Below are 192,426 nucleotides of genomic sequence, written 5' to 3'. Positions count from 1 at the left end.
GGCTCGAACACCTTCGCGGCTCCGCTCTGGGCTTCCGCAATCTCACGAACTACATCGCACGCAGTCTGCTTGAGGCCGGTGGTTTCAGGCCACACTTACACCCTCATTTGCGATGAGCCAGATAACCAAAGAAACTCTTTATCACAGTAGCTTACATTGTATTTGTTGAATAATTCGCTGATTTTTTGGAATGCATCAACCTGATTATAGAATTTTCTTTCACGGCGATTCATATTCGTCACAGGTACTCCAACAGTCTTGCCTCAGAGACGAGTGAGTTTCCCCATGCCGTCGATCCATCAGCTCCACACTCTCACTCGTCTCGATGCCCCTGGCTACCATGGTCTCATGTCCCTGGATCACACCGCACCCGAGCGCGCCCTGAGCAGCCCCGCCGCCCCCGGCGCCGGACGCTACGCCCCTTCCCCCTCCGGGGACCTGCACCTGGGCAACCTGCGCACCGCGCTGCTGGCGTGGCTCATGGCCCGCACCACCGGGCGCGCCTTCCACCTGCGCATCGAGGACCTGGACCGCGTGCAGGAGGGCGCGGCCCAGCGTCAGCTGGCGGACCTGGAAGCCCTCGGCGTGGACTGGGACGGTCCCGTGCTCGTCCAGTCGGAGCGTCAGGACGCCTACGACGACGCCGTCGCCCGCCTGCGCGAGGCCGGCCTGGTCTACGAGTGCTACTGCACCCGCCGGGAGATCCAGGAGGCCTCCTCCGCCCCGCACGGCGCCCCCGGCGCCTACCCCGGCACCTGCCGGAACCTCACCGACGCCCAGCGCGAGCAGCGCCGAGCGCAGCGGCCCGCCGCCCTGCGCCTGCGCGCCCAGGTGACCCGGTGGACCGTGCAGGACCGCTGGGCCGGGCAGCACACCGGCGAGGTGGACGACGTCGTGCTGGTGCGCAACGACGGACGCCCCGCCTACAACCTCGCCGTCGTCGTGGACGACGCCCACCAGGGCGTGGACCAGGTGGTGCGCGGGGACGACCTGCTGGCCTCCGCGCCCCGGCAGGCCCACCTCGCCCACCTGCTCGGCCTGCCCCCCGTGGAATACGCCCACGTGCCGCTGGCCCTGAACCGGGACGGCAAGCGCCTGGCCAAACGCGACGGCGCCGTGACCCTGCCCCAGCTGCGCGCGGCCGGCGTCAGCCCGGAGCAGGTGGGGCGGATGATCGCCGGATCCATCCCCCTGCCGCCGCTGCGCACCCCGGACGGCCCGTGCCTGCCGCACACCGCCGCGCAGATGCTGGAGGTCTTCGACCCGAACCGCATCTCCCACCGACCCTGGACCGTGCTGGACCCGATGATGGAGGGCACCTGTGGAGCTTGCTGAGCGCATCCCCAAGAAGCACCGGGGCACCGCCGCCCTGATCGCCGTGCTCATCGGCTCCACCGGCATCCAGGTGACCACCGCCGTGGCCACCGGCCTGTTCGAGCGCTTCTCCCCGCCGGCCGTGTCCGGGCTGCGCCTGCTCACCGCCGCCGTGATCCTCCTGGCCGTGGCCCGTCCCCGCTTCTGGCGCTTCACCCGCCGCGACTGGACCGCGGTCCTATCCTACGGGGTGGTCGCCTCCCTGATGAACGTGTTCTTCTACCTCGCGGTCCAGCGCATCCCCCTGGGCGTGGCCGTGACCATCGAATACCTCGGGGCGTTCACCGTCGCGATCCTCGGGGTGCGCCGCCTGCAGGACGGGATCTTCGCCCTCGGCGCCCTGGCCGGGGTCGCGATGATCGCCGGACCCACCTTCGGCTCCACGGACTGGTGGGGCTACCTCTTCGCCGCCCTCGCGGCCGCCGCCATGTGCGGATACACCCTGCTCTCCGCGCGCATCGGCTCCGGGGCCCCCGCCTCCTCGGGGATCCGCGGGCTGGCCGTGTCCATCACCATCGGCGCCCTGCTGTGGCTGCCGGCCACCGCGACCGCGATCCCCCGGATGACCGGGCAGGACTGGCTGCTGGCCGCCTTCATCGGCGCCTTCGGCCTGGCCCTGGCCTTCTCCTGCGACGCCTTCGCCGCCTCCGCGACCGGACCCGCCGTCGTCGGGGTGTTCTTCAGCCTGGACCCGGTGGTCTCCTCCGTCGTCGGCCTGGTGATGCTGGGGCAGGTGCTCTCCGTGCCGGCCTACGTGGGGATCGGGCTGATCGTGGTCTCCGGGGCGGCGGTGACGTGGAAGGCCAACCGCTCCGCCGCGCGCATCACCACCCACACCGAGGCCCTGCAGATCATCGACACCCAGCAGATCCCCCGCATCGACTGACTCGCCCCCGCCCCGCCCCGCTCCACTCCCCCGACCGGCCGGACGCATTTGGTGGCTCACACCACCCTTGGCATACTGAGCCATCGACGCGCACGTCACACTGACGGTGTGGCCCGTGCGATCAGCGCACCGACGATGAGGGGATCCCACATGTCAGACCAGGCCTTCCAGTACCTCGCCCTGGGGATCTACTTCCTCGGGATGATCGCCATCGGCCTGTGGGCCAGCACCAAGAACAAGGACACCGAGGACTACATGCTCGGCGGGCGCTCCCTGCGCCCCGGCGTCGCAGCCCTGTCCGCCGGCGCCTCGGACATGTCCGGCTGGCTCGTGATGGGCCTGCCCGGCGCGATCTACCTGACCGGGCTCGTGGACGCGTGGATCGCCATCGGCCTGACCATCGGGGCGTGGCTGAACTGGAAGTACACCGCCCCGCGGCTGCGGGCCTACTCCGAGGTCGCCGGCAACGCCATCACCATCCCGTCCTTCTTCGACAACCGGCTCAAGGCCGACGGGCTGGCCTCCCGCATCCTGCGCATCTCCTGCGGCGTGATCATCCTGCTGTTCTTCATCTTCTACGTCTCCTCCGGGATGGTGGCCGGCGGGAAGTTCTACCAGACCACCTTCAACGGGGACTACCTCGTGGGCATGCTCATGATCGCCGCGATCACCGTGCTCTACACGTTCTTCGGCGGCTTCCTCGGCGCCACCTTCACCGACGTCGCCCAGGGCCTGCTCATGCTCATCGCCCTGATCATGGTGCCGATCGTCGCCCTGTTCGAATTCGGCGGGCCAGCCGAGGTCTTCGACGCCGTGCGCCACGCCAACCCGGACGCCCTGTCCCTGACCGCCGGGGCCACCGTCATCGGCGTCATCTCCTCCCTGGCTTGGGGCCTGGGCTACTTCGGGCAGCCGCACATCATCGTGCGCTTCATGGCCCTGCGCTCCCCCGCCGACGCCCCCGCCGCCCGGCGCGTGGGCATCGGTTGGATGGTGCTGTCCGTTGCCGGCACCATCTGCACCGCCCTGACCGGCATCGCCTACTTCTCCACCCACCCCGACGCGCACCTGACCGACGCGAAGTCCGCGGAGACCGTGTTCCTGGACCTCTCCCAGATCCTCTTCCACCCGCTGGTCGCCGGATTCGTGCTGGCCGCGGTGCTCGCCGCGATCATGTCCACCGTCTCCTCCCAGCTGATCGTCTCCTCCTCCGCCGCCGTGGAGGACCTCGCGATGCTGCTGATCAAGCGCAAGCCCTCCCCGCGGGCCCAGCTGTGGATGTCCCGCTCCGCCGTGCTGGCCGTGGCCATGATCGCCGCGCTGATCGCCCTGGACTCCGACTCCGCGATCCTGGACCTGGTGGCCTTCGCGTGGGCCGGCTTCGGCGCCGCCTTCGGCCCGATCATGCTGCTGTCCCTGTACTGGCGCCGCCTCACCGCCGAGGGCGCGCTGACCGCCATGATCTCCGGGGCCACCGTGACCATCCTGTGGAAGCAGCTCGTGGAGGACCCCGCCTCCACCGGCATCACCGGGCTGTACGAGATCGTCCCCGGCTTCGCCGTCGCCCTGGTGCTGGGCGTGGTGGTCTCCCTGGCCACCCACAAGCCCTCCGAGCGGATCGACCGGGAGTTCGACGAGGCCCGGGAGCTGGCCGCGGGGCGGTAGGCGGTTGCGGGGCGCTGGCTTGCCGCGGTCCGGTCGCCGGTTGCGGCGCGGCAGCTGGCCGCGGCCCGCTAGGATCGGGGCGTGACCGATACAGCATCCGCCGACCTGCCCGCCGTCGTCTCCGAGACCTTCGACCCCGCCCGCTGGCGCGTCGTCGAGGGCTTCGAGGACCTCACCGACGTCACCTACCACCGCCAGGTGGAGCGCGACCAGACCGGCCGGGTGGTCCGGGACCTGCCGTGCGTGCGCATCGCCTTCGACCGCCCCGAGGTGCGCAACGCCTTCCGCCCCTCCACCGTGGACGAGCTGTACCGGGTGCTGGACCACGCGCGGATGACCGGCGACGTCGGCACCGTGCTGCTCACCGGCAACGGCCCCTCCCCCAAAGACGGCGGGTGGGCCTTCTGCTCCGGCGGGGACCAGCGCATCCGCGGGCGGGACGGCTACCGCTACGCCGAGGGTGAGACCGCCGAGACCATCGACCCCGCCCGCGCCGGACGCCTGCACATCCTGGAGGTCCAGCGGCTGATCCGCACCATGCCCAAGGTGGTCATCGCGGTGGTCTCCGGGTGGGCCGCCGGCGGCGGGCACTCCCTGCACGTGGTGTGCGACCTGACCATCGCCTCCCGGGAGCACGGGAAGTTCAAGCAGACCGACGCGACCGTCGGCTCCTTCGACGCCGGCTACGGCTCGGCCCTGCTGGCCCGGCAGGTGGGGCAGAAGTTCGCCCGGGAGATCTTCTTCCTGGCCCGGGAGTACAGCGCGCAGCGGATGCTGGAGATGGGCGCGGTCAACGAGGTGGTGGACCACGCCCGCCTCGAGGAGACCGCCCTGGAGTACGCCGTGGACATCGCCCGCCAGTCCCCCCAGGCCATCCGGATGCTGAAGTTCGCCTTCAACCTGCCCGACGACGGCATGGTGGGCCAGCAGGTCTTCGCCGGAGAGGCCACCCGCCTGGCGTACATGACCGACGAGGCCGTGGAGGGTCGCGACGCCTTCCTCGGCAAGCGCGACCCGGACTGGTCCGCGTACCCGTACTACTTCTGAGCGGGGTCGGGGTGGGGCTGGACTGAACGCCGACCCGGCGCTCTCGTACCCATAGGCCCCGAGATCATCGCCGAGGCGGCGCATCCGTTCCCGCTTACGGCGTTTCCGGGAACGAATGCGCCGCCTCGCGTGGGGGTGGGTACGGATGCGCCGCCTCGCGTGTGAAATGAGCGGAGTTGAACCGAAACGGCGATCCCGACCCGGCGCTCTCGTACCCACCGAGGCTGGGTCTTCCCGCGAGGCGGCGCTCTCGTACCCGGTTTCCGCGTTTCTGGGAACAGATGCGCCGACTCGCGTGGGGATGACGCTCGGGTGGGAACGGATGCGCCGTCTCGGCGTCGGACGGACAGGAACGGGCCGCCACCGACCAGACCGGCCCCACCCGGAAACGTCGCGGATAGCCTGGTGGGCATGGACTTCTCCGCGCTCACCCCCGCCCCCGAACCGCCCGCCCCTGGGCCCGGCGTGCCGGTGCTGGATGGTCCCGGTTCCCAGACGCCGCAGTCCCTGACCCGCGGGCTGAGTTCGCTGCCGGAGGCGGATCGGGACGCTCCCGCGCTGGTCGTGGCCACCTCCGGCTCCACCGGCACCCCCAAGCGGACCCTCCTCACCGCCGGGTCGCTGCGGGCGTCGGGGCGGGCCACCGCCGAGACCACCGACTCGGACGGGGCGCAGTGGCTGCTGGCCCTGCCCGTGCACTACGTCGCCGGGGCCCAGGTGATCGCCCGCTCCATGCTGGCCGGGACCACCCCCGTCACCACCGCGTCCCTCGCTCCCGGGACGGGGTTCACCGCCGGAGACTTCCTGGCCGCCGTCGAGCGCATGACCCACCCGCGGCGGATGACTGCCCTGGTGCCCACCCAGCTGCACATGCTGCTGGAGGCCGCCGAATCCGGCGTCGTCCCCGCCGACCAGCTGCACGAGGCGCTGCGCTCCTTCCGCGCGATCCTGCTCGGCGGGGCCCCGGCCTCAGCGAGTCTGCGCGCGCGCATCCGGGAGCTGGGGCTGCCGGTGGTCACCACCTACGGCAGCGCGGAGACCGCCGGCGGCTGCGTGTACGACGGGCGCGCCCTGCCCGGGGTCGAGGTGCGCATCGAGCCGACGACGACGGCGGGCGGCCCGGCGACGGAAGACGGGCCGGACTCGCACGGACCAGGCTCCGCACCCGGAACTCCGGTCTCTGCCGCCCCCGGCGTGCTCGATGGATCATCCCCCAGCGCGGTCGACGAGGGCCCCGCCGGAGGTCCGGGGCGGATCTGGCTCGGCGGACCCACCGTGGCCGCGGGCTACCTGGAGGACCCCGCGCGCCACACCGAGCACTTCCGCGTGGACGCGCACGGCACCCGCTGGTACCGCACCGACGACCTCGGCACCCTGGAGGACATCACGTCTCTCGCGGGGTCCCGGCCCGGAACCGAAAGTGGTTCCCCCACCGGGTTCGGACCCGGGCCCGGACCCAGGCCCGAGACAGGATCTCGCTCCGCATCCCGCCCCACAGACCACTCCGACGCCCCGCGCCCCGAGCACCTCGCCGGGCAGCGCCTGAGGGTGGCCGGGCGAGCCGACGACGTGATCATCACCGGAGGGATCAAAGTCTCCGCCCGTGCCGTGGCCGCGGCCCTCGAGGAGGTCCGGGGGGTGCGCGAGGCCCTCGTGGTCGGGGTGCCGCACCCGCGGTGGGGACAGGCGGTGGCCGCGATGGTCGCCGTCCCCGGCCTGTCCGGCACGACGCCGAGCGCCCCCGCCCACCCCGCGGATGCGCACGAGGACCCGGACGCGCGCGGGAACGCGGATACGCGCGAGACCGCGGAGCTGGAGGACCGGCTGCGCGCCGCGGTCCGCGAGCGCCTGGGCCCCGCCGCGGTGCCGAAGCGCCTGGAGGTGGTGCGCGCCCTGTCGCTGACCTCGACCGGCAAACCGGACCGGGCCGCCGTCGCCCGCGCCCTCGCCGCGCCCCGCCGCCGCCCCGAGTGAGACACCACCCCCGCCGTCGTCCCGAGTGAGGCACCACCCCCGCCGCCCCGAGTGAGACAATGGGGGCCGTTCGTGAGCGCATCGAGGGAAGGACGTCCGCCGTGGCAACCGTGGGGCAGTGGGTCGAGGGGGCGCGGCTGAGGACGCTGCCGCTGGCGGTGGCGCCGGTGATCGCGGGCTCCGCGGCGGCCGCGCAGATGGACTCCCTCCACGTCGGGCCGGCGGTGCTCGCGCTGCTCGTCGCGTTCTTCCTGCAGGTGGGGGTCAACTACGCCAACGACTACTCCGACGGCATCAAGGGCACCGACGACGAGACGCGCGTGGGCCCGCTGCGCCTGACCGGCTCCGGCGCCGCCGCCCCGCGCCAGGTGAAGCTGGCGGCGTTCGCGTGCTTCGGCGCGGCCGGGGCCGCCGGGCTGTGGCTGATCATCCTGGCGGGGCAGTGGTGGTTCCTGCTGATCGGGGCCTCCGCGGTGCTGGCCGCCTGGGGCTACACCGGCGGGAAGCACCCCTACGGGTACCTCGGGCTGGGCGACCTGTTCGTCTTCATCTACTTCGGGCTGGTGGCCACCCTGGGCACCACCTTCACCCAGGCCTCCCGCCTGTCCGCGACCGCCTGGTGCGCCGCCGTCGCCATGGGGCTGATCGCCTGCGCGCTGCTGATGGCCAACAACCTCCGGGACATCCCCACCGATGAGGTGGCCGGCAAGCGCACGATGGCGGTGCGTCTGGGCGACGCGCGGGCCCGGCTGGCGTACGCCGGGGAGATCGTGCTGGCCTACGCCGTGATGGTCTTCGCCGTGCCGGAGAACCCGTGGGTCCTGCTGGTGCTGTGCTCGCTGGTGCTGGCCGTCCCGGCGGTGCGCACCGTGCTGCGGACGCAGCAGATGCGCGCCCTGATCCCGGTGCTGCGCCAGACCGGATTCCTCAGCCTGGCCTTCGCGCTGCTGCTGGTCGTCGCCGCGGTGATGGCGGCGTGAAGCGGCCCGACGACGGCGGGGTGAACGGTCCCGACGCCGGCAGCGCGCGTCGTCCCGGCGACCCTGGCATGAGCCGACCCGACGCTGCCCGGTCCGGAGCCGCCCGCCCCTTCCCGTGGGGCTGGTGCCTGCTGGTGCTGCTGGTGGCCTCCTGCCTGCGCCCGGCCCTGACCTCCGTCGGGCCCGTGGTGGAGCCGCTGCGCGCCGCGACCGGCCTGTCCGCGGCCGGCGTCGGCCTGCTCGGGGCGCTGCCCCTGCTGGCCTTCGCGGTGCTCTCCCCGGTGGTGGCCCTGCCGGCCCAGCGCGTGGGCCTGGAGCGGGCGGTGCTGGCGGCGCTGGCGGTGCTCGCCGCGGGGATCCTGGTGCGCTCCACGCCCGGGCCCGGCCTGCTGTGGGTCGGCACCCTGCTGGTGGGCGCGGGGATCGCGGTGCAGAACGTCGTCGTGCCGGTGATCGTCAAACGGGACTTCCCCGGCCAGGTATCCGTGATGACCGGGATGTACACCGCGGTGCTCTCGGTGGCCGCGGCCCTGGCGGCGGGGTTCTCCGAGCCGCTGGCCGCCGTCCTGCCGGGCGGGTGGCGCACGAGTCTGGCGCTGTGGGCGGTGCCGGCGGGCGCGGCGGGTCTGTGGTGGGCGGTGCGCACCCGCGGTCGACGCCGCACCCAGCAGCGCACCGTCCCCCTGCGGGAGGCGGTCACCGGGGCGCTGCCCGTGCTGCCGTCGGCCCCGGAGCCGCCGTCCCTGCGCCGGGTGTCCATGCTGCGCTCCCCCATCGCGTGGGCGGTGACCCTGTACATGGGTCTGCAGTCGGCGGTGTTCTACACGGTGATGATGTGGCTGCCGAGCATGGAGGCCCGACTGGGCGTGGGAGCCGCGGCCGCCGGGTGGCACCTGTTCACCCTGCAGGTCACCGGGATCCTGGGGAACCTCTCCGTGAGCTTCCTGGCCGAGCGCCGCGCGTCCCAGTCGTGGCTGGCGATACTGCTGTCCTCGATGATCGTGGTGCCGGCAGTAGGAGCGCTGCTGTGGCCGGGCGGGGCCGTGCTGTGGTGTGGTCTGGTCGGCATCGGCTGCGGCGGCGGCTTCTCCCTGTCCCTGGCGATGATGGGTCTGCGCACCGTGCACCCGGCCCACACCCTGCGCCTGTCCGGGATGTCCCAGTGCCTGGGCTACCTGCTGGCGGCGACCGGCCCGCTGCTGGCCGGCTCCCTCGCCGAGGCCACCGGATCCTGGGCGGCGGTGCTGTGGTCGCTGCTGGTGCTGGCGTGCGTGCAGTTCGCCGCGGGCGTCGTCGCCGGCCGCAACCGCCGCATCGGGGAGCCGACGCCGCCCCGCCCCTGACCGGCTTCTCGGGGGTGGGCCTGCCCCAACACGACCCGGCGCATCCGTACCCACCCCTCCCCCCGGCCCACGCGAGACGGCGCATCCGTTCCCTAAAACGCCGAAACAGGGAACGAAAACGCCGCCTCGCGGAAGAATCCAGGGCAAGAGGGAACGAAAGCGCCGCCTCGCGGAAGAACCCGGGGTCAGATGCTACGGTCCTCGCGGCGCAGCTGCTCGTCCACGTACTCGTCCTCCACCGCGGCGTCCTCCTGGGCGGTGCGCGGGTGGGTGCGTCGGGCCTCGCTGCGGGTGCGGCGGCGGAAGAAGGCTGTGAACTCCTGCCCGGCGGCGGTGTGCAGGCGCGGGAAGGCCAGGTAGCCCACGGCCAGCCCGATGAGCACCGCGAAGATCCCGGCCAGGAACGGCCCGATGCCGATCAGCATGCACAGCAGGAACACGACGACGATCAGGCCCAGGCGGATCAGCGAGTACTTCAGGAAGTTCACGCCACCACTGTACCCGCGGCACCTGCACGCCTTCTGAAGACGGACCCGCCCCGACCATCGGCCCCGCAGCCCCCGGTGGATCAGCCGTCACGCCCCCTCCCCCGACCGTCTCTGATAAATTTATCAGCAGATCGAATAGGTGATAAATTTATCACCATGAGAACGCCCGTTGACTGTCCCTTCAACCCGGGGTCGGACACGGTCCCCGAGATCTGGGCTGGGCGCCGCGAGGAGCTCGATGACTGGCATCAGGTGCTCCGGCCTCGTCGTCTGGCAGGTAGGGCCGAACGGGGCAGGACCATCCTGGGTGAACCGGGCACGGGGAAATCCTGTCTGGTCAACAGGATCAGCGAGGAAGCCCGGCACCAGGGGGACTGGACCACCGGCCAGCTGCGGATTCCCCGGGGGACCGATCCGCTGCGCCGCCTCGCCCGGGCGCTGGTGGATCTGGCCCGGCAGGCGGGCCTGACCACGGCCCGAGAGCACTCGGTGACCGCCTTGATCCGTCGTGTTGAGAAGATCGCAGCTGCGGGAGTGTCCCTGAGCCTGCGGGATGCGCAAGCCCCCGAGCCGTACACCGACCTGACCGATCTGCTGATCGAGATCGGACGCTCCGCCTTGCGGGCCCGCAACACCATGGTGCTGATACACCTCGATGAAGTGCAGAACATCGACGATGACGACGTCCGCTCCCAGCTGCTGGTCGCCCTCGGCGATGCGCTCACCCACGAAGAGACGGTCCAGGCGCCCGGCGGATACTCCTTCTCGCGGGTGCTTCCCCTCGCCGTCTACCTCACCGGTCTTCCGGAATTCGCGGAGATGGCCGGAGCGCGCACCGGTGCGGCCTTCGCCCGACGCTTCAAGACGACGGTGCTGGAGGCCATCAGCGACGAGGATCTGGAGATGGCGCTCGAGCCCTTCGTCGCCGACGGGTGGGAAGTCCCCGACGACCAGGGCGGCCTCACCCGCATCAGCATGCACCCGGACGCCCGCCGAGCGATCATCCAGCTCTCCTGCGGCGAACCCTTCCTCTTCCAGTTGGCCGGGGAACAGGCCTGGAACGCCGGCACCAGCGAGGTGATCACCGAGCGTCAGGCCTTCCGAGGGTGGGAGCGGGCGGCGGACGCCGCGGAAACGCACGTCGAGCGCATCCTCCAGAGGCTGCCGACCCGTGAACGAGAATTCCTCGACGCCATGGTCGCGCTGCCGGCTGAGTCGCGGACCCTCAGTGCGATCGCGGAGGAGGCCGGGTACGCGAAATCCAGTCAGGCAGGGCCCACTTCACAACGCCTCGACGTCGTGCGCGGCATCATCCAGCGCCGCGGACACGGCAAGGTGTACCGCTTCCGAAATCGCGCCGTGGAGGCGCTGCTCGCCACTGACTGGCCCTACGAGGAGCGCGCTTGACATCATGTCGCGCAGGGGCGACCCCAGGAGCGGGGCCCGGCGGGCCCCGGTAGAATCGCTGGCATGCGCGCCGTACTGATCATCGCCGTCGGGGCCCTGCTGGTGGGGCTGAGCATCTACGCCCTGCTCGACGTCGCCCGCACCGAACGGAGCCGGATCCGGGCCCTGCCCAAGCCGGCCTGGTTCCTCATCGCCCTGCTCTTCCCGGTGATCGGTCCCGTGCTGTGGCTGAGCCTCGGCACCCGCCGGGACCGACCCGCAGGCGGTGAGCCCCTTCGTCGTCGCGGTCCCTCCGCGGGACCTGCCCCGCAGGCCGGGCGCGCCCCGGACGACGACGCCGCGTACCTGGACTTCCTGGCCAAGCAGGCCGAACGACGTCGGAAGGACCGGGAGCGCGAGCAGCGCCGCAAACCGGACTGACCCCGCCCACTCCCCCACCAGCCCGCAAAACTGGAGATGCTTCGCAGAACGGGACGATACAGGTCCCGAAATGCGAAGCATCTCCAGTTTTGCGGCGAGGGGGAGGGGGTTTACAGGCCCGAGTAGGAGTGCAGGCCGTTGAAGACCGTGTTCACGGCCGTGAAGTTGAAGATGATGCAGGCGTAGCCGATGATCGACAGCCACGCCGAGCGGGCGCCCGTCCACCCGCGGGTCGCCCGGGCGTGCAGGTACGCGGCGTAGACCACCCAGATGACGAAGGTCCACACCTCCTTGGCGTCCCAGCCCCAGTAGCGGCCCCACGCCTGCTCCGCCCAGATCGCCCCGAAGGCCAGGGTGATGGTCCACATGACGAACCCGACGGCGTTGAGCCGGAACGCGAAGTTCTCCAGGGCCTGCGCGGAGGGCACCAGGCGCAGGAACGGCATCCGGTCCCGCTCCCCCTCGATCAGCCGCCGCTCCCGCCAGCCCTGCAGCAGCTGCAGCACCGCCATCGCGAAGGTGATGGTGAACACCCCGGAGGCCATCACGGCCACGGACACGTGGATCACCAGCCAGTAGGACTGCAGGGCCGGCTGCAGGTGCCCCACGGGAGTGGGGAAGCCGATCGTCGCCGCGACCATCATCACCAGCGCCAACCCGGAGACCAGGGTCCCGACGAAGCGCAGGTCCCGGAACAGCAGGGAGATCAGGAACACCACGGAGACGACGAGGGCGCCGGTGGTGCAGAACTCGTACATGTTGCCCCACGGCACCCGCCCCGCCGCGAGCCCGCGGGTCACGACCCCCGCCAGGTGCACCACGGCGGCCAGCACCATCACGGCCACGGCCACGTTCGCGGCCGGGCGCCGCTCCCCCGAGTACAGCATCGCGTCATCGGCGGTCTGTCCGGCCAGGCGGGCCTTCTCCGCGCGGGAGCGTCCGCGGCCCCGGGTGCCGACGCCGGTCTGCTCGGCGGCATCCTCCGGGTAGCCCGGAGCAGCCCGCCCCGACGGCGCCGCACCCTCCTGCCCGCGGCCGGCACCAGACCCAGCCCCAGCATCAATACCAGCATCAGCACCGGCCCCGCCCGCGGCCACCCCGGCCGGGACCCGCTCCAGCCCGAAGGCGGCGTCGCCGGACTCCGCGCGGGTGGCCTCCTCGGCGCGGCGGGTGGCCCGGGAGTGGGAGGCCAGGTCCCAGGTGAAGGCCACGAAGGCCACCACGTAGACCAGGGCGGCCAGGAACATGAGCATCTCGCTCCACTGGCCGAGGTTCTCGTTCAGGGTCATGACTGCCTTTCCTCGCGAGTCTGCGCGCGGCGCCGCCGGGGGCTCACGCTTCGCTGAATTCTAGTCCCCACTCCTTGGCGAACAGCTGGGTCAGCCGGTCCGCCTCCGCGCCGATGCGCGGGTCCTCCCCGCGGGCCAGCAGCCCGTACTCCACGACCACGGCGTCGGTGCCGTCGGCCAGGCGGGTCGCACGCGCGGTGACCCAGGCGCGGCGTCGGGCCACGAACAGGGAGACCACCAGTCCGGCGAAGGCCAGCAGGAAGGAGACCAGGACCACGGGCTTGCCCGGGTCGTAGTGAATGTCCAAGCCGACGTAGCGGCTCACGCCCTCCAGCTCGATGCTGCCCTTGCCCTCGGGCAGCTCGGCCTTGGGGTTCTGCTCGGTGAGCACGATGCCGTTCTTGTTGCGCATCGAGTTCAGCTCGTGCAGGGAGGAGGTGTCCAGCACGTACACGTTCTGCGGGGTGCCGCCGTCCAGCCCGAGGTCCCCGCTGTAGGAGGAGAGCACCAGGGCCGGGTTGGACAGGCTGGGGTCCGCCGAGTACGGGGACTGCCCGTCCTGGATGACGGCGGAGGGCAGGAACATCCCGACGAAGCCGAGCTGGTCCGGGCGGGCGTCCGGAACCTTCAGGACGGTGGAGGAGGTGTAGGTCTTGTCCGTGGCGAGGCTGACCACCGGCCCCTCGTAGGCCACCTTCCCGTCCCCGTCGGTGACCTTCACGATCGGGGCGTAGCCGTTGCCGGACAGGTACACGCGGGTGCCGTCCACGCTCAGCGGCTGGTTGACCTTGAGGGTCTCCTTCCGGGCCTTGGAGTCGGCGTCGTCCTTCACGGACACGTCCGCGGTGAAGTCCAGGGGCTGGGCGTAGGTGGGCGAGCCCTGCTGCCTGTCGAAGCTGACGTGGAAGTCGTCCAGGGTCAGGGAGAAGGGACGCAGCCGGTCGGCGTCGAAGTCCGTGCCGGGGGTGAAGGTGTCGTAGCTGACCAGGGTGTTGACGAAGGACTCCCCCTTGACCACGATCTTCTGTCCCGAGTACCCGAACAGGGAGCCGATGGCCATGCCCACCAGGACCCCGATCAGCGCGGCGTGGAACAGCAGGTTGCCCAGCTCCCGGACCATGCCCCGCTCCGCACCCACGCTGGGGGCGGGGCCGACCAGGCGCAGGTCCGTGCGGTAGCGGCGCCGGCGCAGGATCCGCTGGGCGGTGCGCACCGCGGTCTGCGGGTCCAGCGGGGCTCCGTCGGCGGTGCGCACGGAGTCCGCGGGGATGGTCAGGGTGCGGTGCTGGGGCAGCCGGGTGAGGTTGCGGGGGGTGCGCGGGGGCTTGGCCCGCCAGTCCTTGGCGTGCTTCACGGCCCGCGGCAGGACGCAGCCGATCAGGGAGATGAACAGCAGCAGGTAGATCGCGGAGAACCACACGGAGGAGAAGACGTCGAACAGCTGCAGCTTGTCCGCGATCGGCCCCCAGGTGGGGTGGGCCTCGAGGTAGGTCTGGACCTTGCCGGGGTCCTGGATGTTCTGCGGGAAGATGGACCCGGGCACCGCGGCCACCGCGAGCAGCAGCAGCAGGAACAGGGCCGTGTTCATCTTGGTCAGCTGGGTCCAGGCCCAGCGCAGCATGCCCAGCGGCCCCAGCGCGGGGGCGTCGGCGGTGCGCGACCGACGGCGGGAGCGTCGGCTGTCCCGCCGCGGCTGGGCGTCCTGCGAGGTCTGCTCCGGGGAGTCCTCGGACTTCATGGGGTGGCTTCCCTTCGACGATTCCGGGCTCATACCGGCAGCTCATAGCCGGGGGTCACGGACTGGATCCAGGCCATCAGCGAGCCCCACACGCCGGTGGCCATGAGCACCCCGACGACGACGAGCACCGCGCCCCCGGTGACCTGCAGGCCCCGGCGGTGCCGCTTGAGCACCCCGAAGGCCTCCGCGGAGCGGCGGAAGCCCAGGGCGATGAGCAGGAACGGCACGCCCAGGCCCAGGCAGTACACGGTGGTCAGCAGGATCGCCTTGGCGCTGGTGGGTCCCTGCACGTAGACCAGGGCCTGCACCGCGGCGAAGGTGGGCCCGATGCACGGGGCCCAGCCCAGCCCGAAGGTCATCCCCAGCACCGGGGCGCCCCACAGTCCGGCCGGGGGACGGGCATGGATCTTGCGGTCCCGCTGGAACCAGGGGATCCCGCCCATGAACACCACGCCCATGAGGATCACCAGCAGGCCCAGCACCACGGTGATCCAGGTCTGCCCGCGCAGCCAGGGGGCGGCCCCGACCTGCGCGAGAAGCACGGACATCAGCACGAAGACGAAGGAGAAGCCGAGCACGAACAGCCCGGTCCCGGCCAGCATCCGCCCACGGCGGCGCTGCTGCAGGTCCGAGCCGGTCAGCCCGGTGACGTACCCGAGGTAGCCGGGCACCAGGGGCAGCACGCACGGGGAGGCGAAGGAGATCAGCCCGGCCAGGGCGGCCAGGGGCACGGCGGCCCACAGGGAGCCGTCCAGCACCACCTGCCCGAAGGAGGAACCCACGCCCGTCCCCTATGCCGTCGCGGAGGCCGACGGCGCGGCCCCGGCACCGCCGAGCTGGTCCTGGATCAGGGTGCGCACGGTGGATTCGTCGATCTGCCCGAGCACCCGGGCGGCCACCCGACCCTGGGCATCGAGCACCAGGGTCGTGGGCACGGCCTGGGCCGGGACGTAGTCGGACATCGCCATGAGCACCTCGCCGGTGCGGTCCTCGACGGAGGGGTAGTCCACCCCGAAGTTGCGCTCGAAGGCCTCCGCGGTGTCCTTCTCATCGCGCAGGTTGACCCCGTAGAAAGCCACCCGGTCCCCGAACTCGTCGTGCAGCTTGACCAGGTGCGGCGCCTCGGCCCGGCACGGGGCGCAGCCGGCGTACCAGAAGTTCAGCAGGGAGGGCTTCCCGTGCAGGGAGGCGCCGGTGAGCTGGCCGCCGTCGAACAGGTTCCCGGTGAACTGCACGGGGTCCGTGCGGTCCTTCTCGGCGTACTCGGTGACCGTGCCGTCCCCGGAGATGAAGCCCTTGCCGTCGGCGCGGTTGGCCTGCTCGGCCAGGCCGTCATCGCCGGAGGAGCAGGCCGTGAGCGCGGCCAGGCCCAGAGCGGTGCCGGCCGCGAGGAATCCTCGGCGGGTGAGTCGCGTGCGATCGGGAAGGGGCATGGTGCTTTCTTGACGGGGTGTTCCGGGCGGTGGCTGGCGTGCGGGCGCGCTCGAGCTGCGGCCCGGGCGCGGGTCCGGCCATTATGAGCCGGGAAGCTGAATGACCCCTGGGTACAGGGGGGCCGCGGGTTCGGTGTAGCGGATCCGCGGGCGGCCCGGGGCGTGCACGTCGGGCAGCTCCAGGGAGGTCAGGGAGGCCAGGTTGCACTGGCGGCTGCGCGGATCGTGCGGCAGGGACCGACCCTCGATGCTGCGGCGCAGGATCCAGATGGGCAGCTGGTGGGAGACGAGCACCGCCTCCGCCCCGTCCCCGCCGATCTCGACGGCGCGCACCGCGGCGGCCTTGACGGCCTCGGCCATCCGGGTCACCTGCTCCCGGTACGGCTCCCCCCAGGAGGGGCGCAGCGGGTTGAGCAGCTTCGGCCAGTGCCGGGGGCTGCCGACCAGCTCCCGGCGGTCCACGTGCAGGCCCTCGAACCAGTTGCCGGCCTCGATCAGGCGCTCATCGGTGTGCACGGGCAGGCCCAGCTCCCGACAGACGGGGGCGGCGGTCTCCTGGGCGCGGGTCAGCGGGGAGGCGCCCAGCCAGACGATGCGCGCGCCGTCGGCGGCCCGGCGGGCCAGCTCCGCGGCGGCCAGCTCCGCCATCTGCCGCCCGGTCTCGGACAGGTGGTATTCGGGCAGGCGCCCGTAGACGATGCGCTCGGGGTTGTGGACCTCGCCGTGGCGCAGCAGGTGCACCGTCGCGGATGCGGTCATGGTGTTCCTTTCCGATTCCTTGCGTCTCCCGGCGGGCGGGAGGCGCGGGGGCCGGGTGCGGGCCGACGGCGTCGGGCCCGAGGGGTGCGCGGGCCGTCAGGCCTCGGGATCCCGCCCGGCCAGGAGCCCGGCGAGGAGGCGACGCAGCCGCGGGACGTCGATGCGCCAGAAGTCCCGGGGGGTGCCGTCGATGAGCAGCACGGGGATCTCGGTGCCGTAGCGGCGCAGCAGCTGCGGGTCCCCGTCGATGTCCCGGGCGCTCCAGTCGAGGCCGAACTCCCCGGTCACGGCGTCCAGGTCCCGCCGGGCCTGCTCGCACAGGTGGCATCCGGCGCTGGTGAGCAGCTCCAGCCGGGGCGCGGACCCGGCGGATCCCGCGGCGGCGGAGGGGGAGACGGCGGCACTCATATCCCCCAGCCTAACCGCCTGCGCCCGGCCCGCGCGCCCATAGCGCCCGCAGACGACGCCGGCCGCCCACCGCGGATGCGGCGGGCGGCCGTGGCGCACCCGTTCGGGTGCCGCGCGGTCCGCTGTCAGGGACTACTTCTTGTTGCGGCGCTGGTGGCGGGTCTTGCGCAGGAGCTTGCGGTGCTTCTTCTTGGCCATGCGCTTGCGGCGCTTCTTGATGACGGAACCCATAGATGTACCTGCCTTGTCTTCTCGACGGTCCTCAGACACTTTACAAGGTCGAGTCGGCTTTCCCCGAATCCGCGGCCTCGGCGGGGGCCGCGGGGCGATCCGCATCCTCGGCGTCGTCCTCCGCGCGGAAGCTCTCCAGCCCGTCCTCTCCGGCGGGGGCGGAATCCGGCAGGTCTGCGTCGGAGTCCCGGGAGTCGGCGACGCTGCCGGCCAGGGTCGAGGCGTTCTCCCGCGGCTGGACCTTCCCCTCCTCGTCGGTCTGCGGCTGCATGAACACGCTGGCGGAGGAGCGCTGCTTCCGGTCCGGGTCCACCCCCGCCTCCAGGTAGTGGCCCTCGATGTGCTCGGCGACCATGCGCGCGGCCAGCTCGTTGTCCCCGGCTTCCAGAGCGGCGACGATCGCGCGGTGCTCGGCCCGCAGGCGGGTGGCGGTCGCGGACCACAGGGGCACGTAGCCGACGAGGGACATCGTGTACTCGCAGATGGAATCGCGCAGGGAGGTCAGCAGACCGGTGACCAGGCTGTTGCCGGCCAGCCGGGTCAGGGCCACGTGGAAGGAGACCTCCAGCTGGTGGAAGTCCTTCAGCCCCAGGTCATCCCGGTCCATCTCCTCCATGATGGCGTGCAGCTCGCGCATCGCCGGGTGCTCCCGGTCCGCCCGGCGCACGGCCCAGGTCTCCAGGAGCACCCGGGTGTGGACGATGTCGCGCAGGGGATATTCGGCGGTGGCCATATGCAGCTTGAGCGCCGGGCCGGCGGAGGCCGCGGGCTCGCGCACGAGCTGGGCGATCACCTGGTGACGGCGTCCCTCGTAGAGCCGGAGGACCCCCATGGTCTCGAGGGACTTCAGCGCCTCGTGGGTCGCGCTGCGCGAGGCGCCCACGGCCGCGGCGATCCGCCGCTCGCTGGGCAGCTGCTGGCCGAGCACCAGGGCGCCGTCGAACAGCTCGCTCTCCAGCCACTGGAGGATCTTCCGGTCGGTAGCCATGTCGTTGCTGATTCTTCCCTACGGTCGACGGTGGTGGTCCAGGACGTGAGGATGGCCCTCCTATCGCCCGCGCTTCCTGCCAAACAGCGTAGCCAAGAATCCCGACTGTCCCGCATCGGCCGGTTCCGATGACGTGCGGCGCGCCAGCGGGTCCACCGCCTCCACCGGACCCGAGGGGTCGGCATCTGCGGGTGCGGGCTCCTGCGGGGGCTCCGGCCGATCCGGCTCGATCGCGGCGGGTGCGGCTGCGGACTCGACGTCTGCGGGTGCGGGATCGGCCGGTGCGACGTCAGGCGCGATGTCCTGCTCGACGGAGGGAAGAGCGGGCTCGGCATCGGTGGGCACGCCCTCGGCCGGGTGCGAGGGGGCCGAGGCCAGGGCGGCCTCCAGGTCGAAGGGCTCCGGGGTCGGCGGGGCGGCCGGCTGGGTGGTCGCCGGCAGCGGGGTCAGCGGCTGGAAGCGCCGGGGAGTGCGGCGATGGGCCGGGCGGTGCTGCACCACCCCGGCCGCCGGCGCCGAAGCCCCTGCGGGGCGCTCCTGCGGTCTCGACTCCTGAGACTCAGACCCCTGAGCCTCGTCCTCCGCGGCCGGAGCCGCGGCATCGGCCTGCTCTGCCGGGGCCTCCCCCGCGTCGGACTTCTCCGCCGTGCCCAGACCCGTCGTCTCCTGCTTCGGCGCGGTCTGCTCCGCCGGAGCCTCTTCGCCCGCGGCGATCAGCTCCTCCAGCCACTGGCGGACCGGCTCCAGCGGCTCCGGCAGGAGGGAGTACAGGCGCCGCTGACCCTCCGCGCGCACGCTCACCAGCCCGGCCTCGCGCAGGACCTTCAGGTGCTTCGAGACCGTCGGCTGGCTGACCCCCAGCTCCGTGACGATGCCGTTGACCGGGCGCGCCTGCCCCTGCACCGCCCGCAGGATGCGTCGGCGGGTGGGGTCGGCGATCACGGAGAAGACATCGGTGCTCATGTCCTCCACCTTAACGGCGGATGTCCGGGCACCGTCGCCGGGGTCCGCCGACCGGCTCAGTCGTACCACGGGTCCAGCCCCCACAGCGGGAACACCTGCTTCCTGGTGACCATCACGGTGCGGTCCAGGTCATCGGCCGGGTCGTACCCGATCTCCCAGGAGCGCCACCACACGTCCACCTCGTCGCCCATCAGCTCCGGGGCTCGCACCCCGTAGCGCTCCCGCAGCCAGGAGCGCCAGCTGGGCGGCGTCGGCGTCGCGGGATCCAGGTACCGGCCGGCGGCGATGCCGATCAGGTGCGTCCAGGAGCGCGGCACCGCATCCAGGGCGTTGTACCCGCCGCCGCCGGTGGCGATCCAGCGGTCCTCCGTCAGCTCCGCGGCGAGGTCCGCGATGCTCAGCGCCGCTTCCCGCTGCGCGTCCACGGACAGCCGCAGGTGCGTCATGTCGTCCTTGAAGTGGGAGTCGCAGCCGTGCTGGGAGACGATCACCTCGGGGGCGAAGGCCCGCACCAGCTGCGGCACGACGGCGTGGAAGGCCCGCAGCCACTCCGCGTCCCCCGTGCGCGTGGGCAGGGCCACGTTCACCGCGGTGCCCACCGCCTCCCCCTCCGGGCCGGACTCGTTGGCGAAGCCGGTCCCGGGGAACAGGGACATCCCGGTCTCGTGCAGGGAGATGGTCATGACCCGGGGGTCGTCCCAGAAGATGGCCTGCGTGCCGTCCCCGTGGTGGGCGTCGATATCGATGTAGGCGACCCTGCCGACCCCGTGGTCCAGCAGGTGCCGGATCCCGACGGCGCAGTCGTTGTACACGCAGAACCCGCTGGCGTGGTCCCGGTGGGCGTGGTGCATCCCCCCGCCGAAGTTCACCGCGTGCTGCGCCGTACCCTCCAGGATGGCCTCGGCCGCCTGCAGGCTGCCCCCGGCCAGCCGGGCCGCGGCCTCGTGCACCCCCGCGAATCCGGGGGTCTCCTCCCCGTCCAGACCGGTGCCGGGGATCCGCAGCGAGGGGTCCGCGCTGATGCGCCGCACCGCCGCCACGTACTCGGCGTCGTGCACGGTGAGCAGACCGGCGTCGTCCAGCACCTCGGGGCTCTGCCGGGTGACCTGGGGTAGGTCGAACAGTCCCAGGTCCGCGGCCAGGCGCGCGGTGGCCTCCAGGCGGCTGGGATGCATCGGGTGGTAATCCCCGAAGAAGTACGCGGTCATGGCCGGGTCCCACAGCACCGTGGTCTCCGGCTGGGCCCCGCGCCCGGAGGAGGCGGATGGCAGAATGCTCACGTCATCGATTGTGACACGGCGCACCCGGCGGACCCGAACCGCGCCCTCCCAGATGACGCCCGGACCTCGCCCCGGGGGTGGAGGCCACCGGCCGTCGTCGCGATCCCGGCCCCGCGGCGTCGCCCCGGGGCGGCAGTCTCGTCCCCGGGCCCACCGAGCCGCTACGCTGAGAACCGGCCCCCGCCGCCGCGTCCTCTGAAGCTCTCCGCCCGCCGCCTGGACGCCCGTTCGGCTCGGACCCGTCACGACGCCGCAACGCACCCGGGAGGAGGAGGCGTGCTCAGCAGGGACACCGCCACGACCCTCTCCCGTGAGCCGCGCACCCGCGCCCAGCAGGCCCGGGACTTCGCCGGACGGATCTTCGGCACCTCCCCCGCGCGGATCTCCATCACCGCGTTCCTGCTGGTCATCATCGTCGCGACCCTGCTGCTGAGCCTGCCCATCGCCAATCGCAGCGGGCACGCCCCGGACCTGGCCACGACCCTGTTCACCGCGACCTCCGCGGTGACCGTGACGGGGCTGACCGCGGTGTCCACGGCCAGCCAGTGGAGCGTGTTCGGGCAGCTGGTGATCCTGCTGGCCATCCAGATCGGCGGACTGGGCACCCTGACCATGACCTCGCTGCTGGCCATCGCCCTCGGGCGCAAGCTGGGGCTGCGCACCAAGCTGTTCGCGCAGGAGGGGCTGAGCATCGCCGGCAAGCAGGGCCGACTCGGGGAGGTCGCGCAGCTGCTGCGCACCGTCGTGCTGACCTCGGCGAGCATCGAGGCGAGCATCGCCGTGCTCCTGGCCCCGCGGTTCATGCTGCTCGGGGAGAACCTCTTCACGGCCGTGTGGCACGGCATCTTCTACGCCGTGTCCTCCTTCAACAACGCCGGATTCACCCCCCACTCGGACGGGCTGGTCCCGTACGGGACGGACTGGTGGATCCTGCTGCCGCTGTGCGCCGGGGTCTTCGTCGGCTCCCTCGGCTTCCCCGTGATCCTCGTGCTGCGGATGGTCGGGATCAACCCCAAGCGCTGGAACCTCAACGCCCGCATCACCATCTTCGGCTCCCTGATCCTGCTGGTCGTGGGGGCGCTGCTGTGGGGAGCGGCCGAATGGGGCAACGAGGACACGCTCGGCGGGGAGACCGTCATGGAGAAGACCCTGCACGCGGTGTTCGCCTCCGTGATGACCCGCTCCGGCGGGTTCAACCTGGTGGACATGGACCAGATGAACCCCATCACCAAGCTCATCACGGACATGCTGATGTTCGTCGGCGGCGGCTCCGCCTCCACCGCCGGCGGCGTCAAGATCACGACGATGGCGGTGGTGTTCCTGGCGATCCTCGCCGAGGCGCGCGGCGACCAGTTCGTCACCGCCTTCCACCGCACCATCCCGGATTCGGTGCTGCGCATCGCGATCACGGTGATCGTGCTGTCGGCGACCTGCGTGGTGCTGGGCACCGCCGCGCTCATGATGGTGTGCCGGGAGCCCCTGGAGACCATCCTGTTCGAGGTGATCTCCGCCTACGCGACCTGCGGGCTGTCCGTGGGGCTGTCCGGGCGCCTGCCCGCCAGCGGCTTGTGCATCCTGTCTGTGCTGATGTTCATCGGCCGGCTGGGCACGGTGACCGTGGCCACCGGCCTGGCCCTGCGCTCCCGCTCGCGCCTGTTCAAGTACCCGGAAGAGAGGCCCCTCATTGGCTGAGCGTCCCGCCCACAACGCCCCCGTCCTGGTGATCGGCCTGGGCCGCTTCGGCGCGTCCACGGCCCTGCAGCTGCTGCGCCAGAACAAGGAGGTCCTCGCCGTCGAGCGCAGCGCCGCGACCGTGCAGAAGTGGTCCGGGGTGCTCACCCACGTGGTGGAGGCCGACGCCTCGGACATCGACGCCCTGCGCCAGGTCGGCGCGGAGGACTTCGGGGCCGCCGTCGTCGGGGTGGGCACCTCGATCGAGTCCAGCGTGCTGATCGTGGCGAACCTGGTGGACCTGGGGATCGAGCGGATCTGGGCCAAGGCCATCACCCCGGCGCACGGGAAGATCCTCTCCCGCATCGGCGCGCACCACGTGATCTACCCGGAGGCCGACGCCGGGCGCCGCGCAGCGCATCTGGTGTCCGGGCGCCTGCTGGACTACATCGAGTTCGACGACGACTTCGCGATCGTGAAGATGTACCCGCCCAAGGAGACCCACGGGTTCACCATCGAGGAGGCGAACCTGCGCGACCGCTACGGGGTGACCATCGTGGGTGTGAAGTCCCCCGGGGAGGACTTCACCTACGCGACCGCCCAGACGAAGATCACCTCCCGGGACGTGCTGATCGTCTCCGGCCAGGTGGACCTGATCGAGCGCTTCGCGGCCCGGCCGTAGCCCCTCCGACGCCGAACCGTCACTGCCGTGGGCTCCGAGGCCTCCAGACGCCACGGCAGTGACGGCTCGGCGACGGCGATGGCGAGAGACTGGCCATCAGACGTTCCTGAGCCAGAGCTCCAGTCCGCTGTGCGGGTCCGAGCCCTCGCGGGTGAAGCCCTTGCTGTCGAAGAGCCTCCTGCTGGGTTCATTCCGGTGGTCGATCTTCGCGACGAGGACATCCGCCGTCGCGCGCAGCACCGCTCCCGCAGCGAACCGGATGCACTGTTCGAGCATCACCTCGCCCATATGCTGACCTCGATACGCCTCAGCCCGTGCAAGCGCTCGGATGATCGTCGCTCCGAAATCCTCGGAGAAGTCCAGGTGAGCGACGGCCCGAAGCTCCGGCCCGTGAAATGCGCCCCAGAGGACTCCGGGAGTCTTCGGCTTCAGGGTGCGCAGATAGGACTGCACCTCCAGCTCCCAGGGGCGAGGATCCCACGGTCGACGCCCTCCTTGGTATCTCGCGTTCGCCGGCGAGGTGCAGACCCACTGCTGGAGCTGGGGAAAATCCGCGCGATCGAGTTGCCGCAGCTGCTCAGCCGCCATGCCGTCGAGCGCGGAAGCGCTGGATGATCTCCCCTTCGGCATCCGTCAGGGGCGCGCCGGGGCCGCGGCGGTACCGCTGCGACAGCGCTTCCCGCTGCCGGTCCGTCAGACCGTCGTCGCCGGTGGGGTGCTGCCCCTGAGCCTCGGGACAAGCCACCACGAAACGCGGGGCATGGAGGGCCCGGCGCTCCGTGGGTGAGGGGATTCGTCTCATGCCCCGCACGCTACCATCGCCCCGTCGGGGATGACAGGGCCCGGTGAGCATCACCGGCGGAACTGCTCCTCCATGGCCGCGCCCTTCTCGGCGCTGGCGCGCACGGCCTTCTCGGTCAGCTCCACCAGCCCGCCCTCGGCGAAGACCTTCAGCGCCTGCTCGGTGGTGCCGCCTGGACTGGTGACGGCCTCGCGCAGGGCGGCCGGGTCGGCGTCGTCGGCGTGCAGCAGCTCCCCGGCCCCGGCCAGGGTCTCCTTGGCCACCAGCCGTGCGGTCTGCTCATCCAGCCCCAGGGCCTGCCCGGCCTGCTGCAGCGCCTCGGCGAAGAAGAACGCGTAGGCCGGGCCCGAACCGGAGACGCCGGTGATCGCCCCGATCTGATCCTCGGAGACCTCCAGCACCGTGCCGGAGTGGCGCAGCACGTCCTTCGCCAGGCCCAGGGCCTCCTCCCCCGCGTGGGTGCCGGGCACCAGGGCGATCACCCCGCGGCCCACCGACGACGGGGTGTTGGGCATGGAGCGGACCACCGGCTGGCCCTCGGGCAGCTCCTGCTCCAGCATCGCCACGTCGATGCCGGCGGCCACCGAGAGCACCACGGTGCTGGGATCCAGGGCCTCGGCGAGGCTCGCGGCCAGATCCTGGATGCCCTTGGGCTTGACCCCCAGCAGCACGATGTCCGCGCCGTCGACGGCCCGCAGGTTGGCCCGCTCATCGTCCTCCTCGCTGAGCACCGTGATCTCCGGGTGCTCGGCCGCCAGCCGCTGGGCGCTGGTCGCGGAGCGGGTGGTCGCGCGCACCGCGGACGGGTCGGCCCCGCCGGCGAGCACGCCGTCGAGGATCGAGCCGTTCATGGAGCCGGTGCCGAGGAAGGCGATCACGGGGGCGGACATGCGGCACTCCTTGTCTCGCGCGGCACGCGGCCGCGCGGCGTCGGGGACGGATGGACTCTGCCCGGTGCAACGGCGCGACGCCGTCCCGTTATTCCGCGCGTCACAGGAGACCACTCGATGACGACGCCGCACGCGAGCGCCGAACCGTCACCCACGTGGCGCATAACGTGCCCATAACGCACACCACTGACGGCTCGGCGTCAGGAGACCCTCGCGAGACGCCGAAAGGGGCAGCCTCAGTCGCGCTCCCGGGGGGCCTCCCCCAGGTGGGCGCGGGCGAAGGCCAGGGATTCGGCCAGCCACTCATCGCGCATCGAGACGTCCTTGGCCTTGCGGGTGGAGACCTCCACCCCCACCACCCCGTGCCAGTCCACCGCCGCCAGGTGATCCAGGGTCTCGGCCACCGGCTGGGTGCCGTGCCCGGGCCGCAGGTGCTCATCCATGATGGCCTTCCCGGAGCCGTCGGTCAGGTGCACGTGCCCCAGCCGGCCGCCCAGCTGGCGCACCGCCTCCAGGGAGTCCGTGCCGGAGGCCGCCGCGTGGGAGAAGTCCCAGGTGACCCATTCGTAGTCCTGATCCAGCGGGGACCAGTGCGGGGCGTAGGCCTGCACCGAGTGTCCGCGCACCGTCCACGGGTACATGTTCTCCACCGCGATCTTCACGCCCTCCTCCCGAGAGATCCGGGAGACGTGCTCGGCGAAGCCGCGGGCGTAGCGCCGCTGCCACACGAACGGCGGGTGGGCGACCATGACGTCGGCGCCGACCCGCTCCACCATCTTCGCGGCCAGCCGGATCTTGTTCCAGGCATCCCCCCACACATGCTGGGTCAGCAGCAGGGTCGGGGCATGGATCGCGGCGATGGGCAGCTGGTGCTTCTGCTGCAGGTCCAGCAGCTCGTCCGGGTCCCGGGACAGCGGGTTCCCGGTGATCATCACCTCGACGGCGTCATAGCCCAGGTCCTGCGCGGTCGCGAAGGTCTCCGGGACCCCCAGCGGGTAGCAGGCCGAGGTGGACAGGGCCACCGGCCGCGCCAGACCGGGCACCTCCGGCAGGGGCGCGTCGTCGGGGGCGGGAAGGGAGGGGGTGGACACGGAAGAGATGCTCCTAGGCGAGGTCCGAGAGGGTCTTGGGGTCGATCATCGCCGTCGGCCCCTGGGCGGAGTTCAGCCGCTCCATCCGGTGCAGGATCAGGCCCTCGCGCAGGGCCCACGGCACCGAGCGCATGGTCTCCACGCCGTACAGCTCCAGCGCGGTCTCCGCGACGATGCCGCCGGCCAGGATCTGCGCGGCCCGCCGAGCGGAGACCCCGGGCAGGTCCCGCCGCTCGGCCACGGTCATGGCCTCCATGCGCCGGGTCCACAGCCGCAGGTCCGTCAGGTGGAACTCCCGCTTCACGTAGGGACCGGCCGAATAGGGCGCGGCCCCGCAGATCCGGGACAGGGAGCGGAAGGTCTTGGAGGTGCCCACCACCATGTCCGGGGTGCCGGCCGCGCGGATCTTCTCCACCGCCGGCTTGAGGGTCTGGCGCACGTGCTTGCGCAGCGCCTTGATCTCCTTGGGCTTGGCCGGGTCGTGCTCGATGAACCGGCGGGTCAGGCGCCCGGCCCCCAGCGGCACGGACACCGCGGCGTCGGGCAGGGCGTCCTGGCCGATGGACATCTCGAAGGAGCCGCCGCCGATGTCCAGGTCCAGGATCGTGCCCGCACCCCAGCCCTGCCAGCGGCGCACCGCGAAGTAGGTGATCGCGGACTCCTGGTCCCCGGAGATCTCCGTGAGGGTCACCCCGGTGCGGGACTGCACGTGCTCCAGCACCTGCGCGCCGTTGCCGGCCTCGCGGATGGCCGAGGTCGCGAAGGCCAGCAGGTCCTCGGCGTCGTGCGCGGCGGCGAAGTCCCGGGCCTCGGCGACGAAGCTGGTCAGCAGGTCCCGCCCCTTCTCGGAGATGTCCCCGTCCTCGGTGAGGTGCTGCACCAGCTGCAGCGGCATCTTGTGGGAGGCGTAGGGCTCCGGGCGGGAGCCGGGGGTCACGTCCAGCAGCAGCAGGTGCACCGTGTTGGAGCCGACGTCGAGCACGGACAGACGCATGGGTTCAGGCCTTCCCGGTGGTCTTCGCCGACGACGCCGCACCGGAGCGCTTCGCCGTCGTCTTCTTCGCGGTCGTCTTCCTGGCGGTGGCCTTGGTCCCGGTGGTCTTCTTGGCCGTCGTCTTGTTGGCGGGGCTCTTCCGGGCGGGCTTCTTGGCCGGGCCCTTGGCCCGCTTCTCCGCGAGCAGCTGCACGACCCGCTCGGTGGTCAGGCCCTCCAGGGTCTCCGAGCGGGGCACCGTCACGTTCGTCTGCCCGTCGGTGATGTACGGGCCGAAGCGCCCGTCCTTGACGACGATCGGCAGGTCCGTGCTCGGGTCCTTCCCGAACTCGGCCAGCGGCGGCTTGGCCGCGGCCCGCCCGCGCTGCTTGGGCTGGGCGTAGATCGCCTCGGCCTCCTCCAGGGTGATCGTGAAGATCTGTTCCTCGGAGGCGATCGAGCGGGAGTCCAAGCCCTTCTTCAGGTACGGCCCGTAGCGCCCGTTCTGCACCGTGATCTCGGTGCCCTCGGCGTCCTTGCCGACCACCCGGGGCAGGCTCAGCAGCTTCAGCGCCTCCTCCAGGGTCACGGTGGCCAGGTCCATGGACTTGAACAGCGACGCCGTGCGCGGCTTGGCGGCCTTGGGCTTCCTGATCGGCTTGGGCTTGCCGTTCTTGTAGTACTCGACGGGCTGCTCGGCCTTCCAGCGCTCGAACTCCTCGTCGGTCATCTCCGGGATGAGCTCGGTGACGTAGGGTCCGAACCGCCCGTCCTTGGCCACGATCATGTGCCCGGATTCCGGGTCCACGCCGAGCTCGCGCCCGTCGGACTTGCCCTGCTCGATCAGCTCCCGCGCCTTCTCCGGGGTCAGCTCATCCGGGGCGAGGTCCTGCGGGATGTTGGCCCGGATCGGGTCCGTGACCTCCCCGGTCTGCTCGTCCACGCCGCCGCCGGACTCCAGGTACGGCCCGTAGCGGCCCACCCGCAGGGTGATCCCCTCGGCGATCTCCACCGAGTTGATGGCCCGGGCGTCGATCTCCCCGAGGTCCTCCACGATCGGCAGCAGCCCGTGCTTGGTCTCGTTGCCGTAGTAGAAGCCGGTCAGCCACTCGTCCTTGCCCTGCTCCCCGCGGGCGATGCGGTCCAGGTCCTCCTCCATCTCCGCGGTGAACTCGTAGTCCACGTACTTGGAGAAGTGCTCCTCCAGCAGGCGCACCACGGAGAACGCGATCCACTGCGGCACCAGGGAGCCGGAGCGGTTGGCCACGTACCCGCGGTCCACGATCGTGGAGATCACCGCGGCGTAGGTGGAGGGCCGCCCGATTCCCAGCTCGTCCATGGCCTTGACCAGGGAGGCCTCGGTGTAGCGCGGCGGCGGGGCGGTCTCGTGCCCGTCGGCCGCCACGTCGCGCCCGGTCAGCGCGTCGCCTTCGGCCAGCTTCGGCAGGCGCTTGTCCTGCCCGCGCCCGTCGGCCTCCTCCTCGCGGGCGGCGTCGCGGCCCTCCTCGTAGGCGGCGAGGAACCCGCGGAAGGTGATCACGGTGCCCGACGCCGAGAACTCGGCGGTGCGCCCGTCCGCGGTGCGCGCGGCCAGGCGGATCGAGGCGGTCTGGCCCTTGGCGTCGGCCATCTGGGAGGCGACGGTGCGCTTCCAGATCAGCTCGTAGAGCCGGAACTCGTCCGCGGAGAGCTGGGACTTCACGGCCGAGGGTGTGCGGAAGGAGTCCCCCGCCGGGCGGATGGCCTCGTGGGCCTCCTGGGCGTTCTTGGACTTGGAGGCGTAGTGGCGCGGGGACTGCGGGACGGACTCCGCCCCGTACAGCTCGGTGGCCTGGCGGCGGGCGGCGTTGATCGCCTGCTCGGACAGGGCCACCGAGTCCGTGCGCATGTAGGTGATGTACCCGGACTCGTAGAGGCGCTGGGCCACCTGCATCGTGGAGCGGGAGGAGAAGCGCAGCTTGCGCGCGGCCTCCTGCTGCAGGGTCGAGGTGGTGAACGGGGCGGCCGGGCGGCGGGTGTACGGCTTGGTCTCCACCGAGGTCACCACGAAATCAGCGCCCTCCAGCGCGGCGACCAGTCCACGGGCGGTCTGCTCGTCCAGGTGCGCGACCTTCCCCCGGGAGGCCGGCTTCAGGGCGCCGTCGTCGGCGAAGTCCCGGCCGGTGGCCACCCGGGCGCCGTCCAGGGCGGACAGGCGGGCGGTGAAGGACTCCTCGGCCTTGGTGGCGAAGGTGCCGGTCAGGCTCCAGTACTCGGCGGCGCGGAAGGCCATCCGCTCCCGCTCCCGCTCGACCACCAGGCGGGTGGCCACGGACTGCACGCGCCCGGCGGACAGCCCCTGCTTGACCTTGCGCCACAGCACGGGGGAGAGCTCGTAGCCGTAGATGCGGTCCAGCACCCGGCGGGTCTCCTGGGCGTCCACCAGGTCCGCATCGATCTCCCGGAGGTTCTCGAAGCCGCGCTGGATGGCCTCCTTGGTGATCTCCGGGAAGGTCAGCCGGTGCACCGGGACCTTCGGCTGCAGCACCTGCAGCAGGTGCCAGGCGATGGCCTCGCCCTCCCGGTCGCCATCGGTGGCCAGGTACAAGGCGTCGCTGTCCTTAAGCAGCCGCTTGAGCTCGGCGACCTTCTTCTTCTTGTCCGGGCTGATGACGTAGTACGGCTCGAAGTCGTGCTGCACGTCCACCGCGAACTTCCCGTACGGGCCCTTCTTCATCTCGGCGGGCAGCTCCGAGGGCTGGGGCAGGTCGCGGATGTGCCCCATCGAGGATTCGACGACGTAGGCGTCGCCCAGATAGCCCCCGATGGTCTTGACCTTGGAGGGGGACTCCACGATAAGGAGGCTCCTCCCGCTGCCCTTGCCCTTCGCCTGTGCTGGCACGTGACTCCTTCGGAATCGAGATGACCGGTGGATGAGTGGATGCGGTTCCCACGATAGCCGAGGACGCCGCGGGCCCCGCCGAGCATCCCCAGGCCGGGTGCGGGCGGGGTCGGACTCAGCCCGCGGCGGGAGCGGCGCCCGACGTCGTCTCCGGCAGCACCAGGAACCCGCGCTCCACGAGGGTGCGCACCCGCGCCAGCAGGGCCACGGCCGGGTCCGGACCCTCCCAGCCGAGCAGGGCGCCCAGGGCGTCCAGGATCTGCCCGACGGACAGCTCGCCGTCGCAGGCGGAGACGAAGCCGGCGTCCTGCGTGCTCAGCAGCTCGGTGCGCCGGAATCCCGCCCCCTGGCGCAGCAGGATCACCCCCGGGTGCTCCGCTCCCGGGCGCTGGTGGCGCTCCTCCGTGACGTCCTCGCCCACCGTCAGGTGCTGTTCGCGCAGGGCCGCATCGTCCAGGCCCGCCGCGGCGTCGTGGGCCGCAACAGCCGCCGTCAGGAACGGGGCCAGCGGCTGCTGCAGCGGGTGGGTGATCTCCTCGAAGCGGCGCAGGGCCCGCCCCTCGGCGTCGGCGGGGGCCTCGGACTCGGCGGGGCGACGCAGCCAGACCATGCCGAAGCCGACGGCGGCGACCCCGCGGGCCGCGAAGTCCTCGAGGTAGGCCAGGAACGCCTCCTCGTAGGCCGCCGGATCCCGCTGCTGGCTGGCATCGCGCAGCCAGGTCTGGGCGTAGCCCTCCGGGGTGAGCTCCTCGCGCTGCACGAACCACGCCTCGGTCTCCGCGCCGACCCACTGGCGGGGCCGGGTGTCCCAGTCCGCCTGCTGACCCGGCGCAGTGGCGGGGATCTCCCAGTTGGCCAGCAGCTGGGCCCGACCGCCGGGGACCAGGTGCTCGGGCAGCTCGCGCACCAGCCGCTCCACGAGCTGATCCCCCGCCATCCCGCCGTCGCGGTAGGTGTAGCGCCGCCGCGGATCCTCCCCGGGGGTGCGCGGGGTGATGACGAAGGGAGGGTTGGACACGATCAGCTCGAAGCGCTGTCCCGCCACCGGCTCCAGCAGGCTGCCGCGCAGCAGCCGCACCCGCTGCTCCGGGTGGGCCGGGTCCAGGCCGAGGGCCGCGGCGTTGAGCACCAGGTTGAAGCGGGTGAAGGCCAGGGCGCGCTCGGAGAGGTCCGTGGCGGTCACGTGCCGGGCGTGGGCCAGCAGATGGAAGGTCTGGATGCCGCAGCCGGTACCCAGGTCCAGGGCCGTGTCCACGGGGCGGCGCTCGGTGATCTGCGCCAGGGTCAGGGAGGCCTGCCCGATGCCCAGCACGTGATCGGCGGGCAGCGCCCCGGGGTGCTGGTGGGCGCCCAGGTCCGAGGCCACCCACAGGTCCGTGCCGTCGTCGGCGGAGTGCGGGCGCAGGTCGAAGGCCGCCCGGTAGCGGGGCGCGGCCGCCGGGGCATCGGGGGCGTCGGTCTCGGGGTCCTCGCTCGCGGGGGTGAGGAAGCCGAGGTGATCCAGCAGCCGGGCGGCGCCCTCGCCGAGGGTCGCGTCCAGGGCCTCAGCACTCAGGGTCCCGGCCAGCAGGAAGAAGTCCACGGCCCCGGCCAGCCGACGCCGCCCCGCGGTGGCCCGTGCGCCGTCGGGCATCGCGGCGGTGCCGGCCAGGATGGTGCGCACCCGGTGCCGGGCGGGGGCGATCTGATCCCGGGCCATCGCCTCGAAGGGCCCCTCGCCCAGCAGGGCCAGGACGCCGTCGTAGGAGTAGTCCACGGCGGCCAGGGCCTCGGCCAGGGATTCGAGGGCTGCGGGGTCGTCGCTGCGCGGGGCGTGCGGGATGCGGGAGAAGGCGGGGGCGTCGGAGGTCACGGCCTCCAGTCTCCCACGACGCCGAGCACCCGCCGCGCGGCGCACGAGATTGGTTCACAGATCAAGCGTTATCGCGCACAATGGCAGGATGAGCACCGATCAGCACAGCACCCGCGGCACCTACGTGACCCCGGGGCAGGAGTACACCCGGGACACCGACTACATCGAGGACCGCATCCTCGCGGACACGGGGCTGGCACCGGGCACGGATGAGCGCGAGCGCGGCGTCTGGCCCGTGGAGGCCGGGCGCTACCGGCTCGTCGCGGCGCGCGCCTGCCCGTGGGCCAACCGCACGCTGATCGTGCGGCGCCTGCTGGGCCTGGAGGAGGCGATCTCCGTGGGCATGTCCGGACCCACCCACGACGCCCGCTCCTGGACCTTCGACCTGGATCCGGACGGGGTGGACCCGGTCCTGGGCATCGAGCGGCTGCAGCAGGCCTTCCTCAAGCGCTTCCCAGACTACCCCAAGGGGATCACCGTGCCCGCCGTCGTCGACATCCCTTCCGGGGAGGTGGTGACCAACGACTTCGCGCAGATCACGGAGGACTTCTCCAAGCAGTGGCGGGCCTTCCACCGCGAGGGCGCCCCGGACCTGTGGCCGGAGGCCCTGGAGGAGGAGATGCGCGCGGTGATGAAGCGGGTGTTCACCGAGGTCAACAACGGGGTGTACAGGTGCGGGTTCGCCGGCTCCCAAGAGGCCTACGACGCCGCCTATGAGCGGCTGTGGACCGCGCTGGACTGGCTGGAGCAGCGCCTCTCCGAGCGCCGCTACCTGATGGGCGAGCACATCACCGAGGCGGACGTGCGCCTGTTCACCACGCTGGTGCGCTTCGACGCCGTCTACCACGGGCACTTCAAGTGCAACCGGTCCAAGCTCACGGAGCTGCCGAACCTGTGGGGCTACGCGCGGGACCTGTTCCAGACCCCGGGATTCGGGGACACCATCGACTTCCAGCAGATCAAGCGGCACTACTACGTGGTGCACGAGGACATCAATCCGACGCAGATCGTGCCCCTGGGCCCGGACACCTCCGGGTGGCTGACCGGGCACGGGCGCGAGGCGCTGGGCGGGTCCCCGTTCGACGCCGCCGCGGGGGCCACCGCCCCGGGCCCGGTGCGGGAGGCGGAGCGGGTGGCCGCCGGGCACAACCCGCTGTACCCGGCGGCCTAGTCCCGCTCCGGTCCTGCCCCGGCTCGGACCAGGCCCGGCCCAGCCGAGCCCCGGGTTCCGCCGGGGCTCGGCATTCAGGCGCGGGAGGACTCGGTCGCGGGCCGGGTCAGCGCTCAGTCGCGGGCCGGCGGCGTCCAGACCTCGGCTTCGGAGTCCTCGCCGTAGTAGTGGCCGTGGGGCAGGGTCTGCAGCTCGATCAGCATCCCCCACGGGGCCTTCACGTACACGCTGCCGTTGCCCTCGGTGTCCTCGTGCCGGGAGTTGCCGTGCACCTCGGACAGCGCCTGCCCGCCGGCGTCGATCAGCCGCTGCCGGCTGGTCTCGATGTCGTCGGTGTAGACGCTGAGGTGGTTCAGCCCGTAGTCGGCCAGGCCCGCGGCCGGCTGGTGCGGGCCCTCGATCTGGAACATCTCCAGGCTGGGCCCGTGCCGATGACGATCATCCGCTGCCGCACGATCTTCGCCCCGGCCGGCAGGCCCAGCTGCCGCTCGACCTCCTCGCCCTGGCGCGGCTCGTCCTGCCCGGTCAGCCCGTCGTAGGCCACCTTGGCCCCGAGCCCCTCCCGCAGGAAGCGCGTGGCCTCCTCCAGGTCCGGCACCGTCACTCCCAGGTGGTTGATTCCCCTGATCTCCTGGGCCGTCATGGGCCCTCCTCACGTTCGCTCCGGTGGATTCACCGGCTGATCAGCGGCGACGCCGGGTGGCCTCGCTCGTCCTCCCCGAGCCTACGTCGCCTGCCGCGGCCTCGTCGGCCGTCAGTCGCCGAGGCGGAAGGCGCGCCCGGTGATGTAGTCCGGGGCGATCTCCACGTACTCGAGCTTCTCGGTGCGCAGCCAGGGCTTCAGCCCCAGCGCGTCCACCTTCGCCGTCTCCTCCGGGTCCGTGAGGATGCGGGCGGTGCCGCGGACCATGACGCTGTAGGCCGTGCCGCCCTGCACCGAGTCGATCTCGAAGGCCACGTGCGGGTTCAGCTGCAGCGTGGTGAGCTTGGAGCCCTTCGCGGAGCGGAAGTACAGGTGCCGGTGGGAGGCGACGATGTTCAGCGGGGTGATGTCCACCCGCCCGACGTCGGCGGTGCCCAGGCGTCCGAAGCGGGCCGCCTCCAGCAGCTGCCAGCTCTCGTCCAGGCTCAGCTCCCGCACCCGCGGCTCCTGCTCCTGCCGGTCCTGACCGGAGATGTTCATCGGAAAGCTCATGCGGCCATTGTCCCATGATCCACCCGCACATGTGAGCTGCGCGACCCGCTGCGGCGACCCCCGGACCGGGCCGCACCGGGGCCCGGGCGCCCGTCCCGCGCCCGCGGTGCACAATGGACGGGTGCCCGCCCCCGTCCCCGCCGAGAACCCGCTGCTGCGCGCCCTACACCGCGGCAGCCAGCCCCCGGAGATCACGCACGTGCGCGTGCTGCCCGAGCGCGAGGCCGTCGTCGCCGACTGGCCGGACTGGGCCCATCCGGCGGTCATCGATGCCTTCCGCGGGCTGGGCGTGCCCCACCCCTACCGCCACCAGGCGCTGGCCGCCGACGCCGCCCACGCCTTCCAGCGCACGGCCCGCGCCCGGGCCCGGCAGGCGCGCCGGGCAGGAAGGATGGTCTCCCCGCGCGGCAGCGAGCACCTGATCCTGGCCACCGGCACCGCCTCCGGCAAGTCCCTGGCCTACCAGCTGCCCGCCCTGGATGCGGTGCTGCGCGGGGAGGTCGGACCCGAGGAGGGCGGGGCGGCGGAGCCGGCGACGGTGCTGTACCTGTCCCCCACCAAGGCCCTGGCCGCGGATCAGCTGACCTCGCTGCGAGCGCTGGGCCTGTCCGCGGTGCGCGCGGCGACCTACGACGGGGACACCCCGACCGAGGACCGGCGGTGGATCCGGGACTACGCGAACGTCATCCTGTGCAACCCGGACATGCTGCACGCAGGGATCCTGCCGAACCACGAGCGGTGGGGGCGGTTCCTGCGCCGGCTGACCTACGTGGTGGTGGACGAGGCGCACGGGTACTGGGGCGTGTTCGGGGCGCACGTGGCGATGGTGCTGCGCCGGCTGCGCCGGGTGGCCGCCCTGCACGGGGCCGCGCCCACCGTGATCGGCGCTTCGGCCACCTCGGCCCGACCCCGGGAGTCCTTCGCCCGGCTGCTCGGGGCGGAGCCGGAACAGGTCACCGCCGTCACCGCGGACGCCTCCCCGCACGGGGCGGTCACGGTGCTGCTGTGGGAGCCGCTGCTGGAGGAGGAGGTCGCGGACGGTCTGGCCGCCGGGCACCGCCCGTCCGGCACCGGTGGGTCGATCCCGTCCTCTTCCGCCGACACCGCCCCGCCGGTGCCCGGGATCGGGCCGGGGCAGGGGCGCCCCGGGCCCGGGGAGAACGGGGTGCCGCGGCGTCGCTCGGCCCTGACCGAAGCGGCCCAGCTGCTCACCGAGCTGGTGGCCGAGCGGGTGCGGACCATCGCGTTCATCCGCTCCCGGCGCGGCGCGGAGACCCTCGCCCGGATCGCCCAGGAGAGCCTGGGCGAGCTGGATCCGGCGGTGGCCCACCGGGTGTGCGCCTACCGCTCCGGGTACCTGCCGGAGGAGCGGCGGGAGCTGGAGCGGCAGGTGCGCTCCGGGGAGATGCTCGGGGTGGCCTCCACCCCGGCCCTGGAGCTGGGCATCGACGTCGCCGGGCTGGACGCGGTGCTGGTGGCCGGCTGGCCCGGGACCCGCGCCTCCTTCCAGCAGCAGATCGGGCGGGCCGGCCGGGCCGGGCAGGAGTCCCTGGCGGTGCTGGTCGCCGGGGACGACCCGCTGGACACCTACCTGGTGCACCACCCGCGGGACGTCTTCGACGTCGCGGTGGAGACCACCGTGTTCGACCCGCACAACCCGTACGTGCTGGCCCCGCACCTGTGCGCGGCCGCCGCGGAGCGCCCGATCCGCCCCGAGGAGCTGGACCTGTTCGGCCCGCGGGCCGAGGCCCTGCTGGACGGGCTGGTGCGCGACGGCTACCTGCGGCGGCGCCCGACGGGCTGGTTCTGGACCCACCCGGAGTCCGCGGCCGCCGCGATCGACCTGCGCGGGGCCGGGCGGCGCCTGCAGATCATCGACGCGCAGACCGGCGGGATCATCGGCACGATGGACGACGCCCAGGCGCACCGGCAGGCCCACCCCGGGGCGATCTACGTGCACCAGGGCCGCACCTGGCACGTGGAGGAGCTGGATGAGGCGGGCGGGGCCGTGCTGGTGACCCGGGCGCACCCGGATTTCTGGACCCAGGCGCGGGACATCACGGAGGTCTCGGTGCTGGAGACCGAGCGGACCCGGGACTGGGGGCCGGTGCGGGTGCATTCGGGCACGGTGCGGGTGCGCACCCAGGTGGTCTCCTTCCAGCATCGGGCCGTGGCCACCAACGAGGTCATCGACGAGCAGCCCCTGGAGCTGGCGCCGCAGGAGCTTCTGACCCGGGCCGTGTGGTGGACCGTGCCCGGACCGGTGATGGCGGGGCAGGGCGTGGCGGAGCCGGAGTTCCCCGGGGCCCTGCACGCCGCCGAGCACGCCGCGATCGGCCTGCTGCCGCTGGTGGCCTCCTGCGATCGGTGGGACATCGGCGGGCTGTCCACCGCGCTGCACGCGGACACGGAGCTGCCGACGATTTTCGTCTACGACGGATACCCCGGCGGGGCGGGCTTCGCCGAGCACGGCTTCGACGTCGCCCGCGCGTGGCTGAGCGCGACCCTGGAGGCGATCCTGGCCTGCGAGTGCGAGACCGGGTGCCCGTCCTGCGTGCAGTCCCCCAAGTGCGGCAACCGGAACCACCCGCTGAGCAAGGCAGGCGCTGTGGCCCTGCTGCGGGGGATGCTGCAGACCGCCGATGAGGACGCCGAGCCCGGATCCGCCGCCGACCCGGATCACGAGCCTGATCCCGCGGACCCCGAGGGCGGCGGACCGGCCCGGGCCACGCCGTAGGCCGGTCCCAGCAGCCGCGCCCCCACGGCCAGATCCACGGCGACCCGCACGTCCATGATCTCCGGGTCCTCCGGAGCGGGTGCGCAGGAGACCAGGCGGGCCCGGTTCTCCCGGGCGGTGCGCGCGGCCTCGTCGCAGGCCACCCCGGGGCGCAGCCCCCGGGCGGTGTCCGCGGCCGCCAGGGCGGCCAGATCCGCGGCCGTGGCCGCCCGATGGGTGCACAGGGCCACGTGCCCCAGCAGGCACACCGCGGCCAGCAGCACCCCGATCACGGCGATGATCCCGACCATCGCGACGGTGGAGGCCCCGCGCTCCCCGGCCGGCTCCGGCGCCGTCGGCCCGCGCTCCCGTCCCGATCGGAGAAGCTCCGGCGCAGCCCACCGGCGCGGCCCGGGCGCTCGGCGCGGGCGAGGGATTCGGTGCGGCGGGGTCCGGCCGGTCATGGCTGGGCCTCCCGTGCGGCATCGGCCCGGGCGCTGTCCACCCGGGTCGTGGCCTCGGCGGTGATCTCCAGCCCGCCCCACGCCCCGATGATCCCCGGGGCCCGGGTGCGCACGGAGACCGTCGCGCTGTCCCCAGTGGTGGCCACGCCGATGCGGGCCTCGGCCCCGATGATCTCGCGGGCCGTGCGCTGCGCCTCGGCCGGGGGATCCCCGCGGGCTAGGGAGCGGGCCGCCAGCCGCGCGGCCTCCTCGGCCCGCACCGACGTCGCGGCGCAGGCCCCGGCCCCGAGCACCACGGCCAGCAGCAGCACGATGCACGGCAGGACGACGGCGAACTCCGCGGTCGCGCTGCCCCGCTCGATCTCGGTCGGGTGCGCGGGCCCGGGACCGGTGTGCACCGGCCCCGGGCCGTTGCGGTGTCCCATGGCTCAGCCCGTGGACAGCGCGGTGCGGATGATGCCCATGAGCAGCTCCTTCACCTCGCCGGACTTGAGGATGACCACGAGCAGACCGGCGAAGCCGACGGCGGCGAGCATGACGATGCCGTACTCGGCGGTCGTCGCGCCCAGCTCCGGGTCATCGGCCCCGGCCCGGCCGGGGTGGCGGACCACGTCACCGGTGAGCGTCAGCGGGTCCTGGACGGCCCGGGCCTCGACGGCCCGGGGGTCTGCTCCGGGACCCGCGACCTCCGGGACGGGCGCCGCCTCGGTGGCCGCGGGGTGCGCGGTCTCGGGCTGCGCCGGGGCGGGGTCCGCGGCCCAGGTGGGGTCCGCGGCGGGGGTGTTCGGTTCGCGTCGCATGATGCGTCCTCTCCTCGTTCTCTTCTGGATCACCCGGCGGCAGCCGCCGACCGGGGGTTCTTGGGGTCACCACAGGGCGGGGACCAGGCCGATGAGCACCGGGATCACGCCCAGGCAGACGAAGGCGGGCAGGGAGCACAACCCCAGGGGCAGCATCAGCCGGACCCCCAGGGCCGCGGCCTGCTGCTGGGCGTCGCGGTGGCGTCGGTTCCGGATCCGCCCGGCCTGCGCCCGCAGCAGCGCGGCCGCCGGGGCCCCGGTGCGCACCGCGATGTCCAGGGCCTCGCGCAGGGTCCGCAGCTCCTGCGCCTGCTCCCCCGCGCGGCGCTTCCTCTGTCCCAGTGGGCTCTGGCCTCGCAAGCTCTGGCCCCGCAGGCTCTGCCCCCGCGCCCGCTGGCTCTGCGCCCCCTGGTCCGCGGCACCCGCCCAGGCCCGGTCCCAGTCGAGGCCGGCCTCCAGCAGGGCCGCGACCCGCCGCAGCGACGTCGCGCGCTCCACCTCGGCCAGGACCGAGACCGCCCGGGTCACGGACAGCCCGGCGTCGAGCATCGCCCCGATCAGCTCCAGCCGGATGGCCGCCGGAATGCCCGCCGCACGGGAGGGCTCCCGGGCGACGGCGGAACCCGCCCGCCGCAGCGGATGGCGCCCCCACAACGCCAGGACCGCGCCGAGGATCATCGCGAAACCAGTCATGGCGCGGCCTCCTCGGCGCCTCGGACCAGCCGACGCGTCCAGAGCAGTCCCGCGGCGGAGAGTCCGAGCCCGAGGGCTAAGGCCAGATGTCCCCAGACCATCCCGAGCAGCACCCCGAGCGGGTCCGTGCCCATGACCATCCCCAGCCCGAGGCCCAGCAGCGGCAGGGTGGACAGGATGCGGGCGGTGGCCTTGGGGCCGGCCAGGGCGGTGTCCCGGGCGGCCAGGGCATCCAGCTCGTCCTCCACGGCCCGGGCCAGGCCCTCCAGCACCCCGGCCAGCGGGGCCCCGGTGCGCCCGGAGACCGCCCAGGCGGCCGCCAGCGCATCGCGTACCGCCCGGGATCGGGGGTGGTGCAGCCGGGCCGTGCGCAGGCTGCGGGCCGGGTCCGCGCCGAGCAGGGCCCCCTCGTGGGCGCAGCGGATCAGCTCGTCGATGTCCCGCCCGACCGCACCCGCCTCCTCCCGTGCCTCGCCGCGGCCCTGCTCGCGCAGCGCGGCCCAGACGGCGGCCGGTTCGATGCCCGCCCGCAGCAGGGCCGCCATCTGCTGGATCAGCGCCGGCCACCGTTCCAGATCGATCCGCTGCGCCACGGCCCGCCGGGAGCCGCCCACCGCGCGCATCCTGCCCAGCAGTTCGTCCCACGGGGCCGGGCCCGTCTGGCGGGATGAGTCCACGGGCAGCGGTCGGGACCTCCCGACGCGGGGCCCGAGCAGCAGCAGGAGGCTCCCGGTGATCAGCAGCAGGGTCGCGCTCATGTCCACTCCTCCCCCGGTGTCTCCCCGAGCCCCAGCAGCCGACACAGCGCGGGCAGGCCCGGGCCCGGGTGGGCGGCGTCGTTCTCCGGGCAGATCCACGCCGGGCACACGGACAGGCCCTCGCCGCCCGCCGCGCCGGACGCGCCGCCAGCCGCCGGGGCGCGCCCGACGTCGTCCGGGCCGGGAAGCGCGCCGGGCAGGCGATCGTCCCGGAAGACCCCGATCTCCCGGACCCGGCGCCCGCGGGGTCCCCGGTCCAGGTGGATCACGGCCCCGAGCCCGGTGAGCACCTGCCGGCGCACGGCCTCCGGCGCCAACCCGGCCAGGGCACCCAGGGCCAGCAGCCGGGAGGGCACGGCCTGCGCCGAATTGGCGTGCAGGGTCCCTCCCCCGCCTTCGTGGCCGGTGTTCAGCGCCAGCAGCAGATCCTTCAGCTCCTCCCCGCGGCACTCCCCCAGGACCAGCCGATCCGGACCCATGCGCAGGGCCTCCCTGATCAGGGCGGTCAGCCCGATCCCGCCGGTGCCCTCCGCGTTGGGCTGGCGGGTCTGCAGGGAGACGACGTGCGGGTGCTCGGGGCGCAGCTCCGCGGAATCCTCGATCAGCACGAGCCGCTCCCGGGCCGGGCACAGCCCCAGCAGGGCGTTGAGCAGGGTGGTCTTGCCCGAGCCGGTGGACCCGGAGATCAGGAAGGAGATCCGCGCGGCCACGATCCGGCGCAGCAGCCGCGCCGTGGTCTCCTCGCACAGCCCGGAGGCGCACAGCTGCGCGAAGTCCGGGCGGTGCTCCGGCTGCAGCCGGATGGACAGCAGCGGGTGCTCCGGGGCCACCGGGGGCAGCACCGCGTGCACCCGGTACCCGGCCGCGGTCTGCACATCCGCGCAGGGGTGGCTGGTGTCCAGCCGGCGCCCCGCCAGGGTGATCAGCCGCACCGCGAGCTCCCGGACGGCGTCGTCATCGGGGAAGGCGAGGTCCCGACGCCGCGGTCCCTGGGCGCCGTCGGTCCAGATCTCCCCGGGGGCGTTGACGTAGATGTCGGTCAAGCCCGGCTCGTCCAGGAGAGGCTGCAGGATGCCCAGGCCCCGCAGCTCCGCCCGCTCGGCCTCCCAGCGGGCCAGGCGCCCGCTCGCGCTGCCCACCCCGCGCATCACACACCCACCTCGAGGGAGCGCCGGGCCAGTCCGGGCCCGGCTTCGGACCCGCCGGGGGCCTCGGCGGCGGCCAGGGCGGCGTCGGCCACCGCGGCCACGGGGCGGCGCAGGCCGCGTCGTCGGGAGACCTCCAGGAGGGCGCCGTCATCGTAGGCGGCGTACACGGCCGGCACGTGGGGCAGCGCCGCGGCCAGCGGGGCGCCGAGGATCTCGGCGACCTCCGCATCGGAGACGTCGCAGACCCGCGGGCCGGCCCCCACCGGCACGATGGGCAGCACCGGGGCCCACCGGCGCATCGCCGACTGGGCCTGGCAGATCCCCCGCAGCGTGAAGGGCACGAGCAGGACCAGGACGCTGCAGCGGGAGACCCACTGGGTCTCCAGGCCGCCCGGCGGGACCATGGCCGCGGCCGAGCCGAGGTCGATCACGGGCAGGGCCACCGTGCCCAGCGCGTCCACGACGCTCCACCGCCCGGCATCGGGCCGGGTGCCGAACCCGGGGTGCGCGGGGTCCGCGGTGAGCACCGGGATGCCCTGCGGAGCAGGAAGGGAGGCCAGCAGCCGGGCCGGCTCCGGGCGCCGCGGCAGGGCCTCGAGCTGCTGCCAGCGCAGACCGTCCAGGCTGCGGGCGCTCAGGCACGAGTCCAGGCCGATGCTCGCCGCGACGGCGTCCACCACCACGGGTTCGCGTCCGTCCTCCCGCAGCCGGTCGGCCAGCCACAGGGACAGGGCGGAGGCCCCGATGCCGCCGCTGGCCCCGAGCACCCCGATCCGCGGGTGCCCGGGCTCTGCGGCCCCCTCCTGAGCCAGGTGGTCGGCCAGCCAGGCCCGGCCCTGAGGCAGCAGCACGACGTCGGGCTGGCGCCACACCGCGCCGATCCGGTGGGCCGCCGCCCACGGGTCCGCGCCCCCGCTGATCCCGGCGATCACCGCGGGCCGGCGCGGCTCCGGCGGGGCCGCCGGGCCGATCAGCAGCTGGTGCAGGCCGGGGACGTCGTCGGCCTGCACCAGCAGCACGTCCTCAGGGCCGCACAGTGGCGGGTGTTCGGCATCGGCGGTGCGCAGGGACATCCGGGCGGCCCGGGCGACATCCTCGGCGATGCCGAGGAACCCGGGGGAGCTGCCCCAGACCAGCACGCCGCGTCCGCTCTCCGGGGCCCGGTGGGCCGGTTCGGCGCCGAGGCGGTCGGCGATCAGCCGCTCGGCCTCGCCGTCGGGGGCGGGCGCGGGGCGCAGGGGTCGGGCCCGGTCCGGGATGCTCAGTGGGCTGGCCGCGGTGGTTCTCATGGGCCCACCCTGCCCCGCGCGCCGCACCGGCCCGCCGGCCCGGCCCCGGTCCTGCGGGCCGACTGTGGAGGACGCCCGGGAATCCGCGGTGGCATGCGCCCCTGTGGATGCCCGCCCGCCTGGGATGATGGGTCCATGCACATCCTCCTGGGCCCGGCCCCCGCCGCGGACGACGCCGCCGCAGGCCACGCTCGCGACGCCTGGCGGCTCGTGCGGCCCGAGGCCCCGGATGACCCGGCCGACGGGGCATCGCCGGTGCCGCGGCGCTTCCGTGAGGTGCCGTGGGAGCAGCTGGGCGAGGCCGTGGGGGCGACGCTGCGGTCCCTGCCCGCCGAGGAAGCGGCCCGGATCCGGTGGGTGCTGCCCTCGTGCCGGGAGGTGATGCCGCAGCTGCTGGCCTCCGGGGTCTCACCGGATCGCTGCTGGGATCTGACCCTGTGCCAGCGCATCCTCACCGGAGTCGCCTCCTTCCCGGACGGGACGCTGGACTACACCCCGACGGTGCCGCTGGACCCGCAGCAGCAGGAGCGGCCGCCGGGCCGCCTTCCCACACCGCGGGCGGATCCCGCGCAGACCTCCCTGTTCGATGCCCCGGCCGCCGCGCGGGGCCCGGCCCGCCCGGATGCTGCGGTCCTGGCGGCGGAGTTCCGCGCTCAGGAGGCGGCGGTGCGCGCCTCCCCGGCCGCGTCCCGGCTGCGGCTGCTGCTGGCCGCGGAGTCCCAGGGCGGGCTGATCGCCCAGGAGATCGAACGCGAGGGCCTGCCATGGGACCGTGCGGTGCACGAGGCGCTGCTGGAAGACCTGCTGGGCCCGCGTCCGCCGGAGGGGCAGCGGCCGCAGAAGATGCAGGCCCTGGCCGAGCGGATCGCCGAGCAGTGGGGCCTGCCCCAGGTCAATCCGGATTCCCCGCAGGAGCTGCTGCGCGCCATGCAGTCGGTGGGCATCACGGTGGATTCCACCCGCAAACACGCCCTGCTCGAGTGGGCCGAGCACGGCGGCACCCGGGCCCCGCGCCGTCGGGAGATGATCGCCCCGGTCCTGGAGTACAAGGGGCTGTACCGGCTGTGGACGGCCAACGGGTGGCACTGGCTGGACGAATGGGCGCGCGACGGCCGCTTCCACGCCCGCTACGTGGTGGGCGGGGTGATCACGGGCCGGTGGGCCGCGCACGGGGGCGGGGCCCTGCAGATCCCGCACGCGGTGCGCGAAGCCGTCCGGGCCGACCCCGGGTGGGTGCTCACGGTGGCCGATGCCTCCCAGGTGGAGCCGCGCATCCTGGCCGCGATGGCCCAGGACCGGGCCCTGGCCGTGGCCGGGCAGGGCCGGGACCTGTACGAGGGGATCGCACGGCTCGGGGAGCGCACCGGCTCGGCGCTGACCGAGCGCAAGGCCGCGAAGGTCACGCTGCTGGGCGCGATGTACGGGGCGAGCACCGGGGAGGCCGGGGCCCTGGTGCCGCACCTGCGGCGGATGTTCCCCGAGGCGATCGGCCTGGTGGAGCAGGCGGCGTCGGTCGGGGAGCGCGGCGGGCAGGTGCGCACCTGGCTGGGGCGCACCTCGCCGCTGCCGGATGCGGACTGGTCCGCGGCCGTCGCGGACGTCTCCACGGCCGCCGCGGAGGCCCGTTCGGTGCGGCTGCGTCGGGCGCAGGGCCGGTTCACCCGCAACTTCATCGTGCAGGGCACGGCCGCGGAGTGGGCGATGTGCTGGATGGGCGAGATCCGGCGGCGCCTGCGCGGCGCGGGAACGGGGGACCCAGCCGGGCCCGACGGCGCCGGGGCCGACGATGCCCCGGGCCCGCTGCGCACGCGCCTGGTGTTCTTCGTCCACGACGAGGTGGTGCTGCACGGTCCCGCCGAGGAGGCCCCGGCGGTGCGGGCTATCGTCCGGGAGGCGGCGGCCGCCGCCGGGCGGCTGCTGTTCGGGCAGGCCCCGGTGGAGTTCCCGCTGACCGTGGCCCAGGTGAGCTCCTACGCCGAGGCGAAGTGAGCCGGGCGGCATCCCCGTCCCGACGGCGCCCCGCCGGCAGCGGCCGACGCCGCGCCGACGGGACTCACCGCGGGGCGGGGATCCTGCGGGTGGCGTCCCATGGCAGCTCCCAGCCCAGCCGATGCAGCAGCCGATCCAGGAGGATGCCGGTGAATCCCCAGATCGTCACGGATTCCGCGCCGACGGGCACCGTGAAGGCGGGCGTGTGATGGGTCGCGGGCCCGCGGGTCACCGTGGCCAGGTGCCGATGGGAGGGGTCCAGCAGGTCCCGGACGGGCACCCGCACGACCAGCGAGGACTCGGCGTCGTCCACCACCTGCACCAGGGACGGCTCACGCCACCAGCCGAGCACCGGGGTCACGAGGTGGCCGCTGACGGGCAGGGGCACGGGGGCCAGGCGCCCCAGGACGTCGATGCCGGCCCGGTCCACCCCGGTCTCCTCCACGGCCTCGCGCAGCGCGGCCTCCACGGCCGGATCCTGCGCGGCCCGGTCCTCGGGGTCCACCCGGCCGCCGGGGAAGGCGGGCTGCCCGGCGTGCTGGCGCAGCGTCGCGGCGCGCACGAGGATCAGCACGTCCGTCTCCGCCACAGGTGCCGCCGCGCGGGCGCCGTCGCTGACGCCGATGCCGGCGCCGTCGCGGGAGCCGAAGAGCATCAGCACGGAGGCCTCCCGGGCCCTGCCGGCGGGCAGGTTCCCCAGCCGCCAGGGCTCGCGGTCCACCAGCTGCAGCCGCTGGCCCCGCGCGCCCAGGGCGGCCAGCTCCGTCCGGGCCTCCCGGGCCAGGACGGCCCGCGCCGCCGCGGTGCCCAGCCCGCCGGACGGCGCGGTCGAGGCCGGCGAGGCATCGCGCTCAGGCACCGAGACCGTACCCCTCGACGCGCAGCTGCCGACGAGTCGCACCCTCCAGGAACCGCCGGTGCAGCTGCTCCCGGCCGGGGGCGAACTCGTACTTAAGCAGCCGGGCGGCGGCTTCCGGGTCAGTCTCCCCCGCGCCGTAGGAGGGACACAGGTCCGCGACCGGGCACACCCCGCAGGCCGGGCGTCGAGCGTGGCAGATGCGGCGTCCGTGGTAGATCAGCCGGTGGGAGAGCATGGTCCAGTCCTTCGGCGGGAACAGCGCGGCGACGTCGTGCTCCACCTTCACCGGATCCTCCTGCTCGGTGAAGCCAAAGCGGCGGGCCAGGCGCCCGAAGTGCGTGTCCACGGTGAGCCCGGGGCGGCCGAAGGCGTTGCCCAGCACCACGAACGCGGTCTTGCGCCCCACCCCCGGCAGGGCCGTGAGCCCCTCGAGGGTGTCGGGGACCTCGCCGTCGTGCTCATCCACGAGCCGGTCGGCCAGCGCGATGATCGAGCGGGTCTTGGCCCGGTAGAAGCCCAGGGGGCGCACGATCTCCTCGACCGCCTCGTGCGGGGCCTGCGCGAGATCCTGCGGAGTGGGGTAGGCGGCGAACAGCCCGGGGGTGACGGCGTTGACCTTCACATCCGTGGTCTGCGCGGAGAGCACGGTGGCCACCAGCAGCTGGAACGGGGAGTCGAAGTCCAGCTCCGCGACGGCGTAGGGGTAGGTCTCGGCGAGGATGCGGTTGATGCGCCGGGCCCGGCGCACCCGCCCCGTGTGCGTCTCCTCCTGCCCCCGACGACGCCGCCCGGCCGCCCCGGCGCGGGCCTTGTCCTCCGGGACGCGGCGGATGGCCGGTCCGGGCGCGTCGACCGAGGTGGGCGGGGTCTGCGGGGCGGATCCGGTGGGGCTCATGATCTCCGAGGGTACCCGTTCTCAGCCCCGCGGCGGCGGGGCACGCGCCCCGGCGCAGGCCCTCCTCGGCGAACCGCCGATGCACTTCCCAGACACCTCTTGTCATTGCGATGGGTTCTCAATACTGTGGTGCCGATGCCGCACCGTGACGGGTAGCACTGCCTCGCGAGTGCCTCGCCTCGCGCAGGTTCGACGCCTTCTCCTCGAAAGGAACCCCATGGCCGCCTTCGACTGGTCCGTCCTGACCGATCTGCTCAAGTCCGCTCTGGACATCGCCTCCCAGATCATCAAGATCCTGCAGGCCGCCGGCGTCTTCGGCTGACCCACCCCCTCCCCCACCCCATCCGAGAAGGAGATCCCATAACCGTGGACGTCGCCGCCATCATCCAGGCCGCCATCGCCATCGCCCAGGACGTGCTGCCCTGGCTGGAGAAGCTGGCCCGCGCCATCTTCGGCGGGTGAAGCACCCCCAGGACCGACCCTGAGCACCCCGGGCCCCGCCCTGCCGCACCGGCAGGGCGGGGTCCGCGGCGTCCGGGGCCGCTCCGCTTTCCCGGCGCACGGGCTCGCGGCCCGCACGCACCGCACGTTCTGGCCCCGCCACCATCCACAGGTGAGCGGGATCACGAGCGCTCCGCTACAGTGGGAGGCAGTTCACACGATCCGAAGGAGCATCCCGTTGAGCGAGAACGCACAGGTCTTCCCCCCGTCCGAGGAGTTCGCCGCCCAGGCCAACGCCACCGCCGAGCTGTACGACGAGGCGCAGCGCCGAGGCGATGAGTTCTGGGCTGAGCAGGCCCGCACCCTGCTGCACTGGGACACCGAGTTCACCGAGACCCTGGATTGGTCCACCCCGCCCTTCGCCAAGTGGTTCCAGGACGGGCGCCTGAACGCCGCCTACAACGCCGTGGACCGCCACGTGGAGGCCGGGCACGGGGACCGGGTCGCCCTGTACTTCGAGGGCGAGCCCGGGGACACCGAGGAGTACACCTACGCCCGGCTGAAGGATGAGGTCTGCCGTGCCGCCAACGCCTTCGCCGAGCTCGGCGTCGGCCACGGGGACCGCGTGGCGGTGTACCTGCCGATGATCCCGCAGGCTGTGATCACGATGCTCGCCTGCGCGCGCCTGGGCGCGATCCACTCGGTGATCTTCGGCGGCTTCTCCGCGGATGCGATCCACTCCCGGGTCAACGACGGCGAGGCCAAGCTGGTGGTCACCGCGGACGGGTCCTACCGCCGCGGCAAGCCCACCCGCCTCAAGCCCACCGTGGACGCGGCGCTGGCCAAGGGCGCCCCGTCGGTGGAGCACGTGCTGGTGGTCCGGCGCAACGGGGAGGAGATCGAGTGGACCGAGCAGCGCGACGTGTGGTGGCACGACGTCGTGGACCGGGCCTCCGCCGAACACACCCCGCAGCCGCACGGGGCCGAGGATCCGCTGTTCATCCTCTACACCTCGGGCACCACCGGGAAGCCCAAGGGCATCCTGCACACCACCGGCGGCTACCTCACCCAGGCGGCCTACACCCACCGGATGGTCTTCGACATCAAGCCGGAGACGGACGTGTACTGGTGCACCGCCGACGTCGGGTGGGTCACCGGGCACACGTACATCGTCTACGGCCCCCTGCTCAACGGCACCAGCCAGGTCATCTACGAGGGCACCCCGGACTCCCCGCACCGCGGGCGCTTCTGGGAGATCGTGGACAAGTACGGGGTGAGCATCCTCTACACCTCCCCCACCGCGATCCGCACCATGATGAAGTGGGGCGAGCAGATCCCCGGGGAGTACTCCCTGGAGTCCCTGCGCCTGCTGGGCACGGTGGGCGAGGCCATCAACCCGGAGGCCTGGACCTGGTTCCACCGGGTCATCGGCCACGGTCGCTGCCCGATCGTGGACACCTGGTGGCAGACCGAGACCGGCGCCATCATGATCTCCCAGCTGCCCGGGGTCACCGCGGCCAAGCCGGGCTCGGCCCAGCGCGCGCTGCCGGGCATCAGCGCCGAGGTGGTCGACGACTTCGGCCAGCCCCTCGGCGCCGGGGAGTCCGGCCTGCTGGCTCTGACCCACCCGTGGCCCTCGATGCTGCGCACCCTGTGGGGCGATGACCAGCGCTTCCAGGACACGTACTGGTCCCGGTTCGGGGAGCGGACCTACTTCGCCGGGGACGGCGCGCGCCGGGACGAGGACGGGGACATCTGGGTGCTGGGCCGGGTGGACGACGTCATGAACGTCTCCGGGCACCGGCTGTCCACCCCGGAGATCGAATCCGCGCTGGTCTCGCACCCGGCGGTCGCGGAGTCCGCGGTCGTGGGGGCCGCGGATGAGACGACCGGGCAGGCCGTGATCGCCTTCGTGATCCTCTCCGACGCCGCCGCCGAGCAGGACGGGGACCGGGAGGAGCTGGCCGCCCAGATCCGGGCCCACGTGGGCGAGGCGATCTCCCCGATCGCCAAGCCGAAGAAGGTGCTCATCGTCCCGGAGCTGCCCAAGACCCGCTCCGGCAAGATCATGCGCCGGCTGCTCAAGGACGTGGCCGAGGATCGCCCCGTGGGGGACACCTCGACCCTGGCGGATTCCACGGTCATGGACCAGATCACCCGGTCCCTGCGCTCCTGAGCGGCCCCCTGAGCCACCCTGCCCCCTCGGGAGCCGTCGGAAGAGGACAATGGAGCCCATGAGCAAGCCCCTGTACGTCCTGAACGGACCGAACCTGAACCTGCTGGGCACCCGCAACCCGGAGGTCTACGGCACCACCACGCTCGCGGACATCGAGGCCATGGTCCGCGAGCGGGCCGGGGCCTGCGGTCTGGAGGTGGTCTTCCGGCAGACCAACGGGGAGGGGACGCTGGTGGACTGGATCCAGGAGGCCCGCTCCGAGGCCTGCGGGATCCTGCTCAACGCCGCGGCGTACACGCACACCAGCGTGGCGATCCACGACGCCCTGGAGGCAGCGGAGCTGCCGGTGACGGAGGTGCACCTGTCCAACGTGCACCGGCGCGAGTCCTTCCGCCACCGCAGCTTCGTCTCCCCGCAGGCCGACGTCGTGCTGGCCGGGGCCGGCGCGTGCGGCTACGTGATGGCCGTGGACTGGTTCGCCCAGCACCTGGACCGCTAGCCGGCGTGGCAGGTGCCGGTGCCCACCGGTGCGGACATGGTGCCCAGGGCATCCAGGACGGGGCGCAGCTCCGCCAGGGACAGGGCGTAGCCGGTCTCGCCCTGCTCGGCCTTGGCGAAGATCACCCCGATCACCTGCCCGTCCGAGTTCAGCAGCGGCCCGCCCGAGTTGCCCTGCTGCACGTCCGCGGCCAGCTGGTAGATCTGCCGGGCGGGGGCCCGGTTCCCGTCGGCGTCGCGGGTGCGGGTCTCGCTCAGGCCCTGCACGGTGGCGGTGCGGGAGGCGAAGGGCCCGCCCAGGGGGTAGCCCATGAACTCCACGAGGTCCCCCGCTGCGGCGTCCGGGCCGGTGCTCAGGGCGGCGGCCGGCAGGTCCGGCGCGGAGATCACCGCGAGGTCCGTGGCGGCGTCGTAGTGCACCACCGTGCCTGCGTAGGCGCTGCCGGTGCGGGTCTCCACCGTGGTCTCCTCCACCCCGGCGACGACGTGCGCGTTGGTCACGACCATCCCGGGAGCGACGACGAAGCCCGAGCCGGTCTGGTTCTGCAGGCAGGCCTCGGCGGTGCCGCTGACGCGCACCACCGAGTCCGCCGCGGTGTCCAGCGCCGGGTTCTCGAGAGTCTGGGTCGGGGCGGATTCGGCCGGGAACAACCGCTCGGACAGCTCGGGGATCCCGGATTGGGCGAGCACCGCGGCACGGGCCCGGGCGATGCCCTCGCGCACCGGATCCGGGGTGAACCCCTCCAGGGAGGTGACCACCCGGGAATCCCCGAGCGCCCGGGTGATGGAAGCCACCCCGAGCTGGCCCACGGAGAAGCTGAGCACCACGATCACCAGGGCGCACGTCGCCACGTTCAGCACGGCCCCGGCCAGCCGCTCGAGGAGCCCCAGGCCGGTGCGGTCGCTCAGCCGGCGCAGGGGCCGGCCGAGGGCCAGTCCCAGGGCCTGCCCGAGGCCGATGAGCCCCACGACGCTGAGCACAGCGACGAGGATGCGCCAGCCGCCGCCGACCATGCTCACCACGAGCGGCGTGAGGTAGAAGGCCGCGACTGCGCCGAGGGCGAACCCGACGACGGAGCCGAGCGTGAGGAAGAAGCCTCGGGAATATCCGCCGATCGCGTACAGGACCATCACCAGGATGAGGATCCAGTCCAGCAGGGTGAGATTCAGGAGCATGGTGCCCTTCCGTTCGGAGGAGGCCCGCGGCGGCGCCGGTGCGGGCCGCCCCCGGGAGAGCCCTGCCATGGTACGCGGACGAGCTGGCAGGGACCTGCCGGGGCTCTGGGAACTCGATGCGCATCCTCGCCGACGACGCGATGCTGTGGCAGTTTCCCGGGGCAGCTTATACAGTGGAAGAAGGCGTTGATTACATCACAGGGTGATCTTCGTCTGCGCGGGAGGCTGGATCTTCCCCTCTGGACGAGAAGCCCTGTGACGAACCCGAAGAGAAGTGAGGAGTGCAATGGACAACGAGATCCTGCGGCGCGCGCCGCTGTTCGCGTCCCTGGACGATGAGGCCTTCGCGGCCCTGACCGAGGAGCTCACGGAGGTGGACCTCTCCCGCGGGGCCACCCTGTTCTACGAGGGTGACCCGGGAGATCAGCTCTACTTCGTGATCTCCGGGAAGATCAAGCTCGGCCGCACCGCCTCGGACGGCCGGGAGAACCTCGTGGCCATCATGGGCCCGGGGGAGATCTTCGGCGAGATGGCCCTGTTCGATCCGGGCCCCCGCTCCACCTCCGCCACCGCGGTCTCCGAGACCCGGCTGGCCGGGGTCAAGCACGCGAGCCTGAAGAAGGCCATGGAGAAGTCCCCGTCCATCTCCGCCCAGGTGCTCCAGGCCCTGGCCCGGCGCCTGCGCCGCACCAACGAGAACCTGGCGGACCTGGTGTTCTCGGATGTTCCGGGGCGCGTGGCCAAGGCCCTGCTGGATCTGGCGGACCGCTTCGGGCGCCCGGCCACGGACGGCATCCTGGTGGCCCACGAGCTCACCCAGGAGGAGCTGGCCCAGCTGGTCGGCGCCTCCCGCGAGACCGTGAACAAGGCCCTGGCCGAGTTCGTGCAGCGCGGCTGGATCCGCCTGGAGGCCCGCGCCGTGGTGATCCTGGACCTGCAGCGCCTGCGCCAGCGCAGCCGCTGAGCCCAGCCCCTCGAGGGCAGTGGGAAGGGGCGGGGCGGCGTCGAGATGATCTCGACGCCGCCCCGCCCCTTCTCTGCTCTCTGCGCGCGGATGCGGCCCCGTGCCGGTCCGGAGAGCCTGCGGCTCAGACCCCCTTGGCGCGGGGCGCGCATCCGGTGGCCGGCGGCGTGAAGCACAGGGTCAGGGCGCCGTCGCGCCGCTCCAGCTCCGGCTTCTCGGTGTGCACGGTGCGCTTCTTGGTGAGGAAGCCGATCGCGGACTGGGAGCGGGCCAGGGACTCCAGGATGCACAGCACCCCCGGGGTGATCAGCTGCTGCACCGTCAGCCCGCGGGTCTTCTCCTGGCCGATCTCCTCGCCCAGGGCGGTGGAATCCAGATCAGCGACCAGCTGGGCGGCGGTGACCCACCGGCCCCACACCCCGCGGGATTCCAGCAGCCGCGGCTTCTGCCCCACGGGCACGACGGCGGCGAAGTAGTGCGTGTCGTAGCGACGATGGCTGAAGTTGGGGCTCTGCCAGCGGCCGATGGGCTTGAGCAGGTCGGTGCGCAGCTTCAGGCCGCCGCGTTTGAGCCAGTCCACGAAGTCCAGCTCGCGCCCGGTGATCCGCTCCCGGCAGGCCATGGTCTCGCTGGCCTCGGAGTTCTCCACGGTCGCGGTCTCATCCGGTCCGGCCAGCAGCACCCCGACCTCCTGGAAGGTCTCCCGGATCGCGGCCACGACGGCGCAGCGGGCGGGGAGGATCTCCTCGTGCCCGAACTTCTGCGCCCACTGCGTCGGGGTGGGGCCGAACCAGCCGACCGGCTGCTCGTCGGCGGCCGTGGCCGCCCCACCGGGGAAGCCGACCTTGCCCAGCGGCGAGTCCGGGGAGGTGCGGTAGGTGAGGAAGGCCTCCAGACCGTCCGCACCCTCCCGGATCAGCACCACGCATCCGGCGGTGCGCAGGGGGCAGCAGGCCGCGTCGGTCTGCTCCTCCAGCCATGTCTTAGCCGCCGCCGACTCCCGCTCGGACAGGCGCAGGTGGCGCGGGGTGCGCTCCTGCTCCTCGGGGGTGCCGGTCCGGGCGATCACCCGGGGGCTGCGGGTCAGCACATCAGTCGCGGACTTCAACGATCAGTTCCACTTCCACGGGGGCGTCCAGGGGCAGGACGGCCACGCCGACGGCGGAGCGCGCGTGCGCCCCGTCCTCACCGAAGGCCAGTCCGTACAGCTGCGAGGCGCCGTTGAGCACCCCGGCCTGACCCGTGAACTCCGGGGCGGAGCTCACGAATCCGGTGGCCTTCACAACGCGCACGACCCGATCCAGATTCCCGATCGCGGATTTCACCGCGGCCAGGGTGTTCAGCGCGGCTTGCTGGGCCAGCTCCTGGGCGGTCGCGGGATCCACGGTGCCGGGCTCGCCGGAGTCGGAGACCCGGCCGGCGGCCGGCAGCTTCCCGTCGCGCAGCGGCAGCTGCCCGGCGGTGAACACGAAGGATCCGCCGCGTCGGGCGGGAACGTAGGAGGCGACGGGCGCGGCGACCTCCGGCACGGTCAGTCCGTGCTCGGCCAGCCGGGCCTCGACGGCGGAGTCGGCGGCGGCCATCTCAGGCCTCCCTGCGGCGCTTGAAGTAGGCGATGGGGTTGCTCTGCTGCGGGGCGACCATGTTCCCCGCCGGGGCATCCCCCGCGGGGGCGGCGCCGGGCAGCACGGTGACCAGCTCCCAGCCGTCCTCACCCCAGGTGTCGAGGATCTGCTTGGTCGCGTGAATCATCAGGGGCACGGTGGCGTATTCCCATTTCTCCATGCGCCCCAGCGTAGCCGCGCGGGCCCGGGCGGGCCATTCCCCGCCGCAGGCCGGTCGACGACTCTCCGCGACGAGTCCCCGAGACCTGCCCCGGCTCTTCCAGGCGGCCGGGTGCGCTGCCCCACGTGCGACGGCGTCGGGACCCCGGGACGGCACAGGGTCTGCTTGTATGCTGTGCCCATGGCTTCATCCAAGAGATCCACCCAGCGTCGGGATCGCCGCGAGCGGCGCAGGCCCAGCGACCTCCTGCAGTTCATCGCGCTGAGCATCGTCGCGGGCTTCGTCACGGCCGGCCTGCTGATCCCGCCGGCCGCGGCCGCCGGGCTGACGGCCAACGCCTCGATCAACTGGTTCAAGGGCCTGCCGGATGACCTGCAGGAGGGGCCGCTGTCCCAGCCCTCCACGATCCTCGCCAGCGACGGCTCGGAGATCACCAAGTTCTTCTCCGAGAACCGCGACGAGGTGCCGCTGGATCAGATCTCCCAGCACATGATCGACGCGCAGCTGTCCATCGAGGACAACGACTTCTACGACCACGGCGGCGTGGACGGGATGGGCATCGCCCGCGCGATCCTGAACAACATCGTCAACCCGGGCAAGCGCCAGGGCGCCTCGACCATCACCCAGCAGTACGTGAACAACCTGCTGATCGACTCCGCGGTGCAGAACGGCGGGGACCCGACGGCCACGCTGGGCGCCAACAAGGGGATGATGGACAAGATCAAGGAGATGAAGCTGGCCATCTCCATGGAGCAGAACAAGTCCAAGGACCAGATCCTCAACGGGTACCTGAACATCGTCAACTACGGCGGCTCCAACTACGGGGTCCAGGCCGCGGCGAAGTACTACTGGGGGATCGACGCCAAGGATCTGAACATCCAGCAGTCCGCGACCCTGGCGGGCATGGTGCAGTCCCCGGTGCTCTACGACCCGGCGACCAACCCGGAATCCTCCAAGAAGCGACGCAACATCGTGCTGGGCACGATGCTGCGGGACAAGAAGATCACCGAGGACCAGTACGACAAAGCCATCGACTCGGGTCTGGACCTGGACATCCACCCCACCGATTCCGGGTGCACCGTGGCGAAGAAGGACTCGCAGTACTTCTGCTCCTACGTGCAGAACGCCATCGCCCTGGAGGAGTCCCTGGGCACGACCCCGGAGGAGCGGGCCGCGAAGCTCAACCGCGGCGGGCTGACCATCAAGACCACCCTGGATCCGAAGGCGCAGTCCAAGGCCCAGGATGCCGTGGAGGGCACCCAGCCCACGGACTCCAACCCGGACAACGTGAACACCTCGCTGGTCTCCGTGCAACCGGGCACGGGCAACATCCGCTCGATGGCCCAGAACTCGCACTACTCGAATGAGCAGGGCGCGGAGAACACCATCTACAACTACAACGCGGATGAGCTGATGGGCGGCACGCAGGGCTACGCCCCCGGGTCCACCTTCAAGCCGTTCACCCTGACCGAGTGGATCAAGGAGGGCAACGGCGTCAACGCCACGGTGGACGCCTCCCCGCTGAGCTACCCGGCCGGGACCCTGTGGCACACGCCGTGCTTGGACTCGAAGACGAGTCCGAACCCGGGCACCTCCGTCTGGTCTTTCCAGAACGCGACGCCGGGATACAACTGGGCCGGGCAGAGCGTGAACTTCGGCATCTACAACTCCATCAACTCCAACCTCTTCGCCACGGCCCGGTACCTGAACCTGTGCGCCATCGGCGATGTGGCCGGGGACCTGGGGGCTGTGAACGGGGTGACCGGGGATCACATGCACCCGGAGAAGGGCATCGCCCAGCTGATCGGCACCCAGCCGGTCCCGCCGCTGTTCATGGCCAACGCCTTCGCGACCTTCGCCTCGGAGGGCATGTACTGCAAGCCGCGCGCCATCGACTCCATCACGGACCGCAACGGCAAGGCCGTGGACGTTCCGGGCACCCAGTGCACCCGCAAACTGGACAAGGACGTGGCCCGCGGGGTGAGCTACGTGCTGAAGAACGTGCTGACCCAGGGCTCGGGCTACCAGCGCGGCATCGGCCTGGAGAACGCCTCCGCGGCCAAGACGGGGACCACGGATGACTCCACCCAGACCTGGATGGTGGGCTACACCTCCGGGCTGGCGACGGCCTCGTGGGTCGGCAACAACGACCTCGGCGGTCGCTCCCTGAACGGGCTGAGCATCGGCGGGCAGTCCAAGAGCTACGTGGACGGCGCGACCTTCGCCGGCGCCCAGTGGCAGTGGTACATGAACCAGGTCAAGAACGACTACGAGCACAAGACCTTCACGGACCCCTCCGCGAAGGTCATGGGCACGCAGATCGTCTCCAAGCTGCCCTGATGAGCTCGACGGCGCGCCCGGCGGCCTTCGGTCCCCTCGCTCCCCCGCACTCCTCCGTCCGCAGGCTGGTGCGCGGCGCGGGGATCGCGGCGGGGGCCGCGGCGGGACTGGGGGCCGCCGCGCTGCTGTACGGGCGGTTCGTGGAGCTGAACCGCTTCACGGTGCGCCGAGAGAGCCTGGCGGTGCTGCCGCCGGGTTCCCCGGACCTGCGGGTGCTGCACCTGTCGGATCTGCACATGATCCCGGGGCAGCGGCGGAAGATCGAGTTCGTGCGGTCCCTGACCGGGCTGGCCCCGGATCTGGTGGTGAGCACCGGGGACAACTTCTCCCACCCCGAAGCCCTGGACCCGCTGCTGGAGGCCCTGGACCCGCTGCTGGATCTGCCCGGGGTGTACGTGCCGGGGTCGAACTGCTACTTCGCCCCGCAGCTGAAGAACCCGGCCCGGTACCTGTGGAAGGACACCTCGGCGGAGTCCGCGGCCAAGGCGGCCGCGGCGGGCGGGCACCCGGCGAGCCTGGCCGAGGGCCAGGTCTCAGCCTCCGGCGGTGCCCGCCGGGTGCTGCCCTTCCGGCGGATGCACGAGCACTTCGACGCCCGCGGGTGGACAGGGCTGGTGAACCGCACGGATTCCCTGACCGTGCGCGGGGTGCGCCTGGACTTCTCCGGGGTGGATGACCCGCACCTGGGCTACGACGAGCATCCCGGCTTCGCCCCGCAGGCCTACGCGCGGGACCCGCAGCGGCCTTCCCTGCGGGTGGGGGTGCTGCACGCCCCGTACCAGCGGTGCCTGGAGCGCTTCGCCGAGGACGGGGCCGAGGTGGTCTTCGCCGGGCACACCCACGGTGGGCAGATCTGCCTGCCGGGCGGGCGCGCGGTGGTCTCCAACTGCGACCTGGAGCCGGCCCGGGCCAAGGGCATCTCCTACCAGCGGGGGATCATGCCGGTGCAGGTCTCCGCGGGGCTGGGCACCTCCCGCTTCGCCCCGGTGCGCCTGTTCTGCCCGCCGGAGGCCGTCCTGGTGACCCTCACGGCCGCACGCGCTGAGCCGCCGTCCTCCCCCTCCTCGCAGCTGCCATGGCTCATGTCACAGGTGGGGATCCGCGGGCGTAGGGTGGAACGGTGCCTCTTCGCCTCCCGCTGACCCGCCGCTCTCCCGCCGATGAGCTGTTCGCCGAGTACCTGGCGCCCATGCGGGGCAGGCTGCGGGCCGGCATCGTCGTCGCGGTGCTGGGCGGGGCCATGGCCCTGGCCATCCCGCAGGCCCTGCGCTGGCTCGTGGACACCGTCCTGGCCCCCGGGGCCACCCCCGCCCGCGTGTGGGAGTCCGCCGGTGTCATCGCGGTGCTCGGGCTGGCCCAGGTGCTCTTCCAGTGGCTGCGCCGTCGCCTCCTGCTGGAGCCCTCCACCCGCCTGGAGATGGACATGCGGGAGCGGCTGTTCGACCACCTCCTGCGCCTGCCCGTCGGCTTCCACGACCGCTGGCCCTCCGGTCAGCTGCTCTCCCGCTCCATGTCCGACCTCGGGCTGTGCCGACGCTGGGTGGCCTTCGGCATCAGCCAGACCGGGCAGACCAGCACCATGGTCGTCTTCGGCCTGCTGCTCATGGTCGCGAACTCCTGGCAGCTCGCCCTGATCTACCTGATCGCCGTCGGCCCGGTGCTCTGGGTCATCGTGCGCACCCTGCCCCGCACCCGCGAGCTGACCCGCGCCACCCAGCAGCAGGCCGGGGACCTGGCCACCGACGTCGAGGAGTCCGTGCACGGGATCCGGGTGCTCAAGGCCCTGGGTCGCGGGGAGCACGCCCTGGGGGAGTTCTCCGAGAAGGCCGCCTGGCTGCGCGACACCGAGGTGACCCGCAGCCGCGTCTTCTCCGGGCTGAGTGCCCGGATCTGGCTGATCCCGGAGATCGTGATGGCCGCATGCCTGCTGATCGCCGGGTTCCTGGTGGCCGCGGGCGCCCTCAGCACCGGGGCGGTGGTCGCGTTCTTCGCCACCGCGGTGCTCGTCTCCACGCGGCTGCGCGACGCCGGGATGCTGCTGAACATGTACCAGTCCGCCCTGGTCGCCCGGGAGCGTCACCAGCAGATCATCGCCCAGACCGGCACCGAGGCCGTGCCGATCACCGGGGCCACCCACCCGGTCCGACCCCGCGGCGCCGGGGCCGGCTCCGTCGGGGCGGGCTCCCCCGGAGACGAGCCCTCCGGGGCGGATTCCGCGGGGGCGGAGTCCTCCGGGGCCGCGGTGAGCCTGGAGGGGGTCGGCTTCTCCTACCCGGACGAGGCCGGGGCGGAGGCGCCCGTGCTGCGCGGGGTGGATCTGCGGCTGCGCCCCGGGGAGACCGTCGCCCTGGTCGGGGCCACCGGCTCCGGCAAATCCACACTGCTGATGCTGCTGCCGCGGCTGTACGAGGCCGACGCCGGGCGGATCCTGCTGGACGGGCGGGACGCGGCCGAGCTGTCCCTGGACGAGCTGCGCGGGCAGATCGCCGTCGCCTTCGAGGAGCCGACCCTGTTCTCCGCCTCGGTGCGCCAGAACGTGCTCATGGGGGTCCCGGACGTCGTCGGACCCGATGGCCAGCCCGTGCCCGATGAGCTGCTGGACGCGGACCAGGCGGCCCGGCGGGAGCAGATCCTGACCACCGCGCTGCGGGCGGCGGCCGCGGAGTTCGCGTGGGAGCTGCCCGACGGGGTGGACACCCAGATCGGGGAGGAGGGGCTGAGCCTGTCCGGCGGGCAGCGTCAGCGCCTGGCCCTGGCCCGCGCGATCGCCGCCGATCCCCGGCTGATGCTGCTGGATGATCCGCTCTCCGCGCTGGACACCCGCACCGAGGCCGCCGTCGTGGACAACCTGCGTCGGGTGCTCACCGGGACCACGACCCTGCTCACCGCGCACCGACCCTCCACCGTGGCGCTGGCGGATCGGGTGGCCCTGCTGCGCGACGGGCGGATCGCGGCGGTGGGCACGCACCGCGAGCTGCTGGCCCTGCCCGAGTACCGGTACGTGATGAGCGCGGAGGAGGCCACCCGTGGCTGAGCGGACGACGTCGCCGGTGGGTGTGGCCGGTGAAGACGCGGTGCGCCTGGATGCGCGCCAGCGCCGGGCGGTGCGCCGGCGCAGCTTCCGGCTGCTGGCCTCGATGCTGCGCCCGGTGGCCTGGCCCGCGCTGGGCACCCTGCTGCTGGTGGTCATCGCGGACGGGCTGGGGTCGCTGGGCCCGGCGATCACCGGCTGGGGGATCGACGTCGGCTTCCCGCAGCTGCAGGCCGGGAACCCGTGGCCGCTGATGTGGCTGACGCTGGCCTTCGCCGGGTCGGTGGGGATCTCCGCGCTGACGATCTACCTGAACGTGCTGATCACCGCGAGGATCTCCCAGCGGGTGCTCTACGACCTGCGCCGACGCACCTTCCGGCACGTGCAGCGGCTGAGCCTGGAGTTCCACGAGAAGTACACCTCCGGGCGGGTGATCTCGCGGCTGACCTCGGACCTGGAGGCGATGCGGGAGTTCCTGGATTCGGGGCTGTCCGCGATGGCCTCCTCGCTGATGTCCATGGTCATGATGAGCGTGCTGGTGGTGCTGCTGGATTGGCGCACGGCCCTGGTGATCCTGGTGGCGATGGTGCCGATGGTCGCGCTGACCCTGTGGTTCCGCCGCGCCTCGGAGGTGCGCTACCGGGCGCAGCGGGTGGCCTCGGCCCGGCTGGTGAGCCGCTTCACCGAGACGATGACGGGCATCCGCGCGGTGATGGCCTTCCGGAATCAGCCGCGGGTGCGCCGGGAGTACCTGGAGCAGGCCGACGACTACCGCGTGCAGAATCTGCGCTCCGTGCAGATCTTCGGGCTGTACATGCCGGGGGTCATGCTGATCGCCAACATGACGGTGGCGGTGGTGCTGCTGTTCGGCGGGTTCAACGTGCTGCACGGGACCCTGGCGGTGGGGACCCTGCTGTCCCTGGTGCTGTACACGCAGCGGATCTTCATGCCGATCATGGAGCTGTCCAACTTCTACAACACCCTGCAGTCCGCGGCTTCGGCCCTGGAGAAGGTCTCGGGGCTGCTGGAGGAGCAGCCCAGCGTGGCCGAGCCGAGCGACCCGCTGCCGCCCGGAGGCGGAGTCGAAGGCCGGGGCGCGGCGTCGGCGGCCGGAGGCCGGGGCGCTGCGGTTTCGGGGGCTGACCGCCGGGACGCGGCGGTGTCCGAGGCTGCCTCATCCCGGGGTGCCCTGCGCTTCGACGGCGTGGAGTTCAGCTACTCCCCCGACGCCGAGCGGCCGACCCTGGAGCGGCTGGACCTGCTGATCCCGGCGGGGCAGAAGGTCGCCCTGGTGGGGCGCACCGGTGCCGGGAAGTCCACGGTGGCCAAGCTCGTGGCCCGGTTCTACGACCCCACCCGCGGGACGATCACCCTGGACGGGGTGGATCTGCGCCGGCTGCGCGATGAGGACCTGCGCGGGCAGATCGTCATGGTCACGCAGGAGGCGTTCCTGTTCTCGGGCACGGTGGCGCAGAACATCGCCCTGGGCCGCCCCGGCGCGACGCGGGCGGAGATCGAGGAGGCGGCCCGCGCGGTGGGGGCCGACGAGTTCATCCGGGCCCTGCCGGAGGGGTACGACACGGACCTGCAGCAGCGGGGCGGGCGAGTCTCGGCGGGCCAGCGGCAGCTGCTCTCCTTCGTCCGGGCCTTCCTGGCGGATCCGGCGGTGCTGATCCTGGACGAGGCCACGGCCTCCCTGGATCTGCCCTCGGAGCGCCAGGTGCAGCGGGGCCTGGACCGGCTGCTGGGCGGACGCACGGCCCTGGTGATCGCGCACCGACTCTCCACGATCCTGGACGCGGACCGCGTGCTGGTGGTCGACGCCGGCCGAGTGATCGAGGACGGCTCCCCGACCGAGCTGATCGCCGCCGGCGGCACCTTCGCCCGCATGAACGCGGCCTGGGAGGAATCCCAGAGCTGAATCCCCCTACCGCGCCGCGCGCAAGCACACCGCGCCGACCACGCAGCCTGCCCCGCCCGGCGCAAGCACACCGCCCCGCCCCGTCCGAACACACCGCCCCATCCGCCCGGTCCATCCCGACCCGCCACTGAATCTTCAGTCCGCACCATCTGACACTGGTGATCGGCAAAACCTGAATATTCAGTCAACGTCCCCACGACTGAAGATTCAACTCGAACCATCGGCAGTGATGCTCAGCGAAAGCTGAATATTCAGGAAGCGCAGCCTGGGTTGAATATTGAGCTTTTCCCAACACTCTTGACCCCATGGCACGGCCTGAATATTCAGGCTCCGCGGTGGGCAACGATCCCCATTCGCGCCGTCATCCACAGTTCGCCGGCCACCCCTCCGCACAGCACCACCCACTGTCTGCCGAGATCATCCACCCCCTCCCCAGATCATCTACCTCCCAGATCCACTGGCCGTGAAGCTGAACGATCACTGAATATTCAGGCCTCATCATCAGGGCTGATGGTCGACAAAAGCTGAATATTCAGGCCACATCGTGAGCACAGGTGATCCCTGAATAATGGATATTCAGATAACGCCCCCACAACTGAAGATTCAGCGCGGACCATCGGCAGTGGTGCTCGGGGAAAGCTGAATATTCAGGAAACGCGGCCGGAGCTGAATATTCAGCTTTTCCCAACACCCATGGGTCCAGGGCGCGGCCTGAATCTTCAGCCCATGCACGTCACGTGGGCCCGTGGACCTCTGCTCGATCCCCGACTCCCACCCCCGTGGGCCATCCTGCCCTCCAAGTTATCCACAGGGAGCCGCCGCGGTCTGGGCACGTGGCAGATGATGCGCCAGACTCCTCGCATGGACCACAGCCACGACCTCGACCCCATGACCGACCCCCCGCACGCATACCAACACCGCGATGGACACCCACACACACGCCGGCGTCGAGAACGGCATCGGCGCGGATGACGGCATCGAGTATGACGACCTCGAGGCTCCCGAGATGGAGGATCTGCTCGATCAGGACGACCTCTTCGACTACGAGGATCCGCTGGATGCCCGGGAAGACTTCACCCGGAGGCCCCCACCGGATGAGCTCGCACCCGCGGAGCAGCAGGCCTGGACGCTGTGGCTGCGAGCGCACGCGCTGCTCGAGGCGCGCTTCACCCAGGCGTGTGCCGGCAGCGCGGGCATCTCCCTGCCGGAGGCCACCGTCCTGCTGCTGGTGGGCCAGTATCGAGGTCGTCGCCGCCGGGCCCAGATCGTGGAGATCACCGGATGGTCCGAATCCCGCACCAGCCACCTGCTGCGGCGGATGGAGCGGGCCGATCTGGTGGTCACGGTGCGCGACTGGTGCGGGACGATGGTCGAACTCACCCGTCACGGCTGGGAGGTCCACCACCAGGTGCGGCCAGAGCACAGCGAGGTCCTGCGCTCCTCGCTGCTGTGGCCCATCGAGCGCAGCGGCCACCGGCTGACCCCGGCACTGGCGGCGATCGTGGACCGCCTGGACCCCGTCTACCCCTCCGAGTGGTGAGCGGGACAGGACCGAGTTTGCCGGGGCGCGGAGGGTTCGCTATCCTGGAGAGGTTGCTTGACGGCCTCGAAGGCTTCGAGCGGCAGACCACGGGATGTGGCGCAGGTTGGTAGCGCGCGTCGTTCGGGACGACGAGGTCGCAGGTTCAAATCCTGTCATCCCGACCATTGAGAAGGCCCCGGCATCGCAACGCGATGCCGGGGCCTTCGCCACGTCCGACGGTCGACCGGCGGATCAGCCGCGCTCGGCCCGGGCCTGACGCTGGTCCCGCACCCCGACGAGCCCGGCCAGCACCACGATCACCGCGATCAGGCCGAAGCCCACCGCCACCGCCATGTTCCAGTCCGTGCGGGCCAGCACCGAGAACGCCACACCGGTGATCGCAGCGATCCCGATGGAGGTGCCCACCCGCTGCCCGGTCTGCAGCCCCCGCCGGCCGCCCCGGCGTAGCGCACCGGGACGTCCGCGAGCGTCAGCGTCTGGTTGGGGCTGACCACCAGGCCCTGCCCCACTCCCACGAACACCATGGTGCCCAGCAGGAACCACTCGCTGAGCCCCACGCTCTCCCGCAGCACCACGACGCCGATGCTCAGCAGGATCCCGGTCAGCACCAGGCCGATCCCCCACAGCACCATCGGGCGCCCCACCTGCATGACCTTCCGCCCCGCCAGCGGCGCGGTGATCGCGCTGGCCAGGGCCGAGGGCAGGCCGATGAACCCGGCCGCGAGCGCGGTGTGGCCCATCCCCTCCTGCATGTACAGGGCGATCAGCACCCACACGCTGGTCATCCCCACGAAGTACAGGGCGATCAGCAGGGAGCCGTTGGCGAAGGAGCGGGTGCGGAACAGCCCCATGTCCACCATCGGCTCACCACCCCGGGCGGAGTAGCGCCGCTCCCAGCGCACCCACGCGACCAGCAGCGCCGCCGCCACCGGCAGCGCGATCCACACCCACGCCCCGGCCGAGGACTCCACGAAGGGCAGCATGACCAGGAAGATCGCCACGCCGAACAGTCCCAGCCCCACCGGGTCCAGATCCACCCGACGACGCCCGGAGGCACCGGCCCCGCCGGCCCCGTTGCGGCGCACCACGGGCAGGGATGAGGTCGACGTCGAGTGCTCCTCGGGCACCGGCTCCCACGCCGAGGCCGGCAGGAACGGCTTGGCCGCGATCAGCGCGACCAGGCAGATCGGCACGTTGACCAGCAGGGAGACCCGCCACCCGGCGCCCGCGCCGAGCACGCTGATCAGCAGCCCGCCCAGCACCGGCCCGATCGCGACGGAGACCCCCACGATCCCGCCGAAGATCCCGAAGGCCCGGCCGCGCTGGGTCCCGGAGAAGTACTGCTGCATCAGCCCGATCACCTGCGGGTTCAGCAGCCCCGACCCCAGGCCCATGACCACCCGCGCCAGGTTCAGCACCAGCGGGGTCGGGGCCAGCCCCGCCACCAGGGACCCCGCGCCGAACAGCACGACCCCGGCGATGAACAGCTTCGCCCGCCCGAACACGTCCCCGGCCCGGCCCGCGGCCACCAGCACGACGCCGAAGGCCAGGGCGTACCCGGAGAGCACCCACTGCAGCGCGGAGCTGCTCGCCCCGATGTCGGCCTGCACGGACGGCAGGATCACGTTGACAATCGAGACGCTGAGCAGGGACATGAACAGCGGCACCAGGGTCAGGGTGAGCAGGCGCCGCTGGGTCGGGTCGAAGGCGGTGTCGCCGGCGTGGGTTTCGCTGGGCATGGAACTCCTGTCGTGCGGGGCGGGGATTCGGGCAGACTGGTGGATGGAACCACGCCGGGCCCGCTTTTCTTCCGGGGCCGCCTCCCGCGGCCCGCGGGCGAGCCCGCGCATCGACCCACGTCAGGAGCATCATGCCCATCACCACCAAGGCCCTGCAGAAGACCGGACCGGATCAGCCCTTCCGCGTCGTGCAGATCCGGCGGCGCGACCCCCGCCCGGACGACGTCGTCATCGACATCAAGGCGGCCGGCATCTGCCACAGCGACATCCACACGATCCGCAACGAGTGGGGCGAGGCGCACTTCCCGCTGACCGTCGGCCACGAGATCGCCGGGGTCGTGGAGGCCGTCGGGGAGAACGTCACGAAGTACCGGGTCGGGGACCGCGTGGGCGTGGGCTGCCTGGTGAACTCCTGCGGCGAGTGCGAGGAGTGTCGGGACGGGCAGGAGCAGAACTGCCTCAACGGCGCCGTCGGCACCTACAACTCCGAGGACGTGGACGGGACCATCACCCAGGGCGGGTACGCCCAGAAGGTCGTGGTCAACGAGCGCTTCGTCCTGCGCATCCCGGACGCCCTGGACTTCGACGTCGCAGCACCCCTGCTGTGCGCGGGCATCACCACCTACTCCCCGCTGGCCACCTGGGAGGCGGCCGAGGGCAAGAAGGTGGCCGTGCTGGGCCTGGGCGGTCTGGGCCACATGGGTGTGCAGATCGCCGCGGCCAAGGGCGCGGAGGTCACCGTGCTCTCCCGGAGCCTGAAGAAGGAGCAGGAGGCGAAGGACCTGGGGGCGGCGCGCACCCTGGCGACCACCGAGGACGGGTTCTTCCGGGATCACCGCGGGGAGTTCGACATCATCCTGAACACCATCTCCGCGGACATCCCCGTGGACGACTACCTCGGGCTGCTCAAGCCGCGCGGGGTCATGGCCGTGGTGGGACTGCCGCCGCAGGCCCAGCCCCTGCACTTCGGGGCGCTGATCGGCGGGCGCAAGGCCCTGGCCGGGTCCAACATCGGCGGCATCCCGGAGACCCAGCAGATGCTGGACTTCTGCGCCGAGCACGGCTTCGGCGCGGTGATCGAGAAGGTCTCCGTGGACGAGGTGGACGAGGCCTACGACCGGGTGGTGGCCGGGGACGTGAAGTTCCGCTGCGTCATCGACGTCTCGACCTTCGACGACGCCGAGGTCCAGGCCTGAGCCCATGGGATCCGAAGGCCGCGAATTCGACGTGATCGTCCTCGGCGGCGGCCCGGTCGGGGAGAACGCCGCCGAGTACGCGGTGCGCGGCACCGACGGCAGCGCCGCCCTGGTGGAGGCCGAGCGCTTCGGCGGGGAGTGCTCGTACTGGGCCTGCATGCCGTCCAAGGCGCTGCTGCGCCCCGTGGACGTCGTCGACGCCGCCGACCACCTGCAGGGGGTGGCCGGGCCGGTGGCCCTGGACCGGGAGCAGCTGCTGGCCCGGCGCGACGCCTGGACCTCCCACTACGACGACGCCGGGCAGGTGGACTGGGCCCGCTCGGCCGGGCTGACCCCCGTGCGCGGCCGCGGACGGATCACCGGGCAGCGCGAGGTCACCGTGACCGGTCCCGGCGGTGCCCGCACGGTGCTGCGGGCCCGACAGGCCGTGGTGATCGCCACCGGCAGCGTCCCCGTCGTGCCCGAGGAGCTCGCTCCGGTGCGCCCGTGGAGCACCCGGGATGCGACCGGGGTGCGCACGGTGCCGGCCCGCCTGGGGATCGTGGGCGGAGGGGCCGCCGCGGTGGAGGCCGCCCGCTGGATGCGGGCCCTGGGCAGCGAGATCACGCTGATCGTGCGCGGGCCGCGCCTGCTCGCCGACGCCGAGCCGTTCATCGGGGAGGCCGTGGCCCGGGGATTGGAGCAGGAGGGCGTGCGGGTCCTGCTGCGGACCCGCGTGCTCAGCGCCTCCCGCTCCGAGACCGCACCGGACGACGCGCCGGACGCGACACCGGAGACCGCCCCGCTGGGCGCGCCCCACGGCGGACCCGTGCGGCTGCGCCTGGCCCGAGTCGAGCAGGACCAGGAGGCCCCCGGGGAGACGTCCCCGCGGACCGGGGCGGAGCTGGTGGTGGACGAGGTGCTGGCCGCGACCGGGCGACGCCCGGCCCTGGAGGACCTCGGGCTGGAGAGCATCGGGGTCAGCCCGGAGCAGGTCACCGCCCATGCCCACGGCGGTCCGGGCTCCCCGCTGCCGGACTGGCTCTACGCCGTCGGCGACGCCTCCGGGGAGGCCCCGCTGACCCACTGGGGCAAGTACCGGGCGCGCCTGGTCGGCGCCTCGGTGCGGACCGCGGCCCGGGGCGAGGACCCGTGGGCCGTGTTCGATCCGCACCGGGACGGGGCCGCCGCGGCCCCCGTGCCCCAGGTGGTCTTCTCCCGCCCGCAGGCGGCCTGGACCGGACTGAGCACCGCCCAGGCCCGCGAGCGCGGGATCGCGGTGCACGTGCGGCGGGTCCCGTACACGGCGGCGGCCGGGGCCGCCCTGCTGCGCGACGACGCCGAGGGCACGGTGCAGCTGCTCAGCCGCGCCGAGGACGATGTCCTGCTCGGCGCCGCCTTCCTCGGCCCCGAGGTGCAGGAGCTGGTGCACGCCGCGACCGTCGCGATCACCGGGGGCCTGACCCTGCGGGCCCTTGCGCACGCGGTGCCCTGCTACCCCACGGCCTCGGAGGTGTGGCTGCGGGCGCTGGAGGCCGAGCCCGCGCGCGGATAGCACCGGCGTCGCCCGCGCGTCGAGCCCTCGGGACACGCGGCGCCATCTGCGCACACGCGGGGACACACGGCTTGGCCGGCGGGGGCGGACGGGACTGAGATGGCACCCGTGGACGGGATGGACCGCCCACCGCTGATCCGTCCCCACCCGGAAAGACCCCGTATGCCCGCCCGCACCCCCCTGTCCCGTCGCACGCTGCTGCGCTTCGCCGCCGGATCCCTGGCCCTCGCGCCGATCCTGGCCGCCTGCGGGACCTCCCAGGCCCGGGACCGGGGCACCGAGGAGCTGGCCGTGGGCTTCCCCGAGGACTCCGAGAACTGGGACCCGCACCAGCCGCCCTACACGGTCTCGCGCACCATCGCCCGGCAGATCACCGACACCCTCGTGGACCAGGACCCGGACACCGGGGACATCGTGCCCTACCTGGCCCGCCGGTGGGAGGTCTCCGAGGACGGCTCCCGCTTCACCTTCCACCTGCGCGATGACGTCACCTTCTCCGACGGCACGGCCTTCACCTCAACGAGCGTGAAGAACAACTTCGACCGGATCATCCGGCTGGGCTCCCTGTCCTACATCGGGGCCAGCCACCTGCGCGGCTACCAGCGCACCGAGACCCCGGATGCCCACACCGCCGTCGTCGTCTTCGACGGGCCCAACGCCCAGTTCCTGCAAGCCGCGACCACCCAGACCCTCGGGATGCTCGCGGACGCGACCCTGGGCAAGGACCCCAAGGACGTGGCCCGCGGGGACGTCATCGGCTCCGGGCCGTACGTGTTCAGCGAGTACCGGCAGGGCCAGTACGTGCTGCTGACCCGCCGGGAGGACTACGCCTGGGGCTCGGATGCCCGACGCAACAAGGGACCGGCCCACTTCCGCACGGTGCGCGCCCAGTTCATCCCGGACCCCACGACCCTGGCCGGGGCGGTGACCTCCGGGCAGGTGGACATCGGCACGATGCTGGACGTGTCCACCCTCGCCGGGATCAAGACGGCGGACCTGCACCTGTCCCAGGTCCCCGGCAAGGGCATCTCCACCCCGCTGATCCCCTTCATCTACCGCCCGATCTTCCAGGACGCGCACGTGCGCCGGGCCATCAACGCGGCCACGGACCGCCAGGAGATCGCGGACCGGATCTACCAGGGCAACGCCAAGGCCGCCACGGGCCTGCTCACCGCCGCGACCCCCGGCTCCGCGGACCTGTCCGATCTGCTGCGCCACGACCCGGACCGGGCGGTGGCCGAGCTGGAGCAGGCCGGGTACACCCGGGTGGATGCAGACGGCTACCGGCACCACGAGGACACCGGGGAGCCGCTGACGATCGTGTTCATGTACACCGGCTCCGGGACCACCAAGGAGCAGATGCTGCAGCTGCTGCAGAACCAGTGGAAGAAGGTCGGCATCCGCTTCGACCTGCAGCCGCGCACCGAGGCGCAGCTGAGCGACTACACCCTCTACGACGCCCCCTACGACCTGTCCACCTGGTCCCAGGGCCGGGCGGACCCGGACGTGCTGCGGGTGGTGTACTCCTCCTTCTACGAGAACCAGTCCTTCTTCTTCGGCCACCCGATCAAGGAGGTGGACGAGGCGCTGCTGAATCTGCAGTCCACCACGGACCCCGCGAAGCGCCAGCAGGCCAGCGAGGACGCGCAGCGGCTGCTGCTGGAGGGCGGGTACTCCTTCCCGCTGGTGGACGCCTACACCTCCACGGCCGCCTCGATGCGCCTGGCCGGGATCCCGCTGGATGCGGAGAACAAGCTGGTGGCCGCCGACGTCGCCCTGTCCGGGTGAGCCCGGCCCCGCTGAACCGACCGCATCCGCCCTTCCCGCCCGCCACCTGCCCAGGAGTCCCGCCGTGACCCGTTACGTCCTGCGCCGCCTCGCGCACGCGCTGATCGTGCTGTGGGGTGCGATCACCCTGTCCTTCCTCATCGTCCAAGCCACCCCCGGGGATCCGGCCCGCCTGCTGATGGCCGGCTCCGACGCGGGGGACGCCGGGGCGGCCGACGACGCCCAGCTGGCCCAGCTGCGCCACGAGATGGGCCTGGACCAGCCGCTGCTGGCCCAGTACTTCGGATACCTGTGGCGGGTGGTGACCCTGGACTGGGGCACCGCCTACTCCAAGCAGCGCCAGCCCGTGCTGGAGGTGATCCGGGACGGGCTGGGGTCCACGGTGCAGCTGGGGCTGGCGAGCCTGCTGATCATGGTGGTGCTCGGCGTCGTGTTCGCCCTGGGCTCGGTGCTGCTGCCGAACCGCTTCCTGCGCTCGGTCTTCGAGGGCTTCACCGTCCTGGGCATCGCGGTGCCCAGCTTCGTCATGGCGATCCTGCTGCTGCAGATCTTCGCGTTCCGGCTGGGCTGGTTCCCGGCGTTCGGGGCCGGCGGCCTGGACTCGCTGATCCTGCCGGCGGTGACCATCGCCCTGCTGGGGGCCGGGACCCTGTCCCAGGTCTACGCCCGCAGCATCCGGGAGGTCCGGGCCCAGGAGCACGTGCAGGTGGCCCGCGTGCGGGGCCTGGCCCCGCGCAAGGTCGTCACCCGGCACGTGCTGCGCCAGGCCAGCCTGCCCGTGTACACGATCGTCGGGATGCTCGTGGGCGGGGTGGTCTCCGGGGCGGCGATCATCGAGACGATCTTCGGCCGCCCCGGCATCGGCAACCTCTACGTCACGGCGGTGCAGGGCCGGGACTTCCCGCTGATCCAGGCGCTGATCGTGCTCACCGGCGGCCTGTACGTGCTGGTGACCCTGATCGTGGACCTCACCTACCCCCTGATCGACCCGCGGGTGGCCTCCCCCGCGGCCGGAAGGAGCCGAGCATGAGCTCGACGGACATCACCTCCTCCCCCGCCGCAGCGGGCGCCCCCGACGCCGAGCGGCCCGGGCCCCCGCTCTCCGACGCCCGGACGCGGGCCCGTCGCCCCGGGGCCCGGACGGGTGCGGCCCTGCTGCGCCGCCCCGGCACCGTGCTGGCCGGGCTGTTCGTGCTGCTGATGATCGGCTGGGTGCTCTTCCCGGGGCTGTTCGCCACCGCCGACCCGACGGAGATCGTCGGGGACTCCCTTGCCGCCCCGAGCTGGCAGCACTGGTTCGGCACGGATCTGAACGGGCGGGACGTGTACTCCCGGGTGGTCTACGGCGCCCGGGTCTCCCTGCGCGCCGGGGTCCTGGCGATCACGATCTCCCTGGTGGTCGGGGGCCTGCTGGGCATGCTCGCCGGGTCCGTGGGCGGCTGGGTGGATGCGGTGATCTCCCGGTCCGTGGAGGTCATCGTCTCCATCCCCGGGCTGCTGCTGTCCCTCGCGCTGATCTCCGTGCTGGGCTTCGGGGTCACCAAGGTCGCCATCGCGGTGGGCATCTCCGGGATCCCCGGATTCGTGCGCATCGCCCGGGCCGAGACCCTGCGCGTGAGCGCGATGCCGTACATGGACGCGGCCCGCACCAGCGGCACCCGCCGCTTCCTCGGCCTGTTCAGCCACGTGGTGCCCAACGCGGCCGGGCCGGTCGCGGTGGTCGCCGGGATCGACCTGGGCGGGGCGATCCTGTCGATCGCCGCCCTGAGCTTCCTCGGCTTCGGGGCGGTGCCGCCCACCGCGGAGTGGGGCTCGCAGATCAACGAGGGCCGGCTGTACGTGGCCAGCGCCTGGTGGTGGAGCATCTGCCCCGCGATCATCGTCGCGCTGACCGTGCTCAGCGCCAACCGCCTGACCCGCAGCATCGGCACCCGAGAGGTCTGACCATGAACACCGCTTCCTCCTCCCCCGCCCCCGTCCTGGAGCTGTCCGGGCTGCGCGTGGCCTACCCGGGCCGGCGCGGCGCGGTCTCGACCCCGGCGGTCGACGGCGTCGGCCTGAGCGTCGGGCGCGGCGAGTCCGTGGCCGTGGTCGGGGAATCCGGCTCCGGCAAGACCACCCTGGTCCGCAGCGTGCTGGGCCTGCTGCCTTCCGGCACCCGCCGGGAGGGGAGCCTCCGGCTGGCCGGGCAGGACCTGGACGCGCTGGATGCTACCGGGCGGCGCCGGCTGGTGGGCCGGCGCATCGGCTACGTTCCGCAGGATCCGGGAACCTCCCTGGATCCGCTGCTGCGGGTGCTGGAGCAGGTGGTCGAGCCGCTGCGCATCCACGGCATCGGGGACCCGGACACCCATCGGGAACGGGCTCTGGCCGCGATGCGGGAGGCGGGCCTGCCGGACCCGGAGTCCCTGGCCCGGCGCTGGCCCCATGAGCTCTCCGGCGGGCAGCGGCAGCGGGTCCTGATCGCCGCGGCGATCGTGACGGACCCGGATCTGATCCTGGCCGATGAGCCCACCAGCGCCCTGGACGTCACGGTGCAGAAGCGGATCCTGGATCGGCTGCAGGAGCTGGTGCGCGAGCGCGGCACGGCCCTGCTGATGATCACCCACGACCTCGCGGTGGCCGCCGAGCGCACCGACCGGGTGGTGCTAATGAGCCGGGGCCAGGCCGTGGAGCAGGGCCCCAGCGAGCAGGTGCTGCTGCACCCGAGCACCCCGCAGGGCCGGGCCCTGGCGGAGGCGATGGCGCTGACCGCCGACGCCGTCGACACCGACGGCCTCGGGGTCGACGGCGAGGGGGCCGGCAGGACCGCGGTCGACGGCAAGGCTGCCCCCTGGGCCGACCAGAACCCGGCGGATTCCCCTGCGGCACGGACCGACGCCGGAGCAGAGGCGCCGGTCGGCGTCGACGGCGCGCGCACCCCGGTGCTGACCGGTGAGGGGCTGTCCCGCGCCTTCGGCTCCCGACGCGAACCGGTGCACGCGCTGCGCGAGGCCGCGTTCAGCCTGGCCGAGGGCGGCAGCCTGGCCGTGGTCGGAGAGTCCGGGTCCGGCAAGACCACGCTGGCCCGGATCCTGCTGGGCCTGGAGCGGGCCGACGCCGGTCGGATCACCCTGCGCGGGGCGGAGGTGACCCGCCGGGACCGGTCATTCCGCCGTACGGTGCAGCCGGTGTTCCAGAACCCGCACTCCTCCTTCGATCCCTCGCACTCGGTGGGCTGGTCCGTGCTGGAGCCGGTGCGGGCCCTGGGCTCGGTGGGCCGGGCCGAGCGGCGGGAGCTGCTGGGGCGGCTGTTCGACGACGTCGGGCTGGACCGCCGGCTGGCCGCGCGCCGCCCGCGGGAGCTGTCCGGCGGTCAGCTGCAGCGCGCGGCGATCGCCCGGGCGCTGAGCGTGTCCCCGGATGTGCTGGTCTGCGATGAGGCGGTCAGCGCCCTGGACGCCTCGGTGCAGGCCCAGGTGCTGCGGCTGCTGCAGCGGCTGCGCGACGAGCGCGGGCTGTCCCTGCTGTTCATCACCCACGACCTGGCGGTGGTGCGGTGGCTGTGCGAGGACGTGCTGGTGATGCGCGAGGGCCGGATCGTGGAGGCCGGCCCGGTCTCCCGGATCTTCCGCGCCCCGCAGCAGGAGTACACGCGGGAGCTGATCGCGGCGATACCGCGGCCGCTGCGCGCGGGTGCCGCGGCCTGAGGCCTGCGCAGGGAGGCGGGGCTGGCGGCAGCGGCCATAATGGGGGGAGCCGCATATCGCCGACGTCGTGAGGAGCGGGCCACCCATGCCCCTGGAGCAGCACAGCCGGACCAAGCCCCTGGTCATCGGGATCGCCGGGGGCACCGGCTCCGGGAAGACCACCCTGACCCGCGAGCTGATCGAGGCGGTGCGCGAGCGGGTCGCCGTCGTCTACCACGACAACTACTACAAGCGCCACGATGACCTGACCTTCGAGCAGCGCTGCCGGCTGAACTACGACGCGCCGGAGGCCTTCGACGACGAGCTCATGGTCCGGCAGCTGGACACCCTGATCGCCGGCGGGTCCATCGAGTGCCCGGTCTACGACTACGCGGATCACAACCGCTCCGAGGAGACCCTGTTCATCGAGGCCCAGCCGATCATCATCGTGGAGGGGATCCTGCTGTTCGCCTCCGAGGCGATCTGCCGCCGCTGCGACATCAAGATCTTCGTGGACACGGACGCGGACGTGCGCATCCTGCGCCGGATCAAGCGGGACGTGCTGGAGCGGGGTCGCTCGGTGGAGTCCGTGGAGGCCCAGTACCTGTCCACCGTCAAGCCCATGCACGAGCTGTACGTGGAGCCCTCCAAACGGAAGGCGGATCTGATCATCCCGGAGGGCGGGGGCAACCTGGTGGCCCTGGACATGCTGGTGCACCGCGTCCAGCGCCAGCTCGACGGCGCCTGAGCCCGCTGAGAGTCACGGGCCCCCCAGCTGGAACCCCGGGCAGTCCCCCAGCACCTCCAGCAGCGCGGCCCGCTCGGGTGGGCTCACGCTGAGCCCGTACTTGGCCTTCACGCGGATCTGCCGGGCCGCATACGCGCAGCGGTAGCCCTCCTGCGGCGGCAGCCAGGAGGCGGCGTCCTGCGCGCCCTTGTCCTCGTTGGCCGGGCCGTCCACGGCCAGCAGATTCTCCGGGTCGTTCGCGTACTCGGTGCGACGCCGGGGCTCCCAGGCGGAGGCGCCCGAGGCCCAGGCGTCGGCCAGCGCGACGACGTGGTCGATCTGCACCTGCCGAGACCGGGCCCCGGCCGTGAACGCGATCTGCCGCCCCGCGTACGGATCCGCGAGCAGGCCGCCGGCCACCGCGCACCGCTGGGCGTTCTTGTAGGACACCTCGGTGAGGTCCCGGGCCAGGATGTCGTTGCGGGTGTCGCACCCGTTGCGATCCGTGTCCGCCCACGCCTGGCCGAAGGCCTCCCGCCGGTAGGCGGGGCTCGTCGTCTTCTCCCGCACCGGGATCGCCGCCAGCTCCCGGGCGGTGGCCTCCGAGAGCACCACCTCACGGGGCGCACCCCACCCGCCCAGTCCCCCGGACCACGGCGGGCTCAGCAGGCCGCGCCACCACAAGCCGAAGACCAGCAGGACGACGGCGGCCAGCAGCACCGGGACCGAAGCGGCCCGGCGCGAGAGTGCCGGCCGTGGTGCGGGCATCGGCCGCGGCGTGCGATGGCGTCCCATGGGCCCATACCAGCAGCACCGGGTGGACGGCGTCGAAGGCTCTCCTGCGCGGACCCGCGTGCTGACGGGGCGGCTGTGGATGCTCCGGCGACAGCCGGGGCGAGATCCACCGGCTCGGGGACAGAAGGAGACGGTGCGGCGACCGGTCGGTCACCGCACCGTCATCGGCTCAGCCCTTCGCGTCAGCCCGTCGGCTCAGCTCTTCGCGCCGAGCAGGATCACGTCCAGGCGCCGCGGGCCGTGCACGCCCTCCACGCGCTGCAGCTCGATGTCCGAGGTCGCCGAGGGCCCGGAGAACATCGTCACCGGGTGTGCCCGATCCACCCGGGCCAGGGCCTCCGGGACGATCTCCACGATGGTCTCCTCCGGGACCACGCAGATGTGGTGGTCCGGGATCAGGGAGATCGCCCGACGCCCCTCGTCCGGGTTGGAGTTCAGGAACACGGTGCCGGTCTCCGCGCAGGCGACGGTGGAGGAGGTCACCACCGCATCCATCGCGTCCAGCTCCTTGTTGCTCAGCGCCCCGGACTTCTCGGTGTTCCCGGAGTCCACGAAGCGGGTGCGGGTGGCCGTGTCCTCCGGCAGCCACTCGGATTTCAGCCCGGTGGGCACCACGTACCGGGCCCGGTCCCCGAGCAGGTCCGCGATCGTCGTCGCGATGGTGTCCTCGGTGGCCTCGTGCACCTGCGCCTTGTAGTCGATCAGCCGGTCCGCCAGCAGCTCCCGGCGGTCCTTCAGGCTCGCCGAGGAGGTGTGCCGGTAGTCCCGGGTGGGCTCTGGCGGGGTCGGGTTGTCCGCCAGGGCCGTGCGGATCCGCGCCAGGATCTCGCTCTTCGCGTCGCTCACCATGTCCTCCTAGGCCTCGTAGTCTTCCTCGGTGCCGCGGGCGTAGTCGGCCACGGTATCCCCCTTCGCCTGCGAGCGCTGGATGGCCACCCGCTCGGAGGCCATCAGGCGGGTGTAGTCATCCTGGTCCTTGGCGTAGCGCTTCGCCTGCTGCTCGTGCAGGGCCTCGGCCTTGCCGCGGTTGGCGCGGATCAGCTCCTCCACGTCCACCCGCTCCGAGGCCGGACGCGGGGCCGCGGCCTTGCCGCGGTTCTTCTTCCACCAGGACCGGAAGGACTCCTTCGGCGGGGTGTCGATGTCGCGGTACTTGGTCCAGCCGCCGACCAGCCCGGGCAGCTTGTCGATCCGGTGGTCCTTCCCGGCGACGACGCGCCCGGCCGGCAGCGCCTTCTCCGCCAGACCCAGCACCTTCCCGGAGCCGAAGGCCACCCGGGCCCCGGCCATCATGCCGTCCATCTGGGTGGGCAGGCCGCGCTTGGTGCCCTCCTCGCCCTTGCCGTGCTGGGCGTCGATGTCCTTGCCGCGCAGGTGCACCAGGATGTCCGGGATGTTGATCTTCACCGGGCACACCTCGTAGCAGGCCCCGCACAGGGAGGAGGCGTAGGGCAGGGAGTTGTTGGCCTCCGCCTCGATGCCGCCCAGCTGCGGGGACAGGATCGCCCCGATGGGTCCGGGGTACACGGAGCCGTAGGAGTGTCCGCCGGCCCGCTGGTACACCGGGCACACGTTCAGGCACGCGGAGCAGCGGATGCAGTGCAGGGCCTGGCGGCCCAGCTCGTCCTTGAGCACCGCGGTGCGGCCGTTGTCGATGAGGATCACGTGCATGTTCTGCGGGCCGTCCCCGGGGGTCACCCCGGTCCACAGGGAGGTGTACGGGTTCATCCGCTCCCCGGTGGAGGAGCGCGGCAGCAGCTGCAGGAACACCTCGAGGTCCTCGAAGCGCGGGATGACCTTCTCGATGCCCATGAAGGTGATCAGGGTGTCCGGCAGGGTCAGGCACATGCGCCCGTTGCCCTCGGACTCCACGATGGTCAGGGTCCCGGACTCGGCCACCCCGAAGTTGGTCCCGGAGACGGCGACCTTGTTCTCGAAGAACTTCCGGCGCAGCCTCTTGCGGGAGGCTTCGGCCAGCTCGGCCGGATCGTCCGAGAGGTCCTTCCGGACCCCGGGGATCTCCTTCTTGAAGATGTCCCGGATCTCGCTGCGGTTGCGGTGGATCGCGGGGACGACGATGTGCGAGGGCTTGTCATGGCCCAGCTGCACGATCTCCTCGGCCAGGTCTGTCTCCACGGCCTCGATCCCGTGGGCCTCCAGGTACTCGTTCAGCCCGGTCTCCTGGGTGGCCATGGACTTGATCTTGGAGACCTCCGTAACCCCCTGCTCGCGGATCAGGTCCAGGGCGATGCGGTTGGCCTCCTCGGCGTCGCGCGCCCAGTGCACGTGCCCGCCGCGGGCGGTGAAGTTCTCCTCGAACTGCTCCAGCAGCTCCGGCAGGCGGGCCAGCACGTTCTGCTTGATCTCGGATCCGGCGGTGCGCAGGTGCTGCCAGTCCGGCATCTCAGAGACGACGGTGGCCCGCTTGGTGCGGATCTTGCTCATCGCGAAGTTGAGATTCCCGCGCATGGTCTCATCGTGCAGATCCCGGGCGGCGTGGTGGGTGAAGGACTCCTCGGCGAAGATGTTGCCCTGCCCGTGCGGGGGCACGGTGGGCATGCCGAGCTGGGTGACGGTCATGGTGTTTTCAGTTCCTCCCTGCGCCCTGCATCGCGACGCGTCCGGTGACCTCCAGCGGGTGCTCCCGGGTGCTGGCCAGGATCTCCGCGAAGTGCACGGTGGTGATGTCTTTGTTCTCCTTCAGGGCCGCCCCGCCGATGTTCATCAGGCAGGACACGTCCCCGCCGGCGCAGATCGAGGCGCCGGTCTTCTCGATGTTCTTGAGCTTGTCCGCGGCCATGGCCCCGGAGGTGTCCGCGTTCTTGAAGGAGAAGGTCCCGCCGAAGCCGCAGCACTCCTCCAGGTTGGGCAGCTCCTTGAACTGCACCCCCTCCACGGTCTTGATCAGGTCCGACTGCCGGGAGCCGAGCTTCATCAGCCGCATCCCGTGGCAGGAGGAGTGGAAGGTGACCTCGTGCGGGAAGTACGAACCCAGCTGCTCGGCGGCGTCGGTGATGCCCAGGACGTCGATGAGCAGCTTGGACAGCTCGAAGGTGCGTCCGGCGATCTCCTCCGCCCGCTGCGCGGTCTCCTCGTCCCCGGCGTGGCGGGCGACCATGCCCTGCTGGTGGTTCAGGGAGACCACGCAGGAGGCCGAGGGGGCGACGGCGACGTCGTAGTCCGCGGCGGAGAAGGCCTTCACGTGGTTCTTCACCACGGGGTAGGCGTCATCGAAGTAGCCGCTGTTGACGTGCATCTGGGAGCAGCAGGTCTGCCCCGGGGGGAAGACGACCTCGTGGCCGAGGCGTTCGAGGATGTCCACGGTGGCGCGGGCGACGCGGGGATACATCGCGTCGACGATGCACGTGGAGAAGAGGGCGATCCGCATGGTCTCTCCGTTTCCGGTGGATCTCCCGGGGCCGGCGGGGCGTCGACGGCGGCGCGCGGCAGGCGGCGGGATGGGGCTTGTCCCTTAACACGATAGTGACGGTGTGTCGCCGTCGGAAACTCTGTGTGCGATTTCTCGGGAAATTCACCGGCGACATTAGATCAGCTTTTCTTTGCCTAATTCCGGGATGCGCGTCTCCCGTGCGGTCGGAGCGGGCCCGAGGTCATCCGCGCGCACCGGAGTTGGCCCGGGCGGCGTGATCGAGTAAGCTGTGGTCCGACCACTGGCTGTTAGGTGAGACACAATCCACCGTGACGGCCCTTCCAGTCCACCGACCGCACCAGCGACGCTGCGGCCACGCCGCCCGTCCCGGTGCGCTCGCGACCTCCGATCCAGACCCAAGGAGTCCGCGTGAACACCTTCACCGCCGCCACCGACGCCGTCGGCGGCTCCCCCGGGCTGTCCGCCCTCGTGGCGCTGATCCCGCTGCTGACCTTCTTCATCATGCTGCTGGGCGTGAAGGCCCGGGCCCACACCTCCGCGCTCACCGCGCTGCTGGCGGCCCTGCTGGTCGCCTGGCTCGGCTTCGGCATGCCCCTGGACCTGGCCCTGATCACCGCGACCCAGGGCGGAGCCTTCGGCGCGTTCCCCATCGTGTGGATCATCGTCATGGCCCTGTGGTTCTACGAGCTCACGGTGAAGTCCGGGCGCTTCGAGGACCTGCGCCTGACCTTCGACCGCATCGGCGGCGGGGACCTGCGCATCCAGGCCATCCTCATCGCCTTCTGCTTCGGCGGCCTGCTGGAGGCCCTGGCCGGCTTCGGCGCACCCGTGGCCATCACCGCGACCATGATCATGGCGCTGGGGGTCAAGCCCCTGAAGGCCGCCGTCGTCGTGCTGCTGGCCAACACCGCCCCCGTCGCCTTCGGCGCCCTGGCCATCCCCATCACCACCGCGGGGACCCTCACCAACGAGGACCCGGCCGTGATCGGCGCGATCGTCGGACACCAGGCCCCCTTCGTCGCGTTCTTCGTGCCGCTGATCCTCCTGCTGCTGCTGGACGGGTTCAAGGGCGTGAAGGACGGCTGGCCGGCCGCCGTCGTCATCGGGCTGTCCTTCTCCGTGGCCCAGTGGTGGTCCGCGACCCACTTCTCCTACGAGCTGACCGACATCGTCGCCTGCCTCGTCTCCCTCGGCGTGGCCGTGCTGTTCCTCAAGATCTGGAAGCCCCGCGGCGCGGAGGCCTTCCGCGAGCGCCTGGGCGTGGGCCCGGCCGCGCAGGACACCACCCTGCGCCCGGTGCGCGTGTGGATGGCGCTGCTGCCGTACCTGCTGGTCGTCGTCGTCTTCGCGATCGGCAAGATGTGGAAGCTCGGGGTGGACGTGCCCGCGGCCCTGACGGCCACGGACCTGAAGATCCACTGGCCCGTGATCCACGAGCGCATCCTCACCTCCGCCGGGGAGCCGATCTCCGGGACCACCTACACCTTCAGCTGGCTCTCCAGCCCCGGCACCATGCTGCTGATCTCCGGGATCCTCGTGGCGATCATCTACACGATCTGGACCGAGAACGGCCGCTACCGCCTCGGGATGGGCCCGGCCCTCGCCCAGATCGGGGTGTGCTTCCACCGGATGCGCTGGTCCGCGCTGACCATCATCGCGGTGCTGGCCCTGGCCTACGTCATGAACTTCTCCGGGCAGACCGTCTCCGTGGGCGTGTACCTGGCCTCCCTCGGCGGGGCCTTCGCCTTCCTGTCCCCGATCCTCGGGTGGCTGGGCACCGCCGTGACCGGCTCGGACACCTCCGCCAATGCGCTGTTCGCCAACCTGCAGCACACGGCGGCCACCAACGCCGGGATCGACCCGAACCTGCTGGTCGCGGCCAACACCACCGGCGGTGTGGTCGGCAAGATGATCTCCCCGCAGTCCCTGGCGATCGCGGCCACCTCCGTGAAGATGGAGGGCAAGGAGTCGGAGATCTTCAAGGCCGTGTTCCCGTGGTCCGTGGGCCTGCTGCTGATCATCTGCGTCCTGGTGTTCCTGCAGTCCCACGCCCTGGCCTGGATGATCCCGTAAGCCGACGCCGGGCCCCCGCCGCGCGCGCCCCGTTGCCAGCGCCCCGCACCGGCCCCGACCCTCCGGCTTCGGCCGGGGTGGTGGGTCGGGCGGGGCGCCCGCGTCCCAGCCGGGCTTCGCTGGTCCGGGCGGGCTCGCCGGTCCGGCGGAGCTGCCGGTGCCTCCGATCCAGCCGGTCGGCCGCCGTGGCCGGCCCCGCCGACCAGCCGGTCCCACTGATCCCATCGACCAACCGATCCGGAGAGGAGGCGGCAGATGCCCGCCAGCCGCACCTACGACGTCGTGCTGACCTGGCTCGAGACCGGGCTGCGCACCGGGCAGCTGCGGGTGGGGCAGCGGCTGCCCTCCGAGCGCAGCCTGGCCGAGCGCTTCGGCATCTCCCGCGGCTCGGTGCGCGAGGCCATCCGGGTGCTGGACGCGATGGGTCTGGTGCGCTCCGGGGTGGGCTCCGGTCCGAACGCGGGGGCCGTGGTGATCTCCGAGCCTTCGGCCGCGCTGGGGTGGGGGCTGCGGATGCACCTGGCCTCCCGATCCCTGCCCGTGCCGGACGTGGTGGCCACCCGCATCACCCTGGAATCCCGCGCGGCCGCCGACGCCGCCCGCACCGTCGGTGTCGCCCGCGATGGTGAGGCCACCGACGCCGTCGAGGACGGGGCCGCCGACCAGGAGCGGCTCGCCCGGACCACGGCCCTGCTGGCGGAGGCATCGGACCTGCTGGCGGAGCTGGACGATCCTGGACTTCCGGATGAGCGCTTCCACGCGCAGGACGCCGCCTTCCACCTGCTGATCAGCTCGCTGGGCGGGAACATCGTGGTCACCACGATCCTGGATTCCCTGCGCCAGGCCACCGTCGGCTACGTGCAGGAGGGGGTGCTGCGCCTGGACGACTGGCCGGGGGTGCGGCGTCGGCTGCAGGTACAGCACCGCCGGATCCTGGCCGCGGTGGAGCGGGCCCGCCCGGAGGAGGCCGCGGCCGCCGTCGCCGAGCACATCTCCTGGTTCCACGCCACCGCCTGGCCGACCCCCGCCTGACACAAGCCCCGCCGCCCTCTCCCCCGGGTTTGGGAGCGTTTCCGACGTCTGGGAGCCACGAGAACGCTCCCACACACCGAAACCCCTCCCCAACGCGCCGGAAGGGGGCGCGGGGAGGGGCAGAGCGCGGCGGAGCGCAGGACGGGCGCCCCGCCTCCCCTACGGGGTGAACTCGGTGCCGGTCAGGCGCTCGAAGGCCTCGACGTAGCGGCCGCGGGTCATCTCCACGACGTCGCCCGGCAGCTCCGGCGGCGGACCCTGCCGATCCCAGCCGGACTCCGGGGAGGTCAGCCAGTCCCGGACGAACTGCTTATCGAAGCTGGCCTGCGGGCGGCCCGGCTCCCACTGGGCCCCGTCCCAGAAGCGGGAGGAATCGGGGGTGAGCACCTCGTCGCCGAGGGTCACCTCCCCCCGGTAGGAATCCAGGCCGAACTCCACCTTGGTGTCCGCGAGGATGATCCCCTGCTCCCGGGCGATCCGCTCGGCCGTGGTGTAGATCTGCAGGGTCAGCTCGTGCAGCCGGTCCCCCATGGCCTGCCCCACGGCCTCGTTGACCTGCTCGATGCTGATCGGCTCGTCGTGCTCGCCGACCTCCGCCTTGCCGGTGGGGGTGAACACCGGGGTCTCCAGGCGCGAGCCGTCGGCCAGACCCTCGGGGAGGGGCCGGCCCCACAGGGCCCCATGGGCCTGGTACTCCTTGAGCCCGGAGCCGGTGAGGTAGCCGCGGGCGATGCACTCCACCGGGAACATGGACAGGGACTTGCAGATCATGGCTCGCCCGGCCACCTGCTCCGGAACGTCCAGGGTCAGCACGTGGTTGGGGATGTCCGCGAGCTGCTCGAACCACCAGGCGGACATCTGAGTGAGGATCTTGCCCTTGTCCGGGATGAGGGTGGGCAGCACGTGGTCGAAGGCGCTGATGCGGTCCGAGGCCACGACCATCACCGCCCCGGCGCGGATCTCGGCGGTGTCGGAGAAGGAGGAGCCGGACAGGTCGGCGCCGTCTTCGGGGACGTAGAGGTCCCGGACCTTGCCGGAGTAGATGTGTCGCCAGCCGGGGACGGCGATGGACTCAGCGGTCATGCGGTGGACTCCTGTGCGTGGGGGCGTGGGATGCGGGGTGCGGATGCGGAGACCGCCCCGCTCGGGGATCGAGCGGGGCGGCGGTTCGGGTCAGGGTGCGGGGATGGTGATCCGTCCCTCGGCGGCGCGGCGGGCGATGTCGGTGCGGTGCTGCTCGCCGGGCCAGGAGATCGCCTCCACCCCGGCGTAGGCGCGGGCGCGGGCGTCGGCCAGGTCCTCCCCGAGGGCGACGACGGCCAGCACCCGCCCACCGGCGGTCACGACGCGGGTGTTCCCGACGCCGTCGGGCTGCTCGGCGGTTCCGGCGTGCAGGACGGTGACGTCGGGCAGCTGCTCGGCGTCAGCCAGCCCGGTGATCTCATCCCCGGTGCGGGGGGTTCCGGGGTAGTTCTCGGCGGCCATCACGACGTCGACGGCCGGGCGCAGGTCCCAGCGCAGCTTCTGGTCCGGGTCCAGTTCCCCCTCGGCGGCGCTGAGCAGCAGCTGCCCCAGCGGGGTGCGCAGCCGGGCCAGGACAGCCTGGGTCTCGGGGTCCCCGAAGCGGGCGTTGAACTCGATGACCCGCACGCCGCGGGCGGTGACGGCCAGCCCGCAGTACAGGACGCCGACGAAGGGGGTGGCCCGCCGGGCCATCGCGTCCACGACGGGCTGGGCCACCGCGGCCACGACCTCGTCGGTGAAGCCCTCCGGCAGCCAGGGCAGCGGGGTGTAGGCGCCCATGCCGCCGGTGTTGGGTCCGGCGTCGTCGTCTCCGATGCGCTTGAAGTCCTGGGCGGGGCTCAGCGGAACGGTGTGGACGCCGTCGCACAGGACGAACAGGGAGACCTCCGGGCCGTCCAGGTACTCCTCGATGACCACGGCGGAGCCGGCCTCGAAGCAGGCGGCGGCGTGGGCCTCGGCCGCGGCGGGGTCCTCCGTGACCACCACGCCCTTGCCGCCGGCCAGCCCGTCGTCCTTGATGACGTAGGGGGCGCCGAAGCGGTCCATGGCCGCGCGGGTCTCCTCGAGGTCGCGGGCGACGGCAGCCTCGGCGGTGGGCACCCCGGCCTCGACCATGACCTCCTTGGCGAAGGCCTTGGAGGATTCCAGCCGGGCCGCGGCGGCGTCGGGACCGAACACGGGGATCCCGGCCTCGCGCAGGGCGTCGGCCGCCCCGGCGACCAGCGGGGCCTCGGGGCCGATGACGACGAGGTCCGCGTCGAGGTCCTCGGCCAGTCCGGTGGCCTGCTCGGGGGAGGACGGGTCGATGCGGTGCACGGGCACGACGCGGGCGATCCCGGCGTTGCCGGGGGCGGCGTGCACCTCGGTGACGGCAGGATCGCGCAGCAGCGCGGTGATGATCGCGTGTTCGCGCCCGCCGGCGCCGAGGACCAGAACCTTCATGGCCCAATGGTAACGAATCGATAACGGTGCGCAGGACGCCCGCCGCCCACGGCCGCGCCTCGACCACGGAACGACCACCGCGCGACGCGAATCGCATCCGCCCCGCGCAGGTGGGATACTCGTTGCGGCGTCACGGATCACACCCCGGCCGGGACGCCGCACCCCCTCACCGCGAACCCCAGGAGCGAAGCGCCCGTGTGTGGAATCGTCGGCCATTTCTCGGCCGGTCCCGTCAACCAGCAGGTCTACGACTCGCTGCTGCTGCTGCAGCACCGCGGGCAGGACTCCACCGGCATCGCCACCGCGGAGGACCGCACCCTGCACCTGCAGAAGAAGGTGGGCCAGGTCCGGGAGGCCTACCGCACCCGGGACATGCGGGAGCTGGTGGGCAACATCGGCCTGGGCCACGTCCGGTACGCGACCAAGGGCAGCGCGGTGAACCTGGATGAGGCGCAGCCGTTCTACGTCAACGCCCCGTACGGCATCGTGCTGGTGCACAACGGGAACCTGACCAACACCCGGGAGCTGACCGATGAGATGAAGCGCCGGGACTTCCGGCACCTGAACTCCTCTTCGGACACGGAGCTGCTGCTCAACGTGCTGGCGGCCTCCCTGCAGGAGAACGTGGGCCGGCGCCACCTGGACGCCTCCGGGATCTTCGACGCCGTGATGAAGACCCACGCCCGGATCCGCGGGGCCTACGTGGTGATCGCCCTGATCGCCGGTCACGGGCTGCTGGCCTTCCGGGACCCGCACGGCATCCGCCCGCTGGTGCTGGGCCGCCGGCCGGTCACGGAGCAGACGGCGCAGGCCGCGCGCACCTACCGCGAGACCTACGGGATGGATCAGCGGCTGCCGGAGCAGGAGTGGGTCGTGGCCTCGGAGTCCCTGGTGCTCGATGCCGGGGGGTACGAGATCGTGCGGGAGATCGAACCGGGCGAGGCGGTGTTCATCGACGAGTCCGGCACGCTGCACTCGCGCCAGTGCGCCCGCGAGACCACCCTGGTGCCGTGCGCCTTCGAGTACGTCTACCTGGCCCGCCCGGATTCGGTGATGAACGGGATCTCGGTGTACGAGGCGCGGCTGCGCATGGGCGAGAAGCTCGCCCAGACCATCCGCAGCCAGGTCCCGGACGAGGATTTCGACGTCGTGATGCCGATCCCGGATTCGGCGCGCCCGGCCGCCCTGGAGGTGGCCCACTCCCTGGGTAAGGAGTACCGGGAGGGCTTCTACAAGAACCGGTACGTGGGCCGGACGTTCATCATGCCCGGGCAGGAGGTGCGCCGGAAGTCCGTGCGGCAGAAGCTCAACGCCCTGCCCAGCGAGTTCGCCGGCAAGCGGATCCTCATCGTGGACGATTCGATCGTGCGCGGGACCACGTCCAAGGAGATCGTGGAGATGGCGTACGCGGCGGGCGCGGAGAAGGTCACCTTCGCCTCCGCGGCCCCGCCGGTGCGCTACCCGCACGTGTACGGGATCAACATGCCCACCGCGGGCGAGCTGGTGGCCCATGACCGCTCGATCGAGCAGATCCGGCAGATCCTGGGCTGCGATCACCTGGTGTACCTGGGGGTGGAGGACATGCGCACGGCGATCACCGAGTCCACGGACATCGCGGACCTGGAGATGTCCTGCTTCACCGGGGAGTACATCACCGGGGACATCACCACGGAGTACCTCGACTACGTCGCCGCCGAACAGGAGTCCTGAGATGAGCCAGCCCCTGGAGACCGTCGAGCCCGCTGCGGCGGCCGAGCTGGCGGTGGTCACCCGCAGCGGCTTCGTGGAGTCCCGGCACGTGGGCTCGGCCGTGGTGGTGGAGCCCGACGGCGCGGTCTCGCGCCGCCTGGGCGATCCCGACGCCCTGCTGTTCCCCCGCTCCACGCTCAAGCCCTTCCAGGCGATCGCGGCGATGAAGGCCGGTGCGCCGCTGGTCGGCGCGCAGGTGGCGATCGCGGCGGGGTCGCACACCGGCTCCCTGGAGCATATGCGCACCGCGGCGGGGATGCTCGCCGCGGCCGGGCTGTCCCCGGAGGATCTGCGCTGCCCGCCGGCCTGGCCGAAGGACGAGGACGCCCGGGACCGGCTGCGCGAGCGGGGCGAGGGGAAGCAGGCCCTGGCGATGAACTGCTCGGGCAAGCACGCGGCGTTCCTGTGGGCGTGCGCGGTGCAGGGCTGGGACACCGCCTCCTACCTGGACCAGGACCACCCGCTGCAGCGGCTGGTCCTGGAGACCGTGCAGGAGTTCACCGGGGACGCCCCGGCGCTGGTGGGGGTGGACGGGTGCGGTGCGCCGCTGCCTGCGATCACCCTGGCCGGGCTGGCCCGCGGCTACGCCCGCCTGGGTGCCGCGATCCGCAACATCGGGGAGGACGCCCGCACCGCGACCCTGGCCACCGCGATGGTGGACTACCCGGAGATGGTCCAGGGCCACGGGGAGCCCAACACGGTGGTCATCGAGGGGCTGGACGTCATCGCGAAGCTCGGCGCCGAGGGGGTGCTGTGCGTGGCCACCCCGCAGGGGGCGGCGGCTGCCGTGAAGGTCCTGGACGGCTCCTCCCGCCCGGCCACCCTGACGGCCCTGACCCTGCTGGCCGGTGCCGGGCACCTGCCCGGGGCGGCGGTGGAGGCCGTGCTGGGGAAGATTCTGCATCCGATCACCGGCGGCGGTGAGCCCGTGGGCGCGATCCGCCTGGGTGCGGCCTTCGACGACGCCGAGCAGGGCTCAGGCGACGCCGACCAGGGCTTCGCGGATGCCGGCCAGGCCGCCGACGACGCGGGACAGGAGGCCTGATGGCGGCCCGGCGGATCTCGGACGAGACCGGGCTGGCGGCGGTGCGCGCCTGGGAGGCCGACCCGGAGGGGGCCGGGCGCTCCACGGTGGCCACGGCCGTGCGCTACGCCCTGGAGGAGCTGGCCCACCGCGCCCCGGGCAACTCGGTGGAGGTCCGGGTCCCGCCCTTCGGGGTCACCCAGGCCATCGAGGGTCCGCGGCACACCCGCGGGACCCCGCCCAACGTCGTGGAGATGCCGGCCCCGGTGTGGCTGGGTCTGGCCACCGGCTCCCTGACCTGGGGGCAGGCCCGCGCCGAGCACGCGGTGGACGCCTCCGGCAACCGCAGCGACCTCTCCGCCCTGCTGCCGCTGTTCGCGACCCGCACCGCCGCGCGGCGGGCCCGGAAAGGTACCCTGGGGTAGATGAGTCAGCACCCTTCCGCCCCCCGTTCCCCGCAGTCCTCCTCCCCCGCGGGCTCCCCGGACGCCGACGCCGCGAACGACGTCGAGACCGTCCGCCCCGCCCCGGATGATGAGGCGACCCCCGAGCGCGCGGGGGCCGAGCCGGTGGAGGCCTTCGAGGTGCGCCGGGCCCCGTCGGTGATCGCGTTCCTGCTGGTCGGGGTGGCCGTGGGGCTGGTCGTGGCCCTGTTCTCCACGCTGCTGGGCCCGGTGGACCAGGCCTACACCCTGGGCGCGATCTTCGGCATGATGGCCGTGATCTTCGGGACCGCCGGCGCCCTGGTGGGCGCGATCATCGGCCTGATCCTGGACCGGCGCTCCAAGAAGAGGGTGCGCCGCTACCGGGCGGTGCCCGTGGACGAGCACGGCCAGCCCCTGAACTGACATCCCCCCCTCCCGACGACCGGATCCGATCCACGCCCCTCCCCCGCGCGGGGAGGACCGACCCGAAGGACACCACATGGCAGACACCCAGCAGCCCGAGACCGGCCTGACCTACGCCGAGTCCGGCGTGGACGTCGAGGCCGGGGACCGCGCCGTCGACCTCATGAAGGAGGCCGTGAAGGCCACGCACGGGCCCGGGGTGGTCGGCGGGGTCGGCGGCTTCGCGGGGCTGTACGACCTCTCCGCGCTGCGCGGCTACCGCAAGCCCTACCTGGCGACCTCCACGGACGGGGTGGGCACCAAGGTCGCGATCGCCCAGACCCTGGAGATCCACGACACCATCGGCTGGGACCTGGTGGGCATGGTCGTGGACGACATCGTGGTGGTCGGCGCGAATCCGCTGTACATGACCGACTACATCGCCTGCGGGAAGGTGGTCCCGGAGCGGATCGCCGGGATCGTGCGCGGGATCGCCGCGGCCTGCTCCGCGGCGGACACGGCCCTGGTGGGCGGGGAGACCGCCGAGCACCCGGGGCTGCTGGGCCCGCAGGAGTACGACGTCGCCGGGGCCGCGACCGGCATCGTGGAGGCCGACGAGCTGCTCGGCCCGGACCGGGTGCGGGCCGGCGACGTGCTGATCGGGATGGCCTCCTCCGGGCTGCACTCCAACGGGTACTCCCTGGTGCGCAAGGTCGTGAACGTGGCCGGGTGGTCCCTGGACCGGGAGGTCTCCGAGTTCGGCCGCACCCTCGGCGAGGAGCTGCTGGAGCCCACCCGGGTCTACGCCGCGGACGTGCTGGACCTGGCCCGCACCTTCCCCGTGCTGGATGAGGACGGCGGGCTGGGCACCGGGGTGCGGGCCTTCAGCCACGTGACCGGCGGCGGACTGGCCGCGAACCTGGCGCGCGTGCTGCCGCAGGGCCTGGAGGCCCGGGTGGACCGCGGCAGCTGGCGGGTCCCGCCGATCTTCCGGGTCATCGGGCAGCTGGGCAAGGTCCCGCAGGCGGACCTGGAGCGCACCCTGAACCTGGGCGTGGGCATGGTGGCCGTGGTGGACCCGTCCGTCGCGGATCAGGCGGTGGCGCACCTGGGCGAGCGCGGCGTGGACGCCTGGGTCATGGGCACCGTGGAGCAGGGCGAGGCCCCTGCCGCTGCGGACCTGGAGGACCCGGACTATGTGCAGGGCGCGAAGGGCGTGGACGGCGGCGCGGTGCGCCTGCTCGGCGAGTACGCGTAAGCCCATCGATCCGGCACCTGCCGACGCGCAGCGTGCCGAACCCGCGAACGACGCGCGAGGGCCCCGGAACCTGCTCGGTTCCAGGGCCCTCGCGCTGCCGATGCGGCTGCGGGGTGTGACGTCCGTGCTGCCGGGGACGTCGCCCGCTGGCCGGGGGTGACGGGCGCTCAGCCGCGCTCGTCGTACTCCTCGGCGTACGGATCCTCGTAGTCGGCGAACTCCTCGCGCGCGCCGCCGGAGCGGTCCGCGGATCGGTCGGACTTCTTGGCACCGGTCAGCTCCCGCTCCAGCGCCGTGTAGTCGGTCTGCGGGGAGTAGTACTTCATCTCCCGCGCCTGCCTGGTTGCCTTAGCCTTCTGACGGCCGCGCCCCATGGCGTGACCCCCTCTTATCGCTCACTCCGGGCGCAGCCACGCTGAGCGCACACTGCGACCCCGGATCCCTGTCAGTTCTGTCGTGATCCCAGGGTACATGGTTTGTCCAGCCCGTGCCCACGCGCGACGAGGCGCCGCGGCTCACAGCTGCAGGGCGTCCAGGATCTCGCCGAAGGCCTCCCCCACCCGGGTGCGCCACAGGATGTCCGCCCGGGCATCGGCCCGCCCCGGTCCGCCGTTGATCACCGCCAGCGGCAGACCGCGGGCCAGCCCGTCCAGGACGGGACGGTACCCGCTCATCACCGCCAGGGAGGACCCGGCCACCAGCAGCGCCCGGGCCTCCCGGACCATCTGGCGCGCCCGCGCCTTGCGCTCGGGCGGCACGGACTCGCCGAAGTACACGACGTCGGGCTTCAGCCGCACGGAGCCGCACACCGGGCACCCGACCATCCGGAAGCCCGCGATCTGCTGCTCGGACAGCTCCACGTCCCCGTCAGGGTTCACCGCGCGCGGATCCAGCCGGATCCGCTCCAGGTACCCCGGGTTCGCCGCCGCCAGGCGCTCATCCAGCGCCCGACGGTCCTCGCGGTGCCCGCAGTCCAGGCAGGCCACCGCATCCAGCCCGCCGTGCAGCTGGAGCACGGTCCGGGAGCCTGCGGCCCGGTGCAGCCCGTCCACGTTCTGGGTGATGATCCCGCTGAGCATGCCCGCCCGCTCCAGCTCCACCAGGGCGTGGTGCACGGGATTCGGACGAGCCCGGTCCATGATCCGCCAGCCCACGAAGGAGCGGGCCCAGTACCGGTGGGAGGCGTCGGGATCGTGCAGGAACTCCTGGTACGTCATCGGCCGGTGCCGCCGCAGCGAGCCGCGCGGTCCCCGGTAGTCCGGGATCCCGGAGTCGGTGGAGACCCCCGCCCCGGTGAGCACCAGCACCCCGCCGGCCCGCAGCAGCCCGACGATCCCGGCCAGCGCGGCCGCGGGCTCCGTGGGGCGGGCCGTCTCCTCGACCACGCGGGCGATCGAGCGCAGGGCGGCCCGGTGGGCGGCCCCCGCAGCGGCGGGGAAGGAGGAGGTCACGGGCCCAGCCTACGCAGACCGGCCGCACCGCGACGTCGGGATCCTGCGTCATCTGGGCGACGCGACGCAACGAATGGGCGGATATCTCGCGGATCACTACAGTCGGGGACAACCCGATCGCCATCCCGGAAAGGCCCCACCGTGCCCCTGCACAGCCCGCGCCTGGCGCCCCTGCGCCGTCGCCTGCCCGATCTGCCGACCCTGCGGGACTACCTGCACCTGCAGAAGCCCACCCTGGACCGCCGGGCCGCGCGCCTGGCCAAGGCCGCGGACCTGTGGGACCTGCGGCGCATCGCCAAGCGTCGCACCCCCACCGGGCCCTTCGACTACGTCGACGGCGCCGCGGAGCGGGAGATCTCCCTGGGCCGTGCCCGGCAGGTCTACGACGAGCTGGCCTTCCGCCCGCAGGTGCTGCGCGACGTCGGCTCCGTGACCCCGCAGACCACCGTGGCCGGCGCGGCGAGCGCGATGCCGCTGGTCATCGCCCCAACCGGCTTCACCCGGATGATGCACAGCGAGGGCGAGACCGCCGGGGTGCGGGCCGCCCACGCCGCGGGCATCCCCTTCACCCTGTCCACCATGGGCACCGCGACCATCGAGGAGGTGGCCGAGGCCGGGCCCGACGGGCGCCGCTGGTTCCAGCTGTACCTGGCCGGACAGGACCGCGGGATCGCCGAGGACCTCGTGGCCCGGGCCCACGCCGCCGGGTACGACACGCTGATGGTCACCGTGGACACCCCCGTGACCGGGGCCCGGCACCGGGACACCCGCAACGGCATGACCTTCCCACCGCAGCTGACCGCCAAGACGTTCCTGGATGCGGCCTGGCGCCCGGAGTGGTGGATCAACTTCCTGACCACCGAGCCCCTGGGCTTCACGAACTTCGGCTCCGGGTCCCAGTCCATCCAGGCGATCGGGTCCCTGTTCGACCCCACCCTGGCCTTCCGGGACCTGGCCTGGCTGCGCGAGCAGTGGCCCGGGACCCTGCTGATCAAGGGCGTGCAGACCCCCGAGGACGCCGAGCGGTCCGTGGCCGCCGGGGCCGACGGCGTCGTGCTGTCCAACCACGGCGGGCGCCAGCTGGACCGGGCGCCGGTGCCGCTGCTGACCCTGCCGGAGGTGCGCCGTCGGCTGGGGCCGGAGCCGACCGTGCTGGTGGACACCGGGATCATGTCCGGGGCCGACGTCGTCGCGGCGGTGGCCCTGGGCGCGGATGCGGCGATGATCGGGCGGGCCTACCTGTACGGGCTGATGGCCGGCGGCGGGGAGGGCGTGGCCCGGGCCCTGGAGATCTTCCGCTCCGAGATGGTGCGCACGATGCAGCTGATGGGCGTGGCCCGGATGGAAGAGCTGACCCCGGAGATGGTGGCCCTGGATTGGAGGAGCGCATGAGCCGCGTCGTCGGAGGAGGGCCCGCACCCGGGGCGGGGGCGGACGTGAGCGCTGGCGGTGGCACTGGAGCGGGCGTCGAGCAGGTGGGACGAACGGGGCTGCGCCCCGGGGCCGGGCGGGCGCTGATCGCGTCCATGATCGGCACGCTCGTGGAGTGGTACGACTACGCGCTGTACGGGGCGGCGGCGTCCCTGGTCATCGGCCCGCTGTTCTTCGGGGGCCTGGAGGGCGGGCAGGCGGTGGCGGCCTTCGCGACCTTCGCGGTGGGCTTCGTCGCCCGGCCGCTGGGCGGAGTGCTCATCGCGCACCTCGGGGACCGGCGCGGACGCAAGCCGGCGATGCTGCTGACCATCCTCATCATGGGGGTCTCCACGGTGGGGATCGGGCTGCTGCCCACCCACCAGAGCCTCGGGGTGTGGGCGGTGGTGCTGCTGATCCTGCTGCGCTTCACCCAGGGGCTGGGAGCCGGGGCCGAGCTGACCGGGGCGCTGACCCTCGTCGCGGAGTACACCCCGCCGGCCCGACGCGGCTTCTGGACCTCCCTGGTGCTCTCGATGCCGGCCGCGGGCTCGGCGATCGCGATCCTGAGCTTCCTGGCCGTGGCCGGGCTGGGGCAGGAGGCGTTCCTCGGGTGGGGCTGGCGGCTGCCGTTCCTGGTCTCGGTGGTGCTGTTCGCCCTGGCCATCTGGATCCGCACCCGCCTGGAGGAGTCCCCCGAGTACCGGGCGGCGATGGCCGCTCAGCGGCAGCGCCGCGAAGCCCGACGCACCCCGCTGGGCGAGGTGCTGCGCACGGACTGGAAGGGCGTGGTGCTGGGCTTCATGGCCGTGACCGGACACAACGCCAACAACTACATCATCTCCATCGTCTCCATCACCGTCATGACCACCTACGGCGGACTGGAACGCCAGCAGGCGCTGACGGCGGTGCTGCTGGCCTCGATCCTGGGGGTCCTGCTCTCCCCGGTGGCGGGTCTGGCCGCGGACCGGTTCAGCGCGGCGAAGGTCATGGGCTTCGGGGCGGTGGCCGGCGCGCTGTTCGCCGTGCCGCTGTTCCTGGGCCTGACCTCGGGCAGCTGGGCGGCGAGCCTGGGCGTGCTGTGCGTGTCCTACGGCGTGGTGCTCTCCTGCACCTCGGGCCCGCAGGGCGCGTTCGTGGCGAACCTGTTCCCCACCGAGACCCGCTTCACCGGCACCGCCCTGGCCCGGGAGACCAGCGGGGCGCTGGTCGCGGGCTTCACCCCGATGATCGTGGCCTGGCTGCTGCAGACCGCGGACGGCGCCGTCGGCCCGGCCGCCGGGTATATGGGCGTGTGCTTCGCGGTGACCGTGGCCGCCATGGTCCTGGCCCGCGGCCGCGGCAACAACCCGGCGACGCCGGGGGCGTAGGGCCGGCGGGCGTCCCGGGGCCGGCATGTCCGGGGATTCCCGGGCACGTCCGGCCCTCGGGTGCACCGAGACGGCGCTCCCGTTCCCATTCCCCCGCCCACCTGCACCGAGGCGGCGCTTTCGTTCCCAAGAATCCGATTTCTGGGAACGAAAGCGCCGTCTCGGTGAGAGGTGGGAACGAGAGCGCCGTCTCGCGGGGCCTCCGGGGGTCAGGCGCGCTCGGAGGTGACCGTCAGGCCGTCCTCGGCGACGTCCGGGTTCACGTCCACCCGCACGGTGTCCCCGTCCCAGATCTGCCCGGCGAGGATGCCCTTGGCCAGGCGGTCGCCGACCTCCTTCTGCACCAGGCGGCGCAGGGGGCGGGCGCCGAAGGCCGGGTCGTAGCCGGTCAGGCCCAGCCACTCCTTGGCCGCGGGGGTGACGTCCAGGGTCAGGCGCCGCTGCTGCAGGCGCTGAGCCATCGCCTCGATCATCAGCTCCACGATCCGCCCCAGATCCTCGGTGGTCAGCGGGTCGAACATGATGATGTCGTCCAGCCGGTTGAGGAACTCGGGCTTGAAGGAGGCGTTGACCACGTTCATCACGGCCTCGCGCTTCTTCTGCTCCTCCTGGGTCTGATCCACCAGGAACTGCGAGCCCAGGTTGGAGGTCATGATCAGAATGACGTTGCGGAAGTCCACGGTCCGCCCCTGCCCGTCGGTCAGGCGGCCGTCGTCCAGGACCTGCAGGAGGATGTCGAAGACGTCCGGGTGAGCCTTCTCCACCTCATCCAGCAGCACCACGGAGTAGGGCCGACGCCGCACGGCCTCGGTCAGCTGTCCGCCCTCGTCGTAGCCGACGTACCCGGGAGGGGCGCCGACCAGCCGGGAGACGGTGTGCTTCTCGCCGTACTCGGACATGTCGATGCGGATCATCGCGTGCTCGTCGTCGAACTGGAACTCCGCGAGGGACTTGGCCAGCTCGGTCTTCCCGACGCCGGTGGGGCCCAGGAACAGGAAGGAGCCGATGGGCCGATCCGGGTCCGAGACCCCCGCGCGGGAGCGGCGCACGGCGTCGGCCACGGCCTGCACCGCGCGGTGCTGGCCGATCAGGCGCTTGCCGAGTTCGGCCTCCATGTGCAGCAGCTTCTCGTTCTCGCCCTGCAGCATCTTCCCGGCGGGGATCCCCGTCCAGGCGGAGATGACGTCCGCGATCTCATCGGCGGTGACCTCCTCGGAGACCATGGTGTCCTCGGCCTCGGTCTGCTCCTCAGCCCGCTGGGCCTCCTCCAGCTCCCGCTGCTTGGCGGGGATCTCCCCGTAGAGCAGTCGTGAAGCCTCCCCGAGGTTGCCCTCGCGCTGGGCGACCTCGGCCGCCGAGCGCAGCTCGTCCACCTGCTTCTTGATCTCCCCGACGCGGTTCAGCCCGGCCTTCTCCGCCTCCCAGCGGGCGTTCAGGGCGTCCAGCTCCTCGCGCCGGTCGGCCAGTTCCTGCTGCAGGGTGGCCAGCCGGTCCTGGGAGGCGGCGTCGGTCTCATTCTTCAGGGCCAGCTCCTCCATGGTCATCCGGTCCACCTGGCGGCGCAGCGCGTCGATCTCCTCCGGGGCGGAGTCGATCTCCATGCGCAGGCGCGAGGCGGCCTCGTCCACGAGGTCGATGGCCTTGTCCGGCAGCTGGCGACCCTGGATGTAGCGGTTGGAGAGATTGGCTGCGGCCACCAGTGCGGAGTCGGCGATCTGCACCTTGTGGTGCGCCTCGTAGCGCTCCTTCAGTCCGCGCAGGATCGCGACGGTGTCCTCCACGGAGGGCTCGCCGACGTAGACCTGCTGGAAGCGGCGCTCCAGGGCGGCGTCCTTCTCGATGTTCTCGCGGTACTCGTTCAGGGTGGTCGCCCCGATCATCCGCAGCTCGCCGCGGGCCAGCATGGGCTTGAGCATGTTGCCCGCGTCCATGGACCCATCGGAGCCGCCACCGGCCCCGACGAGGGTGTGCAGCTCGTCGATGAAGGTGATGACCTGCCCCTCGGACTTCTTGATCTCGTCCAGCACGGCCTTGAGCCGCTCCTCGAACTCGCCGCGGTACTTGGCGCCGGCGACCATCGAGCCGAGGTCCAGGCTGATGAGGGTCTTGCCGCGCAGGGTCTCCGGGACGTCCCCGGAGACGATGCGCTGGGCCAGGCCCTCCACCACGGAGGTCTTGCCGACGCCGGGCTCGCCGATCAGCACCGGGTTGTTCTTGGTGCGCCGGGAGAGCACCTGGATGACGCGGCGGATCTCCGCATCCCGGCCGATGACCGGGTCCAGCTTGCCCTCGCGGGCGACGGCGGTCAGGTCCGTGCCGTACTTCTCCAGGGACTGGAAGGTGCCCTCCGGATCGGGGGTGTCCACGGTGCGTCCTCCTCTGACGTCGGGGATGGTCTGTTCGATGGCCACGGCCCCCGCCCCGGCCCGGGACAGGGCCGCGGCGGCCGGGTCCTCCGAGCCCAGCCGGGCGATGCCCAGCAGCAGCACCTCGGTGGAGACGAACTGGTCCCCGAGCTGCTGCGCGGCCTGCTGCGCGCCCTGCACGACGCGCAGGGACTGGCGGGAGAACTGGGCCTGGCCCACCGAGGACCCGGAGGCGGCGGGCAGGGCCTTGATCGCGGCCGAGGCCCGCTCGGACAGGGCGTCCACGTCCACCTCGAGGGACTTCAGGACGGCCACGGCCACGGACTGGCGCTGGTCCAGCAGGGCCTTGAGCAGGTGCGCGGGTTCGATCTGCGGGTTGCCCGCGGTCTGCGCGTTCATGTTCGCGGCGTTGAAAGCCTCTTGGCTCTGGGTGGTGAATCGGGTGTCCATGGCGGCTCCTCACGGTGGTTACAGGGCGAGGGGCGGGCCGCTACGCCCGCCGATCTGCCCACGTCTGTATCAACTACCTTGAGTCTACTCCGCTCAACTTGAGGGGGCAAGGGGTTCCGCAGGAGTTTTCCACAGGTTCTTCCGCACGATGGCGGGGATCGGGCGGCCCCCGGAAGCCGACGGGGCCGACGGAACGGCCCCGCAGATCGGCCCGGCCGTTCAGTCCAGCCGGCCGCCGTCGTACCCGGCGGCGTCGAGGATCTCGTCCTCCGTGGCCGGGCGCCCGTCGGCCGCGCGGCACCCGCGCCGATCCTGGGCGATCGCCAGCCCCAGGGTCGCGAAGGCCGCGACGAAGGTCAGGATGCCGAAGGTGTTGCCGAAGCCGGCGGAGAGCCCGACGACGTCCGGGCCCAGCACCGCCGAGGCCGCCGAGACCACCCGCCCCTCCACCCGGTCCGGGACGAGGAAGCCGAAGATCAGCGCCAGGACCCAGGTGCACACCAGCGCGCCGGCGATCGCCGGGGTCGTGGCCCCGCCCGGGCGGCGTCGGGCATCGCGCAGCAGGCGCCAGCAGGCCAGGCCCAGCACCGCCAGGTACACCGGCAGGACGGTCACCGCGAAGACGCCGACGAGCAGCCCGCCCGCCCCGAACAGGGCGCGTCCGGCCGTGATCCACAGCCCCGTCAGCACGGCCATCGGCAGGGCCGCGCCGGTGCACAGGCGCACCGCGGCCGAAGGGGAGGCGGCGCGAACGGGAGGGGTCATCGGGGAGGTGCTGCTCACGGAAAGCCAGTCTAGGACGCGCCCCGCCCGACCGCGGGGAGCCGGGCCCGCGATCCGGGCGCCGGCCGATACGCTGGGACCATGACCGATCAGCGCCGCTCCGTCTCCGACTCCCCCGCTCCCAGCACCGCCCTGCCCGAGGCCGTCCTGTTCGACCACGATGGCACCCTCGTGGACACCGAGCCCGTCTGGGCCCGCACCAAGGAGGAGGTGGCCGCGGAGTTCGACGCCGTGTGGACCGAGCAGGACACCCTGGCCTGCTTGGGCCAGCCGATGTCCATGACGGTGAATCGGCTGCGAGAGCTGGGGGTGCGGCTCTCCCCCGAGGAGATCGTGCGCCGCCTGGCCGCCACCGGCCAGCAGGTGGTGGCGCAGGAGGGCATCGGCTTCCTGCCGGGGATCGAGCCGCTGCTGCGCGAGGTCGCCGACGCCGGGATCCCGGCGGCCATCGTCACCAACGCCACCACGGAGATCGCCCGGGTCACCGCCTCCCGCGCCCCGGAGGGTCTGTTCCGCACGGTGATCGGGGATGAGGATGTGCAGCGACCCAAGCCGGATCCGCAGCCGTACCTGCTGGCCGCCGAGCGGCTCGGCGTGGACATCACCCGCTGCGTCGTCGTGGAGGACTCCCCCTCCGGGGTGGCCGCGGCTCACGCGGCGGGCGCGCGCGTCGTCGTCGTGCCGGGGATGCAGCCGGTGCCCGACGGCGCGGGGGACGCCCGAGCGGAGCACGAGCAGCTGAGCCTGGCGACGCTGCGCTCGGTGTTCGCCTGAGGCGATCGATGGCACCTCCGCAGGTCCTTGACCCGCCCGCGCTATTTTGATTGACTCATAACAACGCAGTTATGAGTCACTCATAACAACGTCCGCGGGCCCATCGCATCACACACACCGCATCACACACCGGGCCCGCGCACACAGGAAGGAACGCCATGTCTGAGAAGAACGCCCCGTACACCGTCCCCGGCCTGTCCGTGGACGGCGGTCACCAGGTCGCCGAGATCCTGCAGCCGCGCCTGCACGCCCTGAACGACCTGCAGCTGACCCTCAAGCACGCCCACTGGAACGTGGTCGGGCGCAACTTCATCGGCGTGCACGAGATGCTGGACCCGCAGATCGAGCTGGTGCGCGGCTACGCCGACGAGCTCGCCGAGCGCATGTCCGCCCTCGGGGTGGCCCCCAACGGGCTGCCCGGGGACCTGGTCCAGACCCGCGACTGGGAGGACTACAAGCTGGGGCGCGCCTCGGCCATGGATCACCTGCGCGCGCTGGACGAGGTCTACACCGGCCTGATCGAGGACCACCGCGCCGCGATCGCCAAGGTCGGGGACGTGGATCCCATCACCGAGGACATCCTCATCCAGCAGACCACCGAGCTGGAGAAGTTCCAGTGGTTCATGCGCGCCCACCTGGAGGACGCCGACGGCCAGCTGAGCTGACCCCGCCTCCCGGCTCCACGACGACGGCCCCGGCTTCCCGCCGCACCGGCATTTCGCTGGTGGCGAGAATCCGGGGCCTTCGCGTCTCCCGGTAACACGACCGACACCTGCCCGACGCCCCCCGAGGGTTAGGGTGGAGCAGGACGATCGGTCCCCCGGAGCCCGCTCCGACCCGACCGAACACCACCGGATCTCCACGAAAGGATCACCTATGGCCTTCCACCTCGCCAACGCCGCCCTGCGCGCCGTGCCCGGCGCCTTCATCCTCAACTCCGGCCTCGGCAAGCTCAACCTCGACGAGGACACCGCCAAGACCCTCCAGGGCATGGCCGTCAACGGCGTCCCCGCCCTCGGCAGCCTGAGCCCCCAGACCTTCGGCAAGGTCCTGGCCGGCTCCGAGATCGCCGTCGGCGCCGCCCTGCTGACCCCCATCGTCCCGCGCCGCCTGGCCGGGCTGGCCCTCGGCGCCTTCTCCGCCGGACTGCTCGCGATGTACTTCAACACCGACGAGATGACCGAGGAGGACGGCATCCGCCCCTCCCAGGCCGGCACCGCCGTCGCCAAGGACTCCTGGCTCGCCGCCATCGCCGCGGCCCTGATCCTGCAGTCCAAGAGCGACAAGAAGAAGGCGAAGAAGGCCGCCAAGAAGGCTGCGAAGAGCAGCAAGAAGTAGCGCACCGCGCTTCGGCTTTCCCGCATGACGACGACGCCCGCCCACCAGCCCCGGTGAGCGGGCGTCCGCGTCTTCCGGTGACCGCCTGACGCGCGAGCGCGGGAACGAGGAGACATGGACACCCTGCAGACCATCCTGGACCGGGCCGACGCGATCGTGTGGGGACCGTGGCTGATCCTGCCGCTGCTGCTGCTCACCGGCCTGTTCCTCACCGTGCGCCTGGGCGGGCTGCAGTTCCGCCTGTTCGGCAAGGCCATGTCCCTGGCCTTCGGGCGCCGCTCCCGACAGCCGGGCCAGAAGGGCGAGATCTCCTCCTACCAGGCGATGGCCACCGCCCTCGGAGCCACCGTGGGCACCGGCAACATCGTGGGCGTGGCCCTGTCCATCCACCTCGGCGGGCCCGGGGCCCTGTTCTGGATGTGGATCACCGCACTGATCGGCATGGCCTCCAAGTACGCCGAGTGCTTCCTCGGGGTGCGCTTCCGCACCCGGGACAAGAACGGGGAGCTGACCGGCGGGCCCCAGGTGTACCTGGTGCGCGGCATCCCCAACCGCTTCGGCTGGTTCCTCTCCGTGGCCTTCGCCGCCTGCGCCGTCGTCGCGACCTTCGGCGTCGGCAACACCACCCAGTCCAACGCCATCGCCTCCAACATGGAGTCCACCTTCCACGTGGCCCCGACGATCACCGCCGTCGTCATCGGGGTGCTGACCCTGGGGGCGCTGGTGGGCGGCATCAAGTCCATCTCCAAGGTCACCGTGTTCTGCGTGCCGCTGATGATCGCGCTGTACGTGGGCGGCGGACTGTACATCCTCGCCGTGAACTGGGCCGGCATCCCGCACGCGCTGGCGCTGATCTTCGGCAACGCCTTCACCCCCTCCGGGGCGGCCGGCGGGGCCGCGGGCTCCCTGCTGATGACCATGCAGATCGGCGTGGCCCGCTCCCTGTTCTCCAACGAATCCGGGATGGGCACCGCCTCCATCCCCTCCTCCATCGCCCAGACCGCCCACCCCGTGCGCCAGGGCCTGGTGTCCATGACCCAGACCTTCATCGACACCCTCGTGGTCATCTCCATCACCGGGCTGCTGGTCATCACCACCGGCGTGTGGGAGAACGGCGAACCGGCCACCATGACCTCCACCGCCTTCGCCACGGGGCTGCCCGGCAGCTGGGGCGGGATCATCGTCACCATCTGCCTGATCCTGCTCGGCTACTCCACGGTGCTGGGCTGGGCGTACTACGGCGAGCGCTGCATCGAGCGCCTGGGCGGCGGGCACCGGGGCATCCTGATCTACCGGATCGTGTTCGCGGTGGCCTGCGGCTTGGGCGCCGTCGCCCCGCTGACGATGGTGTGGACCTTCTCCGACGTGATCAACGGGATCATGGCCATCCCCAACCTCATCGGGCTGCTGATCCTCTCCGGGCTGGTGGTGCGCGAGACCCGGCGGTACCTGCGCCACGATCCGCACTTCACGGCCACCGCCGAGGAGATCGACGCGTTCATGGGCGAGCACCCGGGCAGCCTGGACGCCCAGATCGACCACCAGGTGGACCTCACCCGGCCGCACCCGGTGCTGGAGCACCCGGACACCACCCGGATGCGGGTGCTGCGCGAGGAGGAGGTGCGCCGAGCCGCCGCCGTGCGCGACGCCGCCGGGCGGCCCTCCGCCTGAGGCACCGGGTACGATGACGGGTTGGACCGCCACCACCCGAAGGGAAGAGCCCATGTCCGAGGACGTCCCCCAGCAGTTCCACCGTCAGCCGTACTCCTTCGTGCGCCGGGGGGATCGGCTGACCGCACGGCGCCAGAAGGCCTGGGACGAGTTCTCCTCCACCCACGTGCTGGACGTCCCCCGGCTGGTCACCGACACCTCGGTGGCCCCCGAGGCCCGCTTCGACCAGGCCGAGGTCTTCGGCCGGGAGGGGGCGCCGCTGGTGGTGGAGGTGGGCTCCGGGCTCGGTGAGGCCATCGTGCATGCGGCCTCCGAGCACCCGGAGAACGACTACCTGGCGGTGGAGGTCTACACCCCCGGCATCGCGGACCTGCTGATGAAGATGGGTCAGGCCGGTGTGCAGAACGTGCGGGTGGTGCAGGCCAACGCCCCGGAGGTGCTGGAGAACCTGCTGGAGCCGGCCAGCGTGGAGGAGCTGTGGGTGTTCTTCCCGGACCCGTGGCACAAGACCCGCCACCACAAGCGCCGCCTGGTCTCCCCGGACTTCGCGCGGCTGGCCGCCCGGGTGATCCGGCCCGGCGGACTGTGGCGCCTGGCCACGGATTGGGAGGAGTACGCCCTGGTGATGCGCGAGGTGCTGGAGGCCTCCGAGGACTTCAGCAACGAGAACCCGGGGCGCGGCGCCACCGAGGAGGACCCGACCGGCGGTTGGGCCCCGCGCTGGGAGGGCCGGATCCTCACCAGCTTCGAGCGCAAGGCCGGGGAGGCAGGACGCCACCCCTGGGACCTCACCTACCGCCGGGCCTGACCCCGGGCGGGGCGGCCAGGGTTCGGAGCTGGGATTTCGGAGCACCCGCGACCCGGCGCATTCGTACCCACTTTCCGCGTTTCCGGGAACGGGTGCGCCGTCTCGGCGGAGGGGCGGGAACGGGAGCGCCGAGTCGATGATGACGCAGCCGGGCAGTTCTCGACTACTGCTCGAAGGCCCTCTGGACAGGCTCGGAGGTCATGAAGATTTCCGGGGTGAGCCGCTGCGGCCCCCAGTCAGGGTCGATGCACCGACGCCAGTAGTCCAGGTGGATCCGGTCCAGCTCGTGTTCGGAGTCCTGCACCGGCGCTCCCCCAGGCAGCTGCACAGAGAACCAGGTGAGATGGAGCCGGCCCTCCTGCTCATCGCTGAGAATGGTCTCCACCTGCATCCGCTCCGGGATCATCGTCTCCCGGAACTGTGTGGGATGGTCCCGCAGGTACGCCACCCATTCCCGCGCCGCCGCCTCCTGGCCCGCGATCACGCGGAACCTCACCATCTCGACGACGGGCGTCGTCTCCTTCTCGGCCCCGAACTGACCGTTCTGCTCAGATTCACGGTCGCTCGCATCGCTGCTCACGTCTGCTCTCCTTCTCTTCATCCGCACACCGGTGCCCCGTCCCCCCGAGGCATCCCCTCCCGCGAGACGGCGCATCCGTTCCCACTTTCCGCGTTTTCGGGAACGAGAGCGCCGGGTCGACGCCGGACACCCCCCACCTAGCTTCAGCGGCGGTCCACCTGGGGGATGGACTGGGTCTCGTAGGTGTCGATCGCCCCGGGGTGGCCCTTCATGAACTCGTCCACCTCATCCTTGTCCGCCGTGACGGAGGGGTCGTTGCGCAGGTAGTGACGGGTCTCCCGGGCGATCAGACCGGAGAGGATCAGCAGGCCGATCAGGTTGGGGATGGCCATCAGGCCGTTGGCGATGTCCGCGAAGGTCCACACCAGCGACAGCGGGACGGTGCAGCCGACGTAGACGATCACGGAGAAGAGCACCCGGTAGGCCGGCACCCCGCGCCGCCCGAACAGCCGCTCGATGCACCGCTCGCCGTAGTAGGCCCAGCCGAGGATCGTGGAGTAGGCGAACAGCACCAGGCCGATCGTCACGATCCACCCGCCCCAGCTGCCCGGCAGCCCGGTGGAGAAGGCGCGGGAGGTCATGGTGCCGGCGGCGTCGGCCCCGGCGGTCCACTGCCCGGTGGTGATGATGACCAGCCCGGTGCAGGTGACCACGATGATCGTGTCGATGAAGGTCTGGGTCATGGACACCAGGCCCTGACGCACCGGGTGGGTGGTCTGCGCGGCCGCCGCGGCGATGGCCGCCGAGCCCATCCCGGACTCGTTGGAGAAGATGCCGCGGGCCACACCCATCTGCACCGCCAGGATGATGGTGGAGCCCAGGAACCCGCCGACGGCGGCGTGCCCGGTGAACGCGGACTCGAAGATCGTCGCGAAGGCCTCCGGGATCCCCCCGACGTTCACGCACAGGATGTAGATCGCCCCGACGACGTAGAAGACGATCATGATCGGCACCAGGTTGGAGGTGACCCGCCCGATGGACTTGATGCCGCCGACCAGCACCAGCAGGGTCAGCACGGCCAGCACCAGCCCGGTGATCCACTCCGGCACGTGGAAGGAGTCCACCATGTTCACGGAGATGGAGTTGCCCTGGGTGGTGTTCCCGATGCCGAAGGAGGCGATGATCGCGGCCACGCAGAAGAACAGGGCCAGGAACTTCCCGAAGCCGCCGCGGATGCCGCGCTGCAGGTAGTACTGCGGGCCGCCGGAGATCTCGCCCTTGGCGTCCGTGGTGCGGAAGCGCACCGCCAGGAAGGCCTCCGAGTACTTGGAGGCCATGCCGAAGATCGCGGTGATCCACATCCAGAACAGGGACCCGGGACCGCCGGTGCCGATCGCGGTGGCCACCCCGACGATGTTGCCGGTTCCCACGGTCGCGGCCATCGCGGTGGTCAGCGCCTGGAACTGGGAGATGTCCCCGCCCTGGGCGCCCTCGTCCTTGCGGGTGAAGAAGGCCAGGCGCAGGGCCTGGAAGAGCTTGGTCAGCTGGATCCCGCCGAGGCGGATGGTCAGGTACAGGCCCGTGCCCAGCAGCAGCGGGATGAGGATGAACGGGCCCCAGAGGACCTTGTCGATGGCGGAGAGGACGGAGTCCAGGGTCTCGAGCATGCGGTGGCCCCCACGGATCGGTGCGGTTGAGAAGTGATGCGGATCATCATGCCACACCCGTGTTTCCGCCCGGAAAACCCGCCGACCCCCGCCCGCGGACCCGGCTCGCTCACCCCAGCACAGAGTCTCCCAGCAACAGCCTCACCCCCGGTACAGGGTCAGCGCCCGGCTCGTCGAGAAGCGCTCGGGGCGCTGCCCGCGGCCCAGCCGCACGACGTCGCCGCGCAGCCCGGCCGCGAACACCCGCCGGGACTCCTGGATCCGATCCTGGCTCTCCTGCAGCTGCTCGGTCAGCTCCCGGACCCGGTGCTGCAGGGCCTGGACCTGGTTCTCCAGCTGGATGATCCGCCGGATCCCCTCCAGCGAGACCCCCTCGGAGGACAGCTGCTGGATCTGGCGTAGCTTCTCCACATCCCGCTGCGAATACCGCCGGGCCTTCCCGGGCAGCCGGGAGGGGGTGACCAGACCCAGCCGGTCGTACTGGCGCAGGGTCTGGGGGTGCATCTCGGCCAGCTCGGCGGCCACCGAGATCACGAACAGGGGCTGGTCCGCGTTGCCGAAGGCCATGGTCTACACCCCCGCTTCCCGCAGCAGATCCGCCCGCACATCCGGCTGGTGCGCCAGTTCCGTGAACCGGCGCAGCGCCTCGACGGCCTCCTCGGACAGCTCCGAGGGCACCTGGACCTGCGGGATCACGTACAGGTTGCCGGTGTGCTTCTTCGTCGTCACCCCGCGGCCCTTGACCCGCATCCGGGTGCCGGGCTCCTGACCGGCCTTCAGCCGCAGCTTCACGATCTTCCCGCCGGGGGCGGGGGCCGTGATCACCGCGCCCAGGGCGGCCTCCTCCACGGTCACCGGCACATGCACCGTGAGGTCATCGCCTTCCCGGGTGAACACCGGATCCGGGCGCACGTGCACGGTCACGATCAGGTCCGAGGACCCGCCGGGGCCGGTCTGGCCCTTGCCGCGCAGACGCACCTTCTGCCCGTCGCGCACCCCCTGCGGAATCCGCATGGTGACGCTGCGCCCGTCCTGCTGGCTGACCCGCAGCTGGGTGCCCTCCAGCGCCTCGGCGAAGTCGATGGTCACGCTGGTCTCGACGTCGGCCGGGGCCGGCTGGCGCGGCTGCCCGAAGGGGCTGGCCCCGCCGGCCCCGCCGAACAGGTCCGCGAACGGATCGCCGCCGCCGGTGCTGGTGTACTGCATCCGGGGTCCCCCAGCGCCGCCGAAGCCGCCCCGGGAGCGGCGTGCCCCGCCGCCGAACAGGTCGCCCAGCAGGTCCTCGAAGCCGGCCGAGCCTCCCGCCCCGGGGCCGCCGGCCCCGCCGGCGCCGGCGCTGAACCGGGCCCCGGAGCCCATCGCGCGGATCGCGTCGTACTGCTTGCGCTGCTCCGGGTCCGCCAGCACGGTGTGCGCCTCGGAGATCTCCTTGAACCGCCGCTCGGCGGCCTCATCCCCGGGGTTCTGGTCCGGGTGGTACTTCCGGGCCAGCTTCCGATACGCCTTCTTGATGTCCTCGTCACTGGCGTCCTTGGAGACGCCCAGCACCTTGTAGAAGTCCTTCTCCAGCCAGTTCTCGCTCGCCATCGACGCCTCCTTCCCACAGTCTCGCTGTGCTCGTTTCCGTCTGCTGATGTTCTGTTGTGCGCCCGGGCGGGGCGCGCCCGGGGCGGTTGCGCAGATGAGAAGCGACGCCGGGTCCGCACCCGCCGCGCCCGCCCATTTTCGGACGGGAACGACGGCGCGGGGACCCGGCGTCGCAACTGACCTCCGCAAGCGCGGGGTCCGGGGATCCTGCCTACCCCTGGGTCACGGGGCCACGGCCACGGCCACCTGGGCCGGGCGCAGCACCCGCTCGCCGATGCGGTAGCCGTTGCGCATGACCATGGCCAGCCGGTCCGGCTCCACCTCCTCGGTGGGCTGCTGCATGACCGCCTCGTGCACGTGCGGGTCGAAGGCCTCCCCGACCTCGCCGAAGCGCTCCAGGCCCTGACGGGTCAGCGCCTCCTCGAGCTTCCGGGCGATCGAGGCGAAGGGTCCCTCCGCCAGGTCCCCGTGCCGGCGCGCGGCGTCGATGTCGTCGATCACCGGCAGCAGGGCCGTGACGACGTCGCCCACCACGTACTCGCGCAGACCGTCCTTCTCCTTGGCCGAGCGGTTCCGGAAGTTCTGGAACTCCGCCTGCAGGCGGCGCAGATCCTCCAAACGCTCCTCGGCCAGCCGGTGCCCGTCCTGGGCCGCGGACTCGGAGTCCGCGGGCTCCTCCGCGGCCTCCTGCTCGTCCGCAGCGCTCTGCGCGGTGGCCTCGGCGCCCTCGGCCTCCGAGGCGGATTCCGCGTCGGGGGCGTGGAAGGCCTCCTCCAGCGGGTCCCCGTCCTGCGGGTTCTCGGTGGTGTTCTCAGCCATATCCCTTACTTCTTCTCGTCTTCGTCGTCCACGACCTCGGCGTCGACGACGTCATCCTCGTTCGCGTCCGCGTTGGCCGCACCGGCGTCCGCGGCACCCTCACCGGCCTGGGCCTGGGCGTAGATGGCCTCGCCCAGCTTGGTCTGGGAGGACTGCAGCTTCTCGAAGGCGGACTTCACGGCGTCGTCGTCCTCGCCCTCCAGGGCCTTCTTCAGCTCGTCGACGTCGGACTGGACCTCGGACTTGACGTCCTCGGGCAGCTTGTCCTCGTTGTCCTTGAGCAGCTTCTCGATCTGGTAGGCGCTGTTCTCCGCGGTGTTGCGCAGATCCTGGGCCTCGCGGCGCTTCTTGTCCGCCTCGGCGTTGGCCTCGGCGTCCTTGACCATGCGGTCGATGTCCTCCTTGGACAGCGAGGTCCCGCCGGTGATGGTCATGGACTGCTCCTTGCCGGTGCCCTTGTCCGTGGCGGACACGTGCACGATGCCGTTGGCGTCGATGTCGAAGGTGACCTCGATCTGCGGCACCCCGCGCGGGGCCGGGGCGATGCCGGTCAGCTCGAAGGTGCCCAGGTTCTTGTTGTCCCGGGTGAACTCGCGCTCGCCCTGGAAGACCTGGATGGACACGGACGGCTGGTTGTCCTCGGCAGTGGTGAAGGTCTCGGACCGCTTGGTCGGGATCGCGGTGTTGCGCTCGATCAGCTTGGTCATGACCCCGCCCTTGGTCTCGATGCCCAGGGACAGCGGGGTGACGTCGATCAGCAGGACGTCCTTGCGGTCGCCCTTGAGCACGCCGGCCTGCAGGGCCGCGCCGTCGGCGACGACCTCATCCGGGTTCACGCCCTTGTTCGGGTCCTTGCCGGAGAGCTCCTTGACCAGGTCCACGACGGCGGGCATGCGGGTCGAGCCGCCGACCAGCACGACGTGGGCGATGTCGGAGACCTTGACCCCGGCCTCGTCGATGACGTCGTGGAACGGCTTCTTGGTCCGATCCAGCAGATCCTTGGTCAGGTCCTGGAACTTGGCGCGGGACAGGGACTCGTCCAGGTGCACCGGGCCGTCGGAGGTGACGGACAGGTACTGCAGGGAGATGTTGGTGGAGGAGGCGGAGGACAGCTCCTTCTTGGCCTGCTCCGCCGCCTCCTTCAGGCGCTGCAGGGCGATCTTGTCCTTGGACAGGTCAGCCCCGGTCTTGGACTTGACCTGCTGCAGCAGCCAGTCCACGATCCGCTGATCCCAGTCGTCGCCGCCCAGGCGGTTGTCGCCGGCGGTGGCGCGGACCTGGATGGTGGAGAAGCCGTCGTCGTCCTTGCCGACCTCCAGGAGGGAGACGTCGAAGGTGCCGCCGCCGAGGTCGTAGACCAGGATCAGCTCATCCTCGTTGCCCTTCTCCAGGCCGTAGGCCAGGGCCGCGGCGGTGGGCTCGTTGACGATGCGCAGGACGTTCAGGCCCGCGATCTCGCCGGCCTCCTTGGTGGCCTGGCGCTCGGCGTCGTTGAAGTAGGCCGGGACGGTGATGACCGCGTCGGTGACCTTGTCGTTGAGGTAGGCCTCCGCGTCCGCCTTCAGCTTCTGCAGGATGCGCGCGGAGATCTCCTGCGCGGTGTACTTCTTGCCGTCGATCTCCTCGGTCCAGTCGGTGCCCATGTGGCGCTTGACGGAGGAGATGGTGCGCTCGACGTTGGTGACGGCCTGGCGCTTGGCCACGCCGCCGACCAGGGTCTCGCCGTCCTTGCCGAAGGCGACGACGGACGGGGTGGTGCGGGTGCCCTCCGCGTTGGCGATGACGACGGGCTCCCCGCCCTCCAGGGCCGCGACGCAGGAGTTGGTGGTGCCGAGGTCGATGCCGACTGCACGTGACATGTGGTGATGCTCCTTCATGGTCTCGAGTGAACCGGGGCCCCGCCCGCTGCCCGCGGGAGGTGAGCACCCGGAGGTCTCACTTCTTGAGTTGTCCTGACTCAAGTCTACGCATCGGACCCCACCTGTCAACAGGTTTGAGTCGGTTCGACTCAACTTTTCTGCGCCGCCTTGGATCGCGCCGGTTCCGGCACCCGCCGCCCTTCCCTCACCGCGCCTGGGTAGGCTGAACCCATGACCCGCATCATCACCGTGTGCACCGGCAACATCTGCCGCTCCCCCATGGCCGAGTACCTGATCCGCCGCGCCGTCGAACGGGCCGACCTGCCGGAGGTGACGGTGGAGTCCTTCGGCATCAGCGACGAGGAGCGGGGCAACCCCGTGGATCCGCGCGCCGCCCGGGTGCTTCAGGCCGAGGGCATCGACGCCTCCGGGCACCGGGCCCGCCAGGTCACCGCCGCGGACCTCGCCGCGGCCGACCTCGTGCTGGCCCTGGACCTGCCGCACGAGCGAGCCCTGCGCGGCCTGGCCGAGACCGAGCGGGACGCCGAGAAGATCCACCTGCTGCGCGAGTTCGATCCCGAGGCCGCGCACCTGAAGCACCGCAGCCTCGGCATCTACGACCCCTGGTACGGCGACGAGGAGGACTTCGAGACCACCTTCGAGATGATCGACGCCGCCGTGCCCGGCGTCGTGGACTGGGCCCGCGAGCACGGTCCGGCCGACGCCGAGACCGCGCGGGGCTGAGCCGCCGTGTCCGCCGGGCGCACCTGGGTCATCGAGAACCACGACCCCGAGGACGCCGACGTCGCCGGAATCCTCGAGCAGCTGCTGGGCCGCGACGGAACCCTCCCGCCCGAGCACTGGAGGAACCGGGCGCCGCTGGTGCTCGCGGTGGACGGGCGCTCCGGAGCCGGCAAGACCTCCCTGGCCGCCCGCCTGGCCGCGGCCGCCGCGGCCCGGTGCCCGGCCGGCGTCGTGCTGTTCCACCTGGAGGACCTCTACCCCGGCTGGGATGGGCTCACCGAGGGCGTGCGCCTGTGGACCGAGATGCTCACCCGCCTGCTGGACGGGCGCGACGCCGCCTGGCGCGCCTGGGACTGGGCGGCCGGCGCCCCCGATCCCGCCGAGCGCATCCTGTCGGCCGAGGCCGCCCTGATCATCGCCGAGGGGGTCGGGGCCAGCGCCCCCGGACACCCCGAGGTCGTGCCGGACCTGACCGTGTGGCTGCAGCTGCCCGCGGCGCAGCGGCGTCGGCGGGCGCTGGCCCGCGACGGGGAGCTCTACCGTCCGCATTGGGAGCGCTGGGCCGCGCAGGAGGACGCGCTGCTGGCCCGACTGCCCTGAGCCGGGCCGGCGGGCCTCGCCCGGGCCACCCGACGCCGTCCCCCGGGCCGGCGCGGCTTACGGGGGCGCCCGCTTTTCCTCTACCATCGTCCCGTCAGCCGGCGCGACGCCGGACTCCCCGCCGACCGCCTCGACCGGTCCGCGCTCCCCAGGAAGGGACCTCCTCGCCCATGGGCCACCAGAGCACCGCTCCCCGCGTGAGCGTCCCCCTGCTGATCGTGTTCGGCACCCTCTCCGGGATCGGACCGCTGGCCACGGACATGTACCTCGCGGCCTTCCCCCGGATGTCCGAGGACCTGGACACCCAGGCCTCCACGATCCAGCTCACCCTCTCCGCGTGCATGCTGGGGCTGGCCCTGGGGCAGCTGCTCATCGGCCCGCTCTCGGACCAGTGGGGCCGACGCCGCCCCCTGATGATCGGCTCGGCGGTGTGCTTCCTGGCCTCCCTGGGCTGCGCCCTGGCCCCCACCGTGGAGGTGCTCATCGGCTTCCGGCTGCTGATGGGGCTGTCCGGGGCGGCCGGCATCGTGCTGGCCCGCTCGATGATCGCGGATCTGACCGTGGGCACCCAGACCACCCGGTACATGAACTACATGATGATGATCAACGGCCTGGCCCCGGTGCTGGCACCCACCGTGGGCGGGCTGATCCTGGCGGTGTCCACCTGGCGCACCGTGTTCTGGGTGCTCACCGCGGTGACCCTGCTGATGGCGGCGGCGGTGTTCGTCCTGGTCCCGGAGAGCCTGCCTGCCGAGCGCCGCCACTCCGGGGGCCTGCGGACGGTGGGCCGCGGGGTGGCCGCGATGGTGCGCCGCCCCCGATACGTGGGGTTCGTGATCGCCTTCGTCCTCTCCTTCGGCACCCTGTTCTCCTACATCTCCGGGTCCACCTACGTCCTGCAGAACGTCCTGGGGATGAGCTCCACCGCCTACGCCCTGGCCTTCGGGGCGAACTCCCTGGGGATCCTCCTCTTCTCCGTCCTGTCCAACGCGCTGCTGAGCCGCACCGTCCCGGAGCGGATCGCCCCGGTGGGGCTGAGCATCGTCGCGGTCTCGGCCCTGACCCTGCTGGGCCTGACCCTCGCCGGGGCCCTCTCGCTGCCCGTGGTGCTGGTGCTGCTGTTCCTGTGCGCCGGCTGCCAGGGCCTGATCTTCGGCAACATCACGTCGCTGGCCCTGAGCCAGGGCCGGGACTACGCCGGGGCGGCGTCGGCCCTGCTGGGGTGCCTGCAGTTCGGCATGGGCGGGCTCGTCTCCCCGCTGGTCGGGCTCGGCGGGGACCACGCCGTCGCCCCGATGGCGATCAGCATGAGCATCTGCGCCCTCGCGGCCCTGACGGTGTTCCTGACGACCCGCGCCCGCACCGCCACCCACCCCCAGACCACCTGATGCGACGCCCCCTCTCTGACGCCCGGCCCGACGCCCCGCCCCCGACGCCCGCCCTGGCGCCGAGTCATCGATTCCGACGACTTTTCGCCTGAAAATCCGTCGGAATCGATGACTGGGCGCCAGGGCGCAGGGGATGCTGCGGCGGGGTGGGCAGAATGGGGGCATGAGTGAGCTTCCCGCAGACCGCAGGCCGCCCGTCGTCGTCCGAGTGGATGACGCGCACCCGGACGGCGAGGTGCTCGACGCCGCCGCGCCCCTGATCGGCATCGAGGACGAGGGGTACACCCGCGGGGACGGGGTCTTCGAGACCATGCTCGCCGTCGACGGCGCGGTGCGGAAGCTGCCCCGGCACCTGGCCCGCCTGGCCCACTCCGCCCGGCTCCTGCAGCTGCCGGCCCCGGACGAGGACCGGTGGCGCGCCGCCGTCGCCACGGTCCTGCGGGTGGCCGCCCGGGAGGGCATCGGCACCGCCACCGACCTCGGCGAGGAGACCGTGGTGAAGCTGCTGGTCAGCCGGGGAGACCCGACGCGCGGGGCCTACGGCCTCGTCATCGTCTCCCCGGTGCCGGAATCCACCCTCGCCGCCCGTGAGCAGGGGGTGCGGGCGCTGCTGCTGCCCCGCGGGCACGATCCCGCCGAGGACGCCGCCTACCCGTGGCTGCTGACCGGCGCCAAGACCCTCTCCTATGCGGTGAATATGGCGGTGCTGCGCCACGTCCGCTCCCTCGGCGCGCAGGACGCGATCTGGACGGCGTCGGATCGCCGGATCCTGGAGGGGGCCACCAGCTCGGTGATCGCGGCCCGGCGCACCGGGGACCGGATCACCCTGCTCACTCCGGAGCCGAACCACGGCATCCTGCCCGGCACCACCCAGGGGGCGATCTTCGCGGCGGCGCGCGAGCGCGGCTGGGAGCTGGGCTACGGCCCCCTGTACCCGGTGGACCTGCTGGAGTCCGACGGCGTGTGGCTGGCTTCCTCGGTGCGTCTGCTCGCCCCCGTGACCCACCTGGACCACCAGGTCCTGCCCGTGGATCGGGAGCTGACCCGCCTCCTGACCTCCTTCCTCACGGCCTGAGCACCGGCCGCCCGGCGATCTCCCCGCCGGGCCGGCGCTTTCGTTCCCACACAGGAGGCCACCCCTCGCCGAGTCGGCGCTCCCGTTCCCACACGGGAGGCCATCCCTCGCCGAAACGGCACTCTCGTTCCCGAAAACCGCGATTATGGGAACGGATGCGCCGTCTCGCGAGAGACCGGGAACGAGAGCGCCGGGTCGCGAGGGGTCGGGAACGAGAGCACCGGGCCGCCGGGGCACGGCGTCGGCTCAGTCCGCGGCCAGGGCGGCCACCGGGGAGACCCGGGTGACCCGGCGGGCCGGCAGCGCGGCGGCGATCCCGGTGATCACCGCGCACCCCAGCAGCACCAGCCCGATCATCGCCCACGGCGGCGTGGGGAGGAAGAACCCGATCCCGTCCACGCTGGCCAGCATGGACAGCGCGCCGCACCAGCCGTAGAGGATGCCCAGCGGGATCGCGAACAGGGCCGCGGCCAGCGTCAGCTGCGCCGTCTCCGCGAGGATCATCCGCCACAGCCCCGCGGTGGACAGGCCGATGGTGCGCAGCATCCCCAGCTCGCGGGTGCGCTGCATGACTGAGGCCTGCATGTTGTTGACCACCCCGATCGCGGCGATGACCAGGGAAAACACCAGCATCGCGGTGAGGAACCACAGCACGTCGTCGATGCTGCGCATGACCGAACTGGTCTGATCCTCCGCGATCCCCAGCTCCCGACTCCACCGCGTCATGACCGTCTGGAACGTCTGCCCCAGGGTCGCGAACATCATGATGAGGGTGATCCCGATGACCAGGCCCATCGAGGTGCGCGAGGCGCGCAGCGGGTGCCGTCGGGCGCTGCCGGCGGCCAGTCGCCCCGCGGCCGAGGCCCGCAGCGGCAGGCCCGCCAGCCCCAGGAACGCGGGCATGATCCACGCCGAGCCCAGCGCGATCCCGGTGAAGGAGACGATGCCGCCGAGGAAGCCGAGGAGCACCCCCGCCGAGGAGGCGAAGCCCACCAGCACGCCCAGACCCAGCAGGCCCGCACCGAGGACGATGCCGAGCAGCGCCAGGACCAGCAGCGCCCGGCTGCCGCGGCGCAGGGTCTTCAGGGCGGGTTCCACGGTGCGCCGGGTCCCCTCGATCGGGGAGACGGCGAGCACCGGGCGGGCCCCGCGCCAGGCTGCCCACCAGGCCATCAGCACCACGACCGCACCGGGCACTGCGGTGCCGGGGATGATCGCGAAGCCCAGGGGCGCGGCGTCGGGCCGGTGCTCGAGCCAGGCGGCCGCGCCGAGGGCGGCGACGTCGGCCAGGACCGTGCCCAGCACCGCGCCGACCCCGCCCACGATCAGCCCTTCCACGCCGATCCCGCGGCGCAGGGAGGGAGCCGAGGCGCCGAGCAGGCGCAGCAGGGCGATGGTGCGGGTGCGTCCGGCGACGACGATCGAGAAGGTGTTCACGACGACGATCGCGGCCACGAAGATCGCGATGCCGAAGAAGACGGTGCCGAGCAGGCCGAGCATCAGCGCGATCCCACCCTCCGCTCCGTCCGCGCCTTCCGGACCGGCGATAAGGTGGGCGAGCAGCTGGGTCCCCGCGATCATGGCGGCCCCGAAGAAGGCGGCGACGGCGCAGATCAGCAGGGTCGAGAGGTGCTGGCGGGGCTCGCGGGCGATCTCGCGGACGGCGTTCCTGACGGTCTTGGCCATGGTGCTACGCTTCCAGGTTCAGCATGGTCGCGGCGATCTGCTCGGGGGTTCCGGAGCCCTCGGTGCGGACGATGCGCCCGTCGGCCAGGTAGACCACGCGGTCCGCGTGGGCGGCGGCCTTGGGGTCGTGGGTGACCATCAGGATGGCCTGGCCCATCTCCCGGGCGGCGGCCTGCAGCAGGCTCAGCACCTCCCCGGCCGCGCGGGAGTCGAGGTTGCCGGTGGGCTCGTCGGCCAGGACCAGGGCGGGACGGGTCGCGAGCGCCCGGGCGATGGCCACCCGCTGCTGCTGCCCGCCGGAGAGCTCCCCGGGCCGGTGGTTGACGCGCCCGGTGAGACCCAGACGCTCCAACAGGAGGTCGATCCACTGCCGCTGCTCGGCGGTGGGCCTGCGGTCGTCCAGTTCGAAGGGCAGGAGGATGTTCTCCCGCACGTCCATGGTGGGCATGAGGTTGAAGGCCTGGAAGATGAAGCCGACGCGGCGGCGGCGCACCGAGGTCAGCGCGGCGTCGGACAGCCCGGTGATCTCCTGCCCGCCGATCCACACGCGGCCCTCGGTGGGGGTCTCCAGCCCGGCCATCAGGTGCATCAGGGTGGATTTGCCGGAGCCGGAGGGTCCCATGACGGCGGTGAATCCGCCCGGGGCCACCTCCAGGTCCACCCCGCGCACCGCGGTGACGGCCTGCGGGCCGGTGCCGTAGATCTTCCGAACCCCGCGGGCGACGGCGACGGGGGCCGCTTCCCGGGCGGGATCGGGCTGGGCGGTGGCGGAGGCGGGGATGGCGGGCTCGGAGTGAGCGGGCCCAGGCCCGGGCTGTACGACGGTGGGGGTGGCCCAGGGAGAGTCTGGCTGGGTGGTCACGGTGGGATCGCTCCTCGGGGGATCGGGGACGTTTTCTGTCACCCTCCACTCTCGTGAAGCGCGGGGCTGGAGTCAGTGGCCCCAGATCTGATCCGGGGTAGACCTGGCTCCACTGTTCCCCTCCCCGCCAGCCCTCACATGACGTCCGTCCCCCACGACCCGGCGCATCCGTACCCAGAATCCGCATTTTCGGGAACGAATGCGCCGCCTCGCGAGAAGGAAGGAGAGGGATGGGAACGAATGCGCCGGGTCGCGGAACCGAACGGAACGGGCCGGATCCCGGGCGGGTCAGAAGATCGTGCGGTAGGAGCCCAGGGCGAGGGAGGCGCCGACCGCGATCACCGGGATCAGCAGCCCGAGGATCAGCACCACGACGTCGACCCGGTGGTAGGTCGGCGGGTTCAGCCAGGTGCGCGGCCCGGCGCCGAAGCCGCGGGCCTCCATCGTCACCGCCAGCCGCGAGGCGCGGCGCAGGGCCTGGACCATGAGGGCGAAGGCCTGCTGGGCGAAGCCCGTGGTGAGCGCGACCAGCGCGGAGCGGGAGCCGATGCCGCGGGCCCGCCGGGCGGCGGCCAGGGTCTGCCACTCCGCGGCCAGCAGACCCATGAGACGGAAGGCCGCCACCGCGGAGAGCACGAAGCGGGCGGGCAGCCGGAAGGTCTGGGCCAGGGACTCCCCCAGCTCGTGGGCGTCGGTGCTGGCCAGGAACATCACCGAGATCAGGGCCAGCGCGCAGCCGCGCAGCATGATGGCGATCCCGGAGTCGAGGGAGCCGGTGCTGACCTGCCACGGCCCCAGATCCAGCAGCAGGCGCCCCGACTTCTCCGCCATCAGGGCCGTGGCCCACCCGGAGAGCACCGCGGCCGCGAAGATGAACCACAGCTTCCGGGCCACCGCCCACGGGCGCATCCCGGCCGCCGTCATCGCCGCGAGGAGCAGGACGAGCCCCAGGCTGGATGTCACCCAATCCAGGCTCACCACGAAGACGAGGGTCTGCAGGGTGGCCACGACGATCTTGGTGGCGGCGTTGGTGCGGCCCAGGGCGCTGGCCCGGGCGAAGACCGGATCCATCAGCTCCACCTCAGCCCACCTCCCCGAGCCCGACGGCGCGGCGGGCGCCCCCGTCGTCGTCGGCCTTCCGGGGGCGGTGCTCGCGCGCACCCAGGTCCAGGCGCCGCCCGCCGAGGGCGGCCGCGAAGTCCAGGTCGTGGGTCACGGACACGACGGCGGTGCCCTCGGCCATCAGCTCTCCCAGCAGCCGCACGAGCCGGGCCCAGGTGATCGCGTCCTGCCCGAAGGTCGGCTCGTCCAGGACCAGCACCCGCGGGCGGGCGGCCAGGGCCGTGCCCACGGACAGCCGGCGCTTCTCCCCGCCGGAGAGGGTGAAGGGGTTGGCCTCGGCCACCCGGTCCAGGCGCAGCCGCTCCAGCAGGTCCTCGGCCCGGGCGCCCGGATCCTCGGCCCCGCTCAGCCGCGCCCCCAGCTCCAGCTCCTCGGCCACCGTGGCCTTGACGAACTGGTGCTCGGGCTCCTGGAACACGGTGCCGATGCGCCGGATCAGCTCCGGTGAGGACCAGCACATCGGGTCCCAGGACACCCCCGAATCCCCGCGCAGCCCCCCGGCGGCGACGACGAGCCCGGCGGCCGGCCACTGCAGACCGGCCAGGGTCAGGGCCAGGGTGGACTTCCCCGCGCCGTTGGGGCCCACCACGGCCAGGTGCTGCCCGGCGCGCAGCGTCAGGTCGATGCCGCGGGAGGCCACCGGGGCCGTCCGGGCCCACGGCTCCCGCTCGGCCGCCGCGGCCGGAGGCGCCTCGGTGGACGACGCCGCGGCGCGGCGTCGGGCCCGGGCCCAGCGCCGCTGCGGATGGGTCCGGGTCACCGCCAGATCCCGGGCCGCCAGCAGCCTCTCGCCTCCCGCGGGGGTTTCGGCATCGCCGGAGTCCCGCCCGGTGCTCCCGGCATCGGCGGTCCCCGCCTCCTCGGTCCCGGGCACGGCGGGCCTCGACCCGCCTCCTGCGACGCCGTCGGCCTCCCCCGGACCCACCGGGACGTGCCCGGGCACCCACACCCCGGCGTCGATCAGCTCCCGACGGGCGGCGCCGAGGACCTTCTCGGGGGCGCCGTCGTGGCTGATGCCGCCGGCCGGGCGCAGCACGATCACCCGGTCCACGTGCGGGGCCCACACCCCCACGCGATGCTCCACCACGACCAGCGTGGAGCCGTACTCCCGCACGGCGCGCAGCACCGCGTCGCGCACCTCCTCCACCCCGGCCGGGTCCAGGTTGGCGGTGGGTTCATCCAGCAGCAGCAGACCCGGGCGCATCGCGAGGATCCCGGCCAGTCCCAGGCGCTGCTTCTGCCCGCCGGACAGCGCCGACGTCGGACGCTCCCAGTCCAGGTCCAGGCCCACCGCCGCCAGGGCCTCCTCGCAGCGAGGGCGGATCTCCTCGCGGGGCACCCCGAGGTTCTCCGGCCCGAAGGCGAGGTCCTGACCCACCCGGGAGAGCACGATCGAGGCCTCCGGGTCCTGCTGCATCAGCCCCACCCGGCCCCGAGCCCGGGCGGCGGGGAACCCGTCGATCAGGGCGGTGCCCAGCGCCGGGTCCTCCTCCTGGTCCAGCACCCCGGCCAGGGCGTGCAGGAGCGTGGACTTCCCGGCGCCGGAGGGCCCCAGCAGCAGCACCTTCTGCCCCGGCGGGATCTCCAGGGTGACGTCGCGGAAGGCCGGCTCGGACCGGTTGGGGTAGTGCCAGCCGAAGCCCTCGGTGGTGACGGCGGCCGCGCGAGACGCCATCGGTCGGGTCCGCATCGGGGTCAGGCCGGGCGACGTCGGGAAGCGGCGCGCCGGGCGTCCCGACCGGCGGCCACGGAGTCCAGGACGCCGGTGGCCACCAGCCCGCGGGTCAGCGCCCAGGCGCCGAGACCCGCGAGGACCAGCCCGGAGACGGCGCCGCACAGCACGTAGACCAGCTTGTAGTCCATGGTCCACTCGGGGTTGTAGATGATGTTCTCCATGACGGCCATGACCACCCCGGAGGCGAGACCGGAGAGCAGGGCCACCGGCAGGTCGAAGCGGCGGTAGGCGAACAGCAGGAACACCAGCTCCGCCCCGACGCCCTGGTACAGCCCCGACCAGATGACGGTCAGCCCGAAGCTGGAGCCCAGCAGGGCGGAGATGATCGCGGCGACCAGCTCGCAGTACAGGGCGGCCCCGGGCTTGCGGATGATCAGCCCGCCCAGGGGGCCGGCGATCAGCCAGGCGCCGCCGATCAGCCCGCCCAGCGGCGGGAACCCGGCGGTCGCGGCGCTGCTGGCCGGGTACACGGCGTTGTTCCAGACGAAGAAGATCAGCGAGCAGGCCGCGGCGATGACCGAGGCGATGACGATGTCCACGACCCGCCAGCTGCGGCGTCGGGTGCTCGTGGTGGTGTTCATGAGGGCTCCTCCTGGGGATGGCAGGAGGGGAGACGCCGCGACGTCGCCCGGCGAGGGGCCGGGATGGGCCGCGGGGTCCGAGAACTCGACTTCCTCCGGCGGTATGAACCGCGTCAGGTTCGAGGGTCTGCACCGGTGTGCACTCTCAGCCCCGGTCGGGGCTCCCCTGTCGTAGTGGACGTCCCCACCCTAGCGCAGCGGCGGTTCGGGAGCCTTCCGGTGTTTCGGGAGCCCTCCGAGTGCTCCCAAACCACCGGAAGGCTCCCGCATCGGGGCGCCCCCTCCCGCACCGGCGGGTGCGGCGGGGCCGAGCGGGCCGTAAGCTGAGGTGGATGCGCGGGAGATCACTCGACGACGCCGGGTGCCCGCGCCGGCGAACCACGAAAGCTAAGGAGCAGGAATGAGCAATCCCCTGATCAAGATCGGTTCCACGGTGGCCTCCCTCGGCGGGGTCGCCCTGGCCAACAAGGTGCTCAGCGCCGGGTGGCGGAAGGTCACCGGCAACGAGCCGCCCGAGGACAACGCGGATCCCGAGGAGTCGCTGCGCGACATCATCGTGTGGTCCCTGATCACCGGCCTGGTGGGCACCCTCATCAAGGTGGGCATCACCCGCGCGGCCAACAAGGCCGACCGGAAGGATCAGGTGCAGCGCGGCGGCCAGCGGGAGGTCTGAGCCGCACCGGCCCCGCCGACGCCGCGCGGGCGGGTCAGTCCGATCGACCGGTCCGCGCGGCGTCGGCGTCGGCGTCCGCGCCGGGTTCGCGCACCCCCGCATCATCCGCCCCGGTCTGCGGGGCGTTTCCGGCGTCCGCTCGCTGGGCGTCCTCCTCGGACATCCGCTGCACCAGGTCCGCCAGCTCGTTGTGGGACAGGGACTCGGGCCGGAAGTGCTTGTTGCGGAACCCGGAACGGCTCACCATGTGCGAGGACACGGGGATCACCACCAGCTGCAGCACCCACACGAACACCAGCAGGGGCACCAGCGCCCAGGAGCGCGCGGCCAGCCCCACCCCCAGCAGCAGCATGAACAGCCCGAAGACCTGGGGCTTGGCCCCGGCATGCAGACGGGTCAGCACGTCCGGGAAGCGCACGATGCCGATCCCCGCTCCCAGGGACATCAGGCACCCGATGATCAGGCAGATTCCGGCCGCGACGTCCATCCCGCTCATCGATCCACCCCCGGGTCCCCGGCCGTGGTCGGCACCTCGGAGGCCGGGGTCTCCTCCGCGGGCTTCTGGTTGTTGGCGAAGCGCGCCACCGTCACCGAGCCCAGGAAGCCCACCAGCGAGACGATGAGCACCAGGGTCATGTTCTCGTAGCTGCGCCGGTAGACCATGTCCACGGCCACCGCGGCCCCCACGATCGCCAGCAGCACATCCGAGGCCACCACCCGGTCCAGCAGGGTGGGACCCTTGGCCAGCCGGTAGATGGTGCACAGGGTCGCGGCCACCAGGATCACCCCGCACACGACGACGAAGCCCTCCATCACTGCCTCTCCTCCTCGCTGCCCGCGCCGGGCCCCGGCGACGACGCCGCGGCCTCCGGGCGCTGCACGGCCCGCTCCGGCCCGGTGTTCTCGAATCGGCGCACCCGGGTGCGTCCGCCGGTCCGCCCGCGGACCTCGGCCAGGTGCTCCCGGCTGCCCATCACCTCGACCACGAGCCGCTCCACCGCGAACACCCGGTCCCGGAAGCGGCGGACGTCCTCGTCGGTGGCGACGTCGATGGCGTGGAAGTAGATGGTCGCGCTGCGCCGGTCCACCTCCACCACCACCGAACCGGGGATCAGGGAGACCACCTGGCCCACCGCGGTCATGATCAGGTCATCCGTGGAGCGCAAGCGCACCGAGACCACGGCGTTGCTCGGCTGCGGTCCCGGACGCACGGCCAGCCACAGCACCTGCACCGAGCCGAGGAAGACCCACCAGAGGAACTTCGCCAGGAACTCCAGGGCCCGCAGCGCGTTGAACCGGCCCGAGGAGCGCACCGGCGGCAGCTTGAACACGCGCACCACCAGCACCGCGAGCACCAGCCCGAAGACCAGGTTCCCGATGCCGTAGTCCTGCCACAGCGCGCCCCACAGCACCACCAGCCACAGGATCAGCACGACCTCGGTCAGGTGCGCCCCCGAGGGGCGGGTGGTGGGCAGGCGCCCGGTCGGCTCGTTCATCACCGGCCTCCTTCCGCCGCTTCGCCCAGCACGGCGCGGATGTAGGTCTGCTGGTCATCCAGGCTGTGGGCGGCCGCACCCGAGAAGTCGAAGATGGGCCCGGCGAACACCGTGAGAGCGACCCCCACGGCCACCAGGGCCGCCGTGGACCCGACCATGGTGCGCGGCAGGAGGGTCACGTCCTTCTCCGAGTAGGCCCCGGAGGCCGTCTGACCGGAGGTCAGCACCCCGTAGTCCCCGTCGCCGGTCCGGGCCAGCAGGATCGGGTCCGGGAACTCGGCGTCCTCCGGACGGCGCCAGAACACGCGGTTCCACACCCGGGCCAGGACCATCAGGGTCAGCAGGGAGACGAACACCCCGACGCCGGCCATCGTGTAGGCCTCCCAGCCGCCCTTCTGCACGCTCGCGTCGATCAGGGCGACCTTGCCGAGGAAGCCGGAGAACGGGGGGATGCCGCCCAGGTTCATCGCCGGGATGAAGTACAGCACCGCCAGGACCGGGGCGATCTTCGCCAGCCCGGCCAGGCGATCCATGTTGGCGGTGCCGCCGCGCCGCTCCAGCAGGCCCACGACCATGAACAGGCTGGTCTGGATGACGATGTGGTGGGCGACGTAGAACACCACCGCCATCAGCCCGGCCTCGGTGTCCAGGGCGATGCCCCAGATCATGTACCCGATGTGGCTGATGAGGATGAAGGACAGGGTGCGCTTGATGTCCGTCTGGGTCAGCGCACCCAGGATCCCGACCACGAGGGTGAGGATCGCGACCCAGGTCAGCAGGTCGCTGACCGGGTTGCCGGGGAACAGCAGCGTCTCCGTGCGGATGATCGCGTACACCCCGACCTTGGTCAGCAGACCCGCGAACACCGCGGTGACCGGGGCGGGGGCCGTCGGGTAGGAGTCCGGCAGCCACAGGGACAGCGGGAACACGGCGGCCTTGATCCCGAAGGCCACGAGCAGCAGGAGGTGCAGCTGGGTCTGGGTGCCCTCCGGCAGATCCGGGATCTTCGCGGCGACGTCGGCCATGTTCACGGTGCCCACCGCGGCATAGACCATCCCGATGGCGATGAGGAACAGCATCGAGGAGACCACCGAGACCACCGTGTAGGTGACCCCGGCGCGGATGCGCGGGGCCGAGCCGGACATCGTCAGCAGCACGTAGCTGGCGGTCAGCAGGATCTCGAAGCCCACGTACAGGTTGAACAGGTCCCCGGCCAGGAACGCGTTGGAGACCCCGGCCAGCAGCACCAGGTAGGTGGGGTGGAAGACGGAGATCGGGGAGTCGTCGTCGCCGTCGGCCAGGCCCTGGCCGGTCGCGTAGACCAGCACCGCCAGGGACACGGTGGAGGAGACCACCAGCATCAGGGAGGCCAGCCGATCCACGACCAGCACGATCCCCAGCGGCGCGCCCCACCCGCCCAGGGAGACCGAGACCGGCCCGGAGGACCAGCTGGCCGCCAGCAGCCCGATCTCCAGGACCAGCACCGCGACGACGGCGGCCAGGGAGACCACCCGCTGCACGTTGGGGCGGCGGTAGAAGACGAAGTCCAAGCCGGCGGTCATCAGCGGCAGGATCACCGCCGCCGGGGCCAGATCGAAGATGGTCATCGGCGGCGCTCCTTCCGTGCTCGTCGTGCCTCATCGCGGGTTCCACCCGCGGCGGCCTGGCGCTCCTTGCGCCGTCGGTACTCGGCTTCGCGCTCCTCCTCGGAGCCCTCGAACTCGGAGGGCTCGATCGGGGCGGCGTCGTCGTCCTCCGGGTCGTAGTCGGACTGGGCGGCCACGCGCCGGTCCTCGGCGTCGTCCTGGATGTCGTCCTTGCGGGAGAGGACCCAGCTGCGGTAGATCATCCCGAGCATCAGCGCGGTGACGGCGAAGGAGATGACGATCGCGGTGAGGATCAGCGCCTGCGGCAGGGGGTCGGTGTAATCCGCCGGATCCGTGGTGCCGTCCCAGAAGGCGGCCCGGCCCGGCAGGCCTCCGGCGTGCAGGATGAAGATGTTGGTGGCGTTGGTGATCAGCATCAGCCCCAGCAGGACCTTGGTCAGGGCCTTCTCCAGGATCAGGTAGACCCCGACGGCGTAGAGCACGCCCATCACCAGCAGCAGCGCGGCGTCGATCATGCTCGGCCTCCTTCCCCGGCGACGGCGGCGGTGTCCGCGGTCGCCTCGCCGTCCTCGTCCACCGGGGTCGCGGTGACCGGGCCGGAGGGGGTGGCTGCGACGGTGGAGGAACGGCGCACCTGGATGCGCCGCGGCCCGCGGGCCCGACGCGCCGAGGCCTCCCGCTCCTGCTCGAGGTTCTCGTCGATCTTCCCGCCGAGGGAGCGCAGCACGTCCAGGATCAGCCCGACCACCACGAGGTACACCCCGATGTCGAAGATCAGGGCCGTGACCAGGTGGACCTCCCCGAACACGGGCAGGTGCAGGTCGAAGGCGTAGGAGGTGAACACGTCCCCGCCCCACAGCAGCGGGGACAGGGCGTAGGCTCCGGAGATCAGCAGGCCCGAACCCAGCAGCACCCCGGCGTTGACCGGGGAGGCCTCGGACAGCTCGTAGCGCCCGCCGGCCAGGTAGCGCAGGGCCAGGGCGAGCCCGGCCAGCAGCCCCCCGGCGAAGCCGCCGCCGGGCAGGTTGTGCCCGGCCAGCAGCAGATAGAGGGAGACGATGAGGATGCTGTGGAAAATCAGTCGGGTCACGACTTCCAGCATCAGCGAGCGGTTCTCCGGGGCCAGGGTCCGCCCGGCCACCAGGAACGGGTCCCGCTGCACGTCCATGAAGTCGTTGGCCACCTGTGCCCCGGGTGACAGGTCGGTGCGCCCGGCGTAGCGCCGGGTCACGGTGCGCAGCCCCTGGGTGTCCAGGCGCTTGCGGGCCCGGGAGAGGTCCTGGCGCCCGGCGATGAAGATCAGGGAGGCCACGCCCGTGGCCGCCAGGGCCAGCACGGAGGTCTCCCCGAAGGTGTCCCAGGCGCGCATGTCCACGAGGATCACGTTGACGACGTTCTTGCCGTGCCCGATCTCGTAGGCGGCCTGCGGCATCGCCAGGGAGATCGGGTCGGTGATCCGGGAGGACAGGGCGAAGGCGGCCAGCACCATCATGAACGCGCCGAAGCCGATGCTGATGGCCACCCGGGCGGCCCGATGGCGCACCCGAGCGCCCAAGCGGTTCCACAGCCCGGAGGGCAGCATGCGCAGCGCCAGGACGAAGGCGATCAGGGAGATCGTCTCCACGAGCATCTGGGTCAGGGCCAGGTCCGGGGCCCCGCGCAGGGCGAACAGCAGGGAGATGCCGTAGCCGGTGACGGAGACCATCAGGATCGCCAGGAAGCGCTTGCGGGCCCGCTGAGCGATCAGCGCCGCGGCGATCATGATGATCACGGTGGCCCACTGGGCCGGGGAATCGGTCCAGCGCAGCGGGTTCAGCGGCGGGGTGTCCACCAGGAACAGCCCCACCGTGGGCACCAGCACGGCGGTGACCATGATGACGGCCAGGTAGAAGCTCAGCGAACCCCGCTGGGTCGCACCCGTCACGCGCACCGCCGCCCAGTCGATCGCCCCGACGACGGCGCGGTACACGGCGTCGGCGGCGGGCCACTGCGGCAGGGCCAGCTGGAAGGACTGCACGGGCCGGCGCGCGGCGAACAGGCCGAGACCGGCCGCGATGATCAGGGCGGAGACCCCCAGTGCCGGGGTGAGTCCGTGCCACAGGGCCAGGTGCAGGTGGCCGTGGCCGAACTGCTCGGTGTAGGCGTGCACCGCGGCGGAGACCGGCTCCGGCCACAGCCCCAGGCCCAGGCACAGCACCGCGAGCACGGCCGGGGCGACGGCGAAGGCCGGGGAGATGCGGTGGAAGCCGGTGGGACGCACCGCGCCGTCCTCGTCCCGCACCTCGGCCAGCACGTCCGAGGGCCGCTTGTCCGCGAAGGCGCCCCACAGGAAGCGGGCGGTGTACGCGAGGGTCAGCACCGAGCCGACGGCGATGCCCAGCAGGACCAGCCAGCCGACCCCGGCGCCGAGCCCGGCCACCTCCCCGTGGGAGGCGTCCAGCCCGACCTCCACCACGGCCTCCTTGGCGACGAAGCCCAGCAGCGGCGGGATGCCCGCCATCGAGGCGGAGGCCACCACGGCCATCGCGAACAGCCACGGGGCCCGGTGCCGGATCCCGGACAGGCGCCGGATGTCCCGGGTGCCGGCCTGGTGGTCGATGACCCCGGTGAGCAGGAACAGGGTGGACTTGAACAGGGAGTGGGCCACCATCATCGCCAGCCCCGCGTACAGCGAGTCCGGGGTGCCCAGGCCCACGACGGCGGCGAGGAACCCCAGCTGGCTGATGGTCCCGTAGGCGAGGATCAGCTTGAGGTCGTGCTGCTTCAGCGCCGCGTAGCCGCCGAACAGCATGGTGAACAGCCCCAGCCCGAGCACCATGGGCAGCCACGGCTGCACGGGGGCGAGCACGGGGGCCAGGCGGGCGATGAGGTAGATGCCGGCCTTGACCATGGCCGCGGCATGCAGGAAGGCGCTGACCGGCGTCGGGGCGGCCATGGCGCCGGGCAGCCAGAAGTGCAGCGGGAACAGCGCGGACTTGGACCCGGCCCCCACCAGCACCAGCACGACGACCGCGGCCAGATAGCCCGGGTCCGCACCGACCAGCCAGGTGGGCGCGGTGTCCACGATCTGCGAGATCAGGTAGGTCCCGGCGAGGTTGCCGAGCATGACCAGGCCGATGAACATCGCCAGCCCGCCCGCCGTCGTCACGATCAGCGCCTGCAGGGCCGCCCGTCGCGCGGACTGGCGGGCGTTGGAGTACCCGATCAGCAGGTAGGACAGGACGCTGGTGACCTCCCAGAACACGAACATGACCATGAGGTCATCCGCGGTGACCAGGCCGAACATGACCCCGGCGAAGGCCACCAGTTCCGCCGCGAAGCGCCCGGAGTGCTGGTTGGTGTGGCGGAAGTACTGGGCGCAGTAGAACAGGACCAGGGCGCCGACGCCGAGGACCATCGCGGAGAGGATCCAGGACAGCGCGTCCATGCGGAAGGTCAGGGAGATCCCCAGGGACGGGATCCAGGGCAGGGAGGTGCTCAGCTGCTCGCCGCGGCCCAGCACGGCCGGGGCCAGGGTGCACAGCCAGACGAAGCAGACGGCGGGGACGAGGGACAGGACGTAGAAGCAGGTGCGACCCCAGCGCCGGAAGAAGAACGGGCAGACCAGGGCGGCGATCCCGTGGGCGAGGATCACGGCGGTCAAACGGGTGAACTCCTTAACATGGCCCGGGGAGCAGGTCCTCCCCAGGATACCAAAAGCCCGCAACCCGCCCGGGGGCCGCCGAACGCCGATCCCCGGAGCGGTGCACCGCCCGGGCTGTACCCTGTAGGCATGATCACACCCCGCCGCCGTCCGACGCTGGCCTGGGCCCTCTGGGACGCCGGTTCGGCGAGCTTCAACGCCGTGATGACCACCTTCGTCTTCTCCGTGTATCTGACCAGCGCCTCCTTCGGCGACGAGGCGCACACCTCCCGGGTGCTCTCCACCGGGCTGGCCATCGCGGGGCTGGTCGTCGCCCTCAGCGCCCCGGTCGTGGGGCAGCGGGCGGATCGGGCTGGGTCCCGACGTCGGGCGCTGGGGCTGAACACCGCCCTGGTGGCGGTGTGCGTGGCCGCGTGCTTCTTCGTGCGCCCGGAGCCGGCCTACCTGTACCTGGGGGTGGGGCTGCTGGGGCTGGCGAACATCTTCAGCGAGATCGCCACGGTGCACTACAACGCCCTGCTGCCGGTGATCTCCACCCCGAAGACGGTGGGGCGGGTCAGCGGGATCGGGTGGTCCTTCGGCTACTTCGGCGGGATCCTGGCGCTGCTGATCGTGCTGCTGGGGTTCATCTCCCCCGGCCTGTTGGGCCTGCCGGAGGAGGAGGCGCTGAACCTGCGCGGCGTCGCGGTGTTCTCCGCGGTGTGGCTGGCAGCACTCTCCCTGCCGATCCTGGTGCGCTTCCCCGAGACCGCGGTGGAGGACCTCGCCCCGCAGGCCGCGCGCGAGTCCATCCGGGACTCCTACCGGCGCCTCGGCAGGACCCTCCTGCGGCTGCTGCGCGAGGAGCCGGCGACGCTGCGCTTCCTCATCGCCTCGGCGGTGTTCCGGGACGGGCTGGCCGGGATCTTCACCTTCGGCGGGGTGCTGGCCGCCGGGACCTTCGGCTTCTCGACCAACCAGGTCATCGTCTTCGCGATCGCCGGCAACCTGGTGGCCGGGGCCGGGGCGCTGCTGGGCGGGCGCCTGGACGATCTGCTGGGACCCAAGCGCGTCATCGTGATCTCGCTGGTCTGTCTGATCGCCGCGGCAAGCCCCCTGCTGCTCCTGCGCGGGCAGGCGGCGTTCTGGGTGTGCGGGCTGATCCTGTGCGGCTTCGTCGGGCCGGCCCAGTCCGCGGCGCGCACCTACCTCTCCCGGATCACGACGCCGGGGAAGGAGGGCGAGTACTTCGGGCTGTACTCGACCACCGGACGGGCGATGAGCTTCCTCGCCCCGGCCCTGTTCTCCCTGTTCGTGGCGATCACGGGGCAGCAGATCTGGGGGGTGGCCGGGATCATCCTGGTGCTCGCCGCGGGGCTGATCCTCGCCCTGACCCTGCCGCGGGTCGGCGGTGCCCAGCAGCCGGCCGCGGAGGCCGACGCCGACGGCCTGCGGGTGCGCGAGGGCTGAGCCCCCGCGGGGGCCCGGGCTCAGCTCGCAGGGCGGGCCTCACCGCTCTGATCGGCATCGGCCTGCCCGGTGTCGTCCTGGGCGGGGTCGAGCTGCTCCGCCTCGGCCAGCTGGTCCCGGATCTGGGCCACGAACTCGCGGATCGCCTCGTAGCCGCCGACCGGTCCCCCGGCCAGGGCGCCGTCGGCCCCCACCAGCACGGCCGTGGGCGTGCCGGCCATGCCCAGCAGCTCGTAGGCGAAGCCGCCGACGTCGTACAGCGCGTCCTCGTGCAGGGATGCGTCCGTCTGGGCCTCCAGGGACTCCTGCGGGGCCTGGGTCATCAGGTGCAGCGTGACCGGGCCCAGGTTCCCCCGCCACTGCACGGCGTCGGCCATGGTGATGGTGCACGAGCCGCACCCCGGGGAGACCAGCAGCAGCAGCCGTGCCCCCTGCGAGGCGAGGCTGCGCAGAGAGATCAGCTCGCCGGAGGCATCGCGCAGCAGCATGCCCGGGGTCGGGCGGCGCACGTAGTCCTCGGCCTCCTGATCGGCGCTCGCCTCACCCGGGGCGCCCGCGGGGCGCGGCGCGCCGAGGGTCCCCGCGCCCGCCGCGGGGTCGACGGCGGCGGGGGCGGCCGCACCGCGCGGCATGCTCAGCCACAGGGTCAGCGCGCCCAGCGCCCCGCCGAGCAGCCACAGGGCATCCGCCCCGCGCAGGGCCGCGATCAGCCCGGGGCCCGAGGTGACGAAGGAGCAGGCGACCCAGCCCAGGGCCACCAGGGCCAGGACGGTGTTGCGGGCCAGGGTCCACCCGCTGACCGGCTCCGCGCTGGCCTCCCCGAAGCAACCGCAGCTGACCGGCTCCTCGAAGGACAGGGCCCGGCGGATCAGCACCCAGTAGGCCAGGAACAGCAGGGCCGCAGCGATGGCGGCCACCGGGGCCAGCGCCCCGGGGGCGGCGAGCAGGGCCGCGGCCAGAACCAGCTCCCCCCACGGCAGGAGAGCGCGCAGCCAGGCCCGGTCCAGGGCGGCGGGCACACGCAGGTCCCGGAAGCCCGCGGCGACGGTCTGCGGGGCGCGCAGCTTGGCGATCCCACTGAGCACCAGGACGACGGCGAGGATCAGGGGCAGGGCCAGAGCGGCGGTGATCATGGGGCGGGTTCCTCTTCGACGGGACGGGGTGCTTCTGCGGATGGCCGGGGGCCTGCGGCCGGGGCGGTGCTGACTGGGGCGGCAGTGTTGGTCACCGCGGGGTCGGCGCTCTGCCCGGGGTCCCGGAGGAGTCCCTCCTCGGCCAGCGTGGCCAGGATGTCCTCCACCGCCCCGTCGGGGGCCGGGCCGTGGCGGCGCTCCAGTGCGCCGCGCAGGTCGGTCGCGGTGCGCCCGGGGCCCTCCAGCAGCAGCCAGGCGTCGGCCGCGGCTCGGGTGAGCACGTAGCTGTGCCCGGGGCGCAGCACGAGGGCCGCCTGCTCGGTGTCGATCCCGTGGGTCTCGGGGGCCCGGCGCCATCGGCCCTCCCGCCCGGATCGGGGCGCCCCCTCCTCCTCGGCGATGCGGGTCCAGGGCTCGCGGACCGCGGTGGCCTCAGGGTCCCGGGCGAGGCCCCGCAACACCGGGTCCAGGGTCGCGGCCTCCCGGTACAGGACCCGACGCACCCCGCCGGTGTCCTGCACGAGCCGGGCCAGCTGGACCACGCCGTCGGGCATCCGCTCCAGCCCGGAGGACTGCTCGGCCAGGGCCTGCAGCCCCTCGGCCAGCGGCAGGGGCTCGATGCGCGGCACCGGGCCGCCCGGGTCCTCCTCCTGGCCGAGCCGATGCAGCAGGACGAGTCCGCCCAGCGGCGCACCCCGGCGGCGCACGGCCAGCCCCATTCCGCCGACGGCGCGCTGGACCTTGGGGCGCCCGGCCTCCTCGATCACGGACAGCGGCTTGGGATAGGGGGCCACCGCCCGATCCGCGGGGTCGATCACCGCGGTCTCATCCGAGAGGTAGCCCCACCCGGCCCGGGCCAGCGCCAGGGAGGCGGTGGTCTTGCCGCGCCCGGAGGGGCCGACCAGCACCAGGGCCGACGACGGCCCCTCCCCGACGGCGTCCTCGGGGGGCGTGAGGGCCGCGGCGTGCAGCAGGTGGACCCGCCCCACCAGCAGCCCCAGCAGGGTGGTGGTGACCAGGGTCGTGAAGGACTGCTCCGCGCCGGGCCAGGTGGACTCCGGGCCGACCACGAGGCGGGCGGGTTCGGGGGCGTCGGCGCCCTCCGGGCGGGAGGGGGCGGGCTCGGCATCGGCGGCTGCAGCGGATGCGGGATCGGCGGGCGGGAGGTCCGGGCCGACCAGCCGGAGCACGGCATCGGCGCCCGGGGACTCGGTCCCCGCCGGTTCGGCGTCGTCGGACACCGCGTCATCGGGCTCCAGGCAGTCCGCCCAGGACACACGCAGCCGCTCGAGGAACGCCTCCGGCACGCCCGGCTCGGCCCACACCTGCACGCGCCGACCCATGGCGCGCAGGGTGAACACGCGCGGCGGGGTCATGCCCGCGGACTCGGCTCGGAGGATTCCGGGATGCGGGTGCGGTGGAAGTTCAGGTAGCCGCGGGAGGCGGTGGGCCCGCGCTGACCCTGGTAGCGGTTGCCGTACTCGCCGGTGCCGTAGGGGTGCTCGGTGGGAGAGCTCAGTCGGAAGAAGCACAGCTGCCCGACCTTGGAGCCCGGCCACAGCATGATCGGCAGGGTTGCCATGTTGGACAGCTCGAGGGTCACGTGACCGGAGAACCCGGGGTCGATGAAGCCCGCGGTGGAGTGGGTGAGCAGCCCGAGCCGGCCCAGGGAGGACTTGCCCTCCAGGCGGGCGGCGACGTCGTCGGGCAGGGTGACCTTCTCGTAGGTCGCCCCGAGCACGAACTCCCCCGGATGCAGGATGAACGGCTCGTCGGCCCGGGTCTGCACCAGCCGAGTCAGCTCGGACTGGTCCTGGGACGGGTCGATGTGGGGGTACTTGTGGTTGTCGAACAGCCGGAAGAAGCGGTCCAGGCGCACGTCGATGCTCGCGGGCTGGAGCATGGCGGGATCGTAGGGGTCCAGGCCGATGCGGCCCTCGTCGATCTCCCGGCGGATGTCACGGTCCGATATCAGCACGGTTCCACTGTAGAGCACGGGCGCCGGCGCGCCGCGGGTGCGGTTTGTGCCGCCTCCGGATCGTGGGGTAGAGTCATGGGGTGCCGGAACGGCGCATGCGGCTGTAGCTCAATGGTAGAGCGCACGCTTCCCAAGCCTGATACGCGGGTTCGATTCCCGTCAGCCGCTCCATCGTCTCGACGACGTCGAGACCGCACGAAGATGCCGAGACCGCACCCGCCGGGTGCGGTCTCGGCTTTTCTGTGCGGTCTCGGCTTTTCTGTGCGGTCTCGCGGGGCGCCGGCCCTCAGAGGAGGCTCGTGCGCGATCCGGCGTCGCGGGCCGGATCCTGCGGGCGACGCAGCAGGGCCACCAGGAAGTCCGAGTCCGGGGTGAGCGGCTCCAGATCCCACGTGCCCAGCAGGGTCGCCGGCTCCAGACCGACGGCGCGGGCGTCGTCGAGGAACTCCCCGAAGCCGTAGCCGCGCCCCGCGCCGAAGCCGACCGCCGCCCGGGCCCCCGGCTTCAGGGCGGCGGCGAATCCGGCCAGCACGTCCCGCCGGGTCGAGGGCGCCAGGAAGGTCATCACGTTGCCCGCGCACACGATCCCGTCGAAGGACCCGAGGTAACCCGCGGGCAGGACCGCGCCGAGCTGCGCCAGGTCCCCGACCAGCCACTGAGCCCCGGGATGATCCGCCCGCGCCTGCTCGACCAGCACCGGGTCCACATCCACCCCGACCACGCGGTGCCCGAGCGCCAGCAGCTGCCCGCCAACCCGGCCGGGCCCGGCGCCGGCGTCGAGCACGAGAGCCGCGCGCGGCAGCAGGGCGTCCATGGTCCGGGCCTCCCCGGCCAGGTCCGCGCCCGCGGCGCGCATGGCCTCGAAGCGCTGGATGTACCACCGGGAGTGCTCGGGATTCCGCTGGACCTGCTGCTCCCACAGAGACGGTTCACGCATGGGGCCAGTCTAGGAGCCCGCCGCCGGGGCCCGCGTCGGGCGGCGCCCCTCGGGCAGGGCCTGCGGGGATCAGACGAGGCGCTGGGCGTGCAGCAGCTCCGGCCAGAAGGCCAGCAGCAGCACGAGCACCAGGATGAGCACCCCGAGCACGGTCAGCACCGTGGAGCGGAACCGAGGGTGGCGCTCGGCGAAGGTGATCAGGTGCGGGTGGGCGGCGTCGATCTGCTCGACGTCGGCCAGCTCGTACACCTCGGTGCTGGGGGTCAGCTTCCCCGACAGCCCCCGCAGGGTCTTCGCATCCCAGATCCGCCCATCGAAGCGCATCAGCCGGCGTCCCTGCGCGTCCGTGAACCACAGGGCCGGGACCCCGCGGGACCGCAGCCGGGCGAAGGGCCCGCGGGCGGCATCCGCGCCCGCCGGACGCAGCCGGGCGACGAACACCGTGCCCGCGATCCGCTCCCGGGGCACCGCCGTCCATCCGATCAGCCGGGCTTTGAGCAGGTGCGTCTCGGTCAGGGCCGCGGTGGCCGGGCGCAGCACCGAGTAGCAGGCGGCCGCCGACCCCGCGATCAGCAGCACCGCGATCACGGTGATGGTCGCCGCCGGACGCTTGTACGCCAGGTAGGCCAGCAGGAGCGCCGCCAGCAGGAGGTTGGGGGCCACGGCCAGCAGCCTGCGCCCGTAGGAGCCGATGCGCGGGTGGAAGCCCTGCACGAGCTTCCCGTACCGCTCGGGGATGTCCCGGGTGTTCTCCGCCATCGGGAGGCCCTCAGTTCACGCCGCGCAGGTCCAGGACCATCTCCGCCTCGTCCGCCGGATCCCCGGTGACGACGACGGGGATGCCCCAGTCCTGCTGGTACAGGTGGCAGGCCGCGTGGTCCGGGATCTCGCCGCCGGGCTCGCCGTCGCAGGCGGCCGCCCGCGCCGTCACGTGCAGCACGGCCTCGGTGATCTCCGGGTTCAGCCGCAGCGTGCGCTCCAGGCCCTGGGCGGCCCCGGCGCCGTCGAGGAGGAACTCCGGCGGGGTCGCGGAGACCTTCAGCTGGGTGGGATCCCCCCACCGGTCATCCAGCTTCTGCCCCGTGGGGGCGGTGAAGCGCGAGCGCAGGGTCAGCGTGCCCCCGGCGATCTGGGAGACCGCGCGCTGGCTTCGCGCCGCGCCCTCGTCCACCCGCTGGGCCTCGGCGGGGATCGGCAGGCGGGTGATGCGGTGGGCGTTGGTCTCCACGACCAGCAGCAGCGGCTCCTGGTCCTGCCCGCGCTGCTCCAGCAGCACGTCGGAGGGCTCGGCCAGGCCCCGGGCCAGGGTGCTCAGCTGCCCCGAGGCCGGGTCCCAGCGGCGCACCGCCCCGTTGTAGGTGTCGGCCACAGCCACCGAGCCGTCCGGCAGCACCGCGACCCCCAGGCAGTGCTGCAGGCGCGCGGTCGCGGCGTCGCCGTCGCGGAAGCCGAAGTCGAACAGGCCCTCGCCCACCGCGGTCTCCGCGCGGACCTGCTCGCCGGCGTCGAAGCGCAGGCGGCGCAGGGCGGAGGTCTCCGAATCCGCCAGCCACACGGTGCCGTCGGCGGCCGCGGCCAGGCCGGAGGTCTGGGCGAACCAGGCCTCGTGGGCGGGCCCGTCCAGCAGGCCCTCGGCTCCCGTGCCGGCGAAGACCTGCACGGAGCCGGTGACGGGGTCGAAGGAGAAGATCTGGTGGGTTCCGGCCATCGCCACGAGCACCAGCCCGGCCGCCTCGGACCAGAGCACATCCCACGGGGAGGACAGGGACACGCCCAGCGGATCGGCTGCGGGGTCGATGCGGTTCGGGTCCCCGGTGCGCACGCCCTCGGCGTCGAGCAGGCGCTGCACGCCGCTGCCGGCGACGGTGCTGACCGCGCCGTCGGCCAGCCGGATCCCGCGCAGCCGGTGGTTCACGGAATCCGCCACGAGCACGTCGTACCCGGCGGCCTCGCGGATGGCCGGCGGCAGCACGGCCAGGCCCTGCGGCTCGTCGAAGCGGGCGTCCCCCGGGCCGCCGTCGGCGTGGCCCTTCTCCGGCCCGCCCCAGGAGCGCAGCACGGTCTCCAGGGTGTCGTCCAGCTCGACGACGCGGTGCCGGCCCGTGTCCGTGACCAGCCAGGTGGGGCCCTGCGCGTCCGGGGCGGCTAGCTCGGGGGGCAGGGCCGTGATCTTGCCGGGGAAGGAGAGCACGCCCTCCTGCGGCGGGCGCGGGACGTAGGGCCCGTCCCCGCGGTGCAGGGTGCCCTTGGCCTCGTGCGCGGCGGCCAGCTCCTCGACGAGGGAGACCAGCCCCTGCACGTGGCCCTCCCCGGACAGGTGCGCGACGACGTATCCCTCCGGGTCCACGACCACCAGGGTCGGCCAGGCCCGAGCGGTGTAGGCCTGCCAGGTGCCCAGCTCGGGGTCGTCCAGGACGGGGTGGCGCACGTCGTAGCGGTCCACGGCCGCGGCCAGCGCGTCGGGGTCCGCCTCGTGCTCGAACTTGGGCGAGTGCACACCCACGGTCACCAGGACGTCCGCGTAGCGCTCCTCCAGCTCGCGCAGCTCGTCCAGCACGTGCAGGCAGTTGATGCAGCAGAAGGACCAGAAGTCCAGGATCACGATCTTCCCGCGCAGCTCCTGCAGGCTCAGGTCTCGGCCTCCGGTGTTCAGCCAGCCGCGGCCGGTCAGCTCGGAGGCGCGCACGCGCGGTTCGCGGTCTGCCATGGGGTGCTCCTGGGGTGATCGGGGATCTCTTCGTCGAGGGTAGCAACGTCGGATGGGCCGCGGCTCTTCCCACCGCGGTCCCGACGTCGGGGCGATGCGCTTGCCCCGCGGGCCCCGGTGGCCGAAGATCGAGGAAGCGATGCCCATCCACCGCCGCGGCCGCGGCGAGAGCCCAGGAGGCCTTCCGTGTTCGCCGATCATCAGGACTCCCTGGCCGGTTTCGACCTATCCTCCGTGCCGGGGCAGCTGCTGGCGCCCCTGCTGGCCCGCGAGCGCGCCGCCCGGCGCTGGCCTGGGACCCTCGAGGATCCCACCGGCCAGCTGCTGCTGCGGCGCCTGCGCGGCCTGCGCCGGCGCGCCCCGCACCCGGGTCCGTCTCCGGCGGCCCCCCGGGGCGGCGAACCGGACGCGGGTCAGAGGGCGGATCCGGGTGCCGATCCGAAGACGCAGAAGAAGGGCGCCGAACCGGAGGCCCCGCTGCCCGGCCAGGGGCTGCTGTCCACCGGGCCCACCGCGGAGTTCGCGGACCTGTGCTGCCTGGCCCGCACCCGCAGCCTGGATGCGCAGGTCCAGCGGTTCGTGGCCGAGCACCCGCGGGGCGCGATCATCGAGCTGAAGGCCGGGCTGTCCACGGCCCTGTGGCGGGTCGCCCCGCAGCAGGCGCACTGGTGCGCGGTGGACCGGCGCGAGGTGATCGCCCTGCGCCAGCGGCTGCTGCCCACGCACCTGCGGGTGCACGGGGTGCCCTCCGCGGTGACGGATCCCGCCTGGCCGAAGGAGGTCGCCGAGACCCTGGGGCTGCGCCCCGGAGATCCGGTGCTGATCCTGGCCCCGGGGGCCTTCGCGGGCCTGAGCCGGGAGCAGCTGCGCCCGCTGATGCGGGACCTGGCCGCGCGCTTCCCCGGCGTCGAGGTGCTCACCGACGCCGCCACCCGCCGCGGGGCCCGCCAGGCCGGGACCCTGCTCGGCCCCGCCGACGGCGCCCCGCTGCCCGCGGCCCACCTGCCGGCGGAGGCGGCCTCCTGGGAGGCCGACGCCAGGGTCCTCGACTCCGAGCCCCTGTTGCGCGAGGGGCCGCTGCCGGCCGGGCTGTCCGGGGCCACCCGGGCCCGGGCGCGCCTGCTGCGTCTGACGGGGGTAGTGCGCCTGGTGCGCCTGCGGCTGGGCGACCCGGACTGAGCCGGGCCGGCGACGCCAGCCTCAACGGCGGCCCGCTCGACGTCGGGGCCTGCTCAGCGACGGCGCCCGGCGGACTCGTCCTCGTTCAGCCGCTCGAACATCGCGTTGTAGGCGCGCAGCTCGGCGTCGTCGTCCCGCTCGGCCTGCCGGTCGATGCGCCGGGCCTCCCGGTCCCCGGCCCGGGACCACTGGATCGCCAGGATCACGGCGAGCACCATCGTCGGGATCTCCCCCAGCGCCCACATGAACGCCCCGCCGTACTGCTGGTCCTCGATGGCGCTGCGGCCCCAGGCCCGGCCGAGGTTGCCGTACCAGGAGGCCTGCAGCAGCACGGTCGTGGACATGATCGCGATGCCGACGAAGGCGTGGTAGCCCAGGGTCGCGACCAGCATGATGATGCGGATCGGGTAGTCCGGGCGACGCGGGATGGGATCCACCCCGATGAGCACTAGGCAGAAGATGTACCCGGTGACCAGGAAGTGCACCATCATGAACTCGTGGCCCACGTGGTAGCGCAGGGTGACCCCGAACAGCGGGGTGAAGTAGAACAGCACGATGGACCCCGCGAAGTTCACCGCCGCGAAGATCGGGTGGGTGATGACCTTGGACCACCCGGAGTGCACCAGGCGCAGGATCCACTCGCGCGGCCCGCGGGTGCCGTCCTGACGCGGTTCCAGGGCCTGCAGCAGCAGGGTCACGGGCGCCCCCAGGACCAGGAAGATCGGGATGATCATGGTCAGGGACATGTGCTCCATCATGTGCACCGAGAACAGCACCCGGGAGTACACGGCGAAGGCCCCCGACGTCGCGTAGGTGACCAGGGTCAGGCCCACCAGCCACGAGGCCAGGCGCAGCACCGGCCACCTCCGGCCCTGGCGGCGCACCCGCACGAAGGCCCACACGTAGGCCCAGGCCAGCATCGCGACGACGAAGACCCAGAACCAGTCGAAGCGCCACGTGCCCAGCCAGGTGCCGATCCCGTGCGGCTGCGGCGGCATCTCGTACCAGGTGATGATCCGGGCCGGGGAGGCGGTGGGCGGCAGCTCCTCGCTGACCGGCGGGGCGGTGCGCGAGAGGGTCACGGCCAGCCCCGCGGCCCCGGCCATGATGATCAGCTCCGCGGCGATCACCTGCCAGATCCCCCGGAAGGCGCTCAGCCGCCCGTCCTCCACCCGCGGGATCAGCCACAGCCGATGCGCGGCACCGGCCAGCCCCAGCAGCGCCGTCAGGCACGCCTTGGCCACGATCAGCAGCCCGTAGGAGGTGCCCAGATCGGAGAAGCCGTGCAGGCGCACCGCGGCGTTGAGCACCCCGGAGATCGCCACGAGCAGGAAGCCCAGCAGCGCGACGGCGGAGTAGCGGCGCAGCACGGCCACGGCCATGGGCACCCGGCGAGAGGCCGCCGTCGCCTTCCCGCGCACCCGCTCGGGGACCGTGCCGGTGCCGGCGTCGGGCCCGGTGAGGTCCCGGGAGAGATAGGCCAGCACCAGCAGACCGCCGAACCACAGGACGACGCCGAACAGGTGCAGCCCCAGCGAGTTGACCGCGCCCATGTGGTCGTCCCCGCCGGAGGAGTGCCCGCTCAGGGCCATCGCGACGATCGCGATGAAGGAGAAGGCGAGGGTCAGGAACAGGCCCAGCAGCTGGCGCACCGCGAAGACGAGGGTCGTGGTCACCGCGCCCACGATCACCACGGCGGCCTGCTCCTGGCCGGTGCCGATGCCCTGGATGTAGCCGAGCAGCTGGCTGGTGAAGGCGGCGTCGGCGGAGATCCGCGTCCCGGAGATGTCCGCGTAGGCCAGGACCAGCACGGTAAGCCCCGCGATCGTCCAGGTCAGAGCCGAGACCGCCGCGAGATTCAGGACCGCGGCGAAGGGCCCGTACTCCGTTGCGTCCTCCTCCTGGGCGGCGGGGCGGGTCCGGGTACGCCCGCCGGCCGGGCCCCGGGCATCGCGGGCGAACCGCGGGATGAACGCGACGGCGAACAGCAGCGCGCCCATCGTGGCGGCCATGGACAGGTTCAGCACGGCCTCCGCCACCGGCAGCGCCCAGCGCACGAAGGCCCCCGGGTCCTTCAGGGCGGTGCCGGCCGCGGAGCCGCTGAGCACCAGGGAGACGACGAGGAAGACCAGCATGGCCGCGGGCACCGCCAGCAGCCACGGCCGGTGCAGCCCGCGCGCGATCCCCGTGGGCAGGGGATCCGGCGTGGGGGCGGCGGGTGCGGTGGCTGGGGGCATGGGGTCCTCGGTTCGACGGTCAGGGGGCGGGGGGTGCGGCGGTGTCCGGGAGCGGATCAGGAGAACAGGGTCTCGCCGACGAATCCATTGTCCTCGCACCCGGGAGGGATCGCGAAGACCGCGGAGCCGATGGGCACGGTCCAGGTGTTCAGCCGGTCCAGCTCGGCCAGGCGCCGCTGGATGGGCACGAACTGCCGGACCGGGTCCGCCTGGTAGGCGGCGAAGATCAGACCGGTGCGGCTCACCCCGCCGTCGGTGTGCCCCGCCCCGGAGAAGCCGGAGCCCTCCGCGACCGGCAGGTCGTAGTTGTACGGGCGGCGCAGGATCCGCTCCAGCGGGGTGGTCGCGGTGGCCCGGCGCAGGTGGGCGTCCCGAGCGATGACGGGGAAGCCGTGGGGCCCGGTCGCGGAGAGGTCCGCGGGGGTGTGCTCGGTGCCCCCGGTCAGGGGCGCGCCGTCGGCCAGGGTGCGCCCGACGGCGTCCTCCCGCCCCGGGGTGTCCACCTCGTCCCAGGTGTCCAGGTTCATGTGGATCCGGCGAATCACCACGGAGGTGCCGTCCGGGGTCCACGGGGTGAGCCCCTCGGCCCGGCCCCACACCACGTCCTCCACGGAGCCGTCCTCGGTGCTGGGGTTCACGGTCCCGTCCACCTGCCCGAAGAGGTTGCGGGTGGTCTGGGAGGCCCGCACGGACCCGGCGGCGTTGCGGAAGCCCTGCTGGGTCCAGGCCAGGGTGCCGAAGCCGCGCACGTCCTTGAGCAGCACCCGCTGCGCGTGAGCCAGGGTGACCCGGTCCTCGCAGCCGATCTGCAGCAGCAGATCCGCGGCACCCCACTCCTCCTGCAGCCGGTCGATCTGCGGGAAGGCGGGCAGGGGCCGCAGCCACGAGGGCTTGGCGTGCGGTGCCACGAGGTCGAAGATCCGCTCGCCGAAGCCCACCGTCACGGTGAGGTTCGCCGGGATCTCGGCCAGCTCCCGCTCCTGGTCGGTGACCGGGGCCTGCCCCTGGGTGAGCTGGGCGGCGTCGGCGGTGAGCACCCGCAGCAGCCGCCGCACCCCCTCCCGGTCCACCTGCCGGTGCAGGCGGATCCCCAGGAACGCGGCGTGGGCCTGCGGCGGGGTGTCCACACCGGCCTGGCGCCTGCCGTGGAAGCCGATGCGCGCGGTGGCCAGCGGGGTGCCAGGCACGGGGGCGGCGGCATCGCGCGGGTCCGCCGAGGCGGCGGGGGACGGCTCCTGCGCACTGCGACGCAGCAGCTCGACCCCCACCGCCCCGGCGGCCCCGGCCGTGGCCGTGGCGCCGCCGATCAGGGTGGCGCGGCGGGTCGGGCGGACTCCCGGACGCCGGGGCTCCGGGCGCTCACCTGAGGTGCCGGATCCTCTCCTGGTGGCGGACATCGCGGCTACCCCGAGCAGCGCGGCAGCGCGGAGGCGGTGCCGTCGGAGGGGTCCGCGGCGTGCATGCCGTGCCCGGCATGCTCGCCGCGGTCGTCGTGATCCGCGCCGGCCGAGGCCTCGGCGGTCGGGTCGTAGTGCTCCTGCGCGCCGGCGTAGTCCCGGATCGGGGCGCTGACGCGCAGCTGGCCGTCGCCCTCGGTGCGCAGCACCAGCTGCGTCTCATCTCCGGCCAGCAGGGCGCAGCGCAGGTCCATGAGCATCACGTGGTTCCCACCCGGGGAGAGCTCGAGGGACTGGCCGGGCTCGATGGTGAAGCCGTCCTCCTTCTCCCGCATGGTGCTGGACCCGCCGGCCTCCTGCGCGGTCTCGTGCAGCTGCACGGACCCGGCCGTACGGGACTCGGCCCCGACGATCCGCACGGTGTGATCCGTGTGGTTGACCACGTGCCCGAAGGCCGAGGTCATCCCGGAATCCCCGGCCTTGACCCACACGTCCTCGGCCGTGAGCGCCCCGGCCGCCGACGCCGAGGCGGAGGCCGTGGGATCCGCGCTCGAGGCGGTCTCCCCTCCCCCGCCGCAGGCGCTCAACCCCAGACCGAGCAGACCGGTCAGGGTGAGGACCGCGCCGGTGCGCAGCGGGCGGCGTCGCGGGTGGCCCACCCGCGACGCGGTCCGGGCCGCCGCGCGGCGCGGGCTCCTCCCGGAGCCGTTGCCCATGCCGGAGCCGGTGGCCGCGGTGCCGGTGATTCCGGTGGCGGCGGTGGGCGTCGTCGTCATGCTGATCACCGCCCGTTCGCGGCGGCGTCGTCGTGCTCGGACCCCCGGCCGGTCTCGCGTCCGGTGTCTGCGCCCCGGGTGCGGCGGGCGCGCAGCGAGGCGACCACCAGAATGATCACGCCCACCAGCACGACGGCGCCCACGGCGCCGATCAGCGCGACCGCCCACAGGGGCAGGCTCTGTCCCTCGGCGGAGGCCGGCGCGGAGCTGGTCGCCTGCTCAGGGCTCTCGGTGGCCGCGGGGCTCGTGGCGTGCTCGTGGTGCTCGGCGGCGTCGTGGTCGCCGTGGTCGTGGGCGGCGGCGGAGGAGGACGCGGCGGGCTGCCCGGCCCCGCCCTGACCGACGGTGAAGGAGTAGGTGCCCTCGATGGGGTGGCCGTCGGAGGAGACCACCCGCCAGGAGACGGTGTAGGTCTCGTCCCCGGCCTCCGGGCTGATCCGCTGGATCACGTGGGTGCCGTCCACGGTGACGTCCCCGGTGGAGACGGTCTTCCCCTGGGAGTCGGTCACGCGGACCTCGTTGCCCAGCGCGGTGATGTCCCCGGAATAGGTCAGCGTGATCCGGTCCGGGGCCTGCTCGAGCGTCGCGCCGTCGGCCGGATCGGCCTGCAGCAGCTCATCGTGGGCCTGGGCCGCGGGTGCCCCGGCGAACAGGGCCAGGCACAGGGCCAGCAGGGCGCCGAGGAGCGCGGGCAGGCGATGGGCGGCAGGACGGAGGCGGGTGCGGTGGTCGGGGCGCGCGCCGGCGCCCGGGGTGCGGGAGATTCCCATGGTGGTGGACCCTTTCGGTCGGTTCCCCGCGCAGCGCTCGAGACCCGGTGAAGCCGGGTGAGCGATGCTGATGCGGGGGTGCTTGCGGTGCTGCGGTGACGGACCCCGGCGATGACGCGGCGGCCGGTCCGCAAGGACTCGGCGCTCGACGCCGCGGTGCGGCGGGATCCGGTGGTGGGCCCGAGCGCTCGGCTCAGGCGGGTAGCGCCAGCGGGGGACCGCGGGTGTCCACCGTGCCCGGGCGGATCCGGGAGACCAGGACGGCTCGGCAGGACAGGATGAGGGGCCGGGGGCGGCGCGAGGGGGTCGGCACCGGGCCCGGCAGGGTCAGCAGGCGCCGCAGACCCAGGCGCACGGCGCGCAGCAGACCGGCCAGCGCGGCGTCGCCCCGGCGGATCGCGAGGATCGTCAGGACGGCGGCCAGCGCGTGCACCGCGACCATGAGGGGGCTCAGCTGATGCACCGCATCCGCCGAGGCCGCCGGCTGCACGGAGCCCAGCGGAGCCGCACCGTGGTGGCCGGCGTGGGCCGCAACGGCACCCGTCCCGACCCCGCCGTGCCCGGCGAGCGTCAGGAGGGTGTGCAACCCGGCCTGGGAGCCCAGCACCCCGAGGCCCGTGGAGAGTCGGGGCAGGCGCAACCCCGCCAGGAGCACGCACAGCATCCCGGACAGGGACCAGCACAGACCCAGGATCAGGGGGTGCGGGAGGTGTCCGGTCAGGACCGCGTGCGAACCCGCGCCGACGAACACCGCCACCGAGGCCACGCCCCACCCGCGCAGCAGGCGATGGATGCGCTCGGGCAGGCCCCACGGGTTGGGGGTCGGGACCACGGGCACCTCCTCGGGTCGGGCGGCGATTGATGAGCGGAACGCGGAAGCGGCCTCCATCCTACCGTCCGACCCCCGCTCACCTCCGGTGCCGCGCCCCGGCCGATCCCGCCGGATCCCCGCCCGGCGTCGGGGTGCGACGAGGGCCCCGCCCCCGCGATCACGGCGGATCGCGGGCGCGGGGCCCTCGGATGCTGATGCCTCAGCGGAAAGAGCTACTTCTTGGCGACGGCGGCCTTCAGCTTGGAGCCGGCGGAGAGCTTCACACCGTGGCCGGCCGGGATCTCGATGGACTCACCGGTCTGCGGGTTGCGCCCGGTGCGAGCGGCCCGATCGGTGCGCTCGACGGAGAGCCAGCCCGGGATGGTGACCTTCTCGCCCTGCGCGACGGAGGACTCGAAGACCTGGAAGAGGGCATCCAGCACGCCGTTGACGGCGGACTGTGACATCCCGGACTTCTCGGCCACCTCGGCCACGAGTTCGCTGCGGTTCTTCGCCATGTTGTGTCCCTCCTGAGACATCGGATGTAAGCGGCTCAGGTCAGCATAGCCGACCCGCGGCCCCAAATTACCAGCTGGACTTGGTGATGCCCGGCAGCTCGCCGCGGTGGGCCATCTGGCGGAAGCGCACGCGGGAGATCCCGAACTTCTGGAAGGTCCCGCGGGGGCGGCCGTCGATCTGGTCACGGTTGCGCACGCGCACCGGGGAGGCGTTGCGGGGCAGCTTCTGCAGGCCCAGGCGGGCCTCCTCGCGGGCCTCGGGGGAGGCGTTCTCGTCGACGAGGGTCTTCTTCAGCTCCTCGCGCTTGGCGGCGTAGCGCTCGACGATGGCCTTGCGCTGCTCGTTGCGGGCGATCTTGGACTTCTTGGCCATGTGTGTCTCAGCGCTCCTCTCGGAAGTCGACGTGCTTGCGGACCACGGGATCGTACTTCTTCATGACCAGGCGATCCGGGTTGTTGCGGCGGTTCTTGCGGGTCACGTAGGTGTACCCGGTGCCGGCCGTGGACTTGAGCTTGATGATCGGACGAACGTCCTTGGTGTTGGAAGCCATGATCAGATCTTCTCCCCGCGGGCGATGATGTCAGCGACGACGGCGTCGATCCCGCGCGCGTCGATGACCTTGATGCCCTTGGCGGACACGTTCAGGGTCACGTTGCGGCGCAGGGACGGCACCCAGTAGCGCTTCTTCTGGATGTTGGGGTCGAACCGGCGCTTGTTGCGGCGGTGCGAGTGGGAAATGCTGTGTCCAAAGCCGGGAACAGCTCCGGTCACCTGGCAGACGGCTGCCATAGTTACTCCTCCAATGTTGACGAAATGACGGTGCGCTCTCGCGCCAGCCGGGCGGGCGGCTCGAACAGCGCCCCGTCACCTACCGTGAGAGCACCGGATGAGTCGCCGGGCCTGAGTGTGGGAGTCAGGCCCGGTGTGAGAGGTCCGGGACCTGCCCCTGCCGCGGGATCACGGTGAAGCTTGGTTCGGTGCCGAAGGGTGGACGCACCACTACGACAGCGTTAAATACTAGGGATCCCGGCCCGCGATGGCAACCTCTGCGCCGCGCCCATGGCCTTAATCACCGCGGAATCACGCGGGCGGGGCGCCGGCCTCCCTCTCCTCCCGGCCCCGGGCGGCGTCGCCGCCCTCGGTGACCTGCAGGGACTGCAGGTCCGGGTAGCGCGGGCTCAGGGAGTCTCCGGAGGAGGTGCCGCGCAGGCGCCGCCCCACCCACGGCAGGGCGAAGGTGCGCACCCACTCCAGGTTGGCGCGGGTGGCCTGGACCCGGGAGACCTCCCGCATCTGCGGCAGCGGCTCCAGCCCCAGCTCCCCGGCCCCCACCTGCAGGGCCTCCAGGACCTTCCCGGCCATCTTGATGTGCCCCAGGGTGTTCATGTGCAGGCGGTCCTTGGCCCAGTACCGGGCGTCGGAGAACTCCTCGGAGAAGCGCCAGAAGTCCACCAGGATCAGGTCGTGCTTCTCCGCGATCTCCCGCAGCAGCTCGTTGTAGATCGCGGTGCGCCCGCGGGTGGCCTTGAAGACGCCGTAGAAGTGCTTGACGTCGAAGCCGGTCAGGGTCAGCACCTGGGCCCCGGAGGCCCGCAGGCGTCCGAAGGCCTCGTCGTAGTCGGCCATCAGCGCGTCCACGTCGATGCTCGGGCGCAGGATGTCGTTGCCCCCGCCGTAGAGGCTGACCAGCGTGGGGCGCAGCGCCAGGGCGGCGTCCACCTGCTCGGCCAGGATGGGCTCCAGGGTGCGGCCGCGGATCGCGAGGTTGGCGTAGAGGGTCTGCGGGAAGCGCAGGGTCAGCTGCTCGGCCACCCGATCCGCCCATCCGCGCACCCCGTTGGGTCGGGACGCGTCCTCATCGCCCACGCCCTCGGTGAAGGAGTCCCCCAGCGCCACGTAGCGGATCTGGTGCTCCTCCGGCTCCCGGGCCCCCGGGGCATCGGCGGCCGGCTCGTGTTCGCTGTACTCGGTGCTCATGGATCTCCTGCCTGCATGCTCGAACTCGCGCCCCGCCGCCTCCCCCGGACCGGCGCGCGCCGCAGGCGCGGCGTCGACGGGAGCCACCGGCAGGGCACGGCCCCTCCAGCTTAGGACTCGGCCTGCCCGGCCTTCCAATAGCCCATGAAGGAGATCCGGCGCCGGTCGATCCCGGCCTCGTTGACGCAGACCCGGCGGGCGGCCCGCACGACGGCGGCCTCCGCGGCCAGCCACACCGACACCCCCGCCGGATCCTCGGACTCCTCCGCTCGACCCCACACCAGCTCCCCGGGTTCGGCCCGCTGCGCGGCGATCCCGGCGGCGTCCTCCTCCGCGGCCCGCGGCACCAGCCCCAGCTCCTCGCGCAGAGCGCTCAGCAGCGCTCGGCCGCGCATCCGCTCCGGCTCCCGCTCCAACAGCCGCACCCGCACCTCGGGGCGGGCGGCCGCCTCCGGCAGGCCGGCAGCCAGATCCTGCGCGTTGCCCGCGGACACCTCCAGCAGCACGGCGGCCTGGGTTCCGGCGGGCAGGGCCTCCAGCACCGAGCAGGCCGCCGGCACCGCGGTCTCGTCCCCGCCCAGCAGATACCGCTCGGCCCGACCCGGATCCCAGGTCCCCCACAGGACGTCCTCGCGCGTGGGCCCCAGCAGGCTCAGCTCATCGCCCACGCGGGCCGAGGCCGCCCAGGCGGCCCCCGGCCCCTGCTGGTCCCCGTGTCCGTGCAGCACGAAGTCGACGTCGATCTCCACTCCGGGACTCCCCTCCGGGGAGGTCCACGGGCGAGCCGCGCGCAGCGTGTAGGTGCGCATCCACCCGCCGCGCTCCCGCGCCGAGGCGGCGAACCAGGCCCGATGCCAGTCCGCGGCCTCCAGATCCGGCAGCACCGGTCCCTCGTGCTCCGGGTGGGGCAGCAGCAGCTTGAGATAGGCGTCCAGCACCGGGCCCGCCCCGTCCCCGGCGGGCGCGGCCAGCTCGATCAGCCCCGGGGAGGCCAGGCTCACCCGCAGGAAGTCCCGGCTCAGGGGCCGCACCCCGGTCACCCGGGTGCGGAACACGGTCATGGGTCGGCGCGGCATGGTGCCTCCTTCTGGATCAGGGGTGCGGACGGGCGGACGGCGTCGGCCGCGGGCTCACGGTGCGGCGGTCCCCGATGCTCCGCTGCCCGGCCTCTCGTGACCGGGCGCGGCCTCGTCGGCGGTCGGGGCCGGGCACGGGCACCGACGCCGCGGCACCACCACGGGGGCCCCGCCCTCCTCGGCGCGCAGCACCCGGGCGTCCAGGCCGAACACGCGCGCCAGGTGCCCCTCCGTGAGCACCTCCTCCGGGGCGCCGGCCACCTCGATGCGCCCGTCCTTCATGGCCACCAGGTGGTCCGCGGCCCGGGCGGCCAGGTTCAGCTCATGCAGCACCATGACCACGGTGGTCCCGTGCTCGCGGTTCAGCTCCACCACCAGGTCCAGGACCTCCACCTGGTGGGCCAGGTCCAGGTAGGTCGTGGGCTCGTCCAGCAGCAGCACATCGGTCTGCTGGGCCAGGGCCATCGCGATCCACACCCGCTGGCGCTGCCCGCCGGACAGCTCCGCCACGGGCCGCTCGGCCAGCTCCCCGGTCCGGGTGGCCGCCAGCGCCCAGGCGACCGCGGCGTCGTCCTGCGCGGAGGCCCGGGAGAACAGCCCCTGGTGGGGGTAGCGCCCGCGGGAGACCAGGTCCGCGACCGTGATCCCGTCCGGGGCCACCGGCTGCTGCGGCAGCAGGCCCACGGTGCGGGCGAACTCCCTGGCCCCGAAGGAGCCGAGGGGTCGCCCGCCTAGGGTCACGGTCCCGGCGCTCGGGCGCAGCAGCCGGGAGAACCCGCGCAGCAGCGTCGATTTGCCGCAGCCGTTGGGCCCGATGATCGCGGTGACCCGCCCGGTCGGCACCCGCAGGCTCAGCTCCCGGACCACCCGACGGTCCCCGTAGCCCAGCTCCAGCCCCTCGGCCACCAGCTCCGGCGGACTCGAGCGCGGCGGGGCGCCGGGGGTCGTGCTCTCAGTGCTCATGCTCATGTCCTCTCCTTGTGCTCCCCCGCGACCAGCCACAGCAGGACCGGTGCGCCGATGAGTCCGGTGATCACGCCCACCGGCAAGCGGCCCCCGGGGATCAGGTTCGCCGCGGTGAAGTCCGCCAGCACCACCAGGATCGCGCCCACCAGCGCGGATCCGACGAGGGTGTGCCCGCCGCCGACCAGGCGCCGGGCGACGGGCCCGGAGACGAAGGCGACGAAGGCGATCGGCCCGGTCATCGACACCGCCACGGCCGCCAACGCGGTGGCCAGCCCGATGCCCAGCCACCGCACGGCGGTGACCGGGACCCCCAGGCCCGCGGCCAGCTCCTCCCCCACGGCCATCGCGTGCAGGGGGCGGGAGAGGAGCGCCAGCAGCGGCAGGAGCGCGATCAGCGCCGCGCCCGTCAGCCCGATCCGCTGCCAGGAGGAGGCCCCGAGAGAGCCGGTGAGCCAGATCGCGGCGTCGGCGGCCTGGTACACGCTCATCCGGGACAGCAGGTAGTTGGTCACGGCGATGGCCAGCACCGAGATCCCCAGCCCGGTGAGGATGAACCGCCCGCCCACGGCCTCCCCGGCCCCGGGGCCGCTCGCGGCCCGTCCGGAGACGCTGAGCAGGAACACCGCGACGGCGGCGAGCCCGGCCCCGATCAGCCCGCCCGCGGCCAGGCCGAGCCCCGCCGCGCCGAAGAACGCGGCCGAGGCGATCGCCCCCAGGCTCGCGGAGGCGCTGATGCCGATGACGTCCGGGCTGGCCAGGGGGTTGCGCAGCAGCAGCTGGAACACCGCCCCCGCGGTGCCGAAGGCCAGCCCGGCCAGGGCCCCGAGCACCGCGTGCGGCAGCTTGTCCTCCATGACGATGAAGGAGGCGGCGGGCGCGGCGTCCACGGTGCCCCCGCCGAGGATCGTGAGGAAGTCCGGGATGGTCACGGTGTAGGTGCCCAGCAGCACCCGCACGGCCATCGCGCCCAGCAGGGTCAGGCCCAGGACGGCGAGCACCGCTCGCGGGCGGCGTCGGGAGCGGGCGCGCAGCCGGGAGAGGTCCGCACCGGTCAGGGCCCGGTGCGCAGATGAAGGGGAGGTGCGGGTCGCGGCGGCGGTCACAGGCTCATCGCCTTCCGCGAGCGGATCATCGCCAGGAACACGGGCACGCCGACGACGGCCATGCTGACCCCCACCTCCACCTCGGTCGGCGGCAGCACCACCCGCCCGACGGCGTCGGCCAGCAGCAGCACCACGGGACCGGCCAGGGCGCTCAGCGGCAGGATCCACCGGTAGTCCGGGCCGGTCAGCGAGCGCACCGCGTGCGGGACCATGAGCCCGACGAAGGCGATAGGCCCGGCCAGGGCCACGCCCGCCCCGCACAGGAGGGTGACCCCGGCGAAGACCAGGGCCCGGGCCGGCCCCACCCGGGTGCCCAGGGCGCGGGCCATGTCATCGCCCAGGGCGAAGCTGTTGACGGAGCGGGCCATCCCCACGGTCAGGAGCAGGCCCAGCAGGATCAGGGGCAGCAGGATCAGCACATCGGCGTAGGAGGCGCGGGTCAGGGCGCCCAGCTGCCACCGGCGGAAGGAGTCCAGGGTCTCCTGGTGCTGCAGGTTCATGGCCGAGGTCAGCGACGCCGCCCCGGCGGAGAACGCCGCCCCGACCAGGGCGAGCTTGATCGGCGTCGCCCCCTCGCGTCCGATGCTGGCGATCGCGTAGACCACCACCGCGGCCAGGCCCGCCCCGATCAGGGCCCACACGGCGATGGCCATGGTGCCGCTGATCCCGAGCAGGGTGATGCCCAGGACCACGGTGGCCGCCGCCCCGGCGTTGATCCCGAGGATCCCGGGATCGCCCAGCGGATTGCGGGTGACCCCCTGCATCGCCGCTCCCGCCGCGGCCAGGCTGGCGCCGATGACGACGCCGACGACGGTGCGGCGCACCCGATCCGCGACGATCACCCCGTCCGGGCTCACCGGATCGTCCAGCTCGGCCAGGGCGTGCCAGACGCGCGCGGGGCTCAGCGGGTTCGCCCCGATCAGGATGGAGGCGAGCACCGCCGCGGCGAGCAGGGCGAGCACGATCAGCAGCGCGGGGCCGCGGCGTCGAGAGCGCGCGGACGCGCCGGCCCCGGCCGCTCCCGCGGTGGGCGGGGCCGGTCGGGTCGGCGTCGTCTGGGCGGCGGACAGGGCGGACTACTCCCGACCGGTCTTGGCGGCCTGGGCCACCTTGTCGATGAAGTCCGTGTGCTCCACCAGCCAGTCCATGCCCAGCGGGGAGATGCCCAGGGCGAGGGTCTCCTTCTTGTCGGAGTCCAGCACGGAGGCGCCCTTGGCGATCGCGGGGATCTGCTTCAGGGTCGCGTTGTCCTCGATGGTCTGGACGTCGGAGTCCTTGTCGATCCAGGAGTAGATCATGTCCGACTTCAGATCGGCGGCCTTCTCGTTGGACCACTGGATGTAGAAGGTGTCGGCCTTCGCGTTCTTCACGGCGTCGGCCTCCTCCATCCCGAGGGACTTCATGAAGGTCACCCGGCCGTCGCCCTTGGTGTAGACGCTGATGGAGGGCTGCCCGTCGGTCACGGCCAGGGCCGAGGAGATGAAGGTGGCGCCCTTGAGCTCCTCGTGCTGGGCGGCCTTGTCCTGGATCTTCTCCTCGGTCTCGGAGATGACGGTCCCGGCGTGCTCGGGGCGGCCCAGGGCGGTGCCGATGACCTTGGTGTAGTCCTGCCAGGGGGTGGTCCACCCGTCGGAGTCCTTGGCGTGGGTCACCGTCGTGGCGATCTTGGAGAGCTTGTCGTAGGCCTCCTGGTCCACGGTGCCGACGACGGCGAGGATCAGGTCCGGCTCGAGCTTGGCGATCTCCTCGTAGTTGATGCCGTCGGTCTCGGTGAACCGCGTGGGCTGCTGCGCGCCGAGCTCCTTGATGCGGTCATCGAACCAGTCCGTGGAGTGGTTGGAGTTCTCCCCCCAGCCGACCTGCCCGGAGCCCACGGGCACGACGCCGAGGGACAGGGCCACCTCCGCGTTGATCCAGCCGATGCCGACGACGCGCTTCGGCTCGGCGTCGACGGTGGTCTTGCCGTAGGCGTGCTCGATGGTCACCGGGAAGGCATCCTGCTCGGCGGAGGAGGAGGCCGAGGCGGAGGAGCTGGAATCCGAGCCGCCGTTGGAGCCGGTGGAGCAGGCGGCCAGCGCGAGGGCCGCGGCGGAGGCGGCGGCGGTCTTGAGGAACGCGCCGCGGGTCAGAGAGGGCATGGGGGTCTCCTGTCGAGAGCCGGTGTGATTCTGCCGGTTCGGCGCCGCGCGCCGGACCCGCCCCATCCTAACCGCCCCGGACGCCATTAGCGCACTCGGATGTGCTGTTATCCCCAGACCCCGCCATGAGCACCGCCACGGTGCAGGGCCCGGGGGATGGTGCCTGGAAGGATGGAGAGCATGTCCTTCCTTCCGAATCCCGCCGCCTCCTCCCAGCCCTCGCCCCTGGATCCCGGGTGGGTGCCCCGCTGCGCCGTCTTCGACTGCGACGGGGTGCTGATGGACACCGAGCGGCAGTGGGTGGATTCCGTGGCCACCGTGGCGCGGGAGTACGGCCTGGCCGACCCCCAGGGTCTGGCGGAGGGGCTGACCGGGATGACCGCGGAGCAGATCGCCCACCGGGTGGCCGAGGCGGTGGCGGCCGAGCGCCTCCCGGGTCGGGCGTCGGCCCCCGGTTCCGCTTCCGCACCGGGAGCATGCGCGGGGGACGCCCGCGATCCGGAGGGGACAGCCCCGGCGTCGTTGGAGGCGGAGATCCTCACCGCGCTGACGGACCTGGACATGGAGCGCCTGTCCCGCGGGGTGGATCTGCTGCCCGGGGCCCTGGAGCTGGTGCGCGCCCTGGCCGCCGTCATGCCGGTGGCGGTGGCCTCCAACTCCCGCCGGGACGTGCTGGATCTGAAGATGCGCTCCGGCGGCTACGCCCCGCTGCTGAGCACATGGGTCTCCACCGATGACGTGCCCGCCGGCAAGCCGGCCCCGGACATGTACGCGGAGGCGGTGCGGCGGATGGGCTGCGCACCGGGGCAGGCGGTGGCCTTCGAGGATTCCGCGCCCGGGGCCACCGCGGCGGTGCGGGCCGGGACCCGGGTGGTCGGCCTGGTCGCGGCCGACGGGAGCGGGGATCCCGTCTCGGCGCCGGGCTTCCCCGCGGCCGCACTGGTCTGCTCCTTCCTGGACCCCCAGTTCCTGGGGGTGGTGCGCGGGTGGACGGGTGCCCGCGCCGCGCGGCGGGATTAGCATCGGAAGGAGAACGTGACCTGCGGATCCGAGCGCGGCGGGAGGTGATGGGCGCATGGCACCTGAGATGGAGGGTGAGCCGCCGCTTTCGGGCGACGCCGCCCGAGCCGCGCGGCGGATGGTCGGCGGGATCTCCTTCGCCCTGTGCCTGCTCGGGGTGCTGACCGTGCTGGGCCTGCTCGCGCTGGGCCATCCCCGATGGACGCTGATCGGGGCGGCCCCGCTGCTGGCGGGAGTAGCCGGGATGATCGCGGTGCGACGCCGCCTGCACCCCGCCCTGCGGGATCCCGGCCAGCCGGGTCCGCGCACCCGCGGCAGGGGGTGGTTCCTGCTGCCGCTGGGGCTGGCGGTGCTCGGGTTGGCGGCGGTGATCGTGGGCAACCGGATGCCGGAGCTGCTGGCGGGCCGGGATCCCGGGTGGATCCGCAACATCGTGATGCTGTGGGTGGAGATCGGCTTCGTGCTGATCCTCGCCGGCGGGCTGGGCACCGGTCTGGTGGCCCTGTCTCTGTGGACCGTGCCGGATGAGGACGACGCGATCCTGCGCCGCACCGACTACGCCCGCCGGGCCCGCGAGCGCGAACGCCGTCGCGATGGCGGCGACCCCGGACTCTACGACTCCGACTGGCTGCGCGGCCGACGCCGCTGACCCGGCGCTCTCGTTCGCTCCCCTGCGCCGAGCCGGCGCTCCCGTTCCCACCTCCCCACCGAGCCGGCGCTCCCGTTCCCACCAACGCATTTTTCGGGAACGGATGCGCCGGCTCGCGCATGTGGGTCCCCCGGGGATGCGCCGCCTCGCGCACGTGGGCCCCCGGGGAGACGGTGGATCACCCGTTCACCCCGCGAGGCGCCGCTCCAGCCCGTCCCGCACCCGCGGCCACTCCGCTCGCAGGACGCTGAAGTAGTCGACGTCGGCCACGGTCCCGTCAGCGGCGCGCCGGTACCCGCGCAGCGTGCCCTCGAAGCGGGCGCCGAGCCGGGCGATCGCCCGGTGGGAGCGGAGGTTCCGGTGATCGCAGCGCAGCGCGGCCCGGCCGACGTCGAGCTCCTCGAAGGCGTGCTCGAACAGCAGCAGCTTGCACACGGGGTTGACCCGGGTCCCCCACACCGAGCGCAGGTAGACGGTGCTGCCGATCTCCGTGCGCAGGCCGGGGACCAGGTCGTAGAACGTGGTGCGGCCGAGCACGCGGCCCTCCTCCTCCACAGCGAAGGCCAGGCAGTCCGGGCGGTTGATGAGCGCGCAGAACTCCTCGGCCAGCGCCTCCGGGGAGGGCGGCAGGGGCGCCGACATCCCCGCCCACATCCGCTCATCCAGGTGCGGGTGCAGCACCTCGGCGTCCTCGGGCCTCAGGGGGCGCAGCAGCACCCCATCCCGTTCCAACCGCACCTCGTGACGCATCCGCGCTCCCTTCCCGACACCCAGCCCCGACGACGTCGGAACCCGACGACATCCGCCCCCGCCCCAGCCGATCCCCGAGGCCCATCCGACCCTGCTCACGATGCCCCAGGCGCCGTCGCCGACGGCTCTCACCGCGGCGCGCCCTCCCCTCTGTGACGCCGTATGACACCCGGTGTCGGCGTCGGTTTCATCTGCCGACGTCTTTGGAGAGACCGGAAAACCCCGTGGTCTAATGGACGCATCGCGCCGCCGTCGGCGCTCCGCCGGCCCTGCCCTGGGCCCGGAATCCGGTCGACCTTCCGGATCGGCGGGAGTCCGACGCGCGGCGTTTGCGCACCACCCGCCACCGCATCGAGGAAACCACCATGAAGAAGAAGCTGGGAGCACTGCTCGCCATCGTCCCCCTGACCTTCGGTCTGACCGCCTGCGGCGGATCCGGTGACGGCGATGAGACCGTCAAGATCGCCATCACCGAGCACAACCAGGTCCAGGACACCCTGCAGGAGGAGGCGAAGAAGGAGGGCATCGACGTCGAGTACGTGGAGATGGGCGACTACTCCCGCCCCAACCCCGCCGTCGCCCAGGGGCAGGCGGACCTGAACTGGTTCCAGCACATCGCCTACCTGGCCAACTACAACGTGGACAACGACGACGACCTGCAGATCGTCGGCCCGACCTCGATCTACCCGCTGGGCCTGTACTCGAAGAAGTACGACAAGGTCGAGGACATCCCCCAGGGCGGGGAGATCGCGATCCCCAACGACGCCGTCAACGAGACCCGCGCGATCCTGGTGCTGAAGGCCGCCGGCCTGCTGACCCTCAAGGAGGACAAGGTCCAGCCCACCCAGGACGACGTGGACACCGCGAACTCCAAGGTCACCCTCACCGCGGTGGATGCCAAGCAGACCGTGGTGTCCATGGATTCGGTGGCCGCCTCCATCGTGAACAACACCTTCCTGGAGGATGCCGGCCTCTCGCCGGAGGACGCCCTGTACCAGGATGACCCGAAGAACGAGGACGCCCTGCCGTACGTGAACCTCTTCGTGTCCAAGAAGGGCGATGAGGACAACGAGACGTACCAGAAGATCGTGGACGTCTACCACTCGGACGCCGTGCAGGAAGCCGAGAAGAAGCAGTCCGGCGGCACCGCCGTGTCCGTGAGCAAGGACCGCACCGACGAGCTGCGCAAGGTGCAGACCAGGCTCGAGGACGAGAAGAAGAACAGCTGACCCGTCCCAGCCACACCCACCCGAGGGAGACCATGACAGCACAGACCCGCACCCGCCCCGAGCAGTCCGGGACGGAGATGGTGGTCCTGGACGGGGTGAGCAAGACCTTCCGGGTCGGCTCCCGCTCCGTGACCGCCGTCGACGACGTCAGCCTCACCATCCGCCGCGGCGAGATCTACGCGATCATCGGCTACTCCGGGGCCGGCAAATCCACCCTGGTGCGCCTGATCAACGGCCTGGAGACCGTGACCTCCGGGACCCTGACCGTGGACGGGCAGGAGATCTCCGGGGCCGGGGAATCCCGGCTGCGGCGGATCCGCACGGAGATCGGCATGATCTTCCAGCAGTTCAACCTGATGAACTCCAAGACGGTCGCGGCCAACGTGGAGTTCCCGCTGAAGATCGCCGGCTGGTCCAAGGAGAGGCGCCGGGCGCGGGTCGCGGAGCTGCTGGAGTTCGTGGGGCTGGCGGACAAGGCGAAGAGCCATCCGGATCAGCTCTCCGGCGGGCAGAAGCAGCGGGTGGGCATCGCCCGGGCCCTGGCCACGGAGCCGCACCTGCTGCTGGCCGACGAGTCCACCTCCGCGCTGGACCCGGAGACCACCGAGGAGGTCCTGGACCTGCTCAAGCGGGTCAACGAGGATCTGGGCATCACGATCGTGGTCATCACCCATGAGATGGACGTGGTCGCGAAGATCGCGGACCGGGTGGCCGTGATGGAGAAGGGCCGCGTGGTGGAGGAGGGCAACGTCTACGACGTGTTCTCCGACCCGCAGACGGCCCCGGCCCAGCGCTTCGTGTCCACCACCGTGAAGCAGGCCCCGAGCGGGGATGAGGCCAAGGAGCTGAAGGCCCGGCACCGCGGGCACCTGGTCAACGTGGAGATCCACGATCAGGCCGAGGTCGGACAGGTGCTGTCCCGACTCGGGGAGCGCGGGGTCACCTTCACCGTGGTGCAGGGCGGGCTGGAGACCCTGCAGGGCCGCACCTACGGCCGCCTGACCCTGGAGCTGCTCGGCGAGATCACCGCGATCGACGCCGCCGTGGAGCAGCTGAAGCTCGTGACCACCGTGAAGGAGGTGCGCGCCTGATGCACGCACAGTTCGACGCCGCCCTCGCCCACGCCCCGGTGCTGGCGGCCAAGACCACCGACTGGGACACGGTGCTGCCGAAGATCGGTCCGGCCGTGACCGAGACCCTGCAGATGGTGCTGGTGACGATGGTCCTGGCCGGGATCTTCGGTCTGATCATCGGGACCCTGCTGTACACCACCCGCTCGGGCAGCATCCTCGCCAACCGGCCGGTCAACGCGCTGCTGAACTTCGTGGTCAACCTGATCCGCCCGATCCCCTTCGTGATCCTGCTGGCCGCGCTGAGCCCGGTCATGCTGCAGACCATCGGCACGAGCATCGGGATCAGGGCCGGGATCTTCGCGATGGTGGTGGCCGCGACCTTCGCGATCTCCCGGATCGTGGAGCAGAACCTCGTCTCCATCGACCCCGGGGTGATCGAGGCCGCCCGCGCGATGGGCGCCTCGAAGCTGCGGATCATGTTCTCGGTGATGCTGCCGGAGGCCCTGGGTCCGCTGATCCTCGGATACACGTTCATCGTCATCGGCGTCGTGGACATGTCCGCGATGGCCGGCGCGGTGGGCGGCGGCGGCATCGGCGACTTCGCGATCCGCTACGGCTACCAGCGCTTCGACTGGAACGTGACCCTGGTGGCGATCATCATCATCGTGATCCTGGTGCAGCTGGTGCAGCTGGTCGGCAACCTGCTGGCCCGGAAGATCATGCGCCGCTAGTCGGAGGCGCGGTCGAGCTTGGCCTCCATCTGCTTCTTGACCTCCCGGCGCAGGGTCTTGCCGAGCATGGAGCGGGGGAACTCCTCGAGCTCCACGATCCTTCGGGGCACCTTGTACCGGGTGACCTTGGTGTAGCAGTGCTCGCGCAGCGCCTGCTCGTCCAGGGCGGTGCCGGGGCTCATGATGACGGCGGCCACGACCTCCTCCCCGCCCTTCGCGGAGGGGATCCCGACGACGGCGGCGTCGACCACCGGGTCGAAGGTCTTCAGGGCCGTCTCCACCTCGGACGGGGAGACGTTGAAGCCCCCGGTGATGATGATCTCCTTGACCCGGTCCACGACGAACAGGAACCCGTCCTCGTCCATGGTCACCACATCCCCGGTGCGCAGCCAGCCGTCCGCGGTGAGGGTCTCCCGGGTGGCGACCTCGTTCTTCCAGTACCCCTGGAACTCCTGGGGGCCCTTGACCCACAGCTCGCCGGGGCGCCCCTCGGCGGCGTCCTCACCCGTGTCCGGATCCACCCGGCGGATGAGGGTGGAGGGGAAGGGGATGCCGATGGACCCGGCCCGACGGGTGTCGTTGAGCGGGTTGCAGGAGACCAGCGGGGCGCATTCGGTCAGCCCGTAGCCCTCCACCAGGTAGCCCCCGGTGCGGGTCTCCCACGCCTGGACCAGGTCCACGGGCAGGTTCATCGCCCCGGAGACCGAGTACTTGATCCCGGACAGGCTCACGCCCCGCTCGTCCGCGGCCTCCAGCAGCCGCTGGTAGACGGGCGGGACCGCCGGGAGGATGGTCGGCGGGGACTTGCGCATGGCCGTGAGGATCAGGTCGATGTCCACGGTCGGGAACAGCACGAGCTTGGCCCGGATGGCCATCGCGATGCCCAGGCCCAGGGTCATCCCGTAGGCGTGGAACAGGGGCAGCACCGCGTAGATGGTCTCGCGCTCGTCCGGCTGGATCCACTCCCGGCCCATCGCGGCGTTGGACTCCAGGTTCCGGTGGGTGAGGACCACGCCCTTGGGGGTCCCGGAGGTCCCGGAGGTGTACATCAGCAGGGCGAGGTCGTGGGCCGTGGGGCGGCGGTGGTCTTCGGCGATGGGCGCGCTCTTCAGCAGCTGGCGCCAGGGGATGCACCCGCGGGCCGGGCCCTCCAGCTTCTCCCGGGCGGCCTTGGCCTTCCCGACGGGCAGCTTCAGCGCCAGGCGCATCCCGGCGGGCATCGCCTCCACCATGTTCACCGCGATGATCCTGCGCGGGCGCAGGTCGTAGGGCAGGTCCGTGATGTTCGCGGCCGCCTTGTCCCACACGATCGCGATCTTCGCCCCGTGGTTCTCGAACTGGTGGCGCAGCTCCCCGGCCGTGTACAGCGGGTTGTGCTCCACGACGACGCCGCCGACCCGCAGGATCGCGTAGAAGGCGACCACGTGCTGCGGGCAGTTGGGCAGCACGAGCGCCACCCGGTCCCCGGGCTGCACCCCCATGACCCGCAGCCCTTCGGCCACGCGGGAGACCTGCTCGGCCAGCTGCGCGTACGTCGTCCTCGCGCCGAAGAACTCCAGGGCCGGTCGGGTTCCGGCCCGTCGCGCGGATTCCTCGAACACGTGGACCAGGGAGGTCTCCGGCAGGTCCAGGTCGTGGGCCACGCCGGGGTTGTAGTTCTTCAGCCAGGGCCGCGGCGATGCGGCGGGGGACGTATCAGCCATGGGGGAGATTCTACCGATCGGCTTCGCCCCGGTGACCTGGAATACTGGTGGCCCATGAGCACTCCCCGCCGCCCCCAGCGCACCCGTCCGTTCACCGAGGCCGAGGTCCGCCAGGTCATGAAGCAGATCAACCGGCGGCTGCTGGTCGCCACAGGCGTCGCCATCGGCGTCGGTCTGCTGGTGATCCTGCTCGTGGTGATCTTCGGGCGCTGAGCCGACGGCCCCGCACGCCATTCCCCTTCCCCACCTTCCGAGGAGCATGTCCATGTCCGAGCACAGCGATCCGGTCCGTTCCGCGGCCGCCTCCCCCGCCCCCGGCGACGCCGAGCTGAGCATGCGGGAGCGGATGCACGCGGGCCTGCCCTACCGCGGCGGTGGAGCCACCCCGGCCGAGGGCGCCGACGGCGTCGTGCACCGCAGCTCCGGGGAGGCCGCCGCGATGGCCGCCCGCTACGGGGAGCTGATGCTCACCGACCGCTCGGCGGCCCAGGACCTGCTGGCCGAGCTGCTGGGCTCGGTGGGCGAGCACGTGGCGATCCGCCCGCCCCTGCACGTGGACTACGGGTACAACATCCACGTGGGCAGCCGGGTCTTCGCGAACTTCGGGCTCACAGCCCTGGACGTCACCGAGATCCGCATCGGCGACGACGTGCAGATCGGCCCGCACGTGCAGCTGCTGTGCCCCACCCACCCGCTGAACCCGGTGGATCGGAAGCGGCAGTGGGAGGGCGGGCTGCCCATCACGATCGAGGACAACGTGTGGCTCGGCGGCGGGGCGATCGTGCTGGCCGGGGTCTCCGTGGGGCGGGATGCGGTGGTGGCCGCCGGTGCCGTGGTGACCCGTGACGTGCCGCCGGGCACGGTGGTCGCCGGGACCCCGGCCCGGGTGATCCGCCGGATCGATCCGACCGAGCGGACGGGGCAGTACGCTCTGGAGAACTTCCCGGCCGAGTACCGGGATCAGGTGCGCGCGGAGGAGGCCCGGTGAGCCGGGACGGGCGGACGCCGTGGCGCTCCTCCGAATCATCGGGAGCGGATGGGGCCGGGGATGGCTGGGTGGATGACGGCGCCACCCGCCCCCTGGAGCCCGGCTCCCCGCGGGACGGCGGGTGGTGGGATCCGGATGCCCAGGCCACGCAGGTGATCCGGGATCCCGAGGCCACCGAGGTGCTGGGCGCCGCCCCGCGGCACCTGTCCGCCGTCGAGGGGGACCCGGAGGCCACGCAGGTGCTGGAGGATCCCGACGCCACGCGGGTGCTGGGTGCGGGCTCCCACCCGGCGGATCCCAGCGCGACCCGGGTGCTGGATGCCCCCGGGGCCCCCGGATCGCGGCGCGACGCCTCGACGGCCTGGCTCGAGTCCCCGCACGCTCCCGGCGGCGCGGGGACCTACGGGGAGGAGGAGCCGGCCCGGGTGCTCTCCGGGGAGCAGCTGCGCACGGTCGTGGTGGCCCGGCAGAAGGAGGAGTACGCGCGGGTGCAGCTGCTGCCCGGGCTGCTCGGCTGGCTGGCGGCCCTGCCGCTGACCGGCTTCCTGATGTGGCTGGCGCAGCAGGCGCTGCCGCGCTTCGGCGTCGGACCCGCCCCGGAGTCCTCCGGCGCGGCCCTGTCCGGTCTGGGCGCGGGGGAAGCGGATGCCGGGATGTGGGTGCTGGCCTACGCGGTGGCCGTGTTCCTGGGGTATCTGGGCGGCGGCTACGCCGCGGGCCGGGCGGCCCGCTTCGGCGGAGCCAAGCAGGGCGTCGGGGTGTTCCTGTGGTTCCTGATGATCACGGCGGTGTCCAGCATCGTCGTGCAGGCCCTGGGTCTGGGGGCCGCCGGCGGGACGATGCCGGTCGCGGCCCAGGACTACGGCGGGGCGAACCTCGGGTGGACGGGCCTGACGGTGGCCGGCACCGCGCTGATCGCGCTGGCCGCGGCCACCTTGGGCGGGTGGTGGGGCACCGCCTACCACCGCCGCGCGGACCGATGGGGCTTCCAGGCGTTCTGAGCGTCCCGGGCAGGGACGTGGGGCGACCGTCCGCCTGGCGCGGCCGGTCGCGGATCTCGGACGTCGTCCTCACCGGCCAGGAGTCCCTCCGCCTCCTCGGGAGCCGCCGTCCCACCCGAGCCCCGCCTCGGAGCGGGGGCTCGGATGGTCCGACGGCTCCGGATCCTCACATATCCAGCAGCAGGGCCGGCTCCTCGAGCACCGAGGCGACGTCGGCCATGAACCGGGCGGAGAGGTCCCCGTCCACGATCCGGTGGTCGAAAGAGCCGCCCAGGGTGGTCACCCAGCGGGGGATGACCTCCCCGTCCACCACCCACGGCTTCTGCTTGATGGTCCCGAAGGCGACGATCGCCGCCTCACCGGGGTTGATGATGGGGGTTCCGGTGTCGATGCCCAGGGCGCCGATGTTGGTGATGGTCAGCGTCCCGCCGGTCATATCCCCCGGCTGGGTCTTGCCCTCACGCGCCGTCTTGGTCAGCACCTGGATCGCCACCGCGAGCTCGCGCAGGGACAGCTCCTGGGCGTCCTTGATGTTCGGGACCATGAGCCCGCGCGGGGTGGCCGCGGCGATGCCGAGGTTGATGTACCGCTTGATGAGGATCTCCGAGTCCGTCCAGGAGGAGTTCACCTGCGGGTTGCGCGCGGTGGCCCAGATGATCGCCTTCGCCAGGATCAGCAGCGGCGTGACCTTCACCCCCTCGAAGCTCGGGGAGGCCTTCAGCCGCTTGACGAACTCCATGGTCCGGGAGGCGTCCACGTCCACGAAGATCGACACGTGCGGGGCCTCGAAGGCGGACTTGACCATGGCCTTGGCCGTCACCTTCCGCACGCCCTTGACGGGCACCCGCTCCAGCCGGTCCCCGCCGCGGCCCTGCGGGATCCAGAAGTGCTCGGGCTTGGCCGCCTCCAGATCCTGGCTGTTCGCGGCGTAGTTGATCAGGTCCTTCTGCGTGACCTGGCCCTGCGCTCCCGTGCCCGGCACATCGGCGAGGTCGATGCCGAGGTCCTTGGCGGCCTTGCGCACCGGCGGCTTGGCGAGGGTGGGACGACGCGGCGGCTCCCCCGGGACCCGCTGGTGGGCGTCCGGGGTGGGCATCGGCTCGTCGTGGGAGCGACCCGGCAGCCGGTTCAGGGCATCGCGGGCCCGCTCGGCGAGGTTCGCCCCGAAGGTCCCCGCGCTGAAGGAGTTGAGCCCGGCCAGAGGCCCGCGCCGGTGCTCCTCGGCCGGAGGGGTCGGCGGGGTCTGGGGCGCTGGGGACGGCTCGACGACGCCGCTGGGGCGCTTCCGGGCCCGACGACGCACGGGATCCGCCTTCGGTCCGGAGCCCACCAGGGCCGCCCCGCCCTCGGAGCCGGCAGGGGAGCCGGCCGGGGAATCGGCGGGGGATCCGCCCGGGGCGCGGGAGGACGAGCCGCCCTCCCGGCCGGCGGTCCCGGTGGTCTCGGGGTGCCGCCCGGTCCCGGCCGCATCGGGGGCCTCCCCCGGCGCGCCGACCGGGGCGGACCGGTCACCGGGTCCCGCACCGTCGGCCTCCTCGGCCGCACCGGCGGGGGCCTCGGGGTCCCCGGAGTCCTCGGCAGCGTCCGCCCCGGCGATCTCGATCAGCGGGGCGCCGACCTCCACGGTCTGCCCCTCCTCGGCGAGGATCCGGCGCACCGTGCCCGCGAAGGGCGAGGGCAGCTCGACCACGGACTTCGCGGTCTCGATCTCCACGATCACCTGGTTGGATTCCACCGTGTGACCGGGGGCGACCTTCCAGGAGAGGATCTCCGCCTCGGTCAGTCCCTCCCCGACGTCCGGGAGGGTGAAGATGTCAGTCATGGCTCACTCCTGTGCCGGCAGCAAGCCGGCGTCGCGACCACCGCGCGCGGCGCGGGGGCCAGGGAACTTCAGTACGCGAAGGAACGGTCGAAGGCCTCCAGCAGGCGGTCGATGTCCGGGAGGTAGTCCCCCTCCACCGCGGCCACCGGGTAGGGCATGTGGTACCCGCCCACGCGCAGCACGGGCGCCTCCAGGGCGTAGAAGCAGCGCTGCGCGATCTGCGCGGCCAGCTCCCCGCCGATCCCGCCGAAGCTCGGCGCCTCGTGGGCGATGACCAGCCGACCCGTCTTGTGCACGGAGGCCGCCACGGCGTCGACGTCCAGGGGGGAGATGCTGCGCAGGTCCAGGACCTCGATGCTGCGCCCGTCCTCCTGTGCGGCCTGGGCGGCCGCCAGCGCCACCGGCACCAGCGGGCCGTAGGCGGCCAGGGTCAGGTCGCGGCCCTCGCGCACGATCTGCGCCCGCTGGGTGTCCGCGGTGATCCGCCGGTCCACCTCGCCCTTGAGCCAGTAGCGGCGCTTGGGCTCCAGGAAGATCACCGGGTCATCCGAGGAGATCGCCTCGCGCAGCATCGAGTAGGCGTCCTGCGGGGTGGAGGGGGTCATTACCCGCAGCCCCGCGGTGTGTGCGAACAGCGCCTCCGGGGACTCCGAGTGGTGCTCGATCGAGCCGATGTTCCCTCCGTCGGGGATCCGCACGACGACGGGCAGGCTCAGGTGCCCGCCCGAGCGAGCCCGGATCTTCGCCAGCTGCGAGGTGATCTGGTTGAAGGCCGGGAACACGAAGCCGTCGAACTGGATCTCGCACACCGGCCGGTACCCGCGCAGGGCCAGGCCGATCGCGGTGCCCACGATCCCGGCCTCCCCGAGCGGGGTGTCCATGACCCGGTGGGCCCCGTAGGTCTGCTTCAGCCCCTGGGTGACCCGGAAGACCCCGCCCAGGGTCCCGATGTCCTCGCCCATCAGCAGGACCTTCTCGTCCTCGGCCATGGCATCGTCCATGGCCAGGTTCAGGGCCTTCGCCATCGGCAGGGTCTGCACCTCGGGGCGCGGCTCGTCGTGGGCGGTCGCGGAGCGGCGGATCTCCGTCTCCGGGATGCCGGCGCCCGGGGCCTCGGGCTCCGGAACGCGGTCGGTCGGCGTCGTCTCGGGTCCGGTGCCGGACCCGGCTGATTCGCGGGGTGCCATCATCTCAGCGCTCCTCCTCGTGCTCGCCGTCGGCCGCCGCATCGGCGAAGCCCGCCTCATACTCCCGGAACCACGCCTTCTCCGCGGCCGTGAGGCTGTTCGGCTCGGCGTAGACCCGGTCGAAGAACTCCTCCAGCCCGGGGGCCGGCACCGCCAGGGCGGCCTCCCGGATGGATCGGGCGCCCTCCCTCGCCTGCGCCTCGGCCTGCTCGAAGAACTCCTCGGGCGTCCCTTCGGCGCGCAGGTGCCGCTCCAGGCGCACCAGCGGATCCTTGGCCCCCCACTCCTGCTCCTCCTCGCGGGTGCGGTACTTGGTGGGGTCATCGGCGGTGGTGTGCGCGCCGAGCCGGTAGGTCTCCGCCTCGATGAGCACCGGCCCCTGCCCGCGCCGGATCTTCTCCAGGGCGTAGGCGGTCACCGCATAGACGCCGAGGAGGTCGTTGCCGTCCACCCGGATCCCCTCGAAGCCGTAGCCGGCGGCCCGCTCGGCCAGGGGGACGCGGGACTGGGTGGCGAACGGCACGGAGATCGCCCAGCGGTTGTTCTGCACGAAGAAGAGCACCGGGGCGTCGTAGGAGGCGGCGAAGACCATGGACTCGTGCGCCTCCCCCTCGGTGGAGGAGCCGTCCCCGAAGTACACGACGGTCGCCTCGTCCCGGGCGCCGTCCAGCTTCTGCCCCATGGCGTACCCCACGGCATGCGGGATCTGGGAGGCCAGGACGAAGGAGTACAGGTGGAAGCGGTGCTCCTGCGGGATCCAGCCGTGGCCGGAGACCCCGCGGAAGATCGTGAGCAGCTGGGCGAGGTCCACGCCGCGGTGCATCGCCAGGGCGTGCTCGCGATAGGACGGGAAGACGTAATCCGTGGGGCGCATCGCCATCCCGGAGCCGATCTGCGCGGCCTCCTGCCCCTTGGAGGGGACCCACAGCGCCAGCTTGCCCTGCCGCTGCAGGGCGGTGGCCTCGTCGTCGAAGCGGCGCACGGCGAGCATCTGCCGGTAGGCCTCCTCCAGGTGCTGCCGGGACAGCTCCCGCAGGTACGGGTCGAAGCGCGGGTCTGCGGTGCGGCGCCCGTCCTGGTCCAGGATGCGGACCAGCGGCAGGGCTCCTGCGACGGCGCCCGGGTGGGCGGCGGACGCCTCCGGCGAGGTGACCATGGATCCTCCGTGGCTGGGGTGGATGGGCGGCGTCGCGAAGAGGGGCCGTGGAGCGGGCCGGGATGAGCCCCGGGCGCACCGCGGCGGCCTCCGGCCGCCCTGGCCCCAGCCTACCCGCCCCGGGCCTCGAGACGGCTTCCTCAGACGCGCTCCCGGAAGTGCCGGCAGATCTCCAGGAAGCGGTCATTGGCCTCGCGCGGGCCGACGCTCACGCGCACCCCCTCCGGGTGGAAGGCCCGCACGGACAGGGCGTGCTCCTCGGCCAGCTGCGCGAAGGCCGCGGAGCGCTCCCCCAGCGGCAGCCACACGAAGTTCGCCCGCGTCGTCGGGACCTCCCAGCCGTCCGAGCGCAGCGCCGCGACGATGCGCTCCCGCTCGGCCACGATCCACCGGACCTGCTCATCGACCTCCTCCTGGTGGGCGATCGCGGCGACCGCGGCGGACTCAGCCAAGGTGCTCACCGCGAAGGGCGTGGCGGACACGCGCAGGCTGCGGGTGATCTCCGGGTGGGCGATCGAGTACCCGACGCGCAGCCCGGCCAGCCCGGCCGCCTTGGAGAAGGTCCGCAGCACCACCAGGTTGGGGTGCTCCCGGTACAGGGACACCCCCTCGGCCAGGCCGCCCTCGGCCCGCTCCCGCTCGGTCAGCTCGGAGAGGCGGCAGAACTCGTAGTACGCCTCATCCAGCACGACGACGACGTGCTCCGGGACCTTCTTCAGGAACGCCTCCACGGCGTCGCGGGTCAGGGCCGGGCCGGTCGGGTTGTTGGGGGAGCACAGCAGCACCACGGTGGTGCGCTCGGTGATCGCCGCGGCCATGGCCTCGAGGTCGTTGCCCCCGTCCTCGGTCAGCGGCACCTGCACCGAGCGGGCCCCGGCCAGGCCCACCACGATCGGGTAGGCCTCGAAGGAGCGCCACGGGTAGACGACCTCGTCCTGGACCCCGTCCGGGTTCTGCCCGGCGAAGGCCGCGAGGATCTGGGTCAGCGCCCCGAGGCTGCCCGCCCCGGTGACGATGTCCTCCGCGGGAACCTCCAGGTGCCCCGCCAGGGCCTCGCGCAGCCGGGTGGACAGCGGATCCGGGTACAGGTGGGTGTCCCGGAAGGCGTCGATGACCTCCGCGACGGCCGGCACCGGTCCCAGCGGGTTCTCGTTGGAGGACAGCTTGAACTGTCGGAGCCCCTCCACGACCTTCGGCGGCTTCCCGGCGGCGTAGGCCGGCAGCTGGTCGAACACGGGGCGCGGGGTGATGCCGCGGTGCCCGGCGGCGTCGCGGGCGGGGGGCTCGGAGGAGTTCTCGGGACTCATGGACACCACTGTAGCCGCTGCCCCTCCCCGGTGTGCCGGGCCTCACTGCAGCACCGGGGAGGGCATCGGATGCCCGGGCAGGCGCGGCGGGCGGATGGTCCCCGGGAACTCCCCGCCCTGCGGGATCTGCGGGGCGGGGCACGGCTCGGGCAGCCGGATCTCCGGCATCCGGGTGAGCCCGCCCACCGCCGCCTTCCCCGCCTCGCCGGCCAGCTCCTTCCCCGCGGCGAGCGCCTCCTTCGCGGTGCCCACCGACGCCGGATTCACCGGAGCGATGGGGCGGCGGGGATCGTCGGGGTCGGCGTTGTAGTACTCCGCGCCGGCCTCGTAGGTCACGGTGCTCACCGCCGCGCCCTCCGGCATCATCCGATCCAGCATCGCCAGATACTCCCGCCCCTCCCCGGTGCGGCCCAGCTGCTGGGCCACCGCGGGAGCCATGTGCTCATAACCAGCGCCGTTGTGCGTGCCGAACAGGCCGATGCCGTACTCCTCCTCACCCATGTTCACGTGCACCTCCTGCGTCTGGGCGTTAGCCGGGCGGCTGCCCTCGGCCAGGACGGCGGGCACGACGTCGTTGACGTCCTCGACGCTGAGCACCGGGATGTCCTCGGGGATCCCGCCGTAGGCGGAGGTCGGCGCCCCCATCGACAGGACCCCGGCCACCTTCCACCGGCTGCGGAAGTCCCCGTTGGCGGCCAGCGCCTGCGCGGTCATGCCGCCCTGGCTGAATCCGGTGAGCAGCACCTCGTCGGAGGCGGAGGCCCCGGCCTCCCGCAGGGCCTGATCCACCATCTGCATCAGCACTGGGGACTGGGCGAGGCTCGCGGTCCCGTCCGCGGAGGCCAGGTCCAGGGCGGAGAAGGTGCCGTTGGGTTCGTTCTCCGCCCACAGGTTGTCGAAATCGGAGCCGGGGATCGAGACCGTGTAGGCCCGGGTGCCGTCGGGCCGGGTCACCACCTGCACGTCCACGTGCCCCAGGGCGGTCTCCTCCTGGGCCCCGTGCTCGGCGTCGAGCCGGACGTCCGTACTTCCCGCCGCGTTGATCCGCGCCATGATCCCGCCGACGCCGCCGCGCTGCACGGTGCCGCTGCTCCTTCCGGCCTCCCGGAACCCCGTGACCCGCCCCAGGCCGATCCCGGCGGCCCGCTCCGCCTGCTTCATCCCCCGGGCCCCGTGCAGGGTGGCCTCCAGCTTCCCCTGGGAGCCCCCGCGCAGCAGGGAGGAGGCCGCGGCCCGTCGGCCCCGCAGGTGCGCATCCGCACCGAATCCGCCCACCAGCGCGACCCCCACCAGCGCCATCGTCCCCAGCCCTCCGGCCGCACCCGCGGCCCCCTGCGGGGTCAGCACCAACGGCAGGCTGCGCACCGTGGTGAACGCGGAAGTGAAGATCTGACGCACGGCCCCGCTGTAGAAGGAGTCGAAGACGCCCACCAGGGCCCCCGCGATCTGCTCCGCGTGCTCGTAGGACAGGGCCGCAGCCTGCAGCTTGGCGGCGTAGTCCGCGGCGTCCGTCGTCAGCTCCAGCATCGTGGACTGCGCCTGCAGCAGCAGGTCCGCGGCGCGCGCGGCATGCACGGACAGGTGGGACCAGGCCAGGGCCGTCTCCGTCTGCACCGGCAGCGCCTCCAGCTGGGTGGCCCCGTACTCCACACCGGCCGCACCCAGCAGCAGGGAGGCCCGAGACACCTCCTCGGTGTCGATCCGCTGCTGCCGGACGGAGGTCTGCAGCAGCGCCCCTCCCTCCGGGACGGCGCCCAGATCGTGCTGCAGAGCTCCGGTCTCCTGCGCCGGGGCGCCCAGGAACGTCTCATACTCCCCCAGCCGGGAGAACACCCCGCCCATCACCGCACCCCCGCCTGGGCCAGGGCGCTGCGCACCCCGGCGGCCAGCGGATCCCCGCCCAGCGCCTCGGCGGCGGCCCGGGCCCCGCAGACCTCCACGGACTCCAGGGCCCGCCGCCCAGCCTCCACGGTGTCCCCGGCCAGATCCTGGACCCCGTCCAGCAGCCGCTGGGTCTCCCGGTGCAGGGCCTGCCCCAGGCGGTCCCGGGCCGCGGCCATCGCCGTGGCCAGGCCCTCCAGGTGCGCCCGGATCTGCTCCCCGGCCAGCTCCAGCTCCACGGCCGCCTGCTCCAGCTGGTCCCGGGCCAGCACCACCTGGCTCCCGTGCCGGGACATCCCGGTGCGGAACAGCTGCGCCGCCTCCGATTCCCACTCGATCCGGGTGGCCCCGGCCGCCTGCTCACCGGCGCCGTGGATCTGCCGGGAGCAGGTGCGGGCCTGCTCGGCCAGGGCGCGCAGCCGCTCCTGCGCGGCCGCCCCGGCCCCGGTCAGCGCTCCGGGGGCCACCAGCCCCAGCGTGTCCATCATGTCCATCTCCGCCGCCCTCCTCAGGTGCCCAGTGATCGGCCGTCCCGCAGCCGGCGGCGGCTCGAACCCCATCGGGGGCCAGCCGCCGTCCGTGCGGTGCGACCGGCGTCCCGCCCATCCTGCGCCGGACCGCCCGGGCCCGAATCGCCCCTCCCGCGGGATCCCGGGGGTCCTGTGGACGGCGGGCCCGCTTCACCCGCGGAAGGAGCCGGCTGTGGATTCCCGCCGAGGATTCCCGCAGCACCGGCGTCGCGGATCCCCGGGGCGCGGGGAGGCCGTGCGAGAATGACCGCATGGCCTCACCGACCCCTTCCGGCTCCCCGTCCGAGCACGCCGACCCCCGCCTGCCCGACGGCCGCCTCAGCCTCGCCGCCCAGTCCCCCGCCCCGGCCCTGGGGCCCCTGGACGGCCGATACCGGCGCCAGAGCGCGCCCCTGACCGAGCACCTCTCCGAGGCGGCCCTGAACCGCAACCGCGTGCACGTGGAGGTGGAGTGGTTCATCCACCTGTGCGAACACCGTGTGCTGCCCGGGCTCGAGCCGCTGAACGCCGAGCGGCAGGCCGGCCTGCGGTCCCTGGTGACGGACTTCGACGCCGACGCCGTCGCCGAGCTCGCCGAGATCGAGGCCGTCACGGTGCACGACGTCAAGGCCGTGGAGTACTACATCGGACGCCGCCTCGAGGCCCTGGGTCTGGAGCGACTGACCCCGCTGGTGCACTTCGGGTGCACCTCCGAGGACATCAACAACCTCGCGTGGGCGGTGGGCATCCGCGACGCCGTCGAGCAGGTGTGGCTGCCCGCCGCACGCGACCTCGTGGATCAGCTCCTCGCGATGGCGGAGCAGACCCGCGAGATCCCGATGCTCTCGCGCACCCACGGGCAGCCGGCCACCCCCACCACGCTGGGCAAGGAGCTGGCCGTGCTGGCCTTCCGGCTGCGGCGGCAGCTGAAGCGGGTCACCGAGCAGGAGATCCTCGGGAAGATCAACGGAGCCACCGGCACCTACGCCGCGCACATCGTCGCCGTGCCGGGGGCGGACTGGCAGGAGGTCTCCCGCACCTTCGTCGAGGGACTGGGGCTGACCTGGAACCCGCTGACCACGCAGATCGAATCCCACGACTGGCAGGCCGAGCTCTACGCCGGCATCGCCCAGTTCAACCGGGTGCTGCACAACCTGTGCACCGACGTGTGGTCCTACATCTCCATCGGCTACTTCCGCCAGATCCCGGTGGAGGGCGCCACGGGGTCCTCGACGATGCCGCACAAGATCAACCCGATCCGCTTCGAGAACGCCGAAGCCAACCTGGAGCTGTCCACCTCCCTGCTGGACACCCTGGCGACGACGCTGAGCACCTCGCGGTGGCAGCGGGACCTCACGGACTCCACCACGCAGCGCAACATCGGCACGGCCTTCGGCCACTCGCTGCTGGCGATCTCCAACGTCGCCCAGGGGCTGGCCAAGCTCGCGGTGGCCGAGGAGGTGCTGGCCGAGGACCTGGAGCACAACTGGGAGGTGCTGGCCGAGGCCATCCAGATGGTCATGCGCGCGGAGGCGATCGCCGGCGCGCCGGGCCTGGACAGCCCCTACGAGCGGCTCAAGGAGCTGACCCGCGGGCACCGGGTGGACCAGCAGCGGCTGCGGGAGTTCGTCGGGAGCCTGGGGCTGCCCGACGCCGCCGCCGGCCGCCTGGCCGAGCTCACCCCCGCCGCCTACCACGGCATCGCCGCCGCCCTGGTGGACTGGGCCCGGGACTGAACCCCGGTCCGGTCTCAGCCGGGGCGACGGCGGGCGGGCCCCGCCGGCCCGATTCACGCGACGGCCCCGGGCACCCCCTCGTCGAAGGGGGCCCGGGGGCCGTCGCGCTATCCGAGCGGCGCTATCCGAGCAACTCGGCCCGGTCGGCTCAGTCCTCGGCGGCGGGCCCGGCCTGGTCGGACTTCTTGGGCCAGATCTCCCCGGAGAGGATCTTGGCCCGGTCGGCTCAGTCCTCGGCGGCGGGCCCGGCCTGGTCGAACTTCCTGGGCCGGATCTCGCCGGAGAGGATCTTGGCGCGGCGCTCATCGCGCCGGTCCTCGAACTTGGGGGCGACTCCGTCCAGCTGCAGCGAGTCCGGGAACAGGGCCGGGGCCTCGCCGAAGGCCTCGTGGGTCGAGGAGATGACCTTCCGGCCCAGCGCCAGGTTGGCCCCGCCGCCCACCACGGCCCCCAGACCGAAGGGCAGGGCGCGCCCGAGCATCGCGCCGGACTGGCGGGCCAGGAAGCGCTTGACGAACATGGTGCGGATCGTCTTGGACACGGAGAAGCCCTTGGACTCGTCCTTGCCCATCATCTGACCCCACTTGCTGGACAGGCCCCGGCCCTTGCCGGCCTGCCCGAGGATCTGGGACATCAGCACGTTGCCGTCCTCGCCCAGCATCAGCGCCATGACCATGGTGCGGGCCTTCTCCGGGTCCTGCACGTGGACCCCGTTCAGCTCCGCGACGGACTGGCAGTAGATCGCGGTGCGCTCCAGGTACCCGCCGATGGCGACGAAGGACAGCCCCAGCGACGTCGCGGTGCCGATCCCGGGCACGAACGCGGAGGCGCCGATGGCACCGCCGCCGACGGTGACGTCGCGCAGGTAGATCTTCTCGATGCGCTTCAGGATCTGCTCGGGGGTGTCCTTCGGGTGCTTCTTACGCATCCGCTTGATGGACCCGACCACCAGCGGCCGCTGGATCCGCAGCACGGAGTCCAGGGCCTTGTTCAGGGCGGGCTTGGGCTTGCCGTCGTCGTCGAAGGCGTTCTTCAGGGCGGACTCGGAGAGATTCGGTGCCATGGGTTCATTGAACCACGTCAGAAGGCCCTCGGCCCGAGCGATCATGGGACGCGCCCGCGCGGCTCAGGGCCGGAAGGCCCGGGTGCGCACCGGATCCAGCACGGCCGCCGGATGCGGCCCGGCCGCCTCCAGCCGAGCCCGGTGCTCCTCGCCCAGCCCCGGCCCGGCGGCCAGGATCAGGTTCCCGGGACAGCGCCCGGTGAGCATCCCGGCGTCGGTGAGGGTCCAGGGACCGGGCAGCCCGGCGTCGGCGGCGGCCGCATCCAGCGCGGCGGCCTGCGCGACGAAGAAGTCCAGAGGCGGGTCATCCCCCACGTTCACGGCGAGGATCCCCCGCGAGCCCAGCTGCGCCAGGGCCTCGGCGTAGAAGTCCCGGCAGGCCAGGTGCGCCGGGGAGTCCGCCCCGGCGAAGATGTCCACGACCACCAGGTCGAATCCCTGCGCCGACCCCATGCCGGCGGCCGAGCGCAGCCCGGGCAGAGCCGCGCGGGCGTCGTCGATGACCACCCGCAGATCCGTGCCGGGCGGCAGCGGCAGGTGCCGGGTGATGAAGCCGGGCAGCTCGCGTTCGATCTCCACCGCGACCTGCGCCGACCCGGGCCGGGTGGCCTGCACGTATCGCGGCAGGGTCAGGGCCCCCGCCCCCAGGTGCGCCGCCGCGATCGGCTCCCCCGGCTCCCCGATCAGATCCGCGAGGTGGGCGATGCGCCGCAGGTACTCGTAGCGGATCCGCTCCGGGTGGGCCGGGATCACGTGGGACTGCTCGGCGCCGTCGATCTCCAGGACGACGCCGCCCTCACCCCACCCGTCGGGGCGCACCCTGGCGGTGGCCCCGGAGAAGGACAGCTGCACGGTGGCCTCCGGGCCCTCCCCGGCGTCGCCGACGCTCATACGGTGAAGTCCTGGGCCTCATGAGCGGCGTGGCGGGCCGGCTCCAGCTGGATCGTGGAGTGGGCGATGGAGACGTCGAAGTGCTCCGCGATGCACTCCTGCAGGGTGCACAGCAGCTGCGCGGAGTGCCCGTCCTCGAAGCACTCGTCCTCCAGCACCACGTGCGCGGTGAGGAAGGGCAGGTCCGTGGAGATGCGCCCGGCGTGCAGGTCATGCACCCGCACCACGTGCGGCTGGGCCTCGATGTGCTGACGCACCCGATCCAGGTCCAGGCCCGGCGGGGTGCGCTCCAGGAGCACCCCCACGGCCTCGGCGAGGATCTTCAGGGCCCGCGGGATGATCAGCAGCCCGATCAGCAGGGCGACGACGCCGTCGGCCTGCACCCACCCGGTCCAGGTGATGATCAGGGCGGAGAGGATCACCGCGACGGAGCCCAGGGCGTCGTTGACCACCTCCAGGAAGGCCGCCCGCAGGTTGAGGTTCCGTTGGCCGCCGGTCAGCACGAGCAGGGCGGCGATGTTGCCCACGAGCCCGATGACCCCGAACAGGATCATCTCCGGGGCGGCCACCGGCTCGGGATGCACGAAGCGTTGCACCGCCTCGATGACCACGAACACTCCGACGCCCAGCAGCACCGCGGCCTGCACGGTGGCCGCGAGGATCTCCGCGCGCTTGAGCCCCCAGGTGTGGTGGGCGGTGGCCGGACGCTGGGCGAGCACCGCAGCCCCCAGGGCCATGGCCAGCCCGGCGGCGTCGGTGAGCACGTGGGCGGTGTCGAACAGCAGCGCCAGGGACCCGGTGATGATGGATCCGATGAGCTGGGCGACGAACAGCACCAGCCCGATGCCCAGGGCGATGCTCAGCCGACGCCGCCCGGCCCCGACGCCGTGGGTGTGTCCGTGTCCCCCGGCGTCGTGGCCGTGGGGGTGCTCCTCCGGGGTGTGCCCGCCGTCCCCGTGATCGTGGTTCCGGCTCACCGGGTGCCGAAGTCCTCGAACTCGCCGGTCGCGCTCGTGTAGCGGTGCCGGACGTCGCTGACGTGCCCGGCGGTGTCCCCGGAGGTCAGCTGGGCGTACAGCGCCTCCACCCCGTCGCGGGTGCCTTCGGCCACCACCTGAACGTCCCCGTCGGGCAGGTTCTCGGCGTAGCCGGTGAGGCCGTGGTCCACGGCGATCCCGCGGGTCCACCAGCGGAACCCCACGCCCTGCACGCGCCCGGAGACGGTGGCCTCCAGCCGCGCCTCGGGGGCGGGGCGCTCGGCGTCGTCGTTCTTGCGCTGCCGGAAGACCATGGTGTGCTCCTCGCGTCTCGGACGGTCAGGTCTGCGTGAGCCCGCGGCGCGGGCCCCGGGAGTCAGTATCTCCCAGCGCGGCCCGGGACGCGATGACGCCGCCCACACCCGCCGGAAGGGGCGGGTGCGGGCGGCGTCGAGGTGGGAGGGCGGCCTCGGTCGGGCGGCTCAGGCGAGCCGGGTGCTCTCCGGGGCGCCGGCCACGGCCTCGGCGATCGCGGTGTCCCCGTCGGTGAAGGGGATGGCCTTGCCGATGGTGGAGTCATCGGCCAGCACCGCGGCGATCACACGGGCCACGTTGGCGCGGGAGGTGTCGGCATCCTGCGGGTCCGTGGTGACGTCGATCTTCCCGGTGGGCTCCTCCAGGGTCAGCATCCCGGGACCGAGGATCGTGTAGTCCAGGGAGGTGCCGCGCAGGTGCTCATCGGCCTCGGCCTTGGACTGGGCGTAGGCGTAGAAGTCGTCCTCCTTCGGGACCTCGTGCTCCAGGGAGGAGCCCAGGTAGGAGACCATGACGTAGCGGGAGACCCCGGCCTGCACGGCGGCGTCCATGGTGCGGATCGCGGCGTCGCGGTCCACCTTCCAGGTGCGCTCCGGGTCCCCGCCGCCCACGCCTGCGGACCACACGACGGCGTCCAGCGCCTGATCGCGGAACAGCGCGGCGATCTGATCGGTGGACAGGTCCATGACGTCGCGGACCACGGCCTCGGCCCCGGTCTGCTCGACGTCGGCGATCTGCTCCTGCTTGCGGATGACGGACCGGACCCGGTGGCCCTGCTCGACCAGCAGGGGGGCCGCCAGCAGGGCGACCTTGCCGTGTCCGCCGATGATGCCGATGGTGCTCATGGTGTGCTCCTGTTCTGCGGGGTCCCGCGCGGCATCCGCCACCCGGGGGCGTCGCGGGGATTCCCGCTGTTCGCGGCGTGTCATCCGGTGCAACGGGGTCGGCCGGGGCCGTTATTCCGGGCATCCCGGGGAGCTGAGCCGGCACGTCGGCTCCCGCTCCTCCCGCCTTCCCCCTCCCGCGACCCGGCGCATCGGTTCCCAGAATCGCCGGATTCGGGAACGGATGCGCCGGCTCGGGGAGCGGTGGGAGCGGATGAGCGTCGTGCGGGGCCGGGCGGGGTCTGGTAACCTGATGGTCGCGTTGCGCCGCTCCCTCCCGCCGGGGCGCGGCCAGCGCTTGCCTCCTTAGCTCAGTCGGTAGAGCGAATCCCTCGTAAAGATTAGGTCGCCGGTTCGATTCCGGCAGGAGGCTCCACCACCGCGGGCCGCGGCCTCGTCACCACGACGACGCCGCGGCCCGCGTCGCGTCCTGCGCACCTCTCCCTCCCGGTGCCGCCAGACGCCGTCGGACGCACCCGGGCGCAGCCGCAATCCGGATTCGGGAGCCGTGCGGTGTTTCGGGAGCACTGCCGGGGCTCCCGAAACACCGCACGGCTCCCACAACGTGGCCGCCGCGCCCGCCGCCGACGCCGCGCGGCCCGCCCCACAGACAGCCGCGCGGGCCCCCGCGTAGGGTGGGGAGCCGAACCGACGACGTCCGAAAGGGTCCCCATGCCGCACACCTTCCACCGCAACGAGCGCGCCGCCCAGCTGCCCGCCCGCCTCTCCCGCTCCTGGCTGCTGACCTCCGCGGCCAACGAGGACTCCTTCGAGCCCAACTACGAGTCCGAGGCGGATTCGATCATCCTGGACCTGGAGGACGGCACCCCCGCGGATCAGAAGGACTCCGCCCGCGAGCGCGTGGTGCGGGCCCTGAACTCGGGCATGCGCGCGTGGGTGCGCGTCAACGCCATCACCACCGACCAGTGGAGCGAGGACCTCGCGGCCCTGTCCGAGGCGGAGGGGCTGCGCGGGATCGTGCTGGCGGAGACGGAGCAGCCGGATCACATCACCCGCACCGCCATGATGTCCCGCGCGGGCACCCCGGTGATCGGGCTGATCGAGTCCGCGGTGGGCCTGGTCAACGCGGTGGACATCGCCAAGGCCCCGGGGACCTTCCGCCTGGCCTTCGGCACCGGGGACTTCCGCAAGGACACCGGCATCTCCGATGACCCGATGGCGATGGCCCATGCTCGCTCCACCCTGGTGATCGCCTCCCGGGTGGGCAACCTGCCCGGGCCCATCGACGGCCCCGCCAACGGCGTGGACGAGGCGGGCCTGCGGGAGGCCTGCCGGATCACCGCGACCATGGGCATGACGGGCAAGCTCACCCTGGATCCGGGGCAGACGGATGCGATCAACCGCGGCCTGGCTCCCTCCGAGGAGGAGATCTCCTGGGCGCGGGAGATGCTGAAGAAGGAGAAGGACGGCGCCGTCCCGAAGGAGGGCTCCTACCTGCCGCGCCTGGCTCGAGCCCGGAAGGTCTCCACCCTGGCCCAGACCTACGGCCTCTGGCGGGACTGACCGCACCGCGTCCCCGCGCCGACGGACCGGCGGGCTCAGACACCCTCGGTCAGGCGGCCGTCGCTCATCGTCACCACCCGGTCCGCCGCGTCCAGCAGCTCGGTCTCGTGGGTGACCATGAGGGTCGCGACGTCGAATTCCCGGGTGATCTCCGCCAGCAGCCGCACGACCTCCCGCGAGCGGGAGGCGTCCAGTGCGGAGGTCGGCTCGTCGGCCAGCAGCACGGACGGGGAGCCCATGAGCGCGCGGGCGATGTTGACCCGCTGACGCTGCCCGCCGGAGAGCTGGTGCAGGCGCCGATCCCCCAGACCGGCCAGGCCCACCCGGTTCAGCAGCTCCTGGGCCCGCTCCCGGCGGGCCCGCAGCCGCTTCCCGCGCAGCCCGCGGATGTGCTCGGCGATCAGCAGCTGCTCGAGCGCGGTCAGGGAGGCGATGAGGTTGGGCTGCTGGAAGACGACGCCGATCTCCTCCCGCCGCAGCCGGGCCCGCTCCTTCTCCGCGGCCCCGACGGTCTCGGTCCCGGCGATGCGCACGGACCCGTCGGTGGGGGCGATCAGCGTGGCGGCCACGGACAGCAGCGAGGACTTCCCCGAACCGGATTCCCCGACCACGGCGCACAGTCGGCCGCGCTCGGCGCTCAGATCCACGGAATCCAGGGCCTGCAGGGTCCGCGGCCGGCCGTCCTCGTCCGTGCCGTCCGGGTACTCCAGACTCACCCCGCGCAGGACCAGGGGCGAAGAGGCGGCCTCGCCGACCGGCTCACGCCGTGACCGCTCGACCGGGCGTTCGTCGGCCCGATGGCCAGCACCCCGGTGCTCGCCGGCCCGGTGCTCGGGGGTGTGTCCGGCGGTCGGGTGCAGGGTCTTCTCGATCTTCTCGATGGTGCTCATCAGTTGCCTCCCAGGGCGATCATGGGGTCCACGGTGGCGACTCGGCGCACCGCGACCAGCGAGCCGAGGATCCCGAGGATCCAGATTCCGGCGGCCGGGACGAGGGTCGTGGCCGCGTCCAGCGTGAAGGGCACCCCGCGGGCGGCGAGGGCGCCGAGTCCGGTGGCCGCCAGCGTCCCGGCCGCGACCCCGACGGCGAGGATCACGGCGGCCTGCCCGACGGCGTCGCGCACCAGGTAGGACCCGGCCGCGCCGAGGGCTCGCAGCACCGCGATGTCGCGGGTGCGCTGGATGGTCCACACGGTGAGGAAGGAGATCGTCACCAGCGCGGAGATCCCGTAGAGGAAGCCCTGCATGGTCAGCAGGGAGCCCCGCTCCGAGGAGTAGGAGGCCAGCCCCTGGAAGGATCCGCGGGTGGTGGCCGTGACCGTGTCGGTGCGATGCTCCGCGGCGGTCCAGGCGGCGTCGTCCAGGTTCCCCCGCACCGCCAGCACCGTGCCGACGGGGGTCTGCTCTCCGGCGCCGGAGGCGTGGGTCAGGCCCTGCCAGGCGCCGGTGTCCGTCCAGATCACGGGGCTGTGGCTGTACCACTCGTCGGGCAGCACCCCGGTGACCTCCAGCGTCCGGCCGCCGACGGCGACCCGGTCCCCCACCCCGACGCCGAGGTCAGAGGCCGCGGTGCGGGAGACGACGGCGGTCCCGGAGCGGATCTGCGCGGTCCCCTGCAGCGGCTCGCCGGCGGCCCGGTGAGGCAGGTCGGAGCCGTCGGGCACCCCGAAGATCGCGGCGGTGGCGGCGGAGTCCCCCTCCACCCGGGTCTGGGTGATGCCGATCGGCGTCGCCTGCTCCACCCCGTCGGTGCCCCGCCAGGCCTCGGCCTGCTCCCGGGTGATCCCGGAGGCGGTGAAGGAGACCTCGGCCTGCGGGGGCTTCCCGTCGTCGCTCTGCGAGGTGCCGGGGCCGAAGACGAAGCGGTCCGCCTTCAACGCGCTCAGCGCGGAGGTGTTCTGCGCCCCCAGCCCGCCGGTCAGGCCGGTGAGCATGACCAGCAGCAGGGTGATCAACCCGACCACCGAGCCGATCAGCGCGAACCGGCCCTTCGCGGCGCGGATGTCGCGGATGCCCAGGTACATCGTGGGCTCCTTTCTCGGGTCTCGTCCGTATCGATCTCCACTCTCCGGCGGCGGGGGTGTCCGGCACATCGGGGCCCCGGCGGATCCGGGCTCATCCGTTCGGTTGATGTCCGGGTCCGACGCCGCCCGCACCCGGCCCGGCGGGGCCCACGGCAGCTACAGTGATCCCGTGCCCCGCCCCCTCGACCCACCCGCCGATCCGACCGCCGATCCCGTCGCCGCCTCGCGCGCCCGCGCCGTCGGGCGGTCCCGCACCGCGTCCGCCGGGCACTCCGCGACCGGGCACCCGGTCTCCCGGGCCACCCGGCCCCAGCTGCCCGTGCTGCGGACCCTGCGGGTCGCGCTGCACGTGATGTTCGCGTTCCTGCTGGGCTTCGGCCTGGTCCGCTACCTCTGGACGGGCACCCGGGTTCCCGACGCCGCCCCGGCGGCCTGCGCCATCGCGGCCACCGCGCTGCTGGCCGCGGTGTACCTGGCCGGGACCGTGTGGGAGAACCGCCACGCGCGCCGGGCGGGGCGGGGTGAGACCGTCCCGGGCTCCGAACCGGGAGCCGGGCCTGGCGCCGGGCCGGAGGGTGCGCCCTCCGGGGTTCCGCGGCGGTGGGCCGGGTCGTGGCTGGCGGCGGTGACGCTGCTGTGGCTGTGCCTGGTGGCCATCTCCCCGGACTTCGTGTGGGTGGTCTTCCCGCTGATGTTCCTGTTCCTGCACCTGTGCCCGCATCGGACAGGCCTGGCCGCGGTGGTCCTGCTGTGGGCGGTCTCGGCCCTGGTGCCCCTGGCCCACGGCGGCGGGGACTACTCCGCCGGCGCCGCGGTGGGTCCGCTGCTGGGGGCCGTGCTGGCGGTGGTCATCTCCTCCACGTACCGCTCCCTGGCCGCCGACGCCGAGCACCACGCACGCACCGCGGAGGCGCTGCGCCTGGCCCAGGCGGAGCTGGCGGAGCGGGAGCGGCGGGCCGGGCGCGCCGAGGAGCGGGAGCGGCTGGCGCGGGAGATCCACGACACCGTGGCCCAGGGACTGTCCTCGATCCTGCTGGTCGCCCGGGCGGCGCGCGCCGGGCTGGCGGCCGGGAACACCCGGCAGGTGCAGCGGCAGCTGGCCGTGATCGAGGAGGGCGCCGGGGAGAACCTGGCGCAGGCGCGCCGGTTCGTGCGGGATCTGGCCGCCGTGCCCGAGGGGCCGGGGCTGCCGGAGGCGCTGACCGTCCTGTGCCGGCGCACCGAGGCGCAGGAGGCGGCCCGCGGGCAGCGCTTGGAGTGCTCGCTGCGGCTGGAGGGCCGGGAGGCGACGCAGCTGCCGGAGCCGGTACAGACCGCGCTGCTGCGCGGGGCGCAGGCGAGCCTGGCCAACGTCACCGCCCACGCCGGGGCGGCCCGGGCCGTGCTGACCCTGACCGTCTCCGCGGAGGAGGCCCTGCTGGATGTCTACGACGACGGCGTCGGCTTCGACCCCGCGACCCTGGAGGATCCCCGGGCCGCGGGCGGGTCGGATTCCGGGTACGGGCTGCCGGGGCTGCGGCGTCGGCTGCAGACCCTGGGCGGGAGCCTGACGGTGGATTCGGCACCCGAGGAGGGCACGGTGATCGGGATGCGCCTGCCGCTGACCTCCGCGACCGGCGACGCCGTCGGGTCCGCGAGCACCGCGGATGACGCCTCGGAGGAGACCGCGGAGTCCGCGGCAGCCCTCGATGCGGCGGCCGGGACGGCCGGGCGGGTCGCCGGGGCGGCGCCATCGGCGGGCCCGAGGGAGACGCAGGACGGGAGGCGAGGATGATGGACGGGAACGAGACGGCGCACCCCGTGCGGGTGCTGCTGGTGGATGACCACCCCGTGGTGCGCGCGGGGCTGCGGGCCCTGCTGGAGGGGTTCGCGGAGCTGAGCGTGGCCGCCGAGGCCGCGGACGGTGCGGCGGCGCTGGAGCGCGCGGCCCAGCTGGCGGCGGCCGGGGAGTCGGCCGACGTCGTCGTGATGGACATCCAGATGAAGGGCATGGACGGGATCACCGCGACCCGCCGCTTCCGGGAGGCCGGCGGCCCGCCCGTGCTGATCCTGACGACCTTCGACACGCAGGCGGACATCCTCGCGGCGGTGCGGGCCGGGGCCCTGGGGTACCTGCTGAAGGACGCCCCGCCGGAGGACCTGCGCCGGGCGGTGCTGGACACCGCGGCCGGGCGCAGCACCCTGGCCCCGGAGGTCTCGGCGGCGCTGCTGCAGCGGATGAGCCGCCCGGAGACGGCCCTGTCCGAACGGGAGACGGAGATCCTGCGGCTGCTGGCCACCGGGGCGAGCAACCGGCAGCTGGCCCGGACCCTGTTCATCTCCGAGGCCACGGTCAAGACGCACCTGGTGCACATCTACGAGAAGCTGGGGGTCGGCTCCCGCACCGCCGCGGTGGCCGCGGCCCGCGAGCGCCGGCTGCTCTGAACCGAGCCGACGGGGCCGGGCCACCGCCCCGGTGCGGACGGGCCTCAGGCGGCGGAGTCGGCCGGGGCGGGCACGGCGGGTGCTGCGGGCTGGGGCTGCTCACGGCCGGGCAGCAGCGCCTCGGCGGCGGCCACCTGCTCGACGACGGCGGCCACGCGCCGGCTCACGGCGTCGGCCGCGGCGCATCCGCTCGCGCAGGCGCCGCTGCAGCGCATCATCGCCAGGGCCTCCGCGCACTGCGCGACGGCATTGCCGGCTTTGGACAGCGCCCGGTGCAGCTCGGACCAGCGCCCATCCCGGGAGGCCGGGACGTCCGTGGAGGAGCTGGGGGCTGCGGCCTGGGCGGCCGCGGCCACGGCGCGCACCCGCAGCAGCAGGTCCGCCAGCTCGTTGGCCAGGGGGATCGTCTGCTCCAGCACCTCGCCCTCGGGCAGGCGCTCCAGGATCTGGTGGAAACGGTCCAGGCCCCGGCGGAAGCGATCGTGCGCGCGGCGCCACACGCCCTCACCCAGCTCCGCGGCATCGCGGCGCGCCTGCAGGAACGTCGTCAGCCCCATGTCCATCACCGCCTTCCCGTCGCGCCCGTGTCGGCGACGCCACCGCGGCGCGGCTCGCGCGCAGGTGAGGTCACCCTAAGTCCCCACCAGTCTACCGCCGGCGGGGACTTGGCGACAGAGCGTCATCGGGATCGGTCGCCACACCCAGGAAATCACCAGCTGACGGACACGCGACGTCATACTGGCCGCGGTGCGACCCACAAACCCACCGACCCGGGAATTTCCTCCCCCTCTGCCATGCTTGGCTCAGGTGACACCGGACGCACCCGATCGAGGAGGCCCCTTGGCAGGCATCACCACCCGCACCATCCACGCGCTGCACGACGTCGAGCAGGGCGGCGTGGTCCCGCCGATCTACACCGCCTCCACCTTCCTCCAGCCCACCGCGGGCGGGGAGGGCGAATACGAGTACCAGCGCGGCGCCAACCCCACCCGCACCGCCCTGGAGCAGACGCTGGCCGCCCTGGAGGGGGCCCGCCACGCCTTCGCCTTCGCCACCGGCATGGCCGCGACCTCCGCGGCGATGGGCCTGCTGCGCACCGGGGACTCGATCATCATGAGCCTGCCCGTCTACGGCGGGAACTACCGCTTCGCGACCATCGAGCTGCCCCAGCGCGGCATCGGGCACCGCTTCGTCACGGACCTGAACGAGCTGACCGACGAGGACTTCGACGACTCCGTGAAGATGGTGTTCATCGAGACCCCGGCCAACCCGACCCTGCGGGTCACCGACATCGCCCGGGTCGCCGAGCTGGCCCACCGCCACGGCGCGTACGTCGTCGTGGACAACACCTTCCTCACCCCGTACCTGCAGCGCCCGCTGGCCCTGGGTGCCGACGTCGTCGTGCAGTCCGCGACCAAGTACCTCGCCGGGCACGGGGACCTGCTCGGCGGCGTCGTGAGCACCGACGACGACGAGATCGCCGCCCGGATGACCCAGTCCCAGCTGGTCTCCGGGGCGGTGCTCTCCCCCATCGACTCCTACCGGCTGCTGCAGGACGTGAAGACCCTCGCGGTGCGGATGGACCGGCAGCAGGACAACGCCCGGAAGGTCATCGCCGCGATGGAAGCGCACCCGGCGGTGGCGAAGGTCCACGTGCCCGGTTCCCACAGCGAGGCCGAAGCCGAGATCCAGGCCCGCCAGGCCGACGGTCCCGGCGCGGTGTTCTCCATGGAGCTGGCCGAGGGCCGGGACGTGCGCGCCTTCCTCGGGGCCCTGCGGGTGTGGGGCTTCGCGGTGAGCCTGGGCGGCATCGAATCCCTGATCTGCCTGCCCGCGCACATGACCCACGGGGCCTACACCGACGAGCACCGCGAGGCCGCCCTGATCCCCGAGCAGCTGCTGCGCGTGGCCGTGGGCATCGAGGACGCCGAAGACCTCATCGCGGATCTCACCCAGGCCCTGGAGGCGGCATGAGCACCGCCCGTCCTCCACGAAGGGGCGGGCACCCGTCAGGGCCGGGAGCCCCCGGTGGGCCGGTGACCCGGCGTCGGGCCCTGGGCCTGGCGGGACTCGCCGGCCTCGGCGCGGTGCTGGCCGCCTGCGGCACCGCCGGCTCCGATGCCGAGGGCTCCTCGAGCGCCTCTGCCGGCTCCGACGACGCCCTGGCCCGGATCCGGAAGGACGGGGTGATCCGCATCGGGATGGAGGGCACCTTCCGCCCCTACGGCTACCACGACTCCTCCGGGAAGCTCGTGGGCTTCGAGAAGGAGATCGCGGACCTGATCGCCGCGGACCTCGGGGTGAGGGCCGAGTACGTGGAGACCCAGTGGGACTCCCTGATCGCCGGGGTGGACGCCGGACGCTACGACATCGTCATCAACAACATCGCCCCGACCGACGAGCGGAAGAAGGCCTTCGACTTCTCCATCCCCTACGCGGTGAGCGAGGGCCGGGTCGGGGTGGCCAAGGACTCCGCCCTGCACTCGGTGGACGAGGTCTCCGGACACTCCGCGGCCCAGACCCTGACCTCCAACTACGGCCAGCAGATGGCCGAGCACGGGGCCCAGATCGTGCCGGTGACCGGCTTCGACGAGGCCGCGATGCTCGTGCACTACGGCCGGGTGGACTGCACCGCCAACGACTTCGTCACCTTCGACGCGTTCTTCCGGGAGCGTCCCGACATCAACGTGCGCCTGCTCGACGGCGTCCTGGGCGATGCCGTGGACTCCGCGATCCTGATGGGCAAGGGACAGACCGCATTGAAGGACGCGATCGACGCATCTCTGCGCCGGCACATCGACGACGGGGACCTCACCCGCATCTACGCGAAGTACGTCTCCCAGGACCTCACTCCCTCCGCCTCCCAGACCAAGGGCTGAACCCATGACCGACCTGCTGAACCTCTGGGGAGAATCCCTGCCCCAGCTGCTCCTGGCCACCCTCAAGGTGACCATTCCGCTGTCCGCCGTCGCCTTCGCGCTGGCCCTGCTGATCGCGGTGCTGGCCACCGCGATGCGGCTGTCCCGCGTGGCCCCGCTGCGCTGGATCTCCGCGGTGTACGTCTGGCTGTTCCGCGGCACCCCGATCCTCGTGCAGCTGTTCATCATCTTCTACGGGTTGCCGGCCATCGGGGTGACCTTCTCCGCGTGGACCTCCGCGATCATCGCCTTCAGCCTGAACACCGGGGCCTACGCCGCGGAGACCCTGCGCGCCGCGGTGCACTCGATCCCCCGCGGGCAGCTCGAGGCCGCCCGCACCCTGAACTACACGGGACCGCAGATGCTGCGCCACGTGATCGCCCCGCAGGCCCTGCGCATCGCCCTGCCCCCGCTGGGCAACGACCTGATCGACCTGGTCAAGGGCACCTCCCTGGTCATGGTCATCACCCTGTCCGACGTCTTCCAGGTGGGCCGTCAGATCGCGGCCACGACCTTCCAGCCGCTGGCCCTGTACACCGAGGTGGCCCTGGTCTACCTGGTGATCTTCACGGTCCTGTCCTGGATCCAGTCCCGCGTGGAGCGGGCCTCCAACCGCTACCTCAGGAGCAGCAATGCTTGAGCTGAAGAACATCGCCAAGTCCTTCTCCGGCCAGACCGTGCTCAGTGGAGTGGACCTGACCCTGCGCGACGGGCAGACCACCGTGGTGCTGGGGCCCTCCGGCTCCGGCAAGTCCACCCTGCTGCGGCTGATGAACCTGCTGGAGATCCCCGACGACGGGACCCTGCGCATCGGGGAGGACGCGGTGGACTTCGATGGGGCCCGCCCGGCCGAGGCCGCGATCCGCCGGATCCGCCGACACTCGGCCATGGTCTTCCAGGACTACCACCTGTTCCCCAACCAGACCGTGCTGACCAACGTCTCCCTGCCGCCGGTGCTCAACGGGAAGCTGAACCGGACGCAGGCCCGCGAGCGCGCCGTCGAGCTGCTGGAGAAGGTCGGCATGGGCGGGCGCCTGGAGGAGTACCCGCAGAACCTCTCCGGCGGTCAGCAGCAGCGCGTGGCGATCGCCCGGGCGCTGGCCGTGGAGCCGGACTACCTGCTCTTCGACGAGCCGACCTCCGCCCTGGACCCGGAGCTGGAGGCCGAGGTCATCAAGGTCATGGTGGAGCTGGCCCGGGAGCGCCGCTCCCTGGTGGTGGTCACCCACAACATCGGCTTCGCCCGGAAGGTCGCGGACCGGATCGTGTTCCTGGCCGACGGCGGCATCGGCTTCGACGGCACCCCGGAGGAGTTCTTCACCTCCGAGTCCGAGCGGGTGCGCCGGTACCTGAACATCTTCGACGCGATCTGAGCGGCGCGGGCCCCGCGTGAGATGCGGGGTTTCTGCTGAGATGCGAGGTTCGTGTTCAGATGCGTCACGGCGTGCGGCATCTCAGCACGAACCCCGCATCTGAGAACGAAACCCGCACCTCAGCGCAGGTGCTTGACCCCCGGGGCGTCAGTACCAGGAGGGCTTGTCGCCGTCGGTGCCGGGCTTGCCCAGTCCCAGGTTCTCCCGGACGTGCTCCTGCGGGTGGGCCGCGAGCTCGGCGACGAAGGCGGCCACGGACTTCCGGGACACCTCGGTGCCCCGGAAGGTCTCTTCCCGGCCGGTCAGCTCGTAGTCGACCTCATCGGCGTCGGTCAGCCAGGCCGGGCGCAGGATGGTCCACTCCAGATCCGAGACCTCCACGGTGTCCGCCGCCCGGCGGAACACCTTCAGCGGCTCCCCGATCATGGACTGGTTCCAGTCGTTGAACGCGGGCGGCAGCTCGTCGTAGATGCCCAGGGCGTCCACGAAGATCAGCCGGGAGACCCCGGCCCGGCCCATCGCCTCCACCAGGATCCCCGCCTGCACGTCCAGGTCCGCGCCCAGGTTCGCGTAGACCACGTCCTGGCCGGCCAGGGCCTCGGCGAGCGCACCCTCGTCCTTCACATCGGCCTCCACCACGCGGGCTCCGGCCGGGGCCTGCACCCGGGAGGCGTCCCGGGCGTACAGGGTCAGCTGGGCGCCTGCGGCGTCGAGCATCGGGATGGCCTGCCGGGCGATCTGCCCCGCGGCTCCCAGCACCAGCACCTTCGTCATCATCGTCTCCTTCTCTCGCTGCGCGTCCACCGGGTCGGGGACCTGATCAGGCCATCTTCTCGTCGAAGAACCCGATGAGCTTCTCCGGGTGCTGCCCGAAGTGGTTGTAGGCGTAGAACCGCTGGTTGGAGTCCTCGATCCAGAACAGCTCCTTGTCCTCCGCGCCCAGGGCCTCGAAGATCTCGCGCCCGTCGCCGTCGGCGTCGATGAGGAAGTCCCGGTGCAGCTGCGCCATGAGGGTCGGCACCTTCACCGCCGGCGCGTGGGGAGCCGGGGTCTCCTCGGCCAGGCGCATGCCGTTGGTCTGCAGCAGCTTCTCGCTCAGCCGCGCCACCGCTTCCCGCGGATCCGCTCCGATGTTGCGCGCGCCCTGCTCCACGAAGGTGCGCCCGGAGACCACGTTGAGCACCGCCAGCGCCTGCACGTCCCGGAACTCCTCCGGCCAGCGGTCCATCGCGATGATCGTGGAGTTCCCGCCCATGCAGCGGCTGAACAGGCCCAGCTTCATCCCCGCGAGGTCCTCGCGGGAGCGGGCGTAGCGCACGGAGCCGACGACGTCGCGCGCCTCCAGCAGACCCAGCCCGGAGAAGCCGCCGTTGCCCTGACCGGACAGCCCGCAGTTGCGCAGATCGTAGGTGAGGATGGTGTACCCGGCCTCGTGCAGGTGCTTCAGCTCCGGCAGGAAGTCCACCTCGAAGCCGCCGAACATCTGGTCGTAGGGGCGAGATGGCCGGGGAAGCCGTAGCGGTTGCAGGTCATCGGGTGGTTGATGATCAGCAGCCGATCCGAATCCGCCGGGATCAGCCAGCCCTCCAGCGGCACCCCGTCCAGGGAGGGGAAGGTGACCTCCTCGAAGGCCATGCCGTAGTCGTCCGGGCGCTTGAGCACCGGGGTGCGCACCCCGGTGGCGAACATCTGCGCGTACTGGTCCACCAGCTGCTCCAGGGTGGCATCGCCCGGCTGCGGGGCCGCGGCGTCGTGCTGCCCGATGTTCTTCTCCGTCATGATCCCTCCAGGGGCTGTGGTTCCTCACGGGGTCGAGCCCGTGCGACCCGGGGTCCAGGTTCTCCGAGACCACTGTCTCGGACGGCTCCGCACCCGGGCAACCCCGTTCCGGGAGATGCCCTCTGGGCGGAAACGGACCCGATGACGACGACGCCGCGGCGAGAGGCGGGCGGTTTCAGCAGCAGCGAGCCCCCGGGTGGGCCTCCTGGTGCTCGGCCAGGCGGCGCCAGTACTCGCGTTCGGTCATCGGCGGATCGGCGAGGCCTGCTCGGCGGTGGTACTCCAGGTAGCCCCGGTACTTGTCCGCCCCGAGCACCCCGGCGGCGAAGCGCACCGGAGCGGACTCGCGCAGCCGCATCAGCAGACCCATCCCGCCGCGGCCCCCGCTCACCGGTCGGCCCCCGCACCGGCATCGGTACCGGCCCCGGAACTGCCCCCGGCACCGCCCCGCGGGCGGGCGGCGTCGAACGCGGCCCATTCCTTCTCCAGTTCCCTCTCCGCGCGGGTTGGGATCAGACCCGCCGGGGCGTACATCCGGGAGGCGACGAACGGGTCGTCGCGGTCCGGGCCCGGCCGGCCGCGCAGCGCCCGGAGGGTGACCGCCACCGAGCAGGCCACCACGATCAGGGTCAGCACCACGAACAGCACGGACAGCGTGCCCTGCACCGCGGTGTTGCGCACCACCGCCGCGATCGCCTCCGGAGTCTTCGCGGTGCCGTACGTCCCGGCACCGGAGTCCAGCGCCTCCCTGGCCGCGGCGTGATTGGCCCAGTAGCCGATCTTCGGGTTGGCCGAGAAGATCTTCTGCCAGGAGCCCACCGTGGTGACCACGACGTCGAAGGCCAGCGGCACCGCGATGATCCACAGGTACCGGGCCCGCCCCTTGTTCGCCGCGATCGCCAGGCACACGGCCAGCCCGATCGCGGCCAGCAGCTGGTTGGCGATGCCGAACAGCGGGTAGAACGTGTTGATCCCGCCCAGCGGGTCCGTGACCCCCAGCAGCAGGATCGACCCCCAACCGGCGACCATCACCGCGGTGCACAGCCACGCCCCGGGCCGCCAGCGGGGATCCTTGAACCGCGGCACCACGTTGCCCAGGGAGTCCTGCAGCATGAAGCGGGCGACCCGGGTTCCGGCGTCCACCGCGGTGAGGATGAACAGGGCCTCGAACATGATCGCGAAGTGGTACCAGAAGCTCATCAGGTCCAGGCTCGGCATCAGCTGGTGCATGATCCCGGCCATGCCCACCGCGAGGGTCGGCGCGCCGCCGGTGCGGGAGACGATCGAGTGCTCCCCGACCGCGTGGGCGGTGCCGTCCAGCAGCTCGGGGGTCACGTGCACCCCCGTCAGGCCGAGGGAGTTCACGAAGGCCACCGCCCCCTCGACGGTGCCGCCGGTGGCCCCGGCCCCGGAGTTCATCGCGAAGTACACGCCGCGGTCCACGGTCAGGGCGGCCACCAGCGCCATGATCGCCACGAAGGACTCCATGAGCATCCCGCCGTAGCCGATGAAGCGGGTCTGGCGCTCCTTCTCCACGAGCTTGGGCGTGGTGCCGGAGGCGATCAGCGCGTGGAAGCCGGACAGCGCCCCGCAGGCGATGGTGACGAACAGGAACGGGAAGAGGGAGCCGGAGAACACGGGGCCGTCGTCGCGGGAGGCGAACTCGGAGAAGGCGGGGACAGAGATCTCCGGGCGCACGAGGATGATCCCCGCGGCCAGCAGCACGATGGTGCCGACCTTCATGAATGTGGAGAGGTAGTCCCGGGGGGCCAGCAGCAGCCAGACCGGCAGGATCGCGGCGATGAAGCCGTAGCCGATGACGCACCAGGCCAGGGTCACCTTATCCAGGGTGAACAGGGCCCGGCCCCACTCCGTGCCCGCGATCCAGCCGCCGGCGATGATCGCGGCCAGCAGCAGGGCGAAGCCGATCAGGGAGATCTCCATGACCTTCCCGGGCCGCAGCCAGCGCAGGTACACCCCCATGAACAGGGCGATGGGGATCGTCATGCCGACGCTGAACACGCCCCACGGGGATTCGGCCAGCGCGTTGACCACGACCAGCGCGAGGATCGCGGTGATGATGATCATGATCGCCAGGGTCGCCAGGATCGCGGCGAACCCCCCGATCGGCCCGAACTCGTCCCGGGCCATCTGCCCGAGGGAGCGCCCGCCGCGGCGCATCGAGAAGTGCAGCACCAGGTAGTCCTGCACGGCCCCGGCGAAGATCACCCCGACGATGATCCAGATGGTCCCCGGCAGGTAGCCCATCTGGGCGGCCAGGACCGGGCCCACCAGCGGACCGGCCCCGGCGATCGCGGCGAAGTGGTGCCCGTAGAGCACCCGCCGGTCCGTGGGCATGTAGTCCCGGCCGTCCTCCTGCGCCTCGGCGGGGGTCGCGCGCCGGTCATCCGGGCGGACCAGCTTGTCCTGGATGTAGGTGGACCAGAAGCGGTAGGCGATGAGGTAGCTGCACACCGCGGCGAAGACGAACCAGATGCCGTTGACGGTCTCCCCGCGCACCAGGGCCAGCATGGTCCACCCGAGCCCGCCGAGCAGCCCGACGCCGACCCACACGGCGATCCGGGCGGGGGTCCACCGGCGGGATTCCGCGGCCAGGACCTCGGGATCGACGTGGTTGGGCGGCTGGTCCTGCGGGGCCCGGTCCTCGGGCGGGGCGGCGGGCGCGGTGGTGCTCATGGGTCTCCGTCGACTCCTCGTGCGGGTGATGTGCCCCACCATTGTGGCACAGACGAGACCCCCGTCACGCCAGACGCAGCACGACCTTCCCGCGGTGCTCCCCGGAGTCGAAGTACTCGTGGGCCTCGCGCACCCGCTCCAGGGGGAACGCCCGGTCCACCATCGGGTCGATGACCCCGGATTCCAGCAGAGGCAGCTCGGTCTCCGAGAGGTCGCTGAGGATCTCCCCCTTGGCCTCCGGGGAGAGCACGCGCAGCGTCGTCGCGGTGATGCTGGCCCGCTTGGACATCAGGGCGGACAGATCCAGCTCGCCCCGCGCCCCGCCCTGCAGCCCGATGATCACCAGGTGTCCGCGCCAGGACAGCGAGTCCACGTTGGCCTGCAGGTACTTCCCGCCGACGACGTCGAGGATCGCCGCAGCCCCGACCCCGCGGGTGGCCTCCCGGACCACCGCGGCGAAGTCCTCGCGGGTGTAGTCGATGACGCGCACGTCCCCGGCCTGGTGGGCGCCGGTGAGCCGGATGGTCTCATCCTGCTGCGCGACGAGCCGGCGGACCCGCTCGGCCTTGTCCCGGCTGCCCACGGTGGTCAGCACCCGGTAGCCGAGGGAGCGGACCAGCTGGATCGCGTGCATCCCGATGCCGCCGGTGCCGCCGTGGATGAGGACGAACTCCTCGTCGTCGTTGGGCCCGTCCGGGCTGAGCCCCTCGGTCACGAACAGGTTGGACCACACGGTCGCGGCGACCTCCGGCAGGGCCGCGGCCTGCACGAAGTCCAGGTCCTCCGGCATCGGCATGACCTGGGCGTGGTGCACGGCGACCTTCTCGGCGTAGCCGCCGCTGTCCAGCAGGGCCATCACCGGGTCCCCGACCTTCAGCCCGTGGTGCCCCTCCGCCTCCCGGCCGATCTCCAGGACCGTGCCGGCCGCCTCCAGCCCGTAGATGTAGGTGGCCCCCGGCGGGATGGGGTAGTTCCCCTGGCGCTGCAGGACGTCGGCGCGGTTGATGCCGGCCGCGTGCACGCGGATCAGGACCTGCTGCGGCCCGCAGGCCGGGTCCGGGATCTCGGTGACCTCCAGGGCCTCGGGGCCGCCGTGGCGGGATTCCACTACTGCTCGCATGGGGATGGGGCTCGCTTTCCGTGACAGCTTTCCAGCGGGGCCGGTAAGATGGGCTACCGCGTCGAGTCGAACCTCCATCCTACTGGCAGGAACCCGGCGCTGACTTGGAAGCTTGTCCGAGCGGCCGAAGGAGCCGGTCTTGAAAACCGGTGTGCGGCGACCCCGCACCGAGGGTTCGAATCCCTCAGCTTCCGCTCTCACTCCCGGCCCGGGGCGCCCCACCGATCACGGACGCGCCCCGGGCCGCGTCCACCCTCAGGCTCCGGCCGTCATGTTCACAATCACCGAGGCGATCGGCATGAACAGGAAGGCCGCCGCGGTATTCAGCGCCACCAGGGGGATGTTGCGCGTCTCCAGGGCCAGGCGCGCCCCGGCCAGCCCCAGCACCAGCGGCCCGACCATCAACATGAACGCCGCCGCACTGGTGGGCCCGGGCGTCAGGCCCACCAGCCACGGCACCGCGATCGTCAGGGCCGTGGCCAGCAGGAACAGGACCAGGGACCACGTCTCGGTGCCGGGCCGCCGAGGCCGCTCCGGACGACGCGGCTCTCCGTCGCGGTGCTTCAGCATGGCCGGCCCCCTTCCATGAACATCCGAAAATATGCCGACCCGCTCATGCGCCCACCGGGCCCAGGATCGCGGCGACCGCCGCCTCGGCGTCGGCCAGGGTCGAAGCGCTGAAAGCCAGCTCCGCGTCGGTCTGCGCGGCGATCGCCGTGCCCCACTGCGCGGAGGACAGCTGCAGACCCAGCACGTAGACCCCGGGCTCCGGGGCGCCGTCGGCCCGGATCAGCCGGTACGGGGAGGCCGTGACGTCGAAGCCGCGCCCAGGCGTCGGCGCCGCGCCGTCCCCGAGACGCAGGGGACACGGCCGGGCCAGCCCGTCCTCGAACAGTCCCCCGATCAGCGGAGAGGTGCTGGCGCGCACGTCGTTGGCCGGGGCGAGGGCCTCGACCATCCATGTGGCCTCCACCGGCTCGTCGCGCACCCACGGGGAGGAGGCCGCGAAGCACCCGGTCTCTGGATCGGTGGAGAACACCGGGTCCGGGCCGAGGAAGCGCAGGATTCCGGCGCGGGCCAGGGCCGCCGTCTGCTGGATCCGCAGCACCGGCGGGCCGGAGGCCAGACCGTCCGTCAGGGCGCCGAAGCTGCGCTCCAGCCCCCGCAGCCAGGATTCCCCCGAGATGCCGCGGTCGCGCACCGCGTGCTTGGCCAGCGCGCGGGCGAGGTTCAGGGAGCCGATGGCCATCTTCAGCGGGCTGTCCTGCGCGGCGAAGGAGGCGGCGACGTCGCGATCCAGGAAGTGCACCAAGGCCGCGGCGTACTCCTCGTGGGAGTCGAAGCTGACCCCGGCGAAGGGGCGCATCAGCCGCTCCGGCCGCAGGATCAGCCGCTCCTGCACCCGCTGCGCGGCGAACCGATCCATCCTGGCCCACCAGGAGCCCTGGTCCGGATCGGTCAGGATCCGCTCCACCTCCCGCAGGAACTCCTGCGGGTCCCCCTGCACGGCGTCGGGGTCGGTGCGCACCAGCGTGCGGTAGTAGTTCCACTGTGCGTCCCGGCGGATCAGCGGCCAGTACTCGGCCTCGAAGTCCACCTCCCGGCCCTGCTCGGCCGCCGCCGCGCGCGTTCGGTCCACGACCTCGCGGGTGAAGAAGCGGTTGTCCACCGACGGCGGGTAGTAGCTGTCCAGCACGGCCTTGGCCCGGTAGGGGGTCCCGCGGCGGGAGGCCACCCAGATCTTCGGCTCCCGGCCGCTGGGCCGGTAGATCAGCCGCTGGGAGTCGGCCGGGTCCTCCTCGAAGACGCCGCCGCGGCCCTCGGTGACCCGGGTCAGCACGTCATGGAAGTTCAGTCCCATCCCGCGCACCAGCACGTTGCGCCCGGCCGGCAGCGCGCCCCAGCGCACATCCGCCGGAACGGCCGGGGGCTGGTAGCGGGCCCCGTGCTGGGCGGCGAACTCCATGAGGTCCTGCTGGTCATCGCGCAGGGTCGCGTCCGTGTGCCCCAGGGCCAGGATCACCGCATCGGCGGAGAGCACGACGCCGTCGCCCAGCTCCACCCGGTACGGCCGATCCGCGCGGGGCCCGGCGGCGGCGACCCGCACCGCCTCCTGGGCGTGGTGGGACACCCCGATCCCGGCGGGCAGCGCGCCCATCAGCCGGGCGTGCACATCCGAGAGGTAGGTCCCGTAGATCTTGCGGGACGGGAACCCGGAGGGTCCCATCGCGCGCAGCTCGGCGACGTCCTCCTCCGACAGCCCGACGACGGCGCGGGACGGGTCCTCGGCCAGCAGCTGTCGCCACCGGGCGAAGGTCAGCCCGGCCACGGCCGGCACGGGCGCGGGCGGGGTCGGCCCCTCGGCGGTGGCCAGGGTCCGGTCGCTGGGCACCACGGTGGGGAAGAACGCGGGGGTGTTCATGAGGTACAGGCGGGACTGGTCCGTGCGCCACACGTGCCCCGCCCCCGGCGGAAAGGGGTCCACCAGGTGCACCTCGGCGGCGAGCTCCGGATGCGCGGCCGCCCGGGCGACGATGCGCTCCAGCGCGGACAGTCCGCGCGGGCCGACTCCGACGATGACGATCCGCTGCTTTCTGGCCATATCCCCAGTCTATCGGGGGCGCGAGCTCAGCACCGGGGGTTTTGACCTGGCTCGCGGGCACTCGGTACGCTGGAAGAGCTGTTCTCCCGGATGCGGTTCCGCCCGACCCCCGGGAGAGCACACGGAGACGTGCCAGAGCGGCCGAATGGACTTCACTGCTAATGAAGGGTCCGGCTAACACCGGACCGGGGGTTCAAATCCCCCCGTCTCCGCCGAAGGGAAGGCCCTCGGATCCCTGTTATAACAGGGATCCGAGGGCCTTCTTCGCGTCCTGGAGGGGCGCGTGATAGCTGATCGATAACATCGGCTGGCTGAGATGCGGCGTTCGTGCTGAGATGCCTCCCGCCGTGCGGCATCCCCAACACGAACCGCGCACCTCAGCACGAACCTCGCACCCGAACGCCGCCCAAGGCCGACGCCGTGCCCGTGCCTCAGAAGGCGGCGAAGGCGGTGAGGCGGGCGTCGGCGCCGTCCAGGGCGGCCCAGTCGGCGTCGAAGGAGAACACCGCCAGGGACGACGGTGGGAAACCGGCGGAGGCGTCCATCACGGCGTCGTAGTCCGAGTCCCGGGAGGCCAGGCGCTCGGTCACCTCCTGCACCGCCGGGTAGTGGGCGATGACCAGCAGGGAGTCCACGGTCTCCGGGACCCGGTTCACCGCCGTCAGCAGCGTGGCGGGGGAGCAGTTGTACAGGCGCTCGTCCAGGCTCGCCGTGGGCGCCTCATCGCCCAGGGCATCGGCGACCCACGTGCAGGTCTGCCGAGTGCGCAGGGCGGCGGAGCACAGGATCATCTCCGGGACCGCGCCGTGCTCCAGCAGCCACCGTCCGGCCGCCGGGGCCTGCTCCCGACCGCGCCGGGTCAGGGGGCGGTCGAAGTCGCCGGTCCCCCACGGCATGTCCGCCTCGGCGTGGCGCATGATCACGAGGGTCTTCGGCAGGGAGGTCGGAGAGCTCATGGCGTCAGTCTAGGGATGATCCCCGCCCGGCGCCCGCGCAGCGCACGCCAGGGAGACGGCGGTGCGAAACCAGGATCAGATGGAGTACTCGGGGGCGGCCCAGACGATGACCTCGGGGTGCTCGTAGAACCGGTAGCCCTGCCCCCGCACGGTGCGCACCGTGTTGGCCAGGCGCCCCAGCTTGGAGCGCAGGCGCCGGATGTGCACATCGATGGTGCGCTCATTGGGGGTCTCCTCGGCGTCGCGCCACAGGGAGCTCAGCAGCTCCTCGCGGTTCACGGTGCGCCGAGAGTTCTCCACCAGGTAGTTCAGCAGCTCGAACTCCTTGTAGGTGAGGTTCAGGACCTCCCCGTCCAGGAAGACCTCGCGGCGGGAGAGGTCGATGAGCACGCCGGCGGGCCGGCTCGGCGAGGATTCGGGGCCCAAGCCCTGCTGCGCGCCGACCTCGGCCTGGTGGCGCGGGGTGGTCGGATCGCCCAGCGCGTCGCGCACCACCTCGAGGTCCGAGCCGTCGGTGCCGGTGGGGGCGATCGCGACGGCGGCGTAGGACTCCGCCTGGGGCACCAGGGTCTGGGCGTAGGCGCGGATGTCCTGGACCATGCGCACCAGGGAGGTGCCGTTCTCCGCCGCAACGTCCTCGTTCAGGCCCACGTACAGCACGAAGCCGCGGGCCTCGTGATCCGTGGCCCCCGGGGCGGCGTTCGAGGCGACGGGGCGCGGCCCGGAGCGCAGGGAGTGGTAGGAGGAGGGTTCGCCGACGGCGCCGCGCCCGCTCACCGGAGCGGCCATCCCGCGCATCCCCCGCGCCGGGACCACGCGGTTGCGCTGGGAGATGTGGACATAACCGGGGGCGCCTGACATCGGAGTCTCGTCTCTTCGTGGGGTCTGCGGGGCGACGGGTCCGCCGTCGGGAGAACCCGTCGCGTCCATCGTCGTCCGAACCCGCACCAGCCGCAAGTAACATGCCCGCAATTATCTCGCATCGTGAGATGGATGTGGGGGATCCGACAGCCTATGCAGCCTCGACGGCACGTGCCGCACACCCGGGGGCACCGGAGCGCAGGGCGTCTCCACCGCGGCAGCTCGGGCTGCGGAGCGGAGCTCCCTCCGCCCTGAGCCCCCCGAGGGGATTCGAGATCACAGCATCGCGAAGCTGTCAAGGGCTCCCGCGATCGTATCCGATTCACCCGCGCCGGGTCAGTCCACGACGCCGTACAGCCGGTCCCCCGCATCCCCCAGCCCGGGGACGATGTAGGCCTTCTCGTTGAGCCGCTCATCCCGCGCCGCGAGCACCAGATCCACGTCCGGCAGATCCGCAACCCCTTCCTCCAGAGCGGCGATGCCCTCCGGGGCGGCGAGGATGCACACACAGGTGATGTGGTCCGCCCCGCGCTGGCGCAGGAAGCGGATGGCCTCGATCAGGGTTCCGCCGGTGGCCAGCATCGGGTCCAGCACGTAGACCTGGCGTCCGGTGAGGTCATCCGGCAGGCGCTCGGCGTAGGTGACGATGTCCAGGGTCTGCTCGTTGCGGGCCATGCCCAGGAACCCGACCTCCGCCGTCGGGATCAGCCGGGTCATCCCCTCGAGCATGCCCAGCCCGGCGCGCAGCACCGGGACGACGAGCGGACGGGGCCGGGAGATGCCCACCCCCCGGGCTTCGGCCACCGGGGTGCGCACGGTGACCGGCTCCACACGGATGCTGCGAGTGGCCTCGTAGGCCAGGAGGGTCACGAGCTCATCCACCAGGGCCCGGAACTGCGGGGAGGAGGTGCGCTCATCGCGCAGGACGGTGACCTTGTGGGAGACGAGCGGGTGGTCCAGGATCGTGACGCGCATGGCCCCACGCTATCGCAGGCGATGCCCGACAATGGTGGAATGGCCAGCCCCCCTCCCCCGGCGCGTCGCGCCCCCATCCCGTCCGAGTCCGAGCGCTGGATGGACGCGGCGCTGCGCGAGGCCCGAGCGGCCCTGGAGACTCACGACGTGCCGATCGGGGCCGTGGTGATCGGTCCGGACGGGAGGATCATCGGCCGGGGGCGCAACCGCCGGGAAGCCGACGCCGATCCGACGGCCCACGCGGAGATCCTCGCGATCCGCGAGGCCGCCCGGGAACTGGGCACCTGGCGTCTGGCGGGGTGCACGCTGGCGGTGACGCTGGAGCCGTGTTCGATGTGCGCGGGCGCGATCGTACTGGCCCGGGTCCCCCGCGTGGTCTTCGGCGCCTGGGATGAGAAGGCCGGCGCCGCAGGCTCCGTCTTCGACGTGCTGCGGGAGCGGCGGCTGAACCACTGGACCGAGGTGCTGCCCGAGGTCCGGGAGGCCGAGTGCGCGGGGCTGCTGCGGGAGTTCTTCGCGGCCCGCCGCCCGGGTGCATAACCTCACAAAGCATTCGGGGCTCCGATCTAGAACTGACCGGTCAGTTCAACTAGAGTGGTGCTCTGCTCGACGACGCGCGCTCGACGCCGGGCGTGCACCGCCACCCATCCCACCCCCACCCTGGAGGCTTCCTCCGCCGTGCTGCACGCCGAGAACATCACCGCCAAGGGGCGCCACGCCCCCCTGATCCAGCGCACCTCCCTGGACGTGGCCCCCGGAGAGCTGCTGCTGCTGCAGGCCTCCGGACAGCTGACCCGCACCGCCCTGGCCCTGGTGCTCACCGGGCGCATGAAACCGGAGTCCGGATCCATCACCTGGAACGAGGAGTCCTCCCGCAAGGCCCTGCGCCGGCACGCGAGCATCGTGGACGCCCCCGAGCTCAACGAGATGGAGAAGCACATGCGGGTGCGCGACTACGTCTCCGAGATGCTCTCCTACATGCCCCACCCCTTCCTGCAGCGTCCCCACTCCGGGCGCTGGCTCGAGGAGAACGGCCTGGCGGATCTGAACAACCTCTGGGACGAGCAGCTCACCGGCGAGCAGCGGATCCGGCTCATGACCGCCCTGGCCCGGCACAACTCCGGGGCGGACCTGCTGGTCTTCGACACCCCCTCCCGCCACGCCCACTACTCCGTCACCTGGATCCCCCGCCTGCTGGAGCTGGCCCAGGACGAGGAGCACCCGCGCGCCGTCATCGCCGTCGTCCCCCACGTCTCGGACAAGTGGTACGGCCCCGTGGCCATCGAGGGGGACCCGCAGGGCGGGCGCGGACCCGACATCGCCGACGAGGAGGAGGGCGGACGCCACCGGCAGCCCGCGGAGGACCCTCTCCCGCCCACCCGGATGCTCTCCCTCGAGGAGCTGTTCGACCTGGAGGCCGCGGCCGAGGAGATCGAACCCGAGGGCGACGACGCCGACCAGACCGCCGAGAACGAGAACTAGGAGAAGACCGTGACGTCCTTACGCCTCGCCCTGACCGAGCTCAAGCGCTTCTCCCACGGCGTGCTGCCCAAGCTGGTCATGCTCGCCGTGACCCTCGTGCCCCTGCTGTACGGCGGGGTGTACCTGTACTCCAACTGGAATCCGTACGGTCGGGTGGACAACGTCTCGGCCGCCCTCGTGCAGTCCGATCGCGGCGCCACCGACGAGTCCGGCAAGCATGTGAACACCGGCGAGGACGTCGCGAAGGAGCTCAAGGACGCCGGCAACTTCGACTGGCAGGACGTGAGCACCCGACAGGAGGCCGTGGACAAGGTGGAGAAGGGCGAGCTCGGCTTCGCCCTCGTCATCCCCTCGGACTTCTCCCAGAAGCTGCTGTCCACCTCCCGGTTCCAGCCGGATGAGAACGGCAAGACGGGCGAGGTGGATCCCCAGAAGGCCGGCCTGGAGATCATCACCAACGACGCGAACAACTACCTGCTGACCAACATCGTGGAGAAGGCGGGCACCTCGGTGCGCGACACCGTCGCCAGCCAGGTCGGCGACGAGACCGCCAACCAGCTGCTGGCCAGCTTCACCGACATCCACGGCCAGCTGGTCGAGGCCCGGGACGGGTCCCAGAAGGTCACCGATGGGACCGTGCAGCTGGGCAGCGCCATCGATCGCCTCAAGGGCGGCACCTCGGACCTGGTCAGCGGCTCCCAGCGGCTCAACAGCGGCGCGCACCAGCTGCACGACGCCGAGAACCAGCTGGTGGACGGGCAGCGGCAGGGTCTGGACGGGGCCCAGCAGCTCGATGACGGGGCCCAGCAGCTGGATTCCGCGACGGGGCAGCTGGCCGACGGCACCGGGCAGCTGCGCAGCGGCGCCGGGCAGCTGAAGGACGGCACCCAGCAGCTGGCCGACGGCTCCGGCCAGCTCAAGGACGGCACGGCCACCCTCGCGCAGGGC

Annotated in this window: 178 protein-coding genes, 5 tRNA genes and 1 riboswitch; of the genes, 74 read left to right on the top strand and 109 right to left on the bottom strand. The window is 72.4% G+C overall.

Annotated elements, in window-relative coordinates:
- The first annotated feature begins 348 nt into the window (after positions 1 to 348).
- The 7 genes from gluQRS (at position 349) to KKR01S_RS04275 (ending at position 9,269) form a co-directional block, all read left to right on the top strand.
- Positions 349 to 1,335, top strand: a complete 987-nt coding sequence (gene gluQRS / locus KKR01S_RS04305; protein WP_061225364.1) for a tRNA glutamyl-Q(34) synthetase GluQRS — start codon at positions 349 to 351, stop codon at positions 1,333 to 1,335.
- Positions 1,322 to 2,260 (top strand): EamA family transporter, encoded by a 939-nt coding sequence (locus KKR01S_RS04300; protein ID WP_061225363.1) that lies wholly within the window; start codon positions 1,322 to 1,324, stop codon positions 2,258 to 2,260. Before gluQRS ends, KKR01S_RS04300 begins: the two co-directional genes overlap by 14 nt.
- A gap of 150 nt (positions 2,261 to 2,410) precedes the next feature.
- Complete coding sequence (putP, locus tag KKR01S_RS04295; protein WP_061225362.1) at positions 2,411 to 3,925, top strand: sodium/proline symporter PutP; 1,515 nt, start codon at positions 2,411 to 2,413, stop codon at positions 3,923 to 3,925.
- Positions 3,926 to 4,006: 81 nt separating this feature from the next.
- Positions 4,007 to 4,972 (top strand): 1,4-dihydroxy-2-naphthoyl-CoA synthase, encoded by a 966-nt coding sequence (locus KKR01S_RS04290; protein ID WP_058731567.1) that lies wholly within the window; start codon positions 4,007 to 4,009, stop codon positions 4,970 to 4,972.
- 411 nt (positions 4,973 to 5,383) lie between these two features.
- Entirely contained in the window at positions 5,384 to 6,946 is a 1,563-nt protein-coding gene (locus tag KKR01S_RS11285) for an AMP-binding protein (RefSeq protein ID WP_244884095.1), read from the top strand.
- Between the two features lie 101 nt (positions 6,947 to 7,047).
- On the top strand, positions 7,048 to 7,926 hold the full coding sequence (locus KKR01S_RS04280) for a 1,4-dihydroxy-2-naphthoate polyprenyltransferase (protein ID WP_058743564.1): 879 nt from the start codon (positions 7,048 to 7,050) through the stop codon (positions 7,924 to 7,926).
- Positions 7,927 to 7,994: 68 nt separating this feature from the next.
- Complete coding sequence (locus KKR01S_RS04275; RefSeq protein ID WP_081046346.1) at positions 7,995 to 9,269, top strand: MFS transporter; 1,275 nt, start codon at positions 7,995 to 7,997, stop codon at positions 9,267 to 9,269.
- A 185-nt stretch (positions 9,270 to 9,454) separates the two neighbouring features.
- Here the strand turns inward: KKR01S_RS04275 and KKR01S_RS04270 are convergent, their stop codons facing one another.
- Positions 9,455 to 9,757 carry a DUF4229 domain-containing protein gene (locus tag KKR01S_RS04270; protein ID WP_061225360.1) on the bottom strand — a complete coding sequence of 101 codons (303 nt, stop codon included), beginning with the start codon at positions 9,755 to 9,757 and terminating at the stop codon, positions 9,455 to 9,457.
- A 156-nt stretch (positions 9,758 to 9,913) separates the two neighbouring features.
- On the opposite strand from KKR01S_RS04270, the gene KKR01S_RS04265 reads away from it, so the two are divergent.
- A complete protein-coding gene (locus KKR01S_RS04265) occupies positions 9,914 to 11,164 on the top strand; it encodes an AAA family ATPase (RefSeq protein ID WP_061225359.1) in 1,251 nt (416 codons plus the stop codon).
- A 63-nt stretch (positions 11,165 to 11,227) separates the two neighbouring features.
- Complete coding sequence (locus KKR01S_RS04260; RefSeq protein WP_081101541.1) at positions 11,228 to 11,584, top strand: PLD nuclease N-terminal domain-containing protein; 357 nt, start codon at positions 11,228 to 11,230, stop codon at positions 11,582 to 11,584.
- A 110-nt stretch (positions 11,585 to 11,694) separates the two neighbouring features.
- Here KKR01S_RS04260 and ccsB read toward each other — a convergent pair whose 3' ends face one another.
- The 10 genes from ccsB to KKR01S_RS04215 all read right to left on the bottom strand — a co-directional run bounded on the left by ccsB (position 11,695) and on the right by KKR01S_RS04215 (position 20,601).
- Entirely contained in the window at positions 11,695 to 12,873 is a 1,179-nt protein-coding gene (gene ccsB / locus KKR01S_RS04255) for a c-type cytochrome biogenesis protein CcsB (RefSeq protein WP_061225358.1), read from the bottom strand.
- Positions 12,874 to 12,916: 43 nt separating this feature from the next.
- Positions 12,917 to 14,611 carry a cytochrome c biogenesis protein ResB gene (resB, locus tag KKR01S_RS04250; RefSeq protein WP_081101540.1) on the bottom strand — a complete coding sequence of 565 codons (1,695 nt, stop codon included), beginning with the start codon at positions 14,609 to 14,611 and terminating at the stop codon, positions 12,917 to 12,919.
- Positions 14,612 to 14,640: 29 nt separating this feature from the next.
- Entirely contained in the window at positions 14,641 to 15,393 is a 753-nt protein-coding gene (locus KKR01S_RS04245) for a cytochrome c biogenesis CcdA family protein (RefSeq protein ID WP_061225357.1), read from the bottom strand.
- Between the two features lie 9 nt (positions 15,394 to 15,402).
- Positions 15,403 to 16,044 carry a TlpA family protein disulfide reductase gene (locus tag KKR01S_RS04240; protein WP_061225356.1) on the bottom strand — a complete coding sequence of 214 codons (642 nt, stop codon included), beginning with the start codon at positions 16,042 to 16,044 and terminating at the stop codon, positions 15,403 to 15,405.
- An 81-nt stretch (positions 16,045 to 16,125) separates the two neighbouring features.
- Positions 16,126 to 16,803, bottom strand: coding sequence for a histidine phosphatase family protein (locus tag KKR01S_RS04235; protein ID WP_058731632.1), 678 nt, complete (start codon positions 16,801 to 16,803; stop codon positions 16,126 to 16,128).
- Positions 16,804 to 16,899: 96 nt separating this feature from the next.
- Positions 16,900 to 17,211 (bottom strand): glutaredoxin family protein, encoded by a 312-nt coding sequence (locus KKR01S_RS04230; RefSeq protein WP_058731631.1) that lies wholly within the window; start codon positions 17,209 to 17,211, stop codon positions 16,900 to 16,902.
- A gap of 132 nt (positions 17,212 to 17,343) precedes the next feature.
- Positions 17,344 to 17,442: a 30S ribosomal protein bS22 gene (locus tag KKR01S_RS10550; protein WP_003792170.1), complete on the bottom strand. Its 99-nt coding sequence runs from the start codon at positions 17,440 to 17,442 to the stop codon at positions 17,344 to 17,346.
- Positions 17,443 to 17,482: 40 nt separating this feature from the next.
- Positions 17,483 to 18,430 carry a FadR/GntR family transcriptional regulator gene (locus KKR01S_RS04225; RefSeq protein ID WP_061225355.1) on the bottom strand — a complete coding sequence of 316 codons (948 nt, stop codon included), beginning with the start codon at positions 18,428 to 18,430 and terminating at the stop codon, positions 17,483 to 17,485.
- A 60-nt stretch (positions 18,431 to 18,490) separates the two neighbouring features.
- Complete coding sequence (locus KKR01S_RS11455; protein ID WP_058731629.1) at positions 18,491 to 19,393, bottom strand: ArsR/SmtB family transcription factor; 903 nt, start codon at positions 19,391 to 19,393, stop codon at positions 18,491 to 18,493.
- 56 nt (positions 19,394 to 19,449) lie between these two features.
- The gene (locus KKR01S_RS04215; RefSeq protein ID WP_081046188.1) at positions 19,450 to 20,601 is read right to left on the bottom strand and encodes an acetoin utilization protein AcuC; all 1,152 of its coding nucleotides are present in this window, start codon (positions 20,599 to 20,601) and stop codon (positions 19,450 to 19,452) included.
- 348 nt (positions 20,602 to 20,949) lie between these two features.
- On the opposite strand from KKR01S_RS04215, the gene KKR01S_RS04210 reads away from it, so the two are divergent.
- Both KKR01S_RS04210 and KKR01S_RS04205 read left to right on the top strand, forming a co-directional pair.
- Entirely contained in the window at positions 20,950 to 22,365 is a 1,416-nt protein-coding gene (locus KKR01S_RS04210; protein ID WP_058731627.1) for a TrkH family potassium uptake protein, read from the top strand.
- Positions 22,358 to 23,026, top strand: a complete 669-nt coding sequence (locus tag KKR01S_RS04205; protein WP_058731626.1) for a potassium channel family protein — start codon at positions 22,358 to 22,360, stop codon at positions 23,024 to 23,026. The genes KKR01S_RS04210 and KKR01S_RS04205 overlap by 8 nt, the downstream gene beginning before the upstream one ends.
- A 96-nt stretch (positions 23,027 to 23,122) precedes the next feature.
- Here KKR01S_RS04205 and KKR01S_RS04200 read toward each other — a convergent pair whose 3' ends face one another.
- The 6 genes from KKR01S_RS04200 to KKR01S_RS04170 all read right to left on the bottom strand — a co-directional run bounded on the left by KKR01S_RS04200 (position 23,123) and on the right by KKR01S_RS04170 (position 31,515).
- On the bottom strand, positions 23,123 to 23,614 hold the full coding sequence (locus tag KKR01S_RS04200; protein WP_058743478.1) for a GNAT family N-acetyltransferase: 492 nt from the start codon (positions 23,612 to 23,614) through the stop codon (positions 23,123 to 23,125).
- A gap of 264 nt (positions 23,615 to 23,878) precedes the next feature.
- Positions 23,879 to 24,718, bottom strand: coding sequence for a pyrroline-5-carboxylate reductase (gene proC, locus KKR01S_RS04190; RefSeq protein ID WP_058731624.1), 840 nt, complete (start codon positions 24,716 to 24,718; stop codon positions 23,879 to 23,881).
- Positions 24,719 to 24,954: 236 nt separating this feature from the next.
- Positions 24,955 to 25,809 (bottom strand): sugar phosphate isomerase/epimerase family protein, encoded by an 855-nt coding sequence (locus KKR01S_RS04185; protein WP_375542915.1) that lies wholly within the window; start codon positions 25,807 to 25,809, stop codon positions 24,955 to 24,957.
- A 13-nt stretch (positions 25,810 to 25,822) separates the two neighbouring features.
- Positions 25,823 to 26,803, bottom strand: a complete 981-nt coding sequence (locus tag KKR01S_RS04180; protein ID WP_061225354.1) for a Ppx/GppA family phosphatase — start codon at positions 26,801 to 26,803, stop codon at positions 25,823 to 25,825.
- 4 nt (positions 26,804 to 26,807) lie between these two features.
- Entirely contained in the window at positions 26,808 to 29,663 is a 2,856-nt protein-coding gene (gene topA, locus KKR01S_RS04175; RefSeq protein WP_058731163.1) for a type I DNA topoisomerase, read from the bottom strand.
- A 115-nt stretch (positions 29,664 to 29,778) separates the two neighbouring features.
- Positions 29,779 to 31,515 (bottom strand): methyltransferase, encoded by a 1,737-nt coding sequence (locus KKR01S_RS04170; RefSeq protein WP_242650387.1) that lies wholly within the window; start codon positions 31,513 to 31,515, stop codon positions 29,779 to 29,781.
- An 88-nt stretch (positions 31,516 to 31,603) separates the two neighbouring features.
- Between KKR01S_RS04170 and KKR01S_RS04165 the strand changes: the two genes are divergently transcribed.
- Positions 31,604 to 32,686 carry a glutathione S-transferase family protein gene (locus KKR01S_RS04165; protein ID WP_058731162.1) on the top strand — a complete coding sequence of 361 codons (1,083 nt, stop codon included), beginning with the start codon at positions 31,604 to 31,606 and terminating at the stop codon, positions 32,684 to 32,686.
- A 113-nt stretch (positions 32,687 to 32,799) separates the two neighbouring features.
- Here KKR01S_RS04165 and KKR01S_RS11135 read toward each other — a convergent pair whose 3' ends face one another.
- The 3 genes from KKR01S_RS11135 to KKR01S_RS04155 all read right to left on the bottom strand — a co-directional run bounded on the left by KKR01S_RS11135 (position 32,800) and on the right by KKR01S_RS04155 (position 33,881).
- Positions 32,800 to 33,096 carry a VOC family protein gene (locus KKR01S_RS11135; RefSeq protein ID WP_217995730.1) on the bottom strand — a complete coding sequence of 99 codons (297 nt, stop codon included), beginning with the start codon at positions 33,094 to 33,096 and terminating at the stop codon, positions 32,800 to 32,802.
- Positions 33,039 to 33,329 (bottom strand): VOC family protein, encoded by a 291-nt coding sequence (locus tag KKR01S_RS11130; protein ID WP_217995729.1) that lies wholly within the window; start codon positions 33,327 to 33,329, stop codon positions 33,039 to 33,041. The genes KKR01S_RS11135 and KKR01S_RS11130 overlap by 58 nt, the downstream gene beginning before the upstream one ends.
- A gap of 111 nt (positions 33,330 to 33,440) precedes the next feature.
- Complete coding sequence (locus KKR01S_RS04155; protein WP_224800047.1) at positions 33,441 to 33,881, bottom strand: pyridoxamine 5'-phosphate oxidase family protein; 441 nt, start codon at positions 33,879 to 33,881, stop codon at positions 33,441 to 33,443.
- Positions 33,882 to 34,002: 121 nt separating this feature from the next.
- Here KKR01S_RS04155 and KKR01S_RS04150 point away from each other — a divergent pair, with 121 nt between their 5' ends.
- Positions 34,003 to 36,618, top strand: coding sequence for a DEAD/DEAH box helicase (locus tag KKR01S_RS04150; protein WP_244884094.1), 2,616 nt, complete (start codon positions 34,003 to 34,005; stop codon positions 36,616 to 36,618).
- Here KKR01S_RS04150 and KKR01S_RS04145 read toward each other — a convergent pair.
- From KKR01S_RS04145 to KKR01S_RS04115, 7 genes are all read right to left on the bottom strand, one after another.
- Complete coding sequence (locus tag KKR01S_RS04145) at positions 36,561 to 37,061, bottom strand: Rv3654c family TadE-like protein (RefSeq protein ID WP_081046177.1); 501 nt, start codon at positions 37,059 to 37,061, stop codon at positions 36,561 to 36,563. The two genes, KKR01S_RS04150 and KKR01S_RS04145, sit on opposite strands and share 58 nt — an antisense overlap.
- On the bottom strand, positions 37,058 to 37,486 hold the full coding sequence (locus tag KKR01S_RS04140) for a TadE family type IV pilus minor pilin (RefSeq protein ID WP_058731158.1): 429 nt from the start codon (positions 37,484 to 37,486) through the stop codon (positions 37,058 to 37,060). The genes KKR01S_RS04145 and KKR01S_RS04140 overlap by 4 nt, the downstream gene beginning before the upstream one ends.
- Before the next feature lie 3 nt (positions 37,487 to 37,489).
- Positions 37,490 to 37,861 carry a DUF4244 domain-containing protein gene (locus KKR01S_RS11125; RefSeq protein WP_081101539.1) on the bottom strand — a complete coding sequence of 124 codons (372 nt, stop codon included), beginning with the start codon at positions 37,859 to 37,861 and terminating at the stop codon, positions 37,490 to 37,492.
- Positions 37,862 to 37,927: 66 nt separating this feature from the next.
- The gene (locus KKR01S_RS04130; protein ID WP_131800581.1) at positions 37,928 to 38,554 is read right to left on the bottom strand and encodes a type II secretion system F family protein; all 627 of its coding nucleotides are present in this window, start codon (positions 38,552 to 38,554) and stop codon (positions 37,928 to 37,930) included.
- On the bottom strand, positions 38,551 to 39,312 hold the full coding sequence (locus KKR01S_RS04125) for a type II secretion system F family protein (RefSeq protein WP_061225352.1): 762 nt from the start codon (positions 39,310 to 39,312) through the stop codon (positions 38,551 to 38,553). The genes KKR01S_RS04130 and KKR01S_RS04125 overlap by 4 nt, the downstream gene beginning before the upstream one ends.
- A complete protein-coding gene (locus KKR01S_RS04120) occupies positions 39,309 to 40,460 on the bottom strand; it encodes a TadA family conjugal transfer-associated ATPase (protein WP_061225351.1) in 1,152 nt (383 codons plus the stop codon). The genes KKR01S_RS04125 and KKR01S_RS04120 overlap by 4 nt, the downstream gene beginning before the upstream one ends.
- Positions 40,460 to 41,749: a CpaE-like family protein gene (locus tag KKR01S_RS04115; RefSeq protein ID WP_061225350.1), complete on the bottom strand. Its 1,290-nt coding sequence runs from the start codon at positions 41,747 to 41,749 to the stop codon at positions 40,460 to 40,462. Before KKR01S_RS04115 ends, KKR01S_RS04120 begins: the two co-directional genes overlap by 1 nt.
- A gap of 135 nt (positions 41,750 to 41,884) precedes the next feature.
- Between KKR01S_RS04115 and KKR01S_RS04110 the strand changes: the two genes are divergently transcribed.
- Positions 41,885 to 43,738: a bifunctional 3'-5' exonuclease/DNA polymerase gene (locus tag KKR01S_RS04110; RefSeq protein ID WP_061225349.1), complete on the top strand. Its 1,854-nt coding sequence runs from the start codon at positions 41,885 to 41,887 to the stop codon at positions 43,736 to 43,738.
- Between the two features lie 64 nt (positions 43,739 to 43,802).
- Here KKR01S_RS04110 and KKR01S_RS04105 read toward each other — a convergent pair whose 3' ends face one another.
- Together KKR01S_RS04105 and nth are read right to left on the bottom strand one after the other, a co-directional pair.
- Complete coding sequence (locus KKR01S_RS04105; protein ID WP_081101538.1) at positions 43,803 to 44,597, bottom strand: NUDIX hydrolase; 795 nt, start codon at positions 44,595 to 44,597, stop codon at positions 43,803 to 43,805.
- A complete protein-coding gene (gene nth, locus KKR01S_RS04100) occupies positions 44,590 to 45,492 on the bottom strand; it encodes an endonuclease III (protein ID WP_061225348.1) in 903 nt (300 codons plus the stop codon). The genes KKR01S_RS04105 and nth overlap by 8 nt, the downstream gene beginning before the upstream one ends.
- Before the next feature lie 679 nt (positions 45,493 to 46,171).
- Here nth and acs point away from each other — a divergent pair.
- Both acs and aroQ read left to right on the top strand, forming a co-directional pair.
- Positions 46,172 to 48,109: an acetate--CoA ligase gene (gene acs, locus KKR01S_RS04095; protein WP_242650429.1), complete on the top strand. Its 1,938-nt coding sequence runs from the start codon at positions 46,172 to 46,174 to the stop codon at positions 48,107 to 48,109.
- Between the two features lie 58 nt (positions 48,110 to 48,167).
- Positions 48,168 to 48,608 (top strand): type II 3-dehydroquinate dehydratase, encoded by a 441-nt coding sequence (gene aroQ, locus KKR01S_RS04090; protein WP_061225347.1) that lies wholly within the window; start codon positions 48,168 to 48,170, stop codon positions 48,606 to 48,608.
- On the opposite strand, the gene KKR01S_RS04085 is transcribed toward aroQ, so the two are convergent.
- Positions 48,605 to 49,783 carry a MarP family serine protease gene (locus KKR01S_RS04085; protein ID WP_058731622.1) on the bottom strand — a complete coding sequence of 393 codons (1,179 nt, stop codon included), beginning with the start codon at positions 49,781 to 49,783 and terminating at the stop codon, positions 48,605 to 48,607. The two genes, aroQ and KKR01S_RS04085, sit on opposite strands and share 4 nt — an antisense overlap.
- Positions 49,784 to 50,069: 286 nt before the next feature.
- Here KKR01S_RS04085 and KKR01S_RS04080 point away from each other — a divergent pair, with 286 nt between their 5' ends.
- Positions 50,070 to 50,747, top strand: coding sequence for a Crp/Fnr family transcriptional regulator (locus tag KKR01S_RS04080; RefSeq protein WP_058731623.1), 678 nt, complete (start codon positions 50,070 to 50,072; stop codon positions 50,745 to 50,747).
- 124 nt (positions 50,748 to 50,871) lie between these two features.
- Here KKR01S_RS04080 and KKR01S_RS04075 read toward each other — a convergent pair whose 3' ends face one another.
- Genes KKR01S_RS04075 through KKR01S_RS04065 form a run of 3 tightly spaced genes read right to left on the bottom strand, consistent with a single transcriptional unit; the run spans position 50,872 to position 52,532 of the window.
- On the bottom strand, positions 50,872 to 51,855 hold the full coding sequence (locus KKR01S_RS04075; protein ID WP_131800580.1) for an NUDIX hydrolase: 984 nt from the start codon (positions 51,853 to 51,855) through the stop codon (positions 50,872 to 50,874).
- Positions 51,839 to 52,330, bottom strand: a complete 492-nt coding sequence (locus KKR01S_RS04070; RefSeq protein WP_058731152.1) for a RidA family protein — start codon at positions 52,328 to 52,330, stop codon at positions 51,839 to 51,841. Before KKR01S_RS04070 ends, KKR01S_RS04075 begins: the two co-directional genes overlap by 17 nt.
- 1 nt (position 52,331) lies before the next feature.
- A complete protein-coding gene (locus tag KKR01S_RS04065; RefSeq protein WP_058731151.1) occupies positions 52,332 to 52,532 on the bottom strand; it encodes a hypothetical protein in 201 nt (66 codons plus the stop codon).
- A 180-nt stretch (positions 52,533 to 52,712) separates the two neighbouring features.
- On the opposite strand from KKR01S_RS04065, the gene KKR01S_RS04060 reads away from it, so the two are divergent.
- From KKR01S_RS04060 to KKR01S_RS04035, 6 genes are all read left to right on the top strand, one after another.
- Positions 52,713 to 54,872: a transglycosylase domain-containing protein gene (locus KKR01S_RS04060; protein WP_058731150.1), complete on the top strand. Its 2,160-nt coding sequence runs from the start codon at positions 52,713 to 52,715 to the stop codon at positions 54,870 to 54,872.
- The gene (locus tag KKR01S_RS04055; RefSeq protein WP_129357715.1) at positions 54,872 to 56,014 is read left to right on the top strand and encodes a metallophosphoesterase; all 1,143 of its coding nucleotides are present in this window, start codon (positions 54,872 to 54,874) and stop codon (positions 56,012 to 56,014) included. Before KKR01S_RS04060 ends, KKR01S_RS04055 begins: the two co-directional genes overlap by 1 nt.
- The gene (locus tag KKR01S_RS04050; RefSeq protein ID WP_058731149.1) at positions 55,993 to 57,906 is read left to right on the top strand and encodes an ABC transporter ATP-binding protein; all 1,914 of its coding nucleotides are present in this window, start codon (positions 55,993 to 55,995) and stop codon (positions 57,904 to 57,906) included. The genes KKR01S_RS04055 and KKR01S_RS04050 overlap by 22 nt, the downstream gene beginning before the upstream one ends.
- Positions 57,899 to 59,824, top strand: coding sequence for an ABC transporter ATP-binding protein (locus KKR01S_RS04045; protein ID WP_081047880.1), 1,926 nt, complete (start codon positions 57,899 to 57,901; stop codon positions 59,822 to 59,824). Before KKR01S_RS04050 ends, KKR01S_RS04045 begins: the two co-directional genes overlap by 8 nt.
- Before the next feature lie 922 nt (positions 59,825 to 60,746).
- Positions 60,747 to 61,364, top strand: a complete 618-nt coding sequence (locus tag KKR01S_RS04040) for a MarR family winged helix-turn-helix transcriptional regulator (protein WP_061225345.1) — start codon at positions 60,747 to 60,749, stop codon at positions 61,362 to 61,364.
- Positions 61,365 to 61,454: 90 nt separating this feature from the next.
- Positions 61,455 to 61,531 (top strand) — tRNA-Pro (locus KKR01S_RS04035).
- Positions 61,532 to 61,672: 141 nt separating this feature from the next.
- Here KKR01S_RS04035 and KKR01S_RS04030 read toward each other — a convergent pair.
- On the bottom strand, positions 61,673 to 63,106 hold the full coding sequence (locus KKR01S_RS04030; protein ID WP_338131699.1) for an MFS transporter: 1,434 nt from the start codon (positions 63,104 to 63,106) through the stop codon (positions 61,673 to 61,675).
- 131 nt (positions 63,107 to 63,237) lie between these two features.
- On the opposite strand from KKR01S_RS04030, the gene KKR01S_RS04025 reads away from it, so the two are divergent.
- The 7 genes from KKR01S_RS04025 (at position 63,238) to udk (ending at position 72,040) form a co-directional block, all read left to right on the top strand.
- Positions 63,238 to 64,302, top strand: coding sequence for an NAD(P)-dependent alcohol dehydrogenase (locus KKR01S_RS04025; RefSeq protein WP_058731543.1), 1,065 nt, complete (start codon positions 63,238 to 63,240; stop codon positions 64,300 to 64,302).
- A gap of 4 nt (positions 64,303 to 64,306) precedes the next feature.
- Positions 64,307 to 65,836: a dihydrolipoyl dehydrogenase family protein gene (locus KKR01S_RS04020; RefSeq protein ID WP_058750825.1), complete on the top strand. Its 1,530-nt coding sequence runs from the start codon at positions 64,307 to 64,309 to the stop codon at positions 65,834 to 65,836.
- Positions 65,837 to 65,998: 162 nt separating this feature from the next.
- Entirely contained in the window at positions 65,999 to 67,624 is a 1,626-nt protein-coding gene (locus tag KKR01S_RS04015) for an ABC transporter substrate-binding protein (RefSeq protein WP_058750824.1), read from the top strand.
- A gap of 64 nt (positions 67,625 to 67,688) precedes the next feature.
- Positions 67,689 to 68,654 (top strand): ABC transporter permease, encoded by a 966-nt coding sequence (locus KKR01S_RS04010; RefSeq protein ID WP_058731554.1) that lies wholly within the window; start codon positions 67,689 to 67,691, stop codon positions 68,652 to 68,654.
- Positions 68,651 to 69,568, top strand: a complete 918-nt coding sequence (locus tag KKR01S_RS04005) for an ABC transporter permease (protein ID WP_061225344.1) — start codon at positions 68,651 to 68,653, stop codon at positions 69,566 to 69,568. Before KKR01S_RS04010 ends, KKR01S_RS04005 begins: the two co-directional genes overlap by 4 nt.
- Before the next feature lie 2 nt (positions 69,569 to 69,570).
- Complete coding sequence (locus KKR01S_RS04000) at positions 69,571 to 71,313, top strand: ABC transporter ATP-binding protein (protein WP_061225343.1); 1,743 nt, start codon at positions 69,571 to 69,573, stop codon at positions 71,311 to 71,313.
- A gap of 85 nt (positions 71,314 to 71,398) precedes the next feature.
- Entirely contained in the window at positions 71,399 to 72,040 is a 642-nt protein-coding gene (udk, locus tag KKR01S_RS03995; RefSeq protein ID WP_058731552.1) for a uridine kinase, read from the top strand.
- 12 nt (positions 72,041 to 72,052) lie between these two features.
- On the opposite strand, the gene KKR01S_RS03990 is transcribed toward udk, so the two are convergent.
- From KKR01S_RS03990 to KKR01S_RS03975, 4 genes are all read right to left on the bottom strand, one after another.
- Positions 72,053 to 72,787, bottom strand: coding sequence for an HNH endonuclease family protein (locus KKR01S_RS03990; protein WP_061225342.1), 735 nt, complete (start codon positions 72,785 to 72,787; stop codon positions 72,053 to 72,055).
- Between the two features lie 222 nt (positions 72,788 to 73,009).
- Positions 73,010 to 73,660: a LutC/YkgG family protein gene (locus KKR01S_RS03985; RefSeq protein WP_061225369.1), complete on the bottom strand. Its 651-nt coding sequence runs from the start codon at positions 73,658 to 73,660 to the stop codon at positions 73,010 to 73,012.
- Between the two features lie 9 nt (positions 73,661 to 73,669).
- The gene (locus KKR01S_RS03980; RefSeq protein WP_081046406.1) at positions 73,670 to 75,394 is read right to left on the bottom strand and encodes a LutB/LldF family L-lactate oxidation iron-sulfur protein; all 1,725 of its coding nucleotides are present in this window, start codon (positions 75,392 to 75,394) and stop codon (positions 73,670 to 73,672) included.
- A gap of 7 nt (positions 75,395 to 75,401) precedes the next feature.
- On the bottom strand, positions 75,402 to 76,202 hold the full coding sequence (locus tag KKR01S_RS03975; protein ID WP_058731550.1) for a (Fe-S)-binding protein: 801 nt from the start codon (positions 76,200 to 76,202) through the stop codon (positions 75,402 to 75,404).
- Between the two features lie 411 nt (positions 76,203 to 76,613).
- Between KKR01S_RS03975 and KKR01S_RS03970 the strand changes: the two genes are divergently transcribed.
- The gene (locus KKR01S_RS03970; protein WP_061225341.1) at positions 76,614 to 78,278 is read left to right on the top strand and encodes an L-lactate permease; all 1,665 of its coding nucleotides are present in this window, start codon (positions 76,614 to 76,616) and stop codon (positions 78,276 to 78,278) included.
- 255 nt (positions 78,279 to 78,533) lie between these two features.
- Positions 78,534 to 79,310: a FadR/GntR family transcriptional regulator gene (locus tag KKR01S_RS03965; protein ID WP_061225340.1), complete on the top strand. Its 777-nt coding sequence runs from the start codon at positions 78,534 to 78,536 to the stop codon at positions 79,308 to 79,310.
- 159 nt (positions 79,311 to 79,469) lie between these two features.
- Here the strand turns inward: KKR01S_RS03965 and KKR01S_RS03960 are convergent, their stop codons facing one another.
- Together KKR01S_RS03960 and purD are read right to left on the bottom strand one after the other, a co-directional pair.
- Positions 79,470 to 80,393 carry a phosphoribosylaminoimidazolesuccinocarboxamide synthase gene (locus KKR01S_RS03960; protein WP_061225339.1) on the bottom strand — a complete coding sequence of 308 codons (924 nt, stop codon included), beginning with the start codon at positions 80,391 to 80,393 and terminating at the stop codon, positions 79,470 to 79,472.
- Positions 80,394 to 80,483: 90 nt separating this feature from the next.
- Entirely contained in the window at positions 80,484 to 81,776 is a 1,293-nt protein-coding gene (gene purD / locus KKR01S_RS03955; RefSeq protein ID WP_061225338.1) for a phosphoribosylamine--glycine ligase, read from the bottom strand.
- A gap of 195 nt (positions 81,777 to 81,971) precedes the next feature.
- Between purD and purF the strand changes: the two genes are divergently transcribed.
- The 5 genes from purF (at position 81,972) to purM (ending at position 86,634) form a co-directional block, all read left to right on the top strand.
- Entirely contained in the window at positions 81,972 to 83,486 is a 1,515-nt protein-coding gene (gene purF, locus KKR01S_RS03950) for an amidophosphoribosyltransferase (RefSeq protein ID WP_061225337.1), read from the top strand.
- Position 83,487: 1 nt separating this feature from the next.
- Positions 83,488 to 84,570 (top strand): asparaginase, encoded by a 1,083-nt coding sequence (locus KKR01S_RS03945; protein ID WP_081101537.1) that lies wholly within the window; start codon positions 83,488 to 83,490, stop codon positions 84,568 to 84,570.
- Positions 84,570 to 84,974: a sterol carrier family protein gene (locus KKR01S_RS03940; RefSeq protein WP_058730665.1), complete on the top strand. Its 405-nt coding sequence runs from the start codon at positions 84,570 to 84,572 to the stop codon at positions 84,972 to 84,974. Before KKR01S_RS03945 ends, KKR01S_RS03940 begins: the two co-directional genes overlap by 1 nt.
- Complete coding sequence (locus KKR01S_RS03935) at positions 84,975 to 85,397, top strand: hypothetical protein (RefSeq protein WP_058730664.1); 423 nt, start codon at positions 84,975 to 84,977, stop codon at positions 85,395 to 85,397.
- A 76-nt stretch (positions 85,398 to 85,473) separates the two neighbouring features.
- Positions 85,474 to 86,634 (top strand): phosphoribosylformylglycinamidine cyclo-ligase, encoded by a 1,161-nt coding sequence (gene purM, locus KKR01S_RS03930; RefSeq protein WP_058730663.1) that lies wholly within the window; start codon positions 85,474 to 85,476, stop codon positions 86,632 to 86,634.
- A 167-nt stretch (positions 86,635 to 86,801) separates the two neighbouring features.
- Here the strand turns inward: purM and KKR01S_RS03925 are convergent, their stop codons facing one another.
- Entirely contained in the window at positions 86,802 to 87,008 is a 207-nt protein-coding gene (locus KKR01S_RS03925; RefSeq protein ID WP_058730662.1) for a DUF3073 domain-containing protein, read from the bottom strand.
- 141 nt (positions 87,009 to 87,149) lie between these two features.
- Entirely contained in the window at positions 87,150 to 88,085 is a 936-nt protein-coding gene (locus KKR01S_RS03920) for a Sir2 family NAD-dependent protein deacetylase (RefSeq protein ID WP_061225336.1), read from the bottom strand.
- A gap of 141 nt (positions 88,086 to 88,226) precedes the next feature.
- Between KKR01S_RS03920 and KKR01S_RS03915 the strand changes: the two genes are divergently transcribed.
- Both KKR01S_RS03915 and KKR01S_RS03910 read left to right on the top strand, forming a co-directional pair.
- Positions 88,227 to 89,477, top strand: coding sequence for an alpha-hydroxy acid oxidase (locus KKR01S_RS03915; RefSeq protein WP_242650380.1), 1,251 nt, complete (start codon positions 88,227 to 88,229; stop codon positions 89,475 to 89,477).
- Positions 89,474 to 90,865, top strand: coding sequence for an MFS transporter (locus KKR01S_RS03910; RefSeq protein WP_207483745.1), 1,392 nt, complete (start codon positions 89,474 to 89,476; stop codon positions 90,863 to 90,865). The genes KKR01S_RS03915 and KKR01S_RS03910 overlap by 4 nt, the downstream gene beginning before the upstream one ends.
- 209 nt (positions 90,866 to 91,074) lie before the next feature.
- On the opposite strand, the gene clpB is transcribed toward KKR01S_RS03910, so the two are convergent.
- Both clpB and KKR01S_RS03900 read right to left on the bottom strand, forming a co-directional pair.
- Entirely contained in the window at positions 91,075 to 93,681 is a 2,607-nt protein-coding gene (gene clpB, locus KKR01S_RS03905) for an ATP-dependent chaperone ClpB (RefSeq protein WP_058730660.1), read from the bottom strand.
- Between the two features lie 219 nt (positions 93,682 to 93,900).
- Positions 93,901 to 94,446 (bottom strand): hypothetical protein, encoded by a 546-nt coding sequence (locus KKR01S_RS03900; protein ID WP_133143298.1) that lies wholly within the window; start codon positions 94,444 to 94,446, stop codon positions 93,901 to 93,903.
- Between the two features lie 99 nt (positions 94,447 to 94,545).
- Between KKR01S_RS03900 and KKR01S_RS03895 the strand changes: the two genes are divergently transcribed.
- The 5 genes from KKR01S_RS03895 (at position 94,546) to trmB (ending at position 99,055) form a co-directional block, all read left to right on the top strand.
- Positions 94,546 to 95,238, top strand: coding sequence for an HAD family hydrolase (locus tag KKR01S_RS03895; protein WP_058730658.1), 693 nt, complete (start codon positions 94,546 to 94,548; stop codon positions 95,236 to 95,238).
- 158 nt (positions 95,239 to 95,396) lie between these two features.
- Positions 95,397 to 95,903: a Dps family protein gene (locus KKR01S_RS03890; protein WP_058730657.1), complete on the top strand. Its 507-nt coding sequence runs from the start codon at positions 95,397 to 95,399 to the stop codon at positions 95,901 to 95,903.
- 211 nt (positions 95,904 to 96,114) lie between these two features.
- Entirely contained in the window at positions 96,115 to 96,576 is a 462-nt protein-coding gene (locus tag KKR01S_RS03885) for a hypothetical protein (RefSeq protein ID WP_058730656.1), read from the top strand.
- Positions 96,577 to 96,690: 114 nt separating this feature from the next.
- On the top strand, positions 96,691 to 98,247 hold the full coding sequence (locus tag KKR01S_RS03880; RefSeq protein ID WP_081101536.1) for an alanine/glycine:cation symporter family protein: 1,557 nt from the start codon (positions 96,691 to 96,693) through the stop codon (positions 98,245 to 98,247).
- 52 nt (positions 98,248 to 98,299) lie between these two features.
- The gene (gene trmB, locus KKR01S_RS03875; protein WP_231377030.1) at positions 98,300 to 99,055 is read left to right on the top strand and encodes a tRNA (guanosine(46)-N7)-methyltransferase TrmB; all 756 of its coding nucleotides are present in this window, start codon (positions 98,300 to 98,302) and stop codon (positions 99,053 to 99,055) included.
- Between the two features lie 163 nt (positions 99,056 to 99,218).
- Here the strand turns inward: trmB and KKR01S_RS03870 are convergent, their stop codons facing one another.
- The 6 genes from KKR01S_RS03870 to dnaK form a co-directional block, all read right to left on the bottom strand.
- Entirely contained in the window at positions 99,219 to 99,635 is a 417-nt protein-coding gene (locus KKR01S_RS03870; protein ID WP_224799669.1) for a DUF6176 family protein, read from the bottom strand.
- Positions 99,636 to 99,778: 143 nt separating this feature from the next.
- The gene (locus tag KKR01S_RS03865; RefSeq protein WP_058730654.1) at positions 99,779 to 101,242 is read right to left on the bottom strand and encodes an alanine/glycine:cation symporter family protein; all 1,464 of its coding nucleotides are present in this window, start codon (positions 101,240 to 101,242) and stop codon (positions 99,779 to 99,781) included.
- A 141-nt stretch (positions 101,243 to 101,383) separates the two neighbouring features.
- Positions 101,384 to 101,809, bottom strand: a complete 426-nt coding sequence (locus tag KKR01S_RS03860; protein WP_058730653.1) for a heat shock protein transcriptional repressor HspR — start codon at positions 101,807 to 101,809, stop codon at positions 101,384 to 101,386.
- Positions 101,810 to 101,812: 3 nt separating this feature from the next.
- Positions 101,813 to 102,829 carry a DnaJ C-terminal domain-containing protein gene (locus KKR01S_RS03855; protein ID WP_058730652.1) on the bottom strand — a complete coding sequence of 339 codons (1,017 nt, stop codon included), beginning with the start codon at positions 102,827 to 102,829 and terminating at the stop codon, positions 101,813 to 101,815.
- A 222-nt stretch (positions 102,830 to 103,051) separates the two neighbouring features.
- The gene (locus tag KKR01S_RS03850; RefSeq protein WP_058730651.1) at positions 103,052 to 103,648 is read right to left on the bottom strand and encodes a nucleotide exchange factor GrpE; all 597 of its coding nucleotides are present in this window, start codon (positions 103,646 to 103,648) and stop codon (positions 103,052 to 103,054) included.
- 5 nt (positions 103,649 to 103,653) lie between these two features.
- On the bottom strand, positions 103,654 to 105,507 hold the full coding sequence (gene dnaK, locus KKR01S_RS03845; protein WP_058730650.1) for a molecular chaperone DnaK: 1,854 nt from the start codon (positions 105,505 to 105,507) through the stop codon (positions 103,654 to 103,656).
- Between the two features lie 231 nt (positions 105,508 to 105,738).
- Between dnaK and KKR01S_RS03840 the strand changes: the two genes are divergently transcribed.
- The 4 genes from KKR01S_RS03840 to KKR01S_RS03825 all read left to right on the top strand — a co-directional run bounded on the left by KKR01S_RS03840 (position 105,739) and on the right by KKR01S_RS03825 (position 109,314).
- Positions 105,739 to 106,251 carry a low molecular weight protein-tyrosine-phosphatase gene (locus KKR01S_RS03840; protein WP_061225334.1) on the top strand — a complete coding sequence of 171 codons (513 nt, stop codon included), beginning with the start codon at positions 105,739 to 105,741 and terminating at the stop codon, positions 106,249 to 106,251.
- A gap of 6 nt (positions 106,252 to 106,257) precedes the next feature.
- Complete coding sequence (locus KKR01S_RS03835) at positions 106,258 to 106,851, top strand: nucleoside/nucleotide kinase family protein (RefSeq protein WP_061225333.1); 594 nt, start codon at positions 106,258 to 106,260, stop codon at positions 106,849 to 106,851.
- 197 nt (positions 106,852 to 107,048) lie between these two features.
- The gene (locus KKR01S_RS03830; RefSeq protein WP_151196415.1) at positions 107,049 to 108,239 is read left to right on the top strand and encodes a multidrug effflux MFS transporter; all 1,191 of its coding nucleotides are present in this window, start codon (positions 107,049 to 107,051) and stop codon (positions 108,237 to 108,239) included.
- A gap of 163 nt (positions 108,240 to 108,402) precedes the next feature.
- Positions 108,403 to 109,314 (top strand): aminotransferase class IV, encoded by a 912-nt coding sequence (locus KKR01S_RS03825; protein WP_061225332.1) that lies wholly within the window; start codon positions 108,403 to 108,405, stop codon positions 109,312 to 109,314.
- Positions 109,315 to 109,560: 246 nt separating this feature from the next.
- On the opposite strand, the gene KKR01S_RS03820 is transcribed toward KKR01S_RS03825, so the two are convergent.
- The 5 genes from KKR01S_RS03820 to KKR01S_RS03800 all read right to left on the bottom strand — a co-directional run bounded on the left by KKR01S_RS03820 (position 109,561) and on the right by KKR01S_RS03800 (position 115,300).
- A complete protein-coding gene (locus KKR01S_RS03820) occupies positions 109,561 to 111,000 on the bottom strand; it encodes an FtsX-like permease family protein (protein WP_061225331.1) in 1,440 nt (479 codons plus the stop codon).
- A gap of 4 nt (positions 111,001 to 111,004) precedes the next feature.
- Entirely contained in the window at positions 111,005 to 111,862 is an 858-nt protein-coding gene (locus KKR01S_RS03815) for an ABC transporter ATP-binding protein (RefSeq protein ID WP_081101535.1), read from the bottom strand.
- Between the two features lie 288 nt (positions 111,863 to 112,150).
- Complete coding sequence (locus KKR01S_RS03810; protein WP_064725174.1) at positions 112,151 to 112,933, bottom strand: energy-coupling factor transporter transmembrane component T family protein; 783 nt, start codon at positions 112,931 to 112,933, stop codon at positions 112,151 to 112,153.
- Between the two features lie 10 nt (positions 112,934 to 112,943).
- Positions 112,944 to 114,659: an ABC transporter ATP-binding protein gene (locus KKR01S_RS03805; RefSeq protein ID WP_061225329.1), complete on the bottom strand. Its 1,716-nt coding sequence runs from the start codon at positions 114,657 to 114,659 to the stop codon at positions 112,944 to 112,946.
- A 20-nt stretch (positions 114,660 to 114,679) separates the two neighbouring features.
- Entirely contained in the window at positions 114,680 to 115,300 is a 621-nt protein-coding gene (locus tag KKR01S_RS03800) for an ECF transporter S component (protein WP_058731216.1), read from the bottom strand.
- Between the two features lie 73 nt (positions 115,301 to 115,373).
- A riboswitch (TPP riboswitch) is annotated at positions 115,374 to 115,478 on the bottom strand.
- A gap of 222 nt (positions 115,479 to 115,700) precedes the next feature.
- Here KKR01S_RS03800 and KKR01S_RS03795 point away from each other — a divergent pair.
- A complete protein-coding gene (locus KKR01S_RS03795; protein ID WP_058731217.1) occupies positions 115,701 to 115,973 on the top strand; it encodes a DUF4235 domain-containing protein in 273 nt (90 codons plus the stop codon).
- Positions 115,974 to 116,007: 34 nt separating this feature from the next.
- On the opposite strand, the gene mnhG is transcribed toward KKR01S_RS03795, so the two are convergent.
- From mnhG to KKR01S_RS03765, 6 genes are read right to left on the bottom strand one after another with little or no spacing between them, the layout of a single operon-like run.
- Positions 116,008 to 116,469 (bottom strand): monovalent cation/H(+) antiporter subunit G, encoded by a 462-nt coding sequence (gene mnhG / locus KKR01S_RS03790; RefSeq protein ID WP_081046370.1) that lies wholly within the window; start codon positions 116,467 to 116,469, stop codon positions 116,008 to 116,010.
- Positions 116,466 to 116,786 (bottom strand): MrpF/PhaF family protein, encoded by a 321-nt coding sequence (locus KKR01S_RS03785; RefSeq protein ID WP_099049717.1) that lies wholly within the window; start codon positions 116,784 to 116,786, stop codon positions 116,466 to 116,468. The genes mnhG and KKR01S_RS03785 overlap by 4 nt, the downstream gene beginning before the upstream one ends.
- Complete coding sequence (locus KKR01S_RS03780; RefSeq protein ID WP_064725159.1) at positions 116,786 to 117,469, bottom strand: Na+/H+ antiporter subunit E; 684 nt, start codon at positions 117,467 to 117,469, stop codon at positions 116,786 to 116,788. The genes KKR01S_RS03785 and KKR01S_RS03780 overlap by 1 nt, the downstream gene beginning before the upstream one ends.
- Entirely contained in the window at positions 117,469 to 119,076 is a 1,608-nt protein-coding gene (locus tag KKR01S_RS03775) for a Na+/H+ antiporter subunit D (protein WP_058731219.1), read from the bottom strand. Before KKR01S_RS03775 ends, KKR01S_RS03780 begins: the two co-directional genes overlap by 1 nt.
- Positions 119,073 to 119,591, bottom strand: a complete 519-nt coding sequence (locus KKR01S_RS03770; RefSeq protein ID WP_058731220.1) for a Na(+)/H(+) antiporter subunit C — start codon at positions 119,589 to 119,591, stop codon at positions 119,073 to 119,075. The genes KKR01S_RS03775 and KKR01S_RS03770 overlap by 4 nt, the downstream gene beginning before the upstream one ends.
- On the bottom strand, positions 119,588 to 122,719 hold the full coding sequence (locus KKR01S_RS03765) for a Na+/H+ antiporter subunit A (protein ID WP_081101534.1): 3,132 nt from the start codon (positions 122,717 to 122,719) through the stop codon (positions 119,588 to 119,590). The genes KKR01S_RS03770 and KKR01S_RS03765 overlap by 4 nt, the downstream gene beginning before the upstream one ends.
- A gap of 18 nt (positions 122,720 to 122,737) precedes the next feature.
- On the opposite strand from KKR01S_RS03765, the gene KKR01S_RS03760 reads away from it, so the two are divergent.
- Positions 122,738 to 124,168, top strand: a complete 1,431-nt coding sequence (locus tag KKR01S_RS03760) for an MFS transporter (protein WP_081101533.1) — start codon at positions 122,738 to 122,740, stop codon at positions 124,166 to 124,168.
- Positions 124,169 to 124,188: 20 nt separating this feature from the next.
- Here KKR01S_RS03760 and KKR01S_RS03755 read toward each other — a convergent pair whose 3' ends face one another.
- Genes KKR01S_RS03755 through dcd form a run of 3 tightly spaced genes read right to left on the bottom strand, consistent with a single transcriptional unit; the run spans position 124,189 to position 127,279 of the window.
- Positions 124,189 to 125,301, bottom strand: a complete 1,113-nt coding sequence (locus KKR01S_RS03755) for a TlpA family protein disulfide reductase (RefSeq protein ID WP_061225328.1) — start codon at positions 125,299 to 125,301, stop codon at positions 124,189 to 124,191.
- The gene (locus KKR01S_RS10785) at positions 125,298 to 126,677 is read right to left on the bottom strand and encodes a hypothetical protein (protein ID WP_061225327.1); all 1,380 of its coding nucleotides are present in this window, start codon (positions 126,675 to 126,677) and stop codon (positions 125,298 to 125,300) included. Before KKR01S_RS10785 ends, KKR01S_RS03755 begins: the two co-directional genes overlap by 4 nt.
- The gene (dcd, locus tag KKR01S_RS03745) at positions 126,674 to 127,279 is read right to left on the bottom strand and encodes a dCTP deaminase (RefSeq protein ID WP_061225326.1); all 606 of its coding nucleotides are present in this window, start codon (positions 127,277 to 127,279) and stop codon (positions 126,674 to 126,676) included. The genes KKR01S_RS10785 and dcd overlap by 4 nt, the downstream gene beginning before the upstream one ends.
- A 97-nt stretch (positions 127,280 to 127,376) precedes the next feature.
- Here dcd and KKR01S_RS03740 point away from each other — a divergent pair.
- A tRNA-Gly gene (locus KKR01S_RS03740) sits at positions 127,377 to 127,450 on the top strand.
- Positions 127,451 to 127,565: 115 nt separating this feature from the next.
- On the opposite strand, the gene KKR01S_RS03735 is transcribed toward KKR01S_RS03740, so the two are convergent.
- The 3 genes from KKR01S_RS03735 to KKR01S_RS03725 all read right to left on the bottom strand — a co-directional run bounded on the left by KKR01S_RS03735 (position 127,566) and on the right by KKR01S_RS03725 (position 130,923).
- On the bottom strand, positions 127,566 to 128,216 hold the full coding sequence (locus KKR01S_RS03735; protein ID WP_061225325.1) for a class I SAM-dependent DNA methyltransferase: 651 nt from the start codon (positions 128,214 to 128,216) through the stop codon (positions 127,566 to 127,568).
- 69 nt (positions 128,217 to 128,285) lie between these two features.
- Positions 128,286 to 128,975 carry a hypothetical protein gene (locus tag KKR01S_RS03730; RefSeq protein ID WP_058730837.1) on the bottom strand — a complete coding sequence of 230 codons (690 nt, stop codon included), beginning with the start codon at positions 128,973 to 128,975 and terminating at the stop codon, positions 128,286 to 128,288.
- A gap of 10 nt (positions 128,976 to 128,985) precedes the next feature.
- Complete coding sequence (locus KKR01S_RS03725) at positions 128,986 to 130,923, bottom strand: NHL domain-containing thioredoxin family protein (RefSeq protein ID WP_061225324.1); 1,938 nt, start codon at positions 130,921 to 130,923, stop codon at positions 128,986 to 128,988.
- Between the two features lie 186 nt (positions 130,924 to 131,109).
- On the opposite strand from KKR01S_RS03725, the gene KKR01S_RS03720 reads away from it, so the two are divergent.
- Positions 131,110 to 132,102, top strand: a complete 993-nt coding sequence (locus tag KKR01S_RS03720; RefSeq protein ID WP_061225323.1) for a class I SAM-dependent methyltransferase — start codon at positions 131,110 to 131,112, stop codon at positions 132,100 to 132,102.
- A 53-nt stretch (positions 132,103 to 132,155) separates the two neighbouring features.
- Here KKR01S_RS03720 and KKR01S_RS03715 read toward each other — a convergent pair whose 3' ends face one another.
- From KKR01S_RS03715 to KKR01S_RS03645, 15 genes are all read right to left on the bottom strand, one after another.
- Complete coding sequence (locus KKR01S_RS03715; RefSeq protein WP_061225322.1) at positions 132,156 to 134,339, bottom strand: bifunctional copper resistance protein CopD/cytochrome c oxidase assembly protein; 2,184 nt, start codon at positions 134,337 to 134,339, stop codon at positions 132,156 to 132,158.
- A 56-nt stretch (positions 134,340 to 134,395) separates the two neighbouring features.
- Entirely contained in the window at positions 134,396 to 135,736 is a 1,341-nt protein-coding gene (locus KKR01S_RS03710; RefSeq protein ID WP_061225321.1) for a Dyp-type peroxidase, read from the bottom strand.
- 5 nt (positions 135,737 to 135,741) lie between these two features.
- Positions 135,742 to 136,512, bottom strand: a complete 771-nt coding sequence (locus tag KKR01S_RS03705; protein ID WP_131800578.1) for a copper chaperone PCu(A)C — start codon at positions 136,510 to 136,512, stop codon at positions 135,742 to 135,744.
- A 5-nt stretch (positions 136,513 to 136,517) separates the two neighbouring features.
- Positions 136,518 to 137,282 (bottom strand): copper resistance CopC family protein, encoded by a 765-nt coding sequence (locus tag KKR01S_RS03700; RefSeq protein ID WP_061225319.1) that lies wholly within the window; start codon positions 137,280 to 137,282, stop codon positions 136,518 to 136,520.
- Between the two features lie 193 nt (positions 137,283 to 137,475).
- Entirely contained in the window at positions 137,476 to 138,114 is a 639-nt protein-coding gene (locus KKR01S_RS03695; protein WP_061225318.1) for a hypothetical protein, read from the bottom strand.
- 212 nt (positions 138,115 to 138,326) lie between these two features.
- Positions 138,327 to 138,611 (bottom strand): HU family DNA-binding protein, encoded by a 285-nt coding sequence (locus KKR01S_RS03690; RefSeq protein WP_058730831.1) that lies wholly within the window; start codon positions 138,609 to 138,611, stop codon positions 138,327 to 138,329.
- A gap of 67 nt (positions 138,612 to 138,678) precedes the next feature.
- Positions 138,679 to 138,984, bottom strand: coding sequence for a 30S ribosomal protein S14 (gene rpsN, locus KKR01S_RS03685; RefSeq protein ID WP_058730830.1), 306 nt, complete (start codon positions 138,982 to 138,984; stop codon positions 138,679 to 138,681).
- A 7-nt stretch (positions 138,985 to 138,991) separates the two neighbouring features.
- The gene (rpmG, locus tag KKR01S_RS03680; RefSeq protein WP_030015328.1) at positions 138,992 to 139,162 is read right to left on the bottom strand and encodes a 50S ribosomal protein L33; all 171 of its coding nucleotides are present in this window, start codon (positions 139,160 to 139,162) and stop codon (positions 138,992 to 138,994) included.
- Positions 139,163 to 139,164: 2 nt separating this feature from the next.
- Positions 139,165 to 139,401: a 50S ribosomal protein L28 gene (gene rpmB / locus KKR01S_RS03675; protein ID WP_058730829.1), complete on the bottom strand. Its 237-nt coding sequence runs from the start codon at positions 139,399 to 139,401 to the stop codon at positions 139,165 to 139,167.
- 291 nt (positions 139,402 to 139,692) lie between these two features.
- Positions 139,693 to 140,589, bottom strand: a complete 897-nt coding sequence (locus KKR01S_RS03670; RefSeq protein ID WP_081101530.1) for an SGNH/GDSL hydrolase family protein — start codon at positions 140,587 to 140,589, stop codon at positions 139,693 to 139,695.
- Positions 140,590 to 140,699: 110 nt separating this feature from the next.
- Entirely contained in the window at positions 140,700 to 141,665 is a 966-nt protein-coding gene (locus KKR01S_RS03665) for a siderophore-interacting protein (RefSeq protein WP_081101529.1), read from the bottom strand.
- A 54-nt stretch (positions 141,666 to 141,719) separates the two neighbouring features.
- Complete coding sequence (locus KKR01S_RS03660; RefSeq protein ID WP_217995727.1) at positions 141,720 to 142,634, bottom strand: ABC transporter ATP-binding protein; 915 nt, start codon at positions 142,632 to 142,634, stop codon at positions 141,720 to 141,722.
- Positions 142,631 to 143,734, bottom strand: coding sequence for a FecCD family ABC transporter permease (locus KKR01S_RS03655; protein ID WP_224799637.1), 1,104 nt, complete (start codon positions 143,732 to 143,734; stop codon positions 142,631 to 142,633). Before KKR01S_RS03655 ends, KKR01S_RS03660 begins: the two co-directional genes overlap by 4 nt.
- Positions 143,731 to 144,696, bottom strand: coding sequence for a FecCD family ABC transporter permease (locus KKR01S_RS03650; RefSeq protein ID WP_224799635.1), 966 nt, complete (start codon positions 144,694 to 144,696; stop codon positions 143,731 to 143,733). The genes KKR01S_RS03655 and KKR01S_RS03650 overlap by 4 nt, the downstream gene beginning before the upstream one ends.
- Positions 144,697 to 144,810: 114 nt before the next feature.
- Positions 144,811 to 145,872 carry an ABC transporter substrate-binding protein gene (locus KKR01S_RS03645; RefSeq protein WP_058730826.1) on the bottom strand — a complete coding sequence of 354 codons (1,062 nt, stop codon included), beginning with the start codon at positions 145,870 to 145,872 and terminating at the stop codon, positions 144,811 to 144,813.
- Positions 145,873 to 146,052: 180 nt separating this feature from the next.
- Between KKR01S_RS03645 and KKR01S_RS03640 the strand changes: the two genes are divergently transcribed.
- Both KKR01S_RS03640 and KKR01S_RS03635 read left to right on the top strand, forming a co-directional pair.
- Positions 146,053 to 146,892: an HAD family hydrolase gene (locus KKR01S_RS03640; RefSeq protein ID WP_061225315.1), complete on the top strand. Its 840-nt coding sequence runs from the start codon at positions 146,053 to 146,055 to the stop codon at positions 146,890 to 146,892.
- A gap of 55 nt (positions 146,893 to 146,947) precedes the next feature.
- Positions 146,948 to 147,541 carry a hypothetical protein gene (locus KKR01S_RS03635; RefSeq protein WP_100464173.1) on the top strand — a complete coding sequence of 198 codons (594 nt, stop codon included), beginning with the start codon at positions 146,948 to 146,950 and terminating at the stop codon, positions 147,539 to 147,541.
- A 186-nt stretch (positions 147,542 to 147,727) separates the two neighbouring features.
- Here KKR01S_RS03635 and KKR01S_RS03630 read toward each other — a convergent pair whose 3' ends face one another.
- Positions 147,728 to 148,291 carry a GNAT family N-acetyltransferase gene (locus KKR01S_RS03630; protein ID WP_061225313.1) on the bottom strand — a complete coding sequence of 188 codons (564 nt, stop codon included), beginning with the start codon at positions 148,289 to 148,291 and terminating at the stop codon, positions 147,728 to 147,730.
- Positions 148,292 to 148,656: 365 nt separating this feature from the next.
- On the opposite strand from KKR01S_RS03630, the gene KKR01S_RS03625 reads away from it, so the two are divergent.
- From KKR01S_RS03625 to KKR01S_RS03615, 3 genes are read left to right on the top strand one after another with little or no spacing between them, the layout of a single operon-like run.
- Positions 148,657 to 149,520, top strand: a complete 864-nt coding sequence (locus KKR01S_RS03625) for a MetQ/NlpA family ABC transporter substrate-binding protein (RefSeq protein ID WP_061225312.1) — start codon at positions 148,657 to 148,659, stop codon at positions 149,518 to 149,520.
- 32 nt (positions 149,521 to 149,552) lie between these two features.
- A complete protein-coding gene (locus KKR01S_RS03620) occupies positions 149,553 to 150,611 on the top strand; it encodes a methionine ABC transporter ATP-binding protein (protein WP_375542909.1) in 1,059 nt (352 codons plus the stop codon).
- Complete coding sequence (locus KKR01S_RS03615) at positions 150,611 to 151,324, top strand: methionine ABC transporter permease (protein ID WP_061225311.1); 714 nt, start codon at positions 150,611 to 150,613, stop codon at positions 151,322 to 151,324. Before KKR01S_RS03620 ends, KKR01S_RS03615 begins: the two co-directional genes overlap by 1 nt.
- Here KKR01S_RS03615 and KKR01S_RS03610 read toward each other — a convergent pair.
- A complete protein-coding gene (locus KKR01S_RS03610) occupies positions 151,321 to 153,027 on the bottom strand; it encodes a long-chain-fatty-acid--CoA ligase (protein ID WP_061225310.1) in 1,707 nt (568 codons plus the stop codon). The genes KKR01S_RS03615 and KKR01S_RS03610 overlap by 4 nt on opposite strands.
- 54 nt (positions 153,028 to 153,081) lie before the next feature.
- Between KKR01S_RS03610 and KKR01S_RS10955 the strand changes: the two genes are divergently transcribed.
- From KKR01S_RS10955 to KKR01S_RS03600, 3 genes are read left to right on the top strand one after another with little or no spacing between them, the layout of a single operon-like run.
- A complete protein-coding gene (locus tag KKR01S_RS10955; protein WP_165590101.1) occupies positions 153,082 to 153,240 on the top strand; it encodes a hypothetical protein in 159 nt (52 codons plus the stop codon).
- Positions 153,241 to 153,292: 52 nt separating this feature from the next.
- Positions 153,293 to 154,015 carry a sugar O-acetyltransferase gene (locus KKR01S_RS03605; protein WP_061225309.1) on the top strand — a complete coding sequence of 241 codons (723 nt, stop codon included), beginning with the start codon at positions 153,293 to 153,295 and terminating at the stop codon, positions 154,013 to 154,015.
- Positions 154,012 to 155,016, top strand: a complete 1,005-nt coding sequence (locus KKR01S_RS03600; RefSeq protein WP_061225308.1) for a hypothetical protein — start codon at positions 154,012 to 154,014, stop codon at positions 155,014 to 155,016. Before KKR01S_RS03605 ends, KKR01S_RS03600 begins: the two co-directional genes overlap by 4 nt.
- Before the next feature lie 166 nt (positions 155,017 to 155,182).
- On the opposite strand, the gene KKR01S_RS03595 is transcribed toward KKR01S_RS03600, so the two are convergent.
- From KKR01S_RS03595 to KKR01S_RS10950, 6 genes are all read right to left on the bottom strand, one after another.
- Positions 155,183 to 156,838 (bottom strand): dihydrolipoamide acetyltransferase family protein, encoded by a 1,656-nt coding sequence (locus KKR01S_RS03595; protein ID WP_061225307.1) that lies wholly within the window; start codon positions 156,836 to 156,838, stop codon positions 155,183 to 155,185.
- 68 nt (positions 156,839 to 156,906) lie between these two features.
- Positions 156,907 to 157,878: an alpha-ketoacid dehydrogenase subunit beta gene (locus KKR01S_RS03590; protein WP_058731827.1), complete on the bottom strand. Its 972-nt coding sequence runs from the start codon at positions 157,876 to 157,878 to the stop codon at positions 156,907 to 156,909.
- Between the two features lie 151 nt (positions 157,879 to 158,029).
- The gene (gene pdhA / locus KKR01S_RS03585) at positions 158,030 to 159,181 is read right to left on the bottom strand and encodes a pyruvate dehydrogenase (acetyl-transferring) E1 component subunit alpha (RefSeq protein WP_058731825.1); all 1,152 of its coding nucleotides are present in this window, start codon (positions 159,179 to 159,181) and stop codon (positions 158,030 to 158,032) included.
- A gap of 140 nt (positions 159,182 to 159,321) precedes the next feature.
- Positions 159,322 to 160,488: a histidinol-phosphate transaminase gene (locus KKR01S_RS03580; RefSeq protein WP_061225367.1), complete on the bottom strand. Its 1,167-nt coding sequence runs from the start codon at positions 160,486 to 160,488 to the stop codon at positions 159,322 to 159,324.
- Positions 160,489 to 160,530: 42 nt separating this feature from the next.
- Positions 160,531 to 162,333 (bottom strand): alpha/beta hydrolase, encoded by a 1,803-nt coding sequence (locus KKR01S_RS03575; RefSeq protein WP_165596155.1) that lies wholly within the window; start codon positions 162,331 to 162,333, stop codon positions 160,531 to 160,533.
- Positions 162,330 to 162,863: a hypothetical protein gene (locus KKR01S_RS10950; protein ID WP_058731823.1), complete on the bottom strand. Its 534-nt coding sequence runs from the start codon at positions 162,861 to 162,863 to the stop codon at positions 162,330 to 162,332. The genes KKR01S_RS03575 and KKR01S_RS10950 overlap by 4 nt, the downstream gene beginning before the upstream one ends.
- 287 nt (positions 162,864 to 163,150) lie before the next feature.
- Here KKR01S_RS10950 and purB point away from each other — a divergent pair, with 287 nt between their 5' ends.
- On the top strand, positions 163,151 to 164,614 hold the full coding sequence (gene purB / locus KKR01S_RS03565; RefSeq protein WP_061225305.1) for an adenylosuccinate lyase: 1,464 nt from the start codon (positions 163,151 to 163,153) through the stop codon (positions 164,612 to 164,614).
- 226 nt (positions 164,615 to 164,840) lie between these two features.
- Here the strand turns inward: purB and KKR01S_RS03560 are convergent, their stop codons facing one another.
- The 5 genes from KKR01S_RS03560 to KKR01S_RS03540 all read right to left on the bottom strand — a co-directional run bounded on the left by KKR01S_RS03560 (position 164,841) and on the right by KKR01S_RS03540 (position 168,705).
- Entirely contained in the window at positions 164,841 to 165,677 is an 837-nt protein-coding gene (locus KKR01S_RS03560; RefSeq protein ID WP_058731368.1) for a hypothetical protein, read from the bottom strand.
- Positions 165,678 to 165,740: 63 nt separating this feature from the next.
- Positions 165,741 to 166,568, bottom strand: coding sequence for a spermidine synthase (locus KKR01S_RS03555; protein ID WP_058731367.1), 828 nt, complete (start codon positions 166,566 to 166,568; stop codon positions 165,741 to 165,743).
- Positions 166,565 to 167,545, bottom strand: coding sequence for a cation diffusion facilitator family transporter (locus KKR01S_RS03550; RefSeq protein WP_081046275.1), 981 nt, complete (start codon positions 167,543 to 167,545; stop codon positions 166,565 to 166,567). Before KKR01S_RS03550 ends, KKR01S_RS03555 begins: the two co-directional genes overlap by 4 nt.
- Positions 167,542 to 167,859, bottom strand: a complete 318-nt coding sequence (locus KKR01S_RS03545; protein WP_058731366.1) for an acylphosphatase — start codon at positions 167,857 to 167,859, stop codon at positions 167,542 to 167,544. Before KKR01S_RS03545 ends, KKR01S_RS03550 begins: the two co-directional genes overlap by 4 nt.
- Before the next feature lie 168 nt (positions 167,860 to 168,027).
- A complete protein-coding gene (locus KKR01S_RS03540; protein ID WP_058731365.1) occupies positions 168,028 to 168,705 on the bottom strand; it encodes an SDR family oxidoreductase in 678 nt (225 codons plus the stop codon).
- Positions 168,706 to 169,044: 339 nt separating this feature from the next.
- On the opposite strand from KKR01S_RS03540, the gene KKR01S_RS03535 reads away from it, so the two are divergent.
- Positions 169,045 to 169,120, top strand: a tRNA-Thr gene (locus KKR01S_RS03535).
- 296 nt (positions 169,121 to 169,416) lie between these two features.
- The gene (locus KKR01S_RS03530; RefSeq protein ID WP_058731364.1) at positions 169,417 to 170,268 is read left to right on the top strand and encodes an HpcH/HpaI aldolase/citrate lyase family protein; all 852 of its coding nucleotides are present in this window, start codon (positions 169,417 to 169,419) and stop codon (positions 170,266 to 170,268) included.
- Positions 170,269 to 170,303: 35 nt separating this feature from the next.
- On the opposite strand, the gene KKR01S_RS03525 is transcribed toward KKR01S_RS03530, so the two are convergent.
- Together KKR01S_RS03525 and KKR01S_RS03520 are read right to left on the bottom strand one after the other, a co-directional pair.
- Positions 170,304 to 171,158, bottom strand: coding sequence for an ABC transporter ATP-binding protein (locus KKR01S_RS03525; RefSeq protein WP_081101524.1), 855 nt, complete (start codon positions 171,156 to 171,158; stop codon positions 170,304 to 170,306).
- Positions 171,158 to 172,291, bottom strand: a complete 1,134-nt coding sequence (locus KKR01S_RS03520; protein WP_061225304.1) for an ABC transporter permease — start codon at positions 172,289 to 172,291, stop codon at positions 171,158 to 171,160. The genes KKR01S_RS03525 and KKR01S_RS03520 overlap by 1 nt, the downstream gene beginning before the upstream one ends.
- Before the next feature lie 169 nt (positions 172,292 to 172,460).
- Here KKR01S_RS03520 and KKR01S_RS03515 point away from each other — a divergent pair, with 169 nt between their 5' ends.
- Positions 172,461 to 174,065, top strand: a complete 1,605-nt coding sequence (locus KKR01S_RS03515; protein WP_217995726.1) for a sensor histidine kinase — start codon at positions 172,461 to 172,463, stop codon at positions 174,063 to 174,065.
- A complete protein-coding gene (locus tag KKR01S_RS03510) occupies positions 174,065 to 174,715 on the top strand; it encodes a response regulator (protein WP_099049715.1) in 651 nt (216 codons plus the stop codon). The genes KKR01S_RS03515 and KKR01S_RS03510 overlap by 1 nt, the downstream gene beginning before the upstream one ends.
- A gap of 44 nt (positions 174,716 to 174,759) precedes the next feature.
- On the opposite strand, the gene KKR01S_RS03505 is transcribed toward KKR01S_RS03510, so the two are convergent.
- Entirely contained in the window at positions 174,760 to 175,278 is a 519-nt protein-coding gene (locus KKR01S_RS03505) for a dehydrogenase (RefSeq protein WP_244884093.1), read from the bottom strand.
- A gap of 277 nt (positions 175,279 to 175,555) precedes the next feature.
- Between KKR01S_RS03505 and KKR01S_RS03500 the strand changes: the two genes are divergently transcribed.
- Genes KKR01S_RS03500 through KKR01S_RS03485 form a run of 4 tightly spaced genes read left to right on the top strand, consistent with a single transcriptional unit; the run spans position 175,556 to position 179,006 of the window.
- Entirely contained in the window at positions 175,556 to 176,689 is a 1,134-nt protein-coding gene (locus KKR01S_RS03500; protein WP_058730760.1) for a trans-sulfuration enzyme family protein, read from the top strand.
- On the top strand, positions 176,686 to 177,594 hold the full coding sequence (locus tag KKR01S_RS03495; RefSeq protein ID WP_081101523.1) for a transporter substrate-binding domain-containing protein: 909 nt from the start codon (positions 176,686 to 176,688) through the stop codon (positions 177,592 to 177,594). The genes KKR01S_RS03500 and KKR01S_RS03495 overlap by 4 nt, the downstream gene beginning before the upstream one ends.
- A 4-nt stretch (positions 177,595 to 177,598) precedes the next feature.
- Positions 177,599 to 178,273 carry an amino acid ABC transporter permease gene (locus tag KKR01S_RS03490; RefSeq protein ID WP_058730758.1) on the top strand — a complete coding sequence of 225 codons (675 nt, stop codon included), beginning with the start codon at positions 177,599 to 177,601 and terminating at the stop codon, positions 178,271 to 178,273.
- A complete protein-coding gene (locus KKR01S_RS03485; protein ID WP_058730757.1) occupies positions 178,266 to 179,006 on the top strand; it encodes an amino acid ABC transporter ATP-binding protein in 741 nt (246 codons plus the stop codon). Before KKR01S_RS03490 ends, KKR01S_RS03485 begins: the two co-directional genes overlap by 8 nt.
- 147 nt (positions 179,007 to 179,153) lie before the next feature.
- Here the strand turns inward: KKR01S_RS03485 and KKR01S_RS03480 are convergent, their stop codons facing one another.
- The 6 genes from KKR01S_RS03480 to KKR01S_RS03460 all read right to left on the bottom strand — a co-directional run bounded on the left by KKR01S_RS03480 (position 179,154) and on the right by KKR01S_RS03460 (position 184,602).
- A complete protein-coding gene (locus KKR01S_RS03480; RefSeq protein WP_061225301.1) occupies positions 179,154 to 179,780 on the bottom strand; it encodes an NAD(P)H-binding protein in 627 nt (208 codons plus the stop codon).
- 46 nt (positions 179,781 to 179,826) lie between these two features.
- Positions 179,827 to 180,489: an alpha/beta hydrolase family protein gene (locus tag KKR01S_RS03475; protein ID WP_196826085.1), complete on the bottom strand. Its 663-nt coding sequence runs from the start codon at positions 180,487 to 180,489 to the stop codon at positions 179,827 to 179,829.
- Positions 180,450 to 180,785, bottom strand: a complete 336-nt coding sequence (locus KKR01S_RS11120) for a hypothetical protein (RefSeq protein ID WP_196826086.1) — start codon at positions 180,783 to 180,785, stop codon at positions 180,450 to 180,452. Before KKR01S_RS11120 ends, KKR01S_RS03475 begins: the two co-directional genes overlap by 40 nt.
- 175 nt (positions 180,786 to 180,960) lie before the next feature.
- Positions 180,961 to 181,176, bottom strand: a complete 216-nt coding sequence (locus KKR01S_RS03470) for a CstA-like transporter-associated (seleno)protein (RefSeq protein WP_311197649.1) — start codon at positions 181,174 to 181,176, stop codon at positions 180,961 to 180,963.
- The gene (locus KKR01S_RS03465) at positions 181,173 to 183,482 is read right to left on the bottom strand and encodes a carbon starvation CstA family protein (protein ID WP_081101522.1); all 2,310 of its coding nucleotides are present in this window, start codon (positions 183,480 to 183,482) and stop codon (positions 181,173 to 181,175) included. Before KKR01S_RS03465 ends, KKR01S_RS03470 begins: the two co-directional genes overlap by 4 nt.
- Before the next feature lie 64 nt (positions 183,483 to 183,546).
- Complete coding sequence (locus tag KKR01S_RS03460) at positions 183,547 to 184,602, bottom strand: NAD(P)H-quinone oxidoreductase (protein ID WP_061225300.1); 1,056 nt, start codon at positions 184,600 to 184,602, stop codon at positions 183,547 to 183,549.
- A gap of 106 nt (positions 184,603 to 184,708) precedes the next feature.
- On the opposite strand from KKR01S_RS03460, the gene KKR01S_RS03455 reads away from it, so the two are divergent.
- Positions 184,709 to 184,796 (top strand) — tRNA-Ser (locus KKR01S_RS03455).
- A 61-nt stretch (positions 184,797 to 184,857) separates the two neighbouring features.
- Here KKR01S_RS03455 and KKR01S_RS03450 read toward each other — a convergent pair.
- Together KKR01S_RS03450 and KKR01S_RS03445 are read right to left on the bottom strand one after the other, a co-directional pair.
- A complete protein-coding gene (locus KKR01S_RS03450; RefSeq protein WP_058730753.1) occupies positions 184,858 to 185,172 on the bottom strand; it encodes a hypothetical protein in 315 nt (104 codons plus the stop codon).
- Positions 185,173 to 185,215: 43 nt separating this feature from the next.
- Positions 185,216 to 187,204, bottom strand: coding sequence for an FAD/NAD(P)-binding protein (locus tag KKR01S_RS03445; RefSeq protein WP_061225299.1), 1,989 nt, complete (start codon positions 187,202 to 187,204; stop codon positions 185,216 to 185,218).
- Positions 187,205 to 187,327: 123 nt separating this feature from the next.
- Here KKR01S_RS03445 and KKR01S_RS03440 point away from each other — a divergent pair.
- Positions 187,328 to 187,416, top strand: a tRNA-Ser gene (locus tag KKR01S_RS03440).
- 219 nt (positions 187,417 to 187,635) lie between these two features.
- Here the strand turns inward: KKR01S_RS03440 and KKR01S_RS03435 are convergent.
- From KKR01S_RS03435 to upp, 3 genes are all read right to left on the bottom strand, one after another.
- Positions 187,636 to 188,160, bottom strand: coding sequence for a SixA phosphatase family protein (locus tag KKR01S_RS03435; RefSeq protein WP_058730751.1), 525 nt, complete (start codon positions 188,158 to 188,160; stop codon positions 187,636 to 187,638).
- Positions 188,161 to 188,235: 75 nt separating this feature from the next.
- On the bottom strand, positions 188,236 to 189,021 hold the full coding sequence (locus KKR01S_RS03430) for a winged helix-turn-helix domain-containing protein (RefSeq protein ID WP_061225298.1): 786 nt from the start codon (positions 189,019 to 189,021) through the stop codon (positions 188,236 to 188,238).
- Between the two features lie 336 nt (positions 189,022 to 189,357).
- A complete protein-coding gene (gene upp, locus KKR01S_RS03425) occupies positions 189,358 to 189,996 on the bottom strand; it encodes a uracil phosphoribosyltransferase (RefSeq protein WP_058730749.1) in 639 nt (212 codons plus the stop codon).
- A gap of 39 nt (positions 189,997 to 190,035) precedes the next feature.
- On the opposite strand from upp, the gene tadA reads away from it, so the two are divergent.
- The 3 genes from tadA to KKR01S_RS03410 form a co-directional block, all read left to right on the top strand.
- Positions 190,036 to 190,536 (top strand): tRNA adenosine(34) deaminase TadA, encoded by a 501-nt coding sequence (gene tadA / locus KKR01S_RS03420; RefSeq protein ID WP_061225297.1) that lies wholly within the window; start codon positions 190,036 to 190,038, stop codon positions 190,534 to 190,536.
- A 138-nt stretch (positions 190,537 to 190,674) separates the two neighbouring features.
- A complete protein-coding gene (locus tag KKR01S_RS03415) occupies positions 190,675 to 191,478 on the top strand; it encodes a P-loop NTPase family protein (RefSeq protein ID WP_058730747.1) in 804 nt (267 codons plus the stop codon).
- 9 nt (positions 191,479 to 191,487) lie between these two features.
- Positions 191,488 to 192,426, top strand: a 939-nt coding sequence (locus KKR01S_RS03410) for a YhgE/Pip domain-containing protein (RefSeq protein ID WP_131800577.1), incomplete at its 3' end; no start/stop codon positions are given.

Source organism: Rothia kristinae NBRC 15354 (assembly GCF_001570865.1).
Taxonomy (GTDB): domain Bacteria; phylum Actinomycetota; class Actinomycetes; order Actinomycetales; family Micrococcaceae; genus Rothia; species Rothia kristinae.
The sequence above is the reverse complement of the archived record's forward strand: the minus strand, read 5'-3'. Positions and strand labels throughout refer to the sequence as shown.

What these genes read in the sequence shown, in the direction of transcription:
- gluQRS (WP_061225364.1), top strand. Translation starts at nt 349, where the DNA reads ATGTCCCTGGATCACACCGCACCCGAGCGCGCCCTGAGCAGCCCCGCC.
- putP (WP_061225362.1), top strand. Translation starts at nt 2,411, where the DNA reads ATGTCAGACCAGGCCTTCCAGTACCTCGCCCTGGGGATCTACTTCCTC.
- KKR01S_RS11285 (WP_244884095.1), top strand. Translation starts at nt 5,384, where the DNA reads ATGGACTTCTCCGCGCTCACCCCCGCCCCCGAACCGCCCGCCCCTGGG.
- KKR01S_RS04275 (WP_081046346.1), top strand. Translation starts at nt 7,995, where the DNA reads ATGAGCCGACCCGACGCTGCCCGGTCCGGAGCCGCCCGCCCCTTCCCG.
- KKR01S_RS04265 (WP_061225359.1), top strand. Translation starts at nt 9,914, where the DNA reads ATGAGAACGCCCGTTGACTGTCCCTTCAACCCGGGGTCGGACACGGTC.
- KKR01S_RS04260 (WP_081101541.1), top strand. Translation starts at nt 11,228, where the DNA reads ATGCGCGCCGTACTGATCATCGCCGTCGGGGCCCTGCTGGTGGGGCTG.
- ccsB (WP_061225358.1), bottom strand. Translation starts at nt 12,873, where the DNA reads ATGACCCTGAACGAGAACCTCGGCCAGTGGAGCGAGATGCTCATGTTC.
- resB (WP_081101540.1), bottom strand. Translation starts at nt 14,611, where the DNA reads ATGAAGTCCGAGGACTCCCCGGAGCAGACCTCGCAGGACGCCCAGCCG.
- KKR01S_RS04240 (WP_061225356.1), bottom strand. Translation starts at nt 16,044, where the DNA reads ATGCCCCTTCCCGATCGCACGCGACTCACCCGCCGAGGATTCCTCGCG.
- KKR01S_RS04235 (WP_058731632.1), bottom strand. Translation starts at nt 16,803, where the DNA reads ATGACCGCATCCGCGACGGTGCACCTGCTGCGCCACGGCGAGGTCCAC.
- KKR01S_RS04230 (WP_058731631.1), bottom strand. Translation starts at nt 17,211, where the DNA reads ATGAGTGCCGCCGTCTCCCCCTCCGCCGCCGCGGGATCCGCCGGGTCC.
- KKR01S_RS10550 (WP_003792170.1), bottom strand. Translation starts at nt 17,442, where the DNA reads ATGGGTTCCGTCATCAAGAAGCGCCGCAAGCGCATGGCCAAGAAGAAG.
- KKR01S_RS04225 (WP_061225355.1), bottom strand. Translation starts at nt 18,430, where the DNA reads ATGGCTACCGACCGGAAGATCCTCCAGTGGCTGGAGAGCGAGCTGTTC.
- KKR01S_RS11455 (WP_058731629.1), bottom strand. Translation starts at nt 19,393, where the DNA reads ATGAGCACCGATGTCTTCTCCGTGATCGCCGACCCCACCCGCCGACGC.
- KKR01S_RS04215 (WP_081046188.1), bottom strand. Translation starts at nt 20,601, where the DNA reads ATGACCGCGTACTTCTTCGGGGATTACCACCCGATGCATCCCAGCCGC.
- KKR01S_RS04200 (WP_058743478.1), bottom strand. Translation starts at nt 23,614, where the DNA reads ATGGCGGCTGAGCAGCTGCGGCAACTCGATCGCGCGGATTTTCCCCAG.
- proC (WP_058731624.1), bottom strand. Translation starts at nt 24,718, where the DNA reads ATGTCCGCCCCCGTGATCGCCTTCCTCGGCACCGGCTCCATGAACGGC.
- KKR01S_RS04180 (WP_061225354.1), bottom strand. Translation starts at nt 26,803, where the DNA reads ATGCGTCTGTCCGTGCTCGACGTCGGCTCCAACACGGTGCACCTGCTG.
- KKR01S_RS04165 (WP_058731162.1), top strand. Translation starts at nt 31,604, where the DNA reads ATGAGCACCGATCAGCACAGCACCCGCGGCACCTACGTGACCCCGGGG.
- KKR01S_RS11135 (WP_217995730.1), bottom strand. Translation starts at nt 33,096, where the DNA reads ATGTTCCAGATCGAGGGCCCGCACCAGCCGGCCGCGGGCCTGGCCGAC.
- KKR01S_RS11130 (WP_217995729.1), bottom strand. Translation starts at nt 33,329, where the DNA reads ATGACGGCCCAGGAGATCAGGGGAATCAACCACCTGGGAGTGACGGTG.
- KKR01S_RS04155 (WP_224800047.1), bottom strand. Translation starts at nt 33,881, where the DNA reads ATGAGCTTTCCGATGAACATCTCCGGTCAGGACCGGCAGGAGCAGGAG.
- KKR01S_RS04145 (WP_081046177.1), bottom strand. Translation starts at nt 37,061, where the DNA reads ATGACCGGCCGGACCCCGCCGCACCGAATCCCTCGCCCGCGCCGAGCG.
- KKR01S_RS04140 (WP_058731158.1), bottom strand. Translation starts at nt 37,486, where the DNA reads ATGGGACACCGCAACGGCCCGGGGCCGGTGCACACCGGTCCCGGGCCC.
- KKR01S_RS11125 (WP_081101539.1), bottom strand. Translation starts at nt 37,861, where the DNA reads ATGCGACGCGAACCGAACACCCCCGCCGCGGACCCCACCTGGGCCGCG.
- KKR01S_RS04130 (WP_131800581.1), bottom strand. Translation starts at nt 38,554, where the DNA reads ATGACTGGTTTCGCGATGATCCTCGGCGCGGTCCTGGCGTTGTGGGGG.
- KKR01S_RS04125 (WP_061225352.1), bottom strand. Translation starts at nt 39,312, where the DNA reads ATGAGCGCGACCCTGCTGCTGATCACCGGGAGCCTCCTGCTGCTGCTC.
- KKR01S_RS04120 (WP_061225351.1), bottom strand. Translation starts at nt 40,460, where the DNA reads ATGCGCGGGGTGGGCAGCGCGAGCGGGCGCCTGGCCCGCTGGGAGGCC.
- KKR01S_RS04115 (WP_061225350.1), bottom strand. Translation starts at nt 41,749, where the DNA reads ATGAGAACCACCGCGGCCAGCCCACTGAGCATCCCGGACCGGGCCCGA.
- KKR01S_RS04110 (WP_061225349.1), top strand. Translation starts at nt 41,885, where the DNA reads ATGCACATCCTCCTGGGCCCGGCCCCCGCCGCGGACGACGCCGCCGCA.
- nth (WP_061225348.1), bottom strand. Translation starts at nt 45,492, where the DNA reads ATGAGCCCCACCGGATCCGCCCCGCAGACCCCGCCCACCTCGGTCGAC.
- aroQ (WP_061225347.1), top strand. Translation starts at nt 48,168, where the DNA reads ATGAGCAAGCCCCTGTACGTCCTGAACGGACCGAACCTGAACCTGCTG.
- KKR01S_RS04085 (WP_058731622.1), bottom strand. Translation starts at nt 49,783, where the DNA reads ATGCTCCTGAATCTCACCCTGCTGGACTGGATCCTCATCCTGGTGATG.
- KKR01S_RS04080 (WP_058731623.1), top strand. Translation starts at nt 50,070, where the DNA reads ATGGACAACGAGATCCTGCGGCGCGCGCCGCTGTTCGCGTCCCTGGAC.
- KKR01S_RS04070 (WP_058731152.1), bottom strand. Translation starts at nt 52,330, where the DNA reads ATGGCCGCCGCCGACTCCGCCGTCGAGGCCCGGCTGGCCGAGCACGGA.
- KKR01S_RS04065 (WP_058731151.1), bottom strand. Translation starts at nt 52,532, where the DNA reads ATGGAGAAATGGGAATACGCCACCGTGCCCCTGATGATTCACGCGACC.
- KKR01S_RS04060 (WP_058731150.1), top strand. Translation starts at nt 52,713, where the DNA reads ATGGCTTCATCCAAGAGATCCACCCAGCGTCGGGATCGCCGCGAGCGG.
- KKR01S_RS04055 (WP_129357715.1), top strand. Translation starts at nt 54,872, where the DNA reads ATGAGCTCGACGGCGCGCCCGGCGGCCTTCGGTCCCCTCGCTCCCCCG.
- KKR01S_RS04040 (WP_061225345.1), top strand. Translation starts at nt 60,747, where the DNA reads ATGGACACCCACACACACGCCGGCGTCGAGAACGGCATCGGCGCGGAT.
- KKR01S_RS04030 (WP_338131699.1), bottom strand. Translation starts at nt 63,106, where the DNA reads ATGCCCAGCGAAACCCACGCCGGCGACACCGCCTTCGACCCGACCCAG.
- KKR01S_RS04025 (WP_058731543.1), top strand. Translation starts at nt 63,238, where the DNA reads ATGCCCATCACCACCAAGGCCCTGCAGAAGACCGGACCGGATCAGCCC.
- KKR01S_RS04020 (WP_058750825.1), top strand. Translation starts at nt 64,307, where the DNA reads ATGGGATCCGAAGGCCGCGAATTCGACGTGATCGTCCTCGGCGGCGGC.
- KKR01S_RS04015 (WP_058750824.1), top strand. Translation starts at nt 65,999, where the DNA reads ATGCCCGCCCGCACCCCCCTGTCCCGTCGCACGCTGCTGCGCTTCGCC.
- KKR01S_RS04005 (WP_061225344.1), top strand. Translation starts at nt 68,651, where the DNA reads ATGAGCTCGACGGACATCACCTCCTCCCCCGCCGCAGCGGGCGCCCCC.
- KKR01S_RS04000 (WP_061225343.1), top strand. Translation starts at nt 69,571, where the DNA reads ATGAACACCGCTTCCTCCTCCCCCGCCCCCGTCCTGGAGCTGTCCGGG.
- udk (WP_058731552.1), top strand. Translation starts at nt 71,399, where the DNA reads ATGCCCCTGGAGCAGCACAGCCGGACCAAGCCCCTGGTCATCGGGATC.
- KKR01S_RS03990 (WP_061225342.1), bottom strand. Translation starts at nt 72,787, where the DNA reads ATGCCCGCACCACGGCCGGCACTCTCGCGCCGGGCCGCTTCGGTCCCG.
- KKR01S_RS03980 (WP_081046406.1), bottom strand. Translation starts at nt 75,394, where the DNA reads ATGACCGTCACCCAGCTCGGCATGCCCACCGTGCCCCCGCACGGGCAG.
- KKR01S_RS03975 (WP_058731550.1), bottom strand. Translation starts at nt 76,202, where the DNA reads ATGCGGATCGCCCTCTTCTCCACGTGCATCGTCGACGCGATGTATCCC.
- KKR01S_RS03965 (WP_061225340.1), top strand. Translation starts at nt 78,534, where the DNA reads ATGCCCGCCAGCCGCACCTACGACGTCGTGCTGACCTGGCTCGAGACC.
- KKR01S_RS03960 (WP_061225339.1), bottom strand. Translation starts at nt 80,393, where the DNA reads ATGACCGCTGAGTCCATCGCCGTCCCCGGCTGGCGACACATCTACTCC.
- purD (WP_061225338.1), bottom strand. Translation starts at nt 81,776, where the DNA reads ATGAAGGTTCTGGTCCTCGGCGCCGGCGGGCGCGAACACGCGATCATC.
- KKR01S_RS03945 (WP_081101537.1), top strand. Translation starts at nt 83,488, where the DNA reads ATGAGCCAGCCCCTGGAGACCGTCGAGCCCGCTGCGGCGGCCGAGCTG.
- KKR01S_RS03940 (WP_058730665.1), top strand. Translation starts at nt 84,570, where the DNA reads ATGGCGGCCCGGCGGATCTCGGACGAGACCGGGCTGGCGGCGGTGCGC.
- KKR01S_RS03935 (WP_058730664.1), top strand. Translation starts at nt 84,975, where the DNA reads ATGAGTCAGCACCCTTCCGCCCCCCGTTCCCCGCAGTCCTCCTCCCCC.
- purM (WP_058730663.1), top strand. Translation starts at nt 85,474, where the DNA reads ATGGCAGACACCCAGCAGCCCGAGACCGGCCTGACCTACGCCGAGTCC.
- KKR01S_RS03925 (WP_058730662.1), bottom strand. Translation starts at nt 87,008, where the DNA reads ATGGGGCGCGGCCGTCAGAAGGCTAAGGCAACCAGGCAGGCGCGGGAG.
- KKR01S_RS03910 (WP_207483745.1), top strand. Translation starts at nt 89,474, where the DNA reads ATGAGCCGCGTCGTCGGAGGAGGGCCCGCACCCGGGGCGGGGGCGGAC.
- clpB (WP_058730660.1), bottom strand. Translation starts at nt 93,681, where the DNA reads ATGGACACCCGATTCACCACCCAGAGCCAAGAGGCTTTCAACGCCGCG.
- KKR01S_RS03900 (WP_133143298.1), bottom strand. Translation starts at nt 94,446, where the DNA reads ATGACCCCTCCCGTTCGCGCCGCCTCCCCTTCGGCCGCGGTGCGCCTG.
- KKR01S_RS03895 (WP_058730658.1), top strand. Translation starts at nt 94,546, where the DNA reads ATGACCGATCAGCGCCGCTCCGTCTCCGACTCCCCCGCTCCCAGCACC.
- KKR01S_RS03890 (WP_058730657.1), top strand. Translation starts at nt 95,397, where the DNA reads ATGTCTGAGAAGAACGCCCCGTACACCGTCCCCGGCCTGTCCGTGGAC.
- KKR01S_RS03885 (WP_058730656.1), top strand. Translation starts at nt 96,115, where the DNA reads ATGGCCTTCCACCTCGCCAACGCCGCCCTGCGCGCCGTGCCCGGCGCC.
- KKR01S_RS03880 (WP_081101536.1), top strand. Translation starts at nt 96,691, where the DNA reads ATGGACACCCTGCAGACCATCCTGGACCGGGCCGACGCGATCGTGTGG.
- trmB (WP_231377030.1), top strand. Translation starts at nt 98,300, where the DNA reads ATGTCCGAGGACGTCCCCCAGCAGTTCCACCGTCAGCCGTACTCCTTC.
- KKR01S_RS03865 (WP_058730654.1), bottom strand. Translation starts at nt 101,242, where the DNA reads ATGCTCGAGACCCTGGACTCCGTCCTCTCCGCCATCGACAAGGTCCTC.
- KKR01S_RS03860 (WP_058730653.1), bottom strand. Translation starts at nt 101,809, where the DNA reads ATGGCCTTCGGCAACGCGGACCAGCCCCTGTTCGTGATCTCGGTGGCC.
- KKR01S_RS03855 (WP_058730652.1), bottom strand. Translation starts at nt 102,829, where the DNA reads ATGGCGAGCGAGAACTGGCTGGAGAAGGACTTCTACAAGGTGCTGGGC.
- KKR01S_RS03850 (WP_058730651.1), bottom strand. Translation starts at nt 103,648, where the DNA reads ATGGCTGAGAACACCACCGAGAACCCGCAGGACGGGGACCCGCTGGAG.
- dnaK (WP_058730650.1), bottom strand. Translation starts at nt 105,507, where the DNA reads ATGTCACGTGCAGTCGGCATCGACCTCGGCACCACCAACTCCTGCGTC.
- KKR01S_RS03840 (WP_061225334.1), top strand. Translation starts at nt 105,739, where the DNA reads ATGACCCGCATCATCACCGTGTGCACCGGCAACATCTGCCGCTCCCCC.
- KKR01S_RS03825 (WP_061225332.1), top strand. Translation starts at nt 108,403, where the DNA reads ATGAGTGAGCTTCCCGCAGACCGCAGGCCGCCCGTCGTCGTCCGAGTG.
- KKR01S_RS03820 (WP_061225331.1), bottom strand. Translation starts at nt 111,000, where the DNA reads ATGGCCAAGACCGTCAGGAACGCCGTCCGCGAGATCGCCCGCGAGCCC.
- KKR01S_RS03810 (WP_064725174.1), bottom strand. Translation starts at nt 112,933, where the DNA reads ATGGATCCGGTCTTCGCCCGGGCCAGCGCCCTGGGCCGCACCAACGCC.
- KKR01S_RS03805 (WP_061225329.1), bottom strand. Translation starts at nt 114,659, where the DNA reads ATGGCGTCTCGCGCGGCCGCCGTCACCACCGAGGGCTTCGGCTGGCAC.
- KKR01S_RS03800 (WP_058731216.1), bottom strand. Translation starts at nt 115,300, where the DNA reads ATGAACACCACCACGAGCACCCGACGCCGCAGCTGGCGGGTCGTGGAC.
- KKR01S_RS03795 (WP_058731217.1), top strand. Translation starts at nt 115,701, where the DNA reads ATGAGCAATCCCCTGATCAAGATCGGTTCCACGGTGGCCTCCCTCGGC.
- mnhG (WP_081046370.1), bottom strand. Translation starts at nt 116,469, where the DNA reads ATGAGCGGGATGGACGTCGCGGCCGGAATCTGCCTGATCATCGGGTGC.
- KKR01S_RS03785 (WP_099049717.1), bottom strand. Translation starts at nt 116,786, where the DNA reads ATGGAGGGCTTCGTCGTCGTGTGCGGGGTGATCCTGGTGGCCGCGACC.
- KKR01S_RS03780 (WP_064725159.1), bottom strand. Translation starts at nt 117,469, where the DNA reads ATGAACGAGCCGACCGGGCGCCTGCCCACCACCCGCCCCTCGGGGGCG.
- KKR01S_RS03775 (WP_058731219.1), bottom strand. Translation starts at nt 119,076, where the DNA reads ATGACCATCTTCGATCTGGCCCCGGCGGCGGTGATCCTGCCGCTGATG.
- KKR01S_RS03770 (WP_058731220.1), bottom strand. Translation starts at nt 119,591, where the DNA reads ATGATCGACGCCGCGCTGCTGCTGGTGATGGGCGTGCTCTACGCCGTC.
- KKR01S_RS03760 (WP_081101533.1), top strand. Translation starts at nt 122,738, where the DNA reads ATGGCCCGGGGAGCAGGTCCTCCCCAGGATACCAAAAGCCCGCAACCC.
- KKR01S_RS03755 (WP_061225328.1), bottom strand. Translation starts at nt 125,301, where the DNA reads ATGATCACCGCCGCTCTGGCCCTGCCCCTGATCCTCGCCGTCGTCCTG.
- KKR01S_RS10785 (WP_061225327.1), bottom strand. Translation starts at nt 126,677, where the DNA reads ATGACCCCGCCGCGCGTGTTCACCCTGCGCGCCATGGGTCGGCGCGTG.
- KKR01S_RS03735 (WP_061225325.1), bottom strand. Translation starts at nt 128,216, where the DNA reads ATGCGTGAACCGTCTCTGTGGGAGCAGCAGGTCCAGCGGAATCCCGAG.
- KKR01S_RS03730 (WP_058730837.1), bottom strand. Translation starts at nt 128,975, where the DNA reads ATGGCGGAGAACACCCGGGACATCCCCGAGCGGTACGGGAAGCTCGTG.
- KKR01S_RS03725 (WP_061225324.1), bottom strand. Translation starts at nt 130,923, where the DNA reads ATGGCAGACCGCGAACCGCGCGTGCGCGCCTCCGAGCTGACCGGCCGC.
- KKR01S_RS03715 (WP_061225322.1), bottom strand. Translation starts at nt 134,339, where the DNA reads ATGCCCCCAGCCACCGCACCCGCCGCCCCCACGCCGGATCCCCTGCCC.
- KKR01S_RS03710 (WP_061225321.1), bottom strand. Translation starts at nt 135,736, where the DNA reads ATGTCCGCCACCAGGAGAGGATCCGGCACCTCAGGTGAGCGCCCGGAG.
- KKR01S_RS03705 (WP_131800578.1), bottom strand. Translation starts at nt 136,512, where the DNA reads ATGACGACGACGCCCACCGCCGCCACCGGAATCACCGGCACCGCGGCC.
- KKR01S_RS03700 (WP_061225319.1), bottom strand. Translation starts at nt 137,282, where the DNA reads ATGGGAATCTCCCGCACCCCGGGCGCCGGCGCGCGCCCCGACCACCGC.
- KKR01S_RS03690 (WP_058730831.1), bottom strand. Translation starts at nt 138,611, where the DNA reads ATGGCGAAGAACCGCAGCGAACTCGTGGCCGAGGTGGCCGAGAAGTCC.
- rpsN (WP_058730830.1), bottom strand. Translation starts at nt 138,984, where the DNA reads ATGGCCAAGAAGTCCAAGATCGCCCGCAACGAGCAGCGCAAGGCCATC.
- rpmG (WP_030015328.1), bottom strand. Translation starts at nt 139,162, where the DNA reads ATGGCTTCCAACACCAAGGACGTTCGTCCGATCATCAAGCTCAAGTCC.
- rpmB (WP_058730829.1), bottom strand. Translation starts at nt 139,401, where the DNA reads ATGGCAGCCGTCTGCCAGGTGACCGGAGCTGTTCCCGGCTTTGGACAC.
- KKR01S_RS03670 (WP_081101530.1), bottom strand. Translation starts at nt 140,589, where the DNA reads ATGAGCACCGAGTACAGCGAACACGAGCCGGCCGCCGATGCCCCGGGG.
- KKR01S_RS03665 (WP_081101529.1), bottom strand. Translation starts at nt 141,665, where the DNA reads ATGCCGCGCCGACCCATGACCGTGTTCCGCACCCGGGTGACCGGGGTG.
- KKR01S_RS03660 (WP_217995727.1), bottom strand. Translation starts at nt 142,634, where the DNA reads ATGAGCATGAGCACTGAGAGCACGACCCCCGGCGCCCCGCCGCGCTCG.
- KKR01S_RS03645 (WP_058730826.1), bottom strand. Translation starts at nt 145,872, where the DNA reads ATGCCCTCTCTGACCCGCGGCGCGTTCCTCAAGACCGCCGCCGCCTCC.
- KKR01S_RS03640 (WP_061225315.1), top strand. Translation starts at nt 146,053, where the DNA reads ATGTCCTTCCTTCCGAATCCCGCCGCCTCCTCCCAGCCCTCGCCCCTG.
- KKR01S_RS03635 (WP_100464173.1), top strand. Translation starts at nt 146,948, where the DNA reads ATGGCACCTGAGATGGAGGGTGAGCCGCCGCTTTCGGGCGACGCCGCC.
- KKR01S_RS03630 (WP_061225313.1), bottom strand. Translation starts at nt 148,291, where the DNA reads ATGCGTCACGAGGTGCGGTTGGAACGGGATGGGGTGCTGCTGCGCCCC.
- KKR01S_RS03625 (WP_061225312.1), top strand. Translation starts at nt 148,657, where the DNA reads ATGAAGAAGAAGCTGGGAGCACTGCTCGCCATCGTCCCCCTGACCTTC.
- KKR01S_RS03620 (WP_375542909.1), top strand. Translation starts at nt 149,553, where the DNA reads ATGACAGCACAGACCCGCACCCGCCCCGAGCAGTCCGGGACGGAGATG.
- KKR01S_RS03615 (WP_061225311.1), top strand. Translation starts at nt 150,611, where the DNA reads ATGCACGCACAGTTCGACGCCGCCCTCGCCCACGCCCCGGTGCTGGCG.
- KKR01S_RS03610 (WP_061225310.1), bottom strand. Translation starts at nt 153,027, where the DNA reads ATGGCTGATACGTCCCCCGCCGCATCGCCGCGGCCCTGGCTGAAGAAC.
- KKR01S_RS10955 (WP_165590101.1), top strand. Translation starts at nt 153,082, where the DNA reads ATGAGCACTCCCCGCCGCCCCCAGCGCACCCGTCCGTTCACCGAGGCC.
- KKR01S_RS03605 (WP_061225309.1), top strand. Translation starts at nt 153,293, where the DNA reads ATGTCCGAGCACAGCGATCCGGTCCGTTCCGCGGCCGCCTCCCCCGCC.
- KKR01S_RS03595 (WP_061225307.1), bottom strand. Translation starts at nt 156,838, where the DNA reads ATGACTGACATCTTCACCCTCCCGGACGTCGGGGAGGGACTGACCGAG.
- pdhA (WP_058731825.1), bottom strand. Translation starts at nt 159,181, where the DNA reads ATGGTCACCTCGCCGGAGGCGTCCGCCGCCCACCCGGGCGCCGTCGCA.
- KKR01S_RS03580 (WP_061225367.1), bottom strand. Translation starts at nt 160,488, where the DNA reads ATGAGTCCCGAGAACTCCTCCGAGCCCCCCGCCCGCGACGCCGCCGGG.
- KKR01S_RS10950 (WP_058731823.1), bottom strand. Translation starts at nt 162,863, where the DNA reads ATGGACATGATGGACACGCTGGGGCTGGTGGCCCCCGGAGCGCTGACC.
- purB (WP_061225305.1), top strand. Translation starts at nt 163,151, where the DNA reads ATGGCCTCACCGACCCCTTCCGGCTCCCCGTCCGAGCACGCCGACCCC.
- KKR01S_RS03560 (WP_058731368.1), bottom strand. Translation starts at nt 165,677, where the DNA reads ATGGCACCGAATCTCTCCGAGTCCGCCCTGAAGAACGCCTTCGACGAC.
- KKR01S_RS03555 (WP_058731367.1), bottom strand. Translation starts at nt 166,568, where the DNA reads ATGAGCGTCGGCGACGCCGGGGAGGGCCCGGAGGCCACCGTGCAGCTG.
- KKR01S_RS03545 (WP_058731366.1), bottom strand. Translation starts at nt 167,859, where the DNA reads ATGGTCTTCCGGCAGCGCAAGAACGACGACGCCGAGCGCCCCGCCCCC.
- KKR01S_RS03540 (WP_058731365.1), bottom strand. Translation starts at nt 168,705, where the DNA reads ATGAGCACCATCGGCATCATCGGCGGACACGGCAAGGTCGCCCTGCTG.
- KKR01S_RS03530 (WP_058731364.1), top strand. Translation starts at nt 169,417, where the DNA reads ATGCCGCACACCTTCCACCGCAACGAGCGCGCCGCCCAGCTGCCCGCC.
- KKR01S_RS03525 (WP_081101524.1), bottom strand. Translation starts at nt 171,158, where the DNA reads ATGAGCACCATCGAGAAGATCGAGAAGACCCTGCACCCGACCGCCGGA.
- KKR01S_RS03520 (WP_061225304.1), bottom strand. Translation starts at nt 172,291, where the DNA reads ATGTACCTGGGCATCCGCGACATCCGCGCCGCGAAGGGCCGGTTCGCG.
- KKR01S_RS03510 (WP_099049715.1), top strand. Translation starts at nt 174,065, where the DNA reads ATGGACGGGAACGAGACGGCGCACCCCGTGCGGGTGCTGCTGGTGGAT.
- KKR01S_RS03505 (WP_244884093.1), bottom strand. Translation starts at nt 175,278, where the DNA reads ATGGACATGGGGCTGACGACGTTCCTGCAGGCGCGCCGCGATGCCGCG.
- KKR01S_RS03495 (WP_081101523.1), top strand. Translation starts at nt 176,686, where the DNA reads ATGAGCACCGCCCGTCCTCCACGAAGGGGCGGGCACCCGTCAGGGCCG.
- KKR01S_RS03490 (WP_058730758.1), top strand. Translation starts at nt 177,599, where the DNA reads ATGACCGACCTGCTGAACCTCTGGGGAGAATCCCTGCCCCAGCTGCTC.
- KKR01S_RS03485 (WP_058730757.1), top strand. Translation starts at nt 178,266, where the DNA reads ATGCTTGAGCTGAAGAACATCGCCAAGTCCTTCTCCGGCCAGACCGTG.
- KKR01S_RS03480 (WP_061225301.1), bottom strand. Translation starts at nt 179,780, where the DNA reads ATGACGAAGGTGCTGGTGCTGGGAGCCGCGGGGCAGATCGCCCGGCAG.
- KKR01S_RS03475 (WP_196826085.1), bottom strand. Translation starts at nt 180,489, where the DNA reads ATGTTCGGCGGCTTCGAGGTGGACTTCCTGCCGGAGCTGAAGCACCTG.
- KKR01S_RS11120 (WP_196826086.1), bottom strand. Translation starts at nt 180,785, where the DNA reads ATGACGGAGAAGAACATCGGGCAGCACGACGCCGCGGCCCCGCAGCCG.
- KKR01S_RS03465 (WP_081101522.1), bottom strand. Translation starts at nt 183,482, where the DNA reads ATGAGCACCACCGCGCCCGCCGCCCCGCCCGAGGACCGGGCCCCGCAG.
- KKR01S_RS03460 (WP_061225300.1), bottom strand. Translation starts at nt 184,602, where the DNA reads ATGCGAGCAGTAGTGGAATCCCGCCACGGCGGCCCCGAGGCCCTGGAG.
- KKR01S_RS03450 (WP_058730753.1), bottom strand. Translation starts at nt 185,172, where the DNA reads ATGCTGAAGCACCGCGACGGAGAGCCGCGTCGTCCGGAGCGGCCTCGG.
- KKR01S_RS03445 (WP_061225299.1), bottom strand. Translation starts at nt 187,204, where the DNA reads ATGGCCAGAAAGCAGCGGATCGTCATCGTCGGAGTCGGCCCGCGCGGA.
- KKR01S_RS03435 (WP_058730751.1), bottom strand. Translation starts at nt 188,160, where the DNA reads ATGAGCTCTCCGACCTCCCTGCCGAAGACCCTCGTGATCATGCGCCAC.
- KKR01S_RS03430 (WP_061225298.1), bottom strand. Translation starts at nt 189,021, where the DNA reads ATGTCAGGCGCCCCCGGTTATGTCCACATCTCCCAGCGCAACCGCGTG.
- upp (WP_058730749.1), bottom strand. Translation starts at nt 189,996, where the DNA reads ATGCGCGTCACGATCCTGGACCACCCGCTCGTCTCCCACAAGGTCACC.
- tadA (WP_061225297.1), top strand. Translation starts at nt 190,036, where the DNA reads ATGGCCAGCCCCCCTCCCCCGGCGCGTCGCGCCCCCATCCCGTCCGAG.